General features: G+C 72.3%; 197 protein-coding genes and 1 tRNA gene (2 of these 198 cut by a window edge). 102 read left to right on the forward strand and 96 right to left on the reverse strand.

The window, feature by feature from the left end:
* The 8 genes from CFK41_RS15335 to CFK41_RS15370 all read right to left on the reverse strand — a co-directional run.
* On the reverse strand, positions 1–97 hold the 5' portion of the coding sequence (locus tag CFK41_RS15335) for an aminotransferase class IV (RefSeq protein WP_096800457.1). It extends 791 nt beyond the left edge of the window; the window shows 97 of its 888 coding nt (coding positions 1–97); it begins with the start codon at positions 95–97; the stop codon falls past the left edge of the window.
* A gap of 111 nt (positions 98–208) precedes the next feature.
* Positions 209–1369 (reverse strand): hypothetical protein, encoded by a 1161-nt coding sequence (locus tag CFK41_RS15340; protein WP_096800458.1) that lies wholly within the window; start codon positions 1367–1369, stop codon positions 209–211.
* Positions 1370–1532: 163 nt separating this feature from the next.
* Entirely contained in the window at positions 1533–2327 is a 795-nt protein-coding gene (locus CFK41_RS15345) for a hypothetical protein (RefSeq protein WP_227873112.1), read from the reverse strand.
* A 4-nt stretch (positions 2328–2331) separates the two neighbouring features.
* Positions 2332–3477 carry a cysteine desulfurase family protein gene (locus tag CFK41_RS15350; protein ID WP_096801125.1) on the reverse strand — a complete coding sequence of 382 codons (1146 nt, stop codon included), beginning with the start codon at positions 3475–3477 and terminating at the stop codon, positions 2332–2334.
* Positions 3478–3488: 11 nt separating this feature from the next.
* Positions 3489–4349, reverse strand: coding sequence for a carboxylating nicotinate-nucleotide diphosphorylase (nadC, locus tag CFK41_RS15355; protein ID WP_096800460.1), 861 nt, complete (start codon positions 4347–4349; stop codon positions 3489–3491).
* On the reverse strand, positions 4343–5977 hold the full coding sequence (gene nadB / locus CFK41_RS15360) for an L-aspartate oxidase (RefSeq protein WP_096800461.1): 1635 nt from the start codon (positions 5975–5977) through the stop codon (positions 4343–4345). Before nadB ends, nadC begins: the two co-directional genes overlap by 7 nt.
* Positions 5978–5979: 2 nt before the next feature.
* The gene (gene nadA, locus CFK41_RS15365) at positions 5980–7323 is read right to left on the reverse strand and encodes a quinolinate synthase NadA (RefSeq protein WP_096800462.1); all 1344 of its coding nucleotides are present in this window, start codon (positions 7321–7323) and stop codon (positions 5980–5982) included.
* Between the two features lie 29 nt (positions 7324–7352).
* Positions 7353–8039, reverse strand: a complete 687-nt coding sequence (locus CFK41_RS15370; RefSeq protein WP_096800463.1) for an NUDIX hydrolase — start codon at positions 8037–8039, stop codon at positions 7353–7355.
* A 260-nt stretch (positions 8040–8299) separates the two neighbouring features.
* Between CFK41_RS15370 and CFK41_RS15375 the strand changes: the two genes are divergently transcribed.
* On the forward strand, positions 8300–9607 hold the full coding sequence (locus tag CFK41_RS15375; protein ID WP_096801126.1) for an MFS transporter: 1308 nt from the start codon (positions 8300–8302) through the stop codon (positions 9605–9607).
* Here CFK41_RS15375 and CFK41_RS15380 read toward each other — a convergent pair whose 3' ends face one another.
* From CFK41_RS15380 to CFK41_RS15390, 3 genes are all read right to left on the reverse strand, one after another.
* Positions 9608–10816 carry an NAD(P)/FAD-dependent oxidoreductase gene (locus tag CFK41_RS15380; RefSeq protein ID WP_096800464.1) on the reverse strand — a complete coding sequence of 403 codons (1209 nt, stop codon included), beginning with the start codon at positions 10814–10816 and terminating at the stop codon, positions 9608–9610. It lies immediately after the preceding gene.
* Positions 10817–10880: 64 nt separating this feature from the next.
* Positions 10881–11798 (reverse strand): DUF817 domain-containing protein, encoded by a 918-nt coding sequence (locus tag CFK41_RS15385; RefSeq protein WP_096800465.1) that lies wholly within the window; start codon positions 11796–11798, stop codon positions 10881–10883.
* Between the two features lie 142 nt (positions 11799–11940).
* A complete protein-coding gene (locus CFK41_RS15390) occupies positions 11941–13110 on the reverse strand; it encodes a low temperature requirement protein A (RefSeq protein WP_096801127.1) in 1170 nt (389 codons plus the stop codon).
* A 138-nt stretch (positions 13111–13248) separates the two neighbouring features.
* On the opposite strand from CFK41_RS15390, the gene CFK41_RS15395 reads away from it, so the two are divergent.
* The 4 genes from CFK41_RS15395 to CFK41_RS17995 all read left to right on the forward strand — a co-directional run bounded on the left by CFK41_RS15395 (position 13249) and on the right by CFK41_RS17995 (position 18262).
* Positions 13249–14772, forward strand: a complete 1524-nt coding sequence (locus CFK41_RS15395) for an L-lactate MFS transporter (RefSeq protein ID WP_096800466.1) — start codon at positions 13249–13251, stop codon at positions 14770–14772.
* 85 nt (positions 14773–14857) lie between these two features.
* Positions 14858–16360 carry a glutamate--cysteine ligase gene (locus tag CFK41_RS15400; protein ID WP_096800467.1) on the forward strand — a complete coding sequence of 501 codons (1503 nt, stop codon included), beginning with the start codon at positions 14858–14860 and terminating at the stop codon, positions 16358–16360.
* A gap of 85 nt (positions 16361–16445) precedes the next feature.
* Positions 16446–17435, forward strand: coding sequence for a bile acid:sodium symporter family protein (locus CFK41_RS15405; protein ID WP_096800468.1), 990 nt, complete (start codon positions 16446–16448; stop codon positions 17433–17435).
* A 167-nt stretch (positions 17436–17602) separates the two neighbouring features.
* Positions 17603–18262 (forward strand): DUF4352 domain-containing protein, encoded by a 660-nt coding sequence (locus CFK41_RS17995; RefSeq protein ID WP_169928841.1) that lies wholly within the window; start codon positions 17603–17605, stop codon positions 18260–18262.
* 305 nt (positions 18263–18567) lie between these two features.
* Here CFK41_RS17995 and CFK41_RS15415 read toward each other — a convergent pair whose 3' ends face one another.
* On the reverse strand, positions 18568–19056 hold the full coding sequence (locus CFK41_RS15415; protein ID WP_096800469.1) for a DUF2306 domain-containing protein: 489 nt from the start codon (positions 19054–19056) through the stop codon (positions 18568–18570).
* A 100-nt stretch (positions 19057–19156) separates the two neighbouring features.
* On the opposite strand from CFK41_RS15415, the gene CFK41_RS15420 reads away from it, so the two are divergent.
* Positions 19157–19825 carry a MerR family transcriptional regulator gene (locus CFK41_RS15420; protein WP_096800470.1) on the forward strand — a complete coding sequence of 223 codons (669 nt, stop codon included), beginning with the start codon at positions 19157–19159 and terminating at the stop codon, positions 19823–19825.
* A gap of 56 nt (positions 19826–19881) precedes the next feature.
* On the opposite strand, the gene CFK41_RS15425 is transcribed toward CFK41_RS15420, so the two are convergent.
* Complete coding sequence (locus CFK41_RS15425; protein ID WP_096800471.1) at positions 19882–20691, reverse strand: hypothetical protein; 810 nt, start codon at positions 20689–20691, stop codon at positions 19882–19884.
* A 103-nt stretch (positions 20692–20794) separates the two neighbouring features.
* Here CFK41_RS15425 and CFK41_RS15430 point away from each other — a divergent pair, with 103 nt between their 5' ends.
* Positions 20795–21358 carry a hypothetical protein gene (locus CFK41_RS15430; protein ID WP_096801128.1) on the forward strand — a complete coding sequence of 188 codons (564 nt, stop codon included), beginning with the start codon at positions 20795–20797 and terminating at the stop codon, positions 21356–21358.
* On the opposite strand, the gene CFK41_RS15435 is transcribed toward CFK41_RS15430, so the two are convergent.
* The gene (locus CFK41_RS15435; RefSeq protein ID WP_096800472.1) at positions 21348–21845 is read right to left on the reverse strand and encodes a hypothetical protein; all 498 of its coding nucleotides are present in this window, start codon (positions 21843–21845) and stop codon (positions 21348–21350) included. The two genes, CFK41_RS15430 and CFK41_RS15435, sit on opposite strands and share 11 nt — an antisense overlap.
* A gap of 212 nt (positions 21846–22057) precedes the next feature.
* Here CFK41_RS15435 and hrpB point away from each other — a divergent pair, with 212 nt between their 5' ends.
* A complete protein-coding gene (hrpB, locus tag CFK41_RS15440) occupies positions 22058–24718 on the forward strand; it encodes an ATP-dependent helicase HrpB (protein WP_096800473.1) in 2661 nt (886 codons plus the stop codon).
* Between the two features lie 74 nt (positions 24719–24792).
* The gene (locus tag CFK41_RS15445) at positions 24793–25260 is read left to right on the forward strand and encodes a DUF3817 domain-containing protein (protein WP_096800474.1); all 468 of its coding nucleotides are present in this window, start codon (positions 24793–24795) and stop codon (positions 25258–25260) included.
* Positions 25261–25282: 22 nt separating this feature from the next.
* On the opposite strand, the gene CFK41_RS18245 is transcribed toward CFK41_RS15445, so the two are convergent.
* Positions 25283–26392, reverse strand: a complete 1110-nt coding sequence (locus CFK41_RS18245) for a hypothetical protein (RefSeq protein WP_096800475.1) — start codon at positions 26390–26392, stop codon at positions 25283–25285.
* 199 nt (positions 26393–26591) lie between these two features.
* Between CFK41_RS18245 and rlmC the strand changes: the two genes are divergently transcribed.
* From rlmC to CFK41_RS15470, 4 genes are all read left to right on the forward strand, one after another.
* Positions 26592–27767, forward strand: a complete 1176-nt coding sequence (gene rlmC, locus CFK41_RS15455; RefSeq protein ID WP_096800476.1) for a 23S rRNA (uracil(747)-C(5))-methyltransferase RlmC — start codon at positions 26592–26594, stop codon at positions 27765–27767.
* A gap of 61 nt (positions 27768–27828) precedes the next feature.
* Positions 27829–28530, forward strand: a complete 702-nt coding sequence (locus CFK41_RS15460) for an SRPBCC domain-containing protein (RefSeq protein ID WP_096800477.1) — start codon at positions 27829–27831, stop codon at positions 28528–28530.
* Positions 28527–29516, forward strand: coding sequence for an asparaginase (locus CFK41_RS15465; RefSeq protein ID WP_096800478.1), 990 nt, complete (start codon positions 28527–28529; stop codon positions 29514–29516). The genes CFK41_RS15460 and CFK41_RS15465 overlap by 4 nt, the downstream gene beginning before the upstream one ends.
* A 69-nt stretch (positions 29517–29585) precedes the next feature.
* Entirely contained in the window at positions 29586–30407 is an 822-nt protein-coding gene (locus CFK41_RS15470; RefSeq protein ID WP_096800479.1) for an inositol monophosphatase family protein, read from the forward strand.
* Here CFK41_RS15470 and CFK41_RS15475 read toward each other — a convergent pair.
* Both CFK41_RS15475 and CFK41_RS15480 read right to left on the reverse strand, forming a co-directional pair.
* On the reverse strand, positions 30364–31722 hold the full coding sequence (locus CFK41_RS15475) for an alkaline phosphatase family protein (protein ID WP_096800480.1): 1359 nt from the start codon (positions 31720–31722) through the stop codon (positions 30364–30366). The two genes, CFK41_RS15470 and CFK41_RS15475, sit on opposite strands and share 44 nt — an antisense overlap.
* 130 nt (positions 31723–31852) lie before the next feature.
* Entirely contained in the window at positions 31853–32275 is a 423-nt protein-coding gene (locus tag CFK41_RS15480; protein ID WP_096800481.1) for a VOC family protein, read from the reverse strand.
* A gap of 180 nt (positions 32276–32455) precedes the next feature.
* Between CFK41_RS15480 and CFK41_RS15485 the strand changes: the two genes are divergently transcribed.
* Both CFK41_RS15485 and CFK41_RS15490 read left to right on the forward strand, forming a co-directional pair.
* Positions 32456–33370: a sulfurtransferase gene (locus tag CFK41_RS15485; protein WP_096800482.1), complete on the forward strand. Its 915-nt coding sequence runs from the start codon at positions 32456–32458 to the stop codon at positions 33368–33370.
* Positions 33367–33837 carry a SufE family protein gene (locus CFK41_RS15490; protein WP_096800483.1) on the forward strand — a complete coding sequence of 157 codons (471 nt, stop codon included), beginning with the start codon at positions 33367–33369 and terminating at the stop codon, positions 33835–33837. Before CFK41_RS15485 ends, CFK41_RS15490 begins: the two co-directional genes overlap by 4 nt.
* Before the next feature lie 2 nt (positions 33838–33839).
* On the opposite strand, the gene CFK41_RS15495 is transcribed toward CFK41_RS15490, so the two are convergent.
* Complete coding sequence (locus CFK41_RS15495) at positions 33840–34685, reverse strand: hypothetical protein (protein ID WP_096800484.1); 846 nt, start codon at positions 34683–34685, stop codon at positions 33840–33842.
* Positions 34686–34811: 126 nt separating this feature from the next.
* Here CFK41_RS15495 and CFK41_RS15500 point away from each other — a divergent pair, with 126 nt between their 5' ends.
* On the forward strand, positions 34812–36170 hold the full coding sequence (locus tag CFK41_RS15500) for a M20/M25/M40 family metallo-hydrolase (protein ID WP_096800485.1): 1359 nt from the start codon (positions 34812–34814) through the stop codon (positions 36168–36170).
* A 12-nt stretch (positions 36171–36182) separates the two neighbouring features.
* Here the strand turns inward: CFK41_RS15500 and CFK41_RS15505 are convergent, their stop codons facing one another.
* Positions 36183–36863, reverse strand: coding sequence for a TetR/AcrR family transcriptional regulator (locus CFK41_RS15505; protein ID WP_227873113.1), 681 nt, complete (start codon positions 36861–36863; stop codon positions 36183–36185).
* A gap of 70 nt (positions 36864–36933) precedes the next feature.
* Between CFK41_RS15505 and CFK41_RS15510 the strand changes: the two genes are divergently transcribed.
* Both CFK41_RS15510 and CFK41_RS15515 read left to right on the forward strand, forming a co-directional pair.
* On the forward strand, positions 36934–37785 hold the full coding sequence (locus tag CFK41_RS15510; protein ID WP_096800487.1) for a hypothetical protein: 852 nt from the start codon (positions 36934–36936) through the stop codon (positions 37783–37785).
* Positions 37786–37872: 87 nt separating this feature from the next.
* Positions 37873–38154, forward strand: a complete 282-nt coding sequence (locus CFK41_RS15515; RefSeq protein ID WP_096800488.1) for an HPr family phosphocarrier protein — start codon at positions 37873–37875, stop codon at positions 38152–38154.
* Between the two features lie 106 nt (positions 38155–38260).
* On the opposite strand, the gene CFK41_RS15520 is transcribed toward CFK41_RS15515, so the two are convergent.
* From CFK41_RS15520 to CFK41_RS15530, 3 genes are all read right to left on the reverse strand, one after another.
* A tRNA-Ser gene (locus tag CFK41_RS15520) sits at positions 38261–38346 on the reverse strand.
* 64 nt (positions 38347–38410) lie between these two features.
* Complete coding sequence (locus CFK41_RS15525) at positions 38411–39271, reverse strand: universal stress protein (protein WP_096800489.1); 861 nt, start codon at positions 39269–39271, stop codon at positions 38411–38413.
* 95 nt (positions 39272–39366) lie between these two features.
* Entirely contained in the window at positions 39367–40332 is a 966-nt protein-coding gene (locus CFK41_RS15530) for a helix-turn-helix domain-containing protein (RefSeq protein WP_096800490.1), read from the reverse strand.
* Positions 40333–40723: 391 nt separating this feature from the next.
* Between CFK41_RS15530 and CFK41_RS15535 the strand changes: the two genes are divergently transcribed.
* Both CFK41_RS15535 and CFK41_RS15540 read left to right on the forward strand, forming a co-directional pair.
* On the forward strand, positions 40724–42862 hold the full coding sequence (locus CFK41_RS15535; RefSeq protein WP_096800491.1) for a prolyl oligopeptidase family serine peptidase: 2139 nt from the start codon (positions 40724–40726) through the stop codon (positions 42860–42862).
* Positions 42859–44970 (forward strand): S9 family peptidase, encoded by a 2112-nt coding sequence (locus CFK41_RS15540; RefSeq protein ID WP_096800492.1) that lies wholly within the window; start codon positions 42859–42861, stop codon positions 44968–44970. The genes CFK41_RS15535 and CFK41_RS15540 overlap by 4 nt, the downstream gene beginning before the upstream one ends.
* Before the next feature lie 293 nt (positions 44971–45263).
* Here CFK41_RS15540 and CFK41_RS15545 read toward each other — a convergent pair whose 3' ends face one another.
* The 5 genes from CFK41_RS15545 to CFK41_RS15565 all read right to left on the reverse strand — a co-directional run bounded on the left by CFK41_RS15545 (position 45264) and on the right by CFK41_RS15565 (position 50874).
* Positions 45264–47315 carry a hypothetical protein gene (locus CFK41_RS15545; protein WP_151904779.1) on the reverse strand — a complete coding sequence of 684 codons (2052 nt, stop codon included), beginning with the start codon at positions 47313–47315 and terminating at the stop codon, positions 45264–45266.
* An 81-nt stretch (positions 47316–47396) separates the two neighbouring features.
* Positions 47397–48200, reverse strand: a complete 804-nt coding sequence (locus CFK41_RS15550; RefSeq protein WP_096800494.1) for an SDR family NAD(P)-dependent oxidoreductase — start codon at positions 48198–48200, stop codon at positions 47397–47399.
* Between the two features lie 94 nt (positions 48201–48294).
* The gene (locus CFK41_RS15555; RefSeq protein ID WP_096800495.1) at positions 48295–49140 is read right to left on the reverse strand and encodes a MetQ/NlpA family ABC transporter substrate-binding protein; all 846 of its coding nucleotides are present in this window, start codon (positions 49138–49140) and stop codon (positions 48295–48297) included.
* 31 nt (positions 49141–49171) lie between these two features.
* Positions 49172–49858 (reverse strand): methionine ABC transporter permease, encoded by a 687-nt coding sequence (locus tag CFK41_RS15560; RefSeq protein WP_096800496.1) that lies wholly within the window; start codon positions 49856–49858, stop codon positions 49172–49174.
* Complete coding sequence (locus CFK41_RS15565; protein ID WP_151904780.1) at positions 49858–50874, reverse strand: methionine ABC transporter ATP-binding protein; 1017 nt, start codon at positions 50872–50874, stop codon at positions 49858–49860. The genes CFK41_RS15560 and CFK41_RS15565 overlap by 1 nt, the downstream gene beginning before the upstream one ends.
* A gap of 255 nt (positions 50875–51129) precedes the next feature.
* Here CFK41_RS15565 and CFK41_RS15570 point away from each other — a divergent pair, with 255 nt between their 5' ends.
* From CFK41_RS15570 to CFK41_RS15580, 3 genes are all read left to right on the forward strand, one after another.
* Positions 51130–51630 carry a hypothetical protein gene (locus tag CFK41_RS15570; protein ID WP_096800498.1) on the forward strand — a complete coding sequence of 167 codons (501 nt, stop codon included), beginning with the start codon at positions 51130–51132 and terminating at the stop codon, positions 51628–51630.
* A gap of 107 nt (positions 51631–51737) precedes the next feature.
* Entirely contained in the window at positions 51738–52907 is a 1170-nt protein-coding gene (locus CFK41_RS15575) for a sensor histidine kinase (RefSeq protein WP_096800499.1), read from the forward strand.
* The gene (locus tag CFK41_RS15580) at positions 52904–53527 is read left to right on the forward strand and encodes a response regulator transcription factor (RefSeq protein WP_096800500.1); all 624 of its coding nucleotides are present in this window, start codon (positions 52904–52906) and stop codon (positions 53525–53527) included. The genes CFK41_RS15575 and CFK41_RS15580 overlap by 4 nt, the downstream gene beginning before the upstream one ends.
* Before the next feature lie 3 nt (positions 53528–53530).
* Here the strand turns inward: CFK41_RS15580 and CFK41_RS15585 are convergent, their stop codons facing one another.
* The 3 genes from CFK41_RS15585 to CFK41_RS15595 are packed head-to-tail and all read right to left on the reverse strand — an operon-like array spanning position 53531 to position 56221.
* Positions 53531–54556 carry an ABC transporter substrate-binding protein gene (locus tag CFK41_RS15585; RefSeq protein WP_096800501.1) on the reverse strand — a complete coding sequence of 342 codons (1026 nt, stop codon included), beginning with the start codon at positions 54554–54556 and terminating at the stop codon, positions 53531–53533.
* A 37-nt stretch (positions 54557–54593) separates the two neighbouring features.
* Positions 54594–55436 (reverse strand): ABC transporter permease, encoded by an 843-nt coding sequence (locus tag CFK41_RS15590; protein WP_096800502.1) that lies wholly within the window; start codon positions 55434–55436, stop codon positions 54594–54596.
* Complete coding sequence (locus tag CFK41_RS15595; RefSeq protein ID WP_096800503.1) at positions 55433–56221, reverse strand: ABC transporter ATP-binding protein; 789 nt, start codon at positions 56219–56221, stop codon at positions 55433–55435. The genes CFK41_RS15590 and CFK41_RS15595 overlap by 4 nt, the downstream gene beginning before the upstream one ends.
* Positions 56222–56342: 121 nt before the next feature.
* Between CFK41_RS15595 and CFK41_RS15600 the strand changes: the two genes are divergently transcribed.
* Positions 56343–57452 (forward strand): cystathionine gamma-lyase, encoded by a 1110-nt coding sequence (locus tag CFK41_RS15600; protein WP_096800504.1) that lies wholly within the window; start codon positions 56343–56345, stop codon positions 57450–57452.
* A 29-nt stretch (positions 57453–57481) separates the two neighbouring features.
* Here the strand turns inward: CFK41_RS15600 and tadA are convergent, their stop codons facing one another.
* A complete protein-coding gene (tadA, locus tag CFK41_RS15605; RefSeq protein ID WP_096800505.1) occupies positions 57482–57943 on the reverse strand; it encodes a tRNA adenosine(34) deaminase TadA in 462 nt (153 codons plus the stop codon).
* Positions 57944–57980: 37 nt separating this feature from the next.
* Positions 57981–58523: a dihydrofolate reductase family protein gene (locus CFK41_RS15610; protein ID WP_096800506.1), complete on the reverse strand. Its 543-nt coding sequence runs from the start codon at positions 58521–58523 to the stop codon at positions 57981–57983.
* A 105-nt stretch (positions 58524–58628) separates the two neighbouring features.
* Here CFK41_RS15610 and upp point away from each other — a divergent pair, with 105 nt between their 5' ends.
* Complete coding sequence (gene upp, locus CFK41_RS15615; RefSeq protein WP_096800507.1) at positions 58629–59267, forward strand: uracil phosphoribosyltransferase; 639 nt, start codon at positions 58629–58631, stop codon at positions 59265–59267.
* A gap of 482 nt (positions 59268–59749) precedes the next feature.
* Positions 59750–60508 (forward strand): winged helix-turn-helix domain-containing protein, encoded by a 759-nt coding sequence (locus tag CFK41_RS15620; RefSeq protein WP_096800508.1) that lies wholly within the window; start codon positions 59750–59752, stop codon positions 60506–60508.
* A 559-nt stretch (positions 60509–61067) separates the two neighbouring features.
* Here the strand turns inward: CFK41_RS15620 and CFK41_RS15625 are convergent.
* On the reverse strand, positions 61068–61826 hold the full coding sequence (locus CFK41_RS15625; RefSeq protein ID WP_096800509.1) for a protein phosphatase 2C domain-containing protein: 759 nt from the start codon (positions 61824–61826) through the stop codon (positions 61068–61070).
* A gap of 120 nt (positions 61827–61946) precedes the next feature.
* On the opposite strand from CFK41_RS15625, the gene CFK41_RS15630 reads away from it, so the two are divergent.
* The 4 genes from CFK41_RS15630 to CFK41_RS15645 all read left to right on the forward strand — a co-directional run bounded on the left by CFK41_RS15630 (position 61947) and on the right by CFK41_RS15645 (position 69405).
* The gene (locus CFK41_RS15630; protein WP_096800510.1) at positions 61947–63785 is read left to right on the forward strand and encodes a MinD/ParA family ATP-binding protein; all 1839 of its coding nucleotides are present in this window, start codon (positions 61947–61949) and stop codon (positions 63783–63785) included.
* A 94-nt stretch (positions 63786–63879) separates the two neighbouring features.
* A complete protein-coding gene (locus CFK41_RS15635) occupies positions 63880–67026 on the forward strand; it encodes a DEAD/DEAH box helicase (RefSeq protein ID WP_096800511.1) in 3147 nt (1048 codons plus the stop codon).
* Positions 67023–67760 (forward strand): SWIM zinc finger family protein, encoded by a 738-nt coding sequence (locus CFK41_RS15640; RefSeq protein WP_096800512.1) that lies wholly within the window; start codon positions 67023–67025, stop codon positions 67758–67760. Before CFK41_RS15635 ends, CFK41_RS15640 begins: the two co-directional genes overlap by 4 nt.
* Before the next feature lie 28 nt (positions 67761–67788).
* Positions 67789–69405 (forward strand): serine hydrolase domain-containing protein, encoded by a 1617-nt coding sequence (locus CFK41_RS15645; RefSeq protein WP_096800513.1) that lies wholly within the window; start codon positions 67789–67791, stop codon positions 69403–69405.
* Positions 69406–69436: 31 nt separating this feature from the next.
* Here CFK41_RS15645 and CFK41_RS15650 read toward each other — a convergent pair whose 3' ends face one another.
* Entirely contained in the window at positions 69437–70783 is a 1347-nt protein-coding gene (locus tag CFK41_RS15650; protein ID WP_096800514.1) for a serine/threonine protein kinase, read from the reverse strand.
* 121 nt (positions 70784–70904) lie between these two features.
* Here CFK41_RS15650 and CFK41_RS15655 point away from each other — a divergent pair, with 121 nt between their 5' ends.
* Positions 70905–71183 (forward strand): hypothetical protein, encoded by a 279-nt coding sequence (locus CFK41_RS15655; protein ID WP_096800515.1) that lies wholly within the window; start codon positions 70905–70907, stop codon positions 71181–71183.
* Positions 71184–71222: 39 nt separating this feature from the next.
* Here the strand turns inward: CFK41_RS15655 and CFK41_RS15660 are convergent, their stop codons facing one another.
* Both CFK41_RS15660 and CFK41_RS15665 read right to left on the reverse strand, forming a co-directional pair.
* Positions 71223–72047, reverse strand: coding sequence for an alpha/beta hydrolase (locus CFK41_RS15660; RefSeq protein WP_096800516.1), 825 nt, complete (start codon positions 72045–72047; stop codon positions 71223–71225).
* Between the two features lie 61 nt (positions 72048–72108).
* Positions 72109–73326, reverse strand: coding sequence for an MFS transporter (locus CFK41_RS15665; protein ID WP_096800517.1), 1218 nt, complete (start codon positions 73324–73326; stop codon positions 72109–72111).
* 202 nt (positions 73327–73528) lie between these two features.
* Between CFK41_RS15665 and CFK41_RS15670 the strand changes: the two genes are divergently transcribed.
* Positions 73529–75475, forward strand: a complete 1947-nt coding sequence (locus CFK41_RS15670) for a solute carrier family 23 protein (RefSeq protein ID WP_096800518.1) — start codon at positions 73529–73531, stop codon at positions 75473–75475.
* 107 nt (positions 75476–75582) lie between these two features.
* Here CFK41_RS15670 and CFK41_RS15675 read toward each other — a convergent pair whose 3' ends face one another.
* Both CFK41_RS15675 and CFK41_RS15680 read right to left on the reverse strand, forming a co-directional pair.
* On the reverse strand, positions 75583–77169 hold the full coding sequence (locus tag CFK41_RS15675; protein WP_096800519.1) for a solute symporter family protein: 1587 nt from the start codon (positions 77167–77169) through the stop codon (positions 75583–75585).
* Positions 77169–77552, reverse strand: a complete 384-nt coding sequence (locus CFK41_RS15680) for a DUF485 domain-containing protein (RefSeq protein WP_227873114.1) — start codon at positions 77550–77552, stop codon at positions 77169–77171. Before CFK41_RS15680 ends, CFK41_RS15675 begins: the two co-directional genes overlap by 1 nt.
* A 438-nt stretch (positions 77553–77990) precedes the next feature.
* Between CFK41_RS15680 and CFK41_RS15685 the strand changes: the two genes are divergently transcribed.
* Positions 77991–79544 carry an HNH endonuclease signature motif containing protein gene (locus CFK41_RS15685; RefSeq protein ID WP_096800520.1) on the forward strand — a complete coding sequence of 518 codons (1554 nt, stop codon included), beginning with the start codon at positions 77991–77993 and terminating at the stop codon, positions 79542–79544.
* 45 nt (positions 79545–79589) lie between these two features.
* On the opposite strand, the gene CFK41_RS15690 is transcribed toward CFK41_RS15685, so the two are convergent.
* Positions 79590–80507, reverse strand: coding sequence for a hypothetical protein (locus CFK41_RS15690; RefSeq protein ID WP_096800521.1), 918 nt, complete (start codon positions 80505–80507; stop codon positions 79590–79592).
* Between the two features lie 42 nt (positions 80508–80549).
* The gene (gene dnaB, locus CFK41_RS15695) at positions 80550–81926 is read right to left on the reverse strand and encodes a replicative DNA helicase (protein WP_151904782.1); all 1377 of its coding nucleotides are present in this window, start codon (positions 81924–81926) and stop codon (positions 80550–80552) included.
* A gap of 225 nt (positions 81927–82151) precedes the next feature.
* Here dnaB and CFK41_RS15700 point away from each other — a divergent pair, with 225 nt between their 5' ends.
* Positions 82152–82625 (forward strand): DoxX family protein, encoded by a 474-nt coding sequence (locus tag CFK41_RS15700; protein ID WP_096800523.1) that lies wholly within the window; start codon positions 82152–82154, stop codon positions 82623–82625.
* Positions 82626–82660: 35 nt separating this feature from the next.
* Here the strand turns inward: CFK41_RS15700 and CFK41_RS15705 are convergent, their stop codons facing one another.
* The 4 genes from CFK41_RS15705 to CFK41_RS17805 are packed head-to-tail and all read right to left on the reverse strand — an operon-like array spanning position 82661 to position 85092.
* Positions 82661–83170, reverse strand: coding sequence for a mycothiol transferase (locus tag CFK41_RS15705; protein WP_096800524.1), 510 nt, complete (start codon positions 83168–83170; stop codon positions 82661–82663).
* A gap of 47 nt (positions 83171–83217) precedes the next feature.
* Complete coding sequence (locus tag CFK41_RS15710) at positions 83218–83544, reverse strand: GNAT family N-acetyltransferase (protein WP_096800525.1); 327 nt, start codon at positions 83542–83544, stop codon at positions 83218–83220.
* Between the two features lie 55 nt (positions 83545–83599).
* Positions 83600–84565, reverse strand: a complete 966-nt coding sequence (locus tag CFK41_RS17800; protein ID WP_151904783.1) for a DUF4097 family beta strand repeat-containing protein — start codon at positions 84563–84565, stop codon at positions 83600–83602.
* A 17-nt stretch (positions 84566–84582) separates the two neighbouring features.
* Positions 84583–85092, reverse strand: coding sequence for a hypothetical protein (locus CFK41_RS17805; protein ID WP_151904784.1), 510 nt, complete (start codon positions 85090–85092; stop codon positions 84583–84585).
* Between the two features lie 121 nt (positions 85093–85213).
* Here CFK41_RS17805 and CFK41_RS15720 point away from each other — a divergent pair, with 121 nt between their 5' ends.
* A complete protein-coding gene (locus CFK41_RS15720; protein WP_151904865.1) occupies positions 85214–86698 on the forward strand; it encodes a pyridoxal phosphate-dependent decarboxylase family protein in 1485 nt (494 codons plus the stop codon).
* Between the two features lie 12 nt (positions 86699–86710).
* On the opposite strand, the gene CFK41_RS15725 is transcribed toward CFK41_RS15720, so the two are convergent.
* Positions 86711–88471, reverse strand: a complete 1761-nt coding sequence (locus CFK41_RS15725; protein ID WP_096800527.1) for a hypothetical protein — start codon at positions 88469–88471, stop codon at positions 86711–86713.
* 115 nt (positions 88472–88586) lie between these two features.
* Between CFK41_RS15725 and CFK41_RS15730 the strand changes: the two genes are divergently transcribed.
* The 5 genes from CFK41_RS15730 to CFK41_RS15750 all read left to right on the forward strand — a co-directional run bounded on the left by CFK41_RS15730 (position 88587) and on the right by CFK41_RS15750 (position 93713).
* Entirely contained in the window at positions 88587–89522 is a 936-nt protein-coding gene (locus CFK41_RS15730) for a hypothetical protein (protein WP_227873115.1), read from the forward strand.
* Position 89523: 1 nt separating this feature from the next.
* Positions 89524–90312 carry a ferritin-like domain-containing protein gene (locus CFK41_RS15735; RefSeq protein WP_096800528.1) on the forward strand — a complete coding sequence of 263 codons (789 nt, stop codon included), beginning with the start codon at positions 89524–89526 and terminating at the stop codon, positions 90310–90312.
* A 112-nt stretch (positions 90313–90424) separates the two neighbouring features.
* Positions 90425–91603: a DUF1611 domain-containing protein gene (locus tag CFK41_RS17810; protein ID WP_151904785.1), complete on the forward strand. Its 1179-nt coding sequence runs from the start codon at positions 90425–90427 to the stop codon at positions 91601–91603.
* Positions 91593–93347: an ABC transporter transmembrane domain-containing protein gene (locus CFK41_RS15745; RefSeq protein ID WP_096800529.1), complete on the forward strand. Its 1755-nt coding sequence runs from the start codon at positions 91593–91595 to the stop codon at positions 93345–93347. The genes CFK41_RS17810 and CFK41_RS15745 overlap by 11 nt, the downstream gene beginning before the upstream one ends.
* Before the next feature lie 57 nt (positions 93348–93404).
* On the forward strand, positions 93405–93713 hold the full coding sequence (locus CFK41_RS15750; RefSeq protein ID WP_096800530.1) for a hypothetical protein: 309 nt from the start codon (positions 93405–93407) through the stop codon (positions 93711–93713).
* A 10-nt stretch (positions 93714–93723) separates the two neighbouring features.
* Here the strand turns inward: CFK41_RS15750 and CFK41_RS15755 are convergent, their stop codons facing one another.
* From CFK41_RS15755 to CFK41_RS15770, 4 genes are all read right to left on the reverse strand, one after another.
* Complete coding sequence (locus CFK41_RS15755; protein ID WP_096800531.1) at positions 93724–94305, reverse strand: hypothetical protein; 582 nt, start codon at positions 94303–94305, stop codon at positions 93724–93726.
* A gap of 105 nt (positions 94306–94410) precedes the next feature.
* Positions 94411–95097 (reverse strand): response regulator transcription factor, encoded by a 687-nt coding sequence (locus CFK41_RS15760; RefSeq protein WP_096800532.1) that lies wholly within the window; start codon positions 95095–95097, stop codon positions 94411–94413.
* Positions 95094–96692, reverse strand: a complete 1599-nt coding sequence (locus tag CFK41_RS15765; protein WP_096801132.1) for a sensor histidine kinase — start codon at positions 96690–96692, stop codon at positions 95094–95096. The genes CFK41_RS15760 and CFK41_RS15765 overlap by 4 nt, the downstream gene beginning before the upstream one ends.
* 46 nt (positions 96693–96738) lie before the next feature.
* On the reverse strand, positions 96739–100116 hold the full coding sequence (locus CFK41_RS15770; RefSeq protein WP_096800533.1) for an efflux RND transporter permease subunit: 3378 nt from the start codon (positions 100114–100116) through the stop codon (positions 96739–96741).
* Between the two features lie 277 nt (positions 100117–100393).
* Between CFK41_RS15770 and CFK41_RS15775 the strand changes: the two genes are divergently transcribed.
* Complete coding sequence (locus CFK41_RS15775) at positions 100394–101752, forward strand: MATE family efflux transporter (RefSeq protein ID WP_096800534.1); 1359 nt, start codon at positions 100394–100396, stop codon at positions 101750–101752.
* Between the two features lie 47 nt (positions 101753–101799).
* On the opposite strand, the gene CFK41_RS15780 is transcribed toward CFK41_RS15775, so the two are convergent.
* The 5 genes from CFK41_RS15780 to CFK41_RS15800 form a co-directional block, all read right to left on the reverse strand.
* A complete protein-coding gene (locus CFK41_RS15780) occupies positions 101800–103017 on the reverse strand; it encodes a glycine C-acetyltransferase (RefSeq protein WP_096800535.1) in 1218 nt (405 codons plus the stop codon).
* 85 nt (positions 103018–103102) lie between these two features.
* Positions 103103–104170 carry an L-threonine 3-dehydrogenase gene (gene tdh, locus CFK41_RS15785; protein WP_096800536.1) on the reverse strand — a complete coding sequence of 356 codons (1068 nt, stop codon included), beginning with the start codon at positions 104168–104170 and terminating at the stop codon, positions 103103–103105.
* 178 nt (positions 104171–104348) lie between these two features.
* Positions 104349–105203 carry a PHP domain-containing protein gene (locus CFK41_RS15790; protein ID WP_096800537.1) on the reverse strand — a complete coding sequence of 285 codons (855 nt, stop codon included), beginning with the start codon at positions 105201–105203 and terminating at the stop codon, positions 104349–104351.
* A 203-nt stretch (positions 105204–105406) separates the two neighbouring features.
* On the reverse strand, positions 105407–107821 hold the full coding sequence (gene metE / locus CFK41_RS15795) for a 5-methyltetrahydropteroyltriglutamate--homocysteine S-methyltransferase (RefSeq protein ID WP_096800538.1): 2415 nt from the start codon (positions 107819–107821) through the stop codon (positions 105407–105409).
* Positions 107818–108759: a methylenetetrahydrofolate reductase gene (locus tag CFK41_RS15800; protein ID WP_096800539.1), complete on the reverse strand. Its 942-nt coding sequence runs from the start codon at positions 108757–108759 to the stop codon at positions 107818–107820. Before CFK41_RS15800 ends, metE begins: the two co-directional genes overlap by 4 nt.
* 236 nt (positions 108760–108995) lie before the next feature.
* Between CFK41_RS15800 and CFK41_RS15805 the strand changes: the two genes are divergently transcribed.
* The 11 genes from CFK41_RS15805 to CFK41_RS15855 all read left to right on the forward strand — a co-directional run bounded on the left by CFK41_RS15805 (position 108996) and on the right by CFK41_RS15855 (position 122078).
* Positions 108996–109451: an adenylyltransferase/cytidyltransferase family protein gene (locus tag CFK41_RS15805; RefSeq protein ID WP_096800540.1), complete on the forward strand. Its 456-nt coding sequence runs from the start codon at positions 108996–108998 to the stop codon at positions 109449–109451.
* Between the two features lie 40 nt (positions 109452–109491).
* Positions 109492–110004: a glycosyltransferase family protein gene (locus CFK41_RS15810; RefSeq protein WP_227873116.1), complete on the forward strand. Its 513-nt coding sequence runs from the start codon at positions 109492–109494 to the stop codon at positions 110002–110004.
* On the forward strand, positions 110001–110573 hold the full coding sequence (locus CFK41_RS15815) for a glycosyltransferase (protein WP_169928843.1): 573 nt from the start codon (positions 110001–110003) through the stop codon (positions 110571–110573). The genes CFK41_RS15810 and CFK41_RS15815 overlap by 4 nt, the downstream gene beginning before the upstream one ends.
* A gap of 105 nt (positions 110574–110678) precedes the next feature.
* Positions 110679–111419, forward strand: a complete 741-nt coding sequence (locus CFK41_RS15820; protein WP_169928844.1) for a CDP-alcohol phosphatidyltransferase family protein — start codon at positions 110679–110681, stop codon at positions 111417–111419.
* Positions 111416–112348: a glycosyltransferase family 2 protein gene (locus CFK41_RS15825; protein ID WP_169928845.1), complete on the forward strand. Its 933-nt coding sequence runs from the start codon at positions 111416–111418 to the stop codon at positions 112346–112348. The genes CFK41_RS15820 and CFK41_RS15825 overlap by 4 nt, the downstream gene beginning before the upstream one ends.
* Complete coding sequence (locus CFK41_RS15830; RefSeq protein ID WP_096800544.1) at positions 112345–113061, forward strand: hypothetical protein; 717 nt, start codon at positions 112345–112347, stop codon at positions 113059–113061. The genes CFK41_RS15825 and CFK41_RS15830 overlap by 4 nt, the downstream gene beginning before the upstream one ends.
* A 20-nt stretch (positions 113062–113081) precedes the next feature.
* A complete protein-coding gene (locus CFK41_RS15835) occupies positions 113082–116975 on the forward strand; it encodes a fibrinogen-like YCDxxxxGGGW domain-containing protein (RefSeq protein WP_096800545.1) in 3894 nt (1297 codons plus the stop codon).
* Positions 116972–118288 carry a ligase gene (locus tag CFK41_RS15840; RefSeq protein WP_096800546.1) on the forward strand — a complete coding sequence of 439 codons (1317 nt, stop codon included), beginning with the start codon at positions 116972–116974 and terminating at the stop codon, positions 118286–118288. Before CFK41_RS15835 ends, CFK41_RS15840 begins: the two co-directional genes overlap by 4 nt.
* Positions 118281–119792: a lipopolysaccharide biosynthesis protein gene (locus tag CFK41_RS15845; RefSeq protein ID WP_096800547.1), complete on the forward strand. Its 1512-nt coding sequence runs from the start codon at positions 118281–118283 to the stop codon at positions 119790–119792. The genes CFK41_RS15840 and CFK41_RS15845 overlap by 8 nt, the downstream gene beginning before the upstream one ends.
* The gene (locus CFK41_RS15850; protein ID WP_096800548.1) at positions 119773–120735 is read left to right on the forward strand and encodes a beta-1,6-N-acetylglucosaminyltransferase; all 963 of its coding nucleotides are present in this window, start codon (positions 119773–119775) and stop codon (positions 120733–120735) included. The genes CFK41_RS15845 and CFK41_RS15850 overlap by 20 nt, the downstream gene beginning before the upstream one ends.
* Positions 120736–120794: 59 nt before the next feature.
* On the forward strand, positions 120795–122078 hold the full coding sequence (locus tag CFK41_RS15855; protein WP_169928846.1) for a Wzz/FepE/Etk N-terminal domain-containing protein: 1284 nt from the start codon (positions 120795–120797) through the stop codon (positions 122076–122078).
* A gap of 178 nt (positions 122079–122256) precedes the next feature.
* Here the strand turns inward: CFK41_RS15855 and CFK41_RS15860 are convergent, their stop codons facing one another.
* Both CFK41_RS15860 and CFK41_RS15865 read right to left on the reverse strand, forming a co-directional pair.
* Positions 122257–123654, reverse strand: a complete 1398-nt coding sequence (locus CFK41_RS15860) for a sugar transferase (protein ID WP_227873117.1) — start codon at positions 123652–123654, stop codon at positions 122257–122259.
* Between the two features lie 413 nt (positions 123655–124067).
* The gene (locus tag CFK41_RS15865) at positions 124068–125585 is read right to left on the reverse strand and encodes an MFS transporter (RefSeq protein WP_227873118.1); all 1518 of its coding nucleotides are present in this window, start codon (positions 125583–125585) and stop codon (positions 124068–124070) included.
* 117 nt (positions 125586–125702) lie between these two features.
* On the opposite strand from CFK41_RS15865, the gene CFK41_RS15870 reads away from it, so the two are divergent.
* Entirely contained in the window at positions 125703–126281 is a 579-nt protein-coding gene (locus CFK41_RS15870) for a TetR/AcrR family transcriptional regulator (protein ID WP_096800550.1), read from the forward strand.
* 6 nt (positions 126282–126287) lie between these two features.
* Here the strand turns inward: CFK41_RS15870 and CFK41_RS15875 are convergent, their stop codons facing one another.
* Positions 126288–127355, reverse strand: coding sequence for a transglycosylase family protein (locus tag CFK41_RS15875; RefSeq protein WP_096800551.1), 1068 nt, complete (start codon positions 127353–127355; stop codon positions 126288–126290).
* Positions 127356–127654: 299 nt separating this feature from the next.
* Between CFK41_RS15875 and CFK41_RS15880 the strand changes: the two genes are divergently transcribed.
* Genes CFK41_RS15880 through CFK41_RS15890 form a run of 3 tightly spaced genes read left to right on the forward strand, consistent with a single transcriptional unit; the run spans position 127655 to position 130543 of the window.
* Entirely contained in the window at positions 127655–128107 is a 453-nt protein-coding gene (locus CFK41_RS15880; protein ID WP_096800552.1) for a hypothetical protein, read from the forward strand.
* A complete protein-coding gene (locus tag CFK41_RS15885) occupies positions 128104–128979 on the forward strand; it encodes an HTTM domain-containing protein (protein WP_227873119.1) in 876 nt (291 codons plus the stop codon). Before CFK41_RS15880 ends, CFK41_RS15885 begins: the two co-directional genes overlap by 4 nt.
* A 43-nt stretch (positions 128980–129022) precedes the next feature.
* The gene (locus CFK41_RS15890; RefSeq protein WP_151904787.1) at positions 129023–130543 is read left to right on the forward strand and encodes an MDR family MFS transporter; all 1521 of its coding nucleotides are present in this window, start codon (positions 129023–129025) and stop codon (positions 130541–130543) included.
* Between the two features lie 10 nt (positions 130544–130553).
* Here CFK41_RS15890 and CFK41_RS17815 read toward each other — a convergent pair whose 3' ends face one another.
* From CFK41_RS17815 to CFK41_RS15905, 4 genes are all read right to left on the reverse strand, one after another.
* Positions 130554–131792, reverse strand: a complete 1239-nt coding sequence (locus CFK41_RS17815) for a hypothetical protein (protein WP_151904788.1) — start codon at positions 131790–131792, stop codon at positions 130554–130556.
* A 41-nt stretch (positions 131793–131833) separates the two neighbouring features.
* Entirely contained in the window at positions 131834–133264 is a 1431-nt protein-coding gene (locus tag CFK41_RS15895; RefSeq protein ID WP_096800554.1) for an MFS transporter, read from the reverse strand.
* A 79-nt stretch (positions 133265–133343) separates the two neighbouring features.
* The gene (locus CFK41_RS15900) at positions 133344–134663 is read right to left on the reverse strand and encodes a M48 family metallopeptidase (RefSeq protein WP_096800555.1); all 1320 of its coding nucleotides are present in this window, start codon (positions 134661–134663) and stop codon (positions 133344–133346) included.
* A gap of 100 nt (positions 134664–134763) precedes the next feature.
* The gene (locus CFK41_RS15905) at positions 134764–136206 is read right to left on the reverse strand and encodes an aldehyde dehydrogenase family protein (protein WP_096800556.1); all 1443 of its coding nucleotides are present in this window, start codon (positions 136204–136206) and stop codon (positions 134764–134766) included.
* 97 nt (positions 136207–136303) lie between these two features.
* Here CFK41_RS15905 and CFK41_RS15910 point away from each other — a divergent pair, with 97 nt between their 5' ends.
* The gene (locus tag CFK41_RS15910) at positions 136304–137353 is read left to right on the forward strand and encodes a MauE/DoxX family redox-associated membrane protein (RefSeq protein WP_096800557.1); all 1050 of its coding nucleotides are present in this window, start codon (positions 136304–136306) and stop codon (positions 137351–137353) included.
* A 20-nt stretch (positions 137354–137373) separates the two neighbouring features.
* Here CFK41_RS15910 and manA read toward each other — a convergent pair whose 3' ends face one another.
* From manA to CFK41_RS15935, 5 genes are all read right to left on the reverse strand, one after another.
* A complete protein-coding gene (gene manA / locus CFK41_RS15915) occupies positions 137374–138564 on the reverse strand; it encodes a mannose-6-phosphate isomerase, class I (RefSeq protein WP_096801136.1) in 1191 nt (396 codons plus the stop codon).
* A 2-nt stretch (positions 138565–138566) separates the two neighbouring features.
* Positions 138567–139604, reverse strand: coding sequence for a hypothetical protein (locus tag CFK41_RS15920; RefSeq protein WP_096800558.1), 1038 nt, complete (start codon positions 139602–139604; stop codon positions 138567–138569).
* A 94-nt stretch (positions 139605–139698) separates the two neighbouring features.
* Positions 139699–141450: a pyruvate dehydrogenase gene (locus tag CFK41_RS15925; protein ID WP_096800559.1), complete on the reverse strand. Its 1752-nt coding sequence runs from the start codon at positions 141448–141450 to the stop codon at positions 139699–139701.
* Between the two features lie 125 nt (positions 141451–141575).
* Entirely contained in the window at positions 141576–142904 is a 1329-nt protein-coding gene (locus CFK41_RS15930) for a hemolysin family protein (protein WP_096800560.1), read from the reverse strand.
* Positions 142905–142950: 46 nt separating this feature from the next.
* On the reverse strand, positions 142951–143886 hold the full coding sequence (locus CFK41_RS15935; protein ID WP_096800561.1) for a serine hydrolase domain-containing protein: 936 nt from the start codon (positions 143884–143886) through the stop codon (positions 142951–142953).
* Between the two features lie 191 nt (positions 143887–144077).
* Here CFK41_RS15935 and CFK41_RS15940 point away from each other — a divergent pair, with 191 nt between their 5' ends.
* Genes CFK41_RS15940 through CFK41_RS15950 form a run of 3 tightly spaced genes read left to right on the forward strand, consistent with a single transcriptional unit; the run spans position 144078 to position 147150 of the window.
* Positions 144078–145196 (forward strand): efflux RND transporter periplasmic adaptor subunit, encoded by a 1119-nt coding sequence (locus tag CFK41_RS15940; protein ID WP_096800562.1) that lies wholly within the window; start codon positions 144078–144080, stop codon positions 145194–145196.
* Complete coding sequence (locus CFK41_RS15945) at positions 145193–145948, forward strand: ABC transporter ATP-binding protein (protein ID WP_321169375.1); 756 nt, start codon at positions 145193–145195, stop codon at positions 145946–145948. Before CFK41_RS15940 ends, CFK41_RS15945 begins: the two co-directional genes overlap by 4 nt.
* A complete protein-coding gene (locus CFK41_RS15950; RefSeq protein ID WP_096800564.1) occupies positions 145945–147150 on the forward strand; it encodes an ABC transporter permease in 1206 nt (401 codons plus the stop codon). Before CFK41_RS15945 ends, CFK41_RS15950 begins: the two co-directional genes overlap by 4 nt.
* Positions 147151–147162: 12 nt before the next feature.
* On the opposite strand, the gene CFK41_RS15955 is transcribed toward CFK41_RS15950, so the two are convergent.
* From CFK41_RS15955 to CFK41_RS15970, 4 genes are read right to left on the reverse strand one after another with little or no spacing between them, the layout of a single operon-like run.
* Positions 147163–149094, reverse strand: coding sequence for a heparinase II/III family protein (locus tag CFK41_RS15955; RefSeq protein ID WP_096800565.1), 1932 nt, complete (start codon positions 149092–149094; stop codon positions 147163–147165).
* A 15-nt stretch (positions 149095–149109) separates the two neighbouring features.
* Positions 149110–150771, reverse strand: a complete 1662-nt coding sequence (locus CFK41_RS15960) for a type 2 periplasmic-binding domain-containing protein (protein WP_096800566.1) — start codon at positions 150769–150771, stop codon at positions 149110–149112.
* Positions 150772–150816: 45 nt separating this feature from the next.
* Entirely contained in the window at positions 150817–151731 is a 915-nt protein-coding gene (locus CFK41_RS15965; RefSeq protein ID WP_096800567.1) for a carbohydrate ABC transporter permease, read from the reverse strand.
* Entirely contained in the window at positions 151728–152729 is a 1002-nt protein-coding gene (locus tag CFK41_RS15970; protein WP_227873120.1) for an ABC transporter permease, read from the reverse strand. The genes CFK41_RS15965 and CFK41_RS15970 overlap by 4 nt, the downstream gene beginning before the upstream one ends.
* Before the next feature lie 283 nt (positions 152730–153012).
* Between CFK41_RS15970 and CFK41_RS15975 the strand changes: the two genes are divergently transcribed.
* Complete coding sequence (locus tag CFK41_RS15975; protein ID WP_096800569.1) at positions 153013–154032, forward strand: LacI family DNA-binding transcriptional regulator; 1020 nt, start codon at positions 153013–153015, stop codon at positions 154030–154032.
* Between the two features lie 27 nt (positions 154033–154059).
* On the opposite strand, the gene CFK41_RS15980 is transcribed toward CFK41_RS15975, so the two are convergent.
* Together CFK41_RS15980 and CFK41_RS15985 are read right to left on the reverse strand one after the other, a co-directional pair.
* A complete protein-coding gene (locus CFK41_RS15980) occupies positions 154060–155070 on the reverse strand; it encodes a glycoside hydrolase family 43 protein (protein ID WP_169928847.1) in 1011 nt (336 codons plus the stop codon).
* A 120-nt stretch (positions 155071–155190) separates the two neighbouring features.
* On the reverse strand, positions 155191–156213 hold the full coding sequence (locus CFK41_RS15985) for a CAAX protease (protein ID WP_096801137.1): 1023 nt from the start codon (positions 156211–156213) through the stop codon (positions 155191–155193).
* A 117-nt stretch (positions 156214–156330) separates the two neighbouring features.
* Here CFK41_RS15985 and CFK41_RS15990 point away from each other — a divergent pair, with 117 nt between their 5' ends.
* The 4 genes from CFK41_RS15990 (at position 156331) to CFK41_RS16005 (ending at position 159615) form a co-directional block, all read left to right on the forward strand.
* Positions 156331–156741, forward strand: a complete 411-nt coding sequence (locus CFK41_RS15990; RefSeq protein ID WP_096800571.1) for a VOC family protein — start codon at positions 156331–156333, stop codon at positions 156739–156741.
* 73 nt (positions 156742–156814) lie between these two features.
* On the forward strand, positions 156815–157513 hold the full coding sequence (locus CFK41_RS15995; protein ID WP_096800572.1) for an NADPH-dependent F420 reductase: 699 nt from the start codon (positions 156815–156817) through the stop codon (positions 157511–157513).
* A gap of 147 nt (positions 157514–157660) precedes the next feature.
* On the forward strand, positions 157661–158899 hold the full coding sequence (locus CFK41_RS16000) for a sensor histidine kinase (protein WP_096800573.1): 1239 nt from the start codon (positions 157661–157663) through the stop codon (positions 158897–158899).
* A complete protein-coding gene (locus CFK41_RS16005; protein WP_321169376.1) occupies positions 158893–159615 on the forward strand; it encodes a response regulator transcription factor in 723 nt (240 codons plus the stop codon). The genes CFK41_RS16000 and CFK41_RS16005 overlap by 7 nt, the downstream gene beginning before the upstream one ends.
* 7 nt (positions 159616–159622) lie before the next feature.
* On the opposite strand, the gene CFK41_RS16010 is transcribed toward CFK41_RS16005, so the two are convergent.
* From CFK41_RS16010 to CFK41_RS18000, 3 genes are all read right to left on the reverse strand, one after another.
* A complete protein-coding gene (locus CFK41_RS16010; protein ID WP_096800575.1) occupies positions 159623–159859 on the reverse strand; it encodes a hypothetical protein in 237 nt (78 codons plus the stop codon).
* A 93-nt stretch (positions 159860–159952) separates the two neighbouring features.
* A complete protein-coding gene (locus CFK41_RS16015; RefSeq protein ID WP_096800576.1) occupies positions 159953–160804 on the reverse strand; it encodes a sigma-70 family RNA polymerase sigma factor in 852 nt (283 codons plus the stop codon).
* Positions 160805–160896: 92 nt separating this feature from the next.
* A complete protein-coding gene (locus tag CFK41_RS18000) occupies positions 160897–161073 on the reverse strand; it encodes a hypothetical protein (protein ID WP_169928848.1) in 177 nt (58 codons plus the stop codon).
* Positions 161074–161665: 592 nt separating this feature from the next.
* On the opposite strand from CFK41_RS18000, the gene CFK41_RS17820 reads away from it, so the two are divergent.
* A complete protein-coding gene (locus CFK41_RS17820) occupies positions 161666–163267 on the forward strand; it encodes an HNH endonuclease signature motif containing protein (RefSeq protein ID WP_169928849.1) in 1602 nt (533 codons plus the stop codon).
* Between the two features lie 55 nt (positions 163268–163322).
* Positions 163323–164753, forward strand: a complete 1431-nt coding sequence (locus CFK41_RS18275) for a class I SAM-dependent methyltransferase (RefSeq protein WP_096800577.1) — start codon at positions 163323–163325, stop codon at positions 164751–164753.
* A 12-nt stretch (positions 164754–164765) separates the two neighbouring features.
* Here CFK41_RS18275 and CFK41_RS16030 read toward each other — a convergent pair whose 3' ends face one another.
* The gene (locus CFK41_RS16030; protein WP_096800578.1) at positions 164766–165755 is read right to left on the reverse strand and encodes an aldo/keto reductase; all 990 of its coding nucleotides are present in this window, start codon (positions 165753–165755) and stop codon (positions 164766–164768) included.
* 115 nt (positions 165756–165870) lie between these two features.
* Entirely contained in the window at positions 165871–167133 is a 1263-nt protein-coding gene (locus CFK41_RS16035; RefSeq protein WP_096801139.1) for a thermonuclease family protein, read from the reverse strand.
* Between the two features lie 127 nt (positions 167134–167260).
* Here CFK41_RS16035 and CFK41_RS16040 point away from each other — a divergent pair, with 127 nt between their 5' ends.
* A complete protein-coding gene (locus CFK41_RS16040) occupies positions 167261–167749 on the forward strand; it encodes a DUF2087 domain-containing protein (RefSeq protein ID WP_096801140.1) in 489 nt (162 codons plus the stop codon).
* A 6-nt stretch (positions 167750–167755) separates the two neighbouring features.
* On the opposite strand, the gene CFK41_RS16045 is transcribed toward CFK41_RS16040, so the two are convergent.
* Positions 167756–168223, reverse strand: a complete 468-nt coding sequence (locus CFK41_RS16045; protein ID WP_096800579.1) for a hypothetical protein — start codon at positions 168221–168223, stop codon at positions 167756–167758.
* Positions 168224–168252: 29 nt separating this feature from the next.
* On the opposite strand from CFK41_RS16045, the gene CFK41_RS16050 reads away from it, so the two are divergent.
* From CFK41_RS16050 to CFK41_RS16065, 4 genes are read left to right on the forward strand one after another with little or no spacing between them, the layout of a single operon-like run.
* Positions 168253–169149 carry an ornithine cyclodeaminase gene (locus tag CFK41_RS16050; RefSeq protein WP_096800580.1) on the forward strand — a complete coding sequence of 299 codons (897 nt, stop codon included), beginning with the start codon at positions 168253–168255 and terminating at the stop codon, positions 169147–169149.
* The gene (locus CFK41_RS16055; RefSeq protein ID WP_227873121.1) at positions 169146–169601 is read left to right on the forward strand and encodes a GNAT family N-acetyltransferase; all 456 of its coding nucleotides are present in this window, start codon (positions 169146–169148) and stop codon (positions 169599–169601) included. The genes CFK41_RS16050 and CFK41_RS16055 overlap by 4 nt, the downstream gene beginning before the upstream one ends.
* A gap of 55 nt (positions 169602–169656) precedes the next feature.
* Positions 169657–170025: an ArsR/SmtB family transcription factor gene (locus CFK41_RS16060; RefSeq protein WP_096800581.1), complete on the forward strand. Its 369-nt coding sequence runs from the start codon at positions 169657–169659 to the stop codon at positions 170023–170025.
* On the forward strand, positions 170022–171707 hold the full coding sequence (locus CFK41_RS16065; RefSeq protein ID WP_151904790.1) for a SulP family inorganic anion transporter: 1686 nt from the start codon (positions 170022–170024) through the stop codon (positions 171705–171707). The genes CFK41_RS16060 and CFK41_RS16065 overlap by 4 nt, the downstream gene beginning before the upstream one ends.
* Positions 171708–171719: 12 nt before the next feature.
* On the opposite strand, the gene CFK41_RS16070 is transcribed toward CFK41_RS16065, so the two are convergent.
* Positions 171720–174209, reverse strand: coding sequence for an FAD/NAD(P)-binding protein (locus tag CFK41_RS16070; protein WP_096800582.1), 2490 nt, complete (start codon positions 174207–174209; stop codon positions 171720–171722).
* A gap of 146 nt (positions 174210–174355) precedes the next feature.
* Here CFK41_RS16070 and CFK41_RS16075 point away from each other — a divergent pair, with 146 nt between their 5' ends.
* From CFK41_RS16075 to CFK41_RS16115, 9 genes are all read left to right on the forward strand, one after another.
* Positions 174356–175369, forward strand: a complete 1014-nt coding sequence (locus CFK41_RS16075) for an amino acid ABC transporter permease (protein WP_096800583.1) — start codon at positions 174356–174358, stop codon at positions 175367–175369.
* Positions 175366–176241 (forward strand): amino acid ABC transporter ATP-binding protein, encoded by an 876-nt coding sequence (locus tag CFK41_RS16080; protein WP_169928850.1) that lies wholly within the window; start codon positions 175366–175368, stop codon positions 176239–176241. The genes CFK41_RS16075 and CFK41_RS16080 overlap by 4 nt, the downstream gene beginning before the upstream one ends.
* 61 nt (positions 176242–176302) lie before the next feature.
* Positions 176303–177307: a transporter substrate-binding domain-containing protein gene (locus tag CFK41_RS16085; protein ID WP_096800584.1), complete on the forward strand. Its 1005-nt coding sequence runs from the start codon at positions 176303–176305 to the stop codon at positions 177305–177307.
* Positions 177304–178293, forward strand: coding sequence for a transporter substrate-binding domain-containing protein (locus CFK41_RS16090; RefSeq protein WP_096800585.1), 990 nt, complete (start codon positions 177304–177306; stop codon positions 178291–178293). Before CFK41_RS16085 ends, CFK41_RS16090 begins: the two co-directional genes overlap by 4 nt.
* The gene (locus tag CFK41_RS16095; RefSeq protein WP_096800586.1) at positions 178290–179261 is read left to right on the forward strand and encodes an LLM class flavin-dependent oxidoreductase; all 972 of its coding nucleotides are present in this window, start codon (positions 178290–178292) and stop codon (positions 179259–179261) included. The genes CFK41_RS16090 and CFK41_RS16095 overlap by 4 nt, the downstream gene beginning before the upstream one ends.
* Entirely contained in the window at positions 179258–180598 is a 1341-nt protein-coding gene (locus CFK41_RS16100) for an LLM class flavin-dependent oxidoreductase (RefSeq protein ID WP_096800587.1), read from the forward strand. The genes CFK41_RS16095 and CFK41_RS16100 overlap by 4 nt, the downstream gene beginning before the upstream one ends.
* A gap of 155 nt (positions 180599–180753) precedes the next feature.
* A complete protein-coding gene (locus tag CFK41_RS16105) occupies positions 180754–182043 on the forward strand; it encodes a Clp protease/crotonase-like domain-containing protein (protein WP_096800588.1) in 1290 nt (429 codons plus the stop codon).
* A 311-nt stretch (positions 182044–182354) separates the two neighbouring features.
* Positions 182355–183269 carry a LysR family transcriptional regulator gene (locus tag CFK41_RS16110; RefSeq protein WP_096800589.1) on the forward strand — a complete coding sequence of 305 codons (915 nt, stop codon included), beginning with the start codon at positions 182355–182357 and terminating at the stop codon, positions 183267–183269.
* A gap of 77 nt (positions 183270–183346) precedes the next feature.
* Positions 183347–183733 (forward strand): hypothetical protein, encoded by a 387-nt coding sequence (locus CFK41_RS16115; RefSeq protein ID WP_227873122.1) that lies wholly within the window; start codon positions 183347–183349, stop codon positions 183731–183733.
* A gap of 15 nt (positions 183734–183748) precedes the next feature.
* Here the strand turns inward: CFK41_RS16115 and CFK41_RS16120 are convergent, their stop codons facing one another.
* Both CFK41_RS16120 and CFK41_RS16125 read right to left on the reverse strand, forming a co-directional pair.
* Entirely contained in the window at positions 183749–184033 is a 285-nt protein-coding gene (locus CFK41_RS16120; protein WP_096800590.1) for a YciI family protein, read from the reverse strand.
* 79 nt (positions 184034–184112) lie between these two features.
* Complete coding sequence (locus CFK41_RS16125) at positions 184113–184895, reverse strand: alpha/beta hydrolase (protein ID WP_096800591.1); 783 nt, start codon at positions 184893–184895, stop codon at positions 184113–184115.
* Between the two features lie 83 nt (positions 184896–184978).
* On the opposite strand from CFK41_RS16125, the gene CFK41_RS16130 reads away from it, so the two are divergent.
* From CFK41_RS16130 to CFK41_RS16150, 5 genes are all read left to right on the forward strand, one after another.
* Positions 184979–186400 (forward strand): alpha-amylase family glycosyl hydrolase, encoded by a 1422-nt coding sequence (locus CFK41_RS16130; RefSeq protein ID WP_096800592.1) that lies wholly within the window; start codon positions 184979–184981, stop codon positions 186398–186400.
* A 53-nt stretch (positions 186401–186453) separates the two neighbouring features.
* Entirely contained in the window at positions 186454–186801 is a 348-nt protein-coding gene (locus CFK41_RS16135; RefSeq protein WP_096800593.1) for a hypothetical protein, read from the forward strand.
* 141 nt (positions 186802–186942) lie between these two features.
* Entirely contained in the window at positions 186943–188769 is a 1827-nt protein-coding gene (locus CFK41_RS16140; RefSeq protein ID WP_096800594.1) for an ABC transporter ATP-binding protein, read from the forward strand.
* Positions 188766–190583, forward strand: a complete 1818-nt coding sequence (locus CFK41_RS16145) for an ABC transporter ATP-binding protein (RefSeq protein WP_096800595.1) — start codon at positions 188766–188768, stop codon at positions 190581–190583. Before CFK41_RS16140 ends, CFK41_RS16145 begins: the two co-directional genes overlap by 4 nt.
* Before the next feature lie 204 nt (positions 190584–190787).
* The gene (locus tag CFK41_RS16150) at positions 190788–191300 is read left to right on the forward strand and encodes a lamin tail domain-containing protein (protein ID WP_096800596.1); all 513 of its coding nucleotides are present in this window, start codon (positions 190788–190790) and stop codon (positions 191298–191300) included.
* Positions 191301–191318: 18 nt separating this feature from the next.
* On the opposite strand, the gene CFK41_RS16155 is transcribed toward CFK41_RS16150, so the two are convergent.
* Complete coding sequence (locus CFK41_RS16155; RefSeq protein ID WP_096800597.1) at positions 191319–191984, reverse strand: GNAT family N-acetyltransferase; 666 nt, start codon at positions 191982–191984, stop codon at positions 191319–191321.
* Positions 191985–192044: 60 nt separating this feature from the next.
* On the opposite strand from CFK41_RS16155, the gene CFK41_RS16160 reads away from it, so the two are divergent.
* Positions 192045–192674: a pyroglutamyl-peptidase I gene (locus tag CFK41_RS16160; protein ID WP_096800598.1), complete on the forward strand. Its 630-nt coding sequence runs from the start codon at positions 192045–192047 to the stop codon at positions 192672–192674.
* A 687-nt stretch (positions 192675–193361) separates the two neighbouring features.
* Here the strand turns inward: CFK41_RS16160 and CFK41_RS16165 are convergent.
* From CFK41_RS16165 to CFK41_RS16175, 3 genes are all read right to left on the reverse strand, one after another.
* Positions 193362–194279: a rhomboid family intramembrane serine protease gene (locus tag CFK41_RS16165; RefSeq protein WP_096800599.1), complete on the reverse strand. Its 918-nt coding sequence runs from the start codon at positions 194277–194279 to the stop codon at positions 193362–193364.
* A 36-nt stretch (positions 194280–194315) separates the two neighbouring features.
* Positions 194316–195389: a DNA glycosylase AlkZ-like family protein gene (locus CFK41_RS16170; protein ID WP_227873123.1), complete on the reverse strand. Its 1074-nt coding sequence runs from the start codon at positions 195387–195389 to the stop codon at positions 194316–194318.
* Positions 195390–195849: 460 nt separating this feature from the next.
* Complete coding sequence (locus CFK41_RS16175; RefSeq protein WP_096800601.1) at positions 195850–196386, reverse strand: peptidylprolyl isomerase; 537 nt, start codon at positions 196384–196386, stop codon at positions 195850–195852.
* Positions 196387–196583: 197 nt separating this feature from the next.
* On the opposite strand from CFK41_RS16175, the gene CFK41_RS16180 reads away from it, so the two are divergent.
* The 6 genes from CFK41_RS16180 (at position 196584) to CFK41_RS18200 (ending at position 203354) form a co-directional block, all read left to right on the forward strand.
* Positions 196584–197354: a hypothetical protein gene (locus tag CFK41_RS16180; protein ID WP_096800602.1), complete on the forward strand. Its 771-nt coding sequence runs from the start codon at positions 196584–196586 to the stop codon at positions 197352–197354.
* Positions 197355–197370: 16 nt separating this feature from the next.
* Positions 197371–197985 (forward strand): GNAT family N-acetyltransferase, encoded by a 615-nt coding sequence (locus tag CFK41_RS16185; protein ID WP_151904791.1) that lies wholly within the window; start codon positions 197371–197373, stop codon positions 197983–197985.
* Positions 197986–197996: 11 nt separating this feature from the next.
* Positions 197997–198908: a tRNA glutamyl-Q(34) synthetase GluQRS gene (gene gluQRS, locus CFK41_RS16190; RefSeq protein WP_096800603.1), complete on the forward strand. Its 912-nt coding sequence runs from the start codon at positions 197997–197999 to the stop codon at positions 198906–198908.
* Between the two features lie 77 nt (positions 198909–198985).
* Complete coding sequence (locus CFK41_RS16195) at positions 198986–202081, forward strand: YhgE/Pip domain-containing protein (protein WP_096801145.1); 3096 nt, start codon at positions 198986–198988, stop codon at positions 202079–202081.
* A gap of 322 nt (positions 202082–202403) precedes the next feature.
* Positions 202404–203066 (forward strand): hypothetical protein, encoded by a 663-nt coding sequence (locus tag CFK41_RS16200; protein ID WP_227873124.1) that lies wholly within the window; start codon positions 202404–202406, stop codon positions 203064–203066.
* A gap of 15 nt (positions 203067–203081) precedes the next feature.
* On the forward strand, positions 203082–203354 hold the full coding sequence (locus CFK41_RS18200; protein ID WP_227873125.1) for an endonuclease domain-containing protein: 273 nt from the start codon (positions 203082–203084) through the stop codon (positions 203352–203354).
* 288 nt (positions 203355–203642) lie between these two features.
* Here CFK41_RS18200 and CFK41_RS16205 read toward each other — a convergent pair whose 3' ends face one another.
* Entirely contained in the window at positions 203643–205001 is a 1359-nt protein-coding gene (locus tag CFK41_RS16205) for a UDP-glucose dehydrogenase family protein (RefSeq protein WP_096800604.1), read from the reverse strand.
* Positions 205002–205235: 234 nt separating this feature from the next.
* Between CFK41_RS16205 and CFK41_RS16210 the strand changes: the two genes are divergently transcribed.
* Complete coding sequence (locus CFK41_RS16210) at positions 205236–205946, forward strand: DsbA family oxidoreductase (protein WP_096800605.1); 711 nt, start codon at positions 205236–205238, stop codon at positions 205944–205946.
* A 35-nt stretch (positions 205947–205981) separates the two neighbouring features.
* Complete coding sequence (locus CFK41_RS18005; RefSeq protein ID WP_169928851.1) at positions 205982–206119, forward strand: hypothetical protein; 138 nt, start codon at positions 205982–205984, stop codon at positions 206117–206119.
* 411 nt (positions 206120–206530) lie between these two features.
* On the opposite strand, the gene CFK41_RS16215 is transcribed toward CFK41_RS18005, so the two are convergent.
* The 5 genes from CFK41_RS16215 to CFK41_RS16235 all read right to left on the reverse strand — a co-directional run bounded on the left by CFK41_RS16215 (position 206531) and on the right by CFK41_RS16235 (position 211634).
* Positions 206531–207457 carry a VOC family protein gene (locus CFK41_RS16215; RefSeq protein WP_096800606.1) on the reverse strand — a complete coding sequence of 309 codons (927 nt, stop codon included), beginning with the start codon at positions 207455–207457 and terminating at the stop codon, positions 206531–206533.
* Between the two features lie 57 nt (positions 207458–207514).
* A complete protein-coding gene (locus CFK41_RS16220) occupies positions 207515–208768 on the reverse strand; it encodes an amidohydrolase (protein WP_096800607.1) in 1254 nt (417 codons plus the stop codon).
* A gap of 46 nt (positions 208769–208814) precedes the next feature.
* Positions 208815–209501, reverse strand: coding sequence for an NUDIX hydrolase (locus CFK41_RS16225; protein WP_096800608.1), 687 nt, complete (start codon positions 209499–209501; stop codon positions 208815–208817).
* A gap of 127 nt (positions 209502–209628) precedes the next feature.
* The gene (locus CFK41_RS16230) at positions 209629–210636 is read right to left on the reverse strand and encodes a Gfo/Idh/MocA family protein (RefSeq protein ID WP_096800609.1); all 1008 of its coding nucleotides are present in this window, start codon (positions 210634–210636) and stop codon (positions 209629–209631) included.
* Between the two features lie 44 nt (positions 210637–210680).
* Positions 210681–211634: a Gfo/Idh/MocA family protein gene (locus tag CFK41_RS16235; protein WP_096800610.1), complete on the reverse strand. Its 954-nt coding sequence runs from the start codon at positions 211632–211634 to the stop codon at positions 210681–210683.
* Positions 211635–211835: 201 nt separating this feature from the next.
* On the opposite strand from CFK41_RS16235, the gene CFK41_RS16240 reads away from it, so the two are divergent.
* Positions 211836–213047 carry an ROK family transcriptional regulator gene (locus CFK41_RS16240; protein WP_096800611.1) on the forward strand — a complete coding sequence of 404 codons (1212 nt, stop codon included), beginning with the start codon at positions 211836–211838 and terminating at the stop codon, positions 213045–213047.
* A gap of 82 nt (positions 213048–213129) precedes the next feature.
* Entirely contained in the window at positions 213130–214065 is a 936-nt protein-coding gene (locus CFK41_RS16245) for an aldo/keto reductase (RefSeq protein ID WP_096800612.1), read from the forward strand.
* A 206-nt stretch (positions 214066–214271) separates the two neighbouring features.
* Here CFK41_RS16245 and CFK41_RS18205 read toward each other — a convergent pair whose 3' ends face one another.
* Entirely contained in the window at positions 214272–214400 is a 129-nt protein-coding gene (locus CFK41_RS18205) for a putative transporter small subunit (RefSeq protein ID WP_096800613.1), read from the reverse strand.
* A gap of 30 nt (positions 214401–214430) precedes the next feature.
* Positions 214431–216059, reverse strand: coding sequence for a sodium:solute symporter family protein (locus tag CFK41_RS16255; protein WP_407641153.1), 1629 nt, complete (start codon positions 216057–216059; stop codon positions 214431–214433).
* 591 nt (positions 216060–216650) lie between these two features.
* Between CFK41_RS16255 and CFK41_RS16260 the strand changes: the two genes are divergently transcribed.
* From CFK41_RS16260 to CFK41_RS16275, 4 genes are all read left to right on the forward strand, one after another.
* The gene (locus CFK41_RS16260) at positions 216651–217676 is read left to right on the forward strand and encodes a Gfo/Idh/MocA family protein (protein ID WP_096800615.1); all 1026 of its coding nucleotides are present in this window, start codon (positions 216651–216653) and stop codon (positions 217674–217676) included.
* 59 nt (positions 217677–217735) lie between these two features.
* Entirely contained in the window at positions 217736–218653 is a 918-nt protein-coding gene (locus CFK41_RS16265; RefSeq protein WP_096800616.1) for an ATP-grasp domain-containing protein, read from the forward strand.
* A complete protein-coding gene (locus CFK41_RS16270) occupies positions 218650–218937 on the forward strand; it encodes a hypothetical protein (RefSeq protein ID WP_096800617.1) in 288 nt (95 codons plus the stop codon). The genes CFK41_RS16265 and CFK41_RS16270 overlap by 4 nt, the downstream gene beginning before the upstream one ends.
* A 174-nt stretch (positions 218938–219111) precedes the next feature.
* A complete protein-coding gene (locus CFK41_RS16275; RefSeq protein ID WP_169928852.1) occupies positions 219112–220113 on the forward strand; it encodes a LacI family DNA-binding transcriptional regulator in 1002 nt (333 codons plus the stop codon).
* A 63-nt stretch (positions 220114–220176) separates the two neighbouring features.
* Here CFK41_RS16275 and CFK41_RS16280 read toward each other — a convergent pair whose 3' ends face one another.
* The 3 genes from CFK41_RS16280 to CFK41_RS16290 are packed head-to-tail and all read right to left on the reverse strand — an operon-like array spanning position 220177 to position 223934.
* Positions 220177–221130 carry a carbohydrate ABC transporter permease gene (locus CFK41_RS16280; RefSeq protein ID WP_096800619.1) on the reverse strand — a complete coding sequence of 318 codons (954 nt, stop codon included), beginning with the start codon at positions 221128–221130 and terminating at the stop codon, positions 220177–220179.
* Entirely contained in the window at positions 221127–222170 is a 1044-nt protein-coding gene (locus CFK41_RS16285) for an ABC transporter permease (protein WP_096800620.1), read from the reverse strand. The genes CFK41_RS16280 and CFK41_RS16285 overlap by 4 nt, the downstream gene beginning before the upstream one ends.
* Positions 222171–222230: 60 nt before the next feature.
* Positions 222231–223934, reverse strand: coding sequence for a type 2 periplasmic-binding domain-containing protein (locus tag CFK41_RS16290; protein WP_169928853.1), 1704 nt, complete (start codon positions 223932–223934; stop codon positions 222231–222233).
* Positions 223935–224441: 507 nt separating this feature from the next.
* On the opposite strand from CFK41_RS16290, the gene CFK41_RS16295 reads away from it, so the two are divergent.
* A protein-coding gene (locus CFK41_RS16295) for a glycoside hydrolase family 3 protein (protein WP_169928854.1) crosses the window boundary here: on the forward strand, positions 224442–227225 show its 5' portion. The gene runs 180 nt beyond the window's last position; 2784 of the gene's 2964 nt are visible here — the first part of the coding sequence; its start codon is at positions 224442–224444; its stop codon lies off the right edge, out of view.

Below are 227225 nucleotides of genomic sequence, written 5' to 3' on the forward strand. Positions count from 1 at the left end.
TCGCGTCGGCCAGGTGGAACAGGGCCCCGCCATCGACCGGGGCGCCGGTGGCACCGGGGACGAGCACGAGGACCGGAGCGGGGCTGGTGGAGGTCATGTCTGGGCTCCTGATCGGGGGGCCTCATAGAGGAAGAGGCGGTCCGACCAGGGTAGACCCGCGACCGCGCTCACCTCCCACCGAGCGCTCAGGAGGTGCGGCGAGGGCACCTCAGCGTCGCGCGGTGCCGCCCGTTCCCGCGCCGCCGGTGCCGATGCCGATGCCGCCCGAGCCGATCTCGTCCCCGACGGAGGAGGCGTCGCCGCCGTGGCCCATGGCGTCACCGAGCATCTCCAGCAGACGCTCCAGGAGCGTCGTGGGCCCCCCGTCGCTCACCCCGAGCGGGCTGTGCGCCCCGCCGCCAGCGCTCTGCGCGGGGCCCTCGGCCGTGGCCTGCAGCCCGCTCGTCGCGCTCGACGCCTCGCCACCGCCGGTCTCTGCACTCGCTCCTCCGGCGACATCGGACGGCGCGGCATCGGCCCCTGCGGCATCGGACGCCGACGCACCACCGTCACCGCCACCGGAGCCGCCGCTGCCCGATCCACCAGTGGAACCGCCCCCGCCCTCACCGGCACCGGAGCCGCTGTCGGAACCGCTCTCACCGCCGCCGGGCGTCGAGCCCTCGCCGGCCGCCGCGGCACCGGCGTCCGCGCCGCCGCCCGCACCCGGTGCGGCGCTCTCCGCCGCCTCGCCGCCACCCGCCTCGCCGGGCCCTGCGGTCGAGGCCCCGATCAGATCGCTCAGCCCTGCCGCGGGCCCGAGGCCCGTCAGCAGGTTCTCGAGGCCCTGCCCGAGCCCGATCGCGCGCGAGACCAGGTCCGCGAGGAGGCCGCCCAGAGCGCTGCCGAGGAACGCCCCGAGGAAGGCTGCACGGCCCTCCGGAGTGCTGAGCACCTCCCGCAGCAGCGCCTCGAGCGGCCCCGCCGAGCCGCCCGGCCCACCGGGGGCGCCGAGGCCCGAGGCACCGCCGCCCAGCAGATCCCCCAGCAGATCCTCCGCGCGACGGAACACGTCCTGCAGGAACTCCCCCGGGCTCGACCAGCCGCCGCCGAATCCCCAGCCGTCGGGGGCGGAGGCCTCGTCCTGCGCGTCGGCGTGCTGGCCGAGGCGTCGTGCCTGGAGCCGGAGCTCGAACTCCTGGTCCTGCAGGCCCGCGCGCCCCACTCGGGACCAGTCGGCGCGGAAGCGCTCAGCGTCCTCGCCGTCCCACTCCAGGGAGTCGATGGTCGCGGACAGCGCGCTCTCGAGGTCGGCCAGGGCGGTGGCGCGGCGCGAGAGGACAGCGCTCATCGTGCGCAGAGCCTCGGTGTCCGCGCCCCAGAATCCGTTCATCCCCCGACGGCCCTCGCTCTCTCCTGCTCGCCGGTCGCGCCGGTCCCCCTGATGTCGGGTTCACAGTAGGCCGCGGTCCCCGGTTCGGGCGATGGGGAGGACTACCCATGCTCTGGCCTGCACCGATGGACGATGAACGCCAGGTGGATCGCGGGTGTCCGGATCAGCCGCCGAGGACGGCGATGACGCGCCCGCGCTCGCTCCAGACCACGTGGGTCTCCAGCGGGTCGCCGGGCACCTCGACCTCGATCAGGTCCACGCGGGAGCCGACGGGGGCGGTGCGCAGATCGGCGACGGCCAGCGCGTCGGCGGGCAGGCCCGAGATGCCGGAGGCGGCGGGGTCCTGCAGCGGCACGTCGGTGGCGTCGGAGTCCTCGGACATCCCGAGGATCTCGGCGAAGAGGTGCTCGTCCATGAGCTGCTCGGCGGCCTCGTCGCGCTCGGACGCGGAGTCCTCGGCGGCCGGGCCGCGGGCGGCGAGCTCGGCGAGGGTGGCCTCGAGGGCGACGGCGAAGCGCTCGAGGTAGGAGGGGAGATCCTCGGCGGCGAGCTGCAGGGCGAGGTCCTCGCCGATGCCGTAGACGGCGCCGGGGGTGCCGTCCTCGTCCAGGGCCAGCACCACGGCCGCCTCGGGGGTCTCGTACAGCGGGTAGAAGCTGGTCGCGGCGCCGAGCAGGGTGTACGGGCCCACATCGGTGCGATCCTCGATCTGGAGGGTCAGCATCGTCAGCCCGCGCACGCGGATGCCGCCCAGCTCGTCGCCGATCTGCTCGAGGGCGGGCGGCGGGTCCGCCGCCACCTCCTCCTCGGTGACGGCGAGGCCCAGGATCGTCTCGGCGTCCTCGTCGTGGGTGTTCACCAGCGAGGCGAGACGGTCCAGGACCGGGCGGACGGAGGCCAGCGGCAGCACCTCGGCCTCGGTGGGCCAGGGCAGGGAGTTGTTCATCGGCGTGCTCACCCGCTCAGTCTGTCACGGCCCCCTGCGCGATGACCTCGACGAGCGCGGCGACCGCCGCCTCCGCCTGAGCCGGGGAGAGATCGCCGGGCAGCGTGCACCGCACGGCGCTCTGGGCGAGCTCGCGCGGGATGTCGAGAGCGGTGAGCACGTGGGAGGGCTCGTCGCTGCCGGCGGCGCAGGCCGAGCCGCTCGAGGCGATCACGCCCCGCTCGGCGAGGTCCAGCAGCACCGACTCCCCGCTGCGCCCGGGCAGGCAGAAGGAGAGGTGGCCGGGCAGGCGGGCGTCGCCGCGGCGCGGATCGGCGCCGGTCAGGAGGGCGTCGGGGCGGGCGGTGAGCACGGCCTCCAGGAGGAGGTCCCGCAGCGGGGACACGCGAGCCGCACGCTCGGTCCGTTCGGCCTCGGCGAGCTCGAGGGCGACGGCGAGCGCGACCGCGAAGGCGACGTTCTCGGTGCCCGAGCGGCGCGCGTTCTCCTGCCCGCCGCCGTGGATCACCGGCTCGAGCGGGAGGCGGCCGCGCACCATCGCCAGGCCGATCCCCTTGGGGGCGCCGACCTTGTGGCCGGAGAGGGTGAGGGCGTCGACGCCGAGGTCGCGCAGGTCGATCCAGCCGGCGGCCTGGACGGCGTCGGTGTGGATCAGCGCTCCCGCCTCGTGGGCGAGATCCGCGAGGGGACGGATGTCGGTGACCGTGCCGATCTCGTTGTTCGCCAGGGCGAGGCTGACCAGGGTGGTGTCCTCGCGGAGCACGCTTCGCAGCGCCTCGACGGTGACGCTCCCGTCGGCCGCGAGCGGGACCGGCGAGACCTCGAAGCCGTGGACTCGTTCGAGGAAGCCGATGCTCTCGAGCACGGCGTCGTGCTCGGTCGCGGCGGTGACCAGGTGCTTCCCGCGCGGGGCGGCGAGGGCGAGCCCCTTGATCGCGAGGTTCGCGGCCTCGGTGCCCCCGGCGGTGAACACGATGTCGCTGCGGCGCACGCCGAGCACCGCGGCGACGCGTCGGCGGGCGTCCGCGAGACCGGCGGCGGCCGCCTCCCCCACCGCGTGGTGGCTGGAGGGGTTGCCGAAGGTGCCGGTGAGGTACGGCCAGGCCGCCTCGAGGGCCTCGCGCCGCACCGGGGTGGTCGCGGCGGTGTCGAGATACAGCATCGGCGAGGCGCTCACCGCCCGGCGCTGACCGTCATGTCCAGCCCCAGGTCGAGGTGGCGGGCGCTGTGGGTGAGCGCTCCGGAGGAGATGACGTCCACGCCGGTCAGAGCGATGTCCCGCACGGTCTCGAGGGTGACGGTGCCGCTGGCCTCGACCACGGCCCGGCCACCCACCCGGCGCACCCCCTCGACGAGATCCGCGAGGGAGAAGTTGTCGAGCATGATCACGTCGACCCCGCCGGCGAGCACGGGCTCGATCTGGTCCGGACGGTCCACCTCGACCTCGAGCACGGTGGTGTGGCCGAGGCGGTCGCGCGCACGAAGGATCGCCTCGGTGAGGTCCAGGCCCTGCTGCTGGAGGACGGCGAGGTGGTTGTCCTTGGCCATCACCGCGTCGGAGAGCGAGAAGCGGTGGTTGACCCCGCCGCCGCAGCGCACGGCGTGGCGCTCGAGGGCGCGCAGGCCCGGGGTGGTCTTGCGGGTGTCGGTGATGCGGGCACCGGTGCCGTCCACGGCGTCGACCATGCGCCGGGTGGCGGTGGCGATCCCGGACATCCGCTGGACGAGGTTCAGGGCGATCCGCTCGGCGCGGAGCACGGCCCGGGCGGGGCCGGTGACCTCGGCCAGCACGTCCCCGGCCGCGAAGCGGTCGCCGTCGGCCGCGCAGGGGGTGAGGGTCGTGGCGGGGTCCGCGAGGCGGAAGGCCGCGGCGACCACGTCGATCCCGGCGAGCACGCCGTCCTCCCGGGCGGTGAGCTGCGCGGCGGCGATCGCGTCCGCGGGCAGGAACACCTCGCCGGTGAGGTCGCCCCAGGGGGCGTCCTCGAGCAGGGCGGCGGCGACGACGGCGTCGATCTGGGCGGTGGTCAGCATGCGGGGGCCTCCGGGGTGAGCACGAGGGAGCGGTCGGGATGGTCTGCGGCGGGGCGGGCGGTGACGGGATGGTCTGCGGCGGGGTCGTCGAGCCGGTGGTGGGCGCCGACGGAGCCGGGTCGCGCCAGGGCGTGGGCGGTGAGGAGCCGGGCGAGATCCAGGAGGCTGCGGTCCTCGAGCTCCTCGGGCGTGGTGAGGCGGTCAGGGTCCGGGCTGTGCCACTCGGCCAGGCGTGCGGCGGCCTCGGCGAGCCCGTCGCCGCTGCGCAGCGGTCCGACGAGCTCCCACATCAGCTCCTGCAGCGCGGCGCGGGTCCAGTCCCGACCGGTCGCGGCCGGCGGGCCGACGGTCGAAGCGGCCGACGGGGACGCGGTCATCGGCGCGGGCGCGATCGCGACTACGGGTACCTCGGCGGCCCCGGCCGCCGCCGCAGCACCGGTGCGCTCCCCGAGCACTGCTCCTTCGAGCAGCGAGTTCGAGGCGAGGCGGTTCGCGCCGTGCACGCCGCTGCGGGCGCACTCCCCCGCCGCGAACAGGCCGGGCAGGGTGGTGCGGCCCTCGAGGTCGGTGCGGATCCCGCCCATCCAGTAGTGGGCGGCGGGGGTGACGGGGACCGGCTCGCGGCTCCAGTCGATCCCGGCCCGACGCACGGCCGCGTCGATCGTGGGGAAGCGTGTGCGCAGGCGGTCGGCCCCGATCCCGGTGGCGTCCAGCAGCACCGGTCGGCCGTGCTGGGCGGCCATGACCTGCGCGATCGCGCGGGCGACCACGTCGCGGGGAGCGAGCTCCGCGCGAGGGTCGATCGCCGGCAGGAAGCGGTGGCCGTGCTCGTCGCGCAGCAGCGCCCCCTCTCCGCGCACGGCCTCGGAGACCAGGAAGGAGGACAGCGGTCCGGGCACGGCGAGGGCGGTGGGATGGAACTGGTAGAACTCGAGGTCCTCGAGCGCCGCCCCGGCCCGCCAGGCGGCGGCGATCCCGTCCCCGGTGGAGACTTCCGGGGTGGTGGTGTGGGCGTAGAGCTGTCCAGCGCCGCCGGTGGCGAGCACCGTGGCACCGGCCCGCACCCGGCGGCGCGTCCCGTCGCCCGCCATCAGCTCGGCGCCCACCACGACCCCGCCCTCGACCAGCAGGTCCACCAGGGCGGTGCGCTCGGTCAGGGTGATCCGGCCGTCGCCGGCGGAGGCGGCGCGGCGCACGGCGGCGACCAGGGCGGCCTCGATCGCGGCGCCGGTGGCGTCCCCGCCGGCGTGCAGGATCCGGGGCCGGTCGTGGGCGCCCTCGAGGCCCAGGGCGAGTGCGCCGGAGTCCGTGCGATCGAACTCCACGCCGCGGTCCAGGAGGCTCTCGATCGCGGCGGGACCGCCCTCGCACAGCACCTGCACGGCCTCCGGATCGCCCAGCCCGGCGCCGGCGGCGAGGGTGTCCCGGGCGTGCGCGGCGGGGCTGTCGGCGGGGTCCACGGCACCTGCGATGCCGCCCTGGGCCCGCGCGGTCGCTCCCGCGGCGAGGTCGGCCTTGGTCACCACGAGCACCCGGGCCCGCTCGGAGGCGGCGAGCGCGGCGGTGAGCCCGGCGATGCCGGACCCGACCACCAGCACGTCGGTGCGCAGCTCCTCGAGGACGGCCATGCTCAGCGCTCCGCGGTGGGTCGCACGGGGGCGGGGCGCACGGCGAGCATCCGCTCGAGGGCCACCCGCGCGGGCTCGGCGACGTCGGGACCGACGGTGATGCGGTTGCGCACCTCGCCCTCCACGAGCGACTCGAGCACCCAGGCGAGATATCCGGGATGGATGCGATACATCGTCGAGCAGGGGCACACCACCGGATCCAGGCAGAAGATCGTGTGCTGGGGATGCTCGGCGGCCAGGCGCTGGACGAGGTTGATCTCGGTGCCGATCGCGAAGGTGGTGGGCTCGGTCGCCGCCTCGATTTCCTTGCGGATGTAGTCGGTGGACCCGGCCTCGTCGGCCGCATCGACCACGGGCATCGGGCATTCGGGGTGCACGATGACGCGCACGCCGGGGTGCTCGGCGCGGGCGCGGTCGATCTGGTCGGTGGTGAAGCGCTTGTGGACCGAGCAGAAGCCGTGCCACAGGATCACCTGCGCGGCCTGCAGGGTCTCCTCGTCGTTGCCGCCGAGGGGCCGGCGCGGGTTCCACATCGGCATCTGCTCGAGCGGGACGCCCATGGCCTTGGCGGTGTTGCGGCCCAGGTGCTGATCGGGGAAGAACAGCACCCGTCGGCCGCGCTCGAAGGCCCACTCGAGCACCGCGGAGGCGTTCGAGGAGGTGCACACGATCCCGCCGTGGCGGCCCACGAAACCCTTGATCGCGGCCGAGGAGTTCATGTAGGTCACGGGGATCACGGGCGCGAGCCCCTCCCCCTCGGCGCCCACCGCGCCCTGCTCCGCGGTCTCGTCGGCGTAGAGCTCCATCAGCTGCTCCCACGCCTCCTCGACCTGGTCGATGTCGGCCATGTCCGCCATCGAGCAGCCGGCGGCGAGGTTCGGGAGGATCACGGCCTGCTCGGGGGTCGAGAGCAGATCGGCGGTCTCGGCCATGAAGTGCACGCCGCAGAAGATGATCGCCTCGGCCTCGGTGCGGGCCTTCGCGGCGGTGGCGAGCTGGAAGGAGTCGCCCACGTAGTCGGCGTACTGGATCACCTCGTCGCGCTGGTAGAAGTGCCCGAGCACCACCACGCGGTCGCCGAGCTCCGCCTTCGCGGCGCGGATCCTGCGGTCCAGCTCCTCGGCGCCCGCCTCGCGGTACTCGGCCGGGATCTCTCCCTGGCGGGGTGCGGCGGCGGGGATCGCGTCGTCCATCGAGGCACCCGGGCCGTAGCCGGGGTCCCGGGCGTCCACGTCCCACGGGGCGTCCAGCAGGGTGGTCGCGCAGCCGGCGGCGGCGCCGCCCCTGTTCTGGGCGCGCAGGGTGAGGTCGACCGAGGCCGTGGGGCGGGCGGGAGTGGTGGTCATGTCGTGCTCTCCGGTGAGGGGTGAGGGGGTCACTGACCCGTGAGGGGGCCGTTGTCGGCCAGGTGGATGGAGCGGTCGTGGCGATAGAGGCGGGCGGGGCGATGGCGGCCGCCGGTGCGATAGGCGTCGGTGGCGACGAGCTGCCCGGAGCCCTCCATCTGGCGGCGGAAGTTGGCGGGGTCGAGGGTGCGCTGCAGCACCGCCTCGTGGACCCCGCGCAGCTCGGCGAGGGTGAAGGTCTCGCCGAGGAGGGCGGCGGCGATGCGCGAGTACTCGACCTTGTTGCGCAGGCGCCACAGCGCGTACTCGACGATCAGCGAGTGGTCGAAGGCCAGCTCGGGGACCTCATCGGCCACGAACCACTGCACGTTCACGCCCGCGGCGCCGGCGTCGGCCTCCTCGGGGCGCACCAGCGCCCAGTAGACGACCGAGACGGTGCGCTCGGCGGCGTCGGGGGCGCGGTCGGGGCCGCCGAAGGCGTAGAGCTGCTCGAGGTACTGCGGGGTGAGGCGCGTGGTCTCGCGCAGCGAGCGCCCGGCCGCGGCGGCGAGCCCCTCCTCCGGCGCGAGCGGTCCGCCCGGCAGCGCCCAGCGCCCGCGATGGGGGTCGCGGATGCGACGCACGAGCGGGATCCACAGGGCCAGACGACGGGTGGTCGGGTGAGGCCGCAGGGCGAAGATGACCGTCGAGACGGCGAGGGAGATCTGAGCGCTCATCAATGACACCTCCTGTTAAAGTCGCGGCGACCTTTACTGTGACGAGGAGATTAGTTTCACGGTGACCAGAAGGGCACGCCCTTCCCGCAACCCGTGACCGGCGTCACAGGGTCGGTGACTCGAACTCCCCGGGACCCCCGCGCTGTGACCCCGCTCGCTCCGGCGCCACGCGAGGGAATCCCCGGGCACGCCGCTGCGCTGGGACGATGGCCGCCCTCGCGGTGCATCCCTCCCCCGGAGACCAGCAGGAAGCGCACACCATGAGCACCACCACCGCACCTCCGCCCCGCACCGGCGCCCCTCGGCGGGTGGCCTGGGCCTCCATGGTCGGCACCTCGCTGGAGCAGTTCGACTTCTACCTCTACGCCTACTTCTCGGCGTTCTTCGTGGGCCCGCTGTTCTTCGAGCCGCTCGGCGCCGCCGGCGCGGCCCTCGCCTCCTTCTCGACCATCGCGGTCTCCTTCGTGATCCGGCCCGTCGGCGCGCTCGTGTTCGGCCACCTCGGGGACCGCCACGGCCGACGCACCACGCTGCTGTGGACCGTGGCGCTGATGGGCGTGGCCACCGGGCTGATCGGCGTGCTGCCCACCTATGCGCAGGCGGGCTGGCTGGGCGCGATCGCCCTGGTGGTCCTGCGCCTGGTGCAGGGCATCTCGCTCGGCGGCGAATGGGGCGGATCCGTGCTGCTGGCCACCGAGCACGCGCACCCCGTGAAGAGGGCGTTCTACGCCGCGATCCCGCAGCTCGGCTCGCCGATCGGCTCGATCCTGTCGGCGGCGGTGTTCCTCGTACTCACGCTGACCCTCCCCGAACAGGCGATGGCGACCTGGGGCTGGCGGGTGCCGTTCTTCCTCGCCGTGCCGCTGCTGCTGGTCTCCCTGTACCTGCGCCGCGCCGTCGAGGAGACCCCGGTGTTCGCGTCGATGGCGCGCAGCGGCGAGCGCGACCGTCGGCCGGTGCTGACCATGCTGCGCACCCGGCCGCTCGCGCTGATCATCGCGATCGGCGCCGCGCAGCTGGGCATCGGCTCCTACGCGCTGATGAACACGTACACGATGAACTACGGCGCGACGGTGCTCGGGTTCCCGTACCTGCAGCTGCTGACCGCCGCGACCATCGGCGCCCTGCTCCAGCTGGTGACGGTGCCGGCGTTCGGGGCGCTGGCCGCCCGCATCGGCTCGGCGCCCGTGGTCGCCCTCGGTGCCTTGGGCACCGCCCTCATCGCGTTCCCGATGTACCACCTGCTGCAGTCCGCCGGGTTCGCCGCGCTGGTGGCGATGATGGTGATCGGCGGGATCCTGCCCACGATGTCCTGGGCCGCGCTCGGCGGGCTGATGAGCGACCTCTTCCCGGACCGGTTCCGGCTCTCCGCGCTGTCGATGGCGTACGCGGTGGCGGCGACCGTGAGCGGCTTCGTGCCGCTGCTGACCTCAGCCTTCGGGACGTGGACCGCCCAGGCCTGGTGGCATCCGGGCGTGGTGCTCGTGATCCTCTCGGCGGTCACGCTGGTCGCCTCGCTCGCCGCGATCCGCGAGGGTCGACGGCGCGGCGAGCCGGTCCCCGCCTGATCAGCCGGGCGGGATCTGCCCGCGCAGGTCCGCGGGCGCGAGCTCGCCCTGCTGGGAGGCGGCGATGACCTCCCGGGCGCGGTCCACCGCGTCCCAGGTGTTCCACAGCAGCACGCCCTCGACCGCGCCGTCCTCGAGGTAGTGGACGACGGCGGCTGTGTGCTCCTCGTTCCACTCCTCGCGCATCTCCAGGTGCGCGTCCAGGCGGCCCACGGCCTCGTAGCCGTCGTCGAAGAGGTCGGAGAAGAACAGCGGGGTGTGCTCGTAGGCCTCCTCGGCGCCGGCCATGTTCCGGCCCGCGGTGGCCCCCGAGGCCTGGGCATGGTCGACGTGCTCGACATGGCGCAGCCCCAGCAGCGCATCGTCGAACAGGGCGATGTCGCCGGCGGCGTAGACGTCCGGCGCGCTGGTGCGCAGATACGGGTCCACGACCACGGCGCCGCGCTCGAGGTCGAGCCCGGCGGCCCCGGCGAGGGTCGTGCTCAGCTCGGCGCCGAGGCCCAGCACGGCGGCATCGGCCCGCAGCTCCTCGCCCGTCTCGGAGCGGAGCACCAGCTCGTCGCCGGTCTCGATGCCGGCCAGGCGGAAGCCGGGGACGAGGGTGATGCCGTGCCCGGTGTACACCTGCTCCAGGTGCTCGGTGATCGAGACGGGGAACATGTGGTCGAGGATCGCTCGTCCGGAATGGGCGAGCGTCACCTGGGTGTCCGTGCGGGTGAGCGCGGCGGCGACCTCGGTGCCGATGTATCCGCCGCCCACCACCGCGATCCGGGCGCCGTCGCGGGCGAGGCCGCGCAGGTGGCGGTAGTCGCCGACGGTGCGCAGGCTCAGCACCCGATCGTCGTGGACGTCCGGGAGATGGCGGGCGGTGGAGCCGGTGGCGAGGAGCGCCGTGCCGTAGTGGACGACCTGCCCGCGGGCGGTGACCACGGTGTGGGAGCCGGGGCACAGCTCGGTGACCAGCGTGGCCGTGAACAGCACGGCACCGGTCTCCTCCGCGGTGCGCAGGTCCTGGCTGTCAGGATCGTCGCTCTCCCCGTGCCAGAGATCCTTGGACAGCGCAGGGCGGTAGACGGGGCTGTGCGGATCCGCCGAGAGGATCGCGATGCTCGCCTCGGGGGCGGCCTCGTGGAGTGCGCGGGCGGCGGCGTCCGCAGCGACTCCTCCACCGATGATCACGTGGTCGTAGCGATATCCGAGATCCGTCATCACGAGCTCCTTCACCGGGTGAATGGGCTCCCACGGTATTCCTGAGCCCTCGATGCGGCAATGATCAGCCGGGCTCCGGTGCTTCGAGCTCCGGCGCCTCGGGCCGGTGCACGAAGGTCACCAGCACCACGGAGATCATCATCAGCAGCAGCCAGGCCACGAACTTCGTCAGCGGCACCAGGTGCCACTGCGCGGACTGGTGCGGATAGATCCAGGCTCCGGCCCAGGTGCCCACGTTCTCCGCGACCCAGAGGAAGAACGCGACGCCCACGAAGGAGACCAGGATCGGCATCCGCCGACGGGGTCCGGTGCGGTGGTTGCGGAAGCTCATCGCGCAGCGCGCGTAGAGCAGCACGACGGCCCCCACCAGCAGCCAGCGGATGTCCGGCAGGTAGTGGTGGGTGAAGAAGTTCGCGTAGATCGCGGCGGCGACCAGGGCCGTCGCCCAGATCGGCGGGTACCGGGTGAAGCGCAGGTCGAACAGGCGGAACACCCTCACCATGTACGAGCCGACGGCGGCGTACATGAACCCGCTGTAGAGGGGCACCCCACCGATCCGGAGCAGGCCGTCGACCTCGTAGGTCCACGAGCCCATGTGGGTCTTGAAGACCTCCATCACGGTGCCGACGACGTGGAACAGCAGGATCACCCACAGCTCCCGGCCGCCCTCGAGGCGGAGCACCAGCATCAGCACCTGCACCGCGACGGCGGCGAGCACCAGCGCGTCGCTGCGCACCAGCAGGGCGTCGTCGGGATAGATCAGGCGCGAGAGCACCAGGAGCACGAGCATCGCGGCACCGAAGATGCAGGCCCAGGCCTGCTTGGCCGTGAACACGGCGAACTCCAGGAGCCCGCGGCGCCACGGCCCGGCCTCGTCGGCGAGCGCCGCCATCCGGCGGTGCGCCCAGGCATCGAGCCGCTCCTCGAGCGGGGTGAAGGCGCGGTCCGGGAGGCTGCCGTTCTGCGCGCCGTCATCAGTCATGGCCTGGACACTATGCACGTCAGAGCGGGTTCCGGCGCAGAGATCGAGCTGGAACTGGAGAGGAGTTGTGCGCGATCTGGGAGCGTCCAGCACGGATCGCTCCGCACGGACCGCTCCGCCGGCCTCGGCGACCGCACGGAGCTCAGCCCTCGGCGAGGACCTCCTCCGCGGGGCGCGGACGGCGCAGCACGAGCAGCACCACCACCGCGATCAGGACCACAGCGGTGATCGCGAAGGGCACCGGGATCAGCGGATCGACGAGCACGAGCAGGGCACCCAGCGGCACACCCGTGTTCACCCAGCGATCGCCGTGCCGGCGCAGCGCGAGCGCCCAGATGCCCAGCACGAAGACCGCGATCGGGATCGTGTAGGCGAAGGAGACCAGCGTGGGATCCAGCTCGCTGTCGCCCAGCAGGACGTCGACCTCCGCCGAGATGCCGGCGGAGAACGCCCCGGCGGCGGCGAAGATCAGGTAGTGGCCATAGCCGTAGGTCAGGCTGCTGCGCAGGGAGCGGATCGCGGTGTGGTGCGGGGGCCAGAAGTAGATCCACCACAGGGCGGCGGTGACGATCAGGGCCAGCAGGGCCAGAGCGATCAGGGGGCGCAGGTCCTCGGCGTGACCGAACGCGGCGATGATCGCGTTCGCCGAGGCCAGCAGGCTCTCGCCGAGCACGATGAGGGTGAAGCTGCCATAGCGCTCGGTGATGTGGTGAGGATGCCACGGCGTGCGCACGTCCCGCTCGGCGATCACCGGGACCGAGAGCTCGGCGAGCACGAGGACCACCATCACCACCACCCACAGGTCCCGCGGCACCGGGAGGGCCAGCAGCCAGGCCACCTGCACCACGCCGATGCCCACGGCATAGGTCAGCGCGGTGCGCCGCATCCCCTCGGCGAAGGACGCCCGCACCCACTGCGCCACCATGGCCAGCCGCATCACCACGTACGCGATGATCACCAGGCGGAAGTCGGCGTCCTCGAAGGCCGGACCGATGCCCGCCGCGAGCACCAGCACCCCGGCCATCTGCACGAAGGTCAGCACCCGGTAGAGCCAGTCATCGGAGTCGAACGAGGTGGCGAACCAGGTGAAGTTCATCCACGCCCACCAGATCGCGAAGAAGATCATCAGGTAGCTGCCGATGCCCGCCGCGACGTGGCCCTCGCTCAGCGCATGATGCAGCTGGACGCCCGCCGTCGAGACCGCGACGACGAACACGAGGTCGAAGAAGAGCTCGAGCGTGGAGGCGGCACGGCCCGACTCCTCGGGGTCGCGAGCGCGCAGAGGCAGGAGGCGGTCAGGGGCCGTGGTCATGCGCATACGGTAGACGCCTGTCCGGATCGGCGGACGACACAGCCCTGGGGAGCTGGGGCGGGGACGCCGTCGCCCCCTATCCTCACCCGAGGGGCCTCGACGCCGACGCCCACGCGCCCTTCTCTCCCCGGAGGCTCCATGTCTGTCCTCGACCGCACCGCGATCATCGCCCCGGTGTCCTTCAACCGCTGGCTGATCCCCGCCGCGGCCCTGGCCATCCACCTGTGCATCGGCCAGGTCTATGCGTTCAGCGTCTTCAAGATCCCCTTCCAGAGCCACTTCGGCGTCGGCGAGGTCGCCGTGGGCTGGATCTTCTCCCTCGCCATCGCGATGCTCGGCATCTCCTCCGCGATCGCCGGCACCTGGGTCGAGCGGGTGGGCCCGCGGATGGCGATGGTCGCCGCCGGCGGGTTCTGGGTGCTCGGCTTCCTCATCTCCTCGATCGGCATCGCGACCGGTCAGCTGTGGCTGGTCTACCTCGGCTACGGGGTGATCGGCGGGATCGGCCTGGGCATCGGCTACATCGCCCCGGTCTCCACCCTCATGAAGTGGTTCCCGGACCGTCCCGGGCTCGCCACGGGCCTGGCCATCATGGGCTTCGGTGGCGGCGCGCTCATCGCGAGCCCCGCCTCGAACAAGCTGATGGCCCTGTTCGGCGGCGGCCCGGAGCCGGAGAACCTGGTCGCGGGCCTCACCCCCACCTTCCTCACGCTCGCCGTCTGCTACCTCCTGGCGATCGCGCTGGGCGCCTACGTGATCCGCCTGCCCCATCCCGACTGGGCGCCGAAGGGGTACGACCCCGCGGCCCAGCCTGTCAAGGCCACGCAGACCACCGGCTCCGTCTCGGCGAAGCAGGCGATCCGCACCCCGCAGTTCTGGCTGCTGTGGGTCGTGCTGTTCACGAACGTGACCGCCGGCATCGGCATCCTCGAGAACGCCGCGCCGATGGTCTCGGACGGTTTCGGCATCGCCGCCGCCGCGGCCGCGGGCTTCGTGGGGCTGCTGTCGCTGGCGAACATGGCCGGGCGCTTCGTCTGGTCCACCACCTCGGACTACCTGGGCCGCAAGGTCAACTACGCGCTGTACCTGAGCGTCGGCGCAATCCTCTACGTGGTGCTCGCGACCGTGGGCTCGGCCTCGCTCGCCCTGTTCGTGCTCTCCGCGCTCGTGATCATCTCGTTCTACGGCGGGGGCTTCGCGACGGTCCCGGCGTACCTCAAGGACCTCTTCGGCGTGTATCAGGTGGGCGCGATCCACGGCCGCCTGCTCACCGCCTGGTCGGCCGCCGGCATCGCCGGGCCGCTGCTGGTCAACAGCATCGTCGAGTCGCAGACCGCCGCCGGCCACTCCGGCATGGACCTGTACAAGCTCTCGATGTGGCTGATGGCGGGCATCCTCGTGATCGGCTTCGTCGCCAACCTGCTGATCCGCAAGGTCAGCGCCTCCCACTTCGAGGACGAGTCCGTGGTCGCGCAGAAGAAGGAGGCCGACCGCGCCGGCGCCCACGAGGCGATCGACGGCAACGGAGGCGCCGAGGCCCATGCCCAGGCCGGTGCGAGCCACCGCATCGTGGCGATCACCCTCGCCGTGATCGTCGTCGCGGCGCTCGCCTACGGCCTGATCGAGACCGCCATCCGGGCCGTGGCCCTGTTCACCGCCTGACCCGTCCGACCCTCCCTCCTGGTTCTCCACCGGCCCCGCCGCGTGCTTTGATGAGCACGCCCCACCCCACCACCCGGAGGTCACCATGGGACGCGAGATCGGCACGACCGAATACACCCGTTCCCAACGCACCCGGTACCGCCGGGAGCTGCGTCGCAACCTCGACCTGTTCGAGACGTTCCTGGACACCGCGGAGTTCGTGGACGAGGGAACGGTGGGCGTCGAGCTCGAGATGAACCTCGCCCGGACCGACACCATGGCGCCGGCGCTGATCGCCGACCTGCTGCTGGAGGATCTGGACGACGAGGACTTCGTCCACGAGATCGGCCGCTACAACCTCGAGGCGAACCTCCCGGTCACCCGCCCGCAGGGGGACGGGATCCGGGCGCTCGAGCGCGAGCTGACGGAGAAGATCGCCCGGGCCGATGACGCCGCACGAGCTCGGGACGCACGGGTGGTCCCCATCGGCCACCTGCCCACCATCACCCAGGAGCTCTTCGAGGGCGACGAGTGGCGGGCGCCCGGCGCCCGGTTCGAGGCGCTCGAGCGGACCGTCCTGGAGGCGCGGGGCGAGGAGATCTACCTGAGCATCGAGGGCGAGGGGAAGAGCAAGGGCCTCCAGGCGACCTTCGACTCGATCGCACCGGAGTCCGCGTGCACCTCGATGCAGCTGCATCTGCAGGTCCCGCCCGAGCAGTTCGCGGCCGCCTGGAACGCGGCCCAGGCGATCGCGGGACCCCAGGTCGCGCTCGCCGCGAACTCGCCCTTCCTGCTGGGCACCCGGCTCTGGCACGAGACGCGCATCCCCACCTTCGTGCAGGCCCTGGACACCCGGCCGCCCGAGTACCAGGCCCAGGGGGTGCGCCCCCGGGTGTGGTTCGGCGAACGCTGGATCACCTCGATGTTCGACCTCTTCGAGGAGAACGTGCGCCTGTTCCCGGCGCTGATCCCGGAGTCGCGGGAGATGGCCGAGGAGCCGTTGCTCACCGAGGGCTCGGCCCCGCGGCTGCACGAGCTGATGCTGCACAACGGGACCGTGTGGCGCTGGAACCGGCCGATCTACGATCCCGGCACGGACGTCCCCCACCTGCGTCTCGAGAACCGTCTGCTCCCCGCAGGGCCGACGCCCGCCGACATGGCCGCCAACGCCGCCTTCTTCTACGGGATCCTCCACTCGCTGGTGCACGAGCGGCGCCCGCTGTGGTCGCGGATGAGCTTCGAGCAGGCCGCGGAGGCGTTCCAGCAGTGCGCCCGCTGGGGGCTGGAGGCGCGCGTGCGCTGGCCCAAGGTGGGCCGCGTGCGGGTGGCGGACCTGCTGCAGGAGCAGCTGATCCCGCAGGCCATGGAGGGGTTGCGCAGCCTCGGGGCCGATCCGGACGTCGCCGAGCACTACGGCGAGATCCTCTCGGAGCGCGCCCGCACCGGCCGCAACGGCGCCCGCTGGCAGATCGACACCGTCACCTCGCTCGAGCTGCGCGGCGCGAGCCGTCCCGAGGCGCTCGCGGAGATGACCCGGCTCTATCGCGCCGCGGTGGACACCGGTGAGCCGGTCCACGCCTGGACGGTGCCGGCCCGGCAGCGGGGCTGAGCCTCGGGACCACCCGGAGCACCACCGACGCCCACAACGTGTCCACATCTCGGACCTCTGTCTCACGGAGCAGTACAGTGCTTCCATGAGCACCCCCACCCCGACCCCCTCGGCAGCGAGCTCCGCCCGCGCCTCGGAGGACCGTTCCGCGCGCATCGCGGTGACGATCTTCCCCGCCCTGATCCTCCTCGCCGCAGCTATCGGCTTCTTCCTCCCGGACGTCGGCCAGTCCCTCGCGCCCTTCACCAGCATCTATCTGGGCGTGATCATGTTCGCGATGGGTCTGACGCTCACGATCCCGGACTTCTCCCTGGTGGCGCGGCGCCCGCTGCCGGTGCTGATCGGCGTGGTGGCCCAGTACGTGATCATGCCGCTCGTGGGCCTCGGGGTGACCATCCTCCTCCAGCTCCCGCCCGAGCTCGCCGTCGGCGTGATCCTCGTCGGCTGCGCCCCCGGCGGCACCAGCTCGAACGTGATCACCTACCTGGCCAAGGCGGACACCGCCCTGTCGGTGACGATGACCTCGATCTCCACCCTGCTCGCTCCGCTGCTCACGCCGCTGCTGACCCTGTGGCTGGCCGGCTCCTACCTGCCCGTGGACGCAGGCTCCATGGCGATGTCGATCGTGCAGATGGTGCTGATCCCCGTCGTCGGCGGCCTCGTGGTGCGCCTGCTGCTGGGCGGGCTCGTGGCCCGGATCCTGCCGGCCCTGCCGTGGATCAGCGTCGCCGGCATCTCCCTCGTGGTCATCGCCGTGGTCAGCGGCTCGACCGAGGCGATCATGTCGGCCGGTGCGCTGGTGCTGGTCGCCGTGGTGCTGCACAACGGCCTCGGCTACCTGCTGGGCTACTGGGCCGCACGTCTGCTCCGCCAGGGCGAGCGCGCCGCCCGCACCACCTCCATCGAGGTGGGCATGCAGAACTCGGGCCTGGCCGCGACCCTCGCCGCGAGCGCCTTCTCCCCCGCCGCCGCCCTGCCCGCCGCGATCTTCTCGATCTGGCACAACCTCTCCGGCGCGATGCTGGCGATGTACTACCGCCGCACCGCGGACAAGCATCAGGTCGACCCCACCTGATCCCACCTCCCACCGTCTGACGGGCCGACGCACCGCACCTGCGGGCGTCGGTCCGTCGTGCGTCGGCACGTCGGGCATCCGCCGTTCGCACGGGGAGTCCTCCCCATCGCGAGGCGAACACGTGTCAGATATCCTGATCGCCACCCCTCCCCTGCTTGGAAGAGACCATGAGCAACCCCTACGGACTGCCCCCCGCCGCCCCGCGACCGCCCGAGGTCCCCGCGAAGAGCCGCACCGGGCTGTACATCGGCCTCGCCTGCGGGTGCCTCCTGCTCATCGTCGTGCTGATCGCCGTGATCGGCGGAGGCTTGTGGTTCTTCTCCACCAGCGGCGATCCGGAGAAGCCGACCGAGAGCCGGTCCGCCACCGAGGAGCCGACCGACGAGCCGACCGACGAGCCGACGGACGAGCCGACGGACGATCCCATCGAGGAGCCGACCGAGGACCCCTCGGACGATCCGACCGAAGCGGGCAGCTCCCTCACCATCTCCGCCTCCTCTCCGGAGGAGGGCACCACGCTCGACACGAAGAAGGAGACCGTCGAGACCGAGAACGGCAAGTTCGTGGGCGTGGCCGTGAACATCACGAACGACAGCGACCAGCAGATCGGCCTGAGCGGGGACAACTTCACCCTGGTCGGATCCGACGGCACCGCATACACGATCTTCTACGGCAGCTTCTCCACCGCCGGACCGCAGATCGAACCCGGCGAGGAGGCCACCGCCCTGCTGTACGTGGACGTCCCGGAGGACACGGAGATCAGCTCCGTCACCTACACCGACCCGGTGGGCACGGGCGGCGAGAAGATCACCATCCCGGCGGGTTGATCGACCACCCGATATGATTCACTGAAAGTCCTGGTCAGCACCGTTTCCCGCGCTGGTGGGGCGGGACGTCCAGGGAAAGACCAGCCTCGCCACAGCCCCCTTTCCAGGAGAGGTCGTCTACTGGTCGCAACGCGTCACCGGAGGGCCCGCCGACTGAGGAGGAAGCGGGCACCGCAGTACCGGGGACGCGGGGGAAAGGGATGGCCCCGGCCCGTGGGGACGGGCCGGGGCACTTTTCTGTCGGGGGCACTTTTCTTTCCGGGGCACTTTTGTTTCCGGGGCCATGCGGCACCGAACCACGACCCTCAGGCGGCGGCCCGGCCCGATTCCCGCCGCGTCTGCCGTGCGGCGGCGTTCACCGCGCCGAGATGCACCACCGCCACGACGGCGGCGACCGCGAGAACCGTGGTCAGCACGATGAGCGGTTCGCTGCGCAGCAGCTGAGGGATCAGACGTGCGGGCACCAGGGCGGCGAAGGCGAAGGCCGCCAGGGTGCCGAGGTAGGACCCGACCATGAAGCCTCGATGGATCGCGACGTTGCCCGCCCGGATCCCGACGATCGCGGCGACCATGCACACCAGCGTCCAGATCGACAGCCCGTGCAACCAGGAGAAGCCGTCCGGGACGATCCAGAAGCTCGAGATGCACACCGTGAGCATCGCGCCCACCCAGCTCGCCCCGAGCAGCCGGTGCGCGAGGTCTCGGCGCCGGCGCAGGATCTGCAGGGGCCCGAGCAGCAGGACGTAGATCGCCGCGAGAGCATGCAGCGTGATCACTGGCGTGAGGGCATCCATGCAGTGCACGATAGTCCTGCTATCCATGACCCGCCATCAAGATAGTCGCAGGTCGGCGCGCTATCCAAGGGCGTAATGGGACGCCAGGGAGGAGCCCCTCATGCAGCTGTCCGAACTCGCCCGTGCCAGCGGGGTCTCTCCCGCGTCGATCAAGTTCTACCGACGAGAAGGACTGCTTCCCGCCGGGGACCGTGTGACTGCCACCCGCCAGGAGTACGGAGCGGCCCATCTCGAGCGCCTCGCGCTGATCCAGGTGCTGCGGGAGGTCGCCGAGGCCCCGATCGCCCGCATCGCTCGCCTCACCGCCGTTCTCGACGACCCGGAGCGACCTCTGATCGATGCCCTCGCGGAGGCGCAGCTGATTTCGCTGGGCCTGTCCGAGCAGGGCGCGGGGGACGCCCCGGATCACGAGGAGCACCCGTCGATCCTCCCCCTGCTGGCACGGCTGGGCTGGCCCGATGCGGAGTCCGCGCCGCGGCGCGCCCTGGACGACCTCCTGCGAACGCTCGACGGCTGGGAGATCCCGACGGACATCGAGGTGCTGCACCGCTATGCCGCTCCGATGGCCGAGATCGCCCGCGCCGACGTCTCCTCGCTGCAGGGCTACGGCGGGGAGGGTGAGGAGCCCGAGGTCAGCGACGATGTGCAGGTGATGCGAGCGGTGGCTGGAGCGATGGCTTTCGACCGGTTGGTCCGGCTGCTGCGGGCGCTGGGCCACGCCTCGTTCAGCATCCTGGAGACGGAGCAGGCTCCTCCCGGACCCGACTGAGGTCCGGTCGGCGCAGGTCAGCGCCTCAGGTCAGCGCCGCAGGTCAGCACCGCAGGTCAGCGCCGCAGATCGATCCCGAACACGCGCCGGATCTGCGCCACCGCGTGACGGGTGAAGCGGCGGTCCGAGGGGGTCGAGGCGAACGGGAGCACGAGACCCGGATGGTCGGGATGGGTGACCCGTCCGTGGGTGGCGCCGGGAGTCACCACGAACCCCTCCCCCTCCATGCGGCGCAGCAGCTCCCGTCGGGATGTCGGATGCCGGGTCCCCTGACCCCCGCGAGCGCTCGGCCCGGCGGCCTCCTCGGCGATGTCCAGCGCCGGCTCGTACTCCTCCGGTCGCACCGACAGCGCGTAACGGGTGGAGAACAGGCCGATCACGGCGTTGTCCGCGCGGCGCACCTGCGCCACCAGCTCACCGCGGAGGAAGTGGTCGCTCGCGCCGGAGTCCGCGGTCCAGGCGTCCTCCGGGTCGGCGATGGTCTGCACGATCTGCTCGGCGCGCAGACCGCTCACGCCCACGGTGCGGATGTCCTCGTCCACGATCCGCAGCGGGCGCGGCAGCGGGCGCGGGTCCTCGGGCCGCAGGGAGTGCACGGCACCGGGCGGCGGCGCGGGCACGGGACGCGGCAGCTCGACGGTGCGGGCGCGCTGCCGTGCGGTCGGGGCCGACGTCGAGGCGGTCTCCAGAACAGTGCCGGAGCCCGGCGACGCCGCCTCGCCCGACGGTTCCACGGCGGGCGGGCGACCGCTCGCGCTCCAGTCCACGGGCCGCACGCGCTGGGCGGGGTCGGTGCTGCGCCGCAGCGCCCTCGGAGTGGGTCGCGGCGCGCCCGAGCCGGGTCCGTCGTCGCTGTCCTGCGTCATCTCCACGCCTCCCCGTCGGTCCGATCGCTCCCTGAGATGGTGACATGCCCCGTCGGTCCACTAGCGTGTCGCCCGTCGACGATCACTTCAGATGAGGTTCCGCGTGTCCACTCGCACCACCCCCCTCCGCCCCACCGCCGCCCGTCTCCTCGGGGCGGTGTTCGCCCTGACCCTGCTCGCCGGCTGCAGCGACGGGTCGTCGGAGCCCGAGGAGTCGGCCGCCGGGACGTCCGCCTCGGATGCCGGCGGCGAGAAGGGCGGGACCTCCGACGACGGTGGCGCGGCGGACGGCGACACGACGGCCGGCGGTGCGTCCGACGGCGGCGGCAGGACCGCCGCCGCGGTGCCGCAGGACCCCTACGCCGTCACCCCCGCACCCGACGGCTTCACCGCTCCGGACCCGTGCACCGGCGAGGGCGCCTACTACGTGAAGGTCGACGGGACGGCCACGCCCGAGCTCCCGGAGCGGGCCGGGGAGACGCTGACCATCTCGGCGGACGGGATCTCGGGCGATGACGCCCAGCTGACCGCCACCCTCGGCGACGGCTCATCCCGTCCGATCGAGGACATGACCCTCGGCGAGACCGCCTCCATCGACCTGTGGACGATCTCGGTCACGAGCGTCTGCGCGGACACGAACCTGATCGAGTTCGACCTCATCGACTGAGGTCCCCCGCGCCGTCCCGCTCGACCGGGCCTCGCTCGCGCACTCCGCGCTCGCCCGTCCCCCGAGATCCCGAGGGGTGCAGGTCCCGGTGCTCACGCCGGCGGCGCAGCACCCAGAAGCCCGAGGTCACGAGGGCGAGGGTTCCCGCGGTCAGACCCGCCACGTCGGTTCCCGCGCGGACCCGCTCCTCGACGCCGGTGCAGGGCCGCTCCCCGGTCCCCTCGATGTCGCAGGGACCCGCGCGCGCAGAGTCGTCCGGGACCGGAGAGGTCGCGTCGTCGAGCTCCCCCAGCACCGACGACCTCCCGGGGAGCGGATGCGGGTCGGCCTCTGCGGAGAGCGCCGCGGTGAGGGACACCGGGCTGATCGCCACGAGCGGCGTCATCGGCAGCGCCTGCCAGGTGATGCCCAGCGCCAGGGCCCCGGCGAGCGCGACCGGCCTCAGCAGCGCGGCGCCCCTCTGCATCACGGCACCCTTCTGCAGCACGGCACCTCCGGGCAGAGGGCGCGGCGCAGTCGGTGACTGATTGCGGCAGCGACGCACGGAACCTCCTTGATCGGTGCGGGTGTCCCGGCATCCCATCAGCGCGCGATGAACGACGACGAAGGCCCGTGTGGCCGCGAGGTGGCCCCGGAGCGTCGACCTGGCGGGGCCGGTCCAGGGCGCACAGCGGGCCGCGGGCGCGGCATGATGGAGGGATGCCCGTCCCGCCCTCCGCAGCCCCCGCCGCCTCCGAGGCCGCGCCGCATCGCTTCGACCTCGGGGTGATCGGTGCCGGGCTGCCCGTCGCCGCCGCGCAGGACGCTCTGGAGACGGCCGCGCGGAGCGGGGCGCTGGTGGTCACCGCACCGCCCGGCACCGGCAAGACCACGCTGGTGCCGCCTCTGGTGGCGAACCTCGCCGACGGCCTGACCCTCGTGACCCAGCCGCGCCGGGTGGCGGTCCGTGCGGCCGCGCGCCGCCTCGCCCACCTGGACGGCTCGTCCCTCGGCGGCCCGGTGGGCTTCACGGTGCGCGGCCAGCGCGAGGTGGGCGCCGGGACCCGGCTCGAGATGCTCACGCCGGGCGTGCTTCTGCGCCGGCTGCTCGCGGATCCGGAGCTGCCGGGCGTCGCCGCGGTGGTGCTCGATGAGGTCCACGAGCGGTCCCTGGAGACGGACCTGCTGCTGGGGATGCTCGCCGAGGCCCGGCAGCTGCGGGAGGACCTGCTGGTCGGAGCGATGTCCGCGACGCTCGACGCGGCCGCGGTGGCCACGGTGCTGGACGGCGCCGCGATCGTGGAGGTCCCCAGCGCCCTGCACCCGCTGAGCATCGACCACTCGCCCTCGCCCGTGCCGCGACTCGATGTCCGCGGCGTGACGCGCGAGTACCTCGATCACCTCGCCCGCACCGCGGCGAGGGCGCAGCGCGAGCAGGGCAGCGATGCGCTCGTCTTCGTGCCCGGTGCCCGCGAGGTCGACGAGGTGGTCGCCCGCGTGCAGGGGCTGGTCGGCGGAGACGTCGAGGTGCTGCCCCTCCACGGCCGACTGCCTGCGGTCCAGCAGGACCGTGCCACCGGCGGCCGCCGTCCCGGGGAGGTGCCGAGGATCGTGGTCTCCACCGCCCTCGCGGAGAGCTCCCTCACCGTGCCCGGCGTGCACCTGGTCGTCGATGCCGGGCTCTCCCGCGAGGTGCGCCGGGACCGGGGGCGGGACATGTCGGGCCTGGTCACGGTCAGCGCCTCGCGGGCGGCGATCGAGCAGAGGGCCGGCCGAGCGGCGCGTCAGGGCCCCGGCCGCGCGGTGCGGGTGTTCTCCGAGACGGAGCTGGCGGGGATGCCCGCGCAGTCGCCGCCCGAGATCTCCTCCGCGGACCTCACCGACGCCGCTCTGTGGCTGGCCTGTTGGGGCACGCCGCGCGGCGACGGCCTGCCGCTGCTGACCTCCCCGCCGCCTGCCGAGATCTGCGCGGCGGAGCAGACGCTGCAGGCCCTCGGCCTGGTCGACGAGGAGGGACGGCCCACCGCCTCGGGCACGCGCGTGGCCCGTCTGCCCGTCGGGGTGCGCGAGGCCCGCGCCCTGCTCGACGGCGCCCGGCAGCTGCCCGGCCGCGATGGCGCCCGGACGGCCGCCGAGGTCGTCGCCGCGGTCTCCGACGACCACCGCCCGGCGGGTGCGGATCTCCCCCGCCTGCTCGCCGATCTCCGTGCGGGCCGCGCCCCGGGCGCGGAGCGCTGGCGGCGCGAGCGGGACCGCCTGACCCGGATCGCCCGTGACGCCCCCATAGATCGATCAGGCACCCGATCCGGTGCTGCTCGATCCGCCGCCGCCCGGTCCTCCATCGACCGGTCCCCCATCGACCGGTCCCCGGAATCGTCGGATCCCGCGCACCAGGCCGGCACCGTGCTCGCCCTCGCCCGGCCCGAGCGCATCGCGCGCCGCACCGCCACAGGGTCCCGCTCGTATCTGCTCGCCTCCGGCACCCGCGCCGCCCTGCCGGAGGGCAGCGCACTCGCCACCTCGCCATGGCTGGTGGTGTGGGAGGTCCAGCGTGCCGAGGGTCGTGCGGCCGACGGCACCGGTGCGGTGATCCGCGCCGCCGCCCCGCTGACCGAGACAGACGCCCTGCACCTCGGCGCCGGGCTGCTGGTCCAGGAGCGCACCGCCGTTCTGGACGGCACCGCGGTGCGGGCGAGGGAGCGTCGGGCGCTCGGCGCGATCGAGCTGTCCTCGACCCCGGTGGCCGCAACCCCGGCGGACACCGTCCCGGCGGTCCTCTCGGCGGTGCGGACCCGCGGGCTCTCGGCGCTGCCCGCGGATCCCGCGGCCCTCGCCCTGCGCTCCCGGCTGGCCCTGATCCGTCGTGAGCTCGGCGACCCCTGGCCCGCCATGGACGAGGAGTCGCTGCTGGCGGAGCTCGAGACCTGGTTGGCTCCGCAGGTGTTGGGCCGGAGCCCTCGCCTCTCCGCGATCGACCAGGTGGGCGGGCTGCGGCATCTGCTGCCCTGGCCGGAGGCGTCGGAGCTCGCATCCCTGGCCCCGGAACGGCTCGCCGTCCCCTCGGGCGGCACCGCCCGCATCGACTACCCGGCGCCGGATGCGGAGGACGGCCGACCGGTGGTCTCGGTGAAGCTCCAGGAGGTGTTCGGCCTCGCCGAGACCCCGCGCCTGGTGCGGGACCGGGTGCCGGTGCTGTTCCATCTGCTCTCGCCGGCCCGTCGGCCGCTCGCGGTCACCGACGATCTGCGCTCCTTCTGGAACGGCCCCTACCAGGACGTGCGCAAGGAGATGCGCGGCCGCTACCCCCGCCATCCCTGGCCGGAGGATCCGTGGTCCGCCCCGGCCACCGCCCGCACGACCCGCGGCGCCCGACGGTCCTGAAGCCCCGGCGACGTCGGGCCGGCACCGGGGTCGATCTCCCGGCTTCGCCCAGGCGGCCCTGGCACGATGGGCCCATGCGTCTGCTCTCCGCCCCCTCTCGCCTGTACCGCGTGCTGGCCTTCGCCGAAGCGGTCACCTGGACCCTGCTCCTGGCGGGCATGGTGGTGAAGTACGTGCTGCACGCCGGCGAGATGCTGGTGCGGATCGGCGGCGGCCTGCACGGCTTCGTCTTCCTCTCCTACCTGGTGGTGACGGTGCTGGTCGCGGTCGATCAGCGGTGGAAGCTGACGGACCTGCTGCTGGGCATCGGCTCCGCGCTGATCCCGTACCTCACGGTGCCCTTCGAGCGCTCCGCCGAGCGGCGCGGGCTGCTCGGGGACCGCTGGCGCCTGCGCGAGGAGCCGGCCCGCACCGCTCCCGAGAAGGTGGTGGGGCTCGCGCTGCGCCGCCCGCTGCCGGCGGCGCTGATCGCGATCGTGGGCGTCGCGGTCGTGTTCTCGATCCTCCTCTCGCTGGGCCCGCCCACCGAGTGGTTCTCCTGACCCACGCCGGGCACCTGCCGGCTCACCCTCCGGCCGGGGACTCCCCGCGCGGCGGGGCGATCGGGTCGATCCGCACCACCTCGCCGTCGCGCAGGTGCAGCCGGTCGATCTCCACGACCGGCCGCCGCCGGCCCAGACGCGGCTCCGCAGGCTGATCCGTCTCCGGGGGCAGCGCCTCCCCGAAGCACACCCCGCAGTCCTGCACCGCCAGGGCCTGCGAACGCCGGGCCTCCCAGCCCACCTGCGCCGCCTGGGAGGCTCGGATCCAGGGCCCGCCCACGGGACGGCAGGGACCGCAGCCGTCCGTGCCCTGCAGCGGGCACTGCGCGGGCCGGGCCGTGACCAGCAGCGTCAGCCCTCGCATCTCCTCGATCCGCGGGTCCGCGCCCGTGGGGATCACGTCGAGCCCCTGCGGACCGAGCCTCAGCACCGCGCCCTGCCCGTGCGCGACGGCGACGGTCAGGGCGCTCTCCAGCGCCTGGTCGGGATGGGCGGCCAGCAGGTCCTCACGAACGGCGGCGGCCGGCTCGAACCAGTCGCGCCGCGGGCCGACGAGCGCCCCGAGAGCGACCGGTCCCCCACGACGGCGCAGCTCCTCGGCGATGGCCGGCCGACGGAACCAGCTGTGCTGGGGCGGCCGGATGACGCCGCGCCGCCGCACCTGCTCGCGCCCTCCCCGCACCGCGGCATCCTGCGGGTTCTCGGGCGGCGTCGCCCCCGCGAGCACTCCTTCGCGGCTGGGCCGGGCGGGGGCCTGCGGAGGGTCGGGACGCATCTCGAACGGCGCCTCCGAGCCGCTGAGGTCCGCGACCACGATCCCCTCGGGACGGAGTGTGGGCAGCACGGGGCCGAGCGCCGGCACCACCAGCCAGGTGTGCTCGAGCACGAGCGGGGCGCGGTCCCGCAGCGTCGCGCGCACCAGCGCGGAGGGCGGTGGTGACGTGGGCTCGCGCCGTCGGAAGCCCTCGCGATCGGGCCCGGCGCCCTCCGGGACGGGCTCCTGGTGCTCCACCTCGTGCAGTCGCGGGTCCGCGCTCGCGGTGATCGGCCCGACGCCGGGCAGGTCGAGCTCGATGAGCTGGTCCCGCCAGCTCGCGGTGGTCCGGTACGTGGTCTCGTCGTCCAGGGACATGGTCGTCCTTCCGATCCGGCCCGCAGGGCCGCCTGACCGGATGGGCGGTCGCCCTCCGGCCGGGTCTTCCTCGACGGGCACCGGGTCGGTTCCGGTTGCCGCGCGGCCTCTGTCGAGGAAGTCCGGCCGCGTCTCGTGACCCGTCTGCGACGGTAGCGGCGGGGTCCGACAGCCGACGGAGCGCCCGTAGACTCCTCGCGTGCGCTGCCCTCATTTCGACTCCGGCGCGTGCAGGTCCTGCACGCTGCTGGACCTCCCCCGCCCTCGGCAGCTCGCGGAGGGCCGTGGCCGCGTCGAGCAACTGCTGGCCCCGTTCCTCCTCCCCGGGGTGCAGTGGGACCTCCCGATCGTCGGCGCCGAGGAGGGGTTCCGCGCCCGCGGCAAGATGGCGGTGGGCGGCACGGCCCAGGCCCCGGTGCTCACGCTGCCCGGCCAGTCCGCCGGCACCGACCTGTGCGACTGCCCGCTGTACCCGCCGGGGGTCGAGGCGGTGCTCGACGGGGCGAAGGCGCTGATCCGACGCGCGCAGGTGCCGCCCTATGACGTGGCCCGGCGCCGCGGCGAGATCAAGAACGTGCTGGTGACCGCCTCCCCTGACGGCGAGCATCTGCTGCGCCTGGTGCTGCGCAGCGAGCGGGCGCTGGAGAGGATCCGCGAGCACCTGCCCGCACTGCTGGACGCCCACCCCTCCGTCGTCGCGGTCACGGCGAACGTCCACCCCGAGCACACCACAGCGGTCGAGGGCGAGCAGGAGATCCATCTCGCCGGAGCCGCCTCGATCGCGGTCCGCACGGGGGACGTCACCCTGTTCGCCCGCCCTCGGTCGTTCCTGCAGACCCACACAGAGGTCGCCGGGCAGCTGTACCGCCAGGGCGCCGCCTGGGTGCGCGAGATCGCCGCGGAGCACGCTCTCGACCAGGGCCCCGCGGCCCCGCGCATCTGGGACCTGTACTGCGGTCTCGGCGGCTTCGCCCTCCACATCGCGCTGGCCGTCCCCGACGCCCACCTCACCGGCGTCGAGGTCTCGCCGCAGGCGATCGACGGCGCCCGCGAGGCGGCGACGGCAGCGGGCATCAGCTCGGCGACCTTCCTCGTGGACGACGCGACCCGCTGGGCGATCACCGCGGCCGACGGCCCCGAGGGCCCGCCGGAGGTGGTCGTCGTGAACCCGCCGCGACGCGGGCTGGGCGGCGAGCTCTCCGCCTGGCTGGAGCGCTCCGGCGTGCAGGACGTCGTCTACTCCAGCTGCAACCCCGAGACCCTCGCCACGGATCTCGCGGCGATGCCCTCGCTGCGCGTCGTCGCAGGTCGCTACGTCGACATGTTCCCGCACACCGCCCACGCCGAGGTGATCGTGCGCCTGCGTCGCCGCTGACGGCCACGCACCCGCCAAGACCTGGCACAGTGGGTCCCGACCCCGCCTTCCAAGGAGATCCATGACCCCCACCCCGCAGAGCCAGCTGACCGACGTCACCCGCACCGTCACGGAGGCGGGGCGCGCGCATGTCGTCTCTCTCTCGCAGACCTTCGAGGTGCACCCCGAGGAGCTGTGGTCCGCCCTGACCATCGGCTCCCACCTGGAGGTGTGGTTCGGCCGGGCGAGCGGCGAGGCGGTCGAGGGCGGCCGCTACGAGCTGCCCGACATGGAGACCGGCGGCACCGTCCTCGCCGCCGAGGAGCCCCACCGACTGCTGCTGACCTGGGAGTTCGGCAAGAGCTCGAGCGAGATGGAGCTCCTGGTGGAGCCCGCCGAGAACGAGGAGGCCGAGCAGGAGGACTCCGCGGACCAGGCGGACGCTCCCACGGAGGCCAGCGCCGCCGCACCCGCCGCACGGTTCACCCTGCGCCACACCGTCCCGGCGGACGCCCACTGGCAGACCTTCGGCCCGGCCGCGACCGGCTGCGGCTGGGACGCGGCGCTCTACGCGCTGGCGCTGCACCTCGAGGACCCGTCTGCCGATCTGCTCCCGCGCCTGGGCGACTTCGCGGTCTCCCCCGAGGGCGCCGAGTTCACGCGCGCCACGGCGGACGCCTGGTTCGAGGCGCACGTCGCCTCCGGCGCGGACCGGAAGCCGGCCCGCAAGGCGTCGGTGCGGACCGCCGCGTTCTACCTCGGCGAGGAGCCGGAGCTGTCGTGAGCCTTCCCGTCACCCTGCTGACCCTGGGCGGCACCATCTTCATGACCCAGGGCGCCGACGGCGGCCATGCCGCCCCGGACGCCGCCGCCGGCGAGCGCCTCGCGAGCACCCTGATCGACGGGGTCGAGCTCACCGCGCACGAGATCGCGAACGTCTCCTCGTCGGACGTGCGCCCCCACCACCTGGCCGAGGTGCTCGAGCGGGCACGGCAGGCGGTCGACGCCGGCGCCCGCGGGGTGGTGCTCACCCACGGCACCGACACCCTCGAGGAGTCCGCGTTCCTCCTGAACCGGTACTGGGACCGCGAGGCCCCGCTGGTGGTCACCGGGGCGATGCGGCCGGCCAGCGCGCTGGGGGCCGACGGTCCCTCCAACCTCCACGACGCGGTGCGCACCGCGGCCTCGCCGCAGGCCCGGGGCGCCGGGGTCCTCGTCGTGTTCGACGCCCACGTGCACCTGGCCGACCAGGTCACCAAGGCGTCCTCGCGCTCGGTCTCGGCCTTCGCCTCCGCCCCGTCGGGCCCGCTCGCGATCGTCGACGGCGCCGAGCTGCGCCTCCTGCAGCTCGTGCCCGAGCGCGTCGCGCGACGGACCGGCTCGCCCACGGAGCACCTGCCGGCGGTGCCGGCCCTGATGGCCGGGCTCGACGAGGACCTCGACCTGCTCGACCACCTGCCGGAAGGGACGCTCGCAGGGCTGGTGATCGCCGGGGTGGGGATGGGGCACGTCTCCCCCGTCGCGATGCCGCGCCTGCGCCGGCTGCTGGAGGCCGGTGTGCCCGTGGTGGTCGCGACCCGCATCGCCTCGGGCGGCACCTCCACCCACCACTACGCCTACCCCGGCAGCGAGGTGGACCTGCTCGAGGCGGGCGCGATCATGGCCGGCCACCTGCCGCCCGCGAAGGCCCGCCTGCTGCTGCAGGCGCTGCTCGCCGAGGACGCGACAGCCGGGACGATCCGCGAGGAGTTCGCGGCCTACGCGTCCTGAGCGGCGGCGCCGGTCTCGTAGGTCGCAGCGAGGCGCGATGCAGCCCTCCGCGCCCAGTAAGGTCGCCGGGTGGACCTTCGCAGCGCAGCAGACCTCGCCATCACCCTCGCCCGCCAGGCCGGCGACTTCGCCGTCGCCGAGCAGGACACCGCCCGGATCGAGGCGAAGGGCGCCGGCTCGGACCTCGTCACCCATGTGGATCGCGAGGCGGAGCGGCGGATCGTGGCCGCGCTGCGCGAGCAGTATCCGGAGCACTCGATCCTCGGTGAGGAGGAGGGCGAGCAGGGTGCCGCGGCCGGGGCGCGCCACCGCTGGCTGATCGATCCGCTGGACGGCACGAACAACTACGTGCTCGGACTGGACGTGTACGGCGTGTGCATCACCCTGTGCGAGGGAGAGCAGCCGGTGATGGCCGTCGTGCACGACTCCCCGCGCCGACGCACCTGCTGGGCGATCGCCGGGCAGGGCGCGTGGCTCACCCTCGGCGAGGGGCAGGAGCCGCGGCGCCTGGACCTCGGTGCCGCCGATCCCCTGGACCGCACCACCATCGCCTTCACCCAGGGCTACGAGGTCGGGCACGACGACGAGCGGCGCAACGCCCTGTTCGCCGCCATGGAGCGGGGCACGAAGCGGGTGCTGCGCAGCTGGGCGCCCTCCTCGGACTGGGGCCTGCTGGCCGCCGGGCGTCTCGGGGCGATGGTCGCCTATCGCAACGAGATCTGGGACCGCGTGGGCGGCACCCTGATCACCCTCGAGGCCGGCGGCGAGCTGTGCACCGACCCGTCGGGCGAGCTGATCGTGGTCGGGAAGCCGCAGACGGTGCGGGAGCTGGATGCGCTCCTCGGCGTCACCGGGCCGACGACCCGGCCGGAACCCTCAGCATCTCGTTGACCACGGCGCCGTCGGCCTCGGGGAGCTGCAGGCCCAGCAGGTGGGCGAAGGTCACCGCCTCGTCGGGGACGGTGCAGCGGGCGAAGCGCCCGCCCTCGGCGATGTCGGGGCCGGCCATCGCGAAGACGGCCTGGATGTCCTGCTCGGGCAGGTGCCCGTGCTGGGAGATGAGGAACGCGTAGTCCTCGTCGAAGCGGCCGTACAGGGACCGGCCCTCCCAGAGGTTCTGGAAGTTCGTGCCGCTGGTGCCCTCGAGGATCCCCAGGAACGGGCCGGAGTAGCCGTAGTCCTCGCGCATGTCCTCCAGCGGGTGGAAGGCCTGCACCGGGATCTCGGGGTCCTCGACCCAGTCCGCGACGAGCCCGAGCACCCGCTCTCGCGCCGCCTCGCCGGCCTCGGGGTGCAGGTGGAGCTGGCCGGTGAGCCCGCAGCCGTGCACCCAGGCGTCCCAGCCCGCGACCTCCCCTGCCTCATCCAGGCGCACGAGCCCCTGCTCGGCGAGCTCGTGATTGGCGCGGAAGCACCGGCCCACCTCGACGTGCCCGTGGTCGGAGACGATCGCGACGTTGGTCTCCTCCGCGACCCCGGCCTCCTCGAGGGCGGCGAGGATCTCGCCGATCCACCCGTCGACCCGCTCGAACGCCTCCTTCACCTCGAGGGTGAAGCGCCCGGTGCCGTGGCGGGCGGAGTCGACGTCGACCAGGTGCACGAACAGCACCTCCGGGCGCTCCCGCCGGATGATGTCGGTGGCGACGGCGGTGTTGAAACGGCCGAAGCGGTGCTTGCGGTCCCAGCCGATCTCCGCCGCATGGCGGTCCACATAGGCGCGGCCCCGCTCCGAGGCGGCATCGCGCAGCACCTCGAGGGTGGGCTCGAGCCCGGCGAGGTCCCAGATCTCCGGCACGGCGATGTCGATCGACGGGGACCAGCCGGTGACCGGCCAGCCCACCGTCGCCGAGGTGAGGCCCTGCTCGGCGGCGAGGTCGAAGAGGGTGGGGCAGGCGATGTCGCGGGCGTCCCAGAACCAGTCGGGGAACCTCTCCCCGGGCGTGACCCTCTCGTTCGCATAGATGCCGTGGCCGGCGGCGGTGCGGCCGGTGGTCTGCGCGGTGTGGTTGGGGTAGGTCACCGTCGGGTAGATCGCCTCCGCGCTGCCCCAGGTCCCGCCGAGGATCCGTGCGAAGTGCGGCAGGGTGCGCGCGAAGGGCACGTCGACCACGCTCATGGCGTCCACGGAGATCACCACCAGGCGGCGGTGCTCACCCTCGGCGGAGGATGTCTCGGCGGGCGGGGCGGTCAGGACGGTGTCGCTCACGACGGGCTCCTCGGGGCAGGTGGTGGGTGCGCTCCCACGCTAGGAGCCCCCGACCACCGCCCGAGGTCGGCGTGGTGAACCCTCGGCGAACAGGCGTCACCTCGCCGTTCACCCTCGACCCGGTCGCCGCTCAGGGATTGCGGCAGAGGCAGAACGGGTGCCCGGCCGGGTCGACGTAGACCTTGAAGCTGCCCGTCCCCGAGGGCTGGGTCTCGTGCACGTCCGCCCCGAGCGCGAGGGCCCGCGGCTCCGCGGCCTCGATGTCCGAGACGGCGAAGTCGAGGTGGAACTGCTGGGGGTGGGTGCCGGCCGGCCAGGTGGGGCGGGTGTAGTCGTCGATCCGCTGGAAGGCGAGGGTCATCTGCCCGTCGGGCTCGTCGTCGGAGACCCGGCCGCGCGGGGGCGTGAGCTCGGCCCAGTCCTCGTCGCTCCCGTCCTCGACGCGCCAGCCCATCAGCTTGGCGTAGAAGGTCGCGAGCGCCAGGGCGTCGGGGCAGTCCAGGACGACGGTGTCGAGAAGGGGGATGACAGGTTCCTGATCCAGGTTCTCCATGGCCTCACCGTAGGAGACACGACCCCGCGGCGGAAGGGGTTCGGCCGACGGGCTTCCACCGGCGGGTCGCACCCAGGGTGATGTCCGCCCGTGGCGGAGCCCTGCGGATGCCATCGCGGCGCCCGCGGTGACAGACTGGAGATACACGCCGTGCGCCATCGACCGTCGAAAGGTGAACTGATGACCGTTCCTGCTGACCCCACCCCTGCCCTGCAGGACTACGCCCGCCCCGAGAAGCTCGTGACCACCCAGTGGCTCGCCGATCAGCTCGCCTCCGGACGGTCCGAGGACCTGGTCGTCGTCGAGTCCGACGAGGACGTGCTGCTGTACGAGACCGGCCACATCCCCGGCGCGGTCAAGATCGACTGGCACCTGGACCTCAACGACCCGGTCACCCGGGACTACGTCGACGGCGCCGGCTTCGCGACGCTCATGGACGCCTCCGGCATCCGCCGCGACACCACCGTGGTGATCTACGGCGACAAGTCCAACTGGTGGGCCGCCTACGCCCTGTGGGTCTTCGAGCTGTTCGGCCACGAGGACGTGCGCCTGCTCGACGGCGGCCGCGCCGCCTGGCAGGCCGAGGGCCGCGAGATGACCACCTCCGACGAGGGCATCCCGGCCGCGACGACGGGATACCCGGTCGTGGAGCGCGAGGACGCCCCGATCCGCGCCTACCGCGAGGACGTGCTGGACTTCCTGGGCGGGCCGCTGATCGACGTCCGCTCCCCGCAGGAGTACTCCGGCGAGCGCACCCACATGCCGGACTACCCGCAGGAGGGCACCGTCCGCGGCGGGCACATCCCCACCGCCCGCTCCGTGCCGTGGGCCCGCGCCGCCGCCGAGGACGGCCGCTTCCGCTCCCGCGCCGAGCTCGAGACGATCTACCAGGCGGAGCTCGGCTTCGACACCGCCTCCCCGACGGTCGTGTACTGCCGCATCGGCGAGCGCTCCTCGCACACGTGGTTCGTGCTCACCTACCTGCTCGGCTTCGAGAACGTGCGCAACTACGACGGCTCCTGGACCGAGTGGGGCAACGGCGTGCGCCTGCCGATCGCGCAGGGCACCGAGCCCGGCGAGGTCCCCGCCCGATGACCGGCCCCGCCGACCAGACCGAGGGCACCGCCCTGCCCGAGGGCTTCGCGGAGATCGCGGACGACTTCCACGCGGTCACCGGACGTGACCGTCTGCAGATGCTGCTGGAGTTCGCCGACGGCCTGCCCGCGCTGCCCGAGCGCTACGCGGACCATCCCGAGCTGCTCGAGCCCGTGCCCGAGTGCCAGTCGCCGATCTTCCTGGCCACGGAGGTGGAGGGCACCGGCCGCGAGGCCACCGCGCGCCTGTTCTTCTCCGCCCCGCCGGAGGCGCCCACGACCCGCGGCTTCGCCGCGATCCTCGCCGAGGCGCTCGACGGTCGCACCGTCGGCGAGGTGCTCGAGACCCCCGAGTCGGTCACCGGCGCGCTGGGGCTCGCGGAGGTGGTGAGCCCCCTGCGCCTGAACGGCATGGCGGGGATGCTGGCCCGGATCAAGCGTCAGCTGCGGGAGAAGTCCGGCGCCTGAGCTCAGGGCCGGGGCGGCTTCCGCGGAGGGTTCCTCGACGGGGTGCGGGTGCTCCCGTACCGCTCGTACGCCTTCTCGGCCCCGGTGCGCAGAGCGCCGAAGGCGGCCCGTCCGGCCTCGGTCTGCGCGAACTCGAAGGCCGCCCGGGCACGTCGACCGAAGTCGGCGCGCTCCTCCGCGGTGGCGTCCTCGTCACCGGGGCCACCGGTGGGCGAGGCGAACTCGTCCTCGACCTCCCCGCGCTGGACCCGGGCGTGACGGTCCCGGGCCACCTTCAGCTCGAGCGGCACCCGCACCTGGCGCACCAGCACCGCGCGGATGTCCCCGCGGATCTGCTCGGCCTGCTGGGCGAGGTGCTCCTCGAGGCTCTCGGTCCCCTCCCCCAGCACATGGGCGCGGCACAGCAGGTAGGACGCGAGATCCGAGGCGACCTCCGGGGAGAGTCCGTAGGCGTCGGAGGAGCCGCGTGCGTCCCGCAGCGCCACCGCGTCGTCGCGCTCGAGCGGGCTCGGCACGATGTCCACGGCGCTGAGGACGTCCTCGACGAAGGCGTGGAAGCGCGCATCGCCCGGGACGTCCGCCCGGCGCAGCTCGGCCCGACCGATGTCCTCCGGCGGCAGCGGCACGCGGGCCACCCCCTCCCGGGCGAACTCGTCCTGCGCCGCACGGCGCAGCAGGCGGCGCGCCGCGCGCTCCACATGACCGGCGTCCGCATCGCGGGGGATCCCCGGGTCCACGGCCCGCGCGTCGGCGACCACGGTCGCCTGCAGGGATGAGGACTCGGCGCGTCGGCGCACCGTGGCCGGGAGCGCGGCGAGCCGTTCCCGGAACGTGTAGATCTGCACCATGCGTGGACCTCCTGAGGAGCGGACTGGTGACCCCATCGTACGGAGCATCATCGATCCCGGACGGTCCGGGCGGCGGGAGCGGTCGCCGAGTACGGTCGAGGTCCCCGACCCGAGGAGGATCCCGGCATGGCGATCGCCGACCCCACCGCCGACGAGCTGGCCCTGCTGCAGGACGAGGCCGTCCGCATCACCCGCGAGCTCATCCGCATCGACACCTCCAACTTCGGCGGGAACGACCCCGCCACCTGGGGACCGGGCGAGGCCGAGGCGGCCGATCACGTGGTGGGCCTGCTCCGGGAGGTGGGGCTGGAGCCGACGGTGCTCGAGTCCGCTCCGGGACGGCCCAGCGTGCTGGTGCGGATCCCGGGCGAGGATCCCTCGCGCGGCGGGCTGGTCCTGCACGGCCATCTCGACGTGGTCCCGGCCCGGGCCGAGGACTGGACGGTGGACCCCTTCGGCGCCGAGATCATCGACGGCATGATCCACGGCCGCGGCGCGGTGGACATGAAGGACATGCTCGGGATGCTCCTGTCGGTGGCCCGTCATCTCGCGCGCTCGGGGCGACGGCCTCCCCGAGACCTGCTGTTCGCCTTCTTCGCCGACGAGGAGAACGGCAGCGTCTGGGGCGCCCAGTGGCTGGTGGACAACCACCCCGAGCTCTTCGACGGCATGACCGAGGCGATCAGCGAGGTGGGCGGCTACTCGATCACCCTGCCGAAGGAGGAGACCGGGGAGGACGTGCGCGCCTACCTGGTCCAGACCGCCGAGAAGGGGCTGGCCTGGGGACGGCTGCGGGCCCATGGCCGCGCCGGTCACGGCTCGGTCCCCAACGACGAGAACGCCATCGTGCGACTGGCCCGGGCGATCGCCGCGATCGACGAGCACCGCTTCCCGATCGAGTGCATCGCCAGCGTGCGCGCCCTGTTCGACGGGATCACCGAGATCACCGGCACCGGCTGGAGCGAGGAGGACGTCGAGGCCGTCCTGCCGCTCACGGGAGGGGCCCGCCACTTCGTCTCCGGCACGCTGCGCGACTCCGCGAACCTCACGATGCTCACCAGCGGGTACAAGGTCAACGTGATCCCGCAGACGGCGGAGGCCGGCTTCGACTGCCGCTTCCTTCCCGATCACCAGGAGCACGTGCTCGCGCTGCTGGACGAGCTCAGCGGCGAGCACGTCGAGGTGATCGTCGACCACGTGGGCGTCTCGGTGGACTCGCCGCGCAGCTCACCGCTGATCGACGCCATGGCCGCCGCCGTCGAGGCGGAGGATCCGGGGGCACGGGTGCTGCCGTACTGCCTCAGCGCCGGCACCGACAACAAGTCGCTGAGCGCGCTGGGCATCGCCGGCTATGGCTTCGCGCCGCTGCAGCTTCCGGCCGATCTCGACTTCGCCCCGCTGTTCCACGGGGTCGACGAGCGGGTTCCGGTGGACGCCGTGCGCTTCGGCGCGCGCGTGCTGCTGCGTCTGGTCGGGGGCTGCTGAGCCCCGGAGGGGTCAGTCCTCCTCTTCGTCGGCCTTGACCTGGCGGCAGATCTCGAGGAGCTCCAGCGCCCCCGTGGGCGCCCCGGGCTCGATGCCGGTGTACCAGGACGGCGCCTGGATCAGGATCGTGTCCAGCAGGCCGGAGGCGTCGAGGGCGTCCTCGACCGCGGCCTCCTCGCGGGTGTCCATCAGCCAGTGCACGCACAGCGTCAGGGTGGCGCCCACGATCGCCCGACGGGTGTCCTCGGTCCGCAGGTGCTCGGGCACCTCGTCGCCGAGGTGGTGCACGGCGATGCCGTGCAGCTCGGTCATGGCCTCGACCAGACTCATGTACGTCAGGTGGGAGAACTTCCACTCCAGCGCGCCGCGCAGGAAGTGGTGGTGGCGCTCCACGTAGGCCGTCAGCATCCCGAACCCGAAGCGGATCCCCTGGTGGAGGGAGCCGCTGTCCCGGGTGTAGGCGACTCCGCGTTCGAGGGCTCGGTCGAACATCTGCGTCAGCATCGCGCCCATGAGGGCGTCGAGGCCGGAGAAGTGGCTGTAGAAGGCGGCCCGGCTGACACCCGCTCGCTTCGCCAGGGCGTTGACCGTCACCTCGCCGTCGGCGACGGTGAGGTCACGGGCGGCGGCGAAGATCGCGGCCCGGGTCCGTGCGGGGCGGGGGTCCTGTGCTCGCTCATTCGTGCTGGGCATTGCGTCATCGTAGCCTCGTGGACTGCACGGGGAGCGCCGGTCTCGAGGTGCGGTGCGGCAGGATGGGGCCATGGCGACCTTCCTGTCCGGCCTGTCCGGCCGAGGATCACCTCTCAGCCACCCCCTGCTCGACGGTCTGCGAGGGCAGGCGATCGTGCACACCCGCGTGGCGGCGAGAGGCACCTGGACCGTCACGGCGCGGGGGTGGGTCCTCCACTCGCGCAGCCAGGAGCTCGAGGGGCCGGGGCTCTCCACCGCCTCTCCCGCAGCCGTCGGCCTGCGCGACCCGCGCGTGGTGGGCACCTCGATCCAGCACGCCGAGATGCTCGACTCCCATCTCTCCCTCACCCTGCAGACCGCCCAGGGCCCGCTCCGGCTGAGCACGCCCCCGCGCTGGCAGCTGGACGGCCCGCGCGGCGCCCACCTCGTCGTCGAGGAGGACGGATCCCTCCTCGAGCGCGCCCCCGGCGCACCGCTGCATGCCACCGAGGAGGCGCTGGCCGAGCATGCCGGCTCCGCCCGCAGCGGGATCGAGGAGCGGCTGCTGACGCTGGGACGCGAGCAGTGGCTGCACCCCGGCCACGTGGTGAGCGTGCTCGCGAATGCCGGGGCGCTGGAGGATGCGGAGTTCGAGCGGCGCGGACCGCTGCTGCTCGCACGGCTGCTGGCGCGCGGCGAGATCCGCGCCGGGTTCGTGACCGCGGGCGTGTTCTCCGCCTGGGACCTCCCTCTCGCAGAGGTCGTCGAGCACGTGGCGACCACCTGGGCGGCGATCGGCGGCCGCACCCCGGGGCCCGACATGATCGCCTGGTTCGAGCTGTCCGGGGCGGGTCGCGCCGCGGTCGGTGCCCGCGGCGCCCGGGCCACGTCCCCGGGGATGTCCGGCTACGACTCCCCCGGCGTGGTCGGCGGGTTCCGCTGATCCCTGCACGGTCCCCCTGGGCGCGGTGCTCACCACGGCGCGGGCACGGATACCCTGTGGGGGACCACGTCGAGAAAGGCGCTCGAGATGCCCGCACGAACCGTGAAGGTCGCCAGCTCCAGCGGCCTCCATGCCCGCCCTGCCGCGATCTTCTCCCAGGCGGCCAGCGAACAGTCCGTCCCGGTGACGATCGAGACGGCGAGCTCGGCCCCGGTGAAGGCCTCCAGCATCCTCATGCTGCTGACGCTGGACGTCGGCCACGGCGACGAGGTGACCCTGCGCGCCGAGGGCGAGAGCGCCGAGGAGTCCCTGGACCTGCTGGCCGCGCTGCTGGAGAAGAACCTCGACGAGGAGTTCCAGGACCACTGAGCCCTGACCTCCTGCACCAGGACCGCAGCGCAGGACGGCACAGCACGAAGGCCCCCACCGGATCCGGTGGGGGCCTTCGTCGACCTGGATCTCTCCAGGTCAGGAGCGGTAGCGGCGGGATTTGAACCCGCGGTGGCTATTAACCACACATCATTTCGAGTGATGCACCTTCGGCCGCTCGGACACGCTACCGTCGGACATCTTAACCGTCCCGACCTCGTGCGTTCAAACTCCTCGCCCGCGGACTTGAGTCACATCACTCGTGCCCGGGCCGACGGACCACCGTGACGTTCCCGGTCGCATGCAGGAGGACCGCGTGCGCCGTGGACCCGAACGCCCCTCGGCTCAGACCGCGATGACCGATCACCAGCATCCTCGCGCCGGTGGCCGCGCCCAGCAGCCCTTCCGCGACCGTGCGGTCCTCGATCATCAGGGTCTGGACCTCGAGCCCGTCGTGACGTGCCGCGGCCCGGGCCCGGCCCTGCTCGAGGATCCCCCGTGAGCGGCTCCCCGCGCCCCAGGCCTCGGCGCCGCTCCCGTAGGGCGCATGGGACCCGGCCAGCACGTGGACCACGCGCAGGGCGATGCCCCAGGCCGCCGCGAGATCGGCCGCCTCGTCGACCGCTGCCTCCGCCGCCTCGGAGCCGTCGTGGGCGACGACCACCGGCCCCGCGCGATGCTGGTCGGAACGGATCACGGCCACCGGGCAGCCGGCGTCGTGCAGGATGCCTCGGCTGACGGAGCCGAGCAGCGCCCCCATCACCGCGCCGAGCCCGCGGGTCCCCACCACCAGGAGCCCCGTGCGCTCGGAGATCGTCTCGAGCGCCTCTCGCGGCTGGCCGGGGAGGAGCTCCGCGGTGACCGCGAGGTCGGGATGCTCGGCCGCCACCCGCTCGGCGGCGTCGTCGAGCAGTCGCAGGGCCTGGTTGCGGGGGCCGGCCGGGTCGATGACGGGGATGCCCGTCATCCCCTGACCGAGCAGGGGCCAGGTCCAGGCATGGACGAGATGGAGCCCGCTGCCCGTGCTCCGGGCGAGGTCTGCGGCCCAGCGGACGGCCGCCATCGCCGCTGTGGTGTCGTCGTAGCCCACCACGATGTCCTGACCGGTGATGCCCATGGCACATACCTCCCGTGCGGCCGGGAACAGGTGATGCCAGGATACGCCCGGCCTCCCCCGGGCGGCCAGCGCCGCGGCGGACGGGACGAGCGCGCTCAACGTTCTCCGGAAGGGCTCCCGTCCGCAGCGCACCTGTCGTCGTCTCCCTCGTCTCCGTCGTCCTGCCCGTCCTCCCAGTCCCAGCGCAGCCCGAGGGTCCCCGGCCCGAAGCGCGCCTCGCTGACCTGCAGCCGGCCCCGATGATCCAGGCGGACGTCCGTGATCGACTCCCCGGACTCCGTGCGCTGGTAGCGATGGCAGTCCACCGGCCGACGGTCACCGCGGAACTCCACCTCGAGGAGCACGTCGTTGGATCGCCGCGGCAGGCTGTAGAGCACGGCGGTCACATCGGTCGCCCGGGCCCCCAGCTCGACCCGGTAGGCGAGCGAGGCGACCTGGCCGGCGTCGAGCGTCCCGTCGATCACGAACTCGACGCCGTAGACGCGGCGCTCCGGCCGATTCACCCGCCGCCCGATCGAGCACCCGTCGAGCGCCGTGAAGATCGGTGCGACGTTCGGCTCCGACTCCTCCAGGACGTACACGGCCGGCAGGCGGCACACCCCCGATTCGAGGGCCCGCACGATCAGCCGGAAGTCGAAGCTCTGGCGCTCCCGGGCCGTGTCGATGACGGCGAGCTGATGGACCACCCGCTCGTGGGCGTACTGCTGGGCCAAGAGGAACCCCAGCTCCTCGAGCGCGTCATGGAACACCTCCTTGCTGGAGAGATGGCCGAGGTGATCCGCGGTCCGCACCGCGCGGCCCCGCAGGCGGGGCCCGCCGACCAGCTCGGCGAGCGACTCGGGTGATCTCCCCAGCAGCTCCTCCAGCGCCGCGATCACCCCCAGGGACTTCTCGCCGCTGGGAAGGCTCCTGCCGGACTGCCAGTTGCTCAGCGTGGCGACGCTGACCGGACGGTGCCGGGCCCGCAGCCGCTGGGAGATCGAGGTCAGTGTCAGGCCGCTCTGCACGATCGCCGCCCGCAGCTCCGCCGCGAACGCCCCACCCTCAGCAGCAGCCGTCATGCCCCCAGCATCCCTCCACGGACTCCGAACGGCCACCCTGATCAGATCGCGGTCGCTGCCGTTCAGTATTTCTGACAAACCTCTGAAAAGGCCACAGTAGCCTCTATGACGGGCCTCACAGACGGGTCCGGGAGGAGTCTACGGAGAAGAGGGCAGATGGGGGACCTCGTGGACGATGCGGCACCGGGGAGGACCCTGCGCCGCCGCGCCCGGCCCGGCCGCACCGTCTGTCCGATCGCCACAGGATCCTTCCCGATCGGCGAAGACGCCGACAGGGCATCGCCCCGTGTCGACAGAGGTGTCAGCAGTCCGCTCCGCACCTGACGAACCGATGAGACCGCCCCTCGCCCCACTCGCGGCGGCTCGGCCTCCCGAGAGGAAAGCCGTACCCATGACTCAGCACATCACCGCCTCCCCGAGGGTGCCTTCCTCCCGGGCCGCACAGCGATCGCCGCTGCTCCCGCCCGCCCCCGTGCCCCGCCCCCTGGATCGGACGCTGTTCGGTGACACCGTCCACGTCCCCTATCGCTGGCTGCGTGACTACCGTTCCAGCGAGGTCACCGCGCACTTCGCCGCCGAGAACGCCTACACCGACGCGCGGACCGCGCATCTGGCGCCCCTGATCTCCGACCTCCAGGCGGCCGCCGACGCCCCCGTCTCCCCCGTCGGCCTGACCGCCCCTGTGCTCCTCGACGGCTGGTGGTACATCGATCGCTGCGACCCCGTCGGTGGCTCCACCCTCTCGCGCGTGCGCGACCACGAACACCTGCACGGTCCGGCCGGCGTGCCCGTGATCGAGCAGGGGCACCTCCTGGAGGGCGAGCAGATCCTGGTCGAGGACTGCCGGACGATGATCGGATTCGCCGTCTCCCCGGACAGCCGCCTGCTCGCCCGCGCCGAGGCGGCCCTCGGCGGATGCCGGCTGATCGTGACCGAGGCCGCGACCGGCGAGGTCCTCGACAGCGCCGTCGAGGGCGCCGGCCCGGATCTCGTCTTCTCCGCCGACTCCCAGCACCTGCTCCACACCCGTCTGGACGACCTGGGGCGTCGCCACGAGGTACGCAGCCACCGTCTGGGCACCACGGCCCGCGAGGACGCCCTCCTGCTCGAGGAGCCGGACCACTGGGCGCAGCTCGAGCTCACCCGTTCACGGGACGGCTCCGCGCTGCTGATCCGCTCCGACTCGCCCCGGGGCGGCGAGGTCTGGCTGACCGACCTCGCCGCGACGGCCGGCCCGCCGCGATCGCTCACCGGTCGCGTCACCGGCACCACGCCGCCGCTCCTCGAGCATGCCGGGGATCGGCTGCTGGTGATCCACGAGGACCGCGGGACCCGCCGGAGCGTGCTCAGCGAGACGAGCCTCGAGACCACCGGCGCCCTGACGGACCTGCAGACGCTGCTCACCGCCCGGGAGGGCGAGCACTTCGAGTCCGTCGAGGCGTTCGCCGGGGTCATCGCTCTCCAGCTGCGTGATCAGGGCGTCCCCGCGGTGCGCCTGATCCCCCGCCGTGAGGACGGCTCCCTCGACGCCGGTGCCGTGCAGGTCGCGGGGCCGGGCGGGGAGCTGGATGCCGTGCGCCTCGAGCCCGCACCCGCCTGGGGGAGCCGACGGATCCGCTGCCGACTGGACGGCTTCCTCACCCCGGGAACGCTGGTCGAGCACGACCTGGAGACCGGCGAGAGCATCGAGCTGCTGCGCGAGGAGCACCCCGGGTTCGATCCCGAGCGATACGTGGCGCACCGGCTCTGGGCGACCTCGCCGGACGGCACCCTCGTGCCGATCTCGCTGCTCGCTCCGAGGGACCTGCCCCGCGATGGCAGCGCTCCCGCGGTGCTCTTCGGCAACGGCGCGTTCGGCACCACCACCGATCCGCGGCTGCGCCCCGAGTTCCGGACCTTCGCCGACCGCGGCGTCGTGGTGGCCATCGCCCATGTGCGCGGCGGCGGCGAGATGGGCCCGCAGTGGCACCGACAGGGGCGCGGCGCGCACAAGCAGAACTCCTTCGCCGATCTCGTCGCCTGCGCCGACCTCCTGGTGGAGACCGGCTGGGTCTCGCCGGATCGGATCGGACTCATCGGCCACGGCGCCGGCGGCCTGCTCGCGGCGGGCGCGTCGAACCTCGCCCCGGACCGCTTCCGTGCCCTCCTGACCGTGATGCCCCTGGCGGATCCGCTCGAGGCGCTGCTCGATCCGGACGTGATGCTCACGCTCGAGGAGTGGGCCGAGTGGGGCGACCCCGCCGAGGACGAGGCGACCTACCGCGACCTGCGCGGGTACACCCCCACGGAGAACATCCGCGCGGAGCAGTACCCGGCGGTCTACGCCTGGACGGCGCACGAGGGGACCGAGGTCCCACCGGGGTGCGCCGCGACCTGGATCGCGACCCTGCGTGACACGGTCACCTCGAGCCCCGAGGAGCGACCGATCCTGCTGCGCACCATGCCCACGCCGGGCACCGGAGGCGACCCGCGGAGGGAGGGCGTGGCCTGGCTCCTGGACCAGCTGGGCGCGACTACCCTCGGAGCATGACCGCCGAGCTCCCTGCCGCCCCGACCCCCGAGCACCGTCCCACCGAGCGGATCTTCCACGGCGACACCGTGGTGGACCCCTTCGAGTGGATGCGGGACAAGACCGATCCCGAGGTGATCGCCCACCTCGAGGCGGAGAACGCCTACGCCGACGCGCGCACCGCCCACCTCGACGGGCTCCGCGCCGCGCTGGTGGAGGAGTTCGTGGGCCACACGCAGGAGACCGACCTGTCGGTGCCCGTGCGCCGCGGCGACTGGTGGTACATCACCCGCACCACCGCCGGGGACGACTACCCGAAGTTCACCCGCGTCGCCGACGCCGGCGCCCTCCCGCAGGTCGAGCCGGGCGTGATGCTCGAGGGCGAGCAGGTGCTGCTCGACGCCCAGGCCGAGGCCGCCGGCGCCGAGTTCTACTCGCTCGGCGGGCTCGCCCCCTCCCCCGACCACACCCTGTTCGCCTCCGCGGTCGACACCGCGGGCGACGAGCGCTTCACCCTCCGCGTCACCGACATCGCCTCCGGCGAGGTCATCGACGAGGCCGTGACCGGCACCGGCTACGGCCTCGCGTTCTCCGCCGACCAGGAGTGGCTGTTCTACGCCCGGGTCGACGACGCCTGGCGCCAGCACCAGATCTGGCGCCACCGCATCGGGAGCACGGCGAGCGAGGACGTGCTGGTCATCGAGGAGCCCGACGAGCGCTTCATGATCGGGTTCGACCGCTCGCGCGACGGCTCGACACTGGTGATCCAGGCCGGCTCCACCTCCACCACCGAGGCCTGGACGCTGGATCTGACGGACCCGACGTCGGCCCCCGTGCCCGCCGGCGGCCGACGCGACGGCGTGGACTACGCCCTCGAGCACGCCGGGGACCGCCTGCTGGTGGTCCACAACGACGGCCACCAGGGCTTCGCGCTCGCCCAGGCCCCGCTCGACGCCCCCCACCAGTGGGAGGAGCTGCTGGTCGCGGCCGACGGCGAGCGCCTGCTCGCGGTCGAGGCCTTCGCCGGCTTCGTCGCCCTTGAGCTGCGCAGCGGCGGACTCGCCTCGGTGCGGCTGATCCCGCGTGCGGCCGACGGGTCCCTGCTGGTCGCCGAGGCCGCCGACCTCACCCACGGCGGCGAGCTGGACACCGTCGAGCTCGACACCAACCCCAACTGGGACCAGACCACGGTGCGCTACCAGCTCACCAGCATGCTCACCCCGCCCACCGTCGCCGAGCGCGAGGTCGCCACCGGCGAGAGCAGCGTCCTGCGCGTCACGCCGGTGCCGAACTACGACCCGTCGCTGTACGTCGAGCGGCGCGAGTGGGCCACCGCGGAGGACGGCACCGCGATCCCGCTGAGCGTCGTGGCACGCCGCGACGTCGCCGCCGACGGCACCGCGCCCGGCTACCTCTACGGCTACGGCTCCTACGAGGTCTCCATCGACCCGTCGTTCGTGCCCACCCGGCTGTCCCTGCTGGATCGCGGCGTGGTCATCGCGATCGCGCACGTGCGCGGCGGCGGCGAGATGGGCCGCGACTGGTACGAGCACGGGAAGCTGCTCGAGAAGAAGAACTCCTTCAGCGACTTCGTGGCCGCGGCCGCGCACCTCACCGACTCCGGCCTGGTCGCCGCAGGCCGGCTCGGGGCGGAGGGGCGCAGCGCGGGCGGTCTGCTCATGGGCGGCATCGCGAACCTCGCCCCCGAGCGGTTCCGGGCCGTCATCGCAGGAGTGCCGTTCGTCGATGCGCTCACCACGATCCTGGACCCCAGCCTGCCGCTGACCGTGGGCGAGTGGGAGGAATGGGGCGACCCGCTGCACGATGCGGAGGTGTACGCGTACATGAAGGAGTACACGCCGTACGAGAACATCACCGCGGTCGAGTACCCGGCGATCTTCGCCTCCACCTCCCTGAACGACACCCGCGTGTTCTTCGTCGAGCCCGCCAAGTGGGTCGCGCGCCTGCGCGAGACGGTCACCTCGGACCAGGCGGAGCGGCCCATCCTGTTCCGCTGCGAGATGGTCGCCGGGCACGGCGGGCGCTCGGGCCGCTACCGCAAGTGGGAGCAGCGCGCCGACGAGCTGGCCTGGCTGCTCGACCAGCTGGGAGCCTCCGAGCGGGTCTGAACCGGGCCGGGGCCGGCTCGGCCGGGCGGGCCGCCGGGCTGGGCCGGGGTGAGCTGAGCCGCCGCACGAGGAGCGCTGGCGACGCGGAGCCGGGCCGAAGTGTCACGCGATGGCGTATGGCGACGAGAGGTGGCGATATAGCCAGCTCTCGTCGCCATACGCCATCGTGTGCACAGGATCCGGGACTCGGGGCGGGGTCGACCGCGGTGAGGCCTGGTGCGCGGGAGACGGACCGGTGAGCAGGAGGGGGACCGGTGCGCAGCGGGGAGCCCGGTGCGCAGGAGACAGAACGGTCAGGACCAGCTGACCTCGTCGCCCACGGCGTTGGTGTAGACGAGGGCCGGCTGGTCCCCCAGCTCGCCCCGATAGTGCAGCTCGAGCGACGTGCACTCCTTCGGCTCGAGGAGGACGGGCGGCTGCTCCTCGGTGATGACCGGGGTCAGCTCGGTCCCGCCCTCGCCGCGCAGCGCGTAGTCCGAGCTCTGGACGGTGTTCTGGACCTCGCGCTCCGCGGTCTCCCCGGCGGGAGTCTTCCCCAGGCTGTCGATGCCCCCGCAGACGGTCACGTCGACGATGAACTCCCCCTCCCCGCCAGCGGAGGAGGGAGAAGTGGCGGGGACGGGCTGGTGCACGGTGATGTCCGTGCCGTTGGTGAGCTCCACCGTCTCGGTCCACGACGGGGAGCGCTCGATCCAGGCGGGGCCGCTGTTCTGGTGGTGGATCATGACGCCGACGAACCCGAAGAACAGCAGACCGGGGCTGAGAACGAGCAGGCACCCGAAAAGGGCCCCGGGGAGACCGGAGAAGTCCCGACGGTGGGACCATCCCCGCTGGGTCACCCGCGGCACCCCGTGGAGCGCCGCGTCCAGATCCCGCGTGAACGCCTTCCTCCCGACGAGCGCGGACGACGACACACGGATCAGCTCTCCCGTGTGGGCGAGCAGCCACACCGCACCCGGGGGCTGGTCCCACACGGCGATCACCCGGGTGAGGTCCACGGTCGCCGTGTCCGGGAGCTCCGCGCGCGGCGAGACGTCATTGACCATCCCGGAGCCGCTGACATGGAGGGTCGTGAGGGAGAGCCGCGCCCGCGTGGAAGTGTCCCCGTTCCCCAACATCGCCGACCGCATCGAGCCACGGTAGGTCTCCGCCGGCGCCGAGGGATCCTCCTCGACGGGCCCGACCACCGGCAGTGCGGACAGTCGCGCGTGCTCGCGGAGGGAGAGCAGTGCCGGGTCCAGGCAGATGTGGAGGCTGCGCTGGGCCGCGACGAGCGCCTCGTGGACGCCCTGCGCGGTCGGCTCCATCGCGGGAGACAGGCCGTGCACGCGCTGCTCCCGCTCGCAGCGCGCCGAGGAGATGCTGTCCGCGATCGCCTCCTCCACGGCGGATCCGGGGAGGTCGTCCAGGTCCTGGAGCAGAGCGGTGAACAGGTCGGGCCGCCGCTCCGGCGCGAGGAATGTCCGGAAGCTGAGCACGACGTGCAGACCCTCCCCCATGCCCGTCATCCGGCTCGTGACGTCGACGGGCTCTGAGCGTTCCAGGGCGAGGGTGCCGTCGAGGGTGCGGTCGAGGGTGCGCACGAGGCAGCTGCGCACGAGCTCCGCGGCCACGATCCCGTCGGCGGTGCGCGGCACCATCATCGACAGCACCTCGTGACCCCGTTCCGGAATCGGCACCACCGAGGCACGGTTCCCTCCCTGCGGCCAGGCCTCGGGGTCCCGGCGCCAGCGGGGCGTGCCCTCGGCCCAGCGGCGCCCCAGCCCCGCACCGCGCAGCGGGCCGACGGCGAAGGCCGCGCCGACCAGCGACTCCTGATCCGTCCAGAACACGCAGGGCACGTCACCGCGGCGAGGGTCGAGCTCGCGCAGCAGCCGGCGCGCGGCATCCTGCGTGCCCTCGGTCTCGAACCGGAAGAGCTGCAGCGCGGCACCGCTCGGGCCGGTCCGCAGCAGCACGTCCTCGAGCCACGGCAGTTCGGAGACGTGCCCGGGGGTCAGGCCGGTGGTGTCGAGGGTGCTCGTGAACAGGTCGGGCAGGCCGGCCCAGGCGGCCCGGACCCCCTCCAGCTCACCCCGGAGGCTCAGGCCGCAGACGTCGGAGCCGATCTTGACCTCCGCCCGGACTGCGCCCGGGCGCCCCAGCTCCAGGGCCAGCGCCTCGAGCGCGAGCACCAGCGAGCCGGCGTGCTCGACGCGTTCGTCGAGTGTGCCGCGACCCCAGAGCACGCCGATCTCGACCTCTCCCGTCGCCGTGCTCTGCTCCGGCTCGACCAGCTGCCAGTTCTCGCCCTGCCAGGCCCTCGTCACCGGGTCATGGGGCCTGCGGGAGGGAGGGTGGAGCACCCGGAGATCCTATCGGACTGTCGGGCTCGGACTGTCGGGCTCGACTCTCCCGCACCGGGCCGCCGACCTGCGGCAGCGCAGTCAGCTGATCAGGTAGCCGCCGTCGACGGGGATCTCCGCGCCGTTGACCATCGAGGCGGCGTCGGAGGCGAGCCACACGGCGACGTCGGAGACCTCGCGGGGCTGGGCGAACCGGGACTGCGGGATGCGCGCGAGCATCGGGGCGGCCTTCTCGGGCTGGTCGCCCCAGACGGTCTGCCCCATGTCCGTGAGCACCACGGTCGGGCAGATCGAGTTGGCGCGCACTCCACGGGGCCCGAGCTCGAGCGCAAGGGTGCGGGTGGCCATGACCAGACCGGCCTTCGCGGTGCTGTAGGCATAGTGCTCGGCCAGAGGCCGCAGCGCCGCGGCGGAGGCGATGGTGACGATGGCCCCGCCGCCGTGCTCGGCCATGGCCGCCCCGGCCCGGGCGGCGAGCAGCGCAGGTGCGCGGAGGTTCACCCGCAGGGTCTGATCGAAGTGTGCCGTGTCCAGGCGGTCCACCGTCTCCGGATGGGAGATGCCGGCGTTGTTGACCAGCACGTCGAGCGGGCCCGGGCCCTCGAGCAGGGTGCTCGCCTCGTCCCAGAGCCGGTCGGCGACGTCGGCCTCCCCGAGGTCCGCCGCCAGCACGGCGGTGCGCACGCCGTGCTCGTCGGCGAGCCGACGGGCCGCCTGCTGGAGCGGATCGGCGTCACGGGCGGTCAGCACCAGATCGGCGCCGGCGGCGGCGTACGCCCGGGCGATGTCCGCCCCGATCCCCCGGCTCGCGCCCGTGATCAGGGCGCGCCGCCCGGCGAGGGGGCGGACGCCGGAGGGGCCGGAACCTGAATCGATCGCTGTCATCGATCCAGGTTACGGCCCCTCGGGGAGAGCGCGCGGGCGGCTCAGAGAGCCGAACTGCTCAGAACGCCGGGATGACTCAGAACGCCGGGATGACTCAGAACGCCGGGATGACCGAGCCGTCGGTGTAGGTGGTCTCGATGAACTTCTTGACCTCGGCGCTGTGCAGCAGCTCGTCGAGCTTGACGATGCCGGCGTTGTCCTTGTCCGCCGCGCGGCACACGAGCATGTTCGAGTAGGGGCTGCCCTCGCCCGCCTCCAGCACGATGGCCTCCTCGGACGGCTTCAGGCCGGCCTCGAGGGCGTAGTTTCCGTTGACCACGCCGGCGGCGAAGTCCGAGAGGGTGCGCGGGATCTGCGCGGCCTCGATCTCGGTGAACGTCAGGTTCTTGGGGTTGTCCTGGATGTCGGCGGTGGTCGCGTCGACGGACTCCACGCCCTCGGCGAGGGTGATCACGTCGTTGTCGGCCAGCAGGCTCAGGCCGCGGCCGCGGTTGGCGGGGTCGCTCGAGATCGCGATCTCGTCGCCGTCCTTCAGCTCGTCGAGGCTCTTGATGGTCTCCGAGTACAGGCCCATCGGCTCGATGTGCACACCCTCGAAGCCGTGGAACTCGTAGCCCTTCTCCTCGGTCTGGGACTCCAGGAAGTTGGGGGTCTGGTAGAAGTTCGCGTCGAGGTCGCCGTCGTTCAGCGCCTGGTTCGGGATCTGGTAGTCGGTGTAGGGCGTGATGGTCAGCGTGAGGCCGGCGTCCGCGGCGAGCTCGTCCTGGATGTACTGGAGGATCTCGGCGTGGGGCTTGGGCGAGGCGCCCACGGCGATCTCGGTGACGCCGCCCTCCTCCGTGGGGCCCTCGGGGCCGCCGGCGCCGCAGGCGGCGAGGGCGAGCGCGCCGAGGCCGGCGCCGGAGAGGGTCAGCAGGGTGCGGCGGGGGAATGTAGTCATGGGAGCTCCTGGGTGAAGGGGTGGGAGAGGATCAGCGGGCACGGTGGTCGACGACCCGGGCGAGCCAGGTGCCGAGGGCCTGGATGGCGATGACCAGGGCGACCAGCAGCAGCACGGTCGCCACCATCACCACGTTGTCGTAGCTCTGGTAGCCCATGCGGGTGGCGAGGTCGCCGAGGCCCTTGCCGCCCACCACACCGGCCATGGCGGTGTAGCCGACGACGGCGATGGTGGTGGTGGTCAGCGAGCCGATGATGCCGGGCAGCGCCTCGGGCAGGAGCACCTGGCGGATGACCTGCCAGCGGGTGGCGCCCATCATCTGGGTCGCCTCGATCTTGCCCGCGGCGATCTCGCGCAGGTTGATCTCGATCAGACGGGCGAGGAACGGGATCGCGGAGACCGTCAACGCGAACATCGCGGCGTTCGGCCCGGTCACGCGGCCCACCACGAAGCGGGTCACGGGGATCAGCGCGATGATGAGGATGATGAACGGGAAGGACCTGCCCACGTTCACCACGAAGCCCACCACGCGGTTCACCCAGCGGGCGAGCGAGCCGTGGGACTTCTCCGTCTCGAACAGCAGGATGCCCAGCGGCAGCCCGATCAGGGTCGCGAACAGCATCGTGCCGGCGGTCATGTACAGCGTGATCAGCGCGTTGGACCACAGGCTGGTGTTGGAGTCCCAGGTCGTGAAGACCGGGTTCTGGAGCCACTCCATCAGGCGGTCACCTCCTTCGCGACGACGCCCTCGGCATCGAGCTCGGTCAGGAAGGCGGCCAGGCCCTCGGGGCTGATGGGCTTGTCATCGTGGTTGCGCAGCGCGAGCTGCACGCGGCCCACCTGACGCCCGTTGATGGTCTCGATGATCCCGGCGACGATGCTGGCGTGGGCGCCGTGCGCCTCCGCCAGCCGGATCAGGTCCTCGGTGGTGCGGAAGCGACCGGTCTGGCCGTAGTCGCAGTTCACGAGCACCGCGTCGATGCCGGTCGGTGCCGGCGGCAGCGGGATCAGCTCGCCGGAGAGCGGGCCGTGGGGGTCGCCGGCCACGTCGAGCAGGTCGCCGGTCTGGGAGATCCGCCCGTCCTCCAGCAGGGTCACGGTGTCGCACACCTCGCGCACCACGCCCATCTCGTGGGTGATGATCACGATCGTGATGCCGAGCCGCTCGCGCAGGTCCTTGAGCAGGCCGAGGATCTGCCGGGTGGTGCCGCCGTCGAGCGCGCTGGTGGGCTCGTCGCACAGCAGCACCTTGGGCTCGGCGGCGAGGCCGCGGGCGATGCCGACGCGCTGGATCTGGCCGCCGGAGAGCTGCGCGGGGTGGTTGTGCTCGCGGCCGGTGAGGCCCACGAGCTCCACCAGCTCGGCGACGCGGCGCTCGCGCTCGGCACGGGGAACCCCGGCGATCTCGAGCGGATGGGCGATGTTCTGGGCGGCGGTGCGGGAGTCCAGCAGGTTCGCGTGCTGGAACACCATGCCGATGTTGCGGCGGGCGGCGCGCAGCGCGGAGCCGTCGAGGGCGGCGATGTCGGTGCCGCCCACCTCGACGCGCCCGGACGTGGGCTTCTCGAGCCCGGTCAGGCAGCGGATGAGGGTGGACTTCCCGGCGCCGGAGCGGCCGACGATCCCGTGGATGCGCCCGGCGTCGAGGTGGAGGTCGATCCCGCCGAGCGCGACGACGGGGTCTCCGCCGCCAGGTGCGGGGAAGACCTTCGTGAGGCTGTCGAGAGTGATCACCACAGGATTCAAGCATCGCGGGTCCACCCGACTGAAGCATTGGTTCATCTGCCGCAACAAACGTCACAGGCCTGCACTTCCGTCTCACGGCGCGTGTGGACGGGGTCACGCGGCCTCGTCTGACATCTGTCACGGGCAGCCCGTGAACGGTGCACCAGGGCTCGTGATGGGGCGCCCTACGGCGCGGCGCCGGGAGCGACCAGGCTGGAGCCATCACCCCGGAGACATCTCTCCACCGACCCGGAAGGACACCCCATGTTCCAGGATCTCCTCGTCCAGCTCCACCACCTCGTCTCCGACCTCGCGCCGTGGCAGCAGGTCCTCGCCCTCGTCCCGGCCGGGGCGATCCCCTTCATCGAAAGCTATCTCGGGGCCTTCCTCGGCACCAGCCTCGGCATCCACCCGGCGATCGCGGTCCCCGCGGCGGTGCTGGGAAACCTCGTGGCGACCTTCGTGATGATCGCCCTCGCCGGTCGCACCCGCGACGCCGTCACCCGCGGCCGGGGCGAGCGCCCCGCCACGGAGCGCAGGCCCTCCCGCTTCCGGGCGAAGGTCGCCGCCGCCCTGGGGAAGTACGGGGTGCCGGGCGTGGCCCTCATGGGGCCCTTCGTGGTCGCCTCCCAGATCACCGGCCCCACCCTGGTCGCGCTCGGCGCCGCCCGCAGCACGGTCTACCTGTGGACGGGCATCTCCATCGTGGCCTGGGGCATCGCGTTCGGCGTCTTCGGCAGCCTCTTCCTCGGCGTCATCTCCTGACCCGATAGCCTGCACCCCAGGCCATCACCCCAGGCCATCACCCCAGGCCGTCACCCCAGGCCGTCACCCCAGGCCGCCGGCCGATCATGCCCGAGGAGAGGACTGCTGTGGAGACCAGCCCAGGTCGTCAGTGGAGCGTGTTCTACGCCTACACGGCGTGGTCGATCGTGATCGTGCTGGCCATGTTCCCCCTGGGCGCGGCGCTGGCCCTGGGCGTCCGGGTCCCGGGGCTGGTGGATGTCGCCCCCGTGGCCTCCTCCGTTCTCCTCGCGCAGATCGTGCTCAGCGCCTGGTCCGGCCACCGCTCCCTCCGGGCCTGGTCGCGGGCTGAGCTGTCCGCCGTGCGGGACCGCTGGGGCATGCCCCAGGTGGGCCGCCTCCCCTCGGACCTGGCGCTCGTCGTGGCCGCGGCGCCCTCGCTCCTGATCGTGGTCCTGCACCTGCTGGATCTCGCCGCGGAGCCCCTGGTCATCATCTCCCTGGTCCTGCTCGCCGTGACGGTGCTGATGCGGTGGCGCTGGGAGATCGGAGCCGTCGGCACCGCGGTGTGCGTGCTCGCGCTGCTGCTGGCGGGGCGTCCCGTCCCCGAGGTGGTGGCCCTCGGCGCGCTGGTGATCGCGTTGGTGCTCACCGTGCGCCTGTCGCTGTGGCTGGCCGCGATGGTGCGCGAGCTGGACGACGCCCGGCAGGCGCAGGCCCAGCTCGCCGTCGCCGAGGAGCGCCTGCGCTTCGCCCGGGACCTGCACGACGTCACCGGGCGGGACCTCTCCGTCATCGCCGTGAAGGCGGAGCTCGTCGCGCAGCTCGCCGAGCGCGAGGACGCCCGCGCGGTCGAGCACAGCCGCGAGGTCGCCCAGATCGCCCGCGGCTCCCTCTCCGAGATCCGCGGTCTGGTGCGCGGCTATCGCGAGGCCGATCTCGCCACCGAGCTGCGCGGCACCGCCTCCCTGCTGCGCTCCGCGCAGGTCGAGGTCACGATCGACGGCGCGGCGGAGGACGTCCCGGCCCGCCACCGCGGCACCGCCGCCTGGGTGCTGCGGGAGGCCGGCACCAACATCCTGCGCCACGCCGACCCGTCGGCCGTGCGCATCACCCTCGGGGCCGACGGGATCGCCCTCGTCAACGACGGCGCCCCCGGCCCGGCCGAGGTGCCCGAGGGCAGCGGCCTGACCGGGATGCGCGAGCGCCTCGCCCGCGGCTCCTCGCTGGGCGTCCGCCGCGAGGGCGGCACCTTCACCCTCGACCTCCGCTTCGATCCCTCTGGAGAGCCCCGATGACCGACTCCCCCGCCCCGCTGCGCGTGATCCTCGTGGACGACGAGAACCTGATCCGCTCCGCGCTCGCGACCATGCTCTCCCTCGAGGAGGACCTCCAGGTGGTGGGCGAGGCCGCGTCCGTGGTCGCCGGTGCGAGCCTCGCCGCGACCGAGCGGCCGGACGTCGCGGTGCTGGACCTGCAGCTGCCCGACGGCGACGGCCTCGAGCTCGCCGACCGGATCGCGCAGGCCTCCCCCACCACGCGCTGCCTGATCCTCACCTCCCATGCGAGGCCCGGCTACCTCAAGCGCGCGCTGGCCCAGGGGGTGCTGGGCTTCCTGCCCAAGACGACCTCCGCCGATCAGCTGGCCCGCGCGGTGCGCTCGGTCCACGGCGGCAGGCGCGTCATCGACCCCGAGCTCGCCGCCGAGACGATCTCCTCCGGCGACTCCCCGCTCACCCCGCGCGAGGCGGACGTGCTGGAGTACGCGGCCGACGGCGCGACCGTGGACCGGATCGCGAGCCGCGCCCACCTCGCCGAGGGCACCGTGCGCAACTACCTCTCGAGCGCCCAGGCGAAGCTGCAGGCCGCGAACCGGCACGAGGCGGTCGCGATCGCGCGCCGCCAGGGCTGGATCTGAGGCTCAGGCCCCCGCGCCCTCGGCGAAGCTCGCGTCGACGATCGACGCCACGTCGAGCGGCTCGGTGTAGGTGATCTGCTCGGCCTCGATCCAGACCTTCTGCATGGCCTCGAGCTGGTCGGGCTGCGGGGCGAGGTCGGGGAGGTAGGTGTACATCGGCGAGGCCTTGAGCACCTCGACCTCCTGGCCGAGCGTCTCGGCGAGGATCGAGTAGACCTCCTCGGACTGCGTGCCGTCGGCGGAGAGCTCCTGGGCTCCCTTCGCCAGGGCGGTGAAGAAGGTCTGCGCGAGCTCGCCGCCCACGAAGGTCTCGGAGTACAGCACGCCGGTGCCGGTGGTGCCCTTCTTCGGGACCGCGAGCGGCGAGGCGACGCCCGCCTCCTCCATCGCGGTGGAGAAGGGCGCCGACGGCGTCCCCGCGGAGACCGAGCCGTTGACGATCGCGGGCTCCTGGTCGGGGGTGGCGAGGTTGGAGACCTCCACGTCGTTCAAGGTCAGCCCGGCCTCCTCGAGCATCGCGGCCAGCAGGTACCCGCCGGTCGCGCCCGGACCGCCGGCCACGCCGATCTTGTGGCCCTTGAGGTCGGCGACGTCGGTGATGGTGCCGTCGTCGAGGAGCTTCTGGCTGACCTCGAGCGCGGTGGGCGAGTTCTCGGGGTCGCCCGGGGAGATGCCCATGGAGCCGACGATCTTGAAGGCCAGGCCCTGGTCCAGCGCGTTGAACATGCCGGCGCTGAAGCCCGCGATCATCACGTCGAGCTGGTCGTTGGCGAGCATCGGGATGCCGTCCTGGCCGGACTTCAGCGGGGTCAGCTCGAGGGTGATGCCCGCGTCCTCGAAATGACCCATCGCGTCGGCGACGTAGAGCGGCGCGAACAGGGCGGAGGGCACGTGGCCCACCCGGACCGTGCCGGAGTCGCCGGAGCCGGAGCCCCCGGAGTCCTTGCCGGTGACGGCCGGGCCGCACGCGGCGAGGGCGCCGCCGAGGGCGGTGGCGGAGGCGAGGGAGAGGAGGGTGCGTCGTCGCATCAGGGGTCCTTGGGGTGTGTGGTGGGTACGGGGTGGGTCAGCTCGTGCGCCGCCAGGGCAGCAGCAGCTTCTCGCTGCGGCTGAGCAGCGTGGTCAGGACAGCACCGATGATGCCGATGACCAGCAAGCCCACGTAGAGCTTCTCCGGGATGAACAGCTGCCAGGAGTTCCAGATCAGATAGCCGAGGCCGGTGGTGGAGGCCCCCGTGAACTCGACGGCGGTGACCACCACGACGGCGGTGCCGGTGGCGGTCTTCAGCCCGGCGAAGACGAACGGCATCGCCCCGGGCAGGATCACGAAGCGGAAGCGGTCGAAGCCCGTCGCGCCGTAGGCGGAGCCCGCCTCGAGCAGCTTGCGGTCGATCGCCCAGACCCCGGAGACCGTCGCGATCTGCATGACGAAGAAGGTCGTGATGAACACGGCGATGATCTTCGGCAGCTCGGTGGGCCCGAAGATCATCAGCAGGATCGGGAAGATCGCGATCTTGGGCAGCGGGTACAGCGCGCTGAACAGCGGCCCGAGGGCCGCGTTCAGGGCCCGCGAGGAGCCCATCAGCAGGCCCACGCCGATGCCGACGATCGCGCCGAGGCCCCCGCCCACCAGCAGACGCATGAGGGTGGGGCCGGTGTGGTGCCACAGCTCGCCGTCCAGCGCCATCATCCACAGCGCGGCGAGGATCTTGGTGGGCGGCGGGAAGAAGCGCGGGTCGATGATCAGCAGACGCGCGCACAGCTCCCACAGCAGCACCAGCACGATCGGGGCGGCGATGGAGAGCACCAGATCACGGGTGCGCAGCCGGTTCTCCCGCGTGCGGTGGGCGCGGGCCGCGACGAGGGTGCGTTCGGCGCGCTCGTCGGCCGACGGTCCGGTGGTGCTCATGCGGTCTCCTCGGCGGTGCGCACGTCATCGCGCAGCAGGTTCCAGATGCGCGAGCGCAGCTCCCCGAACTCGGGGCTGCGCTCGATGTCGAAGGAGCGGGGGCGCTCGAAGGGGATCGTGATGTCCTCCCGCAGGGTGCCCGGGCGTCCCGACATCACGATCACGCGGTCGCTGAGGATGATCGACTCGTCGATGTCGTGCGTGACCATGAGGACCGTCTTGCGCTCCTGCTCCCACAGGGCGATGAGCTCCTCCTGCATGAGCATGCGGGTCTGGGCGTCCAGCGCCCCGAGCGGCTCGTCCATCAGCAGCACCGGGGAGCCGGTGGCGAAGGCGCGGGCGATCGCGACCCGCTGGCGCATGCCGCCGGAGAGCTGGTGGGGGTAGGAGTCCGCGAAGTCGGTGAGCCGCACGCGGGCCAGCCAGTCGCGGGCGGTGGTCAGGCGCTCGCGGGTGGGCACCCCCGCCATGCGCAGGCCGAAGGCGACGTTGTCCAGCACCGTCATCCACGGGAACACCCCGTGCTCCTGGAACACGAAGGCGGCGGGCACGGGATGCTCGGCCCCGGTGATCGTGACCTCGCCGACGGTGCGCTCCTCGAGGCCGCCGAGGATCCGCAGGAAGGTCGACTTGCCGCAGCCGGAGGGGCCGACGATGCAGGTGAACGAGCCCGGCTCGAGGGTCAGGGAGAAGTTCTCGAGGGCCCAGACCGGGTCTCCCCCGGAGAAGAAGACCTTCGAGACGTCCTCGGCGACGACCGTCGATGACGACGCACCTGTGTTCATGGCTGCTCCTCGACGTGCCGGCGACGGCGCCACTGTACTCGCGGACCGAATGGCGAGACGCGATGACCACACCCCGGACAAGTCCTGGGAGGGCCTGCCCGGCAGGGCGGACAATGGCCGCATGGACTCCGACCCCGCGCTGCTCGCCGACATGCTCCACCACCGCACGGGGTCGCTGCCCGCCGGCTCCCCGGTCGCCCTGCCGCTGACGCCCGCGAGCACCTATGCCCTGCCCGGCACCATCGACGCCCCCTTCACCTACGGCCGCGCGGGCGGTCCCACCTGGTCGGCGCTCGAGGAGGCGCTCGGCGTGCTCGAGCAGGCGGAGACGGTGGTCCTCCCCTCGGGCATGGCGGCGATCTCGGCGGTGCTGCTCACCCATCTGACCCGGGGCGACCGGGTGCTGCTGCCGTCGGACGGCTACTACGCGACCCGTCGTCTGGCCGAGCAGTTCCTGACCCCGGTCGGGGTCGAGGTGGTGCTGCGCCCCACGGCGGAGTACGCGCAGCAGGACCTGGACGGGTTCACCGTGGTGCTCGTGGAGACCCCATCGAACCCGGCCCTGGACCTCTGCGACATCGCCGAGGTCTCGGCGCGGGCCCACGCCGCCGGCGCGCTGGTGGTCGTGGACAACACGACCCTCACCCCGCTCGGTCAGCGGCCGCTGGAGCTGGGGGCCGACGTGGTCGTCGCCTCGGACACCAAGGCCCCGAACGGCCACTCCGACGCGCTGCTCGGCCATGTCGCGACCCGTCGGCCGGATGTCCTGGAGCGGGTGCGGCAATGGCGCACCCTCGCCGGCGGGATCCCGGGGCAGCTGGAGACCTGGCTGGTCCACCGCGGCCTGGAGACCCTCGAGCTGCGCTTCGACCGGATGTGCTCGAGCGCCCTGGTCCTCGCCGAGCGCCTCGAGGAGCATCCGGCCACCCGGGACGTGGTCCATCCCGGTCTCCCGAGCCATCCGCAGCACGAGCTCGCCTCTCGGCAGATGGCGCGGGCCGGCTCCCTCATCGGCTTCGCCCTGCCCGACGCGGAGACCGCCGAGCGCTTCCTCGAGCGTGCTCGCCGGGTGGTGTCGGCGACCAGCTTCGGCGGCGTGCACACCAGCGCCGAGCGGCGCGCCCGCTGGGGCGATGCGGTCCCGGAGGGGTTCGTGCGCCTCTCCGTGGGCTGCGAGCCGACCGAGGAGCTGTGGGCGGATCTCGAGCAGGCGCTGCGCGGGCTCGGCTGACCCGCAGCCTGCTCAGCGCCTGCTTGAGTTCAGCGGCGGCGCCGGGCGCGGAAGAACTCGCGCAGCAGGTCGCCGCACTCCTGCTCGCGCAGGCCGGTGACGAGCTCCACCCGATGGTTCAGCCGGGGCTCGCGCACCAGGTCGTAGAGGGATCCGGCAGCGCCCGCCTTGGGGTCGGGGGCGCCGACGACGAGGCGCCGGATGCGCGCGAGCACGATCGCCCCGGCGCACATCGTGCACGGCTCGAGGGTGACCACGAGGGTGCAGTCGGTGAGGTTCCAGCGGCCCGTGACCTGCGCCGCCCGGCGCAGCGCCAGGATCTCGGCGTGGGCGGTGGGGTCCTCGTCGGCCTCGCGCCGATTGCCGGCGGTGGCGAGCACGGTCCCGTCGGGGGCGACGACGACCGCCCCGATCGGGACGTCGGCCGGCTCACGGGCGGCGGCGGCGCGGGCCTCGTCGAGGGCCAGGCCCATCAGCTCGTCATCGGTCATGGAGACATTGTGGCCCGTCCCTCCCGCATCCCGACCCTCAGACCCGCTCCCCCACCACGCGGTACCGCGCCTCGAGGAGAGCGCCGTTGGTGCCGTGCTCGAGGAGCTCGAGGTCGAAGCTGCCGCCCAGCAGCGGCTTGCCGGCGCCGAGGGTGACCGGGGCGATCGAGACGAAGAGCTCGTCGAGCATCCCGGCACGGGCGAACTCGGCGGCGAGCCCTCCGCCGCCCACGATCCACACGTCCTTCCCGTCGGCCGCCTCCTCGAGCGCGGCGCGGTGCCCGGCGGGCGGCCCCGACACCACGGTGACGCCGTCGCGCTCGAGGTCCGGGGCGCGATGCGTGAACAGGAAGGTGGGCTGGGTGTAGATCCAGGCTCCCTCGACATCGGATTCGTGAGCGACCACCCAGTCGTAGGTGGAGCGTCCGGTGACGATCGCGCCCACCTCGGCGAGGAAGTCGTCGTACGGCAGGATGCTCTCCTCGCCGGTGGGCTGGGACAGGAGCCAGTCGAGGCTGTCGTGCTCGTCGGCGAGGAAGCCGTCCAGCGTGGTGGCGGTGAAGAAGCGGTAGCGGGTCATCCTCGAAGTATCCGCGCGACGGCTCGGCGTGAGAACCCCCTCGGCAGGGCCGCGACCGCCGCCGATGAGGGGGCGCGGCGCCCTCGGCTCCGGTAGATTCGCCCCATGCGCGTACTCGAGATCGACCATCCCCTCGTCGCCCACAAGCTGTCGGTGCTGCGCGATCGCGCCACCCACTCCTCCGTGTTCCGTCAGCTCGCCGACGAGCTGGTGACCCTCCTGGCCTACGAGGCCACCCGCAACGTCGCCGTGGCTCCGGTCCAGATCCAGACCCCGGTGACCGAGATGACCGGCACGAAGCTCGCGAGCCCCAAGCCGATGGTGGTGCCGATCCTGCGCGCCGGCCTCGGCATGCTCGACGGCCTCACCCGGCTCCTCCCCACCGCGGAGGTGGGCTTCCTGGGCATGGTCCGCAACGACGAGACGCTCGAGGTGACCACCTACGCGAACCGTCTGCCCGACGACCTCACCGGCCGGCAGTGCTTCGTGCTCGATCCGATGCTGGCCACCGGCCACACCCTCATCGCCTCGGTCGAGTACCTGCATGAGCGCGGCGCCCGCGACATCACCTGCGTGACCCTGCTGGCGGCCCCGGAGGGCCTCGCCACCATGCAGGAGCGCGTGGATCCGTCGATCAACCTCACGATCGTCACCGCCGCGATCGACGAGAAGCTCGACGAGAAGGGCTACATCGTGCCCGGCCTCGGCGACGCGGGCGACCGCCTCTTCGGCGTCGTCGACTGACACCCCGGGGCTGCCGTCCATCGGCGCCCCGCACCCTCCATCGGGGGCCGACGGACCAGGGACCCACGAGTCCCGCCCCGTCGGCCCCCGATTGCATCCAGCCCCTGACCTGCAGCGTCGCCGCGCACGTCGAGGCCCATGTTTCGGAATGTGGACGGCCTCTTGCCCCTCGGGACGGGTCCGGGGCATGATTCCAGCCATGTCCACGAACGCCGCGTTCCGCGAGACCACCCGCCGGGTGGTCAGCTCCGCGATGCGTTCGATGATGCGAATGATGATGATGCCGATGATGCATCGTCAGCCGAGCCTCTGAGCGCTCACGACTCCTCCGAGATCGGCTGACAGGAGCCGGCCGGAAGGCGCGGGCTCCAGGTGCCACCGGGAGCACACCCCCTGAACGATCCGCCTGAGGGCGTCGATCCCAGGGATCCCGGGTCCACCACCCGCCGCGCGAACGCGCCGCATCTCGGAGACATCGCATCATGACCATCACCCTGGATCGCCCCACCACTGCCACCACCGCCCGCTCCGCCTCCCGCCCGCTGTACCGGGTCGGCGGCACGGCCCCGCGACCGCGTCCCGCGACGGACGCCGTCACGATCACCCTGACCGTCACCCTCCCGGCCGGCACCGGCGACGTCGAGACCGCCGTGGTCGCCGACGAGCTCCGCACCGGCGCCCAGCGTCTGGTCGGTGCGCGCCACGGCCGCACCACCGTGGCGGTGAGCAGCCCGAACAGCTTCGCCGCCGCCGACCGCTCCGCCCGGACGACCCTGCCGCCCCGCGGCCAGGGTGCGGCACCCGTGACCCCGCTGCGCCCGCGCCGCACCGGCGTGGTCTCCCCCAACTCCCCCGCCCGCCGGGATGCGGAGGCCGCCCGCCGTCGCGCCCTGCAGGCCACTGCGGTGAGCCCCTCGAGCCCTTCTGTGGCCCCTGAAGACAGCCTGGTCATCGACCTGTTCGGCCGCCGGGTGCGGATCGACGGACAGGACGTCGACTTCACGTACAAGGAGTTCGAGCTGCTCGCCCAGCTGGCGAACAACGCGCGACGCACCATCAGCCGCACCGAGCTCATGGAGACGGTCTGGGCCGAGGCGCCCGAGGACACCGGCGAGCGCACGGTCGACGTGCACGTGCGACGGGTCCGCACCAAGCTGGGCCGCTACCGCCGCCTGATCTCGACGGTGCGCGGCGCGGGCTACCGCCTCGATCCCGGCAGCGACGTGGCGATCCTCGGCTGATCCGTTGATCCGCTGATCCGCCGCAGAATGCGACGAGCGGCCCGGAGCACTCAACCGACAGTGTCGGGGGCTCACGGACCGCTCGTCAGGCCTGTCGTCCGTCAGGGGTGGGTGCGGGCGAACAGGCTGGACGGGCTGTCATAGGTGGGGGAACCTGACATCAATGCCCGTCCGGCCGCTCCCCAGGAGGGGGGTCTTGAGGAACGGCACATCTATAAAATTTTCAACGTCTTCCGACAACGGAAGCGTATCAGCAGATTCAGGATTCAACTCCTGTCCCGCCGCCGACGTCACACCCCGAGGGGCGATGTCGTCGTGCTGTCGAGTCTAGGCCTTCGCTCCGCTGATGTAAACGCGTCAGTATTGAACGTTCTTGCAGGTGACGTCCAGATTTCAGACAGGTGACCCTTAGTCTCGGTCACGCCAATCCTTCGTCATGGGCGGACAAAACCGGGAGGCGGCACCGGAGATCGGGCGCCACCTCGTGTCCGATATGCCCGATTGTAGACCGGATGAGCCCGAAGCGCTCGCCCCGCCCTCGACGGCCGGCACGCCGCCGTCACGGGAGAATTGTGAGGACCGTCGCATCGTCGTGGACCTTGCGCGGACGCTGCCCGGGCTCCCGTCGCGCCTCCGCCTCGCGCAGCTCCCGCAGCAAGGCCCGAGGGTCCTCGCGCAGCGCTCGCGAGAGGGAGGCGACGTCATGGTCACCCAGGTCGTCGATCGTGCGGGTGATCCCGTCGGAGACCAGGTGGCCGGCGCGCAGCGAGGCCAGCGACGTCTCCCCCACCAGCGCCTGCGCAGCGGCCTCGGGCTCGTGGCGGGCCACCCAGAACCCGCCGGGGGCGTTGCGCCGGGCCTCGATCGCCTCGCCGCTCGATCCCCCTCCCGATTCCTCCGCCACCACCTGCTCGACCCGCGGATCGGTCACCCGGCGCATGCTCCCGTCCCGGAGCTCGAGCAGCAGGGAGGAGTCGCACAGCACCAGATGCTCGAGCCGTTCCTCGTCCCACCGCACCACGACCACCGTCGCCGAGGGACCACCCTGCTCCAGGTCGCACTCCCCCTCGTGGAGCCCGCGGACGTCCTCGATGGCGTCGGCCAGTGCACGGCGCAGCGGCCGGGCCGGATCCTGAGCGCGGTCCAGCAGCCGTGCGGCGAGCACGTGGGAGAACCAGGCGACGCTGTGATGGCATCCCGCCCGATATCGCGCGGGCACCCCCGCGCCGTCCAGGACCACGGCGACGCGTCCGAGCACACCGCCGGCATCCTCGTTCGGAGCGGAGGCCGCCGGATCGGTCAGCAGAGTGGTGTGCACGCCGCCACTGTAGGCACCGCCGCACGGCGGACGGGGCCCCAGCGCCCGTAGAGTGGACCCGGACCATGCCGTCTGCCCCGCCTCGGGAGCAGCGGCGCTCAGGACGCGGAAGGAACCCAGATGATCGCGCAGGCGCGGATCACCTCCGACACGACGGCCACCGTGCATCTCGCCGACGAGACCCTCGAGGTCACCGGCGACGATCTGCCGGAGATCCGGGACCGCGTGAAGCAGGCCTTCATCTCGGCGGCCAAGGCCGCCGATCAGGACCTCGACGTCGTCATCGTCGAGCCGGACGTGCGCCACCACCTACGGGTCGAGCCCTCGGGCCGGATCGCCGGCCGCGAGGCGGACGAGCGCCCCGTGCATGGTCCGGAGATCGACGACCCCCTGGTCGCCCCGCCCACCGACGACACCGCGGACCTCTCCTCCGTGTCCGCCGCGCTCACCGGCTCGGGCTCGCAGGACTCGCTGCGCCCGCGCGCCGGCGAGCATGCGGCGCTCGGCACCCATGCGAGCGAGGGCCCCGTGACCGGCGAGCACATCGCGATCGACCCCGAGATCACGGGGGAGCATGCGGCGATCGGCTCGCCCGCCACCGGCGAGCTGCCCGTCGTGCGCTCGCACGGGGGTCGACGTCGGCGCCGGGCCGCGATGCCGCCCTCGACCCCGCCCGGCACCACCGCGTCCTCCGCCGCCTCGTCGACCTCCGCATCCACGGCGACCTCGGCGGCCTCGGCGGTGACCCCGTCATCCGCGGAGTCCGCCGCGACCCCCGCATCCGCGGAATCGGCCCTTTCGCCCACGTCGGCGCCGTCCGCCTCGACCGCGCCGTCCGCCGCACCCGCTGCCTCCACTGCGTCGATACCTGCGTCGATCCCCGCGTCGATCCCCGCGTCGACCAGCGGATCCGCTCCGTCGGCCGGCGCTGACGAGCACGCAGACTTCCAGCCCGTCGAGCAGACTCCCGCTCCGCTGCAGCGGCGGCCCCTGCCCGCGCGCACCACCCCGGAGAAGGACGCCTCGCGCCCCACCCTCCAGGACCTGCAGACCTCGACCTCGAAGCCCGCCCGGGTCAAGGCCACGCTCGGGTTCCCCGGCTTCGTCACCCGGCTCACCGGGGGCAGGATCTCGCCCCAGCCCAACCGTCGGGAGCGTCGGGAGACGGAGCGCCTGGAGAGCATCCGTCGGCCGCTGGACGGTCCCCGCAACATCGCGGTGGTGAACCTCAAGGGCGGCGCCCACAAGACCACCGCGTCCCTGATGATCGCGGCGACGCTCGGCGTCTCGCGCGGTGGCAACGTCCTGGCCTGGGACAACAACGAGACCCGGGGAACGCTCGGGTGGCGCGGCATCCCCACCGACCACCACCGCACCGCGGTGGACCTGCTGCATGACATCGATCGCCTGCGCGCCCCGGGGGCGAGCAACGCGGACCTCGATCCGTACGTGCGCCAGCAGGGCGCGATGCGCTTCGACATCCTCGCCTCCGACGAGGATCCCGGCTCCGCCGCCTCGATCGATGCCGAGGCCTTCGGCGAGCTCAACGACGCCCTCTCGCGCTTCTATCGCATCAAGGTCATCGACACCGGCAACAACGTGCGCGCCTCGAACTGGCTGGCCGCCGTGAAGAGCGCGGACCAGCTGGTCATCGTCTCGACCGTCCGCGAGGACACCTTCAACGCCGCGGCCTGGATGATCGACGAGCTGCGCGCCACGGGCCTCGCCGAGCAGGTCGACCACGCGGTGACGATCCTGTCCCACTCCTCGCGGGGCAAGCTCGACGCGACGCTGCGCGACCGCCTGCGGGCCCACTTCGGCGCGCACACCCGCGCGGTCACCGAGGTGCCCTACGAGCAGCAGTTCGTGGACGGCTCGCACCTGGACTGGGAGCGGGTCTCGCCGAAGACCAAGGAAGCCTGGCTCGACGCGACCGCGCTGATCATCGACGGGCTGTGAGCACCCCGGCGCGACGGCCCCTCCCCACCGCCGCACCGTCCACACCCCGATGACCGGGTCGGCATCCGTCGGTCGCGCCGCCTAGTCTGATCCCATGCCCGACCGCCGCCTCCACCTCGTCCTCGACGAGGATCTCGGCCCTGCCCTGTGGGTGCGCGAGCAGACCGGCCCGGGGCGCTCACGCGCGCTCGAGGACCTCGCCGCCCTGCGTCGCGAGGCGCCGAGCGGGATCGCCGAGGCTCTCGCCGGGGCTCCGGACCGGCTGCGCCACCGGGTGCGCGTCCCGGGTCGTGACGGGGACCGTCGCCTCCCCGCGCTCCCGCTGGACGGCCCGGCCCTGACCGGCCTGGTGGGCGCGGCGACGGATCTGCTCGATGCGCGGTTCGGCGACGCCTTCGACGAGCACGTCTCCGCGCTCGTCAGCGACGGCGCCGCCGCCCGGCTCGACGAGCAGCTGATCGCGATGCCGGATCTGGTGGCGGCGATCGTGCTCGACCTCCGCGCGCAGGCGCTGGTCGAGGCGCGGCACGTGCGCGCCCGGGCGACGGAGCGGCACGGGCGGCCGACGATGCAGTGGCGCGCCCCCGAGAAGGACGCCCCGGCGATGCTCGACGCCCTGGTCGACGGGCATGCCCGCCGTGCCTTCGCGGAGCATCTGCGCCGCACGGCCGCCCCGTCGGCGGATCCTCACGGGGTGCTGTGGGCCCTGGCCGACGAGGGCGAGCTGCGCGCCGATCTCCCCACCCAGCGCCGCATCACCGCCGCGCTCGACGCGCTCGTGGACTCCGGCCGTCCCGGCGTGACGCTCGGCTCGCGGGACAGCGAGCTGGTGGTGCGGCTGTTCCAGCCGCCCGTGGGCACCGCCTGGCCGCTGCAGACCTGCCTGCGGGAGGCCGACGGGACGGTCCACCCGGTGGCGGACCTGCGGGCCGTCGGCGACCTCACCGCCGCCGGCGCCGCCGAGGCCTCCGCCGCGGTGATGCGCCTGGCCCCGACGGTGCGCGGCGCGGCCGTGGACGAGACCGGCGTGGACTGGCTGCTGACCACCGCCGAGGCCTCCGAGTTCCTCGCCCGCGACACCCCCTCCCTCGAGGAGGCCGGGGTGACGGTGCTGCTCCCGCGCGACTGGACCAAGCAGAAGACCTCCGTCCGGCCCCAGGAGGTCGAGGAGGAGCCCGGCGAGAGGAAGGGCTCCGGGGTGGGGCTCGGGGCGATGGCCTCCTTCCGCTGGCGGGTGGCGGTGGGCGAGACCGAGCTGACCGAGGCGGAGATGGAGGAGATCCGCGAGGCGCAGTCCGAGCTGGTGCGGCTGCGCGGTCAGTGGGTGCGCCTGGACGCGAGCACCCTGCGGGCGGCGGAGCGGTTCCTGGACGCCTTCGGCGCGCGCACGCGCTCGGAGCGGAAGGACCAGCGGCCGACGGCCGCGTCAGGACCCGACCGTCGGCCGGCGGCGACCGCCCCGACAGCACTCGTCCCGTCCGAGCCCGCCCCCGCCCCGGCTGGCCCCGCCCCGACAGACCCCTCCCCCGTCCCGGCGGAGATCGAGGGCCGCGCCCCCTGGGTCGAGATGTTCTCGCTGATCCTCTCCCCCGAGGCGGCGGACGTCGACTTCGGGGTCACCGCCCTGCTCGCGGGCGGTCATCACGGCCTGGCCCGCCTGATGCCCGGCGCCTCGGGTCCCTTCCCCCACCCGCAGCCCCGCAGCCTGCAGGCCTCCCTGCGGCCCTATCAGCTCGACGGCCTGAACTGGCTGTGGGCCCTGGACCGTCAGCACCTCGGCGGGATCCTCGCCGACGACATGGGCCTGGGCAAGACGATGCAGGTGCTGGCCCTGCTGTGCCGGGAGCGCGAGGCCGCCGCGGAGACGACGGCGGGCGGCGCCCCGGCCCTCTCCCGCCTCTTCCCCGTCGATCCGCTCCCGGAGGATCCCGCGCCCGTCGGCCCCACCCTGCTGGTGTGCCCGATGTCCGTGGTGGGCGCCTGGCAGCGCGAGGCGGCGACCTTCGCCCCGCACCTGCAGGTGCTCGTCCATCACGGCGGCGACCGACGGCGCGACGCCTCCTTCGTCGCCGCGGCCGCGGAGAAGGACCTCGTCATCACCACCTACTCCCTGCTGGCCCGCGACCAGCAGCTGCTCGCGGCGGTGCCCTGGCACCGGCTCGTGTTCGACGAGGCGCAGCACGTGAAGACCCCCGCCACCCAGGTCACCCGGGCCGCCCGATCGCTGCAGGCCCCGCATCGTCTCGCCCTGACGGGTACCCCGGTGGAGAACCGGCTCGCTGACCTCCACTCCCTCATGGAGGTGGTCAACCCCGGTCTGCTGGGCAGCGCGAAGAGCTTCCAGGAGCGCGTCGCGACCCCGATCGAGGAGGACGGCGACGGCGGCGCGATCAGCCGCCTCAAGCTCGTGACCGGCCCGTTCATCCAGCGCCGTCTGAAGACCGACCGCTCGATCATCAAGGACCTGCCCGAGAAGATCGAGCTCAGCCGCGTGGTGAACCTGACCGCCGAGCAGGCCGGCCTGTACGAGGCGATCGTGGACGAGCTGATGGTCCAGATCGACGGCGCCGACGAGAAGCAGCGCCGCACCCTGGTCGTCTCCGCCATCACCCGGCTCAAGCAGGTGTGCAACCATCCCGCCCACTACCTCGGCGACGGCTCGCCGCTGGTGCGCGACGGCGAGCACCGCTCCGGCAAGCTCGAGCTCGTCGACGACCTGCTGCAGACCGCCTTCGAGGAGGGTCAGAAGGCGCTGCTGTTCACGCAGTTCACCACCTTCGGGCATCTGCTGGTGCCGTACTGGACCGAGCGCTTCGCCGAGTTCGGGATCGACGTCCCCTTCCTCCACGGCGGGGTCTCCAAGCGCGACCGGGACCAGATGGTCGCCGAGTTCCAGGAGCATCGCGATCGGCCGGGGCTCATGCTGCTGAGCCTGCGGGCCGGCGGCACCGGGCTCACCCTCACCGCCGCGAACCACGTCGTCCATCTGGATCGCTGGTGGAACCCGGCGGTGGAGAACCAGGCCACGGACCGTGCCTACCGCATCGGCCAGCGCCGCGATGTGACCGTGAACAAGCTGGTCAGCGCCGGAACCGTGGAGGAGAAGATCGACACCGTGCTCTCGGACAAGCAGGCGCTCGCGGATCTGACCGTGAGCCCGGGCGAGGACTGGATGGCCTCCCTGGACGACGACCGGCTGTTCGACCTCCTGGCCCTCGACGCGGAGGAGGACGGGCTGTGAGCATCGAGCTGAGATCACGCCGCGGCGCGGTGGGCACGGCCTGGCACGCCGTCGCCCTCCGCGACGGTGCGGAGCGCCTGCTGGGACCGGCCCGGGTGAGCCGCGGCAAGGCCGATGCCCGCGCCGGGCGTGTGCAGTGGCTCGACGTCGACGCCGGGGCGGCGCGCGGCGACGTGCTCGACGCCGACGGCGAGCTCTACCACGCCCGCCTCGAGCTGCCCGCCTTCCTCGAGGGCGACCGCAGGGTGGTCCTGCAGGTCGCCCGTGCGCATCCGGAGCTGCCCGCGCGCCTCGCCGCCGGCGAGTACCCGCAGCAGATCGAGGCGGAGCTCGCCGCCTCGGAGATCTCCCTCCTGCCCCGTGACGCGATGGAGCTCTCCCACGACTGCTCCTGCCTGGACTGGCCGGGCCCGTGCCGGCACGTCTCGGCGCTGCTGTACGTGCTGGTGGAGGCGGTCGATGAGCAGCCCCTGCTGCTGCTGACCCTGCGCGGCCTCGCCCTCGAGGACCTCGTGGCACCCGCCCGCACCGAGCCGGACGCCGCGGCCCCGGACGACAGCGCCGCCCCGCAGCCCGCCGTGACGCCCCCCGCCGCGACCGCTGACGAGACCCCGGCGGCCCCCGCACCGCCCGCCGCCTTCGACCCGGCCCGCACCGAACCGGCACGGCTGGTCGAGGTGGTCGGCGAGGAGGTCGCGGCGGTCATCCACCGCTTCTACACCGATCCCTCCTGAGCCCGCCCCAGGCCATACAGTGGTAGGCATGCCCGAGACCAGCCTGACCTCCCCTGCCACCCGCTCTGCCACCCGCTCTGACGCCCCGGCCGCCGCCCTCGTCGACGCGCTGCCCGCCCCCGTCCTCGCGACCATCGCCGGCCTCTTCGAGACCGCGGTCGCGGAGCACCGCACCTCGGGCGTGACGTGGGCGATCATCGGCGGTCACGGCCATGACCAGGCGGTCCTGGCGCACGGTGCGGCCGGCCATCGCCAGCTCGACGGCGGGCGGCCCGCCGAGGGCACCGGCCCGATGGACCGCGCGACCGTCTCCCGCATCGCCTCGATGACGAAGTCCTTCACCGCCGCCACGATCCTGGCGCTGCGCGACGAGGGCCGGCTGTCCCTGGAGGACCCGATCTCGGCGCATGTCCCCGAGGCCGCCGGGGCCTTCGATCTCGCCCCCGACGAGCGCGAGCCCACTCTGCGCCAGCTGCTGACCATGAGCGCGGGCCTGGTCACCGACAACCCCTGGGGCGACCGCCAGGAGGCGATGACGCGCGAGGAGTTCGCCGCGACCCTGCGCGGGGGCCTCGGCCACGTGCACCAGGTGGGCAGCGGCTTCGAGTACTCCAACACCGGGTTCGCCCTCCTGGGCCGGGTGATCGACGAGGTCACCGGCTCGGACTACGCCAGCGAGATCCGCCGCCGCTTCCTCGCGCCACTCGGGCTGGACGCCACCGGATGGTCCGCCGAGGAGATCGACGAGCAGCACCTGGCCACCGGCCATCGCCTCGCCGACCGCACCGACGCCACCCGCTTCGAGCCGGTGCCGCTGGACTCCCCCGGCGTCTACGGTGCCATGGCCGGGCTGTTCTCCACCGTGGACGACGTCGCCGCCTGGGCCCGGTTCCTCGCCGCGGCCGACGCCCCCGACGCCGCGTCACGGGAGGCCGGCCCCCTGGCCACCGCCTCCCGCCGCGAGATGCAGCAGCTGCATCGCCACCATCCGCTGCCCGCCCTGCCGGCCGATTTCGAGGATCCGGCCCTCCTCTCCCCCGGTTTCGAACGGGTGCGCGGCTACGGGTTCGGCCTGGTCGTCGAGCACTTCCCCGATCTCGGGGACGTTGTCTCCCACTCCGGCGGCTACCCGGGATACGGGTCCTTCATGGTGTGGCACCGCGACTCCGGGGTGGGCGTCGTGGCGCTCGCGAACTCGAAGTACGCCCCGGCCACCTCTCTGTCGATGCAGGCGCTGCGCCTGCTGCAGCGGGAGCTGCCGGCGCTGCTGGCCCGTCGGCCCCTGGAGGCCGCCCCGCGCACCCTCGAGGCGGGCGACGCGGCGCTGACCTGGCTGCACGGTGGCGAGGAGGCGGTCGCCGACTCCTGGTTCGCGGACACCATGGACCTCGACGTCTCGCGGGCGGAGCGTCGGCGTCGTCTCGAGGCGGCTCTGGCCACGGCGGGGCTCGAGGCGAGCGCGATCGCGGCGCTGCGCGCTCAGGACGCCGAGGTGCTGAGCCGTGCCCGCCTGCGCTGGACGGTGCGGGGCAGCGGCACGACCGCGGCCGGCCATCCGCTGTCGCTGCGGATCGAGCTGCTCATGGACCCCCGCGGCTCGGCGCTGATCCAGTCCCTGGACACGATCGCGGTGGCGGTCGGCTGAGCGCCGGCCGAGCCAGCCCGCCGATCCCTCGTCAGGAGGTCGCGGGGCCCTCTCCGTCGGATGCCCCCGGCACCAGACCGGAACCGCCGTCGACCTCGCCGGAGGACGCGACGACACCGCTGACGGCACCGCCGCCCTCGTCGAGCGGCGCGGCGGCCGAGGGATTGTTGAAGACCGCCAGCAGGATGATGGCCACCAGGGCGCCCAGCACGAGCGCCGAGGCGGATCCCAGCACGATCGCGATCATCGTGCTGCGCCGGGACGACTGGTTCTGCCCGGTGCTGCCGGTCGTGGTCTGGGTGCGCGTGTACGGATGCGGGGTGAACGGGGCGCTCGGCGGCGACCCGGCGCCCTGGGGCTGCGGCGCCCCCGCGGCCTGGGGCGGTGTCTGCTGCGCCCATTGCGGGCCGGTCTGCGGCGAGGCCGAGGGGGAGCTGAAGCCCTGCTGGACCCGTCCGGACCGGATCGCCTCCATCGACGGGCCGGAGGATGTCGCCGCCGGACGCTGCGGGCGGGACGCGCCGGGGGCGTTCGCGGGCATCGGCTCGAGCGTGTCCACGAACTGCAGCGGCGTGCCGTCGGCGTGGGTGAGCGGGTAGCCCCGCGGCACGCGCGGCAGGTCCCGGCGCACCGAGTCGGCGTCCTGGTAGCGGTCCTCGGGCTGCGCCGCGACCAGGCGACGGATCACCGCGGAGAGCTTCGGGGTGACGCCCTGCAGGTGCTGGTTCAGCTCCTCGGGCCGGAACGAGCCGTCGTGCAGCTTGATCGGACCGTTCAGCGCGACCATCGCCACCACCCCGGCGGCGTACAGGTCGTGGGAGGGGGCAGGCTCGGCCATCGAGAACAGCTCGGGCGCCATGTACCCCGGGGTGCCGTTGACCATGCCGACGTGCGTGAAGCGCACATCGGTCTCGTGAACCGCGATCCCGAAGTCGGCCAGCCTCGAGGCGGGGAAGGCGTTCCCTCGCGCCTCGAACATGATGTTCGCGGGCTTCACGTCGCGGTGGATCCAGCCCTCGGCGTGGATGTGGGAGAGGCCGTCGAGCAGCTGGTCGAGGATGACCACCACGGCCGGCTCGGCGAGCCGGCCCTTCTTCTTCACCACGGATTCGAGGGTGCCGCCGGAGACCAGCGGCATCGCGATCACCACGTGCTCGTCCTCGGCTCCCCAGCCGTACGGGGTGAGCAGATGCGGATGATCGAAGCTGACGCCCTTCTCGCGCACGAAGCGCATGAGATCGGCCGAGTCCCGCTGGCGCAGCACCTTCGCCGCGCAGAGCTTCTCCGTCTTCGAGTCCCAGGCGCGCCAGACGGACCCGGAACCGCCCTTGGCGATCAGGTCGATGAGCGCGAAGCGCCCGACAATAACGTCAGCCATGATCTTTCCAGCATAACCTCAGGATGCTGGGCGGCGTTATGCTGACGATGCTCTGTGCGTCCCCGGCCACCATCGCGATCGGCCCGGGACATCCGACCGATGACTCGAGGGGGTATGCGCGATGGATGTCGTCCTCGCCTCCCCGACCGTCGCAGGAGCCACCTTCTGGGACCCGGTCCCCTTCTCCTGGCCGATCCTGCTGATCCTGGCCGCCATCTGCCTGCTGCTGACCCTGGCGTTCGTGGTGTGGACGGTGCTGCAGCCGGAGGAGCCCGCGGTGGACACCACCGCCCTGGTGGACGACGCCGTCCGGAAGGACCGCGAGCGGGCGGCGACGATCCGCCGCCGCCTCGATGCGGACACCGGTCGCGCGGACACGTCCGAGCCCGAGCTGCGGTAGCACCTGACGGCTCGGCGCACCGTTCTCAGCGAGCCGCTCTCAGTGCGCGCTGCCCACGGCGCTGCTCGTCCCCATCGCCTCGCGCGCGGCCTCGATGAGGAAGCGGCGCGCCTGCTGGGCGTCGGGCCCGGTGCCCTCGACCGCGATCTGATCGCCGGCGCCGGGGATCTCGAGCATGTGGTGCTCGGCATCGGCCGCGGCGAGGGCGGCGGCGAGCCGACGGGAGTCCTCGACCAGCTCGTCCCGCTCCCCGCTCACCAGGTGCACCGGCGGCAGAGCGGACAGGTCCCCGAGCAGGGGGCTGAGGCGCGGATCGGTGCGCGGCACCGAGCCGGAGTAGAGGCGGGCGGCGGTCCTGCGCAGCTCGCCCGGCTGCTCCTCGCGCTCGAGGTCCGCCCAGGGCGAGCTGAGCAGCACCGCGGCCGGGGAGTCCACGCCGGAGCCGGCGAGGATCTGCGCGACCGCGAGCGCGAGCCCGGCACCGGCCTCGTCCCCGGAGAGCACCCAGCGCCCCGGCCGGAGCACGGCCCCGGAGGAGAGCGCCTCGAGGGCGTGCAGCACGTCCTGGACCGCGGCCGGGAAGCCGTGGCGCGGGGCGAGGCGGTAGTGGATCATCGCGCCCGCCGCGCCGGAGCGACGTGCGGTCTCCTCCAGGAAGTCCCAGGTCCGAGCGCTCTCGCCGGCCACATAGGAGCCGCCGTGGAGATGGACGATGGTCGCGGTGCTCGCATGCTCCGGATCGATCCAGGTGACCGGCACATGCCCGTGACGGCGCCGCTGGACGCGGGCGGGATCCGCGAGGGCTCGAGAGGGCAGGGACGGCCGCTGCGAGGCCAGGATGCGCAGGGTGCGGACAAGGCTCATGGGGTCATCCTCCCATGGATCGGGCCGCTCCTCGCAGGGTTCCGGGCGCTCCCGGCGGAGGTCAGGACCCGATCTCGTGGTCGACCAGCCGCGGCAGCCCCACCCGGAACCCGGCCACGGCCAGCAGCACCCCGGTCCCGGCCAGGAACCACAGCACCCCCGCGGACGAGCCGGTGGCCCCCAGCAGCATGCCCGCGATGATCGGCCCGAGCGCGGCGAGCAGGTAGCCGATCGGCTGGACCATGCCGGAGAGCCGGGCGGTGATCAGCGGCGACCGGGTGCGGGCGGGCAGCAGGGCGATCGCGGTGGGGAAGGCGAAGCCGCCGACCCCCAGCACGCACGCCCACAGCAGCGGGCTGACGGCCGGGGCGAGCAGGAGCCCGAGGTACCCGATCGCGGTGAGCAGGCCGAAGCCGCCCACGATCCAGGGCAGGCCCGGCACCTTCGCGATCACCGTGGGCATCACCATGCCGCCCACCAGGCCCCATCCTGCGATGACCGCGACCAGCACCCCGGCGCGCGCCGGGCTGATCCCGGCCTCGGTGAGGATCTGCGGGAGCATGCCGAACTGCGTGTAGGCGTTCAGCGACTGCAGGGCGAACATGAGCGTGAGCGCGATGGCGGTGGGCGAGCGCAGCAGCGAACCGGGAACCTCGCCGCGCGGCGGGTCGGGCGGGAAATCGTGCCCCGTGCGGGTCAGCACCACGGCCCACACCACCACCGGCACCGCGACCACCATGCCCCAGACGCGCAGCGAGTCCGTCCAGCCGTCGGCCCCGGATCCTGCCATCGGCACCGCGAGCGCCGACCCGGCGGATCCGCCGAGCGCGAGCGTCACGCTGTACAGCGTCATCAGGCCGACGGTGCGGGTGCCGCCGTGCATCTTGATCCAGGCCGGAACGAGCACGTTGCCCAGCGCCGGCCCCAGCAGGCCCAGCACCGACAGCCCCACGAACAGCGCGAACACCTCGGTGGAGGGGCGCAGCAGGAGGCCGAGGGCGACGACCACGAAGGAGGCGACGACGGTGCCGGTCATCCCGAGCCGTCGCGAGACCGGGACCGCCAGCAGGCCCAGGACGCCGAAGATCAGCGGCGGCAGGGCGGTGAGCAGACCGGCGGCGAAGGGCCCCTGGCCATAGGCGTCGACCACCTCCGACATCAGCGGGCCGACGCTCGTCGCGCCCGGTCGCAGGTTCACGCCGACCACGAGGACGGCGAGCGCCGCGAGCAGCAGGCCGAGGGGGCGCCGGCTCGGACGGGACGGGATGGGGGTGCTCACCCGTCCCTTCTACTCCTCCCGCGGAGACCACGGCCACAGGACGCGGCCGCGGGATGACACGGATCTCACGTCCAGCCCCCGGCCCCGGAGGGACCGCGTCCCGCGTGGGGGCCTACGCTGGAACGCGGTTCGTTCCGCCCTCCTCCGCTCCCCGCTCCCCACGTCGACCGAGGCCCTCGCTCGACGGACCCCAAGGACTCCGATGACCTCCGCAGCAGCCCCTGCCTCCCCGTCCGGCACCGCCGCACCGACCCGCCACCCGGTCGACCAGGTGCCGCCCGTCGGCCGCCTCTCGGTGCTCTCCCTCCAGCACGTGCTGGCCTTCTACGCCGGCGCCGTGATCGTGCCGCTGCTGATCGCCTCGGGCCTGAACCTCACCCCCGAACAGACGATCCACCTCATCAACGCGGACCTGTTCACCTGCGGCATCGCGACCCTGATCCAGTCCGTCGGCTTCTGGAAGGTGGGCGTGCGCCTGCCGATCATCCAGGGCGTGACCACCACGGCCGTGAGCCCGATCATCGCGATCGGCCTCGCCGCGACCGGCGGCGAGGGCGGCGTCGAGGGCCTGCCGATGATCTACGGCTCGATCATCGTGGCGGGCCTGTTCACCTTCCTGGTCGCCCCGTACTTCGCACGGATCCTGCGGTTCTTCCCGCCGGTGGTCATCGGCACCGTGCTGACCACGATGGGCATCACGCTGCTGGGCGTCTCCGCCGGGGACATCACCAACTACGCCGAGGGCACCCCCGCCGCGCGCGACATCCTCTACGCGCTCGGCACCCTCGCGATCATCGTGCTCGTGCAGCGGTTCTTCCGCGGCTTCCTCGGCACGATCGCGGTGCTGCTGGGCCTCGTGATCGGCACCGCGGTGGCCGTGCTCCTGGGCGACACCTCCTTCAGCGGCGTCACCGAGGCCTCCGCCTTCGGGGTCACCACGCCCTTCTACTTCGGCATCCCCACCTTCTCGGCGACCGCGATCATCTCGATGATCATCGTCATGCTGATCACGATGGTGGAGACCACCGGCGACGTCTTCGCCGCGGGCGAGATCGTGGGCAAGCGGATCCGCCCGAAGAACATCTCCGAGGCGATCCGGGCCGACGGCCTCTCCACCCTGCTGGGCGGCGTGCTGAACTCCTTCCCCTACACCTGCTTCGCGCAGAACATCGGCCTGGTGCGCCTGACCCGCGTGAAGTCCCGCTGGGTGGTCGCCGGGGCGGGCGCGATCATGATCGTCCTCGGCGTGCTGCCGAAGGCCGGCGCCGTGGTCGCCGCGATCCCCTCCCCCGTGCTCGGCGGCGCCTCGCTGGCCCTGTTCGCCTCGGTGGCGCTGGTGGGCATCCAGACCCTGTCGAAGGTGGACCTCACCGACAACCGCAACTCCGTCATCGTCGGCACCTCGCTGGGCCTGGCGATGCTGGTGAGCTTCAAGCCCGACATCGCCGGGGTGTTCCCCGCGTGGGCGCAGGTGTTCGTCTCCTCCGGCGTGACCGTCGGCGCGATCACCGCGATCGTGCTCAACCTGGTGTTCTTCCACATCGGCCGCCAGCGCGGCTCCATGGTCACCACCACCGCCGCCGGCCGACGGATCGGCATCGTGGACGTGGGCGAGATGGACCGCGAGACCTTCGTGGGCACCTTCGGCTCCCTGTTCAACGGGGCGACCTGGCCGCTCGAGCGGGCCTGGGAGTCGCGGCCCTTCGAGGACGCCCCCGCCCTGCGTGCAGCGATCGAGGACGCGGTGCTCACCGCGGAGCGCGCCGAGCAGGACGACCTGGTGCGCGCCTACCCGGATATGGCCACCCTGGTCACGGCCGACGAGGAGCAGGCCGGGTCGATCAGCCAGGACGTGGGCTCCTTCGCCCTGGAGAACCTCACCGACGAGGACGTCCTCGCGGTGCGGGACCTCTCCGCCCGGTACGAGGAGAAGTTCGCGATGCCCTTCGTCGCGTTCCTGGGCCGCACCGACTCCTTCGCGAAGATCATCGAGGACGGCGTGCGCCGCCTGGACCACTCCCCCGAGCACGAGCGCCGCGTGGCGCTCACCGAGGTCGCCGAGATCGCCGGGGACCGCTTCGGGATCATGGTCGCCGACGCCAACCCCGTCGGCACCGCCTGGATCCGGAAGTTCGAGTCGCTGCAGTAGGTCCTTGACCGCACCCCCACCCGGGTCAGGGCGACCAGAGCGACGAAGCGGGGGGAATGGCTGGTCCATTCCCCCCGCTTCGTCACGCCGGCGCAGCCCAGCAGGGCTCAGTGCTCGACGGTGGCCTTCTCGGAGCCGGCACCGGTCATGGAGCGCACCTCCATCTCGGCCTGCTTGAGCTCATTGCGCTCCGGCGAGGTCACCGAGCCGAGCCAGCCGAGGAAGAAGCCCAGCGGCACCGACACGATCGCCGGGTTCGTCAGCGGGAACCAGGCGAAGTCGGCGCCGGGGATCATCGCCTTCTCCGCGCCGGAGACCACCGGCGAGAACGCGATGAGCACGATCGCGCTGATCAGGCCGCCATAGATGCTCCACAGGGAGCCGCGGGTGTTGAACCGCTTCCAGTACAGCGAGTACAGGATCGAGGGCAGGTTCGCGCTGGCCGCGATCGCGAAGGCGAGGGAGACCAGGAAGGCGACGTTCTGCTCGGCGGCGAGGATGCCGCCCACGATCGAGACCGCACCGATCACCAGGGCGGTGCGCCGCGCGACCTTGATCTCCTTCTTGGGGTCGGCCTCGCCGTTCTTCAGCACGCCGTTGTAGATGTCGTGCGCGAAGCTGGCAGAGGCGGTGATCGTCAGCCCTGCGACCACCGCGAGGATCGTCGCGAAGGCCACCGCGGAGATGATGCCCATCAGCACGGTGCCGCCGACGGCGTAGGCCAGGGCGGGGGCGGCCGAGTTCGAGCCGCCGGGCAGCTCCCCGATGGTGTCCACACCGACCATGTACGCGGCGGCGAAGCCGAGCACGAGGGTGCACAGGTAGAAGAATCCGATCAGGGCGATCGCCCAGACCACCGAGCGTCGGGCCTCCTTCGCCGTGGGCACGGTGTAGAAGCGCATGAGCACGTGCGGCAGCCCGGCCGCGCCGAACACCAGCGCGATCGCGAGGGAGACGAAGCCGAGCTTCGAGGAGCCCGAGGTGCCGTACTGCAGCATCGGCTCGAGGATCGCGGACCCGTCGGGATGGGAATCCACCGCCCGGCCGAGCACGGCCGAGAGGTTGAAGCCGTTCAGCGCCAGGATCCACACGGTCGTGACGCCGACGGCGGTGATCAGCAGGATCGCCTTGATGATCTGCACCCAGGTGGTGCCCTTCATGCCGCCGATGAGCACGTAGGCGATCATCACCACGCCCACCACGGCGATCACGAGCGACTGGCCCACGCGGCCCTCGATGCCGATGAGCAGCGAGACCAGGGCGCCGGCGCCGGCCATCTGGGCGAGCAGGTAGAAGAAGGTGACCGCGAGGGTGGAGGTCGCGGCGGCGGTGCGCACGGGACGCTGCCGCATCCGGAAGCTGAGGACGTCCGCCATCGTGTACTTGCCGGTGTTCCGCAGCGGCTCGGCGACCAGCAGCAGCGCCACCAGCCAGGCCACGAGGAAGCCGACGGAGTAGAGCAGGCCGTCGTAGCCGTACAGCGCGACCGCGCCGACGATGCCGAGGAACGAGGCGGCGGAGAGGTAGTCGCCGGCGATGGCGATGCCGTTCTGCCGCCCGGAGAAGGCGCGGCCGCCGTGGTAGAAGTCGCTGGCCGACGTGGTGGTCCGCGAGACGCGGATGACGACCACGAGGGTCACCACCACGAAGACGAGGAAGATCGAGATGTTCAGGATCGGGTTGCCGAACTCCATCAGAGATCACCCTCCAGCTCGGCGCGGATCCGGGAGGAGATCGGATCCAGCGACTTGTTCGCGTGACGGATGTACAGCCAGGTGATCAGGAAGGTCATGGCGAACTGGCTGAACCCGAGGATGATCCCGAGGTTCAGGTTGCCGATGATCTGCAGGGACATGAAGCCCTCGGCGTAGGTCGAGAGCAGCACGTACGCCAGGTACCAGACCAGGAAGGCGACGGTCATCGGGATCGCGAAGCCGCGGAAGCTGCGGCGCAGGCGGCCGAACTCCTCGGACTGCTGCACGGCGAGGAACTGCTCGGCGGTGGGTGAGGTCGGGTCGACCCCGGCCGATGTCGGCTCCGGGGACGCGTTGGGGGACGCGGGTGACGAGGTGGTCACGGGCACAACTCCTTCGTTCTGCGGGGACCTGCTGCGAGGTGCGGGCACCTCATTCGGAGAGACAGTAGCAGTCATGACGCAGGCCACACAGGGTTTCGGGCGAGACCGCGACCAGGGCCGATACGGGCAGGCGGGCGACGGCGGCCGAGTTTCGATCCGCATCCGCTGGTGACGCCGGGCGCGATGGTGGAGATTTCGAGCTGGTGGATCCGCGGTCCCTCCGGAGGGCGCGACCGACGGGCCGGGCATGTCGCTCGCGGCCCTCGACGGGCGCGGTGGAGTCCGCGGCCGACGACACCGGCAGCGCATCCTCGGGCGATGGCCCCGGCATCACGCCCGCAGCCGCGGACCGACTCCGTGGACCCGCGCCGCCGTCTGTCACACCCCCGCGTTGTACTGGACCCGACGCTCAGAGTCGACGTCCACCAGGAGACCGCGATGATCCGCCCCTCACCGACCGACGATCCTTCGACCCCGCCGGAGCCCGAGGCCCGGGCGCGGCTCACGCGCTCCGATGCCGAGGAGCTCGGCACGCGGATCCAGCAGCAGGCCGCCCTGATCGCCGAGGCCACATGCGAGCTGCTGCTGATGGTCGGCGAGTTCGAGGCCGGTGACGGCCTGAGCTGGTTCTCGGGCCTGAAGTCCACGGCGCACTGGCTCTCCTGGTCCTGCTCGATGTCTCCGGGCACCGCCCGGGAGCATGTGCGGGTGGCACGCGCCCTGTCCTCGATGCCGCTGACGGTGGCCGAGTTCCGTGCCGGCAGGCTCTCCTACTCGAAGGTCCGCGAGATCTCCCGGGTGGTCGGCCGCTGCGACGAGGAGCTCCTCGTGGATCTCGCGCGGTCCATGACCGCCGCGCAGCTGGCCCGCACCATCGCCTCCTTCCGCGCGATCGACGGCAGCCGGCTGGGCCAGGACGCCGTGCGCCAGGCCCGCTGGCAGGTGCGCGAGGACGGCATGGTCGAGGTCCGCGCGCTCCTGCCCGCGGAGATGGGCGCCGAGGTGGTCACCGCGCTCGAGCTCGCCCTCGACCGCGACGGCTCGGCCCCGCCGTCGGCTGATCCATCGGCCGGCGCGTCGGCCGGCCCGTCAGCCGGGGCCCCTGCACAGCGCTCGACGCGCCCGATCGCCCACGTGGACGAGCTCTCGGCGGAGGAGATCGCCGAGCGCTCTGCGGAGATCACCACCTCGGCGACGCTCGAGCAGCGCCGGGCCGATGCCCTGGTCAGCGTGGCCCGCACCTTCCTCGACGCTGAACCCGATGACCGCTCGGGCGAGGACCGTCACCTGGTGATCGTCCAGGTCAGCGCGGAGGCGTTGTCCCGAGACGTTCCCGCGGGAACGCCTGCCGACGAGGACGCATCGCGATCGCACCCGTCGTCGCGGGACGTTCCCGCGGGAACGCCCGAGGTCTGCGGAGTGCTCGGAGCGGGCCCGCTCGAGGTGAGCACCGCCGAGCGTCTCGCCTGCACCGGCCAGGTCGCGGTCTCGATCACCGACGCCGGGGGCGAGATCCTCCACCTGGGCAGATCCCGGCGGCTCGCCTCCCGCGCCCAGCGTCGAGCACTGCGCCTGCGGGACGGGACCTGCTGCTTCCCCGGCTGCCACCAGTCGCAGCATCTCGACGCGCATCACGTGGTCCCCTGGTCAGAGGGCGGCCCCACCGACATCGACGGCCTCGCCCTGCTGTGCCGCCGCCATCACGTGATGGTCCACGAGGGCGGTCTGCGCCTGATCCAGGAGAACCCCGACGCCCCGACCTCGACGGGCCGACGCTTCGCGGTGGTCGACTCCGCAGGACGCCCGGTGCAGGCACGATGGCCCGCGATGCTCGAGAGCCTCGCGTTCCGTCGGATCACGGACGAGCCGCTCGGCCCGTCGCAGCCGGACGCCGACCCCGAGCGCATCGCCTCGACGACGGGCGGGGAGGGCTTCCGCCTCGCGGACTGCGTGGACGCACTCTGCGGCAATGCCGTGGAGCTCGCCGCCTGACCTGAGAAGAGCAGCGGGGCGACCAAGTAAGAGCATCGGTCCTACTCAGAACCTTCCAGGCACCCACCGTTCACGGGGTGGATCAACTTGCGCCAGGGTGGCGTCGCGCGTGTAACGGTAGAAGATGACCTCGTCATCAATAGGTGCATTCACCGCCTCACGAAGACCCCAACGCCATTTCTTCTCCCCGTGCTCCCACTCTCGGCGATCGACGGGCGCTTGATGCGGAGTCACGGTCCACACAGTCGCGATGCGCTCGGCCGCCCTCCTTTCGACGACCAGACGAAACCCATTGTTCTCCCGGATCTTTGCCCGCCAGAGCGACGAGCGGTCGTACCGCGGATCACGAAGACTCTGGACCTCATCTGCCACTCGCTCCCAGAAGCTGCCTCTAGGAATCTGGAGCTCCTCATCCTTCGCACGTGGTTGCTCAGCAGCGATATAGAGCTGGCGCCACTGGTCGATCGAACGGCGGTCGACCCAGACGAAATCCAGACTTCCATTCGCCGCAACTGTCATATGCTGCTGTTCCTCACCGTCGATGAGGAACAGACTCTGGTTTTGCAGCGGGTACCTCACTTCATCCGCCCACGATCCCTTGTACGTCACCAACATCTGACTCGAGCGCTGATTGACGAGCCGCCCCCGCAGCACAATCTCCGCATGCAGTCCCATGGAGCTCGCTTCGTTCAGCGTGACCAATGCTTCTCGCGCAACACCTGCATCAGTCGCACCTCCCGGCGTCAGGACGATCCCACTTGACGACCAACGATATTCGACCTCGTCGAGCTCCAACATCGCGCTGGGCTCCGCCTCGCCCACCAAACTCTGGTAGGAGAGCTGAGCTTGGACCTCAGCGATTTTCGCTGAGCTACGAGAAGCTCGGCTGGACCTCACAGCCGCGATGGCGGCCACAACCGCGACGATCACGCTGCCGATGCTGATCATGAGTTCCGCAGTCATGCCCGTTCCCCTTCGCGTCTCTGGACGGCGCCTCGCGACGCGTCAGCCGCTGAAGCCGCCGGAGCCCGCCATGTCCTTGAACCGGGAGTAGTGGCCCTCGAAGGCGACCGGGATGGTCTTGGTGGCGCCGTTGCGGTGCTTGGCGATGATGAGGTCCGCCTCGCCGGCGCGGGCGGACTCCTTCTCGTAGTAGTCCTCGCGGTGGATCAGGAGGATGACGTCGGCGTCCTGCTCGATCGAGCCGGACTCTCGCAGGTCGCTCATCATCGGAGTCTTGTCGGTGCGCTGCTCGCTGCCTCGGTTCAGCTGCGAGATCGCGATGACCGGCACGTTGATCTCCTTGGCCAGCAGCTTCAGGGCACGGGAGAACTCCGAGACCTCCTGCTGGCGGGACTCGACCTTCTTGCCCGAGCTCATCAGCTGCAGGTAGTCGATGACCACGAGCTGGAGGTCGTGCTTCTGCTTGAGCCGGCGGCACTTCGCACGGATCTCCATCAGGGACATGTTCGCGCTGTCGTCCATGAACAGCGGTGCGTCGGCGATGCGGCTCATCGCGCGGGCCATGGCCTGCCAGTCGCGGTCGTCCATCGAGCCGTCGCGCATGCGGTTCATCGGCACCTGCGCCTCGGCCGAGAGCAGACGCATCGTGATCTCGGTCTTGTCCATCTCCAGGGAGAAGATGACGCTGGCCTTGCCGTTGTGGATCGAGGCGGAGCGCAGCACGTCCATGCCCAGGGTCGTCTTGCCCATGGCGGGACGGCCCGCGAAGATGATCATCTGGCCGCCGTGGAGGCCCTGGGTGAGCTCGTCGAACTCGGCGAACCCGGTGGGCACGCCCGTGACCTGGCCGCCACGGTTCTGGGTCGCCTCGATCGCGTTGAGGGTCTCGTCGATCACCTCGCCGAGGGCGAGGAAGTCCTCGCTCTGGCCGCGCTCGGTGACGGAGTAGATCTGGGCCTGCGCCTCGTTGATGACCTCGTCGACCTCGCCGCCGTCGGCCGCATAGCCGAGCTGCACGATGCGGGTGCCGGCCTCGACGAGGCGGCGCAGCTGGGCGCGCTCGACGACGATCTCGGCGTAGTACCCGGCGTTCGCCGCGGTGGGGACCATGTCGATGAGATCCGCGAGGTAGGCGCCGCCGCCCACGCGCTGCAGCTCGCCGCGCTTGGAGAGCTCATCGGAGACCGTGACCAGGTCCGCCGGCTCACCACGGCCGTAGAGGTCGATGATCGCCTCGTAGATCATCTCGTGGGCGGGTCGGTAGAAGTCGTTGCCCCGCACCGTCTCGACGACGTCGGCGATCGCGTCCTTGGACAGCATCATGCCGCCCAGCACGCCGCGCTCGGCGGGGAGGTCCTGCGGCGGGGTGCGCTCCAGACCGCGATCGGGTCCGGCTTCGAAGGCTTCGGTGGATGTCACCGGTCCAGTGTAGGAAGTCCGGTGCGGCGGGGACACCCGACCGCCGTCGAGGGGGACCAGGGTCATGCGATGCCGCCCGACGGCGACGTTGGGGAGGAACGGTCGAATTGTCGGAACCGCCGACGTCCCGGCGTGACCTGAGCCTCTCCGCGCTCCGCGGCCTCTCGCTTCTGATTGACGCTTCACTTACCTTGTGCGGACTGCACCCCGACGAAAGGACCTCCCATGGCCCTCCACCGCACCGCCGGACCCGTCCGCGACATCGGCCTGCTCATCGCCCGCGTCGTCCTCGGCGCGATCTTCCTCGCCCACGGCTATCAGAAGGTCGTGCAGTTCGGCCTGCCCGGCGTGACCGAGAGCTTCCGCGGAATGGGCGTGCCCGCCGCGGAGATCGCCGGACCGATCGTGGCCTACGCCGAGCTGGTCGGCGGAGCCCTGCTGGTCCTGGGCGCTCTCACCACGATCGTCGGCCTGGTCCTCGCGATCGACATGGCCGTGGCCGCAGTGCTCGTGCACCTGCCGGCCGGGATCTTCATCGACAACGGCGGCTGGGAGCTCGTCGGCGCCCTGGGGGCGGGCGCCCTCGCCCTCGCCGCCATGGGCGCCGGGCGCTACTCGGTGGACCGCCTGCTGCGCGGCGGGAAGCGCCGCGGCCGCTCAGGCTCCACCTCGACGCACGCCGCCGGCGTCACCGACTGAGGCAGGTCGGGGCCCCTCCCCCGCGCTGATCGCTGTCAGCCGCGCTCCGGCATGCCCAGCGCGTAGGCGGCCTGGGCGATGTGCTGGATGGCGTCGTCCACGATGCTCACCAGGCGGGCGCCGCGGGTGACCGGCGGATCCCATTGCTCGTCGATCACGTCCTCGAGGTCAGGGGTCGTGACCATCTCGAGGTAGCTGTCGATCGCGGCGAGCGCGGCGTCGACGTACTCGAGCAGGCCCTCGGCGTCCTCGACGAGGATCCGGCGCGCCTCGGCCGAGGAATGGCCGTAGCCCACGGAGTCCCCGATCTCGCCGAGGTCGAAGCGGTCGGCGAAGCCGCGCGTCGTCCACACCTCCTCGTCCCCGGAGAGCGCGGAGAGCTGCACGTCGATCTCGCGGCCGGTGTGCCAGAGCAGCCAGGCCACCGAGTTGTCATGACCGCCGGGGCGGGCGTTCAGCGTCACGGAGTTGAGGTCCGGGCGCAGCCGCTCGGCGGCGTCGCGGGGGCGGGAGACGAGGTCACGGAGGATGTCGAGGGCGTCCATGGGCACGACGCTACTCGGTGCGCCACGGATGCGCCGACCCCCGTGGCTCAGTCGTCGACGATCACGCCGCCCGCCTGCTCGGGATGGCGCAGCAGCCAGCTCTCCACGAACGGGCAGATGACCAGCACGGGAAGGGACGCGGCCCGCGCCTCGGCGAGCACGGTGCGGACCAGGACGGAGGCCACTCCCTCGCCGCGGTGCGCAGGATCGGTGACGGTGTGGACCAGCTCGAACCTCCGACGGGTGCGCTGGTAGATCAGGATGCCGACGACCTCGCCGCCGCGCACCGCCTCGTACCGCTCGGCGCGCGCGTTGTCGCGCACGGCGATCTCCTCGTCGGGCCCATGGGTGTGTTCGTCGACGTCGATGGACATCCTCCCGCTCCCTCCCGCTCGCTGACTCCACGGTACGGCAGGGGGAGGAGGCCTGTCAGGAGCCCTGGGGCACGGGGTCTGCGCGCATCACCCGGAGGTCGCCCTTGCCGGAGCGCGCCTCGATCTCGAGGGTGCGCTCGGCGTCGCCCGCTCCGTCGGTCGGGGTCAGCTGCACGTCCCGGTCGCCGAGCCCGGTCGCGAGATCCACCCGCGCGGCGGTGCCGGGAGCCACGCGGATCGTGACGTCACCCAGACCCGTACGGACCGCGAGGTGACCGCTGACCGCCCGGCGCACCTCGACGTCGCCGACACCGGTGGTGACCGACGTTCGGCCGGAGATCTCCTCGAGCACCACATCACCCGGCCCCGTCGTGACCGAGAGCAGTCCCGTCGTCGGACCGACGGCGATGTCGCCGGCACCGGTGGTCAGCCGGGTCTCCTGCTCAGCCCCGCGATGCAGGGTGATGTCGCCGGCTCCGGCGCGCACCTCCACCCGGTCGAGCACGCCGTGCACGCGGACGTCGCCCGCACCGCCATGGACCATCACCCCGGAGCCGTGCGGGACCAGGACCGTGATGTCCAGCGAGCCGGCGAGGCCTCGGACCCCGCGGGTCGCGGACCGCAGTCCGGTCGCCAGCCTGTCGGCCCACGAGGTGCCGTCGTCGTCGCGACCGAGACCTCGCAGCATGCTGCTGACGGAGTCGCCGATCGCGTGCGCCGCATCGGAGGCGGTGTCGATGGACAGCCGGCCGGACTCGAAGCGGACACGCATCTCCCGCACCAGCTCCCGACCGTCCTGACCATGGGGAGTCAGCTCGACCCTCACCGCGGTGCCATGCTCCGCGCGCACGACGATGTCGCCGCGCAGTCCCTGGATCGCGGCGTCGATCGGGCCGGTCGCGGAGAACTCGTGGACGACGGACCCGTCCTCGCGCTCGGAATGGGGTGACGGCTGAGGATGGAGGGAGGGCTCGGGGTGCGGCTCGGGGTGCGGCTCGGACTGCGGGGCGTGATCGGTCATGACGTTCTCCTGGTTTCTCAGAGGTACCAGCCGCTGGTGCGGCCGGCTCCATGGACGGACGCGGTGGGTGCAGGGCGATCGAGGTGGGCGGTGAGGGCGCGGACGAGGTAGGTGTTCAGGCTCAGCGCCTCGTCGGCAGCGGCACGCTCGAGGCGGGACTTGAGCTGCTGCGGGGGCCGGAAGGTGACGCGCGAGGCCGGGGAGTCCGGGTCGCCCTCCGCCGCGGGTGCGGGCGGGACCGGCGGCGCCTCGGGTGCCGGCGGCGGAACCTGGGCGGAGGCGGGGGCCGGCGGGACCACACGCACCTCGAGCTCGCCGCCGAGGAGCGCCAGATCGACCCGTCCCGGGGCGAGATCGGCGGAGACCTCGGCCGCGACCTGGGTGATCGCGTCCTGCAGGGCGAGGCGCAGGGCGGGCTCGAGCGAGATCGAGAGCAGCTGGGCGGCCCGCTGGGTGGAGTCGTCGCCGACGGCCGCGCTCGCGGCGAGCTGCTCCTGGACGGAGCGGGTGAGGGTTCTCAGATCCATGGCTCCATGGTGACGCCATAGTGACGTCACGTCAAGGCCTGGCTGGCGTCAGAGTGGTTCCGTGGCGTCGGAGGCGTTCCGCTCCCCCGCCGTCCCGGCGCGTGGCACCATGCTCTCCGTGATGCAGACGCCCGCGCCCCGTGACCCTCATTCCGTCGACCCCGCCCGAGACGCCGGGAACGCAGGAGACGCCGAGCGCACCGCCTTCTCCGAGGCGTCCGATGCGCTGCAGCGCCACCGCGACCCCTCCCCCGTGTGGGGCGACGAGCGCGAGGCGGTGAGCCTCGCCCTGGAGTGGGCGGCGGCGCATGCCACCGTCGCCACCGACCCGAAGACCACCGCCCGCAGCGCCTCCGCCCTGCACGAGGCCGTGGGCGCGACCATCACCGGCGACGGCATCGGCGCCGCCCGGGCGATGGAGCTGTTCGACGAGGTGCTGCTGCCGGCGACGCGCTCCTCCGAGGACCCGATGAACCTCGCCTACATCCCCGCCGCGCCCACCCGGGCCGCGGTCGCCTTCGACACCGTCGTCTCCGCGGCGAACGTGTTCGGCGGGATCTGGGAGAACGGCGCGGGGGCGATCTTCGCCGAGAACCAGGTGCTGCGCTGGCTGAGCGATCTGCTGGGCTGGCCCGAGGACTCCGCCGGGGTGTTCGTCTCCGGCGGCACCACCGGCAACCTCTCGGCGCTCGCCACCGCCCGCGACCACGCCCTGCGCACCCGCGGCCGACGCCCCGAGGGCGGCTGGGCCCTGGCCTGCGCGTCGACCGCGCACTCCTCGATCTCCTCGGCCGCGCGCCTGCTGGACATGGACGTCGTCACCGTCGCGGTGGACGACCGCGGCCATCTCACCGGCCCTGCCCTCGAGCAGGCCCTCGAGGCCGACCCCCGGATCTGCGCGGTCGTCGCCTCGGGAGGCACCACCAACGCCGGGATCGTCGACGACCTCGGGCCCGTCGTCGAGGCGGCGCACCGGCACGGCGCCTGGGTCCACGTCGACGGCGCCTATGGCGGTGCGGCCCTCGCCGCCCCGAGCGCCCGCGGCCGCTTCGACGGCATCGAGCAGGCGGACTCGTTCATCGTCGATCCGCACAAGTGGCTGTTCGCCCCGTACGACTGCTGCGCCCTGATCTACCGGGACGCGCGCCCGGCCGCTGCCGCGCACTCCCAGCACGCCGCCTACCTCGACTCGATCGACCGCGGGGAGTCCAACCCGGCCGACCTCGCCGCGCATCTCTCGCGCCGCACCCGGGGCCTGCCCCTGTGGTACTCGCTGGCCACCCACGGGACCGACGCCTATGCGCAGGCCGTGGAGCGCTGCCTGGACTCGGCCCGCACCGTCGCCCGCGCGATCCAGGAGTCGGAGCACCTCGAGCTGCTGCTCGAGCCCGAGCTGTCCGTGGTGGTGTTCCGCCGTCCGGGCTGGACCCCCGCCGCCTATCGCCGCTGGTCGCAGCGCCTCGCCGCGGAGGGGACGATCCTCTGCGTGCCCACGGCCTTCCAGGGCGAGGTCGCGCTGCGTCTCGCCTTCGTGAACCCCTCCACGGATCCGCAGGCCGTGATCGAGGTGCTGCGCTCCACGATGCTCGAGGCCGACGGGGCCTGAGAGCCGCGCCGGTCAGGCGCCCTGACCGAGCGCTCCCAGCAGCTCGTCCATGCGGTCCACGTCCTCCTCGCGGCCGAGGTCGACCCACCCCTCGCGCGCGGCCCGTGCCGCGGCGAGCGCAGGCTCGGTCATCCCGCGCTCGGCCAGGAGATGGGCCCGGCGATCCTCGAGGTAGACCCTCCAGTACCGGGCGCGATCCTCGTGGCCGGGTGGGTGCTCGTCGACCGCCTCCAGCGCCTCGCGGTGCCGGGGCTCGAAGACGTCCTCGGCCCCCGGCTCGCCCCGGGAGATCGCCGCGCCGACGGCGAGGAACCGGCCGACGAGGGCGTCGACCCGGTGATCCCAGAGCAGCTCCGCCGGCAGCACCGACCGCCCCCAGCCGGGCCGGGTGCGGCGCTGGATGGCCCGCACCGCGACCTCCACGGCGTCGGTCCGGCCGAGGTCCAGTGCCCGGCGCATCGCGAGCGCGTTGGCCTGCAGCTCCGTGCGGATCAGGCCGCCCTGCGCGGAGACCGGAGTCGCGAGGTCGTCGGCGAGCCAGCGGGCCTGCTCGGCCATCGCCCGCAGCTCGCGCAGGGACGCGGCGTGATCACCGGTGCGCTCGTGGAGGCTCGCGGCGAGCCGGGCGATCTCCAGCAGCGCGGGGTGATCACGGCCCTCCCGGGCGATGCGTCGGGCCTGCTCGAGCGGCACCCAGGCGGCGTCGTACCGCTCGGCCTGGACCCGCTGCGCCGCCACGGCCGTCAACGGGGCGGTGCGCAGCGCGTCCCGGCCGAGCGTGCGCTGCAGCGAGGCCAGACGGCCCGCGGTGAAGGTGGATTCAGGCACGGCCCCCACGGCCATCAGCGCCTGCAGCAGCGAGGTGATCAGCCCGATCCGCAGCGGCGGGTCCTCGACGCCGGGCATCAGCTCGAGGGCTTCGAGGGCGTGGTGCACGGCGTGGAGGGGGCGCTCCGGACCGAGCGTGCGGGCCAGCAGCGCATGCGCGGACGTGCCGAGCCGGGAGGGGTCCGACTCCGGGACGGCGGCGTCCCGCTCGGAGAGCAGATCGAGGGTGTCGAGCGCCGCCGTGGTCGCCGCGGAGAACTGTCCCGCCCCCTCGAGGGCCTGGGCGAGACGCAGTCGCAGCTCCGGCTCCGGGTCGACCAGCAGACGATCGCGGACGACCGGCAGCGCGGCGAGCGCGGCGCGCAGCCGGGCGGCGTCCCCGCGCGGATCGGGCGGGACCCCTCGCAGACCTGCGGCGGCCGATCGCTCGAGGGCGCGGACCACCAGGAGCATCTCCGTCGAGGCGGGGAGGGCCTCGCCCCGTCGGCGGCCGTGCGCGACCGGCGTCTCCTCGGCAGCGGTGCGGGCCCGAGCCGTGGCCAGGCGCTCGAAGGGCCCCTGCTCGAGCAGGACGGCGAGGACCGCCGTCGCCTGCTCCCCGGATCCGCTGCGCCGGAGCAGGGTGGTCAGGTCCACCGCGTCCCGTGCCATGTCGTCGTCGGTCCCGGCGATGGTCGCCCCGTGCAGGGCGGCGCGCAGCAGGGCGAACCGGTCCTCGGGCGGGGCGGGGCGGTCGCGGAACTCCTCGGCGAGCGCCCGTGCCTCCCGCGGGCGTTCGGCATGGAGGAGATCGTTGACCCGCCCGGCGGCCTCGCGTGTGCTCCGCGGGCTCGGCAGCGGGAGCTCCGCCGGTCGCAGCGCCGCCCGGAGTCGATCGAGGCTCGGCAGCTCGTCCCCCTCCGGCACACCGGCGGGGACCGGGAGCGAGGTGGTGCCGAAGGTCATCACGATCCGAACCTACCAAGCGGCGACTCCCGGCGAGCTGACAGCTCCGCTTCCATACAATGGCCACAGCACGCAGGAAGCACACGCGCCGGAGAATGCGCAGAAGATGAGGTGGATGGTGTCGGTCGACCTGACCGCGGACGCCGAGACGACCGGAACGGCGACGAGCACGCCTGATCCCCATGCCACGATCCCCGTCGACGGCCCCTTCGCCGGCCATCTCCACTTCGACGCGAGCGTCACCCCGACGCTCCGCACCGAGGTCGACGTCGACGCCTATGTGCGCCGTGGAACGGGCCGCCTGCCGGTCGAGCTCGCGCTGCTCGAGGCCGAGGAGCCGCTGGGGGCGGAGCTCCGCCGGGCGCTCGGCGTGCTGCAGCGGCTCGAGGCCTCCGCTCTCGCGGAGTCCCGGGCGATGCTCGCCACCGCGACCGGGAACGAAGCCCGGATCACCGCGTTCCTGGCGACCTGGATGGTGGATCGCCACTGGCAGTCCCGCGCCCTGCGCGATCTGCTCACCGGCGACCACGCCACCGACCGACCGCTCCCCCAGCGTCGCCCCGGCACCGCGCACATCCTGCGCCGCCTGCACGTCGACCGGCTCCAGCCGCTGCTCAGCCCGCTGTGGACGGGCCTGGCCGGGGAGGCGACGGCGGCCGGTCATATGGCCCGCCTCGCGATCCAGGAGACCTCGCTGCAGGCCTCCCTCCGCGCCGCCACGCGGCGGCTGGGCGGAGAGGCCCGTCGCGTCACCGAGGTGGTCGCCCACCGTCACCAGGCGGCGGTGGACTTCTTCACCGCCGAGGCGATCGCGCGCCTGACCCGCTCCCCCCGCGAAGCGGTCACGGCGCGGGTGATGCTCTCGCTGTCCTCCCCGCTCGACGGCGGCGGGGTGCCCGACCCCGACCTGCGGGAGGCGCTGGCGACACTCGGCGCCACCGCGACGGATCGCGCTGCCCTTCGTCGCGCCCGGTACGAGATCACGCGGCTGCTGCCCGGCCCTGATCTCCCGGACGCCCACCTCCTCTCGCTGCCCCGGAACGGTGTGTGACATGGCCTTCGACCTCGACCGCTTCGCGGAGAGCTCGGTCCCCGTCAAGTACGAGGACCTCGACTTCTCCGTCTTCGAGACCCAGCCGCTGGACGCCCAGACCCTGCGCTCGCTGCGCTACATGTGCGACGTCGAGTTCCACACCTCCTGCTTCCTGCGCGACCTGCTGGTCACACCCTCGCACCGGGAGGAGGAGGCGGGCGGCTTCATGACCATGTGGAACCGCGAGGAGTTCTGGCACGGCGAGGCGCTGTCGATGGTGCTCGCTCGCCACGGGATCGTCGTGGACTACGACGAGATCAAGGCCAAGCGCGTCAAGCTCGGCTGGACCGGGGCGCTCGGCCCGCTCAAGCAGTCCGTGCTCTCGAACCTCGCCGGCACCGACTTCGTCGCCGTGCACATGGTGTGGGGCGCGGCCAACGAGCTCTCAGCGGTGGCCGCGTACCGTCGGCTGTCGGCGCTGACCGACCACCCGGTCCTGTCCCCGCTGCTGCAGCGCATCGCCCAGCAGGAGACCCGTCACGTCGCCTTCTACACCACCCAGGGGCGCGAGCGGCTGGCGGCCTCCGAGGCCGCGCAGAAGGTGGTGCGCCTGGTGATGTCCCGGGTCTGGAAGCCCGTGGGCAGCGGGATGATGGACGACTCCGAGGTCGTGCACGTCATGAACCACCTCTTCGGCGGTCGGTCCGATGAGCTGGACAAGCTCGACTCGCGGATCCAGAAGCTCCCCGGGCTGGACGGCCTGACCATCTTCCGCAACGCCTTCGCCCGCCTCGGGATCCCCGCCTGAGACTCCTCTCATCATCGGCTCATGACGACTTCATGAGCCGCCGGTTCACTGCTCCTCGTACGGCACGGACACCCCGTCCTCGCCACGGAACGACGCTCACGAGGAGCCCCCGATGACGATCCTGAACCACAAGACCTCCCCCCGCACCGCTTCGGCCCCCGCTGCGCAGCCCTCGTCCGGGATCGAACCGGCTCCCGAGAGCGTGCGCAGCCGCGTCGAGCGCGCCAAGCACGCCTTCTCCACCCGGAACGTCGGAGCCTTCCTGCGCCGCGCCGGCAGCGTCGAGCTCATCACCGGCGACCACGCACCCCAGGCGGGTGAGGTGGTGCTGGCCCGGGTGACCTCGCTCGGCCACCACAGGCGGCTCGAGAGCCCCGTCTCCCGGCGCCAGGCCCTGTTCGTGGGCGACGAGATCGTGGTCGCCTACGGCAGCCGCTACGCCGCGGACCAGTTCCTGGCCACCGTCCCCGAGGATCTGGGCCCCGCGCACCTCGCGGCCGCCGGCGGCCTCGCCTCGCGGGTCCTCGAGCGTCACGACAAGGTCTCCGACGCGACGCGGATCGAGCCCGTCGGCGTGCTCCGCGATGAGCACGGGCCGATCACCCTGGCCCGGGCCGCCGCCCACCCGGTGGTCCGCGGCATCGCCCGACGCACGGAGCGACCCGCCCATCAGGTGCCGGTGATCGCGGTGCTGGGGACCTCGATGAACTCCGGCAAGTCCACCGTGCTCGCCGAGCTGGCCCACGGCCTCGCCGCCGCCGGGCTGCAGGTCGCCGCCGGCAAGGCGACCGGCACCGGCGCGGGCAACGACTACAACCTCTTCCTCGACGCGGGCGCCCACCGGGTCCTGGACTTCACCGACTTCGGCTACTCCTCCACCTTCCAGGTGGAGTTCGACGAGGTGCGCGACCTGTTCCTCTCGATGGCCGACGAGCTCGCCGGCGGCGGCGCCACCCGTCCCGACGTGGTGCTGATCGAGATCGCCGACGGCGTCTACCAGGGCGAGACCACCCGCCTGCTCGCCGATGAGGAGTTCGGCCGTGTGGTGGACCGCGTCCTCTTCGCCGCCGGCGACGCGCTCGGCGCCGTCGGAGGGGTCGGGGCCCTCGGCGACCTGGGCCGTCGCCCCTGGGCGGTCTCCGGCGTGGTCACCAGCTCGCCGCTGGCCACCGCGGAGGCCCGTCACGCCCTGGACGTGCCGGTCATCCCCACCTTCGATCTGGGGACCGCCGAGGTCGCCCGGGGCCTGGTCGCCGATCTGGTCGAGGGGACGAGCGCCGATGCGGCGTGACCGCGAACCGGTCGAGCTCGCCAACGGGCTGCTGAAGCACGCCCCGCCCCTGCCCCCGCTTCTGCGGGGCCGGCGGCGGGGCTGGCTCGTGACCCTGGTGCTGCTGGGGCTGGGGCAGGCCGCGCTCGGCGCGCTCTCGGCGTGGGCCCTGGTCAAGCTCCAGGACGCGCCGACAGGAACCTCCGAGCTGCTGCTGCGGGCGCTGGCGCTGCTGATCCTGGCGGCGCTGGCGATCGGCGCCCTCGCGGTGCACGAGCGGGTGGTGTCGGAGAAGCTCGGCCAGGACTACGTCCATCAGCTGCGACTCACCCTGCTGGGCGACGCGCTCACGCCCGGGCACACCACGTCGCTGGGTGTGACCGTCGCCCGCACCACCAACGACCTCTCCGGGGTGCGCAACTGGATCTCCCAGGGCATCGCCCCGCTCACCGTGGCGGTCCCGCTCATCGGCGGCAGCCTGATCACTCTCGCGGTGCTCCACCCCTACCTGGCCGTCGCGATGGCGACGCCGCTGGTGGTGCTGGGCGGGTGCCTGCTGGTGTGGGCGCGCACCGCGCTGATCAAGACCCGGCAGATGCGGCGCACGCGGGGCCGTCTCGCCTCCCGCATCGCCGACACCGTCACCGCCTCCGACGGCATCCTCGCCTCGGGGGGCATCAAGCGGGAGCTGCGCGGGATCCGCGACGCCTCCGGGTCGCTGGTCGAGATCGCCGTGGACCGGGCCGAGACCGTCGGCACCATCCGTGCCGGCGGCATCGTCGCCTCCACGCTGACCACCCTGATGGTCGCGGCCACCGGCACCTATCTGGGCCTGCCCTCCGGGATCACGATGGCGGCGATGGCGGTGGCGGGGATCGCATCGACCCCGGTGCTCGGGATCGGTCGGATCGTCGAGTACCGCCAGACCTACCGCTCGGCCCGCATGGTGCTGGGACCGGCGCTGGCCGGCGCCGAGCAGCGCCGCTCCCGGGCCCGGGAGCGTCGCCGGATCTCCGCCCGCGTCGACGCCCCGGAGGCCGTCGCCGCCGGGACCGTGGTCGCGCACCTGGCCCTTCCCGGCCTCACCGGGGAGGCGGCTCCGGTGCGCGGCGGCCGCCGGAGCCGGGTGCGGCTGGTCTCCGAGGATCCGCGTGCTCCGCGCGAGTTCATCCGACGGGTCTTCGAGCTCGCTCCCGGCCCGGAGGACGGGCGCCCCGACGCGCTGTGGGTCGACGGCGAGAACCTGCGCGCGGTCCCCTCGAAGCGGGCCCGCACCCTGGTGGGTCTCGCCGCGGCCGGGACCGTCTTCGAGCAGGGCACGGTCGCGCGCGCCCTGCACTACCGCCGCCCCGACCTCGACGCCGCCCATGACCAGGAGATGCTGGACCTGGTGGGACTGGACATCGCCGCCATGCCGCGCGGCGCCCGCACGAAGCTGCGCCGCGGCGGCGATCCGCTCAGCCGCTCGGACCGTGCGCGTCTGACCCTCGCCCGGGCGCTGTACGGGAACCCTCCGGTGCTGTTCGTCGACGGCCTCGAGGGCGACCTCGACGACTCCGGCAGGCGGATGCTCGAGCACGTGCTGGACACCTACGACGGGCTGGTGGTGATGGTCTGCTCGGACCAGCTCGCCGAGCGCCTCGGCGCGCAGGAGCACGTCCTGGAAGCGGCCCACGGGCATGATGCGGCCGACGGGCAGGATCCGGTGACCATCGGCGCCCATGGCCGGTCCCGGCGCGACGAGGACGCCGACGAGGACGACTGACGGGGCGGCACGGGGAACCCGCTGCGGCGCTCGTCCCCCGCTGCTACGTTCCGTTGCATGAGCGCCGGCACCTCCCCGCAGCGAGTCCTCGGGATCGACGTCCCCGACTCCCTGGTGTCTGCCTGGGAGGAATGGTTCTGCCCGTCGGTGCAGCCCTTCCCGATCGACGGGCTGGAGTTCGACGCCCCGCCGCACGGCGCCGTCGCGCATGCCGCGATCACCCTCGGGGACGGCTGGGCGCTGAGCAAGCCCTCGCAGTCCTGGTCGAGCCCGCGCCTGGTGTGGAGCGTGCGGGACACCATCCTCGGGTGGAGGCTGCCGGGCACGCGGCTCTCGCGGCACTCCGTACGAGGGTCAGGCGCCTGACCTGCCGGGGTCAGTCGTCCTCGGCCTCGTCGTCATCGTCATCATCGGCACCGTCGTCGTCATCGCCGTCGCACTCGCGTTCACCGTCGTCCCACTCGCAGACGCCGGAAGGCCGGGGAGCGGGCTTCGCGCCGCCGCCGGAGGAGGATCCGGATGACGACGAGCCGGACGAGGAAGAGCCTGACGAGCCGCTGGAGCTTCCCGAGGAGGAGCCGCTCGAACCGGAACCGCTCGAACCGGAACCGCTCGAGCCGGAACCGCTCGAGGAGCGCGGCTGCTGGGCGGGTGCGGGGGCCGGTGCGGGCTCGGGCGACGGCGAGGGCTTCGACTGCATCGAGCCGATCCCGGTGTCCGTGTGGAGGGCGCGCCCCGGCTGAGTGGTCGTGGTGGGCAGCGCGACGGGCCCCTGATCGGCCGCGCTCTCCCGCGCGGCATCCTGCCCCTCGGCCCCGGGCCCGCCGCCTGTGCCCGCCTGGCCGACGGAGATGCCGGGCCGGGCCTCGGTGGTCTCGTCCACCGAGGGCAGCACGGCGAGCCCGACGGCTGACAGGGCGACGGCCACGATGATCCCGAGGGTGCGCAGGGTCTTCATGCCCGGCATCCTCCCCGCGGCGGATGAGATCGCGGTGAAGGCGACATGAGAGGACTCTCATCAAGCCGCTGACCTGCAGAGGAACCGCTCAGGAGCGGCGACTGCTCAGGCGGCGGGGTCGACGATCTTGTAGCCCGCACCCCGCACCGTGACCAGTCGGGGCGCCCCGAGCTTGGAGCGCAGGTACCCCACGTACACGTCGACCACGTTCGAGGCGCCGTCGTAGTCGTAGCCCCACACCTTGGACAGCAGCAGGTCGCGGGTGAGCACCTGGTTCGGGTTCTCCAGGAACACGCGCGCCATCGTGAACTCGCGGGAGGACAGCTCCACGCTGCGGGGATCCTCGCCGGTGCAGGTCGCGATGCGAGTGCGCAGGTCCAGCGAGAGGTCCCCCAGGGTCAGCACGTCCGCGCTGACGCTGCCCGCCCCGGCGGTGGCCTCACGGGCCCGGAGCTTCACCCGTGCCAGCAGCTCCTCGAAGCGGAAGGGCTTGGCGATGTAGTCGTTGGCACCGCCCTCGAGGCCCTGCACGGTGTCGTCCACGCCGGTGCGCGCGGTGACCATGAGGATCGGGATCTGCACGTCCATCGCCCGCAGCGCGCCCAGCACCTGGAAGCCGTCCATGCGCGGCAGGCCCACGTCGAGGATCAGGAGATCGAAGTCGCCGCCCGAGGCGAGGTCGAGCGCGGCGATGCCGTCCTCCACCACGGTCGAGGCGAAGCCGTTGGCCTTCAGCCCCCGTTCCATGAATCTCGCGATCCGGGCTTCGTCCTCGGCGATCAGGATCCTCATCCGTCGTTCCTCCTGGTGGCGGTGGGGCGGTCCTCGGCGGGGGCGGTCCCGCGGGTGTCAGTATCGCGTGCCGGGCCGTCCGGGCGGTCGTCGGTCCGCGCGAGCACGCCGTCGGCCGGGGCGGTGGAGTTCGTGAACTGCGGGAACACGATCGTGAAGGTCGAGCCGCGGCCCGGGGAGGACAGCAGGCGCACCACGCCGCCGTGCCCCTCGGCGATGGCCAGCACGATCGGCAGCCCCAGCCCGGAGCCGCCGCCCCGGCTGCCGTCCACCCGGGTGAAGCGCTCGAAGATGCGCCGCTGGTCCTCGCGGTCGATGCCGATGCCCTCGTCCTGCACGGTCACGTGGATCTCGGGTCCCCGCTCCCCCAGCACCCGGTCCACGCCGAACCGGATCCGGCTGCCCTCGTCGCTGTAGCGCACGGCGTTCGCGGCCAGCTGCACGACGGCCTGGGCGAGCCGCTGCTCGTCCGCGTCGGCCACCACGTCGACCCTGCGCTCGAGCACCCACTCGCGCTCGGCGATGTGCTCGATCCGGGCGAAGGCGGACCGGGCGAAGGCATCCATGTCCAGCGGGCGGGGGCGCACGTAGTCGGGGCGCTTGGACGCCGCCAGCTCGGAGAGGTCGCCGACGACCCGGCCCATGCGGTCCAGCTCCTCCAGGGCGATGTCCCGGGACTCGCGGACGTCCTCGACGTCCTCGACGTCGGTCGTCTCCAGGGTGCCGCGCACGATGGTCAGCGGGGTGCGCAGCTCGTGCCCGACGTCGCTCATGAAGCGCCGCTGCTCCGCGAAGCCCGCCTGGATGCGGCCCAGCATGCGGTTGAAGTTCTGCGCGAGCGCACCGATGTCGTCCCGCTGCGCCGGCACCGGCACCCGGTACTCGAGATCGTCCACGGTGATCTGCTCGGTCGCCGCGCGGAGGTCCTCCAGCGGCCTCAGCAGCCGGCCGGTGATCGCGTAGCCCACCCCGCCGGCCAGCAGGAGCGTCATCACCGAGAGCCCCGAGAACGTCAGGACGCTCTGCCAGAGGTCGCGGCGCTGGGCGCCGATGTCGCTCGCGACCACGAAGATGCCCTCGGCGTCGTCCCCCGCCACGGTCACCGAGGCGATGAGGACCCGCAGGTCCCTCCCGTACGCATCCATCGTGATCACCACGGTGCCGCCCGGCTGATGGGACTCCCGGAGGGTGCGCAGCACCTCGTCGTGGTCCTCGGAGCCCGGCTGCAGGAGCGCGAAGTCCTGCGTGCGCGGCTCGTAGAGCGGCTCGCCGTCCAGGAGGGTGAGGACGGACTCGTGGTCCGACGGGGCCGCGGAGTCGGTGGCGGTGATCAGCACGCTGTCCACGGTGGAGTGCGACGGCTCACCGTCCTCGCCCTGGCTCGCGGCGATCAGCGCCAGCTCGTCGTACTCCTGCCACAGCTCCGCGGTGACCCGCTGGTCCAGCGCCCGGAACTGGGCGGCGTAGGTGAGCACGCCGGTGACGGCCAGCCCCGCGATCATGAAGGCCACCATCGTGGACAGCACCCGCTGGCGCACGGTCCCGCCGCGCGCCGTCGCCGCCGTGCGACGGGCGCGAGGTCTGGAGGAGGCCATGGTGGGCATGGTAGGCGACGAGGGGCGGGCGAACCTTCAGCTCACCTCAGGGGCGTCGCCTCCGGCCCCGCAGGATGCCCACCAGGCCGCCGCGCTCCTTGAGGGAGCGTCGAGGGCCGCGGGGCGACGGGGCGTCCGCCCGCGGCGCGTCGGGATCCTGCTGCTTGCGCTGCATCTCCTGCTCGCGCCGGGCCTCCCGCTCGCGTCGGGCGGTCTCCTCCCGCTCGGCCGCCACGGCCTGCTCGCGCCGACCGCGCAGCGCCGCCAGACGCTCCTCCTCGCGCACGCGCCGGCGCTCGCCCGGGCCCTCGGCGATGCGGTAGAGCACCGGCACGATGACCAGGGTCAGCAGGGTCGAGGAGACCAGGCCGCCGATCACGACGACGGCGAGGGGCTGGGCGATGAAGCCGCCGTTGCCGGTGATGCCCAGCGCCATGGGGATGAGCGCGAAGATCGTCGCCGCCGCGGTCATGAGGATCGGGCGCAGACGCTTGGCGGAGCCCTGATGGAGGGCGTCGTCCAGGGTCATCCCCGCGCGTCGGTACTGGTTGACCAGGTCGATCAGCACGATCGCGTTGGTGACCACGATGCCCACCAGCATCAGCAGGCCGATCATCGAGGGCAGACCCAGCGGCACCCCGGTGATCACCAGCAGGCCCAAGGAGCCGATCGCCGCGAAGGGGATCGACACCAGCAGGATCAGCGGCTGGATCAGGGACTTGAAGATCCACACCAGCAGCACGTACACCAGCAGGATCGCGGCGAGCATGGCGATGCCGAGCTGACCGAAGGTCTCGTCGATGTCCGCGGCGGTGCCGCCGATGGTCGCGTCCACGCCCTCGGAGAGGTTCGCCGCGTCGATCGCGTCGTTCGCCGCCTGGGTGGCGACGGAGACGTCCTCCCCCGCGGGGGTGAGGGAGACGGTGACCGTCTCGAGGCTGTCCTGCGTGGAGATCGAGGGGCGGGAGAGCTCCTCGTCGATGCTCGCCACGTCCTGCAGCGGGACGGACCCCATGAGGGTGATGTCGCGCAGCTGGTCGACGGTGTCGATGCTCTCGCCGCCGGAGACGTAGATGTCCAGCTCGTCGTCGTCCAGGGTGACCGAGCCGATCGCACCGGGGTACATCTGCTGGGCGACCATGCCGATCACGGCCTCCTCGGTGAGCCCGCGCGCGGCCGCGGCCTCGCGGTCCACGGTGACGACAGCGGTGGGCTGATCGGCCTGGAGGTCGCTGCTCACCTCGGAGACGCCCCCGGGCAGGGGGTCGAGCTCGGCGAGGATCGCGTCGTTCGCGGCCTGGCGGTCCTTCGCGGTGGGACCCGTGATCAGGATGTCCACCGAGCTGGAGCCGGTGGGCGAGGCGACGTCGGCCGCCTCGACGGTGCCGGGCTCCGGGAGGTCCTCGAGGGTGGAGACCATCGTGTCGAGCAGGGCCTCCTGGTCCGCGTCGGGATCGGTGGTGATCGAGAAGCTGACCTCGTTCTCGCTGCTGCCGCCGACCCCGAACTGGCTGCCGCCGATGGTGGTCTGCACGGTCTGGACGCCGTCGAGATCCAGCAGCGCCTTCTCGCTCTCGGAGGCCTTCCTCGAGGACTGCTCGAGGCTGGTGCCTGCCGGGAGGGTCTGGGAGAGGGAGGCGATGTTCTGCCCGGTGTCGCCCAGGAAGCTGATGTTCACCAGCGGGAACAGGAACAGGGTGCCCACCAGGATCACGACGGCGACGCCGATGGTCGCCAGGCGTCGCGGCAGGGTGTCCAGCACGAGGTGCAGCAGCGGCGCGTACATCCGGTGCAGCCAGGTGCGCTCCTCCTTGCCCTCGGACTCCTCGCGGATCGCGGCGACCTGCGCGGCGTCATCCGGGTCGACGTCCTCATGCCCCTTGGGCGGGCGCAGGAACCAGTACGCCAGCACCGGCACGATCGTCAGCGCGACCAGCAGGGAGGACAGCATCGCGATGCCGACGGTGAGCGCGAAGGGCCGGAACAGCTCCCCGGCCATGCCCGCGACGACCGCGATCGGCAGGAACACCACGACGGTGGCGAGGGTCGAGGCGGTGATCGCGCCGGCGACCTCCCCGACCGCGTCGAGGATCGCCCGGCGCTTGCTCTTGCCGTAGGCGAGGTGGCGCATGATGTTCTCGATCACCACGATCGAGTCGTCGACCACGCGGCCGATCGAGATCGTCAGCGCCGCGAGGGTGAGCATGTTCAGCGTGTAGCCGGTGACGTACATGCCGATGAACGCGATGAGCAGCGAGGTCGGGATCGAGATCGCGGTGACGATCGTGGGGCGCACGCGGCGCAGGAACAGCAGGATCACACCGACCGCGAAGAGCAGGCCCAGCAGGCCCTCCTCGGCGAGCGCCAGGATCGACTCCTGGATGAAGGGGGCCTGGTCGAAGACCACGTCGGAGGTCGCGCCGCCGCCGACGCCGGGGAGCTCGTCCGCGAGCACCGACTCGACCCCGTCGGAGATGTCCACGACGTTGCCGTCGACCGTCGCCGTCACCATGACCACGAGCGACTCGCGGCCGTTGGTGCGGGAGATGGAGGTGGCGTCCTGCGTGGTCCGCTCCACCGTCGCGACCTCGGAGAGGGTCACGGGCGCAGCGGGCTGCTGCGGCTCGGCGTCGGGCAGCGGCTGGCCGTCGGGGCCCTCCTGCTGCGCCTGGTCGCCGCCGTCGGCGGGGAGGAGCACGATCTGCTCGAGGCTCTCGAGGCTGTCGACGCTCTGCCCGAGCACCACGTCCAGGGTGCGGTCGCCGTCCACCACGGAGCCGCCCGGCAGGGAGAGCCCGCTGGCGTCGAGGGCGGTGGAGATGTCGTCCTCGGTGAGGCCGTTCTCGGCGAGCGCGTCCGCATCGGGCGTGATCCGCACGATCTCCTCGGGGGCGCCGATCACGGCGACCGACGAGACGCCGTCCACGCGCTCGAGCTCGGGGGTCACGGAGGCATCGAGCCGCGTCGCGAGCTCGGAGGGGTCGAGGTCCGAGGAGACCGACAGCACCACGGCCGGCAGATCGCTCGTGCCGCCGGAGACGACCTGCGGGTCCGCGTCCTCCGGGAGCTGGTCCTCGATGCGGGTCAGGGCCGCGTCGACCTGGTTGGAGGAGCGGGCCACGTCCGTGCCGTAGGTCAGCTCGATCGTGACCATCGACAGCCCGGCCTGCGAGCTGGAGGAGGTGCTCTCGACGTTCTCGAGGCCGCTGAGGGACTGCTCCACCGGCGAGGTGATCCGATCCCGCACCTGCTCGGAGGAGGAGCCCGGCGCGGTGGTCATCACCTGGATCTGCGGCAGCGACACCGAGGGGATGAGCTCCTGGCGCATCGTGGTCATGATGAACACGCCGATGATCGAGACGGCGATGCAGACCAGGGCGATGAATGACCTGTTGTTCAGGCTCAGCGTGGCCAGGCGGTTCATCCTGCTCCTCAGGGGTGGTGCCCGACGGGCGGCGTGCGCGTCGGGCGATGTGATGGGGTGGTGCGGTGGGGTGCTGCGGTGGGGTGCTGCGGTGGGGTGCTGCGGAGGCGTGCTGCGGGGCTGGTGCTGCCCGCCGCTGCCGACCTCTCCCAGCCGCCCGATGGCGCGGGGTGCGTGGTGATGGGTCCTGGCGTCGAGTGCTCCGCGGGAACTGTCTCACGGCTTCCTGCGAGATCGGATCCGACGAACGTCGGTCAGCAGGTCGCACAATGGAGGGGTGCCCGCCTCCCCCTCCCCTGACCCCTCCCCGCGCGAGGAGAGCGCCCGGCGGACCGTCGACCGCGACATCCTGCGCCTGGCGATCCCGAGCCTCGGCGCGCTGATCGCCGAGCCGCTGTTCCTGCTGACTGACTCGGCCTTCATCGCCCGGGTCTCGACCACCTCGCTGGCCGGGCTGGGGCTCGCCTCGACCGTGCTCACCACCGTCGTGGGCCTCGCGATCTTCCTGGCCTACTCCACCACCGCCGCGGTGGCCCGCTCCTTCGGCGCCGGCCGCACCCGCGAGGCGATCTCCCGCGGGATCGACGCCTGCTGGCTCGCGCTGGTGGTGGGCGCGGCGTCGACGGTGCTGCTGCTGGTGGCCGGGAAGCCGCTGCTGGCCGCCTTCGGCCCCTCCCCGGAGGTGCTCGACCAGGCGCTGATCTACCTGCACCTCAGCGCCTTCGGGCTGCCCGCGATGCTCGCCGTCCAGGCCGCGACCGGACTGGTGCGGGGCCTGCAGGACGCGAAGCTGCCGCTGGTGGTGGCGGTGGGCGGGGCGCTCGTGAACATCCCACTGAACGCGCTACTCATCTTCGGCCTCGACCTCGGGATCGCCGGCTCCGCGATCGGCACGGTCCTGGCCCAGTGGGGCATGGCGGCGGTGCTGCTCGGCGTGATCATCGCCCGCGCCCGACGCGAGTCGATCACGCTGCGCCCCCACCTGGGGAACCTGGTGGCGGTGGGCCGGGACGCGGTGCCCATGTTCGTGCGCACCCTCGGGCTTCGGGTGGTGGTGATCGCGGCGACGGTGGTCGCCACCCGGCTCGGGGACGTGCAGCTCGCCGCCCATCAGCTCGCCACCACCGTGTTCGTGGCGCTGTCGCTCGCGCTGGACTCCCTGGCGATCGCCGGCCAGGCCCTCACCGGTCGGTACCTGGGCGCCTCGGACCCGCGGACCGTGCGCGCCGTGACGCGGCGGCTGATGACCTGGGGCGTGGGCGGCGGCGCGGTGGTCTCGGTGGTCCTGCTCGCGGCGAGCTACGTGGTGCCCGGGCTGTTCACCCCCGACCTCGCCGTGCAGGAGAACCTGCGCGCCGCGCTGTGGATGCTGGTGCTCGCCCAGCCCGTGGCCGGGTACGTGTTCGTGCTCGACGGCGTGCTGATGGGCGCCGGGGACGCCCCCTACCTCGCGAAGGTCGGCACCCTCATCGCGATCGCGATCATGCCGGGCGCCGTGCTCGTGGCCTGGTGGGCGCCCCAGGGCCCGCTGGGCCTGGCGATGCTGTGGCTGGCCTGCAACGTCCTGTTCATGGTGCTGCGGGCGATCAGCCTCGGGCTGCGGGTGCGCACCGACGCGTGGATGCGGCTGGGCTGAGGCGGCGGCGGGGCGCCGACCGACGGTCCCGTCGGCGCCCCGCCGGATCAGCCCTGCTCGACCGCGGCGCGGGAGGCGACGAAGGCCTGGACCGCGGCCTCGACGTCCTGCTCGGTGTGGGCGGCGGAGAGCTGCACCCGGATCCGGGCCCTGCCCTGCGGGACCACCGGGTAGGAGAAGGCGGTGACGTACACGCCCTGCTCGAGCATCGCGTCGGCGACCTTCGCCGCGAGCGCCGCGTCCCCGAACATCACCGGGACGATCGCGTGCTCGCCGGGCAGCAGCTCGAAGCCCTCCTCGCTCATGCGCCGACGGAACAGCTCCGCGTTGCGCAGCAGCGTCCCGCGCAGCTCGGCGCTGCCCTCGACCAGCTCGAGCGCCGTCAGCGTCGCGGCGACGATCGAGGGGGCCAGCGAGTTGGAGAACAGGTAGGGGCGGCCCTTCTGACGGAGCATCCCCACGATCTCCCGTCGGCCGGAGACGTACCCGCCGCTCGCCCCGCCGAGCGCCTTGCCGAAGGTGCCGGTGTAGATGTCGACGCGGTCGGAGACCCCGAAGTGCTCGGGGGTTCCGGCGCCGGTGGCGCCCATGAAGCCCACCGCGTGGGAGTCGTCGACCATGACCAGGGCGCCGAACTCCTCGGCGAGGTCGCAGATCCCCTCGAGCGGGGCGAGGTAGCCGTCCATGGAGAAGACGCCGTCGGTGACGATGACGGTGCGGCGGGCGCCCTGGCCCTCGCGCAGCGCGGCGGCGGCCTCGAGCTGGGTGCGCAGGTCCGCGAGGTCGGCGTTGGCGTAGCGGAAGCGGTTCGCCTTGGACAGGCGGATGCCGTCGATGAGGGAGGCGTGGTTCAGCGCGTCGGAGATGATCGCGTCGTCCTTGCCGAACAGGGGCTCGAAGACGGCGCCGTTGGCGTCGAAGCAGGAGGAGAACAGGATCGTGTCCTCGGTGCCGAGGAAGTCCGAGACGGCGCTCTCGAGCTGGAGGTGCAGGTCCTGGGTGCCGCAGATGAAGCGCACCGAGGCCATCCCGAAGCCGCGCTCGTCCAGGGCGCGCTTCGCCGCGTCGAGCAGGCGGGGGTCGTCGGCCAGGCCCAGGTAGTTGTTGGCGCAGAAGTTCAGCACCTCGGCGCCGTCGCGGCCCACGGGACCGGCGGTGACCCGGTTGCTCTGCGGGGTCGAGATGACGCGCTCGTGCTTGAAGGTGCCGGCCTGCTCGATCTCGGCGAGCTCGGCGGTCAGCTGGTCCTTGAGGTCGGTGTACATGGGGGTCCTTCCGGGGTGGTCCGAGGGGAGGTGCCGCGGGGCGCGGCGGGTGGGGACGGGGGCCGACGGGCGGTGTCGGGCGCTGTCAGCCGCCGACGGTGCTCCAGTCCAGGACCACCTTCCCGGCGGTGCCGGCCTTCGCGATCTCGAAGCCGCGCTCCCAGTCGCTCGCGGGGAGCACGTCGGTGATGGTGCGGGTGATCGCGGCGCGGAGGGTCGCGGACGTGCTGAGCATCGCGGACATCGCGTTCCAGGTCTCGAACATCTCGCGGCCGTAGATGCCCTGCAGCGTGATCATGCGGGTCACGACCATGGTCCAGTCGATCTCGAACTGGCGGGTGGGCAGTCCCAGCATCGCGATCTTGCCGCCGTGGTTCATGTTCTCGATCATCTCCTGCAGCGCCCGCGCCTGCCCGGAGATCTCCAGGCCCACGTCGAAGCCCTCGCGCATGCCGAGCCGGCGCTGGGCATCCCGCACCCGGGAGTCGGAGACGTCCAGGACCACGTCGGCGCCGCAGCCCTCCGCCATGGCGAGACGCTGCGGGGCGATGTCGGTGATGGTGATGTAGCGGGCGCCGGCATGGCGGGCCACCGCGGCGGCCATCTGCCCGATCGGGCCGGCACCGGTGACCAGCACGTCCTCCCCCACCACCGGGAACTTCAGCGCGGTGTGGACGGCGTTGCCGAGCGGGTCGAAGACCGCGCCGAGCTCGGGGCTGATCAGCTCCTCGCCGCCGTCGTGCTCGTGCACCCACACGTTCTGGTGCGGGAGGGTCACGTACTCGGCGAAGGCGCCGTCGCGCTGCACGCCGACGGACCGGGTGCGGATGCACATCTGCCGACGCCCGGCGCGGCAGTTGCGGCAGGTCCCGCACACCACGTGGCCCTCGCCGGAGATCCGGTCGCCCGTGCGCACGTCGGTGACCTCGTCGCCCACCTCCACGACCTCGCCGTAGAACTCGTGGCCCGGGGTGAAGGGGACCGTGTCGCACATGGCCTCGGCGGAGGCGTCCCAGCCGAGGATGTGCAGATCGGTGCCGCAGATCCCTGCGCGCAGCACGCGGACCTTCACGTCCCAGGGACCGCAGCCCGGCTCCTCGACCTCGGCCCACTCCAGCCCGGCACCGGGCGCGACCTTGCGCAATGCGCGCATCAGACCTCCTCGTCCTGCTCCGCGCGGGAGCGTCGTGTGCCCGTGGCCGGGCGGGCGAGGCGGGGGTGTGCTTCGCGCGGCGGCAGGGCTGCGGTCAGGGGTGGTGACCGCCCCGTCGAGGATACGGTGCCGCGCGACGGCGGGCCATCCGGCGCGGCGCTGCTCAAGAAGGCGCGGCTCAGCGACGCCAGAGATCCCGGGGGTCCGTGCCCGGGCAGAAGCCCCATGCCTCCACCATCGCGATCGCCTCGGGGAAGTTCGCCGCGAGGGTGAGCGGGACATGGGAGTCGCTGCCGAAGCTCACGGCGCGGCCGCCCTCCTCCGCCCACCACTGCGGGATCCAGGGGCGCAGGCGGCGCGTGTTGATCTCGAGCGCCCGGCCGCTGGCCGCGATGGCGCGCATCGCCCCGCGGAACTCGTCCTCGAAGCGTCGAGGATCGAAAGGTCCCTCCGCCTCCTCGGGCCAGTACCTCGCGGCGTAGTCGAGGTGGGTGACGACCTCGAAGGGCTCGTCGCCGGCGACCAGCGCGGGCACCTCCGCGAGGTAGCGGCGCAGCACCTCGTCGGCCGGGAGCCGACGGAACAGGGTGTTCGGCTCCGCGCGTCGGCCCTCGAACTCGAGGGTGTGCAGGGAGCCGATGATGCGGTCGAACCTGGTCAGGTCCAGCTGGCGCCGGGCGGCCTCGGTGCGCAGGTGGGGCTGGCCGAACTCGAGACCGGTGCCGATGCGCAGCTGCGGGAACAGCGCCCGACAGCGGTCGATGCTCTCGAGGTAGCCGTCGACGTCGAAGCGCGGTACCGCGACCACGCCGTCCGCCCCGAGCAGGTGCGCCTCGTGGTCGTCGAAGTCCTCCGGATCGCTGAACCAGGCGTCCTCGAGGTCGAGGTGCTCGGTGAAGAACAGCCCCGGCAGGCCGAGCTGCACGGCGCGGGCGCAGGTGGCCTCCATCGTGCCGCTCGCCCTGCTGCCGGGACCGCCGGTGTCCCAGGAGAACTCGCTGTGCACGTGGCTGTCGGCCGGGAGGGAGGTCATGGGACCAGGGTGGCACAGCGGCCGATGGCCGGGGCCTGCCGCCGGGGCCCCGGCCAGCACCCGGGCCGGGGCGGCCACCGCGAAATGTCCAGTGGCGACCGATGACAGGGCGTGCATCGGTCGCCACTGGACAGAACTGCGCGAGGGGGCTGGCGGGGACGGGCGGCGCGGAGACTAGTGGACCCGCCCCGGCCAGCCCCCGGTCAGGCGCCGACGGGGGCTGCCGCCTCGGCGCGGACCTCGCGGGTGGCCTGGACCAGGTGGCGCAGGCTGGCCTCGGTCTCGGCGTAGCCGCGGGTCTTCAGGCCGCAGTCGGGGTTGACCCACAGGCGGCCTGCGTCCACCACGGCGCGGGCGCTGCGCAGCTGCTCGGCGATCTCCTCGGCCCCGGGGACGCGCGGGGAGTGGATGTCCCACACGCCCGGGCCGATGCCGCGCGGGAAGGCGCCCGGCTCGAGGGCCTCGAGGATCTCACCGCGGGAGCGGGCGGACTCGATCGAGGTGACGTCCGCGTCGAGCGCGTCGATCGCGCCGACCACCACGTTGAACTCGCTGTAGCAGAGGTGGGTGTGGATCTGCGTGGCCGCCTCCACGCCGGAGGTGGCCAGGCGGAAGGAGCGCACGGACCAGTCGAGGTAGTCCGCGTGGTCGCTCTCGCGCAGCGGCAGCAGCTCGCGCAGGGCGGGCTCGTCGACCTGGACGATGCGGATCCCGGCCGCCTCGAGGTCCGTCACCTCGTCGCGCAGGGCGAGGCCCACCTGGGCGGCGGTGTCGCCGAGCGGCTGGTCGTCGCGCACGAAGGACCAGGCCAGGATCGTCACGGGCCCGGTGAGCATGCCCTTGACGGGCCGCGGGGTGAGCGACTGCGCGTAGGTCGCCCAGTCCACGGTGATCGGCGCCGGGCGGTGCACATCGCCGAACAGGATCGAGGGGCGGGTGCAGCGTGAGCCGTAGGACTGCACCCAGCCGTGCTCGGTGGTCGCGAAGCCCTCGAGGTTCTCGGCGAAGTACTGGACCATGTCGTTGCGCTCGGGCTCGCCGTGCACCAGGACGTCCAGGCCCAGATCCTCCTGGAGGGCGATCACGCGGGCGATCTCGTCCTTCATCGCCTGGACGTAGCCGGTGTCGTCCAGGGTGCCGCGGCGGTGGGCGGCGCGGGCCGCTCGCACCTCTCCCACCTGCGGGAACGACCCGATCGTGGTGGTGGGCAGGTCCGGCAGGCCGAGGGCGCGGCGCTGGGCCTCGGCGCGCACCGCGTACTCCTCGCGCTCGGCGTCCGCAGCGGTGACGGCCGCCGCGCGCTCGCGCACCGAGTCCACGCGCACCCCCTCGAAGGTGCGGGGCACGGACCGGGGGCCGTCGGCCGCACCGGGCTCGACGGAGCCGTCGGCGAGGGTGACGATCTCGGCGATCTTCTCGTCGGCGAAGGCGAGGGTCGCGGTGAGCTCGGCGGGCAGGGAGCTCTCGCGCTCCAGGGTGTGGGGCACGTGCTGGAGGGAGACGGAGGTGGAGACGACGATCTCGCCCGCCTCACCGCCGGCCTCGGTGACGCGGCGGCGCAGCTCGGCCAGGCGCGCGGCGGCGGTGGGGAGCTCCGAGCGCCACACGGAGCGGCCCTCGACCAGCCCGGCGACCAGCTGCACGGTGTCGACCCCGGCCAGCTGCGCCGTGGTGGGCAGCTCGCCGCGGGTGAGGTCCAGGTGGACGGCCTCGGCGCCGGTGGCCAGCAGCGCCGGCAGCAGGTCGCCGATGCCGCCGTAGGGGGTGGTGACCAGCAGCCGCGGACGCTCTGCGGCCGCGGCGAGGCGACCCACGGAGCGCTGCAGGAGATCGGCCAGGGCCGACGGCGCCAGACGCTGGTCCGCCGCGAGGGCGGGCTCGTCCAGCTGCACCCAGGGGGCGCCCGCCTCGGCGAGGCGGGCGAGCAGCTCGGCATAGACGCCGACCACGTCATCCAACCGGTCCAGGGGGTCGAAGCCGGCCGGGGCGCCGTCCTGCGCCTTGGCGAGGAGCAGCAGGGTGAGGGGGCCGACGAGCACGGGGCGGGTGCCCGCGCCGTCCTCGAGGCTCTCGCGGAACAGGTCGATCGCGCGATGGGAGGCGAGGTGGAGGTCGGTGTCGGGACCGATCTCGGGGACGAGGTAGTGGTAGTTCGTGTCGAACCACTTGGTCATCTCGAGCGGGGGCTGCTCGGCGGTGCCGCGGGCCAGGGCGAACAGGCCGTCGTCGTCCACCGTGCCGTCGGCCCCCACCACGGACGCGAAGCGGTCCGGGACGATGCCGACGGCGAGCGCGGCGTCGAGCACCTGGTCGTAGAGGGAGAAGGACTCCGGGGCGGCGGCCGCCGCGTCCAGCCCCAGCGCGGCGAGCCGCTCACGGGTGGCGCGGCGCAGGTCGCGGGTGCGGGCGGCGAACTCGGCGCGGTCGATGCGGCCTGCCCAGTACGCCTCCTCGGCCTTCTTCAGCTCGCGGTCGGGGCCGATGCGGGGGTAGCCGACGGGCGTCGCGGCGGGCAGCGGCGCGACGGGGACGGACGCGGAGGTCGGAGCGGTCGCGGTGGTCGGGGTGGTCTGGGTGGTCTGGGAGGTCGGGGAGGTCTGGGCGGGCTGGGTGGTCATCGGGGCTCTCCTTGCGAGGGGGCGGACCAGCGGTCCAGGTCGAGATGGTCGAGCACGTCGAGGGCCTCGGCGTGCGAGTTGAAGGTGAACAGGTGGAGGCCGGGGGCGCCGGCGTCGAGCACGCGTCGGGCCAGGTCCACGGTGGAGCGCACCCCGATGCGTCGGCGCTCGGCGTCGTCCGCGGCGGTCTCGAGGCGGTGCAGGAGCTCGCGAGGCGGCTCCACGCCGCTCATCGCGGCCAGCCGCTCGAGGCGGCGCGGGTTCGTGGCCGGGACCAGCCCGGGCACGATCGGCATCCGGATCCCGGCCCGACGGGAGCGCTCGAGGAGACCGCAGTACACCTCGGGGTCGAAGAACACCTGGCTGATGGCGAAGTCCGCACCGGCCCGCTCCTTGGCCACCAGCACCTCGGTGTCGTGGCTGGTGGTGGGCGACTCGGGGTGCCGGTGCGGGTAGGCGGCCACGCCGATGCTCACGCGGCCGCCGGCGAGCCCGGCGGTGCGCTCGCGCTCGATCTCGCGGATCAGCTCGACCAGGGGGCGGGCGAAGGGGATCTCGTCGTCCTCGAGCCGGTGCCCCTCGGGCACGTCCCCGCGCAGGGCCAGCAGCCCGCGCACCCCGCGGTCCAGCAGCGCGTGGACGATGGTGGTGAGCTGATCGCGGGTGGAGCCGATCGAGGTCAGGTGCACCAGGGGGCGCAGGCTGGTCTCGGCGAGCACGTGCTCGGTGAGCTCGAGGACCCGGGCGAGGTTGCCGTGCCCGGCGCGGCTGGTCACCGAGACGTGGTCGGGGGCGGTGGCCTCGAGGTGGCCGATGGTCTCCCTCAGCCGTTCGAAGGAGACGTCGGAGCGCGCCGGGAACAGCTCGTAGCTGAGCGCGGGGCGGTGGCGCACCGGGGCGGAGCGCTCGAGCTCGGGCAGCGTGGTCGTGGCGGACATGGCGGGAAAGCTACGGGCGCCCGGGGACCGCGGGGAAGGAAAGTGTTCACGTGTGAACCACCGCGAACCGGCGCGTTCTCGCAGGGTCGCGCGGCGTCACAGGGGCCGTATCGCGGGTCTCGAGCGAGCTGCTCGATCCCGGATGTCCGTTTTCTACCCTTTTCCCCTTTTGTCGAGTATGCTTCCCGGATGATCGGCGCTTCAGCACCGTCGACGAGATGGACCGGGAGAACACAATGCGCATCGGGTACGCAGCAGGAGCATTCGACCTCTTCCACGTGGGCCATCTGAATCTGCTCCGCCGAGCCGCGCAGAGCTGCGATCTGCTCATCGCCGGGGTGGTGAGCGACGAGATGCTGCGGGAGGTCAAGGGGATCGAGCCCGTCATCCCCACCGTCGAGCGCGCGGAGATCGTCCGCAGCATGCGCTTCGTGGATCACGTCCACGTCGAGACCACGCCCTCGAAGATGGACGCCTGGCGCGAGGTCGGTTTCACGCACTTCTTCAAGGGCGACGACTGGCGGGGCACCCCGAAGGGCCTTCGGCTCGAGGAGCAGTTCGCCGAGGTGGGGGTCGAGGTGGAGTACCTCCCCTACACCATGCACACCTCCAGCACGGCGCTGCGTCGCGCGCTCGCCGCGCTCACCCGCGTCGAGGCACACCCTGCCGTCGACACCGCGAACGCGCTCTGATCACGTCCCCGAGATCCTGCGACGAGAGGAACGTGATCCCGTGACCGAAGTGCACACGCTCGAGACGGCCCCGGCGACGCCGCGCGGCACGAGCCGACGCCCGTCGCGGCTCCTGCTCGTCGCCTCGACCGGTGGGCATCTCTCCCAGCTGGTCGCCATGCGCCGCTGGTGGGAGACCTTCGACCGGACCTGGGTCACCTTCGACAACCAGCACTCCGCAAGTGCGCTCGTCGGCGAGGACGTGATCCACGCCCACTCCCCCACGACCCGCAACGTCCCCAACGCCGTGCGCAACACGCTGCTCGCCCGCCGGGTGCTCAGCGAGCTCAGGCCCGATCTCGTGGTCTCCACGGGAGCAGGCGTGGCAGCCCCCTTCCTCGCCGTCGCCCATCGTCGCGGGATCCGGACGATGTACATCGAGGTCATCGATCGGATCACCTCACGGACTCTGACCGGACGGATGGCGTACCCCTTCGTGGACCAGTTCGCGGTCCAATGGCCCGAGCAGAAGCACCTCTATCCCGGCGCCGCCGTGATCGGACCGACGCTATGACGACACGGATCTTCGTCAGCGTCGGCACCGACCACCACCCGTTCACACGTCTTCTCGACTGGATCGACGAGTGGATGGACGATCGGTCTCCGGCGGGCTCGGGCATCCACCTCGTGGTGCAGCACGGTGCGGCCCGCCCGTCGCGCCACGGCACCAACCACGAGCTGCTCGGCGCTGACGATCTGCATGCGCAGTACGAGGCTGCCGACCTGGTGATCTCCCAGGTCGGTCCGGGGACCATCGCCGACGCGAACCGCGCGGGGCTGCTCCCGATCGTGGTCCCGCGCGATCCGTCGCTCGGCGAGGTCGTCGACGACCACCAGGTGGCCTTCGGCGAGTTCATGGCCGACCGCGGCCGCTGCCGCTGCGTGCGCACCCGCGCGCAGTTCCGCACCGAGCTGGAGCAGCGACTGCTGACTCCGTCCCCCGTGATCGAGGCCCGCAGCACCGATGAGCTCCCCGAGCGGACGGCGGACGCGCTGTCCGAACTCGCCCGCACCGTCCTGGACTCCCCACGACGCCGAGTGACGGCACGGCGGCTGGTCACCGCGGTGCTGCGAGTCACCTGATCAGGCGGCACCCCCGACATGACCACCATCGACCCCTGGAGCCGAGCACCGTCGTCGCATCGCGGCACACGCATCGCAGCGTCCGCTCCCAGCACGGAGAGACCCATGAACCCTCAGACCCTGACCGCGCCCACGACCCGACGACTTCCCCTCGCGGAGTCGCTCCGGCTCCTCGACGCGGCGCAGAAGCCCGGGACCGGCGTCCCGGCGTACACGCGTTGGGTGAACCGACGTATCGCCCGCTACCTGTGCGCGCTCGCCGAACGCGTGGGCGCCACGCCCTCCGCGGTCTCCGTGGCGAGCATCCTGGTCACCTTCTCCGGTCTGGCGGCCTTCCTGCTGCTCCGATCGACGCCGGTGATCGCCGGGATCTCCGCCGCCATCCTGCTCGCGCTGGGATATGCGCTGGACTCCGCCGACGGACAGCTCGCCCGGCTGCAGGGGACGTCCAGCCTGCAGGGCGAGTGGCTGGACCACACGCTGGATGCCCTGCGCCTTCCGGCGGTGCATCTGACCATCGCCGCCGGCTTCCTCCTGCACGACCTCCCCGTGCTGGCCGTGGCCGCCGCGGCCTTCTCGGTGATCGCCTCGGCCGGCTTCCTCAGCCAGAACCTCGGCGGGCTGCTGCGGGACCGCTCGCGGTCCCAGCGCACGGTGACCCGCCGTCACCAGTCATGGCTCCTGCTGCCCGCCGACCCCGGGGTCCTGTGCTGGGCCTTCGCGCTCTGGCCCCTGCTCCCGCTCTTCGGCGCGGCCTACCTCGCGCTGCTCCTCACCAATCTTCTGCACATCACCCTCTCCACCCGGCGTCGCTGGGCGGAGCTCGGCGAAGGAGCACGCCCATGAGCACCGTCCCCGCCTCCCCCTCCGTGACCACGGTGATCGCGACGCATGGCCGCGGCGAGCTCCTGCGCCGAGCGATCCGCTCGATCGCCGCGCAGGAGTACGACGGACCACTGGAGATCCTCGTGGTCTTCGACCAGAGCGAGATCGATCCTCTCGAGGACCTCCGCGCCGAGCTCCCCGCAGGTCCTACCATCGCCCTGCACGAGAACACCCGCGCGGCCGGGCTCGCCGGAGCGCGGAACACCGGCATCGCCGCGGCCGAGGGTGCACTCGTCGCGTTCTGCGACGACGACGACGAGTGGGCGCCCGGGAAGCTCGCGGCGCAGGTGGCCCTCTGGGACGAGCGCCCCGAGGCCGCGGTGATCGCCGCGGGGATCACGATCGTCACCGTGGACGGATCGATCGATCGCCGCCCGCCGATGCTCACCACTCGGACCGATCTGCTGCGCTCCCGCGTGGGCGAGCTGCATCCGTCCTCATTCCTCTTCCGGCGCGCGGACCTGCTCTCGCTGCCCGGCGGGGTCGATGAGGAGATCCCCTTCGGGTACGGCGAGGACTACGACTTCCTGCTGCGCATCACCGAGCTCGGCCCGGTCGCGAGCGTCCCTGAGGAACTGGTCATCGTGCACTGGGACCGCACGTCCTACTTCGCCGGTCGGTGGGAGCGCATGGCGCAGGGGCTCAGCTACCTCGTCACCAAGCACCCCGGCCTCCTGCAGGACAGCCGCAACGCCGCCCGCATGTGCGGTCAGGTCGCGTTCGCGCTCGCCGCCGCCGGCGAGTACGCCGAGGCCCGCAGCTGGACCCGTCGGACGCTCCGGCATCGTCCGCTGGAGCCCCGTGCCTGGCTCGCGATGCTGACCATGACCCGTCTGGTCACACCTCAGCAGACCATCGCGGCGCTGAACCGTCGGGGGCGAGGGATATGACGACCCGTCGCCGCCGGCTCCTCGTCCTGCTGGCCCTGCTCACGGCCGCGGTGGTGATCGCCGGCCTCGTGCTCACCGACGGACGCCAGGAGACAGGGACCGACGCCGAGGCCGGCGACACCTCCGCCTTCGACCCCTCGGTCCCCACCAGCACGCAGACGCCTCCGCCCGCGGACTCGGCATCGCCGACCGAGGAGCCGTCGGACGCACCGAGCGATCCCGCCGACCCCACCGACGGCCCCACCACCGCGGACGGCGATCCCGGGGTCCCGGATCTCACCCCAGAGCAGGACGCGGAGATCACCGCCGGGACGTCCGACGTGCTCGACAAGGTGCTGGAGGAGACGGCGCCGATCGATCCCGCGGCCCCGGCGGATGTGGTCGGGGAGCTCTCGGGCCTCGCCGCGCAGGGATACCTCAGCGAGATCGAGGCCGAGCGCCTCGAGTTCGAGGCGGAGGGATGGACCCGCAGCGGCTCCTACTCGTACACCGATGCCGAGGTCATCGATCACTCGTCGACGGGCACCGGGGAGGTCGCCACGGTGCGCGTCTGCGTCGACTCCTCGGCGCTCGTCGTCCGCCGAGCCGACGGCGGTGAGATCGAGGCGCCCGCGGCGAGCACGCGCTCCTGGAACCTCTTCGTCTTCGAGCGATCCGACTCCGCCGGCTGGCGGCTCGTCGGCCGCTCGTTCCCCGACAACCCCGCTTGCTGACCAGCAGAGGAATCACGCCGATGTCCGCTCTCACCGCCCTTCTGGAAGCAGTCCCCGTCCGCCGAGCCCTGCGGGCGCTGTTCGGACTCCTGGCCTCCGGCGTCGTGCTCGTCCCCCTGGGGGCCCTGGCCGACCCGAGCATCGAGGCACCGCGAGATCGTGACCCTCGCGTCATGCAGACGGTCTCCGCTCCCGACGCTGTCGCGGCGACGTCCGTCGCCCCCGAACCCGACGGCCTCGGCGAGGGCACAGCGGCGGCCTCGTGCTGGGAGATCAAGCAGCGGAACCCCGCCTCCGCGGACGGCGTCTACTGGCTCGTCACCCCCACGCTCGGCACCCCGCAGCAGTTCTACTGCGACCAGACCACTGCAGGAGGCGGCTGGGTGCTCGTCGGCCGCGGCCGCGAGAACTGGACCCAGAGCAACGAAGGACGCCTGACCTCCGTGGACGTCGCACAGACGCCGTCCGGACCCTCCGCCTTCTCGCCCGCGCAGCTGCCCTCCGACACCATCGACGGCCTGCTGGACGACGAGCGGGTCGACGCGCTGGCCGACGGCGTGCGGCTGCGCCGCGCCCGCAGCATCGACGGCGGTACGTGGCAGGAGGTGCGGTTCACATACGGCACTCCGCGCGATGACTGGTCATGGCAGTTCGCAGGGTCCCAGTCGGTCCGCACGTGGTCGATGGACTCGAGCTCGGGCAGCGGCGGCACCACCGGGAGCTTCGGCGCCGACAGCTCGTACCGGCGCCTGGACACGAACGTCGACGGGACTCGCGGGTGGGCACGAGGCTTCTCCTACGGCTCGTCCGCGCGGGGCAGCTCGAGCTCGAGCTCCTACCTCTGGGCAGCCTCCTCCACCGCCGGCTACCCACGGCCGTTCACCCAGGTCTTCCTCCGCCCTCGACTGATGAGCCAGAACATCTTCTCGCCCATCCCGGACACCGGTCTTCCCGCGAGCACCGGGGTCGCCACCGCCCAGAGCTACCCCGTGGCGTCGCCCTGGGGGGTCAGCGGCCTCGGCGCCGCCGGCAGCGGCGAGCTGAACACGGAGGTGGCGGACTTCGCAGAGTCCGACGGGGTGATGTACGTGGGCGGGAACTTCCGCTACGTCCAGCGCGACGCCGCCGGCTCCGGCCGCGTGGAGCAGAGCTACCTCGCGGCGTTCGACGTCACCACCGGCGAGTGGTTATCGAGCTTCCGCCCCACCTTCGACAACCAGGTCAAGGCACTCGCCGTGCTCCCCGACGGTCGGATCGCCGTGGGCGGAGCCTTCAGCACCGCCAACGGACAGTCGTCGCCGTCGTTCGCCGTGATCGACCCGACCACCGGGGCCTCCGACCCGGCCGTGACGACCCGGGTCATCAACTACACCGGCGGCACGCCTCCGGCCATCCGTTCGATGGATGTGCAGGACGGTTACCTGTACCTCGGTGGTCGCTTCACGCACCTGACCGGCAGCGGTGTCACCTCCGAGGTCTATCAGCGCAACATCGGACGGCTGAGCGCCACGACCCTCGCCCCGGTCCCCGGCTGGAATCCGATGCTCGACGGCACGGTCGTGTCCGTGGATGCCTCCGCGCACGGCGACCGGGTGTACGCCGCCGGATACTTCGGGCTGAGCAGGTGGACCGAGGCGACCGAGCGAGCAGGAGCGTTCACCGCCGACGACGCGACGGTCATCCCCTGGCATGTCGACTTCTCGAATCGCGACAACGGCCGCACCGGCTACCAGCAGGCCGTCCGGGAGGTCGGCGACAGGGTGTGGCTGGGCGGCTCAGAGCACATGCTGTTCAGCTACAACCGCAGCACCATGCAGGAGATGAGCACGAACATCGCGCAGAACGGCGGCGACTTCCAGGCCATCAGCCCCTACGGGGACGACGGCCTCGCCGCCGGGTGCCACTGCTCGGAGAACATCTATCAGGGAGCCCGCCGCTGGCCGGACGTCGGCACCTTCTCCCGGGTCGAGCACATCGAGCAGACGGGGATCTGGCGAGCCTCCGACGGCGCGTTCGTCCCCGAGTTCAGTCCACAGGTGAGCCTGCGCAGCGGGTACGGCACCTGGGCGATCGAAGAGGCCTCGGACGGCTCCCTGTGGGTGGGAGGTGACTACACCTACGCCCGCCTGCCCAACACTCAGAACCGATGGACCGGGGCGTTCGTCCGGTTCGCCCCGACGGACACCACCGCCCCGAGCACTCCTCGAGGCCTGACCGCCTCGAGCACCTCGGGCGTTGACCAGTTGAGCTGGGAAGAGGTCACCGGCAGCACCTACGAGGTCCTCCGCAACGACCGCGTCGTGGCCACCACGACAGCCGCCTCGACGCAGCTGCCCGCCACCAGCGGAGCACAGTACTTCGTGCGTTCCGTGGACCGGGCCGGAAACCGCTCGGCCACGAGCCATGCCGTCGTCCCGGAAGAGGTGGACCCGGGCACCCTTCCGACAGTGGTCATCCCCGAGGGGTCGGACTGGGCTCATTACTACGAGACCGGCGCCCCGGCACCGACGTGGAAGGACACCACCTTCGACGACACCGCCTGGACCACGAGCCCCGCCCCGCTGGGCTGGGGCAGCTCCTCCATCGCCACCACGCTCACCGCTCCCGGCACCAAGCCGCTGACCGCTTATTTCCGCCGCGCCTTCACCCTCGACGACGCCACCCGGATCGCCGCCCTGACCCTCACCACCCGAGCCGACGACGGCATCGTGCTCTACGTCAACGGCACCGAGATCGGCCGATCCAACATGCCCACCGGCGCCATCCACCACGGCACCTACGCCACCGCAGCACCCCGCACCTCCGACGCCATCGCCACCCCCCTCACCCTCACCGCTCCCGGAAGCCTCCTTCTCACCGGCGAGAACGTCATCACCGCCGAGGTCCACCTGAACTACCGCAGCACCCCGACCCTCAGCTACGACCTCCAGGCCGAACTCGTCCCCGGCGTGCAGACGGGCGCTCGGACGCAGGCGCTCGCTCCTGTCGACGCTGCGGCCGAAGGAGCCGATCCGGCGGAGGAGCCTGCCGGCCAGGAGGCTCCGGACGAGCCGCCCGCCGCCGACCCGGGCGACGACGTCGAGCCGACGTCCGACCCCCAGCCGGCCGGTGCGGCCGCCGAGGAGCCCGGTGTCTCCGGGCCCGAAGTTCCCGGGCCCGAAGTTCCCGGGCCCGAAGTTTCCGAGCCCGAAGTTTCCGCGCCCGGTGTCTCCGGACCCGTCGCGGATGCTCCTGAAGCCGAGGACGCGACGCCGGAACCGCCGCCGTCCGCCGGCGTGAGCGATCAGGAGTCGGATTCCGTCTGCGCCTCGACGGCACCGGAGCCTGTCGATGGCAAGAGGGCAGACCCTGGCGCCGTTCCGGAGGACCCGGACGAGGTGATCACTCCAGGGAGCGACTGGGCCCTCGACTGCAGTCCCTCGGCGACCGAGGTCTCCGGGGCGGACTGGACGTCACCGGGCTTCGACGACTCCACCTGGCCCCACGGCACGGCCCCGCTCGGAGCGGGAGACCCCGAGAACGAGCTGGGCACCGGCCCCGTCCACGGGGACCCAGCGCCTCGAGCCGCCCGATACCGGCACACGTTCACGATCACCAGCCTCAGCGGTGTCGACTCCCTCGAGCTGACGGTCCCGGCGAACGCGACGTACATGCTCCGCATCAACGGCGTCGATGCCGGGCGGGTGGATCCGCAGGACGAGCAGGCCGAGGGCGTGCAGGTCGAGGACGCGCCGTCGACGGACCCGGGCGCCGACTCCTCGGGAGTCGCCGGTCCTCAGGAGACCGTCCTGATCCCGGTGTCCCTCCTGGTCGAAGGCGAGAACACGCTCTCCGTGGAGATCCTCCCCGGGGCGACGCACGCCCCAGATGCCACCTTCGACGCTCGTGGCACCCTGGCGAAGGACCCACAATGACCACGACCAGGATCGCGCTCGGTCGTGTGCCGATCACACGGAGCACCGCGAGGACAGGACGGACCACCGGCGGACCCGGCGTGCCGTCCCCCCTGCCCGCCTGGCCGCTGCTCGCCCTGATGTACGGCTTCCCGATCTTCTGGGCGACCGGCACATCGCTCTTCGCCCCGGTCGCCCTGGGCGCGGTCATGGGGACCTTTCTCCTGCTGCGGGGCCGAGTGCGCACCTCTCCGGGCGTGCTGTGCTGGTTCGCCTTCCTGGCATGGGTCGCCGTCTGCGCCGCCTCGGTCACCGGGGTCATGCAGCTGATCGGATTCGGTCAGCGCGCCGCAGACCTGCTCGCCGTCGGAATCGCCTTCGTCTACTTCGTCAACGCGCGCGCATCGATCTCGCTCACGCAGGTGCTCCGCGGCTTCACCGTCATCTGGGCGACGGTCGTGGTGCTCGGGATCCTGGCCACCCAGTTCCCTGACTTCAGACTCACCACGCCCCTCTCACGAATCATTCCGGGATCGCTCCTCGGGAACGAGCTCGTCCGCGAGCTGGTCCTTCCGCGCCTCGCCGAGGTGCAGGAGCCCTGGGGAGCCGAGGAGCCGTTCGTGCGACCCGCCGCACCGTTCCCCTATACGAACTCCTGGGGGATGGCGTACGCGCTCCTCACCCCTGTGATGGTCTTCGTCTGGACCCGGCTGAGCAGTTGGGCGGGCCGCATCCTGCTCGCCATCGCGCTGGTGGCCTCGTTGTACCCGGCGGCCCAGACCAGCAACCGCGGGATGCTCCTCGCGCTGGCGATGTTCGCCCTCCTCATCGCCGGACGGTTCGTGCTCGCAGGGAGCCTCCGGACCGGGATCACGGTGATCGGTCTGCTGGGGCTCGCCACGCTCGGCGCAGCAGCTGGCGGAGTGTTCTCCGCCATCGCAGAGCGGCAGGAGGTCTCCCACACGACCTCGGGACGCGGCGCCATCTACGAGGCGACGTTCGAGAAGGTCCTGCAGTCACCGATCGTCGGATGGGCGACGCCCGGGATGGACCCGACCATCGGCATCGCCCTCGGTACGCAGGGGTATGCGTGGACCCTCCTGTACTCGTACGGATTCATCGGCATCCTCCTCTTCTACGTCTTCCTGGCACGGGTGATCACCGCGTCATGGCACCTCCGGGATCCGGCCTCCCATGTCTTCCTGAGCCTCGTCATCACCGTGGCGCTGACCATCTGGTTCTACGGCCTGGGGGTCACCCAGTGCCTGATCCTGCTCATGGCCGCAGCAGTGCTCAGCCGCAGCGTCATGGACGAGGAGGCCGCCGATGGTTGAGGTGACCGCCAGGCGTCGAGCGCCCGAGATGCGTCTGGGACGCGAATCCGCTCTGACCTTCAGCGGCATCGTGGTCAATGCCGGGATCGCGTTCGTGGTGACGTGGCTGATCGCCCGCGGGCTGGGAGCCGGCGCCACGGGGGCCTTCTTCCTGCTGACCTCGCTGTTCATGATCTCGACCAGCGTCATCGGACTCGGTTCGGACACCGGACTGGTCCGATCGCTCTCCCGGTCGAGGGCGACGGACAGGATGGGTGAGCTGGGGCCGACGGTCGCCATCGCGATGCGACCCGTGATCCTCCTGGGGCTGATCCTCACGGCGATGCTGGTCGTAGCGGCGGATCCGATCGCCGATCGGCTGGTCCCGGGAACAGACGGGGCGTCCACCCTCCGCCTGCTGGCCCTCGCCCTGGTGCCTGCGACATCGACGGGGATCCTGCTTGCCGGCTCTCGCGGCCTCGACCACATCCGCACCTACACGGTGGTGCAGAACCTGGTCGTGCCGATCAGCCGCCTCGCACTGGTCGCCGCAGCGATCGCGGTGCTGGGAACCACCTGGTCCGTGGTCTGGGCCTGGGCGATCCCGCTGTTCCTCGCCTCGGCGATCGCAGCCCTCGCTCTCCGGCGGCAGCTGCGCGCCGCAGCAGGTGCGGGGGCGGCGCTCCCGACGGCCGAGCGCGACGAGCTCGCCCGGGGGTTCTGGAGCTTCTCGTTGCCGCGCGGTGGCGCCGTGATCCTCGAGCGCGGGCTCGACTGGGCCGACGTCCTCCTCGTCATCGCGCTGATGGGACCGAGCGCCGGTGGTGTCTACGGCGTGGTCACCCGGATCGTCCAGGCGGGCAACATGCTCGAGGCCGCTCTGAGGATCGTGCTGGGGCCCCGGCTCAGCAGCGCGATCGCCAAGGAGGATCTCGCCGGCGCCGACGCCCTCTACCGGAAGGTGACCCAGCTGCTGATCCTCGGCTCCTGGCCCTTCTATCTGTCGGTCGCGGTCTTCGCGGACGTCCTGCTCGGCCTGTTCGGCTCCGAGTTCGTCCCCGGCGCACCGGCTCTCGTCGTGCTGGCCACGGCCATGGCGCTCAAGAACACCGCTGGGGCGCTGCAGACGGTCCTGCTGATGGCGGGTCGCAGCACCTGGCAGCTGCGGAACAAGGCCATCCAGCTCGCCGTGCTGCTGTCGCTCGCGGGAGTGCTCGTACCGGTCTGGGGACTGAACGGCGCCGCGATCGCCTTCGCTGTCGGCGTCGCCGTCGACACCCTTCTGGCCGCACGGCAGGTCCACCGCCTGCTCGGCTTCTCCGCCCCGCTGCGCAGCATCGCCCGGGCGGCGGTGCTCCCCGTCCTGGTGGTGGTCGGCGGCTCGATCGCCATCCGGCTCCTGCTCCCTGGTGCCGGTGCGCTGGTCCAGCTGACCGGGTTGGCCCTGGCCCTCCTCGTGTACGGGATCGCCGTGCGCATCTCCTTCTCGAAAGGTCTGCTCTCCCATGACCGACACGATGCATGACCGCACGGCTCGGCCGGCGATGCGCTCTGCGTTCGCGATCACCAGTCATGCCGACCTGCCGCAGCTGGCGCGACTTGTCCGCGCCCTCACCGAGGGCGTCGACGATGTCCGCGTCTACATCAGCCACGATGCCGCCGGGGTGCCCGGCGTCGAGAGCCTCGCCTCGGACACCTGCCGCGTCTTCCGTGATCCAGGCGGCCGCGGAGACTTCAGCGCCGTCGAACGCTTCCTGGCGCTGTTCTCCAGGATCGAGGCGGATGGAGGAGCCGAGTTCACCACCGTGCTCTCCGGCGCCGACTACCCCTCCCGACCCGTCCCGGAGTTCCTCGAAGCCCTGGACCGGTCGGGGGACGGCCTGCTGCACAACCATCGTGCGCTCGATCCCGCTGACAGCGACTGGGCCCAGCATGAGGCACGGCAGAGGTATCTCTATCGCTGGCGACCGGTCCGGCTGCTGGGTGCTTCCGCCTCCCCTCGGTGGCACTGGATCCATGCACTGAACTACGTCCAGCCCTACCTGCGGTTCAACGTCTCCTACGGCCCGCTGCGCGTGGGCACCTGGCGCGGCCGGCTGCCCGACGGGCTGCGCTGCCATGGAGGCTCGTCGTGGTTCAGCCTCTCGCGCCGGGCCGTCCAGCACCTGCTGACGGTGCGGAGCACTCGGGAGGATGTCGTCGAATGGGGCCGGACCAGCCTCGCCATCGACGAGAGCTTCATCCAGACAGTCCTGCTCAGCGCGGGAACCTTCCGCTTCGTCAACCACAACGGACGGTTCATCGAGTTCCCCGACGAGGGGTTCGGCCATCCCCGAGTCCTCACCGCGGACGACTTCTCACGCATCGAGGAGTCCGGTGCGTTCTTCGTCCGCAAGGTCGACTCGGACGACTCTGCGGAGCTTCTGGACATGCTCGACGTCCGACGCCTCAGGACATCACCGGCTTGATGAGCGCTCCATCGCACACCCGCTCTCCCTCAGCACGGGACCTACCCCAGGAGAACCTCATGACCATCACCTATGTACTCAACGCCCTCGCGCGACGCTGGCTCATCCTGGCGCTCGCGGTGGTCCTCGGAGCGCTGGCCGGCGGCGCATTCGCCGCAGCGGCCCCGAACCGCTATGCGGCCACCGCGTCCCTCGTCGTCCTCCCCGTGGTCTCCAATCCCCTGACCGGCGTCCGCGAGGAGGTCAACATCCGCACCGAGCAGGAGATCCTCGGTTCCCCCGAGGTGGCGCGCCGCGCCGCCGAATCGCTGGGCAGAGCGGGGACCGACGCGACGCCATGGGCCGATGTCGAGATCGCTGCACCATCCGGGTCGCAGATTCTGCAGGTGCAGGTGAGAGCCGATACCCCTCAGAAGGCCGCTGACAGCGCGAACGCCATCGCCACCTCCTACCTCGAGCTCCGCCAGGAGGACGCCGCGAGGGCCACGGACCAGTATCTCGAGGAGGTCGACCAGCAGATCGAGGACCTGAGCTCGGAGACCTCCACTCCCGCGAACGCCGGCCTGATCGAACGCCTCCAGCAGCAGCGTTCGAGCGTGGCGCTCTCAGAGCCCTCCCCGGGACGGATCATCGGGGAGGCGGCGCCTCCGACGGGTCCCTCCGGGCCCGGACTGACGGTGACCCTCGCCGGAGGGACCATGGCGGGACTTCTCCTCGGCATCGCCGTCGCCCTGCTGCGGGAGCGTCTGGACCCGAAGATCCGCAGCGCGGACCGGCTCGCGCTCGCGATCGGGCCGGTCCCCGTGATCTCGAGCAGGAGCGGCGATCACGCGCAGTGGGTGCGCCTGGCGGACGAGGTGCTCCGGCGTTCCGGGGTCGACACCTCGACCGGGCCGATCCGGGTGCTGCTGCACTCCTCTGCCCCGATCGTGGCCGAGGCGGCCGAGCGTGAGTTCCTCTCGGCCGCGCGCCGGGTCCTCGAGGATCGCAGTGCCGACCCGATCTGGGAACAGGGCGGGTCCTCGGTGGAGACGGCCATCCGACCTGACAGCAGGTGCGTGGCGATCGTCCGGTCGGGCAGCTACAGGACGTCCCTCGTCCAAGCCGCCAGGTCGTCGGACATCGCCGTCATCATCGCGACACCGGGAACCGTGCTGGACGAGGTGACCGATCTGATCGTCACCCTGCAGGAGTGCCAGCTGGATGCCGTGGTGGGGCTCGCCCCCGAACCGCGAGCCCGCCAGGGAGCATCGGAGCGTGCGCGGGACGACGCACCGATGCCTCGCCACCGGTCGGGGTCGACCGATGCACCCGAGGCGGGCACCGTCGCCGTGGAGGCCTGAGCGGCGCTGGGCTCCGGCGGCGGAAGCGGTCCGCGGTGCACGCCCGTCCCGGGGCGTGAACGCCTCACTGCGGATCGGCGGCGCAGCCGGTCATCTCCGACCATGTGGAACACCCCCGCACGAGGGCTCAGCACTTCCCTCGAGCGGGGGCATCACCCCTCCCCAGGGGACGCGTCTGTCAGTACGCCCCTCGGGAAGCCAGCACGGCACGCACAGTGCGCACCAGGATCAGCAGGTCCTGGGAGAAGGACCAGTTGTCGACGTAGAAGACGTCCAGACGGACGGTGTCGTCCCAGGAGAGATCGCTGCGACCGGAGACCTGCCACAGCCCCGTGATGCCGGGCCGCACCGCCAGGCGACGGCTCGCGTCCAGGTCGTAGCCGGAGACCTCCTCCGGCAGCGCCGGGCGCGGGCCGACCAGGCTCATGTCGCCTCGCAGCACGTTCCACAGCTGCGGCAGCTCGTCGAGGGAGTAGCGGCGCAGGAACTTCCCCACCCTGGTCACCCGAGGATCGTCGGCCATCTTGAACATGACCACGTTGCCACGATCTCGGGCGCGCTGCGTGAGCTCAGCGCGCCGGGCCTCGGCGTCCATGCCCATGGAGCGGAACTTGAGGAACTCGAAGACCTCGCCCGTGCGGCCGACGCGCTGCTGTCGGAAGATCACCGTCCCGCCGTCCCCGAGACGCACTGCGAGGGCGACGGCGGCGAGGAGCGGCGAGAGGATCAGCAGCAGCAGGGCGCTGGCGGCCATGTCGAAGACGCGCTTCCCCTGCCGCACCGCCTTCCGGGCGCGCGGAAGATCCATGTGCACCAGCGGCAGTCCCGCCACAGGGCGCATGCGGATCCTGTCACCGGAGATCTCGCTGACGGCCGGCACCACGATCACGTCGACCTCGAGGTCCTCGAGCTCCCAGGCCATGCGTCGGAACTCGTCGGCGCTGGCGGAGGATCCCGCGGTGAACAGCACGATGTCCGGCTGCTGGGCCCGGACCAGCTCCAGCAGCTGCGACTCGTCACCGAGGATCGGCACCCCGGCATCCTCGTTCCGCCCCAGCTCGCCGATCGAGGCGATCGCCCCGACGACGTCGTAGCCGAGCCAGACCTCTCGGGCCAGCGTGCGCACGATCCCTCGGACGTGGCCGGCGGAGCCGACCACGAGCACCTGCGACCGCAGATGGCCTCGGGTCCGCGCGAGGTTCAGGCAACGGCGGGCCACGAAGCGCACCAGCAGCAGGAGCAGGACGCTCGCCAGGATCAGCGCGACGAAGAAGGGCCGGGAGAGCGTGAATCCCGTGAGGAAGAGCGCCGCGCCGACCAGGCCGACCACCCCGATGCTCGCGACCAGGACGCTGCGGTAGATCTCGGGCCCGGACGGGAGGAAGCGCGGGTTGGTGGCACCGGTGAGCCGCAGCGCGATCATCCAGACCACCGCGATGGTCACGCCGCTGCGCACCGCTTCCTCGCTGAGATGAGGTGCCGGGTCGAGGAAGGCGAGGTTCTGCCGGAACACGAGGGCCACCAGGCAGGAGATGGACAGCCCCACCAGATCTCCGGCCATCAGCGACGCCACCACCAGGCGGTCCCTCGAGCGGTCCGACCGCCCGATGCGCGGGCGCCCGGCCACGGCGGGACGTCGCAGCGGATGGGGCGGATCAGGGCGCAGCGGAACCGGGGTCGTCACTGCTTGCGGTAGCGCCACGTGCACCTCTCGAGATCAGAGCGGGGGTCGGAGCCGATCGGCACCGATCACCGGTCTGGGGCCTGTCGGCCGCCGACCTGCACGATGTCCATTTTGCCCGGCTTATCCGTATTGCCTGAGTTGGGACTATACCCCGTCCTCGCGACAAAGGGGACCCCCTCGACGGCCGCCGACGTTCCACGCCGTCGCCGCTCGAGCGCGACGATGAACGGCGCGACGACCCGGACGGGTCGTCGCGCCGTGATCGGGCAGCGTCTGGGCGGGCGCGGTGGCCGCACCCGCCCGCCTCAGCCGGTCACCCGCAGCGTGCGATGCGCGATCACCGCCGCGACCACCATGAGCACCGCACCGATGCCGCTGGTGAGCAGCACGCCCGAGTCGAAGGCCTCCCGGGCCGAGTCCAGCAGTCGCTCGGCGACGGCGGCGGGCAGCTCCCTGGCCACGGCGGTCGCGCCGCCGAGGGTCTCGGAGGCCGCGGCGGCCTGCGAGGCGTCTAGATCGGCCGGCACCTCCACGTGACGGCGGTAGGCGAGGTTCAGCAGGCTGCCCAGCACCGCGGTGCCGAGCACCGCGCCGGTCTCGTAGGCGGTCTCGGAGATCGCCGAGGCGGCACCCGCCTTCGGTGCCGGCACGTTGGAGAGGATGAGGTCGTTGCTGAGCGTCTCGGCCGCACCCACGCCGGCGCCGAGCAGCACGAAGGCGAGCAGGAGCAGGAGGTCCGAGCCCCAGGTGCCGGTGAGCGCGACGAGCACGAAGGCCGCCGCGTTCAGCAGCAGGCCCGCGGTGATCACGGCGGCCGGGGAGAATCGGCGCACCAGGCGCACGGCGAGCAGGCCGGCGAGGATCGTCACCACCAGGCCCGGCACGAGCACGAGCGCCGCACCCATCGGAGAGCGGCCGCTGACCAGCTGGAGATGCTGGGAGACGAAGTACAGGAACCCCACGAGCGAGAACACGCTGAGGAGGTTCGCGAGCACGGCCCCGGTGAACACGGGGCGGGCGAACAGGGTGACGTCGAGCATCGGCTCCGGTCGCGCGAGCTGGCGGCGCACGAAGGTGATGCCGGCGGCCACGGAGGCCAGCAGGCACAGCGCGGCGAGCAGGTCCAGGCCGCTGGCGGTGAGCGACTTGATCGCGAACACGAGCGGGGTCATGGTCGCGAGCGCCAGCACCACGCTGATCGGGTCCACCGGCCCGGGCGAGGGGTCCTTCGACTCGGGGATCAGCACGGGGCCGAGCACCAGCAACGGCAGCATGACCGGCACGGCCAGCAGGAACACCGACCCCCAGGCGAAGTGCTCGAGCAGCAGGCCGCCGACGACGGGACCCAGCGCCGCACCGGCGGAGAATCCGGCCGCCCAGATCGCGATCGCGGTGCGCCGCTGGACCGGGTCGGCGAAGAGGTTCCGGATCAGCGAGAGCGTGGAGGGCATGAGCATCGCCCCGAACACGGCCATCAGGGCGCGAGCGGCGATCAGCGTGCCGGCATCCGGCGCGAGGGCAGCCAGGGCGGAGACCACGGTGAAGCCGGTGCCGCCGACCAGCAGCAGGCGGCGCCGCCCCAGCCTGTCGCTCAGGGACCCCATCGGGACCAGCAGCCCGGCGAGCACCAGCGGGTAGACGTCCACGATCCACAGCAGCTGCTGCCCCGAGGGGGCGAGCGCCTCGGAGATCGCGGGCAGCGCGAAGGAGAGCACCGTGTTGTCCACCGCGACCAGCAGCACGGGCAGCATCAGGACGGCGAGCGCGGTCCAGGGGCTGCGTTCGCGGCGCGGGGCGATCGGGGTCTGGGGTGCGCTGTGCACGGTCGTCTCCGGGAGTCGTCGGGATCCCGCAGGGATGTGCGGGACTCCGTCAAACTAAACCGTCCGGACGGTACAGTTCAAGGGGTGGCGATCCGCGCCACCAGTAAGGTCTGTCTCATGTCAGCTCGCGATGCACTGCTCGACGCCTACCAGTCGATCCTCCAGGAGACCGGGGAGCGCTCGACGACCCTCACCGCCGTGGCGGCGCGCGCCGGCGTCTCCAAGGGAGGGCTGCTGTACCACTTCGGGTCGAAGGAGGCCCTGGCCGACGGGCTGATCGCGCGGCTGGACGCACTTCTCGAGGAGGATGTGGCGCAGATGGGCGCCGCAGCCGACGGCCCCTCGCGGTACTACGTGCGCAGCTCGGCGTGGACCGGTGGGCCCCTCGACACCGCCTTCGTCGCCGTCGCCCAGCTCGCCCAGGAGTCCCATGCCGGAGCCCAGGAGGCGATGCGGCGCGCACGCCGGGCCTGGCTCGAGCTGATCCTCGCCGAAGTGGGCGAGGAGGCGACCGCGAACGCGATCCTGCTGCTCGGGGACGGGCTCTACTTCGACGCCGCCCTGAACGGCGGCGGAGGCCCGGCGACCCCGGGCGGCACCCCGAGCCCCGGGCAGTTCACCCCTGAGCAGCTGCTGCCGATCGTGGACCGGCTGCTCGACGCCGCCCGGGAGTCCCGCGGCGACGCCGAGTCCTGAGCCGGCTCAGCGGGCGTTGAGGTGCTGCTGCAGCGCCTTGACGGTCGAGTAGTTGGTGCGGAAGTCCCACACGCCGTTGCTCGACAGGCCCATGGCCGCGCGCAGCTTGCGGGTGGTCTCCGCGCCGATCTTGCCGTCGGCCGTCGCGCCGACCTTGGTCTGCAGCGCCTTGATGTCGCTCGTGGACAGCGAGCCATCCTGGCTCACGCCGACCCAGCCCTGCAGGGCGCGGGTGGTGGCAGGGCCGAACTTGCCGTCGACCGTGAGGGCGCCGGTGCTCGGAGCCGAGGGCTTCGACGGCGCGGCCGGCGCGCTGGAGGCGGGAGCGCCGGAGTTGAGGAAGTTCTGGAGCGCCTTGACGGTGGAGTAGTTCGTGCGGAAGTCCCACACACCGTTGCTCGACAGGCCCATGGCCGCGCGCAGCTTGCGGGTGGTGTCGGCACCGATCTTCCCATCGGCCGTCGCCCCGACCTTCGACTGCAGCGCCTTGATGTCGCTGGTGGACAGCGAGCCGTCCTGGGAGACGCCGACCCAGCCCTGCAGCGCACGGGTCGTGGCCGGGCCGAACTTGCCGTCGACCGTAAGGGCGCCGGAGCTCGGAGCCGACGGCGCCGTGGTGCTGCCGCCACCGCCGGTCGACGGCTGGGCGTTCGCGTCGGCGCCGCCGTTCGTGCGGGTCAGTCCGGCCTTCTTGCCGCAGGTGGGCCACGCGCCGGGGCCCTGGGCCTGCAGCACCCGCTGGGCGATCGCGATCTGCTCGGCCTTGGTGGCCTGGTGGGCGTAGGGAGCGAACGCCTGACCGCCGTAGGCCTTCCAGGTGGGCTGGTAGAACTGCACGCCGCCGTAGTAGCCGTTGCCGGTGTTGATCGCCCAGTTGCCGCCGGACTCGCACTGGGCGACCTTGTCCCAGACGGCGGTGTCCGCGGAGGCGACGTCCGCGCCGGTGGCGCCGAGGCCCGCGGCGAGGACGGCGCCGGTGGTGGCGGCGGCCATCTTCGGGGCGATGCGAGCTCCGCGGAAGTAGACCGCCGAGCCGTCGGCGCGGTGGGTGGGGGCGTTCGTGGGTGCAGACATCGGGAGCTCCTGGGGAAGGGCGCGGGGGAACGTGCGGGGAAGCGCGGGGAAGAACGCGAGGGACGGCGGATGACACCGAGCGCCCGACGTCGAGACGTCGGACCACTCCCCACGGTGCCCCGCCCACCTGCGCGTTCCGTACATCGCATGCCAAGTCCGCGCCGAAACTTGAACAAGTTTTTACCTGAATCGCCGAGATCAGAAATGACACCCGGGGAATTACTGAGTACAAATCCCCTCGCTCCTCGACCTCTCGGCGATGACGCGCCGGCCCCAGGAGATCCCGATACCCTCCTCCCGTGCCCTCCTCTGCCGCCCTCTCCCCGGTCTCGATGACCTGGCGCATGCTGGCGACACTGCTGTGCCTGGGGGTGCTGGTCGTCGGCGGGCTGACCCGCTCCAACGACCTCTTCCCCTTCGGGGTGCTGGACCAGTTCTCCCGCGGAGTCGATCCCGACGGCGAGGTGGTCAACACCTGCCTGCAGGGGATCCGTGCCCAGGGCGAGCCCTTCGACATCCGCTTCGGGCAGCGCAGCGTGGGCGCCGAGCGGGCCGACGTCGAGAACCAGCTCGAGGCGATCCGGGCCGACCCGGAGCTGCTCGCGCCGCTGGCCGCGGCGTACGACCGCAGCCATCCCGATCAGGACCCGCTGACCGAGCTGGTGCTGTGCCAGCGGATCACGCAGCTGCGGAACGGCTCCGCGCACGGCGAGGACGAGCTGGTCGAGGTGACCCGGTGGGTGGCGCGGTGAGCGCGGCATCCCGGCTGCGCCCCGCCCTGTTCCCGGCGCTGCCGCTCGAGCGCATCCGGGTGCTGCGGGTGCTGGTCAGCGCCTTCGTGGTGGTCGACGTGCTGACCCTGTCCAAGGACGTGCTCTCCCTGATCGGGACGCCGGGCTTCTTCGCCCCGGTCGCCCTGGCCCGCCTCCTGCACCTGCCGGCGGTCACCGCGCCGGTCGCATATGCCCTGCTGACCGTGATCCTCGCCTGCTGCGCGGCGGGCATCGTGGGCTGGAGGCCCCGGCTGACCGGGGCGATCCTCGCGATCTCGTTCTGGCTGTGGATGCTCTACAGCAACTCCTACGGCTACGTCGCCCACGACCACATGGCCCTGCTGGTGGCCGTCGCGGTCCTGCCCACCGTCGGCGGCGCGGCGGGGGGCGAGGAGCGCAGCGAGGCCGCGGGCTGGGCGCTGCGCGCGATCCAGATCGCGGTGGTCGCCACCTACTTCTTCTCCGTCCTCCCGAAGATCATGTACTCGGGCTCGCTCGCGACCTGGGGCAACAGCGCGATCCTCACCTGGGCGTCGCTGCGGCGCGGCTCCGGCCTCGCGCACTGGATGGTGGAGAACACTCCGTGGGTGTTCGTCCCCGCGCAGTGGGCCGGCCTCGCACTGGAGACCCTCTCCCCCGTGGTGCTCTTCCTGCGCGGGCGGGCCCTCCACCTCGCGGTCGCGCTGTATCTGGGCTTCCACCTGGCCACCCTGCTGCTGCTGGGCATCCACTTCCTGCCCACGGTGCTGTGCTGGGCGGCCTTCCTGCCCCTGGAGCGGCTGCGCCTGCCCGCGCCGGAGCGGTTCCGGGCACTCATCCGGCGTCGACGCCAGGTGACGCAGGGCTCTTGAAAACATCTGGTGCGGTGTCCGGGCCGGTACCTACACTTCGTCGGTGCCCCACTCCCCAGCCACCGCTCCGGCCCCTCGCGCCGATGCTCTCGCGCCGCGCGACCGCAGCGTCATCATCCTGCTGCTGATCAGCGCGTTCGTCGTCATCCTCAACGAGACGATCCTGTCGGTCGCCCTGCCGCCGATCATGGACGACCTCGGCCTGGCCGAGACCACCGCGCAGTGGCTCACCACCGGCTTCATGCTCACCATGGCCGTGGTCATCCCGACCACCGGCTACCTGATGGGGCGCTTCTCCACCCGCCAGGTGTTCGCGATCGCGATGACCACCTTCACCCTCGGCACGCTGATCTGCGCCCTCTCCCCCTCGTTCCTGCCGCTGCTGATCGGCCGGATCGTGCAGGCCTCGGGCACCGCGGTGATGATGCCCCTGCTGATGACGACGGTGATGAACCTGGTCCCGCCCAGCCGGCGCGGTCAGGTGATGGGCAACATCTCGATCGTCATCTCGGTCGCCCCGGCGCTGGGACCCACGATCTCCGGGCTGATCCTCTCGGTCGCGCCGTGGCGCGCCCTGTTCGTGCTGGTGCTGCCGATCGCGATCGCGGCCCTGCTGTTCGGCCTGCGCCGGATCGAGAACGTCAACGAGGCCTCGGACCAGCCGGCGGATCCGCTGTCTGTGGTCCTCGCAGGCCTCGGCTTCGGCCCCCTGGTCTACGGCCTCACCGGTATCTCCGGCGGCGGCGGGCACGGCGGCGATGCGGCCGACGCCGCCTCCGGCGGAGCCCCGACGGCGGCCGTGATCTGCCTCGTGGTGGGCGTGCTCTCCCTGGGCCTGTTCGTGGGCCGGCAGCTCTCCCTGCAGAGGCAGGAGCGGCCTCTGCTGGACCTGCGCACCTTCTCCTCCCGCAGCTTCACCATCGCGGTGGTGCTGATGGTGGTCATGATGGGCGCGATGTTCGGAGTGGTGGTGCTGCTGCCGATCTTCCTGCAGAAGGTGCTCGAGCTGTCCACGCTGTCGGTGGGGCTGATGATGCTGCCCGGCGGCCTGGCGATGGGGCTGCTCGCCCCGCTCGTCGGCCGTCTGTTCGACCGGGTGGGCCCGCGCCCGCTGCTCGTACCCGGCCTCGCCGCCGTGGTGGTCGGCATCGGGATCATGTCCCGCGTGCCCGACCAGCCGTGGCTGATCGTGGTGGGCCACGTGATCATGTCGCTGGGCCTGGCCTTCGTGTTCACCCCGTTGATGACCACCGCCATGGGCTCACTGCCCCGCGCACGGTACGGGCACGGCTCGGCGATCGTCGGCACCGTGCAGCAGGTCGCCGGGGCCGCCGGGGCCGCGCTGCTGGTCTCGATCATGTCGCGCATCGCGGCGGGCACCGTCGAGTCCGGGGGCAGCACCCTCGAGGGCATCTCCGCCGGCACCTCGGTGGCGTTCACGCTCTCGGCCGCGCTGGGCCTGGTCACCGTGGTGATCGCGCTGTTCGTGCGTCGCAACCCCGAGGAGGCCGGGCACGAGCCCGCGCCGGGGCCGGAGGTCCAGGGAGCCGACGCCGCGGAGTGAGCGGGCTGCCTCAGCCGCACACGTCCCAGTCCGCCGGATCGTTCGGATCCGCGACGACACCTATGCCCGTGACCTCCCCGGTCTCCGCATCCACGCAGTAGCCCATGGCGAATCCTCGATCCAGCCCGAGCTCGACCCGGAGGTCGCCCGAGCCGAGGAGGTAGGCGAAGCCTTCCACCGCGAACGGGATCCCGCCCTCGGAGGCTCCGCCGGGCGCATCGGCCAGAGTGCCGCTGAATATCCACAGGAAGTCACCGACCGGCTCCAGCCTCAGCTCGAGCGGGCTGCCCGGCGTCCACCCGCCGACCCCGTCGCCCAGGCCCCGGGGGCACTGCCCGGGCACCTCGGCGGTGGACTCCAGGCACACCTGGAGGGCGGCGTCGACGAGGCTCTCCACCTCCTGCGTCCCGGCGTCGTTCATCTCATGGCCCATGAGGTCGAACGGCTTGCGCCAGGTGCCGAGCAGGGGCGGAACGGTGATGGTGCCCGTGGAGCTCTGCAGCCACGTCGACTCCACGGGCACGGAGAATTCGTAGGTGCCCGGCAGCAGCTGCAGCGTGGCACGCGGCGCGTCGGGGTTCCCGGTCACGGCGAGATCGTCGACGTCGAGCGGGATCCCGTTGACCTCGATCCGCTCGGTGCCCATCGGCAGCGAGAGCTGCACCTCCGGCAGCTCGACGGGCACGATCTCCCAGCGCACCGGGGAGAAGGCCCCGGCCGAGGTCGCCGTCAGCGACATCGTCACCTCCCGCTGGGCGGTGCCGCTGTCCAGGGAGGCGGTGACGGTCGCGGTGCCAGCATCCCGTACGACGTCCAGGATCTCGAAGCCCCGCACGCGGTCCGTCGCGGCGCCCAGCACCTCCGCGGTGAGAGCGGCGGAGCTCGAGTCCTCCGCTGTGCTGGCATGGGAGCGCACGGCGTCCAGATCGCCGTCGACCAGCGACTGCAGGAACCGCTGGGCGACCTCCTCCGGGCCGTCCGCCTCCTCACCCAGCCGCGGCAGTCCCACGAGCAGGGCGAGGACGAGCGCGGCGGCGGCGCCGAGCGCGATCAGAAGACGCCGACGGCGGACGGACGGGGACGAGGTGGCGGCGCCCCGCTGGCCAGGGCCGCTCGGAGCAGGGCCGCTCGGAGCAGGAGCGCTCGGGGCAGGCACCTGCGTCACCGGGCTCCCCGGCGAGGAGTCCTCGGGCTGGTCCCAGCCCATCGACAGCCCCCGACCCTCCGTGCGGTCACGTCCTCGTGCCATCTGGTCGCCCTCCCCTCGAGCAGGCCGAGCCTACCGCGACGTCACAGCGCGCCCTTGCCCGCCTTCTCCCGCGCGCGGTCGGCGAAGCTCACGCCCATCGCCACCAGGGTGAGCGCCATGATGATGGTCAGCGCGATGATGAACGCCTCGAGCCAGGCGGTCCCGCCCTCGGTGAGGGAGAAGATGATGCCGGGGATCATGGCGGTGCCGATCGCGGCGCCGGTGCGCTGGCCGAGCTGCAGGATGCCGCCGGCCACGCCGCCGAAGCGGGGGTCGACGGAGTTCAGGGTGAGGGTCTGGTTCGGGGAGATCGTCATGCCCTGGCTGAGCCCCATCAGGGTCAGCGGCAGGGCGAGCCACCAGAAGGGGATCATCCCGTTCTCCACGAAGCCGGTCATCAGCGCGGTGCCGAAGAGGCCCACGAAGGCGACGCCGAAGCCCACGATCACCATGCGGCGGCCGAAGGTGAGCACGTAGCGGCCGGAGATCTGCGAGCTCACCGCGGCGGCGATCGAGGAGGGCACGCCCATGAGGGAGGCCTGGAACGGGGTGTGCCCGAGGTGCATCTGCAGGTAGAGCGGGACGATGATCCACACGCTGGTCGCGCCGAGGAAGTACACCGAGACGATGAGGATGCCGTTGCGGAAGGCGCGGTTGACGAAGATGGCGGTGTCCACCATCGGGGTGCGGCCGCGGCCCTTGTAGCGCCGCTCCCAGGCCCACCACAGGCCCAGCACCAGCAGCCCGGCGGGGAAGGACAGCCACACCAGCACGCTCACGCCGCGCTCGAGGAAGGGCAGCATGATCCCGAGGATCGCCAGGCACAGCAGCAACGCGCCGACGGGGTCGAGGTCCGGTCGCCCCTTCCCGCGCACCTTGTCGTCGGGGATGTACTTCAGGGCGCCGAGGATCGCGCTCACGCCGATCGGGACGTTCATCAGGAACATCCATCGCCAGCCCCAGTCGGGGCCGAGGATCTGGATCAGCGCGCCGCCCACGACGGGGCCGATCGCGGTGGCGACCGCGACGGTGGTGGCCAGCAGCGCGAAGGCGCGGGCCCGGTCCTGGCCGCGGAAGTGCTGCTGGATCAGGGCGACGGTCTGCGGGTTCAGCAGGCCCGAGCCGAGGCCCTGGAGGATGCGTGCGAGGTTGAGCATCTCCGCGCTCGGGGCGAGTCCGGACAGCAGCGAGCCGAGGGTGAACACCCCCACGCCGATGATGAACATGCGCCGCCGACCGGTGGCGTCCCCGGCGCGTCCGGCGGGCACCAGCAGCATGCCGAAGGCCAGGGCGTATCCGGAGATCACCCACTGCAGGTCACCGGTGTCCGCCTCGAGGCCCTCGCCGATCGCGGTGAGGGCGACGTTGATGACGCTCACGGCGATCAGTGCCATGAACAGCGGGGCGAGGAGGACGGCGAGCAGGGGCTTGCGACGCACCGGGGGATTCAGCGCGCTGGGGTCGGGGATCACCCTGCCACTGTATGCACTCAGTGCAGATTTCTGGAGGTCGGGGTGACCCGTGGGACACCACCCTGGGCCAGGGGTGCGATCAGGAGGGCATCTGGGGGCCCTGACCGCCGGGCGGGGGCCCGAAGGGGTTCTGGGCGGCGGGGACCAGGGGGCCGCGGGCGTCGTCGCGATAGGGGCCGGGCGCGATGGTGTAGCCCGTGCGGCCCGAGAGCAGCGGAGCCGCGGTCTGCACGGCACGCGCCGACGGACGGCTGGAGTAGTCGATCCCCGAGAAGCGCCCGAACTGACCGCCGTACCCGGCGGGACGGTGGGCATCCGCCGCGGCGAGCATCGCAAGGGCGGCGCTCGGCGTGGGGTACCGCGAGGACCATACGTGCCCCGGCGGCAGGGGCGAGGTGTACAGCGCTCCGGAGGGGCGGATCCACAGGGACCCGGGCGTGGAGCGGTCGCGCAGGGCATGGGCGCGCCAGGTGGTCACCGGGTGGGAGGAGGTGGCGTTGGCCCAGTGCACGAAGAGGCTGGGATCGGTCGCAGCACGATCGGCGAGCTCGTTGACGTTGACATCGGCCCCGAGATACTTTCCGCCGGAGAGCAGGCCCATCACCCCGGGCGCGCCGGTGGGGGTGAAGGAGTAGCCGTAGTTGTCCGCGCTGTACTCCTGCGCGCGCGAGAAGCCCGGGCCGAGGATCGGGATCATCCTGATCACGGTGGTGAAGACCATGCGGAAGTAGGAGACGTGACCGGCCGCGAGATGGCCCACCTCGTGCCCGATCACGAAGCGCAGCGCCTCGGGGTCGCGGGTGGCGCCGCCCACCTCGAACAGATCCGAGTGGACGGTCACGAAGCGGCGGAACCCGTGACCGGCGGCGAACGCGTTGATCACGCCGTTGCCCATCACGACGTAGGCGTCCGGGACCTTCCGCAGGCCGAACTGCTGGGCGGCCTCGACGACCATCCGGTAGCCCTCGGGGAACTGGGTGGGGCTCATGCGCACGGCCGAGGTGCGCAGCCGGGCGTACATCATCGCGCGGCCCCACCAGATGAGGATCGGGGCCAGCGGCAGGATGACGGCGAGCTGGATGAAGAACGGCAGGATGCCCACGTACTGCCAGAGGCTCGCAACCGTCGCCTCGCCCTCGGTGAAGCGCAGCACGACGGTGCTGATGATGAGGATCCACCAGGCGGTGTACGCCAGGATGGTCAGCCCGACGCCGACCCACAGCAGCGGCATCTCCCACGGATGCCGGATCCCCTTGCGCCCCATGACGCCGTGCCCGGTGGCGCCGTTGAACAGGGTCGGACCACCGGGGCCGCCGTCATCGCCTGCCGGCGGGAAGGGCGGCACGCCCGGGGACTGGGCGTACGGGGAAAGGGGTGGGCCGGGAGGCGGCTGAGTCATGGCGGGGGCTCCTTCGGTCCGTCGGCCTGCTCGGGATCTCCCCGACGATATCCCCGATGCCCTGCTCCCGGAGCAGGACGCGGCGACATGTGGACAGAGGTCAGCGCATCAGGCGGCGCAGCACGCGGCGCCTGATGCCGGTGTACGGCGGGAGCACGAGCTTGAGGGTGTCGGGCCGCAGCGGCTTCCGCACCACCGGCTTGGCGTGGGTGAACGCCTCGATGCCCGCCTGACCGTGATACGCGCCCGTGCCGGACTCCCCCACCCCGCCGAAGGGCATGCCGGGCGCGCCCACGTGGGCGAGGGTGAACCCCAGGGCGAGCGATCCCGAGGAGGTCTCCGTCGCGAAGCGCTCCTCGACCTCGCGCCGGGGCGAGAACACGTAGGCGGTCAGCGGCTTCTCCCCCGCGCGGATCCGCGCGATCGCCTCGTCCGGACCGTCGACGGCCAGCAGCGGCAGCACGGGGCCGAAGATCTCCTCGCCCATCACCGGGTCGCCCCAGTCCACGCCGGTCATGATCGTGGGCGGCAGGTAGCGGCGGGCACGATCCGCCCCGACCGTCCCGCCGATGACCACCTTCTCGTCGTCGACGAGGCCCAGCACGCGGTCGAAGTGGCGCGTGCCGACCATGCGTCCGTAGTCGAGGCTCCGCTCGGGCCGCGCCCCGTACAGCGCCCGCACCGCCCGCGTCAGATGCGGGGTGAGCTGCTCGAGGGTGCGCGGCGTGGCCATCAGATGGTCCGGGGCGATGCAGGTCTGCCCGGCGTTGGTGAACTTGCCCCACACGATCCGCCTCGCGACGGCGGCGAGATCGGTGCCCTCGTCGACGAACACCGGGGACTTCCCGCCCAGCTCGAGCACGGTGGGCGTGAGGTGGTCGGCGGCGGCGCGCGCGACGATCCGGCCCACAGCGCCGTTGCCGGTGTAGAAGATCAGGTCGAAGCGCTGCTCGAGCAGGAGCGTCGTCTCCGGGACCGCGCCCTCGACCACCCGCACCCAGTCGGGGTCGAGGTGGGTGCGCAGCAGGTGGGCGAGCGCGGCGGAGGTCGCCGGCGCCACCTCGCTGGGCTTCACGATCGCGGTGTTGCCGCCCGCGATCGCGGCGACCAGCGGGGCCAGGGTGAGGTTCACGGGGTAGTTCCACGGCGAGATGATCAGCGTGGTGCCCAGCGGCTCGCGGCGCAGCTCCCCGGAGGCCGGGGCGAGCAGCGGCCCCAGGCTCAGCCGCTCGGGCCGCAGCCAGGAGCGCAGGTGCTTCCGGGTGTGCGCGATCTCCTGTGAGACCACGCCGATCTCGGTCAGCGCGCTCTCCGTGCGGGACTTCCCGAGGTCCTCGGCGAGGGCGCGGGCCAGGCGCGGCTCCTCCGCGCGCAGGCCCCGGCCGAGGGCCTCGAGCTGGGCGAGCCGGGCCTCGAGGGGCCGGGTGGTGCCGGCGTCGAAGGAGGCGCGCAGGGCGGAGACGTCGGCGAGGATGCGGTCGCGCGGATCGGGATCCGGGGTCGGGAGTCCGTGCGCTGTGAGCGGAGAGGTGCCGGGAGCCATGCAGACAGGGTAGGTCGCGACCGCAGGAGCCACCTGATTCCGCGACAATGGAAGGAAGCGGCCCGATGCGCGGGCCGACGGGAAGGGTTCGCCGCAGATGACCAGCCTGCTGATCGCCGCTCCGATACTGCTGTCGCTCACGCTTCTGACCTCGGGGCTCGCGAAGCTCGGGGACCGACGTGGCGTCGAGGACGCGATGACCTCGCTGCGTCTGCCGCTGCGCCCCTTCCACCGGTCGATCGCGACCGTGCTGCCCATCGCGGAGTTCGCGCTCGCGATGATCCTGTGGGTGCCCTCCGCACCGCTGCAGACGATGGTCGCGATCCTGATCGCGCTGCTCATGGTCACCTACCTGGGGATCATCGCGCGGGCCCTGACCTGGGACGAGGTCGTGGAGTGCTCCTGCTTCGGGACCCTCGCCTCCCCCTCGGTCACCCGGACCACGCTGGCGCGGAACATCCTGCTCTCGTTCCTCGCGGTGCTCGGCGTGACGGCCGCCGCCTCAGGGCTGATGGAGCGCACGCTCGTCCAGGAGCCCCTGTCCCTCCTGGGCTTCGGAGCCGCGCTGCTGGTCACGGCGGTGCTCGTGCTGCTGGTGCGGGGCGGGACCAGTCCGCAGGAGCAGGACTCCGAGGAGCTGCCGGCGGGAAGCGCGCCGACCGACGAGACCGAGGACGAGGAGGAGCTGCTGGACTACGAGCGCACGGCGATCCCTGCCGCGGTCCTCCAGCAGCCGGACACCCGACTGATCACCCTCCGGCAGCTCGCGAGCCATCGCGCCGCACTGCTGATCTTCGTCTCCGAGGGCTGCGGGCCCTGCGAGCGCGTGCTCGACAACGCCGGGGACTGGACCGCCGCGCTCTCGGACCATCTGCAGGTGCTGTTCGTGTTCTCCCGCCCGGTGGATCAGCTGCGGGAGCGGACGATGCAGCGGGTCGGCGACCACGTGCTGCATGATCTGCAGTTCTCCGCACGCTCCGCGCTCGGCGGCAGCACCGCCCCGTCGGCGGTGCTGCTGGGAGCCGACGGCCTGCTGGCCGGCGGTCCGGTCGACGGCGCCAGCGCGGTGATCGACTTCGTGCAGGAGCTGCGGGAGCAGCTGGAGCTCGCGCTCGAGGAGAACGCCGCCGGCTCCCCCGCGGAGTGACCGCGGGCGCCCGCCTCGGCTCAGGGCACGCTCGCCTGGGCGAACCGCCCGGCCCCGTGCGCGCGCAGCGGGCCGTCCGAGGCCGGGACGAAGGCCGCCTGGCCCGCGCGGAGCATGCGGTCCCCCGCAAGGGTGCGCAGCGTGACCTCGCCGTCCAGTCCGAGCAGGATCCTGGGTCCCGACCCGGGGACGAGGTTCGGAGCGCCGCCCGCCTCGACCTCCGTCACCGCGAGCTCGAAGTCGTCCACGGGGGCGTAGTAGGCGATCGAGGTCTGGTTCTGTCGTTCCGGGGCGACGCGCATCGGCGGCGCCGCGGTGACGCTGACGCACTGGATGACCTCGTCGGCGTCGACCTGCTTCGGCGTCAGGCCCGCCCGCAGCACGTTGTCGCTCGCCGCCATGATCTCGATCCCGACCCCGTGGAGGTAGGCGTGGAGCGCCCCCGCCGGGACGTACATCGCCTCGCCCGGCTGCAGCGTCACCGGGTTCAGCAGGAGGGCCGCCACGACCCCCGGGTCGCCCCGGTGGTGCTCGGCCAGCAGGGAGATGAACCGGTCGATGCGCGGTGACGGCGAGGCGCCCGCCTCCGACCGGGCCCGACAGGCGGCGACGACCTCGTCCACGGCCTCCGGTGACGGTCGCAGCGAGGCGGACACCAGGGTGCGGAAGGCCGCGCGCATCCCGTGGGCGGTGGGGTTCTCCACCAGCAGGCGGTGCAGGCGATCGGTGAGGTCGGTCCCCAGCCCGTCGAGGATCGCCGCGGCGCGGCGCGGGGTGCGGAAGCCGCACAGCGCGGTGAAGCGCGTCAGCGCGATGAGCATCTCCGGCTTGTGGTTGGCGTCGCGGTAGGTGCGCTGCGCCGACTCCAGGGGGATGCCGGCGGCCTGCTCGGCGGCGAAGGACTCGGCGGCGTGCTCCCGCGTGGGATGGACCTGGAGGGAGAGCGGCCGTTCGGCGGCGATCAGCTTCAGGAGATAGGGCAGCCGCCCCCCGAAGGCGCGCGCGACGTCCTCGCCGAGCATCGGGAGGGGGTCCGCCGCGATCAGCTCCTCGAGCGTCGGCCCGGCCGAGGTCGGCACCGGTGCCAGCGGATGCGCGCCGAACCAGATCTCGGCCCACGGGTCGCCGTCGGCCTCGCGCCCCAGGAACTCGGGGATCGCGGTCGCGGACCCCCAGGCATAGCGCTGACGACGACCGTGGAGGTCGAGGATGCTCACGCGCCTCCCTCGAGGATCTGGGCGATCAGCCGTGCGGGCTCATCCGCGGAGACCTTCGGTGCGGGCGTCGGCTCGCTCCCGACGCGGCGCATGCCGTACCGCGCCCACTGCTCGTCCAGCCACGACGGCGCGCGCGGGGCGTGGACCCAGGCCGGCAGCCCGCGCACCGCGGCCTCGAGGATGTCCGCGGAGAGCACGGAGACGACCGGACGGTTCTGCGCGGCGAGCGGGATCGTCGTGTCCTGGAACTCGATGCCCCTCGCGCGCAGCGCCCGGTGGGCGATCCGCGAGGACCGATCGGTCTCCTCGGCGCCCGGTCGGTACAGGGCACCTGCGGAGCGGCAGTAGGACAGCGCGGCCGAGAGCGTGGTCCGACGCGGGAGGTCGATCCGGTCCAGCTGGCCGAGGAACACCGGCCTGTCCTCGAGGTCGGCCTCCGCCCCGGCCGCGTCATGGCGGGCCTCCCACATCCGCTGGGAGCCGACCACGCGCACCTCGACGTCGTCGCGCCCCGCACGGTGGAAGGCGCCGTCCTCCTCGGTCCAGGCCAGCAGCGTGACCTCCGGGGGCAGCGGCGGGGCGAAGGGGGTGAGGACGTCGTGCTGGATGACCACGCCCGGGATCTCCGCGTCATGGGCCCAGTCGTGCAGCTCGCGCCCCACCTCGAGATGCCATCCGAGGGTCAGCACGGCGGTGATGCCCAGCCGGTCCAGCCCGGCCGACGGGGAGGAGAGGCGCTCATGCCGCCATCCGGGGCCCTTCAGCTCCTCGGGGACCACCCCGGCGGGGGTGACCACGTGGACGGTGCCGTGCACATAGGGGAGCACCGCCGGGAGCCCGCCGTGGGCGGCGCCGTCGGCCGTGTCGATGCCGAGCAGGGTGCGGGCCGACCCGTCGCCGTCACGGCTGTGGAGCACATAGCCGGGAGCGGGCTGCGGCGCACCGATCTGCACCCGGTGGATGCCGGGGATGCGGCGGCGACTGCCGCGCCACTCCTGCCAGCGCTCGAGGCTGCGCGGATGGATCAGAGCCATGGACGGCACCCTCCTTCGACGGCGGTCGGGTCACCCGACCAGCATTCCACACGGCATGCTCGGGACGAGGCCGCGACGTGACGTCCACTCCATGTCATCGCGGCATGTTCCGCAGGTTCGCGGCGGCCATGTCGACCATCCTGCCCACGCCGCCGCCGAGCACGATCTTCGTCGACGCCGTCGCGAAGCCGCGGATCTGCTGGGCGGAGATCTTCGGCGGCATCGACAGCGCATCCGGATCGGTGACCACGTCGATCAGCACCGGGCCCGGGGTCGCGAGCGCCTCGGCCAGCTGCTGCGGGAGGGTCTTCGGGTCCGTGATGCGCACGCCGCCGATCCCGACGGCCCGGGCGATCGCCGCGTAGTCGACGTCCTCGTGGTCGGTGCCGTGGTCGGGCAGGCCCTCGACGAGCATCTCGAGCTTGACCATGCCGAGGCTGGAGTTGTTGAAGACCACGATCTTGGTGGCGAGGTCGTGGAGCTTCACGGTGAGCAGCTCCCCCATCAGCATGCCCAGGCCGCCGTCGCCGCTCATCGAGATGACCTGCCGCTCGGGGAAGGTCTTCGAGGCGCCGATCGCCTGCGGGAGGGCGTTGGCCATGCTGCCGTGGTGCCACGAGCCGAACAGGCGGCGCTTCCCGTTCGGGGTGATGTAGCGGGCTCCCCAGACGTTGCACATGCCGGTGTCCACGGTGAACACGGCGTCCTCGTCGGCGAGGTCGTCCAGCGTCGCGGCGACGAACTCGGGGTGGATCGGCGTCATCCGCTCCACCTTCTTCGTGTATGCGGCGACCACTCCGGTCAGCGCCTTGTGGTGGGCCTTCAGCTGGCGGTGCAGGAAGCGGGGGCTCTTGGCGGCGCCGAGAAGCGGCAGCACCGCCTGGAGGGTGAGGGCCACGTCCCCGTGGACGGCGAGGTCCAGCGGCACGCGCCGACCCAGGCGCGAGGCGTCGGCGTCGATCTGCACCACGTGCGGCCTCTTCCCGCCGTCGGCGCCGGGCAGGAACTCGCTGTAAGGGAAGTCGGTGCCCAGGAGGATCACCAGATCCGCCTCGTGCATCGCGTCGTAGCAGGCGCCGTAGCCGAGCAGCCCGCTCATCCCCACGTCGAAGGGGTTGTCGTACTGCATGAACTCCTTGCCGCCGAAGGCGTGGCCGATCGGGGCCTTGATCCGCTCGGCGAGGGCGAGCACCTCCTCGCGGGCGTCCCGCACCCCGGCCCCGGCGAAGAGGGTGACGGCGCCCGCCTCGTCGATCAGCTCGGCGAGGCGGCCGACGGGCCCGGGCGCGGGCTGGACACGGCCGAGGTCCGTGGCGAGGTCGCGGGTCAGGGGCCCGTCGACCTCCTCGTCGGCCACATCGCCCGGCAGCACCAGCACGGAGACCCCGCGCTCCGCGATCGCGGTCTGGACGGCGATATGGAGCATCCTCGCCCCGTGGGAGCCGGAGTTGACCATCTCGCAGAAGTGGCTGCACTCGCGGAACAGGATCTCGGGATGGGTCTCCTGGAAGAAGCCCGTGCCGATCGTCGAGGAGGGGATGTGCGAGGCGATCGCGAGCACGGGAGCGCCGTCCCGGTGGGCGTCGTAGAGTCCCTGGATCAGGTGGGTGTTCCCCGGCCCGCAGGATCCGGCGCACACCGCGAGCTTCCCGGTCAGGCGCGCCTCGGCGCCGGCGGCGAAGGCGCCGGCCTCCTCGTTGCGCACGTGCACCCACTCGATGCCCTCGGTGGTGCGCACCGCGTCCACGACCGGGTTCAGGGAGTCCCCGACCACTCCGTAGATGCGCTCGACGCCGAGGTCACGGAGCTGGGTGACGAGGAGCTGGGCGAAGCTGGTGCGGGCCATGGGGTGCCTCCAGAGATGGTGGTCCGGGTGGGCACCTGCCCCAGGCACGGCGCCCGTTCCGTTCACCCTAGCCCCGGCACCTCACGGCCGGGTGCCCCACGCCGGGGAGCGACCGAGCCGATCGGTCAGCTCGCAGGGTCCGCGCCGGGCTCCTCGGTCTCGCCGAGCACGGCGGTGAAGCGCACCGTCTTCACCCGGCGCTCGTCGACCTCGACCACCTCGAGCCGCCCACCCTCGACCTCGAGCACGTCCCCGACCTCGGGGATGCGGCCCAGCTGCGCCATGAGGAACCCGCCCACGGTCTCGTACCCGCCGGTGTCCGGCAGGGCGATGTCGGTGGCGGCCTCGAACTCCTGGAGGATCAGCCCGCCCTCGAAGGTGCCGTCGGCCGCGAGGATGCTGTCGAGGCCGCCGGGCGAGGGCCAGGACTCGCGGTCGAACTCGTCGTAGATCTCGCCCACCAGCTCCTCGAGCAGGTCCTCGAGGGTCACGATCCCGTCGGTGCCACCGTACTCGTCGACCACCACCGCGATCTGGTCGGCGTGGGCGCGCATCCGGTTCAGCGCCGAGAGCACCCGCACGGTGCCGGGGATGTGCTCGATGGGGCGCACCAGCTCGGCCATGGTGGAGGCGGCGGGGTCCTCGACCAGCAGCATGTCGCGCACGTGCACGAACCCGAGCACATCGTCGACGTCCTCGCCGGTGACGGGATAGCGCGAGAAGCCGGTGTCCCGGATCTCCTCGCGGCTCTCGGCCACGCTCTGGCTCCCGTGGACGAAGTGCACCTGGTGACGGGGCTGCATGACCTCCACGACGGTGCGCTCGGAGGCGTCGAACACGTCCGCGAGAACCCGCGACTCCGCCTGGTCCAGGGCGTCGGAGTCCCGGACCATCGCCTTGATCTCCTCGGCGGAGACCGCCTCACGGTTCGCGTCCGGGTCCCCTCCCAGCAGCCGCACGACGAGGTTGGTCGACGCGGACAGCAGCCAGATCACCGGACGCATGAGCTGGCCGAACAGATGCAGCGGCGGACCCACGATCTTCGTCATCCCCAGCGCGTTCTGCATCGCGAGCCGCTTGGGCGCGAGCTCGCCCAGCACGAGCGAGAGGTAGGCGATGACCAGGGTCATCCCGATCAGCGCGACCGTTCCCGCAGTCCGCTCGGGCACTCCCAGGTCGGTCAGCACCGGCACGAAGGCCGGCGCGATCGTCGAGGCGCCGTAGGCCGAGGAGAAGAACCCCGCGACGGTCACGCCGATCTGCACGGCGGAGAGGAACTGATTGGGGTCGCGGACCATCCGGGCGGTCCGCTGCCCCCGTTCTCCGCTCTCCTCGAGCTGGTCGACCTGCGACTCGCGGAGGTTCACGATCGCCATCTCGGTGCCGGCGAACACGCCGCCGATCAGCACGAAGAGCAGCACGAGGGCGATGTTCACGAGCACGGAGGGATCCATGGCCCCAACCTACCGGTGCCGCCGCCGGGTCCCGGGCCCGCCCGGCTCACAGCAGGGGCAGCAGCTCCTGCCACACCGCGCGCAGGATCTCGGCGCCGCCGCGGCCCTCGAGATGCGAGGTGATCGTGAGGACGGCCTGCTGCTCGGGCAGCACCAGCAGGAACTGGCCGTAGGCGCCGTCGGCCCGCCAGGCGCCGTCGGGCGTGCAGTCCCAGACGGCGTACCCGTAGCGGACGCTCTCGGGCTCCGCATCCCCGGTGGCGACCCAGCTGCCGTCGGCGTGCAGGGCGTCGACCCAGGCGGCGGGCACCAGCTGCGTCCCCTCGTGCTCCCCGCGCTGCAGGAGCAGCCGGCCGATGCGGGCGAGCTGGCCGCTCTTGAGGTGCAGCCCGCTCGCGCCCCAGCTGTGCCCGTCGCGGGTGGTGTGCCACTGGGGGTTCACGATGCCCAGCGGCTCGAACAGCCGCGGCATCAGCCAGTCCCGCATCGTCATCCCGGTGCGCTCTCCGATCACCCGCGAGAGCAGGAGGATCGAGCCGTTGGAGTACTCCCAGCGCTCGCCCGGGGCGGCGAGGAGATCCGTGCCGAGGAACAGCCCGGTGAGGTCGGGATGGTCGCGGTGCTCGTCGACGAAGCCGAGCACCGGGGAGCCGGAGGACATCGTCAGCAGGTGGCGGATCCGCACCTGGTCGATCCCCTCGCCGTACCCGCCTTCCGGGGCCGGGAGATGGTCGACCACGAGGTCCTCGACGTCCAGCAGGCCCTCCGCGGCGGCGATGCCCACGGCGAGCGCGGTCACCGCCTTGGAGACCGAGTAGATGTTCTCCACCGTGTCATCGGCGAAGCGGTGGGTGATGTCCTCGTGCCCGGCCCGGTGCAGGTGCAGGGCGCGCACCCCGAGGTCCTTCTCGAGGATGCGCTGCCGCAGCGGCAGCAGCAGGAGGTGGTCGGGGACGGACGGGGCGGCGGTGGCGCGGGTCATGACGGGACCGTACCGCGCCCGGGCCCGGAGCGCACCGGGGAGGATTCCGGACGATCCACCAAAGTCGGAGGTCATGACGCACCGTCCTACGCATAATGGTCCAGTTGCGTTTGCCGCGTGCCCCCGGGTCGTGCCGGGCGGAGCACCCCCTTCCCCGTCGGCGTCGTCGCCGACCCGATCGAGAGGCGCCCGTGGACATCCTGCGACGCTACGTCTTCCCCGTGATCTGGATGCTGATCCTCGGCGTGATCGCCCTGGCCCTGGCGAAGATGGCCTTCTTCCCCTCCGGCGGCGACGAGCAGTCCCAGGAGACCGTCACCCCCGGCGCGAGCTTCGACGACTACGCCCTGACCGCCGTGGACACGACGGATCTCTCCTCGTCCCTCGTGCTCCCGGCCATGGTCACGCCCGATCCCGGCACGGAGCTCAAGGCCTCCAGCACCGGCGAGATCACCAAGATCTGGCGGACGGACGGCGACCACGTCGAGCAGGGGGAACGGATCCTGCAGGTGCGGTACCCCGTCGAGCCCGAGCCGGTCGAGGTGCCCGCGGCCCCGGCCGACGGCGAGGCCGGCCTCGAGCAGGGCGGCGAGGGCGCGGCGCCCGAGCCCGCACCGCAGCCGGCCGCGCCGGTGGACGAGTACCGCTACGTCAACCTCATCGCGACCGGGAGCGGCACGATCAGCGGCATGGAGGTCGAGGAGTGGGACGGCCTGACCGAGGGCGACGCCGTCGCGACCATCTCCCCGGGGACCTACTCGATCGTCGCGGACCTCACCCCGGAGCAGCAGCTCTCGCTGCTGGACGTGGAGCTGGCCGCGACGGCCCTGCTGCCCACCAGCCCCGATCCCGCGACCTGCTCCGCCCCCGCCATCACGGAGGATGCCGAGATCGAGGAGCCCGCCGCCCCGGCGGGCCCGGAGATCGACCCCTTCACCGGCGAGGAGATCTCCTCCGGAGGCGGCGGCGTCTCCGCGGCCCAGCTGGTGTGCCCGGTCCCCGAGGACGTCCGTGTGGTCCCGGGCCTCTCGGTCGACGTGACCGTGGACCTCGGCTCCCGGACCGGTGTGCTCGCCGTGCCCACCACCGCCGTGGAGGGCGAGGGCCCGAACGGCGTGGTCTATGTGCTCGACGAGGCGACCGGTGAGCCGACCCCCGTCGAGGTGGTGCTCGGACTGCGTGGTGACGGATCGGTCGAGGTGACCGAGGGGCTCGAGAAGGGCCAGGAGATTCTGGAGTTCGCCCCCGGGGTCGACTCCGGGGACGGCTCCGGGGGGATGTCGGGTCCGACCGAGGTCGTGGTGTGGTGACCGCTCCCCTGCTCGAGCTGCGTGCTCTGCGACGCAGCGTGCGTCTGCCCAGCCGGGAGGAGCTGCACATCCTGCGCGGCATCGACCTCTCGGTGCACAGCGGCGACCACGTCGCCGTCGTCGGCCGCTCCGGGTCCGGCAAGACCACGCTGCTGAACCTGCTGGGGCTGATCGACCGTCAGAGCAGCGGCGAGCTGCTGTTCGACGGGGTGGACGTCTCCCGGCTCGGCGAGCGCCGCCGTGCCCGGCTGCGCGGCGCCTCCATCGGCTTCGTCTTCCAGCAGTTCAACCTGCTCGACGGCCGCACCGCTCTCGAGAACGTCATGATGCCGCTGATGTACGGCAGCGCCGGCCAGTTCTGGCGGCGCGAGCGCCTGGCCCTCGAGATGCTCGACCGGGTGGGCCTGGCCGATCGCGCCCAGCAGCTGCCCTCCCGCCTCTCCGGCGGCGAGCAGCAGCGGGTCGCGGTGGCCCGCGCCCTGGTGCGCCGGCCGCGGCTGATCCTCGCCGACGAGCCCACCGGCGCCCTCGACGTCACCACCGGCGAGGCGGTCATGGCGCTGCTGGACGAGATCGCCCGCGACTCCGACGCCGCCCTGGTCACCATCACCCATGACCTGCAGGTCGCGGCGCTGTCGCGGCGCTCTTTCCTGCTGGACGAGGGCACGCTGCACGACGTCGCCACCGACGGCGCCCGTCACGCGCTGACCTCCACCGCCGGGCTCCGCGCCGGACGGGAGGCGGTCGCATGACCGGCCTGCTCGCCTCGATCGTCGAGGCCTGCGGAGAGCTGCGGGTGAACAAGGGCCGGATCCTGCTGTCCCTCATCGGGGTCGCGTTCTCGGTGTTCGCCCTCACCGCCGTGATGGGCGGCGGCGGCATGCTCACCAGCGCCCTCACCCAGTCCTCGGAGACCTGGGCGGGACGCGACGCCACCCTGACCATCTACCCCATCGACGCCCCCGCCGAGATCACCGCCGAGGAGCAGGACGTCGCGGTCCTGGACCAGGTGGAGCGCCTCGGCATCGAGCACCGCACCCGTCGGGTCTACGACTCGCTGCGGATGCAGACCCCGCAGGGCGTGCAGTCGGTGCAGCTGACCGGGGTCGATCCCGCCTACGCCGACATCTTCCGCATCACCGTCGCCGAGGGTCGCTGGCTCGCGGACTCCGATGCCCGCCGGCTCGCCCCGGCGCTGGTGGTCAACGCCTCCCTGTACGAGCAGCTGGGACGGCCCGAGCTGGGCACCGAGCCGGTGACCGTGTACGGCGCCTCCGGCGCGAGCGAGTCCGAGCAGGCGATCGTGGTCGGGGTGCTGCCCGCAGCCCCGGAGGACGACTTCATGATGCAGGCCTACATCTCCACGGACGGGATCGCGTCGCTGCCCGGCCGCACCGGGGCGGCCACCGCCTCGGAGTACATGGTGTGGGTCCCGCCGGACCGGGCCGACGAGATCCGCGAGCGGCTCGGGGCGGCGCTGAGGAACACCCCGGCGGGCTCCTTCGACGTGAACCAGAGCTCGATGTCCGCCGAGGACCTCGGCTTCGAGATGATCGCCTACGCCGTGATGGGGGTGGCCGGGGTGATCCTGGTGCTGGGCGCGCTGGGCCTGGTGAACATCTCCCTGGTCACCGTGCGGTACCGGGTGCGGGAGATCGGGATCCGCCGCTCCTACGGCGCGACCGGCGGGCGGATCTTCGTGGGCGTGCTCATGGAGTCCGTGGTCGCCACGGTGCTCGCCGGTGTGGTCGGCGTGACGGCGGCGGTGGCACTGGTCAAGGCGCCGTTCGTCAGCTCCTTCTTCCGCGACCAGGGCCTCGTGGAGCTGCCGCCCTTCCCCGTGGAGGCGGTGCTGGTGGGACTCGGCGCCGCGACCCTCGTGGGCGTCCTGGCCGGGGCCCTGCCCGCCCTGATCGCCACCCGGATCCGGGTGATCGACGCGATCCGCAGCTGAGGGGCCGGGCGGTCAGGTCGCCCGCCCCGCGGAGGGCACGGTGAAGCGCGCCTCGAACCGTGCGCTCTCCGCGTGGACGCGGACGAGGAGGACGCCGAGCGCCCGGCCCGACGGGTTCGCCTCGCCCGAGGCCGCGTAGGCCGTCCCGCCCGGGGGCAGCACGAGGGTCACCTGCGGGGCGCCGGGCACGTCCCAGGTCGCCGACACCGTGCCGTCGGCCGACGCCGCGAGCCGCCGGACGTCGCGGAGCCGGTCCTGGCCGGGCAGGTCGCCGTCGAGCTCCGCAGGCTCGGCGCCCTCCCCGGGGAGCACCTCCCCGTCTCCGTGGAAGATCCACAGGAGGGGGACCTCCCGCTCGGCCCGCGCCTCCGTGACGTCGCTCCAGCCGTCGGCGCTGAGCTGGAGGGTGCGCTCGAGGCGTCGGCCGTCCCAGGCCACCTCGGCGCTCACCCGCTCCTCGCTCCCGTGGAGCAGGCGGGCGTCGACGGGCGGCTGCCGCTCATCGTCCAGGGTCGTGATGCTGTGCGCCGCCGGCGAGCGCATCCACTGCGTGAGCCCGGCCGTGTAGCCCCCGGAGCCGAGGTCGAGGCTCCGCCAGGCGCCGGGGATCTCGACGTCCACGGCGAGCTTGTCCCGGTGGTCGTGCATCCCGACGTCGCGACCGAAGCGCATCGTGACGCGGGCACGATCGGAGACCAGGGCGGCGATCCCCGAGTCGGGCCAGAGGAAGGACTCCTCCGCGGGGACGTCGGCGGCGTGCTCGAGGGCCCCGGGGCCGAAGACCAGAGCGGCGACGCTGTTCAGCCCCGCCATGGGCCGCGAGGCGCCGTGCTCCCAGCGCGAGCCGATCCAGAGGTCGACCGGATGCTCGCCGACGGGATCCGGCGCATAGCCGCGCCCCGAGACCTCGCCGTCGGGGAGCACGGCGGAGGCGACCGCGACGTGGGTGATGAAGTCGCCGAGGTGTCCGTGCGGCCAGCAGTCGCCGTATGCGGGCAGCAGCCCGTCGGAGTAGGCGAGGGTCACCGGGGCCTCGATCGCCCGGGCCAGGACACGGGCATCCTCCGTGCCGAGCCCCGCGAGGCCCACCGCCTCCCGATACGAGAGCAGGGCCGCGAGGGCGTAGTAGTGATAGAAGGCGCTGGTCTCGTACCACAGGCCCTCCTCCCGGAACCCCTCTCGGATCTGCGTCTCGATGCCGAAGGCGCCGCGGCGCACGCGCTCCAGGAGCGCGTCGTCCCGGGTGCTGATCCCGCACTCGGCGAGCGCGGCGAGCACCCAGCACTGGATGTTGTGCACCTCGCCGATCTGCGGCTCGAGCAGCGCGGCGACCTGTTCGGCGAGGTGCCGGGCGAGCTCCCTGACCCGGTCCGGGAGGGCGTCCCCGCTCCAGCGCACGGCGCGGAGCAGCGCGATCACCCAGATCGACTCGTCGAGGTTCTGGGGCATCACCCTGCCCGTGCCGACCTTGTCCCCGTGGGGCGGATAGCGGTGATAGTCCGCCGCGTACTGCTCGAGGATCCCGGTGAGCACCTCCCGGGCGGCGCCGGCCTCCTCCGCATCGCCGAGGCGGAGGAGGAGGGCCGCCCGCTGCGCCTGGGAGGCCGCCGCGTTGTGCATCTGGGTGCGCCACGCGCCGTCCCAGGGCTCGCCCTCGAGGACCGTCCCGCAGGACGGGCACTCGTGGTGGTGCGGACGCTCCGGATCGAAGCGCAGCCGGGTGCCGTCGGCGCAGAAGGCATGGTGGGTCCACTCGCTGTCCCTCCCGGGCGGCGGGATGCGGAGCCGGGTCCGCCACCGGGAGAAGTCCTCCCGCACCCGCTCGAGGATCGCGCCGGCCCAGGACTCCTCGGCGGCCCGACGGCGAGCCGCGTCCCAGTCGGGCTCGATCGGGGCCGGGCCGTCGGCCTCCGGGAGGGCGCGGCGTCGCTGCGAGGTGGTCACGTCCTTCCGGTCCCCTCAGACGTCGGCGCGCTCGGCGAGCGCCTTCTGGTACTCGTCGCGGATGGCGTCGCCGCCGCCCTTCTTCCAGGTCTCCACGCCGTTCGTCCAGGCGCTCACGGGCTTGCGGCCCTGCAGGATGTCCGTCTCGAGATCGCCGAGGGTGGTGCCGATCTGCCGGCCCTTGCGGCTCTGGGTCTCGCTGAACAGGCCCTCGACCGGGTTGAGCGTGGCGGTGGGTCCGAGCTCCTTCGAGGCGTCGTACTGCGCCTGGGAGACGGCGGAGTCCTTCGCGTTGAAGTGCACCCACGGCCCCTGGGCCATGTACTTCGTGCTGAGCTGGAGCTCGGCGCGCCCCTTCTCGGTGACCACCGGGTTGGTCCCGTCGAGCTCGTGGTGGACGCCCTCCTCGCCGTATGCGAGGAAGAGCTGCTCAGCCGTGCCGAAGGGGGCGGCGAGGTGGTTCAGGACCTTCAGCAGCGTCTCGGCACGGGCCTCGGACTTCTTGGAGATCGCGGTGATGTTGTGGGTCGAGGGGCCCATGTGGATCGGTGCCACGCCGCCGCCCTCCGCCGTCGGGGGCTGACGGACCTCGAGGCGGAACCCCTCGGGCAGGGCGAAGTTCCCGAAGTCCGGCCAGGCGGACATCGTGTCGTAGATCAGCGGCGTCGTGCCGTTCGCGACCCAGGTCTTCCGCTTCGGCTGGTCCACGGAGAAGGCGTCGGGATGCACGAGCCCCTCCTCGATGATCCGACGGACGGCCTCCAGCGCCTCCTCCTGGCTCTCGTGCTCGTTCGCGCTCGTGAGTCCGTCCGCATCGCCGGCCCAGCCGTTGGGGATCTCGAACATCTGGCGGATGAACCCGGTGGGCGCCTGCGGGAGGGCCCAGCGGTTCCCTCCGGTCAGCTCCTTGCAGGAGTCGATGAAGCTCTCGAGGGAGCTGACGTCGAGCTCGAGCCCCTCGTCCTCCATGAGGTCCTGCCGGACGTACAGCACCGACGACTGCACGACGCCGCGCGGCACCGGGACGCTGTAGATGCGCCCGCCGTAGATGCAGGCGTCCCAGGCCTTGGGCGGGACGTTCGCCAGGAAGGGATAGTCGGCGACGGCGTCACCGGAGAGCAGGTCGGTGAGGTCCGTGGCCCTCTCGGCGAGCATCGACGGCAGGCTCGGCACGTCCCCCGGGAAGAAGGAGAAGATGTCCGGCAGCCGGTCCCCGGCGATGGTGGTGTTGAAGCGGTCGGCGAAGTCCCCCGTCGGCACCACCGAGATGCTCGTGGGCGAGCCGAGCCGCTCGTCGAGCCCCTGCCAGAAGGAGTTCGACGACTTTCCCGGGGCGGCCGGCGTGTTGGTGGGGACGAAGAAGCCGATCTCCTTGCCGTCCCCCGGCGCACCGTCGGTCACCGCCTTGGGGCTCTCGGGGTAGTTCAGCATCGCGCCGCTGATCCCGGCCTCGTCATCCGCGGGGAGGTCGAGGGTGACGCCCTCGAAGGGGATGTAGCCGGGCCGCGTGACGTCCGCGTTGTCGCCGAGCTCGGCGCCGCCGCGGCCCTCGTTGCTGCAGGCCGCGAGGGCGGCCGGGCCGAGCGCTGCGACCGCGCCGAGGCCGAGGCCCCCGCGGACGACTCCGCGTCGCGTGATGCTGGTGGTGTGGGTGGTGGTGGTGTGGGTGGTGGTCATGGTGACTGCTCCTTCTCTCGTCATCGAGCGGGTGGTGCGGCGACGTCAGCCCTTGACGGCGCCGGTGAGCATTCCCTTGGCGAAGTGCCGCTGCAGGAACGGGTAGACGATCAGCACCGGCACGATGGAGACCACGAGGATCGCCATCTGCAGGGAGGTCTGCGGGGGCAGGGACGCCGTGTCGATGCCGAGGTCCTGGCCGCCGAGCTGGGTGTCCTGGACGACGTAGGTGCGCAGGACCATCTGGAGCGGCCACTTGCTGGCGTCGCTCAGGTACAGGAGGGCGTTGAAGAACGCGTTCCAGTAGCCGACTCCGTAGAACAGCCCGATGACCGCGAAGACCGGCTTCGACAGCGGGAGCGCGATGCGCAGGAACAGCTGGAGCTCACCGGCGCCGTCGACCGTGGCGGAGTCGAGGATCTCCTGCGGGAGCTGGACGAAGAACGCCCGGACCACCACCACGTTGAAGGCGGAGACGCTGGTCGGGATGATCAGCGCCCACAGCGTGTCGAGCAGGCCGAGCCTCTCGACCACGAGATAGCTGGGGATGATCCCGGGGCCGAACAGCAGGCTGATCAGCACGAGCAGCAGGAGCGGCCGGTTGGCGAAGCTGCCGCGCCGGCTGAGCGCCCATCCCAGCGTCGCCGTCAGCACGAGGCTGATCGTGGTCCCGATGATCGTGATGAAGGCGGTCACGCCGAGCGCCCGGGTCACCACTCCCCCGGAGAAGATCATCCTGTACGCCGTGAAGTCGATGCCCGTGGGGAACAGGACGAAGCCGCCGGCCTTGATCACCTGCTCGGGAGAGGCGACGCTCGTGGAGAAGACGCCGACGAACGGCAGGACCACCACGGCGCAGGCGAGGGTCAGGATGATCCCCTTGATCACCGATTCGGCGGGGCCGGGGGTCGCGACCCCGTCGATGACGCGGGGACGCCTCGAGCTCTTCGTCGCGGTCATGCCTTGTACACCCCTTCTTCTCCGAACATGTGCGCGACCTTGTTGGCCATCAGCACGAGGACCAGCCCGACCAGCCCCTTCACCAGGCCGACCGCGGCCGAGACGCCCCAGTACCCGCCGACGACGCCGTTGTTGTAGACGTAGGTGTCCAGCACCTGCGCCACGCCGACGCCCACGGCGTCCTGCTGGAGGACCAGCTGCTCGAACCCGACGGAGAGCGAGTCCCCGAGCTTGAGGATGAAGAGCATGATGATGATCGGGCGCATGCCCGGCAGCGTGACGTGCCAGGTCTGGCGCCACCTGCTGGCGCCGTCCACGGCAGCGGCTTCATAGAGCGACTTGTCGATCCCGGCGAGGACGGCGAGGAAGAGGATCGTCGCCCAGCCCGTGTCCTTCCAGATCACCTGGGAGGTGATCAGCGCGTAGAAGACGTCGGCGTTGCCGATGATGTCGATCGGCTCCCAGCCATTGGCGCGCAGGAAGTTGTTCAGCAGCCCCGCTCCTCCGAGCACCTGCTGGAAGAGCGCCACGACGATCACCCACGACAGGAAGTGCGGCAGGTACAGCACCGACTGGACGAGCTGCCGCACCCGGTTGGACACCAGGCTGTGCAGGATCAGCGCGAGGATGATCGGCGCCGGGAAGACGAAGACCGTCTGCAGCGCGGTGATGATCAGGGTGTTCCGCAGCGCGCCGAGGAACTCGGGATCGCCGTTGACGAGGATCTGGAAGTTCTCGAACCCGACCCACAGGCTCTTGGAGATCCCCAGGTACGGCTGGAAGTCCTGGAAGGCGATCACGTTCCCGCCGAGCGCCAGGTACTGGAAGACGATGATCACGGCGAGGCCCGGTGCTGCGAACAGCAGCACGGTGCGGTCGCGCCACAGTCGTCTCCACCACGGTGCGCGGGCGCGCGGCTTCCGGGGAGCGCCCGGCTCGGGGGCGCGTCCTTCCTGCTCCCCGCCGCGGTCGGTCCTGTTCTCGACGGCCGTCGTCATCATGCCGCCTCTGCGGGTCGGGGGTGGGGGTGCCGACGGGGAGCGCTGTCCCCTGGTCGGCGGTGCTGCTCGGTGAGCTGTCTCGCCACGATCTGCTCCATCGCATAGTGATCGATCACTTCGAATTCTCACGTTAGATGGTGATCGATCACTATGCAAGAGGTCACCCTCTGTCGCGTCCGACCGCGCCCGCTCTCGTGTGCCAGGATCGCGAGTGACCCGGCCGTCGGCAGGGGGATCGGACGGCAGCGGTCCGAGGGGACCAGCGCACAGGAGCGAGCAGATGGCAGGAACGGGTGCGGGCTCGGGCCGTCGGGCGACGATCTGGCAGGTCGCCGAGGCCGCCGGGGTCTCCCATCAGACCGTCTCGCGGTACCTCCGCGCCGACTCGGGCATGAAGCCGCAGACGAGGGAGAAGGTCCGCGCGGCGATCGAGGAGCTCGGGTACCGGCCCAATCTCTCGGCGAGGTCGATGCGCACGCGCCGGAGCAATCGGATCGGGGTGCTGCTGCCCTCCGACAGCGCCTTCCAGGCCTCGACGCTGAGCGGCGCGCTCGACATCGCGACCACCGAGGGGTACGCCATCGAGGTGTTCGCGGTCGACGGCGATGCGCGCGCCGCCTTCGAGCGCGTCCTGCAGATCGCGGACTCCGGGCAGGTCGACGGGATCCTCGCGCTCGCCCCGCTGCCGCCGGACACCGAGCACAGCTATCCGGGGCGCGCCGCGATCGTCGCCTCCGCCGACTACGACGAGCGCACGCGGAGCATGGGGGCGATGGCCGACGGCTCCCCGATCGGCGAGATCGTCGAGGGCCTGCACGGCCTGGGTCATCGACGGCTGATGCACGTCACCGGGGACATGGAGTTCGCCTCGGCCCGCAACCGCCGCGCCGCCTTCGTCGAGGCGACCCGGAGGCTGGGGATCGACCCGGCGCTCGTGCACACCGGGACCTGGTCCGAGGAGGCCGGCCACGAGGCGGTGCGCACGATCGCCGCGATGCCCCGCGAGGAGCGGCCCACCGCGATCGTGGCCGCCAGCGACCTCGTGGCCGTCGGCGTCATCAACGGCGCGCGGGAGCAGGGATGGCGGATCCCCGAGGACCTCAGCGTGAGCGGCTGGGACGCCCACTACCTGGGCGGGGTCCTGCAGCCCGCTCTCACGACGGTCAAGGACGACCGCCGTCAGCTCGGGCGGAACGCGATGAGCCGGCTGCTCGCCGCGCTCCGCGACGAGCCGCTGCCCGCCGAGGAGGTGCTGTCCACCGTCATCTGGCGGGACTCCACCGGGAAGGCCCCCGCATGAGAGCAGGCACCGGCCCGGGGGCCGAGGTCACGGCCGCTGGATCTCCGGCCGCCGCGGGTTGTCGACCGCAGGCCCGGCGATGCTCACGGCGCCGTCCTCGACGGTGACCGGGCTGAGCCAGATCTGACGCCCCGGGTCCTGGCCGATGTGGTCCGGCTCCCAGGCGTGGTAGACGTACCAGATCCCGTCGGCCGCACGCACCGGCATGCCGTGCCCGGGGCCCGCTGCGACCTCGTTCGCGGCGAGGACGGGCTGGTCGGAGAGCTTCACCCAGGGCCCCTCCACGGAGTCCGCGACGGCGACGCCCACGCCGTAGCTCTCGTTCCAGTACTCCCCGGCGGAGTAGAAGAGGTAGTAACGGCCCTCGTGCGTGATGATCGCCGGGCCCTCGATCGTGTAGATCTCCCACTCCTGGTCGCGCTCGAGGACCCGGGTGCGCTCGCCCTCGAGGGAGAGGCCGTCGGCCGCGAGCCGCTGGGCGAACAGGAAGGAGTCCTGGTCGGCGGCGTTGCCGTCGTTCTTCCACAGCAGCCAGAGCGTGCCGTCCTCGTCCCGGAAGGGCGAGGCGTCGATGCAGCCGCCCTCCTCCGGGGTGGAGAGCAGCGGGGCGCTCGCGGCATCCACGAACGGTCCCTCCGGGACGTCGGCGACGGCCACGCCGATCGACTGCCGGTCGGTGGCGCGCTCGCGGGCCGTGTAGTACGCGTGGTACCGGCCGTCGACCTCGATGACCTCGGGGGCCCAGTGCCGCCCGCTCATCGACCACGGCGCGATGACCGGCTGGCCGTCGCCCACCAGGCGCCAGTGCACGAGGTCCGGCGAGACCTGCACGGGCATGTTCCCGGCGGATCCGGCGGTGGAGTACAGGTAGTAGCGCTGGCCCACGCGGAGGATCCCCGGGTCGGGGTGGTTCGCGGCGATCACGGGGTTCTGATACCCGGCCTGCGCGTGGGCCGGGGCGATCCCGGCGCCTCCGGCGAGGGCGAGGGCACCACCGGCGAGGGCGGCACGGCGGGAGGGACGGAACGGCGGAGTCATCATCGGCATCCTTGGTCGTCGGAGTCGGGCTGCTCTGCCCGACCCGCCATATTCCACGTGAGAATCCGTGTTTTGTCCATGCCAGGGACGAAAGTCGTCGACGGCTCGCGGCCGCGGCGGTCAGTGCGGGATGGCGGCGGGTGCCGGCTCCTCGGCGGGGCGGCCGACGGGTTCGAGCAGGCGCACCCCGTCCCGGGCGCCGAGCCGCACCACGGCGGCCGCGGTGACCACCAGCATCACCGCCGCGGCGGTGATGCCGCCGGCCAGCGCCCCGCCGGCGGCGTGGTCGGCGAGCGCGGCGGAGGAGGTGCCGGGCGCGGCGACGGCGGCGTTCAGCGCGGCGGCGCCGGCCGCGGCGCCGCCGCCCGCCCCGATCGCGGAGACCAGGTGGGAGGCGATGGTGAGGGTCGTGGTGAGCACGATCGGCAGCTCGAGGCCGCCGCTCTTCCAGGCGAGCACCGCGGCGCAGAGGCCCAGCGCGAGGGAGGGCACCACCACGGCGGCGGTGAGCTCGCGGCCGATGAGCATCACGGCGGTCGCCGCGAGGAAGGGCACCACGGGGCTGCGCAGCCAGGTGCCGAGCGCCTGCATCACCACTCCGCGCAGCGCGAGCTCCAGCCCGGCCGCCTGCACGGGAGCGAGCAGCAGCACCACCAGCGCGACCAGCAGCAGCTGGGGCACCGAGGCCCCGGCTCCGACTCCCCCGCCGGGCCCGGCGACGCCGCCGGCCACCGCGGCGGCGAGGACCACGAGCAGCCCCATCACCGCTCCCCCGATGGTGTGGGTCCGCCAGCGCTCGCGGCGCAGCCGCGCGGCGACGGACCACGCCGTGCCGAGCGGCCGCCAGCCGCCCACGCGCACGCCGACGATCCCGGCCGGCAGCCACATCGACCCCATCGCGAGCGCCAGGGTCACGTCGAGCGGGCTGGTGGGGTCGCCGCTGGTCACGCCGATCGCGACGTTCACGCCCGGCGCCACGGCGAGCACCAGGATGGTCAGCACCAGCACCACCGAGATGAGCACGATGTAGGCGATGAACGCCGCCGCCACGGTGAGCACCGGCTTGGCGGGCGCTCCCCAGGCCGGGCGCAGCGTCGCCAGGCGGTGATACGGGACGGGGCACGGGGCGGGGAGTCGGCTCATGGCACCGACCACTGTAGAACTCCCCGGCTGTGACCGCGGTGAGGGGTGTCGCCCGTCGGCCGCCGGTGCCAGGATGTGTCCCATCGGGCCCGACGGGCCCCGACCACAGGAGGCACCATGTTCAGCTCCACGCCCTACATCTCCTTCCCCGGCAACGCCCGCGAGGCCTTCGAGTACTACCAGGAGGTCTTCGGCGGCAGCCTGGACGTCATGACCTACGAGGGCATGGAGGGCCTGCCCTTCGACCCGCCTCCGGGCGTGGTCGCCCACGCCCAGCTGCACGGCGGTCTGGTGGTCCTCGCCGGCGCCGACGATCTCGGCGAGCACCCGCAGCCGCTCGAGGGCTCCGCGTACTCCCTCATGGTCATGCCCGACACCGCCGAGCAGGGCAAGGCCCTCAGCGAGCGCCTCGCAGCCGACGGCGGGAGCATCGAGATGCCCTTCGAGCTGGCGCCCTGGGGTGATCACTACGGCCAGTCCAAGGACCGCTTCGGCGTGCTCTGGCACGTGAACACCTCGGCGCCCTGATCCTCGGCCCGGCACGGGCGCGGGACCGGTCACGTCCGGGAATCCCGCGCCCACGGCCCGCGTTCCCCGGGACGTGAGCACACGAACCCACCGCACCCTCGGGATCCTCGGCGCCGGCAAGGTCGGCACGGTCCTGGCCCGCCTCGCGATCGCCGCCGGTCACGAGGTGCTGATCGCCGGCTCCGGCGCGCCCGAGAAGATCGAGCTGATCACGCAGGTCCTCGCCCCCGGGGCACGGGCGGTGACCAGCCGCGAGGCCGCCGTGCGCGCCGACCTGGTGATCCTCGCGCTGCCGCTGGGCAAGCACGCCTCCCTCCCCGCAGACGCCCTGCAGGGGAAGCTCGTGATCGATGCGATGAACTACTGGTGGGAGACCGACGGGGTGCTCGAGCAGTTCTCGCACCCCGGCGCCTCGACCAGCGAGTTCCTGCAGGAGCAGCTGTCCGGCTCGACCGTGGTCAAGGCCTTCAACCACATGGGCTATCACGACCTCGAGGACCTCTCCCATCGGCCCGCACCCCGCGCCGCGATCGCGATCGCCGGGCCGTCCCCGCAGGTAGGGATCGTGGTCGAGCTGGTGGACGAGCTGGGCTTCGACCCGCTGCACATCGGCGAGCTCGCCGAGGGCGTGCGCCTGCAGCCCTTCGCCGAGGCCTTCGGCGCGAACGGCGACGCCGAGTCGCTGCGGGCGATCGTGGAGCGGTTCCCTCAGACGGCCAGGGGCCGCGAGGTGCTGGCCGCCCTCGGCGAACCCGTCGACGAGAGGGTCTGAGCCGGACCGCGCTCGGGCGCCCCCCGGCGCGAGGCCGGCCCGGCGCGAGTACCCCCACCAGATCCCGGCCGATCAGCCGACCCCGCCCGTCCGCGCATCGGCCGCACGGCCGATCCGTCGGCCGCTCCCGCTCTCTAGGCTGGTTCCATGCCTGATCCCGTTCCCTTCTCCGCAGCCGCGCCCTCCGTGCGCAGTCTGCGCCACTGGGGCATCGCCGCGGCGCAGAGCCTCCTCGCCGCCGGCACGGGACTGCTGATGTTCCTCGTCGCCTTCGGCATGCTGCTCGAGGAGTTCGCCGATCATCCGCCCCAGGGGCTGATGGCGCTGGCCGCCGTCGACGCCCTGCTCGGGGCGACCGCCTCCCTGGCCGTCGGGCCCCTGCGGTTCCTGCCGCCCGGGCGGCTGCACAGCGCGGCGCATCTGCTCCTGGCCGCGATGGCGGGGTTCAGCGTGTGGGCGGCGCCGGCCGCGGGCATCGCCCTGTACCGGATCGGGCTGCGGCGACGCGCGGTGCTGGGCCTCGGGGCGGTCCTCCTGGTCACCGGCTCGTCTCTGGCCCAGCTGAGCGCGGACACGCGGTTCCGGGGCGAGGAGCCGGACTGGGCCGTGCTCGCCGCGGTGGGCGTGATGATGGTGCTCGCGCTGCTCCCGCTGCTGTTCGGGCACGTGGTCGCCACCCGTCGCGAGCTGCTGTCCTCCCTGCGGGAGCGGGCGGCGTCGGCGGAGCGTGAGCGGGAGACCGCTCAGCGGGAGCGCGCGGCCGACGAGGCACGGGTGCGCGCCGAGGAGCGGACCGCCCTGGCCCGCGACATGCACGACAGCATCTCCCACCATCTGGCCGCGATCTCCCTGTATGCCGGGGCGATGGCCTACCGGGAGGACCTCCCGCCGGAGGCGCTGCGGCGCACCGCGGGGACCGTGCGGGATGCCGCTCAGCAGGCGAACCGCGAGCTCCGCATGGTCCTGACCACCCTGCGCACCACCGAGGGCGACCAGCCGCTGGCCACCGCCCCCACCCTGGTGGGCATCGTGGAGCGCGGCCGGGAGGAGGGTCGGGACATCGAGCTCGAGTGGGTCGGCGTGAGCGAGGAGGACCTCACCTCCCACGACCGCAGCGCCGTGGTGGCCCTGGCGCGGATCCTCTCCGAGCTGACGCTGAACGCCGCCAAGCATGCGCCGGGCGCCCCGCTGCGGGTCTCGCTCCGTGCGCAGGGCGGCCAGGTGCTCCTGCGGGCCCGGAATCCGCTGCCCGCGGCGCCTGCCTCTCCCCCGTCGACGGGTCACGGACTGCTCGGGGTGCAGGAGCGCGCGCGGCTGCTGGGCGGGGACGCCCGCTGGCGTGCAGCCGACGGGACCTTCGAGGTGGAAGCATGGATGCCATGGTGAGCAGCAGGGACGGCGCGGAGCACGGCGGAGATCCGACGGTGCGGGTGCTCCTGGTGGACGACGAGGCGCTCATGCGCGCGGGCCTGCGCCTGATGATCGACGGGGCGCACGGCATCGAGGTGACCGGCGAGGCGGCCGACGGCGCCGCCGCGCTCGAGCAGATCCGCACGTCGGACCCCGATGTGGTGCTGATGGACATCCGCATGCCCCGCCTGACCGGTCTGGAGGCCCTGCAGGAGCTGCAGCGGTCGGCGTCCACGGCGCGCGTGGTGATGCTGACCGCGTTCGACACCGACGAGTTCCTGCTCCGGGCGCTGCGCGCCGGCGCGGTGTCGTTCCTGCTCAAGGACTCCCCTCCCGAGGAGGTCGTGCAGGCGGTGCTCGATGCCGCCGCCGATCGTCCGCGCTTCTCCCCCGAGGTGCTCGCACGCCTGGTGCGCCTCGCCGGCGGCGCCGCCCCGCAGGGCGAGGAGGCGGCCGACGGGGCGGCTCCCGCAGCACGGACCGAGGAGGAGGTTCCGGCGCCGGAGGGCATCACCGGCCGCGAGTGGGAGGTGGCCCGCCTGGTCGCCCGCGGACTCGCGAACCAGGAGGTGGGCGAGACCCTGTTCATGTCGGTCGCCACGGTCAAGACCCATCTGGGCAGGCTCTACCACAAGCTGCAGGTCACCAACCGGGTGCAGCTCGCGATCCGTGTGCTCGAGCTGGGCGGCTGAGGCGAGCTCAGTCCTCCGGCAGCGCTGCGAAGGCGGCCTTGGAGTCGTTGTACCAGCCGAGGGACTGCTTGGGGTGCAGCCAGCGGAACTTCATCTCCTGGCGGGCCTGGCGATGGGTCTCGTCGCCAGCCTTGACGGCGTCCTTGAGGTGCTTGTCCTGGGCCTGGATGACCTCGTCGGCGGTCTCGCCGCGGTGGCCGAGGTCGCAGGGTCCGCCCAGCTGCTGGCAGGTCATGGTCTTCATCGGGATTCCTCCTGGGGTGGTGGGGATGATGCTGTCACTCTGTCGACGCGCGCGGCACCGGAAGTGTGACAGCGCGGCGCGATCTCGTCCTGCTCATCGCAGCCGGGCGCCGTCGCGGCGTGCCATCCGGGCGAGCACCTCGGGGTCGGCGCGGAAGTCGATCCGCGCGACGCGGCCGTCCACGACGGTGAGGTCGAACAGGACCCGCGCGATGCCGCGGTCGTACCAGGCGGAAGCGGCGCGGCCGTCGAGGCCGACGGGCAGGGCCGCATGCGCCGCCCCGTTGAAGAAGCTCGCCACGTCCTCGCGCCCGTCGATCGCGGCGGGGGTGCCGGTGGCGATGGCCTGGGCGTCCGCGCGCACCACGACGTCGGGCGCGAGCAGCTCGATCAGCCGCGTGAAGTCCCCTCCGCGGGCGGCGGCCATGAAGGCGTCGACCACCTCCCAGTCGGCGAGGGCATCCTCCGGCCGGGGCTGGGTGACCTTCGCCCGGGCGCGGGAGGCGAGCTTGCGGGCGGACTGCGGGGTCGTGTCCAGGGCGGCGGCGATCGTCGAGAACTCGACGCCGAAGCTGTCATGCATGACGAAGGCGACGCGCTCGCTGGGGCTGAGCCGGTTCAGCACCAGCTGCAGGGCGATGCCGACGGCGTCGGCGAGCTCCATGTCCTGGGAGGGGTCGGGGGCGACCTCGGCCACCTCGAGCTCCTCCTCCGGCACGGGGATGCGTCGACGCAGCCGGTCCAGGCACAGCCGGGTGGTGACGGTGGTCAGCCAGGCGGCGAGGTTGTCGATCTCCTGATCGGTGGCGGCCAGGCGCAGCCAGGCCTGCTGCACGATGTCCTGCGCCTCGGCGGGATCGCCGAGCACCCGCGCGGCGAGCGCGGTCAGCCGGGGCCGCTCCTGTTCGAAGCGCTCGGCGAGCTGATCCTGCTGCGTGCGATCCATGGACGGTCCTCCCCTGTGCGCCGTCGGCCGTGCTGCCGTGGGCTCCTGTGCCCTCGACGCGCCGCGGGCCGCGGATGTGACCGCGCGGCGTCTCAGATCAGGGAGAGGACGGCGAGCATCCCGACCACCAGTGTGGCGGCCCACGTCACCATCACCCACCGGGGGATCCCGCCCGGCTTCACTGTCACGTTGGTGATGTAGACGCCGGCGATCGACAGGAAGAGCAGCGCCCCGGCGATGATCACCAGCACGGTGGTCAGCACGCTCATGCCCTGCCCTCACTCCTCGGTGCGTTGATGACGGCCCCGCCGAGTGGCGTGCCGATCCGACGGGACAGATCGTATCCGAGGGGCCCGGATCCCGCGCCGCGGTGCCGGGCGGATGCCGGGGTCTCTCCGCGGGTGCCGATCCGGCGCACCGTTCCCCCCAAGAACTCTTGTGCAAACTTCCGGAAAGCTTCCTCAACATTCTCCGGATGCGCCGCTCCATGCATTTTTCGAATATCCGCCACCACACTCGCCGCGCCTCGCCGACGATGCGAACCCCGCATCGGACCAGCCTCGTCGTCGCCTCGCTCGGGCCGTCTCAGCGCCCTGCCATCGCGCACCACCCTGCAGGCAGGGCTTACTATCCCCTAATCTTCACCATCCACCGAGGTGCTCCGCTGTGGAGGAAAGGTGGCGCCATGCACCCCGACCACCCCGCCCGCCATCCACATTCTGTGGACAACTCAGAGTTCATCCACAGAATTGCCAGAGCACTTCCGGGGGCGCATTTCTGACGATAGAATGCTGGTATTCGCGATGGTGCGGGATCAGCCGATCTCGGGGCGCGTCAGGGGACCGACGAGGGGGTGAGGGCATGAGCGCTGTGACGTGCACACCAGAACGTGACGACGAGGGCGAGCACCACCTCGACGCCGCGGAACAGGCCTTCCTCGCCTCGCTCCCCCGTCGTCTGCGGATCGTCTCCGCTCGCAGTCCGCTGACCCGGGACGCCCTGCCCGCGCGCGCCGACTGCGGGAAGGACGCCGCCCTCGGCGAGACCGCCCAGGCGGTCTGGGATGCCGAGAAGGACAGCGCCCGCGCCCTGGCCGCACGGTATCGGGCGCTTTCGGTGCTGTTCGTCGAGGAGGCGTCCGTCGATCTGGGCGACGGCCACGTGGCGGATGACATCTCCACGGCACGCGCCGCGATCGCGCTGCGCGTCACCCAGGGGGCGGCACGATGGGAGCTGCGCGCCGCCCATCGCGCGGTGGACCAGCTCCCGCGCACCCTGGCCCTGCTGGAGTCGGGCAGCTTCCCCTCCTGGTGGTTCCAGCGGATGCTGCGCACCGCCGAGGATCTCAGCGACGAGTCGCGGATCCAGCTGGACGTCGCAGTGTCGACCTGGTCCACCGACATCGCCGTGGAGCGCTTCATCACCCTGCTCAACGCCCTGGTGGGGCTGCTCGCGCGCCGTGAGGAGGAGCCGGAGACCCCTCCTCCCCCGCGCCGCGAGGTCACGGTCGTCCCGAGTCCCGGCAACGGCAGCGGGTCGCTGGTCGCCAGCGGTCCGATCCCGGAGATCCTCGCCTACTGGAAGCGGCTCGACGAGACCGCACGTGCGATCCAGGCCGCCCAGCGCAGGGCGCTGCGGGAGGGCACCGAGATCCCGTACGACGTCGACGAGATCGTCACGACCACGGGTCGGCCCCTCCCCCTGGACCGTCTGCGCTACGAGCTGCAGCTCGGCGCCACCTTCGACACCGACGGCGTGCACGTCCCGCAGGAGCGCTTCCGCCTGAACGTCACCGTCCCGGTGCTCACCCTGCTCGGCGCCTCCGATGCTCCCGGCATGCTGGAGGGCACCACCCCGATCCCTCCGCTCATGGCGCGTGAGCTCGCCGGCCGCCAGACCACCTGGTATCGGGTGCTCACCGATGGGTGCCCCGCCACCTTCCTGCCGCTGCCCGCCGAGCGCTACACCCCGAGCCCGGCGATGCTCGAGCATCTGCGTCTGCGGAACTCCACCTGCGCCGTCCCCGGCTGCACCCGGCCCACCTCCTGGGCCTCCGAGTGCGACCACATCGAGGAGTTCGACCACGACGCCCCGGAGCAGGGCGGCCGCACCGCGATCGAGAACCTCCACCTGCTGTGCTGGAGCCACCACCAGGACAAGACCGCCGGGCTTCTGGACCCGACGCGTCTCCCCACCGGCGAGCGTGAGCCCGGCCGCACCCGCTGGCGGATCGGCTCCCGCGGCGACCACGTCGACGTCACGGACGACACCGACTCTGCGACCCTGGTCGCCGTCGCCCAGCTCGAGAAGGACTGGGAGCGCCATCTCGCGCATAAGAATCGACCCCGTCCGAGCTCCGCCCACCGGGACGAAGCCGATTCCCCGCCACTGGCTTCCCCGCCGCCACCCCGTCCGGAGATCCCGCCCGGGCCGTGGGACCCGGATGATCCACCGCCGTTCTGACGCTGCGGCGCGCCCCCATACTGGAGGCGACGATCCACAGGACGGGAGGCCGCGCATGCCCGCATCGGCGAAGCATGACCTCGCGCAGGAGCTGGCCCCACTCGAAGGCGTCGGCAGCTCCATCACGTACCGAGAGGTCGAAGCGCTGCTGCGCGCGGCGGGGTGGACGGACTGCGGGGCGGGCGACTGGGCCTCCGCCCTCGTCTCCCCGAGCGGCGACCTCGTGGCACGCATCAGCCCCTTCGACCCCGTCGGACCGTTCACCGCGCGGCTGTACGAGCAGGCCGCAGGGACCGGCAGGACGCCGCGCCTGCACCTGCACCGCCTGCTGTCCGGGGGCGCCGACCTGCAGGTCATGGAGCGGCTGCTGCCTGTCCCCTCCGAGGAGGCGGCGACGTTCCTGGAGCAGGTCGCGCGCCAGGAGCCCGAGCTCGCCGCGGTGGTGCGGCGCGTGCACGAGGAGGCTCAGCAGGCTCTGGCCTGGTGCGGCCCGCTGGACACGAACCCCTCGAACGTCATGCGCTCGACCGACGGACAGCTGGTGATGATCGACCCCTATTACGCCGACGGCCCGAACCTCTACGCGCAGGCCGGCGAGGACCCCGACCGGTTCGTCACCACGATCCCCGCCTCCCGGCGCCACCACCTCACGGAGATCCCGCTGACGGAGTCCGGGCCGTGGCCGGCCGCGGAGCGGGAGGCGCTCGCACAGTCGCTGCTCGAGGCCGACCGCCGCCGGGCGGAGCAGCTGATCACCGAGGCCGCAGCGGCCGACGTGGACGGCTGGGGCTTCGGCCACCTGGACGGCCGCGCCGCCGAGGAGCGGCCGGAGTGGGGCTACGTCGGGCTGCTCGCCGAAGCGGTCGCGCAGGCCGGCGTCGCGATCGACCTCGACACCGGCGGCGGCGAGGTGCTGGGCGAGTGCCCGCAGCTCGCCGCCGAGCAGCACGTGACCGAGTCCTGGGCGCCGAACGCGGAGCGGGCCCGCCGGCTGCTGGGACCGCGAGGCGTCCAGGTGCACGAGACCGCGCCGGGCGGCCCGATCCCGCTCGCCGACGGCGCCGCGGACCTCGTCACCTCACGCCACCCGGTCGCCCCGGACTGGCCGGAGATCGCCCGCGTGCTCGCACCGGGCGGCGAGTACCTCGGCCAGCACGTCGGCCCCACCTCGGCGTTCGCGCTGATCGAGCACTTCATCGGCCCCACCACCGAGGCGCAGCGCCGCGGCCGCCACCCCGAGGACGAGACGGCCGCGGCGGAGGCGGCCGGGCTCGAGATCACCGAGCTGCGCACCGCGCGGCTGCGGATGGAGTTCCTCGACGTGGGCGCCGTGGTGTGGATCCTGCGCAAGTGCGTGTGGTGGGTGCCGGACTTCGACGTGGACCGGTACCGCGAGCAGCTGCGCACGATGGACGCGATCATCCGGCACGAGGGCCGCTTCGTCGCGCACTCCACCCGGCACCTGATCCGGGCCCGCCGACGCTGACCTCGGCGCGGATCAGCGGCTGGTCAACGCACCGACCACCTCATGCGGCACGTACGGGGCCTCGAGCGCGGCGATCTCCTCGGCGGTGAGCTCGAGGTCGAGCGCACCGAGGGCCGAGTCGATGTGCCCCGTCTTCGTGGCGCCGATGATGGGAGCGGTCACGGGCTGCTGGGCGAGCAGCCAGGCGAGGGCCACGTGCACGCGCTCCACGCCGCGGCTCTCCGCGATCCGGGCCACCTCCTGGACGATCTGCCGATCGGTGTCCTCCGTCGAGTCGTACTTCGACTTCGCGGTCTGATCCGTGCGGGCGCGCTCGGTGTCCGCCGTCCAGTCGCGGGTGAGGCGACCGGCGGCGAGCGGGCTGTACGGCGTGGAGCCGACGCCGAGCTCGCGCAGCAGCGGCATCATCTCCCGCTCCTCCTCGCGGTAGAGGAGGTTGAGGTGGTTCTGCATGGAGATGAACGTGGTCCATCCGTTCACCTCGGCGACGTGCTGGGCCTGCAGGAACTGCCAGGCGAACATCGCCGAGGCGCCGATGTAGCGGACCTTGCCGGAGCGCACCACGTCATCCAACGCCCGCATCGTCTCCTCGATCGGGACGGTGGGGTCCCAGCGGTGGATGATGTAGAGGTCGATGTAGTCGGTGCCGAGGCGGCGCAGGCTGTTCTCGACCTCGGAGAGGATCGCCTTGCGGGAGAGGCCGCCGCCGTTGGGGCCCTCGTGCATCTGTCCGTGCACCTTGGTGGCCAGCACGATCTCGTCCCGCTTCGCGTAGTCGACCAGCGCCTTGCCGAGGATCTCCTCGCTGCGGCCCAGCGAGTAGACGTTCGCGGTGTCGAAGAAGGTGATGCCAGCATCCAGCGCGTGCTTGATGACAGGCCGCGAGGCCTCCTCGTCCAGCACCCACTGGTGGATCCACCGCTCGCGATCGCCGAAGCCCATCGCGCCGAGGCACAGTCGCGAGACCTCCAGTCCGCTCTGTCCGAGCTTCACGTACTCCATGTCGTGCTCCTTGTGCGAAGTGATGATCCTGGGCGGCTTCCGCCCGACGCCTACCATGTTCGCACCGCAGGTCGCGAGCAGGGAGGCCCTGTCAGTACATGGTTCGATCAGACCGTCAGCTGCACTTGCGGAAGGTCTTGCCTCCGGGCATGCCATGCCGTTTGCCCGTGTAGCCGCCGTCATCCGAGTAGGGGATCTCAGGGCCGTACGGAACACAGCCGGACCCGGAGGAACCTCCAGACTCTGAGGAGTCCCCGGATCCTGAGTTACTCGATGAGCCGCCACTGGATGAGGAGCCGCTCGACGACGAGCCGGACGACTTCTTCATCGAGGACGAGCTCCCCGAGGGCTCCTTCTCCGGCGCCTTGGGCGGGTTGCTCCGCTCCTCCTCTTCCTGCTCCCGCACTTCCTGTTCCCGCTGCCTCTCCTGGCGCTCTTCCTCCTCCTGCTGCCTGCGCTCCTCCTCCTGCTGCCTGCGCTCCTCCTCTTCGCGCTGCTTGCGCTCCTCTTCCTCGCGCTCCAGGCGCTCCTGCTCAAGGCGTTCCTGCTCCTCGTCGTACTCGCGATTGAGCTCTGCGAGCGTGTCCTCTGCGGACACCGCCCGACGACGGACATCCGAGGCCTCCTCGCGAACGCCCTTCACGAAGCTCTCGACACGAGGGCTCGCGAGCACGGCGTTCGACGAGGTGGGCAGCGCGTCGACGGAGATCGCCGCGATGAACACATCCACCTCACCGAGGACTGAGGTGGCGCCGGCGAGCGCATCGGCCGGATCGCCGGTGACGGTGGCGGGAATCACCTCTACCGCGGCGCTCTGCGCCTGGAGAAGGGAGGGAATGGTGCACTCGATCTCTTCCGAGAAGAGGCCCCTTTCCTCTTCCTGTGCGGTACGAGACGCTTCTTCGACCTCGGGAAGGAAGCGGTCGTTGGGGGCGAAGTACACGGGGACGCCGAGACCCGCGGCCGCGATCTCCACGTTGATCAGGGAGTCGGATTCATAGACCGCTGCAAGGGTGCGGTCGTAGGGGTCCAGTCGTTCCTCGTCGTAGTCGAGCTCGATCTCGGTGCCCGCCGGCAGACGCTCCTCGAGGAAGGCGGTCGCCTCCGGACCGAGGCACTGGACCGGCATATCGGGATCCTTCGTCTCCGGAGTGTCGATGTTGAGCAGGCGGATTGTAGTCTCCTCACCGTCCACCAGCGCGATCAGCGTGTCACCGTCCACTATGCGCACCACCTGACCCGTGCGGTCGTCGGCTCCTCCGATGACCTCGCATGCGGCTGCACCCACCGCGAGGACTCCGATGACGACTGCCGCGCGGAGCGCGCGCCAGCGCGACGCCCTGATCGCCGTCCTCGACGACTCGCTGCATGTACCCATGACCACCCGTGACGCTCCTTGGAGAGACCGAACAAGCTAGTCATCGAAGTATCACTCACCTGTCCGACATCTGTGCCGACCAGGGCCTGCAGCACCCGACCCCACATCGCATGCCATGCTGATCGCCATGTCCTCCCCCCGCGATCTCTCGACCCCGCTGGGCCGTGCCCGGATGCTCCTGGCGATGCTGGCCGTGCCGAAGCTGCGCGCCGGGATCGGGCGGATGCTCGCCGGCGACGGCGCCCCCGAGGCTCCGGACGTGCACGGCCCGCTGTCCCAGCTGGACTGGCTCGGGGCGGACGGCCAGGTCGACGACGCCGCGCTGCGCGAGAGCGCGGAGGCGATCGCTCTGATGCGCTCGTCGGAGGCGATCCTCGAGGTGAGCCGGCTCGACGGGATCCCTGTGAAGACCGAGGAGTCCCGGCAGGTCAGCGGACGCATCGCCCGGATCGTCTTCGAGCGGGTCGGAGCGGAGCGGACTCTCACCGAGGGCGAGCTGAACGCCGCGATCGCGATGTTCGCCGCGGACGTCGCGCTGGTGCGGCGGGACGCCGTGGACTCCGGAGTGCTCGAGCGGTCCACGGACGGCGCGGCGTACCGCCTGGCGGCGGACTGAGCGAGGTCAGTCCTTGAAGAGGTTGCGGATGATCGAGACGGCGTTCCTGACGAACGGGATCAGGAACAGGACGAGGAACCACAGCGAGAAGTTCCCGGAGAGCATCCGGAAGCCGAAGACCGCAACGATCACCAGCACGAGGATCGGGAAGCACTTCCTGAACGCCCTGCCGGCGTTGAAGCCCCCGTCGTCCGCCCGGCCCGAGTCGTTGCTGGTGAAGCCCGCGCTCCACGGCGAACCCTCGTCGTGCTCGCTCGGGAGCGTCCCGCGCTCACCGAACTGCGGCGCCATCTCCTCGGCGGCCTGCTGATCGTGCCGCGGGCCGAAGTCCGCACTCGGTGCCTGTGCGTCGGGCGCGAAATCGGAGGAGAAGCCTCCGCCGCCCTGCGATCCTGACCTGGCGCGGTCCGTGCCGCCCAGCCAGGACGGGTCCCCACCCGGACCGTGATCGCCGTTCCCCCGGTTCGTCGTCATGCGCACATCGTAGGCGCTACGGTCGAGCGATGATCTCCCTCAGCGACGACCAGGTGCGCGACCTCCTTCCCTCCCCGGAGCGGGCGGTGGAACTGATGCACGAGACCCTGCTCGCCCTCGCCGGCGGCAGCGCCTCCGTGACGCCGAAGTCCCAGGTGGTCCACGAGCCGGGTGGTTTCGCGAACGCCATGCCGGCGGCGTGGCCCGAGCGGGGCCTGCTCGGCGTGAAGTGGGTGGTGGTCACCCCGTCGAACCGGGAGCACGGGCGCGAGATGATCGGCGGGCTGATGGTGCTCTCCGGCGCCGACGGCTCCACGCGCGCCACCATGGACGCGGCGGAGCTGACGGCCCTGCGCACCGCCGCGGTCACCGGTGCCTCCCTCGCGCTCGACGACCGGCCGATCGCCTTCCTCGGCACCGGGGTGCAGGCCCGGTCGCACGCCCGCGTGATCGAGGCGCTCGGCCGCGGGCCGCTGACCGTCTGGGGTCGGCGGGCCGACGCGCTCGAGGCGCTGCGGGCCTGGTGCGCGGAGCACACCCCCGACCTCGAGCTGCGTACCACCACCGGTCGAGCGGCCGCCCTCGCCGGTGCCGGCGTCGTGATCAGCGGGCTGCCGATCGGGCTGCAGGACTCGGCCCTCTCCCCCGGGGATGTCGCCCCGGACGCGACCCTGCTGCCGATCGACTACGCCTCCGTCGCCGGTGCGGAGATCTCCCGCACCGGGACCGTGGTGGCCGACGATCCCGAGCAGTTCGAGTCCCTGCGCCCGCTCAAGCACGGCGAGGACTACCCGCGGGCGACGGGCGCGACCGGGGACCTGCTGCGGGACGGCCGACCGGACGGACTGGTCGTCGCCCAGAACCTCGGCTCGGGCCTCGGCGACGTGGTGCTCGCCGACGTCGTCGCGCGCGGGGCGGGGGCGTGACCCTCCGCGAGCTCGACGAGGAGACGGCCTCGCTGCTCTCGGCGACGAGCCCGACCTGGGCCGCCGCGGTCCCCTCCTGGCAGGAGAGCATGCGCGCCGGCAGGAGCACGGTGCTGGTCACCCTCCTCGATGGAGCACCCGTCGGGGTCGCCCAGCTGCTCCACGCCGACATCCCCGAGGTCCGCAACGTGGGCGTCCTGGAGGAGCATCGGGGTCGCGGGATCGGCACGGCCCTGGTGCGCGAGGCAGAACATCGTGCGCTCCCCGCAGGACGGCTCCGGCTGGGCGTCGGGCTGGACAATCCGCAGGCCCGGCGGCTGTACGAGCGCCTCGGCTACCGGGCCGTCGGTGATCCGGTCACCACGACCTACGAGTACGTCGACGCCGACGGCGTGCGCCGCACGGCGACCGAGACGGACCAGATGATGGAGAAGGCGCTCACGTCGCCGTGACGTCGGCCGTGCTGCGTGGCCAGCCAGCACTGCCGAGCGATATGATGTTTCCATCATGCCGCTATCCCAGAGCCAGCGCCCCCTCTACGAGGTCAAGGCCAATCTCTTCAAGGGCCTCGCCCACCCGTACCGGATCCGGATCCTCGAGCTGCTCGCCGACGCCGACGAGGTCAGCGTCGCCGCCCTCCAGTCGGACACCGAGCTCGAGGCCTCCCACCTCTCCCAGCACCTGTCGGTGCTGCGCCGTCACCACCTGGTGGTCTCCGAGCGCCGCGCGAGCCACGTCTACTACCGCCTCGCCGATCCGCGGATCCGCGAGCTGCTCGCGGTGGCCCGCGCCCTCCTGCTGACGATGCTCAGCAGCGACAGCGACCGGCTGGACGCCGCACAGAGCCTGCCCGCGATCGGAGCGTCGCAGCGATGACCGCCCCCACCGTGACCCAGCGCCTGCGCACCGCGGCCGTGCGCTCGCGCGACCTCTGGCCCGCCCGGGAGGACTACCGCCTCCTGCGCCGCACCTGGCGCAAGGACGTCCTGGCCGGCATCACCGTGGGCATCGTCGCGCTGCCGCTCGCGCTCGGCTTCGGGGTCAGCTCCGGCCTCACCGCCGAGCAGGGGCTGGTCACCGCGATCGTCGCCGGCCTGCTCGCCGCCGTGTTCGGCGGATCGAACGTGCAGGTCTCGGGGCCGACGGGCGCCATGGTGGTGGTGCTGGTGCCGATCGTGGCGACCTACGGAGCCGCCGCCATCGCCGCCGTGACCCTCATCGCGGGGGTGCTGGTCATGGCGACCGGCCTGCTGCGGCTGGGCCGCATCGTCTCGATCATCCCGTGGCCGGTGATCGAGGGGTTCACCCTCGGCATCGCCTGCATCATCTTCCTGCAGCAGGTCCCGCTGATCACCTCGCCGCATCAGGCGGCGCCGGGCGAGCACAGCTCCAACGCCGTGGTCGCCGCGGGGCAGTCCCTGGCCGCCGCGGACCCGGTGTACCTCGCCTGGGCCGCCGGCGCGGTCGTGATCGTCGCGGCCTGCATGCTGATCGCGCCCCGGATCCACCCCTCGGTGCCCGGCTCGCTCATCGGCATCGCCGTGGTCGCCGTGCTCGCCGCCCTGGCCTCCTCCCCGCTGGCCACGATCGGGACCATCCCCGCCTCCCTGCCCGCGCCGTCCCTGCCGAGCATCGACCCGGAGCTGCTGGGCGTGCTCCTGCCCGCCGCGGCCACCGTCGCGGCGCTGGCCGCGATCGAGTCGCTGCTCTCGGCCCGCGTGGCCGGCTCGATGGCGGACACCGGCGCCTTCGACCCCGACCGGGAGCTGGTGGGCCAGGGCGTCGCCTCGATCGGCGCCTCCCTCTTCGGCGGCATGCCCGCGACCGGGGCGATCGCCCGCACCTCGGTGTCGATCAGGGCCGGGGCACGCACCCGCGCCGCCTCGATCGTGCACGCGCTCGTGCTGCTCGCGGTGGTCTACGTCGCCTCCGGCCCGGTGGGGATGATCCCGCTGGCGGCCCTCGCCGGGGTGCTGTTCATGACCGCGATCCGCATGGTGCACACCGCGACGGTCCGCTCGATCATGACCTCCACCCGCTCGGACGCCTGGATCTTCACCATCACCGCAATCGTCACGGTCTCCTTCGACCTCATCTGGGCGGTGCTCATCGGCGTCGCGCTCGCGGCCGTGGTGGCGCTGCGCGGTGCGGCGCGCACCACCGGCGTGGCGCTCGAGCCGATCCAGGCCGATCCGCCCAGCGACCTGGACAGCTCGATCGTGGCGGTCCGCTTCCAGGGCCCGCTGTTCTTCGTCTCGGCCGAACGGGTTCAGGAGACGGTGATGGGCGTGGGCACGCCGAGCGTGGTGATCCTGCGCCTGGCCCGGCTGGAGCGCGTGGATGCCACCGGGGCGCAGGTGCTCGCGCAGATCGTGCGCAGCCTCGAGCGGCGCGGCATCACGGTGCTCATCAAGGGGGTGCGGGACAGCCACAGCGCCCTGTTCCGACGCGTCGGGGTGCTCGCGGCGCTGCGCCATCACAAGCATCTCTTCGTCGACTTCGACGGTGCGCTGGAGCACGCCCGCTCGCACGTCGCGCGCGAGCGGGAGCAGGTCTGAGGGCAGGCTCTCTCAGGCCACCCGCACCAGCTGCTCCCTGCGGGCCCGGAGCTCGTCGCGCGTGCTCCATCCGCTGAACAGCCCGGCGCCGGGCTCGAGCTCGCGGCCCTCGGCGAGGGTGCCCACCGCGACGGGCTCGTAGCCGATCCGGTGCAGCAGGCGGCCGACGGACTCGGCGGCGCGGGGGTCGTCGGCCGCGACCGCGATCGCTCGGCGGCGCGGGTCGCCGTCCTCCCGGCCGTGGTCCTCGACGTCGTGATAGCCGATGTGGTTCAGGGTCTTGACCACCTGTGCACCGGGCAGACGGGCGGCCAGCAGCTCGCTCGTGGAGAGCAGGTCGCCGCCCTCCCCGATCGCGGCGCGCGCGGCGGCCACGGCGGCGGCATCGGCCTCGCCCCAGGGGTTGGTCGCATCGATCACGACCACGTCCTGGAACGCGGCGGGGTCCAGGGCGAGCGCGACATGCAGGGGAACGGTGATGGCGACGACGTCCGAGGACGCGGCCAGGGCCTCGAGACCCACGGGATGCGCTCCGGGCAGCCGGACGGCGAGGGCGGCGGCGGGGGCGCGACCGGTCACGGAGACCTCGACGCCGCGGCGCAGCGCCGTGCGGGTCAGAGCGCTGCCGATCTTCCCGGGACCGAGCACGCCGAGCCGCGGGAGTCGGGCGGCGCGGACGCCCGAGGTGACGGGCTGCGCGTGGACCGACCCGTCGGCGCCGGGGGTCAGCGAGGCCGCGAGGAGGTCGCGGGCCAGGGCGTCGTTGCGGCGGTGGCAGGGGGCGTTGGTGCGGGGGCGGGCGAAGGCGCCGATGGGCAGCTCGGAGGTCCAGGGGCCGACGGCCCACAGGCGCTCCTGCGCCGTGCCGTCGGGCGCGATCACACGGTGGCGGTCGTCGACCTCGAGGGTTCCGGGTGAGGCGATCGACTCCCGCCCGACTGCCGCATCCCCGCCGGTCACGAGCTCCCGCAGCAGCGGGTTCGTGGACTCGACGAGAGAGGGCTCGGGCAGGAAGGCATCCACGAGCGCCCCGGCGCTCACGCTGACGCCTGCGGCACCGCGGGCGGTGAAGAGCCCGGTGGACTCGTCGGCCCGGACCCGCACGCGCGGGCCCAGCAGGTGGACCACGCCGGCGCGCTCGAGGGCGAGCAGCTGGTGCAGGCGGTGCGGCGGCGGGCCGGAGTCGACGAAGCTGAACAGCGAGTGCCACCAGCGCGGGTAGCCGCCGGCGGCGCCGCCGCGCAGCCGTGCCGCGGGCAGCTGGTCCACGAGCGCGCCGTGCAGGCGCAGCAACAGCTGGAACAGGGTGCGGGCGGAGGTGACCTCGCCCCGGGTGCGCGAGAGCAGGTCCTGCTCGATGTGGCGCACCACCGCGTCGCGGGTGACGCGCGGATGGGCATCCCCGTGGAGCCAGCCCAGAGGATCGTCGAGCCAGGCCAGCGGCTCCTCCCCCGGCTCCGGCGCCGGGGCATCGGGCACCCAGCGGTGGATCTCGGCGGCGATCAGCGGCACCACGTCGGCGCGGAAGTCGAGCAGTCCGTCGGCGTCCTCGCGAGCGCGGAGGTTCTCGGGCGTGACGTGCTCGAGAGCGCCGATCCCGGTGGGCTCGCCCTCGTCGCGCACCTTCGAGTGGTAGGGCACGCCGCGACGCGACCCCACCCAGAGCCGAGGCTCGCGGCCCGAGGGCCGGTAGGCGAGGCGGCCGGGCTCCCCCGGCAGCGGCTCCGGGACGAACTCGCCGCCGCGCCCCTCGGTGAGCAGCGCCATGAGATCGATGAAGGCCAGCCCCATGCCGCGCACCACGACGTCCTGGCCGGGGGCCACCAGCTCGAGCTGCGCATCGGAGGCCTGGGAGGGCGCGAGGTAGGTGCCGCCGTGGCGGCGGGCGAAGGCGGCGAGCTGGTGCCGGGTGGCGTCGGGGCGGGAGTCGGTGTGCCCGGCGGCCAGGAGCAGGAGGTCGGCGCGCAGGGGCTCGCGGTCCTCGAGCTCGACGCCCCAGGTGCCGTCCGGTGCGCGATGGACGGCGGTGGCGGTGGTGCGGTGCACGGTGACGGTGAGGGCGCGCGGCAGGCGCGAGAGGACCTGGCCGAAGAACCACTCGAGGTAGAGGGCCTGCACGCGGCGGCTCGGGAAGTCGGTGGCCTGCAGCGCCTCGATCTCGGCGAGGCGCTCGGTGCCCGCGGTGGGCGCCTCGATGGTGCCCAGGCGGATCCCCTCGGCCCACTCGGCGAGCGAGGGACCGGCATGGATCGGACCCTCGCAGTCGACGGTGTCGTCGGGATAGATGGAGACGTCGGCCGCGCGCGAGTTCATCAGCAGCAGCGGGCTCTCGTCCGCGCGCCAGATGCGCCCGGCGCCAGGCATGTGCGGATCCACGATGTCCACGTGCAGAGGTCCCTGCGCGGGATGGGCGGCGTTGGCGACGAGCCGCTCGAGCACGCCGATCGCCCGAGGCCCGCCGCCGACGATCGTCAGGCGCGTGCTCACCATCGGGATGTTCATCCGTGGGGTCCCTTCCGAGGCGTCTCTGTGTCGCTGGATGACGAGTCATAGCCGTCACCTTGCATGTCCATTAGATTCGCTTATATCGTCGGCTCTCGCAAGCCTCGTCCATCCCCTGGTTCACGTCCCGTCACGGAAGGCACCCCATGACCTCCTCCGTCGTCTCCCCCGAGACCGCACAGCACGCGTCCGCGGCCGGCTCGGCCGCTCCGGCCGCGTCGTGCCCGGAGCAGGTGGCGCCCTCCGAGGACCTCTCCGCGCTGCGTGTGGTCCCGGCCCGGCACCCGGGCCGGGTGGTGCTCGCCGTCGTCGTCGGCCTGGTGGTCGCCGCCGTGCTCTACTCCTTCGTCACCAACCCGCGCTGGGAATGGGGCGTGGTGGCCCAGTGGTTCTTCGCCGAGTCGATCCTCCGCGGGCTCCTGGAGACCCTGAAGCTGACCGTGCTGGCCGGGGCCGTGGGCTTCGGCCTGGGCCTCGTGCTCGCCCTGATGCGACTGTCCCCCTCCGCCCTGATCTCCGGGGTGAGCTGGACGTTCTCCTGGATCTTCCGCTCCACGCCGCTGCTGGTGCAGCTGCTGCTCTGGTACAACCTCGGCTATCTCTACGAGCGGGTGCGCCTCGGGATCCCCTTCACCGACGCGACCTTCTTCGACGCCCGCACCAGCGACCTCATGACCCCGATGCTCGCGGCGGTGCTGGGCCTGGGCCTGCACCAGGCCGCCTACGCGGCGGAGATGATCCGCGGCGGCATCCTCTCGGTGGACCAGGGCCAGCTCGAGGCGGCGAGCGCGCTGGGCATCCCGGCGCGGGACCGCTCGCTGCGGATCGTGCTGCCCCAGGCCATGCGGGCGATCCTGCCTCCGGCCTTCAACGAGATCATCGGACTGGTCAAGGGCACCTCGATCGTCTACGTCCTCGCCCATGCGGAGCTGTTCTTCACCGTCCAGCTGATCTACGGCCGCACCCAGCAGGTGCTGCCGATGCTGCTGGTCGCGACGGTCTGGTACGTGGTGATCACCTCGGCGCTGTCCGTCGGCCAGTACTACATCGAGCGCCACTACTCCAAGGGCGCCGTGCGCACCCTGCCGCCCACCCCGCTGCAGTCGCTGCGCGCCCGCCTCGCCCGACTCCGCCCCTCCTCGACCGGAGCGACCTCATGAGCGTCCAGACCCCCACCCGCAGCGGCGGGCTCGTCGAGATCCGCGGCGTGCACAAGTCCTTCGGCGACCTCGAGGTGCTGCGTGGCATCGACCTGCGGGTCGAGCCCGGCTCGGTGACCGTGATCCTGGGCCCCTCGGGCTCGGGGAAGTCCACCCTGCTGCGCACCATCAACCACCTCGAGCCCGTCACCCAGGGACTGGTGAGCGTGGACGGCGAGACGATCGGGTACCGCCGCGAGGGGAACCTGCTGCACGAGCTGCACGAGCGCGAGATCCTGCGCCAGCGCACCGCGATCGGCATGGTGTTCCAGAGCTTCAACCTCTTCGCGCACATGACGGCGCTCGCGAACGTCGCCGAGGCGCCGCGGCGGGCGCTCGGGGTGCCGCGCCGTCAGGCCGAGGAGCGCGCCCGCGAGCTGCTGGCGCTGGTGGGGCTCTCCGACAAGGAGGCCGTGTACCCGCGGCAGCTCTCCGGCGGCCAGCAGCAGCGGGTCGCGATCGCCCGCGCCCTCGCGCTCGAGCCCAAGGTGCTCCTGTTCGACGAGCCCACCAGTGCGCTCGATCCCGAGCTGGTCGAGGAGGTGCTGGCCGTGATCCGCTCCCTCGCCCGCGCCGGCACCACCCTCGTGGTCGTCACCCACGAGATCTCCTTCGCCCGGGACGTCGCCGACGAGGTGGTCTTCATGGACCAGGGCCTGATCGTGGAGCAGGGTCCGCCCTCCGAGGTGCTCGACAGCCCGCGCCATGAGCGCACCCGCTCGTTCCTGCAGCGGGTCCGCACCGGCGAGGCGGCGCCTGTCGAGTCCGCCGACGCAGCCAGCCCTGCTTCCGCAGCCACCGCCGCCGCCCGAGAACTGGCGCGTGAGCGATGAGTACGGCGATATCTCCGTACATCTCTCCCCAGCGCCAGTACCCGACCATCGAGGACCTCTCATGACCCCGACCCGCCAGCCCCTCCTGTCCCGCCGCGCCCTGGCCGCGTCCGGTCTGCTGCTCCCCGCCGCGCTGCTCGCGGCCTGCTCCGATCCTGTCCCGGCGGCCCCCGCGGGCGCCGGCTCCTCCGACTCCGAAGGGTCCGACGGCGGCGGGGAGGGCACCGGCGGCATCGACACCTCCGGCACCCAGGAGCTCATCCGCTCCACCGCCGATGCCGAGATCGCCGCCCAGCTGCCGGCCGAGATCGCCGAGTCCGGCACGCTGCGGGTGGGCATCAACGGCACCAGCGCGGCGCCGCTGTCGTTCCTGGCCGACGACAACCAGACCTACATCGGCTCCGAGATCGACATCGCCCGGATCGTCGCCGACAAGCTCGGCCTCGAGTTCGAGCTGAAGCTGACCACCTGGGAGAACTGGCCGCTGAAGCTCGAGGCCGGCGAGTTCGACGTGGTCCACGCGAACATCGGCGTCAACGCGGAGCGACTGGAGAAGTTCGACTTCGCCTCGTACCGCGCGGCGTACATGTCCTTCCTGGTGAAGAAGGGCGCGGACTTCTGGCTGGAGGACGCCGACTCGATCAGCGGGAGGATCATCGCCGTCGGCAACGCCACCAACCAGGAGCGGATCCTCACCGACTGGAACGCCGAGCTCGAGGCCGCCGGCAAGGAGCCCGCGGAGCTGAAGAACTACTCGACCGACGCCGACACCCTGCTCGCGCTCGGCTCCGGCCGGGTCGACGGCTACCTCTCCCCCTACGCCGCGCTGAGCTTCATCACCGCGCGCCGGGACGACTTCGAGCTGCAGGGCCGCATCAACGCCGGCTGGCCCGACGAGACCCTGGTCGCCGGCACCTTCGACCGCGGCAGCGGGCTTGCCGAGCCCTACGCCGCGGCGCTGAACGCCGTGATCGCCGACGGCACCTACGCCCAGGTCCTCGAGCGCTGGCAGATCACCGACGAAGCACTCACCGAGTCGCGCGTCCACACGAAGGAGAAGCCATGAGCGCCCGCCTCCTCTCCCGGCGCGCCCTGGCCGGAGCCGGTCTGCTGCTGCCCGTGGGGCTGCTCGCGGCCTGCTCCGACCCGACCCCCGCGGCGGACGCCGCGGGAGCGGGATCCGAAGCGTCCGACGGCGGCGGCGCGACAGCCGGAGGGATCGACACCTCCGGCACCCAGGAGCTCATCCGCTCCACCGTCGATGAGTCGGTCGCCGCGCTCCTGCCGCCCGAGATCGCCGAGTCCGGCGTGCTCCGGGTGGGCATCGGGAGCGAGAGCTTCGCCCCGCTGTCCTTCCTCGCGGACGACAACACGACCTACATCGGCTCCGAGGTGGACACCGCCCGCCTGGTCGCGGACACGCTCGGGCTCGACCTCGAGCTCGTGCTGACCAGCTGGGACAACTGGCCGCTCAAGCTCGAGGCGGGTGACTTCGACGTGGTCCACTTCAACGTGGGCGTGACGGCGGAGCGCCTGGAGAAGTTCGACTTCGCCTCCTACCGCGCGGCCTACGTCGCCTTCCTCGTGACGAAGGGGTCGGAGCTGCGCCTCAGCGATGCGGACTCCATCAGCGGGCGGATCATCGCCGTCAGCGCCGCGACCACCCAGGAGCGGATCCTCATCGACTGGAACGCCGAGCTCGAGGCCGCCGGCAAGGAGCCCGCGGAGCTGAAGAACTACTCCACCAGCGCCGACACCCTTCTCGCCCTCGGCTCCGGCCGGGTGGACGCCTCGTTCGGGCCGTACCCGACGCAGACCTTCATCGCCGCTCGCCGCGACGACGTCGAGCTGCAGGGCCGGGTCGAGGAGGGCTGGCCGGACACGACCCTCATCGCGGCGACCTTCGACCGCGGCAGCGGGCTCGCCGAGCCCTACGCCGCCGCCCTCAACGCCCTCATCGCCGACGGCACCTACGCCCAGGTGCTCGAGCGCTGGCAGATCACCGACGAAGCGCTCACCGAGTCGCACGTCCACACCAAGGAGAAGCCATGACCGACACCGCCCTCCACCCCGGCGCGGAGACCGCCGCCGCCCGCGAGGCCGGCTCGAACCTGCCCGTCCTCGCGGTGGACCTCGTCGCCGATCCGAGCCTGCTGAGCCGGCTCGCCGAGCTGGGCCGCGGCCTCGAGGAGGCGGGTGTCGGCGCCGTGACGATCAGCGACGGCGGCCTGCACCCGATCCACGTCGCCTCGTTCCTCGCGCCGCTCACGCGCACGCTCGGCCTGCTGCCGCGCACCGACGCGATCTACGTCGAGCCGTTCCACCTGGCCACGCAGCTGATGAGCCTCGACCATCTCAGCCACGGCCGGGCCGGATGGCTGCTCACCGCGGAGACCGACCCCGCGGCGCCAGCCGCCGTCGGCCGCGAGGTGCTGGGGCTCGAGGCGACCGCCCGCGAGGCGGCCGACGTGCTCGAGGCCGCGCGGCTCGTGTGGGACTCCTGGGCGCCCGACGCCGTCGTGAAGGACACCTCGCGCGGCGTCTACGTGGACGCCGCCCGCCTGCAGTACACCGACGTCGAGGCCTCGACGTTCTCGCTGCGCGGCCCCTCGATCACCCCTCGCTCCCCGCAGGGCCTGCTGCCGGTGCTGGTCGCGGACACCGACCGTCCCGCCGTCGGCGAGCGCGTCGCGACCGAGCTGGCCGACGGGCGGGTCCTGGACGTCGACGTCTCCGCCGGAGCCCACCCCGATCAGATCGCCGAGACCCTCGAGGGGGCCGACGCGCGCCTCGTGCGGCTCGTGGGCCTGGACCTCGAGGCCGACCCGCTGGGCACCGTCACCGCCCTCGTGGCCGCGCTGCGGGAGCGGGAGCTCATCGCCTCCGCGGCCGACGAGGGGCAGAGCCTGCGCGAGCAGCTGGGCCTCGCCATCGCCGAGCACGCCCCCGATCCCGAGCGCCGCACCGACCGTGCGCGCCGCACCGACCTCACCGACCAGACCCGCGAGGAGTCCGCATGACCACCACGCAGTCCCCCTCCCTCGCCACCGGCCCCGCCGAGCACCCGATCCACCCGGAGCACACCCCCACCGGGCAGCTCGCCTTCGGGGCGTTCTTCCAGGGCGTGAACTCCTCGACGATCTGGCGCCTGCCCGAGAGCGGCGACCAGGTGGCCTGGGAGTCCTTCGAGGCGCTGGTGCGCACCGCCGAGCGCGGGCGGTTCGCGGCCTTCTTCCTCGGGGAGGGCCTGCGCCTGCGGGAGCACCGCGAGGTGCCCTTCGAGCTCGACGTGGCCGGCCGCCCCGACGCGCAGACGCTGCTCGCGGCGCTGGCCGGGGTCACCGAGAGGATCGGCCTGGTCGCCACGCAGAACACCACCTACAACGACCCCGTGGATCTCGCCCGCCGTCTGCAGACCCTCGACCTGCTCTCCGGCGGACGGGCCGGCTGGAACATCGTCACCACCGACAACGCCTGGACCGGGGAGAACTTCCGCCGCGGCGGCTACCTCGACCATGAGGACCGGTACGTCCACGCCGAGGCGTTCGTGGAGGTCGCCGAGCAGTACTGGCGCGGCGAGCAGATCACCCACGACGGCGCCCACTACTCCGTGCGCGCCCAGGGCGACCTGCCCCGCTCCGCCCAGGGCCGACCGGTGCTGTTCCAGGCCGGCGCCTCCCCCGCCGGACAGGACTTCGCCGCCCGCACCTCGGACGTCATCTTCTCCCCGCACGGGACCCTCGAGGCGGCGGTCGAGTTCCGCCGCTCGATCGTGGAGCGCACCGTCGCCGCGGGCCGCGACGCCGGCAGCGTGAAGATCCTGCCCGGGGCCGAGATCATCCTCGCCCCCACCGAGGCGGAGGCCGAGGAGAAGGTGCGCTGGGTGCGCGACCTCCAGATCGGCCCCGAGCAGGCCATCGCCCTGCTCGAGCAGTACTGGGGTCGTGACCTCTCCGCCTTCGACCCCGACGGCCCGCTGCCCGACGTGGCACCCGAGGTGGTCGAGTCCGGCGTGACCCGCGGCGCCGGCTTCCAGTTCGCCAAGGCCGAGGAGCTCACCCGCGCCTGGCGCGAGGAGGCCGCCGAGAAGGGCCAGTCGATCCTCGAGTTCGCCCGGGCACGCTCCGGGGCCCGGCGCGGCACCTTCACCGGCAGCTACGACCAGGTCGCCGAGCGCCTGGTGGAGTTCGCGCGGCTGGGGGCGATCGACGGCCTGAACATCACGCCGTGGCTGATCCCCTCGGGCCTCGACGACATCGTGGACGAGCTGATCCCCCGCCTGCAGGAGCGCGGGGTCTACCCCACCGAGTACGCGGGCGCGACGCTGCGGGAGAACCTGGGGCTGCCGCCGGGGTGAGCGGTGCGCCCGCTCAGCGTGCCGGGCAACGAACCGATCACGATTCCTCTCCGGCACCCACTATTTCCCCGGTCGTGGATCAACTGTCGGTTCTACGAGAGACACTCGTGAGGATGTGGCAGCACGAAGCCGCCCCCGAGCTCCCGGAGCACTGAATGACGCATGAGATCGAAGTGATCAGCGACGGCGATGGACTCGCCGTGCTCGGTACTCCCGGGGACGTCGACGCCTTCCTGACGTCGTTCGGCTTCGAATCCCGCGAGCTCGAGCTCCACCGGCTCGGCCCGTCGTACAAAACCACTGCAGGCATCTTGAACGCCGGCGCTGGGGCCGCGGCGAACTCGGGCCGCTGGATGAAGCTCACGTCGGAATCCTTCGCCGCGTCAAAGAAACTTGCGCTCGTCAAGAATGCCGCCACCGGGAACTTCCACGCCACCCTCCGCGCGTCGAGCGGCCAGTTCTCCAAGAACCTGCAGTTCGTCGCGGCGCCGGGAACTCTGCTCAACCCCGCTGCCCTCGCCGCCGCCGGAGCGGTCATGTCGCAGATGGCGATGCAGGAGGCGATCGAGGAGATCGGCGAGTACCTCGCAGTCATCGACGAGAAGATCGACGACATTCTGCGCGCGCAGAAGGATTCGGTGTTCTCCGACATGATCGGCGTGGACCTCATGATCGAGGAGGCCATGACCGTCCGTGACGAGGTCGGCCGCGTCTCGGAAGTGACCTGGTCCAAGATCCAGAACTCCGCGCAGACCCTTGCCACCACCGAGGCGTACGCGCTGCGGCAGATCGATGCGCAGGCGGAGAAGGTCGAGCAGGCGAGCGTGCCGGATCTCGCCACCAAGGCGAAGGCCGCCGAGTCCACGGTGCGGGAATGGCTCGCCGTGCTCGCACGCTGTGTCCAGCTGCAGGATGCCCTCGCAGTTCTCGAGCTCGATCGTGTGCTCGACAGCGCCCCGGAGGAGCTCGACCGCCATCGCCTCGGGCTCCGCGCGGCACGGGAGAAGCGCCTGGCGCTGATCCACCGCACGACGGAGGAACTGCTCGAGCGCATGAACACCACCATCCGTCGGGCCAATGCCAAGGTCCTCCTGTCCCCTCGACCGGCTCGCGCAGCGGTCAACTCCAGCAATCTCGTGGTGGGCCGGGTGATCGACTTCCAGACGGCTCTGAAGATCGAGGACGGTCACGACTCCGCGGAGGCGAAGCGCTGGCGAACGGCGGCTGGCGAGGTGCGCGACAAGGTGGTCAAGACGGGCGTTGATGGAGCTGGTGCAGCCATCCAGTTCGGCGGCGACACCGCTGGCCGCGTCCGCTCCGGTGCCGGCCGCTTCTCGGAAGGTGCCCGCGCGTTCCGCGAGGCCGTCCGTCGCGATGATCCCGAGGCCGTTGACGAGTCAGCGACCGCTCAGCCTACGGACTCGCAGGCGACGCAGCTCGACTGAGCGGATACGCCTGCTAGTCCCCGTGAGGATCTGGGGTGCCACCTCAGCGAGCTGCGGGGTTGAGCCGCGCACCTGTCCCCCTGATGTCGCCGGGTACGCCGGCGCGACGCTGCGGGAGAACCTGGGGCTGCCGCCGGTGTGAGCCCGCGCCCCGCCGTCCCCCGCGCGTGCCCGCGCCCGCCGGAGTCACAGACCGGGGGATACGGGCACTCATTCCCCCTTGTTCGTGACTCCCGTGCCATGACGCTGTCCGCCTGGCACCGTGGTCAAACCCATAAGCCAGGCTTGTCACCGAGGCCTACCATGGAGGTATGGATCCTCGTCGTCTGCTCATCTTCCGCACCGTCGTGCGCAACGGCTCGATCGGTGCCGGCGCCCGCGAGCTGGGCTGGACCCAGCCCGCGGTCTCCCAGCACCTCGCCGCGCTCGAGAAGGAGGTGGGCACGCAGCTGCTGCTGCGCTCCTCCGCGGGGATCACGCCCACGGAGGCCGGCGGCCGGCTCGCCGCCCATGCCGAGGCGATCGCCGCCCAGCTCCACGCCGCCGAGGAGGAGCTCGCGGACATCACCGCGCTGCGCCGCGGCACGGTGAAGTTCGGGACCTTCCCGTCGGCCGCCGCGATGCTGCTGCCGCCGGTGCTGAACCGTCTCGCCGAGACCGCACCGGATCTGGACGTCACCTTCTCCGAGCTCGAGCCGCCGGACGCCGTGGTCGCGCTGCGCGAGGGCGATCTCGACCTGGCGCTGGTGTTCCGCTACCCCTGCAGCGACATCGGCGACGAGGGCACCCTGGAGTGGACGCCGCTGATGGAGGACCGCGTGATGCTGGTGATGCCGCGCGACCATCCCCGCGCCGAGGACCCGGACCTCACCCTGGGCGATCTCGCGCAGGACCCGTGGATCGCGGGCTGCGAGCGGTGTCGGGCGAACCTCATCTCGAGCGCCCGTCGGGCGGGCTTCTCGCCGACGGTGCGCCACTCGACCGACGACACGATCGTGGTCCAGCAGCTGATCATGCACGGCGGCGGTGTGGCGCTCATGCCGGAGACCGCCCTCGAGGCCGCACCGACCGCGGACCTCGTGGTACGCGCGATCCCGGACCTCGACAACCGCATGATCGGCCTGCTCAACCGTCGCGGCGCCCTGGCGATCCCGGCCGTGGGGGCGCTGCGGGACGCGCTGGTGGCAGAGACCACCGAGCGCCTGGCCACGGCGGTGATGATCTGAACGCCGACGCCCCTCGCGTCCCCGCCCGCGCCTGGCTGCGCCCGGCCCTGCTGCTGATCGGCGGGCTGCTGCTCGCCGTGGTGCTGGTGCTCGCGGAGCAGTGGATCGCCGCGGTCGCCATCGCGCTCTTCTCGGTGTTCATGGCGTACTGGACGAGCCCGCTGCGCGCCGGCGAGCACACCCCGCTGGCGACCGCCCTCGAGCGCCGAGGCCCGGGCACCGCGATCGTGCTGTGGGCCCCGGGGAACCCGCTCTCGAGCCGGCTGCAGGTCGCCTTCCGCAGCCCGCGCGAGGACCTGGTGTGGGTGAACGTGCACCGCGACGCCGCGGCCCAGGAGCTGCTGACCGAGCACGGCGGGGCCGACTCGCTGCCGCTGGTGCTGGTGGGCGGGTCGGTGCAGCGACGCGCCACCGCGGGCGAGCTGCTGGACCTGCAGGACGCCGAGCTGCGCCGCGGGGAGTGACCCCGCGGGGCGGGGTCAGGCTCCGGGGACCTCGCCGATGACGACGGTCCACTCGCGGGCCACGCGGTCCACGATCACGCTCTCACGCAGGAACGGGTCGGCGTCGAGCGCCGCGAGGGCGGCGGCGTCGGACTCCGCCGTGAGCACGAGCAGGCCGCCCGGCGTGCCGCCCAGCGGACCGGAGAGCAGCAGCGTGCCCTCGGCGTGCAGCGCGGAGAGGAACTCGCGGTGCTCGGGGCGGAAGGTCGCGACGAGGTCGGCGTCGTCGGTGTAGGTGTACTGGACGGCGAAGAGGGCCATGCTCGCTCCTGACGAAGATCGATGATGCTGACCGGCCCATCCTTCCGCATCCGGGCCGCGGCTCGAGGACCCGTCCGGCTCAGCCCTCCCGGATCGGCAGCCACTCCAGGACGTCCTGGATGCTCTGGTCCCAGAAGTCCCAGGTGTGGGCTCCCGGGCGCAGACGGGCCTGCACCTCGACCCCGCGGTCCTCGGCGGCGGCGAGGAAGGTGCGGTTGTGCTCGAGCAGCTGGTCCTCGGTGCCGCAGTCGACGAACAGGGCGGGCAGCGCGGCGGGGTCGGCCGCGCTCACCAGGCCCACCAGGTCGTCGGCGGTGCCGGCGATGTCCTGGCCCGCCCACACCCGCTCGCCGAGGGTGCCGGTCCAGGAGAGGTCCAGCGTGCGCGCGTCGAGCACGCCGGAGAGGCTCGCGGCGGCGGCGAAGCGGTCGGGATGGTTCAGCGCCAGCTTGAACGCGCCGAAGCCGCCCATCGACAGGCCCGCCACGAAGGTGTCCTCGCGGGCGGTGGAGACGCGGAAGGTGCGGGAGACCAGCTCGGGCAGCTCCTCGGCGACGAAGGTCCAGTACTTCTCCCCCGCCGCCTCGTCGGCGTAGAAGGAGCGGCGCACCTCGGGCATCACCACGGCGATCCCCTTCTCGCTCGCGTAGCGCTCGATCGAGGTGCGGCGCTCCCAGACGGTGCAGTCGTCGCTCAGCCCGTGCAGGAGGTAGAGCACGGGCACGCCGCGGTCGTCGCCGTCGGCCGCGGCATCCGCCGCCCCCTCCATGCCGATGCCGGAGGCGGCCTGCGGCATCAGCACCACCATCGAGGTGCCCATGCCGAGGGTCTCGGCGAAGAAGTCGGTGCGCAGGCGGATCATCGTCGGGAGCTCCTGGGGTCGGCATCGGTGCACGGTCTCCCCCATTGAACACTCCCCCGGGCCTCCCCGCCTACGATGGCGCCATGACGACCGAGAGCGCTCCGTCCTGGATCCGCGATGCGATCTGCTGGCAGGTGTACCCGCTGGGGTTCTGCGGCGCGCCGCGCCGACGGGACGATCTCGGGGGCGAGGGCTACGGCGGGGCCGACGGGGAGAACGTGGTCCATCGCCTGCCGCGCCTGCACGGCTGGCTCGACCACCTGGTGGGCCTCGGCGCGAACGTGCTGCTGCTGAACCCGGTCTTCGACTCCGTCTCCCACGGCTACGACACCCTCGAGCACCGCCGCCTGGATCCGCGCCTCGGCGACGAGCGCGACATGGACGCCCTGATCGCCGCCTGCCACGAGCGCGGGATCCGCGTTGTGCTCGACGGGGTGTTCAACCACATCTCGGACCGCCATCCGGTGGCGCGGCGCGCGATCGCCGCCGGCCCCGGCACGGAGGAGGGCGACCGGATCCGCTGGTCCGGCACCAGTCCCTACGGCTTCGAGGGCAACGCCGACCTCCTCGAGATCGACCTGGGCGACGCCGTCATCCAGGACCGGGTCGTGGAGATCATGGGGCGCTGGCTGGACCGCGGCGTGGACGGCTGGCGGCTGGACGCGATGTACGCGGCGGGCCCGGAGGCCTGGGCGCCGATCCTCGAGCGGGTGCGGGCGGCACATCCCGGGGCGTGGGTCCTCGGCGAGGTCATCCATGGCGACTACCCGCAGTTCGCGGCGGCCTCCGGCGCGGACTCGATCACCCAGTACGAGCTGTGGAAAGCGATCTGGTCCTCCCTGGCCGACGGGAACCTCTTCGAGCTCGCCCACGCGCTGGGCCGCCACCAGGAGTTCCTCGGGGCCGACGGCGGCGCCCACCCCCTCACCTTCGTGGGCAACCACGACACCACCCGCATCGCCTCCCAGCTGCCGGACGGGCGGGACCTGGCCGCCGCCTTCTCGCTGCTCGCCCTCCTGCCCGGCATCCCGACGGTCTACGCCGGGGACGAGTTCGGGGCGACCGGCACGAAGGAGGAGCGCGCCGGGGGCGACGACGCGATCCGCCCCTGGTTCCCCGGCGAGCCCGACGGCGTGGTCGCCGCGGCCGCCTCCGCGGACAGCGCACCGGGCGGCCCCGACCACCTCACCCTGCTGAAGCCCGAGGCGGCCGGCCGGATCCTCGAGGTGCACCGGCGGCTGCTGTCCCTGCGCCGCCGGGAGTCCTGGCTCTCGACCGCGTCGGTGCAGGTGGACGAGGACTCGCTCGAGAACACCTGGGCGCAGATCGCGCTCACCCCCGCCGAGGGCGGAGCCGGGCTCACCCTGGTGCTGAACCTCGGCGACGAGGCGCGGCCCGCCCCGGGCGAGGTGCTCGAGGCGGTCAGCGGGGCGGACATGATCGACGGCGTCGGCGCCGCGGAGCCGGGCACCGTGCCCGCGCACGGCGCCGCCGTGGTGCGGTGAGCCGCCGTGGTGCGGTGAGCCGCACTCCCAGCACCGAGTCGTAGGCTCGGACCATGAGCATGTCGATCAAGCCCGCGCAGTCCGTGAACACCGCCCCCGTCGTCGCCCTGGGCCTCGTCGGCGGCTGGCTGACCGCCCGCGAGACGGGCATCCGCCCCCTCGGCGGCGTGGTCCTCGCAGCGGCCGGGATCTACGCCGGTCGCACCTGGCTGGCGCGTCGCGGACCCGCCACCACCGCGGCGCTCGGCGCCACCTACGTGCTCGGCTTCGGCCTCTCGCACCCGCTGGCGAAGAAGATCGGCCCGTGGCCCGCGGTGCTGACGGTGACCGCCGCCGCGGCCGGGGCCGCCGCCCTGCTCTCCGACGCCGCCTACGGGGAGTGGCTCCCGGCCGACGACTGAGCCGGTCCGCGGCGCCCCGCCGCACCGAGATGACCTCGATGGAAGACGGAGAACACCTTCCGATCGCGGAGATAGTTGACTAGGCTAAGCCTTCGGCCCCGACCGTCGGGGCCTCCCGCACCCTCGAGGTTCCCTCTCCCCATGCTCGGCACCATGCGCCGCCTCTGGACCACCGTTCGCCCCATTCGATTCCGCCTCTACCTGGGTCTGCTCAGCGCCATGACGGCGTCGCTCGTGGCCCTGATGATCCCGCAGGTCCTCGAGTTCATCGTCAACCGCCTCGGCGCCGATGCCACCGCAGCCACCATCTGGACCGGTGGCGCGATCGTGCTCGCGCTCGGCATCGTCGAGGCCTCCCTGATCTGGTTGCGCCGCACCTTCGCGGTCGCCCCCTCCACCATGGTCGAGAAGCAGATCAGGGTGGGCTTCTACGCCAAGGTCCAGAACATGCCGGTGACCTTCCACGACGGCTGGGGGTCCGGTCAGCTGCTGTCGCGCATGATGAGCGACATCAACCAGATCCGCCGCTGGATCGCCTTCGGCATGATCATGGCCGTCACCAACGTGGTCACGGTCGTGGTGGGCATGAGCCTGCTGGTCCGCTCCTCCGCGATCCTGGCGCTGATCTTCTTCATCGCCGCCGTGCCGGTCTCGATCATCGCCTACCGCTTCAACCGCAGCTTCTCCGTGCTCTCGCGCCGCTCGCAGGACCAGAACGGCGACCTCGCCACCACCATCGAGCAGTCGGTGCAGGGCATCCGCGTGCTGAAGGCCTTCGGCCGCGGCCCGTCGGCCCTCGAGGGATTCACCGAGCAGGCCGAGGAGCTGCGCCGGACCGAGGTCCGCAAGGCGACCGAGATCGCCCGCTTCGACATGTTCATGTTCATGCTGCCCGAGCTCGCACTGGGCATCGCCCTGCTGGTGGGGCTGCACCTGACAGCCGGCGGATCGATCTCCACCGGCCAGCTCGCGTCCTACTTCGCCACCGCCACCCTGGTGGTGGGGCCGGTGCGGATGCTCGGCATGCTGCTGGGGCAGGCGGTCAACGCGACCACCGCCCTGGACCGCCACTACGAGGTGATGGACTCCGAGAACACGATCACCTCCGACGAGACCGCCACCCGCGTCGACCCGTCGACCGCGACCGGGGCGGTGTCCCTGCGCGGCGTGCACTTCCGCTACGAGGACGCCCCGGACCACGTGCTCGACGTCATCGACGGCGCGGATCTCGACATCCGCCCCGGCGAGACGATGGCGCTGGTGGGCGTGACCGGCAGCGGCAAGTCGACCCTGCTGCAGCTGGTGCCGCGCCTGTACGACGTCACCTCCGGCTCGATCACGATCGACGGGGTCGACGTGCGCGAGATGGACCTGTCGGACCTGCGCACCCTCACCGCCGTCGCCTTCGAGGACGCGACCCTGTTCTCCGACTCCGTGCGGGAGAACGTGCTGCTGGGCGCGGATCCCTCGCTGAGCGCCGAGGAGTCCGAGGAGCTGCTGCATCTCGCGCTGCGCACGGCCGACGCCACCTACGCGTACGACCTGCCGGAGGGCGTGGACACCCGCATCGGCGAGGAGGGCATGAGCCTCTCCGGCGGGCAGCGTCAGCGCCTGGCGCTGGCCCGGGCGATCGCCGCGAAACCGGCGGTGCTGCTGCTGGACGATCCGCTCTCCGCCCTGGACACCCGGACGGAGGAGGTCGTCACCGAACGGCTGCGGGAGGTGCTGCACGGCACCACCACGCTGATCGTCGCGCACCGCACCTCGACCGTCGCGCTCGCCGACCGGGTCGCCCTGCTGGACAACGGCCGCGTGGTCGACGTCGGCACCCATGCGGAGCTGATGGCGAGCTCCGCCCGATACCGGTGGGTGATCGCCAACCAGGAGGAGGAGCGGCGCCGCGACCAGGACATCGAGACGCTCACCGGAGAGCTCGATCTCCGCGCGATCCAGGAGGAGGGCCGATGAGCGCCACGACCGCACAGCCGGACCAGAGCGATCCGGAGCAGCAGGACTACACCGCCGCCGAGAACAAGGCCTCGCGCGAGCGATCCTTCGCGCTGTTGCGCGAACTGATCTCGCCGGTCAAGGGCCAGTTCGTGGTCATGGCGATCATGGTCGTGTTCGCGCAGCTGGCCGTCGTGGCCGGGCCCGCGATCATCGCCTGGGGCATCGACCACGGCCTGCCCGAGCTGATGGAGGGCAACTCCGTCCCCGCGTTCGAGGCGGCGGCCCTCGCCGTCGGCGCCGCGATCGTCGGCGGCGTGCTGACCTACGGGTACGTGCGCCAGTCGGTGGTGGTCGGGCAGCGCATGCTGCTGGCCCTGCGCCGGAAGGTCTTCCGCTTCACCCAGAAGCAGGACCTCGAGTTCCATGAGTCCTACACCTCGGGGCGGATCGTCTCCCGCCAGACCTCCGACATGGAGGCGCTGCGCGAGCTGCTGGACTCGGGCGTGAACGTCATGGTCGGCGCCTCGCTGTCGATGGTGTTCACGATCGTCCTGATCGTGTGGATGGACCCGGTGACCGGCCTGGTGATGCTGCTGATGCTCATCCCGTGCGTGGTGCTGACGGTGTGGTTCCAGAAGCGCTCGCGCATCGAGTACCGCGCGATCCGCACCCATTCCGCGCGCCTGATCGTCCACTTCGTCGAGGCGCTCGCCGGCATCCGCGCGGTCAAGGCCTTCCGCAAGGAGGGCCGCAACCAGGCCGAGTTCGACACCCTCGCCCAGGACTACCGCGACGCGTCGCTGCGCTCGATCAACGTGTTCGGCATCTACCAGCCGGCGCTGCGCGTGCTCGCCAACATCACCATCGCGGCCGTGCTGGTGGTGGGCGGATTCCGCGTTCTGCACGGTGATCTCCAGGTGGGCGTGCTGGTGGCGCTCGTGCTCTACTCGCGGCGGTTCTTCCAGCCGGTGGACGAGATCGCGAACTTCTACAACGCCTTCCAGTCCGCCGTGGCGGCGCTCGAGAAGATCGCGAACCTGCTCGCCGTGCAGCCCAGCGTCAAGGAGTCCCCGACTCCCACCGCGCTGCCCACCTCGAGCGGGAAGATCGACTTCGAGCACGTCTCCTTCCGCTACACCGCGGAGGGCCCCCTGGTGCTCAAGCCCATGGACCTGCACATCCCCGCGGGGCAGACCGTCGCCCTCGTGGGCCAGACCGGCGCCGGCAAGTCCACCGTCGCCAAGCTCATCGCCCGCTTCTACGACACCACCGAGGGTCGGGTGACGCTCGACGGCGTGGACCTGCGGGACATCACCATGGAGGACCTGACGCGCAACATCGTCATGGTCACCCAGGAGGCGTACCTGTTCTCCGGCACCGTCGCGGACAACATCGCGCTCGGCAAGCCGGGGGCGAGCCGGGAGGAGATCGAGGCCGCGGCCCACGCGATCGGTGCCGACGAGTTCATCGAGAAGCTCCCCTACGGCTACGACACCGACGTGAACAAGCGCGGCGGCCGGGTCAGCGCCGGGCAGCGGCAGCTGATCTCCTTCGCGCGCGCCTTCCTGGCCGATCCGCGGGTGCTGATCCTCGACGAGGCCACCAGCTCGCTGGACATCCCCAGCGAGCGGATGGTGCAGGAGGGGCTCACCAAGCTCCTCGGGCAGCGCACCTCGTTGATCATCGCCCACCGCCTGACCACCGTGATGATCGCGGACCGGGTGCTGGTGGTGCACGGCGGCGAGGTCGAGGAGGACGGCTCCCCCACGGAGCTCGTCTCCCAGGGCGGCCGCTTCGCGGCGCTCTACCAGGCCTGGCAGGACTCGATGTGATCCGAGGGCGGTGCACCACGGTTCATCCCGGTGCACCGCCCTCTCACCAGGCGTGACGCGAGTCTCTGAACAGTTGTCAGAACTATCTGGCGCGGCGTGGTGGGGCGGGCTATATTCCCCTCATCATCATCGGTTCCGATCCTGAGGAGCACTGCCGACATCGTCGGCCGCCACCCGCGGATCCCGGACTCCTCAGAGGTTCCCATGGTCAGTTCCGCACTGCTCCGCGCCCGATTCCTGGCCGTCCTGCTCGCCGCCCTCGTGGTCGCGACCCCGCTCGCCATCGCTCCTCCCGCCGCCGAGGCAGCGGTCAAGAAGCCGCTGGACATCGTGACGATCCACTACGACCCCGCCGGCAAGGACTACTCCAAGAACTCCCTCTACGTGAAGGAGTACATCCAGGTGAAGAACACCGGCACGAAGACCCTCACGCTCACCGGCTACGTGCTCCGCGACAACGGTCCCCAGAAGTTCGCCTTCCCCAAGGGCACGAAGATCGCCCCCGGCAAGACCCTCACGATCCGCTCCGGCAAGGGCACGAACACCTCGAGCACCCTGTACTGGAACAAGTCCAGCTACATCTGGAACAACACCGGCGACACCGCGCGGCTGTACAACGCCAAGAGCACGCTCCTGGAGTCCTGCAAGTACAAGGGTGGCGTCCACAAGGCGACGAAGACGACGGTGCGCACCACCGCGACCACGGCCTACTGCTGAGGGCTGCGGCACCGAGGCTCAGCCCACGGCGCCGAGCATCTCCCGCAGGGCAGGGGTGAGGCCGTCGACCTCGACCGGCACGGACGGCCGACGGAAGGTCTCCGGCGTGACGAGGAAGCGCTGCTCCACGTGGGGCGGGCCGGGCAGGGTCGAGATCTGTGTGCCGTTGTCGACGTAGCCGCAGCCGCGGGACACCGCGAACGAGGGATCGTTCCCGATCACCGCGGAGGATTCGGCCCGCAGCGCCCCGAGGTGGTCGAAGGCGACGGCCAGCACCGCCTGTCGCATGAGCTTGCCGTAGCCCTTCCCGTGGGCGTCCAGGGTGAGCCACGAGCCGGTGCCGACCGTGCGCCGCTCCGCGAAGCGCCGGGCGGAGACGTCCTGGCAGCCGATCAGCCGACCCTGCGCCCAGATGCCCAGCGGCAGGGTCCAGTCCGTCGGCGAGATGCCGCTGCGCTGCTGCCACTGGAAGGCGAGCGCATTGCGGATCCGCTGCTCGGGCTCCGCCCGGTACCACCAGAACATCGCGGGAGAGTCCGCATCCTCGAAGATCGGCCGACGGAGCAGCTCGGCGTACTCGCCGAAGTCTGCATCGGCGAGCGGCCGCAGGGTGAGGTCGCCGGCGCGCAGGACCAGCCCGAAGAGCGGGTGGAGGGTCGCGAGATCAGGGAACGTGCTGTCCATCGACCCAGGGTAGAGGGGCTGTGCGACCCTCGCCTCCGGTTTTCTCCCTAGGCTGTCCCCATGACCACCGATGTGCTGCTGACCGGCTTCGCCCCCTTCGACGGCGCGGCGGTGAACGAGTCCTGGGAGGCCGTGCGCCGCGCGGCGCCGTTGCTGCAGGACGAACAGCTCGTGGTGGAGATCCGTGAGCTGCCGGTGGAGTTCGACCGCGCCGGGTCGCTGCTCGCGGTCGCGGTGCGCGATCTGCGCCCGCGCCTGGTGATCGCCGTCGGCCTCGCGGCGGGACGCACCGCGATCACGCCGGAGCGGGTCGCGGTCAACGTGCGCGACGCCCGGATCCCGGACAACGCCGGGGCGAGCCCGGTGGACCAGCCGGTGGTGCCCGACGGGCCCGTCGGCTACTTCAGCACCCTTCCCGTCAAGGCGATGACCGCGCAGCTCGCGGCCGACGGGGTGCCCGGGTCCGTCTCGCGGACCGCCGGCACCTACGTGTGCAACGACGTCTTCTACGCCCTGCAGCATCTGCTCGCGACCGACGCCGACCTCGCCGGGATCCGCGGCGGCTTCGTCCACGTCCCGTCGGCCGACGTCGTGGACTCGCCCACCGCCGCCCGCGCGCTGGCCGGTATGGCTCGCACGGCGCTCGACACCCCGGTGGATCTGCACCGCGCGGGCGGCGCCGAGCACTGAGAGCGCTCGCGGATCCCGGACGGAGGCGACCTCCGGGCCGGTTGTCGACAGCGCCGGGACACTCGGGAGGACCGGACGGCTTCGATGTGCACATCGTGGGCTCGACGCCGTGGATACCGCCCGGTATCACCCGCGGAAGCCGGCCGCGACGGAGTTATCCACAGGGTTCTCCACAGCCGTGGATGAATGACAGAGTTGTAGTTCCGCAGGTACAGCGCACTCCCCGGGCGTGTCGCTGTGGACGACGGCCACTCCGCCCGAGCCGGCGGACCTCTCCGCCCGGCCTGCTGCGCTCCGCGGACAACTCGGACATGTGCGCAGGTCACACCCTTGGGTGTCCGACACCTGCGCAGGCGCAGCGCGCGCGTCGATGCACAGAGGTGCACGTGGGATCGGCCGCACTCTCGGTGGGGGCGCTCACCGTCGGCAGGGGACGGCCAGGTTCGTCCCCACCGTCCGTCCACACTCGATCCACGGTTTTCCACAACAGGACGCCGTCATCCCCACTCGTCCGCAGAGTTATCCCCAATTGTGTCCACATCTGGGGAAAACCACATGCGTGTAGTTCCCCGGGACCGTCGGCGGGGGCGAGATCGTCGTGATAGAGCGGGGCGGGCCGGGGCGGCTGCTGCGCCGCCCCGGCCCGCCCCGGTGCCCTGATCCGCGCCCGTCCTCGGGCGCCTCCGCTCACATCGTCAGTGCCGTGGCCGCCTTGACGAGGACCAGCACCACGCACAGCACGACCGCCGCGACGATCACGCCGGAGTGCAGCAGGGCGGAGCGCCGGGCGAGGGCCTGGCGGTCGGCGCCCGGGGTCGCCTTCGACCGCAGCGCGAACATCCCGGCGGTCACCGCGCCGCCGAGCACCAGACCGCCCAGGTGCCCCTGCCAGGAGATGTTGGGGATCGTGAAGGTGATGACGAGGTTCAGCGCGATCAGCACCAGGATCTGCGCGGTCTGCCCGCCCAGCTTGCGGTTCACCACGAACATCGCCGCGAACAGGCCGAACACGCCGCCGCTGGCCCCGAGGGTGCCCGTGAACCAGTCCTGGCCCTGCGGATCCGCGAGCAGGTACACGGCGGTGCTGCCGCCGAGCACCGAGACCAGGAACAGCGCGGCGAAGCGCACGTGGCCGAGGGTCTGCTCGAGGTACTGGCCCACCATCCACAGCGCGTACATGTTCAGCGCGAGGTGCATGATGCCGCCGTGCAGGAAGCCGGCGGTGAGGAAGGTCCATGGCATGGCCAGCGCGCGGAACGGGGCGAAGATCCCCAGCTGCTCGACGACCTGCGGCATCGCCATCTGCCCGAGGTACGCCACCACGCACAGGCCGATCAGCGTGTAGGTGACCACCGGGGTGCGTCGGCCCACGCTCGCCCCCATCGCGTTCCGCGGCCGGGTCGAGGCCTGCTGCCGGGCGAGCTCGCGCTCGCAGTCCACGCACAGCACGCCGACGGCGGTGGGCCGCTGGCAGTCCGGGCAGGCCGGACGCTCGCAGCGCTTGCAGCGCACGTAGCTCACCCGATCGGGGTGCCGGGGGCAGACCGGCGGCGCCTGTGGGTCCGGGGTGTCCTCGGCGCTGTAGCCGTAGCTGGGTCTCTCCATGCCCTCATTCCATCACGTGGGCCTGGCAGGACCCCGTCAGTCGGAGGTGTACGGGAACGCCGCGAACAGCCTGGCGAAGCGCCTGCGCTGGGTCTCGCTCACCGGCCGCAGCTCCTCGAGGGCGAGCCGGCGCTTCGCGGCGGGACCGGTGCGCGTCCAGACGCCCACCACCTCCCCGCGCCGCAGCGCGGTGCGCTTGAACACCCCGTTCCGGCCCGGGACCAGCACCTCGTGGCGCGCCTCGTCCATCAGGTAGAGCCGGTCGCGATACCCCAGCACGATCTCGTCGAACCCGGGCAGCAGCAGCTCGCGCTGGGTCTCCTTCTCCCATGCGGCGTACTCCTCGGCGAGGCCGGGCCGCCACCACAGCCGCTCGCCGTCGCCTCCGCGGGCCGAATCGGCGGTGGTGTGGAGGCGTCCGTCGCGGTCCGCGAACCCGCTCTCGAGCTGCTCCTGGATCAGCGGCAGCGCCGCACGGATCGTGCCGAGCGGCAGCTTCGACCACCAGGCGAGGTCCCGCTCCCCCGCGGGTCCGTGGCTGAGGAAGTAGCGCCGGGCGAGCTCGGCGGCCGCCGCGGTCCCGTCCCCGTTGAAGGCGCCCTCGAGGTCGGTGCCGGCGGGCAGCCAGGTGCGCGCGAGCACCACGGCCGTCTCGCCCTCGCGCCACGGGCCGTAGGCGGCGACCCCGGTGGAGATCATCTCGACGAGGTGGTGGTAGCCGCGGCCCTGGTCGGTGCTGAGCCCGGCCGCCTCCCACGCGGCCATCAGATCCTTCCGCAGCACGCCGCGGCCGATCCCCGGGCGGGAGTGCTCCGCGGCGATCTCCTCGAGCACCTCCCGGGCCCGGTCCACATGATGCTCCTCGATCCCCAGCTGACCGCGCCGAGCGACCGCCGCGCGTTGCGGCCCGCTCGCGCAGAGCTCGGTGATCCAGGCCAGGGAGTCGGCGGCGACCGCGAAGACGGTGCCCCGCATCGGGTACCCGCGCACGATCTCCCCGCGGTCCAAGGCGGCGATCACCGGTTCCAGGTCGCCGCCGGTGCGCAGGGCCAGGGAGGCCATCACCCCGGGGAGGTCCTGACCCTGGAGCGCCCCGAATACTCGCGCCACCTCGGCGGGGTCCGCCGTGCTCGGAGGGCCGGCCAGGCCCTGGGCCAGGATCCGTGCCCCCGCGAGGTGTCGCTGCGTCATGGGCAGAGGGTACTGGGGCGGGGGCGGGTCCGGCGGGGCGGTCGAGCCGGTGAGGCGGTCGAGCAGCGCGGGCCATCAGGGGCGGGCACGGGCCGGGCCTGTCGGCGCGGGCCGACGGCGCGGGCCGACGGCGCGGGCCGACGGCGCGGGCCGGCGACGGGCTGGTGCGGGCGGGCGGGCGATGGCGTATGGCGACGCGAGGTGGCTATATAGCCAGCTCTCGTTGCTATAGACCGTTCCGCGACACCGTCGCCGCGGTCGCGTCCGGCACCGCGACCGCCACCGCCCCCGCACACCGCAGCGGCCCGCCCCCGGGTTCGGGGGCGGGCCGCTGCGGGCGTCGGGTCGTCGGCTCAGTGCCGGACGGACCCGGGCGAGGTCACTTCTCGACGGTCACCGAGGTGATGACGACGTCCTCGAGGGGACGGTCGCGCATGTCGGTCTTGACGCCCTCGATCGCGTCGACGACCTTCTTGGACTCCTCGTCGGCGACCTGGCCGAAGACGGTGTGCTTGCCCTGCAGGTGCGGGGTGGGGCCGACGGTGATGAAGAACTGCGAGCCGTTGGTGCCCGAGGGACGACCGGTCAGCGCGTTGCGGCGCAGGCCCGCGTTGGCCATGGCGAGGACGTAGGGCTCGGTGAAGTTCTTCTCGGAGATCTCGTCGTCGAAGGTGTAGCCGGGGCCGCCGGTGCCGGTGCCCAGCGGGTCGCCGCCCTGGAGCATGAAGCCCGCGATGATGCGGTGGAAGATGACGCCGTCGTAGAACGGGCGGGTGACCTTCTCGCCGGTCTCGGGGTCGGAGAACTCCTGGGAGCCCTCGGCGAGGCCCACGAAGTTCTCGACGGTCTTGGGAGCGTGGTTCGGGAACAGCTCCAGGCGGATGTCCCCGTGGTTGGTGTGCAGAGTTGCGAACATGCGGTCATCCTCCCATACGGCGCCCCCACGGCGGACTGACCGATCGGACGGCTCCGGGCTCCTCCTCTCCGCCTGGGAGCACCCATGCTCGCTCGCGTTAGAGTTGTGCCACACGGGTCCGTGGCGGCGTTCGGTCGCCGGGGGCCCAGGGACCACCGTCGGCCCGACCCGACGGACTCGATCGAAAGGGGATTCCCATGGCGTTGACCACCAAGCGGGAGGCCAAGAAGGCTTCGAAGCAGGCGGAGCGCACGGCCGACGCGGCCGGCGCGACCGCGCTGAAGGCCGAGAAGGCGGTCGAGGAGCTGCAGAAGCTCGCCGCGACCGTCGGCCCCGTGGTGTCCGAGGGCGCGCGCGAGGCACGCACCCGGGCCACCGAGCTGTACGACCAGTACGCCCCCGAGGCCCAGCAGCGTCTGCGCGAGCAGTCCGACAAGATCTCGGCGAACCTCGGCCCGCGCGCCGACAAGCTCCGCCAGGACGTGCAGGACGACTACCTCCCGCGCGCTCGCAAGACCGTGGAGACCTCCGGCACCGTCCTGAAGGCCGCCGTCGACGCGGCCCGCAAGGAGCTCGAGAAGGGCCAGGGCGAGATCCGCACCGCGGCCCTCGTGCCCGAGCAGCCCAAGAAGAAGGGTCGCGCCGGTCGCGTCCTGCTGATCCTGGGCCTGGCCGCCGCCGGTGCCGCCGCGGGCTACGTCGCGTGGCAGAAGACCCGCCCGGTCGAGGATCCGTGGGCCCCGCCCGCCGACTTCGCCCGTGCGCACTACCCGGCCTCCGCCGGGGACGACTCCGATTCCTCCACCGTCTCGGACACCGTCGGCTCCGCCGATGCCGGTGACGTGGCCTCCGCGCTCAAGGGCGAGGATCGCTCGTCCGACGTGGAGCCCAAGGAGGTCAAGGTCGACTCCGATCCCGAGGCCTCCGGCGACGACGAGAAGCGCGGCAGCCACCGCGGCGACGCCTGAGTCCTCGCCCCGGCGCATGTGCCCCGTGCACGACGGCGCGGCGGTCCCGTCCTCGGACGGTGATCGTCGCGCCGTCGGCATGTCCGGGGCCGTTCCGCTCGAGCTGGTCACCGCGCGCCTGCGCCTCGCAGCGGTCGGGGAGACGGACCTCGAGGAGCTGTTCGCCCTGCATTCCGATCCGCGAGCCTTCGTCGAGGACCTCACCGACCCGCTGACGGACCGGGAGCAGATGCGCTGGGTGCTCGGGCGGTGGCGTGCGAGCTGGGCCGAGCACGGGGTCGGCTACCTGACGGTGCGCGCGGCCGACGGGCGGGTCCGCGACGGCGCGCTCCCGGACGGGCTGCTGGGGGTCGTCGGCCTCACCCCGCTGGCATCCGCCGGCCCCGGCGTGCTCAGCGCCTACTGGCGGCTCGCCCCCGCCGTCACCGGCCGCGGCGTGGCGAGCGAGGCGATGGGCGCGATGCTCTCCCGCCCCGAGCTCGGCGGCCGCGCCGCCGAGGTCGTCGCCGTGACCGCCTCCGGCAACTCCCCCTCCCGCGCCCTCGCCGCCCGGCTCGGCTTCCGACCTGCCGCTCCGGACCGTCCCGTGCCCGGCGGCCGCGAGGGCGACGTGCTGCTGGTGCGCCCCTAGACTGCGGAGCCATGACCTCCCCGACCGGTGCCGGCCGCTACGCACCCTCCCCCAGCGGCGACCTCCACCTCGGGAACCTGCGCACCGCCGTGCTCGCCTGGGTGCTCGCCCGGCGCAGCGATCGCGCCTTCCACCTGCGGGTCGAGGACCTGGACCGGGTGCGCGAAGGCGCCGAGCAGCGCCAGCTCGAGGATCTCGCGGCTATCGGGATCGACTGGGACGGCGCCGTGGTGCGCCAGTCCGAACGGGGCGCGGCCCACGACGCGGCCCTCGCGACCCTGACCGACCGGGGCGCCGCCTTCGAGTGCTACTGCACGCGGCGGGAGATCCTCGAGGCGCCGAGCGCCCCGCATGCCCCGCCCGGCGCCTACCCCGGCACCTGCCGCGACCTCATCGAGGAGCAGCGCGAGGCAGGCCGCGCGCGGATGCGGGAGCTGCGCCGAGAGCCCGCGCTGCGCCTGCGCGCCGAGACCCGCACCTGGCAGGTGCACGACCTGTGGGCCGGGCAGGTGACCGGCGAGGTGGATGACCTCGTGCTGCGTCGGGGCGACGGCGTGGTGGCCTACAACCTTGCCGTGGTGGTCGATGACGCGGCGGCGGGCGTGGATCAGGTGGTGCGGGCCGACGACCTGCTCAGCTCCGCTCCCCGGCAGGCGCACCTGGCCCATCTGCTGGGGCTGCCCGAGCCCTCCTACGCGCACGTGCCGCTCGCGGTGAACGGGCGCGGGGACCGCCTGGCCAAGCGCGACGGCGCGGTGACGCTGCGGGACCGGCTCGCTCGGGGCGAGAGCGCGGCGGAGGTGACGGGCCGGATCGGCGACTCGCTGGGGCTGCCGGGCTGCCGTCGCGCAGCAGACGTGCTCGCGCGCTGGGACCCGGCCTCGCTCCCGTCGGAGCCGTGGGTGGTCGAGCTGCCGGCGTGAGGCGGCGCAGTCTCTCGCGCCACATTTGTTACTGAACAGTAACCCAACTCGATACACCGATGTATCGTAGCGACGTGATGCGAATCCTCCGTGCACTCCTCACCCTGCTGTCCACCGCCCTGAGCGCCGCCCTCGGCGGCGTGCAGCGCGCCCTGGGCGCGACCGGCCGCGCAGCGGCCGCCGTCGGCCGAGGCTCCCTCGCCCTGCTCCCCGGGGAGTGGAAGAAGCCGATCGCCGCGCTCTTCGTCACCGGCCTCGCCCTGGTCCCGCTGATCTACTCCGGGAACATGACCTGGTCGTTCCTCGACCCCAGCAACAACCTCGACCAGATCACCGCCGCCGTGGTGAACGAGGACGAGGGCGCCGTGGCCACCTCGCCGAACGGGGACCGGACCGATCTGGACGTCGGCGCGGACTTCACCGACACCCTGCTCGACATGGACAAGCAGAACGTCTACCGCTTCGTCGAGGTCTCCCCCGCCGAGGCGGAGCGCGGCCTGGCCGACGGCACCTACGGCGCGAGCATCGAGATCCCCTCGAACTTCTCCGCCGACATCGCCTCCCTCGGCGGGGACGCCGAGCAGGCCGCCCCCGCCCTGCTGACCGTCACCACCGACGACACCGTGAACTACGTGGGCGGCAACTTCACCAAGTCCGTCGGCACGGCGCTGACCGACGCGCTGCGCGGCAACGTGCTCGAGGAGTACCTCGGGAAGGTCTACGTGGGCTTCACGACCATCCACGACGGCCTCGTCGACGCCTCCGACGGCTCCGGCCAGCTCGCCGACGGCTCCGCAACCCTGCACGACGGCACCGGCGACCTGGTCGACGGCACCACGCGCCTCGAGGACGGCACCGGACAGCTCGCCGACGGCAGCGCCCAGCTCGCGAGCGGCGCGGACACCCTCCACCAGGGCTCGCTCGACCTGGTGGTGGGCCTCGATCAGCTCACCGCCGGCGCCGTCACCCTGCACGACGGCGCCGCGACGCTCGACACCGGCGCCCAGGAGCTCAGCGGGGGCCTGGTGACCCTCGACGAGAACGGGAAGCCGCTGGTGGTCGGCGCCGAGGATCTCGCCACCGGCACCGGGCAGCTCGCCACGGGCGCCGGGGATCTCGCCACCGGCGCCGGACAGGTCGCCGAGGGCACCCAGCAGCTCGACGAGACCATCACCACCGCCCAGCAGCGGGCGGAGGAGCTCGGGGTGACCGAGGAGGGCGTGCAGCGCACCAGCGAGGACCTGGTCACCGCGATCGACGCCCTCGAGAAGGGCGCCTCCGACCTGCCCGACCAGCTCGCAGGTCCGACCACCTCCGCCGGCACCCTCGCCGAGACCGCCGGCGGCCTCGACGACACCACGACCACCCTGGAGCAGACCGCCCAGGACCTCGACACGGCCACCGCGGACCGCGGCGAGGACGCCCGCACCCTGCGCGACGGCGCGAGCACGATCTCCGAGGACGTCACCGCGCTGGACCAGGACGTGCAGGGCGCCGCGGAGACCACCGGCACCGCCGCCGAGAGCGCGGCGACCGCCGAGGAGAGCACCCGCACCTACACCGAGCAGGTCGACGACCTCGCGGCGCGCTGCGCGGACTCCGGCGCGGACCCCTCCTTCTGCGAGGAGCTCACGGCCGCCTCCGACACCTCCGAGCAGGTGCGCGGGGACACCGCCCAGGCCTCGACCGACGCCGGCACGGCCGACGAGACCACCGGCGCGGCCGCCGAGACCTCCACCGGCATCGCCGACACCGCCACGGGCATGAGCGACTCCGCCGACTCGCTGGTCACCTACTTCGACGACCTCTCCGGCACCACCTCGACCCTCGCCGAGGACTCCGCCACCGTCGCGGACGCCGTCGGCCCGCTCGCCGAGAACGCCACCACCCTGGACCAGGACCTCACCACCCTGCACGAGGACGCGGTCGCCGCGGTCCCCTCCGCCGAGTCGGGGCAGAGCGCCTCCGACCTGGCCGGGGAGCTCTCGGAGCAGGCCCGCACCGCGGCCGAGGCCCTGCCCGAGGCGTACTCCACCCTCCAGCAGGGCGCCGAGGACGTGCACCGCCTCAACACCGGCGCGCAGCAGGTCTCCACCGGGGCCGACCAGCTCGCCACCGCCACCGGCACCGCGAACACCGGCGCCGAGCAGCTCGCCGGCGGCGTCACCCGATACACCGACGGCGTGGGCCAGGCCCGCTCCGGCGCCGAGAAGCTCGCCGACGGCACCGGACAGGTCTCCGACGGCTCCGCCCAGCTGGCCGACGGCGCGGGCCGGGCCGACGCCGGCGCGCAGCAGCTCGCCGACGGCTCCGGCGACCTCGCCTCCGGCGCGGACGATCTCGCAGGCGGCGCGGCCGAGGTCGACGAGGGCGCGGGCGAGCTCGCCGACGGCGCCACCCAGCTCGACGACGGTGCCGGCGATCTCGCCGACGGCGCCACCGAGCTGCACGACGGCCTGGTCGACGCCGAGGGTCAGGTCCCCTCCTACACCGACGCCGAGTCCGACACGCTCTCCGAGGTGGCCTCCGACCCGGTGCAGATGAGCTTCGAGCGCGCGCACGGGCTGGGCCGCTTCGGCGAGGGCCTCGCCCCGCTGTTCCTCGCGATCAGCCTCTGGGTGGGCGGCATGGCGATCTTCCTGATGATGCCGCCGTTCTCCGCGCAGGCCGCCCGGCGAGGCGTCGGAGCCGTCCGGCTGCTCGCCGGCGGACTCGTCCCGGCGCTCCTGCTGGGCCTGGTCCAGACCGCCATCGCCGTGACCGCCCTGCACTACCTGGTGGGCGTGAGCATGGACGACCTGCCCCTGATGCTCGGCCTCGCGGGCCTGACCTCCGCCGTGTTCGTGGCGCTGAACCACGGCTTCGGCGCCCTGTTCGGGCCTGTCGGGAAGTTCGTGGCGCTGGTGCTGATCGCCCTGCAGATCTCCGGTGCCGGCGGCACCTATCCCACGAAGACGCTGCCGGAGTTCTTCCAGGTCATCCACCCCTACCTGCCGATGACCCATGCCGTGGACGCCTTCCGCGGCGCGATCGGCGGCGGCTGGATCGACCCGGCCGGGGATCTGCGCTGGCTGGTGGGCTGGCTCGTGCTCGGCCTCGCCCTGGGCCTCGCCGGGGCGATCGCCCAGCTGCGGCGGGCCTCCGCCGCGGAGCTGGGAGACGTGCCGGCCTGAGCCCGCGGGGCGCTGGCCCAGCACCCGGAACCCAGCACCCAGCACCAGGCACCCAGCACCCAGCACCCAGCACCCAGCACCCAGCACCCAGCACCCAGCACCCAGCACCGTTCCACAGCCTCGCCTCCGGCCGCGTTCCTCCGCCCGGGCGTGGTCGGGTACTGGCGTCAGGGCGATGTGTATGCCCATGACGCCGTACTCATCGCTCCTGGTCCCGTAGCCGACCACAAGCGGGTGGGGACGGGTCCTCCTCTGGACCGGTTCGTCCACAGCGCGGACCTGACTGCGACACGGTCGGCGCCTACTGCCCTGTACTGCCGGGATGAAGATCCCTCGCATCGTCCACAGGGCCGATCTCCCTGCGCTCGGCATCGACGACGCCGAGCGTCGGCGCCTCCTCCGCGCGGGACGGATGACGCGAGCGGGCGTCTGGTACGTCACCGTCGATGTGCCGGCGGACCTCGTATCCCTGTTGACCGAGGGAGTTCGACCCAGCTGCGTCACCGCCGCCGAGCATCACGGGCTCTGGGTGCCCCTGCACGAGGGCGTCCACGTGTATCGCCCGCGCGGGCTCGGCACCGCCGGTACCGCGTCGGGCCGTGCGGATCCGAGCGCCCGGCGCTCGACATCCGCCTCCGGCATCCCGATCCTCGATCCGGGCCTCGTCCCGCCCGCCCCGGTCCTCGGCGCCCACGTCCCCGGCCCCACTGGCACTGGGTCGGGCCTGGTGGAGCATGGGTCGGAGATGCGCTCATGGCCCGACCGGGACCCGATCGCCGATCTGCCCCTGGCGCTCGCCCAAGCGGCGCGGTGCCTGCCGGTGCGGGACACCGCGATCCTGCTCGAATCGGCGCTGAACCTGCGGAAGATGACCATGGCCGCGGTGCGCCGGCTGCTCGCCTCGCTGCCCTGCGCCCTCCGCGCCCAGTTCGCACGAGTCAGCCCGATGGCCGAATCGGGGACGGAGACGGCGGTGAGGTGGTGACTGGAATCGCTGCACGTGCCGGTCAGCCCGCAGGTGAGCATCCCGGGCGTGGGCCGCGTGGACCTCAAGCTCGGCACGAGCTGGATCATCGAATGCGACAGCGCGAGCTTCCACGACGACCCCGCCCAGTACCACCGGGATCGCGCTCGTGACCTGCGGCTGCAAGCTCGGCGCTACATGGTCACGCGGCTCACCTGGGAACAGGTCTTCCTCGACTGGGAGGCGACCTCGACGCAGCTGCTCACCATCCTCCGCCGCCGCGATCACCGCCGCCCGCTGGCGGGATGATGGTCGACAAGTGGCGCGTGCGCGACATGTACGGCGATATCGGCATAGCCATCGCCCTGGCGCCAGTACTCGACCATGTCGGGCTGAGGCCAGGCAGGTCAGCAGGTCAGCAGGTCAGCAGGTCAGCAGGTCAGCAGGTCAGCACGTCAGCAGGTCAGCACGTCAGCACGCCGGGCAGGTCAGCAGGCCGGGCAGGCCGGGCAGGCCGGGCAGGTCAGCAGGCCGGGCAGGCCGGGCAGGCCGGGCAGGCCGGGCACGTCAGCACGGTCCGGACTGCCGCGCCCTCGCTCAGGCGGGCAGGAGGTGCTCCGCCCCGGCGGTGGCGGCGCGGCCGAGGGAGCGGATCTCCCAGCCGGCCCGCCGCCACTGCTGGGGGTCCAGCACGTTGCGGCCGTCGAGGAGGCGCGGCACGGCGACCAGCTCGGCGGCGCGGCGGGGGTCGAGGTCCCGGTACTCGCGCCACTCGGTGAGCAGCACGGTCAGCTCCGCCCCGGCCAGCGCGGTCTCGAGGTCCGGCTCGACGGCCAGCCCCGGCACCCGCATCGCGGCGTTCGCGAGGGCCTGCGGGTCCGTGACCCGCACGTCGGCCCCGGCCTGCAGGAGCCGGTCGGCCACGTCGAGAGCCGGGGAGTCGCGCACGTCGTCGCTGTCGGGCTTGAAGGCGGCGCCGAGCACGGTGATCCGTCGGCCTCGGAGGTCGCCGAGCATCTCGCGGGCGAGCTCGACGGCGCGCACCCGTCGGCGCTCGTTGACCGCGTCGACCTCGCGCAGGAAGCCGAGCGCCTCCCCCACCCCGTGCTCCTCGGCGCTCGCGACGAAGGCGCGGATGTCCTTGGGCAGGCAGCCGCCGCCGAAGCCGACCCCGGCGCGCAGGAACTTCGCGCCGATGCGGTCGTCCATGCCGATCGCGCGGGCCACGTCGGTGACGTCCCCGCCGACGGTCTCGCAGATCTCGGCGATGGCGTTGATGAACGAGATCTTGGTGGCGAGGAAGGCGTTGGCGGAGACCTTGACCAGCTCGGCCGTCTCGTACCCCATGACCAGGCGCGGGATCTCGGCATCCAGTAGCGGGGCGTAGACGGCGTCGAGCCGACGCACCGCCTCGTCGGCCGTGGGGGTGCCGGGCTCGCTGACCCCGTAGACCAGGCGGTCCGGAGCGAGGGTGTCCTGGACGGCGAAGCCCTCGCGCAGGAACTCGGGGTTCCACATCAGGTGCACGCCGGGGAGCCGCTCGACGCGGTCCGCGAGCAGTCGGGCGGTGCCGGCGGGGACGGTGGACTTGCCGACGACGAGGGTCGGCGCACCGGCGCGGGCGGGCAGCACCTCGCCGAGCGAAGCCATCGCGGCGTGGAGGTGGCTGAGGTCCGCGCCGAAGCCGTCCTTGCGCTGCGGGGTGCCGAGCCCCAGGAAGTGCACCTCGGCGGCGGCGAGGTCGGCGTAGTCGGTGGTGAAGCGGAGACGCCCGGAGGCCAGACCCCGTCGGAGGATCTCCTCGAAGCCGGGTTCGTGGAAGGGGGCGTGGCCGGCCTGCAGGGCGGTGACCCGCTGCTCGTCGACGTCGAGACCGATGACGTCGTGGCCGATCTCGGCCATCGCCGCCGCGTGCACGGCCCCGAGGTACCCCACTCCGATGACGGAGATGATCATATGGACGCTCCCTCCCGCATCGGGCCCGGTGCCGGGCCTCTCCTGCACCGTGACAGGCGCAGGTGACGATGAGGTGTCGCCGCGATGTAAGTCAGGAGAGGAGTGGGCGACCTCGGGGCACTGCGCCGCGAGCGAACGGCACCGACCTGCCCTGTCCGCCGGACGCAGCGCGCAGTACAGTTTTCAAGCATGCCGACGGGGTTCGTCGGCCCCGCACCCCGTACGGAGGATCCGATGACCGACGCCCCGCAGATCGAGACGACCAGCTCCACCGAGCCGCTGATCACCGTGGACGTCTGGACGGACGTGGTGTGCCCGTGGTGCTACATCGGCGAGTCCCGCCTGCACGACGCGATCGAGGCGGAGGGCCTCACCGGGCAGGTGCATCTGCGCGCGCACTCCTTCGAGCTGGACCCCACCTCCCCCGTCGAGACGACGAAGGACAACGTCGAGCACCTGGTCAGCGCCAAGGGCCTGCCGCGCGAACAGGTCGAGCAGATGGAGTCGCAGATCCAGGAGATGGCGCGCGAGCTGGGCCGCGAGTACGTCACCGGGCGGCCGATGGCGAACACCCGCGGCGTGCACCGGGTGATGCAGGCGATCGGCGAGGCGCACGGTGTCGACGCGGCGACCGCCTTCTTCATGGAGCTCCAGCGCGGCTACTTCACCGGCACCGCGAACCCCTTCGAGACCGAGGCCGTGATCGCCCGCGCCGTCGAGGCGGGCCTGGACGAGGAGGTCGCCCGGGCCGCCCATCGCGGGGACAGCCACGACGACCTGGTCGAGTCGGAGGTGCGCGAGGCGGCCTCGATGGGTGCCCGCGGCGTGCCGTTCTTCCTGTTCAACGACAAGTACACGGCCCCCGGCGCACTGCCGCTGGAGGCCTTCCAGCAGGCCCTGCGGCAGATCGCCGACGAGGCACGCGCCGAGCGGGCCGAGGCATGAGCGCGGCCGAGCCGGCGCGAGGCGGGGACGATGCGGTGAGCGTCGACTCGGTCGCGGCCGACGGGGCTGCGGCAGCGGTGCCCGGTCCGGCGCCGCTGACCTCGCTCAGCACACTGCTGGGCGGGAGCTTCGAGGGCGGCGCGGCCTGCGCGGCCGACGGCACCTGCGGCTGAGCTGACCGCGGCGCGGATCGGGCCCTTGCGGCCGCAGACCCTGCTCGCGCCTGCCCGACTTCTTTGCGCCGGCCAGCCCCTCATCGCTCTCGCCACAGTCGGGTACTGGCGCAGGGGCGAGCACTACGGAGTTATTGGCATACGTATCGCCCAGGCGCCAGTAGTCGACCGCCCCGGATGCTGAGCCGGGGCAGGTCGGGCCGGTCAGGGCCGAGCAGACAGGCGCCGGCCCGCCCATGCGCGATCCTGCCCCGCCAGACCTCGTCGAGCACTGGCGCAGGGGCGAGGACTACGGCGCTATCGGCATACGCGTCGCCCAGGCGCCAGCAGCCGACGAATGGCGAGGCCAAGCCGAGCAGGGCCTCGCAGGGCAGCGCCGGATCGCGGCCCTGCCGTGCCGCTCCCGGCCGCTCAGCGGGCGAGGAGCTCGTCGGTGGTGGTGCCCGGCAGGCTCAGGGTGACCGGGGTGCCCCACGGGTCCTTCACGGAGACGGAGCGGCCCTCGTCGGCGAAGGCGATGCCGGCGCGGGTGAGGCGGCCGGTCAGCGCGTCGAGGTCCTCCCGGGCGGGGAGGGTGATGGCGACGTCAGCCAGACCGAGGCCCGCCGCGCGGGGTCCGGCGCCGCGGCTGTTCCAGGTGTTCATCGCGACGTGGTGGTGGTAGCCGCCGGCGGAGGCGAAGAGGGCGCCGGGGTGGGTGCCCACGGTGGTCTCGAAGCCGAGGGTGTCGATGTAGAACGCGCGCGCCGCGTCGACGTCGCCCACCTGGAGGTGCACGTGTCCCACGATGCCCGGGCGGATGCCGGGATCCGAGGAGACGTCATCGGTGAGGTGCTCGGTCAGGTAGGCGTTGGGGTCGATGTACAGGGTGTCCATGGCGACCTGGCCGTTGCTCCACTGCCAGGTGTCGCGCGGGCGGTCCCAGTACAGCTCGATGCCGTTGCCCTCGGGGTCCGCGAAGTAGAAGGCCTCGGAGACGAGGTGATCGCCGGTGCCGGCGAAGCGCGAGCGAGGGTCCTGGGCGGCACGGAGCACGGTGCCGGCGAGCGCGGCCTGGTCCTCGAAGAGGAAGGCGGTGTGGAAGAGGCCCGCCTGGGAGGGATCCACCGCGGGCAGCCCCGGGGTGGCCACGAGGCGCACGAAGGGGACGCCGCCACGGCCCAGCACACGATGGACCTCGCCGCCCCCGCGCGACTTCTCCTCGATGGGCGCGAGCGCCAGGGCGTGCTCGTAGTAGGAGCTCATGAGCTCGAGGTCGCCGACGCGGAGGGTCACCGCATCCATGGCGAGATCGGCGGAGAGGTGCTGTTCGTCGGTGGAGGCGGGCGAGGCGGTCATGGCGTGCCTTTCGAGGGGAGGACGATGACCCCATCGTGCCCTAGTTTCGTTGAGCTTTCAACTAGTTACGCTGTGTGCTCGATCATCCCGATGCGCCCGCTCGAGCACGGCCGCCTGCTCGAGCACCCGGCCGCGCAGCGCGGGGTCGACGGCGACCTCGTGGATCACCGCGGCCATCGCCACCGCGGCGTCATCCAGCAGGTGGAAGCCCTCCGCGGAGGCGGCGTGCTCGGCGAACTCGGCGGTGTGCAGGGCGCCCCCGGCCCCGGTGATGCCCACGAAGGGGTGCAGCGAGGGCACTCGCTGGGACACGTTGCCCATGTCGGTCGAGGCGGCCATGACGCCGAGCGAGCCGTCGAGGGGCCGACCGAGCCGCTGGATCGCGGAGTTCCAGGCGGCGCCGAGCAGCTCATCCTGGAGCAGCGGTTCGTAGGTGGGCTCGGAGCTGGCGATCTCGAGCCCGGTGCCGCTCGCGAGGGCCGCGCCCTCGAGGCAGGCGAACAGCCGGTCGCGCAGCTCCTCGAAGGCGGGCAGCGTCAGGGCTCGGCACTCGAGGTCCACCACGGCCGTGTCCGGGATGATGTTGGTGACCCCGGACTGCTGGGGCACGAGCGCGAGCCGCTGGCCGTCCTTCATCCGCTGGCGGAGCAGGCCGGCGGCGACCTGGGCGATCACCGCGGCGTCGTTGGCGTTGATCCCGTCGGAGGGGTTGGCGGCGGCATGGGCGCCGCGGCCGGTGAAGGTCGCCCGCCAGCGGCCGACGGCCTGGCTGGTCGAGCCGAGCACGTCATAGGTCTCGGTGTGCGGGGTGGGGTGGACCATGAGCGAGAGGTGCACGCCGTCGAAGACGCCCCGGTCCAGCAGCAGCTGCTTGCCGCCGCCGTGCTCCTCGGCCGGGGTGCCGATCACCTGGAGGGTCAGGTCGAGCTCGTCGAGGCTCTCGCGCAGGGCCAGGGCCGCGCCGAGGGAGGCCCCGGCGATGAGGCTGTGGCCGCAGCCGTGCCCGATGCCGGGCAGGGCGTCGTACTCCACGCACAGCGAGGCGACCAGCGATCCCTCGCCGGCGCTCGCCCGGAAGGCGGTGGGCAGATCGTCGAGGCCCCGCTCGACGGAGAAGCCGCCGCTCTCGAGCAGATCCGCGCAGCGATCGCGCGCACGATGCTCCTCGAAGGCGGTCTCAGGATCGGCGTGGATCGCCCGGGCCACGGCGTGCACGCTCTCGCGATGCCGCCCGTGGGCGGCGCCCAGGGCGTCCAGCACGTCGGAGGCGGCCGCGTCGGCCGGAGGGACGAGGGAAGCGGCGTCGGTCATGGACCGATCCTGCCACGTCGCAGCAGGTGACGGACCATCGGCAGAGTCAGTCCCCCGAGCGCAGCAGCGGGGGCAGCAGCGAGGCGCCGCCGCCGGCGCGGTACAGGCGCGCGGGCCGGCCGCCGGTGGGGGCGGCATGGCGATCCAGCTCCTCGAGGAAGCCCTCGGTGCGGGTCGCCTTGCGGTGGAAGTTGCCGGCGTCCAGGGTGGTGCCCCAGACGCTCTCGTAGACCCCGCGCAGCTGGGAGACGGTGAACTCCTCGGGCAGGAAGGTCACGGCGAGGGTGGTGTACTCCAGCTTGCTGCGGGCGCGCTCGATGGCGCTCTCCAGCACGGTGGCGTGGTCGAAGGCGAGCGTGACATCGGCGAGCTCCTCGACCGCCCACCAGCGCGCATCGGCCACGTCCTCGCCGCGGCGGGGGTCGGGAAGGTTCGCACCGAGGGCCATGAAGGCCACCGAGACCACGTGACCGCGCGGGTCACGGCCCGGTGCGCCGAAGGTCCGCACCTGCTCCAGGTGGACGGCGCCGCTGCCCAGCGAGGCCTCGTCGGCCAGCACCCGGTAGGCGGCGCCGTCGAGATCCTCTCCGAGCTGCACGAAGCCGCCGGGAAGCGCCCAGGCGCCGCGATGGGGCTCGTCCTCACGCTGGATCAGCAGCACGTTCAGCGCGCCGTCGCGGAGGGTCAGGACGATGAGGTCGACGGCGACGTGGATCTCTGCAGAGGTGGCCATGTGCCCAGAGTATGCATGGTTCTCGTCAGCGTGACTCCAACCGCGAGACGACTCACAGGGAACAGGACGGCCGCCCCACCCGGGTCGAACCCGGGCGGAGCGGCCGCTGCAGAGCCGTGGAGCGTGCTCAGACGGACAGGACGTCCTCCGCCTTGCCGCTGCGTGCGCTCTCGTACGCGGCGAGGATGATGCCGAGCACGGCGATGCCCTCGACCTCGGTGTTCAGCGGGCGACGATCGGTCTCCAGGCACTCGACGAAGTCCGCGATCTCCGCGGCGAAGGTGTCGATCTGCTCGTGCTCGACGACCTGCTCCTCCTGGCCGCGCAGCTTGACGCGCAGGGTGGTGCCGTCGGAGCTGAGCGAGCCCTTCTCGCCGACCACCGAGAAGCGGTCGGTGCCGGGAGCGGCGTCGTAGGCCCAGGAGGTGACCAGCTGGCCCACGCTGCCGTTGTCGAAGCGCACCAGCACCTGGGCCGAGTCCTCGCCCTCCATGAACGTCAGGCGGTGGGAGGACATCATCGCGAAGGCGGAGACCGGCTTGCCGCCCGAGAGGTGCATGAGCAGGTAGGTGGGGTGGTAGCCGGTGTCGATGTACTCGCCGCCGCCGGAGGTGGCGGCCTTGCCGCGCCAGCCCATCGACTCCGGGCTGAAGTCGTTGTAGAACGAGTCGGTGGTGCGCACCTCGTACACGTCGCCCAGGGCGCCGGAGTCGAGGACCTTCTTGGCCTCGGCGACCGCGGGCATGAACAGCTGGTTGTGCGCGCACATCAGGGTGACGCCGGCCTTCTGGACGGCGTCGCGGACGTCCGCGGCCTCCTCAGGGGTCAGGCACAGCGGCTTCTCGCACAGGATGTGCTTGCCGGCCTCGGCCGCGGCGACGATCGCGTCGCGGTGCAGGTGGTGCGGGAGGCAGATGTCGACGGCGTCGACGTTCGGGTCCTTCACCAGCTCGAGGAAGTCGCTGTAGCCGGTGGCGCCGGTCTCGGTGACGCGGGCCGCGACGGCGTCGGGGTTCGCGTCGGCGACGGCGACGACCTGCACGCGGTCGGGGAGGGTGGCGTAGCCCTTGAGGTGGGCGTTGGCGATGCCGCCGGCGCCGATGAGGCCGATGCGGACGGGAAGCTTGACGGTCATGGGGGTGCTCCTTGGGAGGACGGTGGTGTGCTGGATGTCGGGGGTCAGACGGCGGCCGCGTTGGCGGCGACGACCAGCTCGGTGAGCGAGCGGGCACGGTCGAGGTTCTCGGTGGTCCGCGACCCGGAGCCGATGGCCTGGACCCACTGCGCGAACGGCGGGTCGATGTCGGCCGGGACGGGGATCTCCTCCCAGCCGTCGGCGGTGCCCAGACGCATCGCGGAGCCCTCGCTGAACAGGAGGGACCCCTCGGTGCCGTGCACCTCGATGCTGAAGGGGCTCGAGGGCGTCACGAAGCCGGTCTCGATGACGCCGATGGCGCCGTCGGGCGTGGTGATCGTGACCGCGGCGTTGTCCTCGACGCCGCGACCGGTCATGTCGGTGTACGCGGCGCGGACGGACGTCGTCTCCGATCCCAGGATCAGCTGGGTGAGGTAGACGGGGTGGGCGGCGAGGTCGGCGAAGGCTCCGCCGATCGCCTCGGCCGGGTCGTAGAAGCGGGCCGGCAGCCAGTCGGCGGTCGAGCCGTTGTGGGCCAGGCGCACGCGGGAGTAGGTCAGGCGGCCCAGCCGCCCGGCGTCGAGGATCTCCCGCAGGGCGACGGTGTAGCCGTGGGACAGACGGGGCAGCGAGACGGTGAGGACCACGCCGGCGTCGTCCGCCGCGGCGATCAGCTCATCGCACTCGGCGACGGTCGGGGCCAGCAGCTTCTCGGTGAAGATGTGCTTGCCGGCGGCGATCACCCGGCCCAGCAGCTCGCGGTGCACCGTGGTCGCCGCGGTGACGGTGACGCCGTCGAGGTCCTCGCGGGCCAGCAGGCCCTCGAGGTCGGCGGTGAACTCGACGCCGAGGGTCTCGGCGAGCGCCGCGCCGCGCTCGGCGTCGTCGTCCCAGACGGCGACGAGCTCGGTGCCCGGGTGGTCGATCGCGGCGCGACCGTACTCCTCGGCGTGGACGTGCCAGGCACTCAGCACGGCGATGCGCAGGGGTGAGGTCATGGGGTGTGCTCTCCTCGGAGGATGCGGTGAGGTGTCGTCGATCGATCGGGGCGCGGTGGGTCGCCTCTGACCGTCGGCCCGACCGAGATGTCGGACAATGGTCCCCGCGGGGACCGTACGGTGACGTACATTACTCACACTGATGGACAAATCGCAACGGCACGCGGGACGCGATGTGCGAGCGATATGCGAGGAGTGGTGATGCAGGGGAAGACGATGCTCGACCTGGGGCTGCGCAACGAGCTCATCGTGCTGGACACGATCCGCCACGCCCCGGAGGGGACCTCGCAGTCCGAGGTGGTGCATCGCAGCGGCCTGTCGCGCCAGGCGGTCTCGCTCATCACCCGGCGGCTGCGGGAGCGGGGCCTGATCGAGACCGACGGGACCCTCTCCGGCAGCCGCGGCAAGCCCCGCACGATCCTGCGCCTGGTGCCCACGGCGCTGCTCGCCACGGGCGTCCACCTCGACCCGGCGGGGATCTCCGTGGTCGTCGTGGACCTGCTGGCCACGACCATCACCCAGCGCACCCTGGACCCGCCGAGCGACGACCCCGCGGCGGATATCGACCGGATCGCCGAGGCCCTCGTGGCCGTCCAGGCGGATCTGCGGGCGCAGGGCTGGAGCACCCCGGACGGCCGCGACGTCGCCGAGGCGATGCTCGGCATCGGGGTTGCGAGCCCGGGCGGGATCGACGTCGCCCAGGGCTTCGTGGTCAACCCGCCCTGGCTCCCGGGCTGGCGCGACGTCCCCCTCGTCCAGCGGCTCGCGGCCGCCACCGGCCTCCCGGTGGTGCTGGACAAGGACACCAACGCCGCGCTCACCGCGGAGACCTGGTCCGTCGCGCAGCCGCCCGGCGAGACCGTCCTGTACCTCTACGTGGGCGCCGGAGTGGGCTCCGCCGTGAGCACCGGGGGGCGCGTGCACCACGGCTCCGCGGCGCTGGCCGGCGAGATCGGGCATCTGCCCACGGGCCTGGAGGGTCCGGTCTGCGCCTGCGGGCGCCGCGCCTGCCTCAGCCAGTTCACCGATGCCGCGACGATGCTGCAAGCCGCCGAGGAGCAGGGGATCCTGCCCGCGGCCGACGGGCGCCGCACCACGGCGCGCCTCGGCGACCTCGCGGACGCGGCCGCCGGCGGTGATGAGCTGGCCGTCGCCCTGCTGGATCGGTTCGGCACCGCCCTCGGCGAGGCCCTGCGGACGCTGATCAGCGTGCACGATCCGCACCGCGTGGTGATCGGCGGGCCGTCCTGGCCGACGCTCGCCCCGCTCGCTCTGCCGGTGCTCGAGGAGCGGGCGCTCGCGGGGGTCACGCACCCGATCACGATCGAGTCCTCGCTCATCGGCGACGGCGTCGGGGCGCTCGGCGCGGCCGCCCTCTTCCTGCAGAACGAGCTCTCCCCCGCGAGTCGCTGAGCCGCAGGCATAGGCTCTCCCGAGGGCGCCGCCGCCCGCGCGGCACCCTGCCCCTCCCCCGAAGCGACCACGAGGCCACGCCATGAAGCAGTTCACCATGCCGCACACCGACATCAGCGCGCCGAACGTGGTGCTCGGGCTGATGCGCATCGCGGAGAAGTCCGACGAGGAGATCCGCACCCTGGTCGGCGCCGCGCGCGATGCCGGCATCGACTTCTTCGACCACGCCGACATCTACGGCGGCAGCACCCACCGCTGCGAGGAGCGCTTCGCCGCGGCGATGCAGCTCAGCGCCTCCGAACGCGAGCAGATCACGATCCAGTCCAAGGCGGGCATCGTCACCGACGGCCCGTACTTCGACTACTCCTACGAGCACCTGGTCGAGTCCGTCGAGGGCTCGCTGCGCGCTCTGGGCACCGACCACCTCGACATCCTGCTGCTGCACCGCCCCGACGCCCTGGTGGAGCCCGAGGAGGTGGCCCGCGCCTTCGACGAGCTGCACGCGGCCGGCAAGGTCAAGCACTTCGGCGTCTCCAACCACACGCCGCGCCAGATCGAGCTGCTGCAGAAGCACCTGGACCAGCCGATCGTGGCCAACCAGCTCCAGCTGTCGATCACGCACTCGACCTTCATCGCCCAGGGCGTCGCCGCGAACATGCAGGGCACCGATCAGGCGATCGTGCGCGACGGCGGCGGCATCCTGGACTTCTGCCGGCTGCACGGCATCACCGTCCAGGCCTGGTCCCCGTTCCAGGCGAAGTTCTTCGACGGGGTGTTCCTCGGCCACCCGGAGTACGCCGAGCTCAACACCGTGATCGACCGCCTCGCGGCGAAGTACGACGTGACCCCCGAGGGCATCGCGACCGCCTGGATCACGCGTCACCCCGCGCAGATGCAGGTGGTGCTCGGCACCACCACCCCGCAGCGGGTCGTGGACTCCGCGGCGGGCTCCGAGGTGCCGCTCACGCGGCCCGAGTGGTACGAGCTGTTCCGCGCCGCGGGGTGGATCGTCCCCTGAGGAGCGGCGTCGGCCCGAGCGACAGGGCCGGCCTCAGCAGGGGCCGCCGATGATCCCCAGCCCGCGCAGCACGTGCACGACGGCGAGGAACGCGCCGCTCCCCCGGGGTTGCCCTCCGAGCTTCTCCTGCGGTGACGTGGACGTCGATGGGGAGGACTCCCCACGGAGTCCTCCCCATCGATCGTGCATCGCCTGGTCGGCGCAGGTCAGATGACCATGCGGCCTTCCTTGTGGGCTTCCTTGACGTCCTTGATGAAGCCGCGGGCGATCGCGACCAGGACGCCGGCGACGATCACCGGCCACATCAGCACGTAGGCGGTCAGCAGTGCGGTCATGGGTGCTCTCCTCTCAGGAGATCGGATGGATCAGCGGTCGGATGCGGGGGCGACGACGCGGCCCTGCTCGTCGTCGGGGGCATCCGAGGGGGTGGTCTGCTCGTCGAAGTCGCCGGTGATCCGCTTGATCACCGAGAAGTCGAAGTCCTGATGCGAGCGGACGCTCATCAGGTAGCAGACCAGGAACGAGACCGAGTAGGCGACCAGCGAGCCCGAGAGGGTCTCGTAGTCGCGCAGGAACCCGAACCCGAACGGCAGCAGCGCGAGCGAGGTGACCGCGCCGACGGCGATCGCGGGCCGCAGCCCGAAGAAGCCGAACGCCATGATGGCGAGCACCACGCCCGCACCGATGATGGCGAGCAGCTCGACGACCAGCGCCCAGGCGCCGGTGAGCGGGATCAGCTGGAAGCGCACCGGCAGGAAGACCACCAGCGCCGCGACGACGGACACCGAGAACGCGAGGTTCGTGACCTTCTTCCAGTAGAAGGAGGCGATGACCGGGAACACCAGGCAGCCCCAGAGCGCGCCGACGAAGACCAGCAGGTCCAGGATGTTGAACTTCGCGGTCGCGAAGTAGAGCGCGAGACCGGTGGCCACGATCATGGTGATCCGGCCGATCAGCAGCATGAGCTTGGGGTTCACGTTCTTGCGCCCCACGGACTGGCCGTACATGTCGGTCATCACGATCGAGCTCAGCGCCGCCAGGTCGGAGTCCGCGGTGGAGGACAGCGAGCCGATGATCATGATGAACGCGAGCGCCACCAGGGCGACGGGCAGGTACGTGCCGACCATCTGCGGCATGAGGTTGTTGATGTCCCCGCCGACGGGCTGGATGCCGAGGTAGAGAGCCATCACGCCGAGCATGCCCACGCCGATCACGGTCGCGCCGTAGCCGATTGTCGCGGTGATGAAGGTGGGCTTGATGAGGTCCTCGCGCACCGCGAAGAGGCGCTGGGCGATGGTCTGGTTGCCGATCGCGTAGGCGAGCACCGCGGCGATGTAGGGCGCGCCCTGGTTCATGAAGGCGTCGGAGGAGAAGAAGCTCTCCTGCTGCGGGGTGACGTGCCCGGCCGCGACCCCCTCGGCGAACATCGAGGGACCGCCGGCGAGGAGGAACACCGCCGGGATGATGATGACGGCCGCACCGAGCATCGCCATGACCTGGGCGAAGTCGGTCAGCACCGAAGCACGGAAGCCGGACCACAGGGTGTACAGCAGCACGCCCGCGGCGATGATGAGGATGCCGGCGCCGAAGCTCAGCGGGGAGAGCATCGCGACGATCGCGCCGCCCGCGATGAAGTTCGAGGTCAGCGAGATGACCGAGCCGAGCACGTTGGAGCCGGCGAGCATCAGCTGCGAGGAGCGGCCGTGGCGGGCGTACATGACCTCGGCGAGGGTGTGGGCGCGGGGTGCGACGGCGCGGATCCGCTTGCCGAAGGGGTAGATGAACAGGATCATCAGCGCGCCCCAGAGCCCGTAGTGGATGGGGCCGGAGACACCGTAGGTGTAGCCCGCGGTCACCGAGGCGTACATCGAGGACGCCCAGATCCAGGTGGCGGTCATCGAGGCGGCGGAGACGCCGAACCCGATGTTGTTGCCCGCGGTCATGTAGTCGTCGGCGTTCTCCTTCTTGCGGGAGATCGCGACCGACATCCACATCGTGCCCCCGTAGAACAGGAGCAGGAGCGCAAGCACCCCGATGATTCCGAGCTGGGCGATCTCGCCCGATGGCGCTGGTGGCACAGGTCTTCCTTCCGTCGTGATCCGTCGGATCTCGTGCGTGCGGTCCGTCTCGGGCCGCGCAGGGCGCGCTGAGCCAGGGCCCGTGAGGGCCGACCGTCGATCGGCTCCTGGGTCGCAGACCCGTCCCCTCCTCCCCGGCGGTGCCGAGCACCTGCTCTCGGGGCGGGACGGTGGCCGCGGAGCTCCGCCCGTCCGGGGGCGGTCCGCCGGCCTGTCGCGCAGGGAGCCGTATAGATACTCGCATGTCGATCACGCCCGAACCACCTGAGACATAACGTCCGAGTAACTTCTGCAGGTCACGCCGGTGAAAGTTTTTGTCGGACAAACGGAATCCGAGTGCGTCCGCCACGGCGATGCATGCCGATGCACTCTCTCGGGAGGCGTGGTGGGGGCGCCCCGAACTCGTCCATGCATCCGACGGCATCCGCTCGTGATCGCTCCCGCTCCCCCGTACAGTGACGGCCACCCGGACAGGTCGCACGGCGGCGACCAGGAAGCAGGAGCAGGATGACAACCAGGCGCATCGGTCTGATCGGCTGCGGGGACGTGTCCGTGGTCCACCTCGAGGCCATCCGCGACATCGAGGGCCTCGAGCTCGTGGGCGTCGCCGACACGGATCCGCAGGCCCTGACCCGCGCCACCGAGGCGACCGGGGTCCCCGGCTTCGCGAGCACCCAGGAGCTGATCGACGCCCTCCACCCGGACGCCGTGCACGTCACCACTCCCCACGACCAGCACGTCGGCCCCGCGCTCACGGCCCTCGCCGCCGGGGTGCACGTGCTGCAGGAGAAGCCCCTCGCCCACACCCTCGAGGAGGGCCGGCGCCTGGTCGAGGCCCTCGCCGCCGCTCCCGCGGGCGGTCCGAAGGTGGGGATCTGCTTCCAGAACCGCTACAACCTCGCCAGCCGGCACCTGCACGAGATGCTGGCCTCGGGCGAGCTGGGTGCGGTGCGCGGCGCCTGGGCCTCGGTGGTCTGGACCCGCAGCGCCGACTACTACCGCGCGAAGCCCTGGCGCGGCACCTGGGAGAACTCGGGCGGCGGCTTGCTGATCAACCAGGCGATCCACACCCTCGACCTCGTGCAGTGGCTGCTGGGCGGGGTGGAGCGCACGGACGGCCACGTCGCCACCCGCAAGTACGCCGATCTCATCGAGGTCGAGGACACCGCCGAGCTGCTCCTGCACCACCCCGGGGGTGTCACCACCTCCTTCTACGCCACCCTCACCGCCCCGCAGCATCGGCCCGTGGAGCTCGAGATCGACTGCGAGAACGCCTACGTCACCGTGGGCGGCGGCACCTCCGGCGGGCTCACGATCGCCTGGAAGGACGGCCGGGTGGACCACGTGGACGAGCGCGCGGTGACCTCCGGCGGCCGCTCCTACTGGGGCGTCTCCCACGAGCTGCTGATCCGCGACTTCTACGAGCACCTCGAGGACCCCGAGCCGTTCTGGATCGGCCCCGGCGAGGCGATCAAGTCGCTGGAGATCCTCAAGGAGGCCTACCGGCTCAGCGGGGTCGGGCCTCAGGGCTGACGCACGACGGGACCCGGACGGCTCAGGCGGCGCCCCGACGCCCTCGCTACGCTCAGCGCATGACCCGGATCGGCATCCTCACCACGCGCCCCGACTTCTTCACCGCGGCGGATCCGGAGCGGGACTGCATCCCTCTCGTGGCCGCGCTGCGTGAGCGCGGCGTCGAGGCGGAGTCGCTGCCCTGGCGGGATGCGACGACGGACTGGGGAGCCTTCGACCTGATCGTGATCCGCAGTCCGTGGGACTACGTGCTGCACCCGACGGAGTTCGACGCCTGGCTCGAGCGGGCCGGGTCCGTCACCAGGGTGCTCAACGAGCCCGAGCTGGTGCGCTGGAACATGGACAAGCGCTACCTCGTCGCGCTCGAGGCGGCCGGGATCGGAGTGGTCCCCACCACCTTCCACGACGAGGAGGGCACGCTCCTGGCCGCGCTCGACGCCTTCCCGGAGGGGGCGCACGTGGTCCTGAAGCCGGTGGTCGGCGCCGGCTCCCAGCAGACCGGCCTGTTCCTGCGGGAGGACCCCGCAGCCCTCGCGCTGGGCCGGGAGATCCTCGCCGGCGGAGGGGTCGTGATGCTGCAGCCCGAGGTGCCCGAGCTCTCCGAGGGTCGGGAGAAGGCGCTGTACACGATCGACGGCGCCTTCACCCATGCCATCGCGAAGGGGGCGCTGCTCGCCCGCGGCGGCGGCCTGCGCGGCGGGGTCTACCAGGAGGACCCGCAGCCGGTCGCGGCCGATGAGCGCGAGCAGGACTTCGCCGAGCAGGTGCTGCGGGCCGTCGGCGAGGTCACGGGCCTGGCCACCCCGCTGTACGGGCGGATCGACATGATCGACTCCGCGGAGCACGGCCTGGTGCTCCTGGAGGCGGAGCTGTTCGAGCCCACCTACAACCTGCACCTGGTGCCCGAGGTGGTCGAGACCTTCGCCGACGCGATCCTCGCGCGGGCGCTGGCGGCACCGGGCGGGGATGCCGGGTGAGCCACGGCCCGTCACCGGCTCCGCGCGAGCACCCGCCCCGCGCCGGCGGGCACGCGCTCGCGCTCGGCCTGCTCGCGCTGCTGCTGGTGCTGATCCCCGTGGTCGGGGACCTGATCTCGGTGCCCGTCGCGGTGCTCGCCGTCGGCCTCGGGATCGTGGGCGTCGGCCACTACGACGCGGGCCGGGCCCCGCGGATGCTCCCCTCGGTGCTCGGGGCCGTGCTGGGGGCCGTCTCGCTGCTGATCACCGTCGTGTCCCTGCTCGCCACCTCCGCTCCCGGGTGATCTCCGTCGGGTGAGCGGAGCTCATCGAAGCGTTTCAGCGAAACACCGTCGAAACTTCGTCGGCCCCCGCCCTGACGTGGGATGATGATGCGACGGTGGAGCGTCTCCGCCCGAGTCGGGCCGACAGCCTCCGCGAGATCCGGGAGGGGACGGGGCGGCGGACAGGAACCCAGCATGGCCACGATGACCGACATCGCCCGGGAGGCCGGCGTCTCGCTGAGCACGGTGAGCTACGCCCTCAGCGGGAAGCGACCGATCTCGGCCTCCACGCGCACGCGCATCGACCAGGCGATCGCGAAGCTGCGGTACCACCCGACGGCCAGCGCCCGCGCCCTCGCCCTGAAGCGCACCTCCCTGCTGGGCCTCGCCGTCCCGCAGCGGCCCGACGTCGACGACCACGTGATCATGGAGTTCGTCGGCTCGATCCTCAGCGCCGCCCACGAGGCGGACTACGACGTGGTGCTGGTGACCGCGGAGGATCGCGAGCGCGCGCTGCGCATCGTCGAGGAGGGCAAGGTCGACGCGCTGATCGTCATGGACATCGTCGAGGACGACGAGCGGCTGCCCGACCTCGCCCGGCTCCACAGCCCCGTGGTGCTGATCGGCAACCCCCAGGACACCAACGGCCTGGCCTGCGTGGACTTCGACTTCCTGGCCGGGGCGATGCTCGCGGTGCGGGAGCTGCACGGCCGGGGAGCGTCGCGGATCGCGATGCTCAAGCCGCCATCGGCCGCGGCGGGCGGGCCGGTGCCCACCTACGCCCGTCGTGCCCGGCTGGGCTACACGATGGCCTGCGCCGAGCTCGGGCTGGACAGCGAAGTCGTCGAGCTGCCGCCGGATTCCGCGGCCGTCGCCGACTTCGTGCGCGACCAGATCCTCTCCGGCGCCCGCTTCGACGGCCTCTTCGTACACCACGAGCCGGCCCTGGCCATGCTGGGCCGCGCGATGTCCCAGCTCGGCGTCGCCTGCCCGGAGGAGGTGCAGGTCGCCGCGATCGCGCCCGCCGATGTCGCGAGGAACGGCCCGTGGGAGGTCTCCTCGGTGGATCTGCCGATCCCGTCGATCGGGCGCTCCACCGTGGCGATGGCGCTCGAGCGGCTGCGGGACCGGGAGGTGCCCGCGCACACGCGGCTGCTCAGCCCCACCTTCGTCCCCCGCGCGACCACGCTCCCCTGAGACGCGGGGACCCGGGCCCGCCTCGAGCGGTCGAGGTGGGCCCGGGTCCGGGTCGACGTCCCGTCAGCCCTTCACGGCACCGGTGATCACGGCCTTGGTGAAGTGCTTCTGGATGAACGGGTACATGATGACGATCGGGATGATCGTGCACACCACGGCCGCCATCTTCAACGAGGCCGCCGGGGCGTTCTTCATGCCGGAGGAGATGGCCGCCGCCGCGGCGGCGTCCTGACCCGTCGGCCCGGAGGACGCGAGCAGCCACTGCTGGATCAGCACCTGGATCGGCTTCACGTCCATCCCGGGGGTGTAGAGGACCCCGAGGAAGTACGTGTTCCAGTAGCCCACCGCGTAGAACAGTCCGATGACCGCGAGGATCGCCTTCGACATCGGCAGCACGATCTGGAAGAGGATCTTGAACTCCCCGGCGCCGTCGATCTTCGCGGCGTCGATGAGCTCCGGCGGGACGCTGGTCATGAAGAACGTCCGCAGCACGATGAGGTTCCAGGCGCTGAAGCACACGGGCAGGATGAGCGCCCACATGTTGTTCAGGAGACCCAGGTTCTGCACCACCAGGTAGGACGGATACATGCCGGGGGCGAAGAGCAGCGTGACGAGGATGGCCATGAGGAGCTTCGAGTGCCACAGCGTCCCCGGGCGGGACAGGCCGTAGGCCGCACCCACGGTGAGGACGAGGCTCACCGCGGTGCCGATCGCGGTCAGCACGATCGTGAACAGCAGCGATTGCGTGACGGCCCCACCCGAGAGGATCTCCCGGTAGGCCTGCAGCGACAGGTCCGTGGGGAAGAGGACGAGGTCGCCGCCCGCCTGCGTGAGCGCCTCCTCGCTGGCGAGGCTCGTGGCGACCACCGCCCAGATCGGCACCAGGACGGCCCCGGCGTAGAGGGCCAGGAACAGGCCCCGGAGGAGCTTGGCCGGGATCGACGGCTCCTCGTCCCAGATCGGGCGGGCCCGCTCGGGCGCTCGGGGCACGGACAGCTTGCGGATCGGGATGCTCATGCCTTCTGGAACACCCCCTGCTCGCCGAGCCGGTGCGCGACATGGTTGGCCGAGAGGATCAGCAGCAGCCCGATCACGCCCTTGAAGAGCCCCGCGGCGGTGCCGAGCGATTCCCCGTCGGAGGCGAGGATCGTGCGGTAGTAGACGTAGGTGTCCAGCACCTCGGCCGTGTTCCAGCCGACGGCCTCCCGCTGCAGCTGGTACTGCTCGAAGCCGACGGAGAGGATGCCTCCGAGCTGGAGGATCAGCAGCAGGACGATCACCGGTCGGATCCCCGGCAGCGTGATGTGCCACAGACGCTGCCAACGATTCGCGCCGTCGGCCGCGGCCGCCTCGTAGAGGCTCGGGCTGATCGCCCCGAGCGCGGCGAGGAAGATGATCATCCCCCAGCCCGCGTCCTTCCAGGTCCACTGCATCCAGGCGAGGAACGTGAAGGTGCTCGGATCATTCATGATCTGGAGACGTTCGGCGCCCATGCCCACCAGCCACCGGCTGAGCAGGCCGTCCTGTCCGAGCACCTGCAGGAAGATCGTCACGACGAGCACCCAGGAGAAGAAGTACGGCAGGTAGACGATCGACTGGAACGAGTTGCGCAGCACCTTGGAGATGAGCCCGTGGACGACCAGCGCGAGGATGATCGAGAACGGGAAGACGAACAGCAGCTGTGCGAGGGCGAACCGCAGAGTGTTCAGCAGCGCCTGGACGAAGTACGGATCCTGGAACAGGAGCTGGAAGTAGCTGAACCCGACGATCGGGTTCTCCCATATCGGCCGGTACGGGCTGTAGTCCATGAAGGCGATGACGCTGAACAGCGAGGGCAGGTAGAAGAAGAACGCCAGCTGGAGCAGCGCCGGGAGGACGAGCAGCAGCAGGGGCCAGTCCCGCCTCAGCCGTGCCCGCAGCGGGATGCGTCGGCGCGCTCCGGCCCGCGGTTCGTCGCTGCCGACGGTCCCGGCCGTGAGCGGCTCGGGAGCGGAGCGCTCCTGCCCGGTGGCGTCGAGCGCCGAGGAGGGAGCCTCTCGGGTGGAACGGAGGGTCATGGTGTCCTGCTCCCGCCGCTCGTCCGTCCGACGCCGGTGATGATCTCGGGACGGGTCATCTCACTCGCCCTTCAGCGTCGAATGGACCTTCTCGTACACCGCACGCGTCGCGTCGCCGCCGTCGGTCTTCCAGGTGGCGACCGCGTCGTCGAGGGTGGAGAGGTCGGCCCGGCCGTTGATGATGTCGTTGACCTTCTCGTCGAAGATCGTGCCGGCCTGGGCGGCGCCGCCCGGAGGCGTGATCCGCGCGGTCTCGAACTCATCCTTGACCAGCACGGGGAGCACGGAGGCGTTGAAGTCGAAGCGGCGCTGAACCGATTCGGCAGGGCCCTCGAGGAGATTCTGGACCACGCCGCTCATCGCGGTGAAGGCGAAGGAGTCCTGCTTCGAGGCGATACCGGCCTCCGTGAACGCCGGGCGGCCGTCGTCGCCCCGCTCGAAGTGCTCGCCCTCGATGCCATAGACGATCATCTCCTGCTCGACGGTGCCGGCCGGTGAGGCGCACCAGTTCGCGACGTCGAGCAGCTCCTCGATCTGCTCCTTCTCGAGCTGGTTGCTCAGGAACAGCCACCCGCTGACTCCGCCGGCACCGTGGTACATCGGCTCCCCGCCCTTGTAGGTGATCGGCCCCAGGACGTCGAGCGCGAAGTCGGGGTTCTCGCCGCTGGCTGCGACCTGGGCCGGCACGTCCGTCCACCGCGACCAGCCGTCCTGATCGAAGAGGACCTCGCCCGCCCGCTGCGCGGCCTTGCCGTCGAAGTTGGGGGTGCCGACGTCGGGGTGGACCAACCCCTCCTCGCGGATCTGACGCTGGAACGCGACCCACTCCTTGAACTCCGGACGCTCGTTGTTGTGCACGATCTTGCCGTCCTGCTCGCTCCAGCCCGAGCCCGGGGTGAGGCGGAACCACGCCGTGGTCATGTAGTCCGTCCCGCCGATGGCCCACTTCCCTGCCGGATCGTCGGTCCACGCACGCGCCACCTCGAGGAACTCCTCGACCGTGGCGGGCACCTCGAGTCCTGCCTCCTCGAGCAGGTCGGCGCGGTAGAAGAAGCCGTTGCCGGGCCCGCCGTTGGACGTCCACGGGATGCCGTAGATGCCCGAGGTCTCCTCGGGATTCTCCGGGTCCTCGGCCCACACCGAGGCGCTCCAGGCGGCCTCGCCCCGACCCGCCAGGAGGGGCCAGCGCTCGGAGACGTCCCCGGTCAGAACCTCCGAGAGATTGGCGAAGCGATTGATGACGGTCTGGTCGAAGTTCGCATCCGCCGAGGTCATCCAGGAGAACAGGAGGATGCCGTCGCCGAACTCCTGGGCCTTGATCCACTGCACCGAGGCCTCGGTGTAGGCATTCGGATCGTTCTGGACGAACTCGATCCGGGTCCCTCCCATGGCCTCGGCCATGGCGGTGTAGTACGGATCGCCCTTCGCCATCGACGGCCCCCAGTTGGGGACGTAGATCGAATAGGTCCCCTCGCCGCCGTGCGGCTCGGGGACCGCCTTCTCCACGGGATCCGGGTAGGTGAGGTAGCCGCTGGGATGATCCGGGGGCTCACCCACCAGATCGGGCTCCGTGGGGAGCGTCCATTCCGTGAACTCGGGGAGGATCTCCAGCTCCGAGTTCCGCATCTGGACGCTGCCCTCCCCTCCGCCGATCTCGCCGCAGCCCGAGAGCAGCGGAAGACCCGCCGCGCACACGGACCCGAGCAGTCCGGTCCTGAACAGCGTGCGGCGACGAACCATCGGGGCCGTCAGATTCTTCTCCATGTTCCTGGCCTCATCGTTGAGTGGGAGCACTACGCGGGTAAGGGCCGAGGTCCGGCCCCCGCGGCGCCAACGGTAGTCGAAGCGCTTCGACCGCACAAGAGTGCAGATCGACTCGAGTGCAGCGGCAGCGGTGCGACTCCTGCCTCCTCGGGAATCGCGATGCGGTGAGGCCGACGCTGCGCCGCCTCGCCGACGGTGGGCGTGCCGACGGCGCGGCATGGGCGCTGGTGGTGGCCGATTCGGCCCCGCACCCTGGCTCGGGAGCGCGCCCTGACGCCTCCCGCCGCCGTCGAGAAAGGGGCGAGCGGCGTGCCGGTCCGGACTGCATCAGCCCGTGCGGTGGCTCCCGGCGTCGGCCGTTGTTGCCCTAGCAATCGTCGAACCGATTCGATACGCTTCCGCAGACGTTCTGCGGTCGCATGCCGCCGCCGCCTCCGTCGCCGAGCGGCGCCACCCGTCGTCGCCGCCGGACCTTCCCGCCCTCAGCCGATGCCTGCCGAAGGACTCATGAGCTCCTCTGACCTCGCACCCCGCGCCAGGCTCTCCGCCGCCGACCACCGTCGACTCGACCAGGCCCGCGCACTGGTCGCGCAGATGGAGGTGCCCGAGCGGATCGCGATGCTTCACCAGTACTCGCCGGGCGTGGAGCGCCTGGGCATCGCGCCCTTCGTCACCGGGACCGAGGGCCTGCACGGTGTGGCGTGGAAGGGTCTGGCCACCCAGTTCCCGCAGGCGGTCGGGATGAGTGCGAGCTGGGATCCGGAGCTGCTCGCGGTCGCCGCGGGCGTCACGGCGCAGGAGGTGCGCGAGCTGCATGCGGCGGACCCGTCGGTGAGCCTCAGCGTCTGGGCGCCGGTGGTGAACACCCTGCGCCATCCGCTGTGGGGCCGCACCGAGGAGGGCCTGACGGAGGACCCGCTGCTGAACGCGGTCCTGGGCAGCGGCATCTCCCGCGGGCTGCGCGGGGACGGGGACACCTGGACGGTGCTGCCCACCCTGAAGCACTTCCTCGCGTACTCCAACGAGTCCGATCGCTGCGTGACCGACTCCCAGCTCCCCCCGCGCGTGCTGCACGAGTACGAGCTGCCCGGCTTCACCGCACCGATCGCGGGCGGCCTCGCGGCCTCGGTGATGCTCTCGTACAACCTGGTCAACGGCCGGCCGGCCCATCTCACGGACCTGCTCGCCTCCCAGCTGCGCTCGCTCCTGCCCGACCCGGACCTGCTGTTCGTGGTGACCGATGCCGGCGCCCCCTCGAACCTGTTCCGCGCCGAGAAGGTGGTGCCCGATGCGGCGAGCGCCTATGCCGCGATGCTCCGCGCCGGCGCCGACTCCTTCACCGATCACGACCGGGACCCCCGCGAGAGCATCGAGGCGATCACGCAGGCGCTCGAGCAGGGCCTGATCGAGATGTCGCACGTGGACCGCGCCGTCGTGCGGCAGCTGGTGGCCCGGGCTCGCACCGGCGAGCTCGACGCCCTGCCCGGAGGCCCGGCGGCCCCTGCGCACGGGTCCGACGGAGCCGCCGTCGGCCCCGTGCCCTCCGACCCCGCCCACCCCCGGCGCTCCGAGCGGCGCGCTCTCGCCCGGGAGGTCGCCGTGCGTTCCGCGGTGCTGCTGGCGCGCACGGATCCCACGGCGCTGCCGCTGCGCCCGGGTCCGCTCGCGGTGCTCGGGGAGCAGGCGCACACGGTGCTCGGCGACTGGTACAGCGGCGACCTCCACTCCCCCACGAGCCTCGCCGAGGCGCTGACCGGCCCGGACGGCCATCAGGCGCCGGTGCGCACCGATCGACTGCTGGACCGCATCAGCCTGGACCTGGTCTCCGGCGGCTCGCTGCCCGGGCTCCCCGCCGCGTCCCGCTCCCCCGAGCCGGTGCTGCTGGCGGCGGACGGCTCGCTGCGCCTGCACCGCCCTGCCGCGGACGTGCCCCGCTCGGTCCTGCCGGGCGCGGCGGAGTTCGAGATGCTCGACCTCGGGGAGGACGCCGTCGCGCTGCGGGAGACCTCCACCGAACTGCTGGTGACCGCCGACGACAGGGGCCAGCTCGTCGCCTCTGGTGCCCGGATCGGCGGGTGGGTGGTCCAGGAGACGTTCCGCCGGGCCGTCGCGGTCGACGGCACCTGGCAGCTGCAGCACCTCGGCAGCGGCCGCTTCGTGGGCCTCGAGCACCACACCGGCGCCCTCGTGCTGCGCAGCGCGCTGCCGGAGAGCGGAGCGCGCTTCGCCCCGCGCCGGCTCGCGTGCGCGGCCGACGGCTTCGCCCGCGCGGTCGAGGGGGCGGACACCGTGGTGCTGGTGGTCGGCAACGATCCCCACGTCCACGGGCGCGAGACCGAGGACCGCCCCCATGTGCACTTGGCCGCCCCGGACCGGGCCGCTGCCCAGCTCCTCGCCGACCTGCCCGACGAGGTCGCGACCGTGCTCGTGATCCTGTCCTCCTACCCCTACGACCTCGACGGGCTCGAGGAGCGGATCGGGGCGGTGGTGTGGTCCTCCCATGCCGGGGAGGCCGAGGGCGAGGCCCTCGCCGTACTGCTCACGGGGCGACGCGACTTCTCGGGCCGCCTGGCCCAGACCTGGCCGGACGCCAGCCCGCTGCCCTCGGTGCTGGACTACGACGTGCTCACCGCCGGCTCGACCTACCTCCACGGACAGGGCGCCTCCTTCCCCTTCGGCCACGGCCTGGCGGTGGATCAGGCGCAGTGGGACGACATCCAGGTCACCGCGGGGCCCGATGCGCTGCAGGTCGAGCTGACCCTCGCCGCCCCGGCCGAGCGCCGCACCGCCGGCCCCCTGCACGACGTGGTGCAGGTGTACGCGCAGGTGCCGGAGTCCTCGTACTCCCGTCGGCCCTACGCGGTGCCTCGCACGCGGCTGATCGGCTTCGACGCAGTGGAGCTCGGTGCCGAATCCGGCGCCGCCGGCACCTCCCGGATCGAGATCCCGTACCGGCGCCTCGCCCTGTTCGCCCCGGACCGTGAGGGCTGGGAGCTGCCGGACGGGCCCGTGAGCGTGCAGGTGGCGCGCTCGAGCGACGAGGTCGTCTCGGCGCTGGAGATCACGATCCCCCGGGCCCATCTCGCGGCGCACCCGGTGCCTCCGGCGAGCGGGGACCGCATCCCCGCCGCGCGCGCCGAGGAGACCGACGGCCTCGCCCGCTGCGCCGCGACGCTGCTGGAGGGCACCGAGCTGCGTCCCGTCACCGACGACCCCGGCACCGCGGACTTCGTGCTCGACGAGGGCGTGGTGATCACCGCCCTCGAGTCCCGCCCGCTCGAGCTCGGCGAG

Origin of the sequence: Brachybacterium ginsengisoli, from assembly GCF_002407065.1 — a bacterium.
Taxonomy (GTDB): domain Bacteria; phylum Actinomycetota; class Actinomycetes; order Actinomycetales; family Dermabacteraceae; genus Brachybacterium; species Brachybacterium ginsengisoli.

Bases quoted from the DNA above. Each gene is read 5' to 3' on its own strand.
- CFK41_RS15515 (WP_096800488.1), top strand. From the start codon at position 37,873: ATGCCCGCACGAACCGTGAAGGTCGCCAGCTCCAGCGGCCTCCATGCC.
- CFK41_RS15870 (WP_096800550.1), top strand. From the start codon at position 125,703: ATGTCAGCTCGCGATGCACTGCTCGACGCCTACCAGTCGATCCTCCAG.
- CFK41_RS16210 (WP_096800605.1), top strand. From the start codon at position 205,236: ATGACCGACGCCCCGCAGATCGAGACGACCAGCTCCACCGAGCCGCTG.
- nadC (WP_096800460.1), bottom strand. From the start codon at position 4,349: ATGCTGACCACCGCCCAGATCGACGCCGTCGTCGCCGCCGCCCTGCTC.
- CFK41_RS16275 (WP_169928852.1), top strand. From the start codon at position 219,112: ATGGCCACGATGACCGACATCGCCCGGGAGGCCGGCGTCTCGCTGAGC.
- CFK41_RS16125 (WP_096800591.1), bottom strand. From the start codon at position 184,895: ATGATCCGCCTGCGCACCGACTTCTTCGCCGAGACCCTCGGCATGGGC.
- CFK41_RS16235 (WP_096800610.1), bottom strand. From the start codon at position 211,634: ATGACCTCACCCCTGCGCATCGCCGTGCTGAGTGCCTGGCACGTCCAC.
- CFK41_RS16140 (WP_096800594.1), top strand. From the start codon at position 186,943: ATGCTCGGCACCATGCGCCGCCTCTGGACCACCGTTCGCCCCATTCGA.
- CFK41_RS15805 (WP_096800540.1), top strand. From the start codon at position 108,996: ATGCGCATCGGGTACGCAGCAGGAGCATTCGACCTCTTCCACGTGGGC.
- CFK41_RS16095 (WP_096800586.1), top strand. From the start codon at position 178,290: ATGACCGACACCGCCCTCCACCCCGGCGCGGAGACCGCCGCCGCCCGC.
- CFK41_RS15760 (WP_096800532.1), bottom strand. From the start codon at position 95,097: ATGAGGATCCTGATCGCCGAGGACGAAGCCCGGATCGCGAGATTCATG.
- CFK41_RS16135 (WP_096800593.1), top strand. From the start codon at position 186,454: ATGAGCATGTCGATCAAGCCCGCGCAGTCCGTGAACACCGCCCCCGTC.
- CFK41_RS15655 (WP_096800515.1), top strand. From the start codon at position 70,905: ATGGATGTCGTCCTCGCCTCCCCGACCGTCGCAGGAGCCACCTTCTGG.
- CFK41_RS16100 (WP_096800587.1), top strand. From the start codon at position 179,258: ATGACCACCACGCAGTCCCCCTCCCTCGCCACCGGCCCCGCCGAGCAC.
- CFK41_RS15535 (WP_096800491.1), top strand. From the start codon at position 40,724: ATGACTCAGCACATCACCGCCTCCCCGAGGGTGCCTTCCTCCCGGGCC.
- CFK41_RS15965 (WP_096800567.1), bottom strand. From the start codon at position 151,731: ATGACCGCGACGAAGAGCTCGAGGCGTCCCCGCGTCATCGACGGGGTC.
- CFK41_RS15675 (WP_096800519.1), bottom strand. From the start codon at position 77,169: ATGGAGTTCGGCAACCCGATCCTGAACATCTCGATCTTCCTCGTCTTC.
- CFK41_RS15800 (WP_096800539.1), bottom strand. From the start codon at position 108,759: ATGTCCGCCACGACCACGCTGCCCGAGCTCGAGCGCTCCGCCCCGGTG.
- CFK41_RS15770 (WP_096800533.1), bottom strand. From the start codon at position 100,116: ATGAACCGCCTGGCCACGCTGAGCCTGAACAACAGGTCATTCATCGCC.
- CFK41_RS16245 (WP_096800612.1), top strand. From the start codon at position 213,130: ATGAAGCAGTTCACCATGCCGCACACCGACATCAGCGCGCCGAACGTG.
- CFK41_RS16090 (WP_096800585.1), top strand. From the start codon at position 177,304: ATGAGCGCCCGCCTCCTCTCCCGGCGCGCCCTGGCCGGAGCCGGTCTG.
- CFK41_RS15910 (WP_096800557.1), top strand. From the start codon at position 136,304: ATGACCAGCCTGCTGATCGCCGCTCCGATACTGCTGTCGCTCACGCTT.
- CFK41_RS15820 (WP_169928844.1), top strand. From the start codon at position 110,679: ATGAACCCTCAGACCCTGACCGCGCCCACGACCCGACGACTTCCCCTC.
- hrpB (WP_096800473.1), top strand. From the start codon at position 22,058: ATGCCCGTCCCGCCCTCCGCAGCCCCCGCCGCCTCCGAGGCCGCGCCG.
- CFK41_RS16195 (WP_096801145.1), top strand. From the start codon at position 198,986: ATGCGAATCCTCCGTGCACTCCTCACCCTGCTGTCCACCGCCCTGAGC.
- CFK41_RS15480 (WP_096800481.1), bottom strand. From the start codon at position 32,275: ATGGAGAACCTGGATCAGGAACCTGTCATCCCCCTTCTCGACACCGTC.
- CFK41_RS15590 (WP_096800502.1), bottom strand. From the start codon at position 55,436: ATGAGCACCACCGGACCGTCGGCCGACGAGCGCGCCGAACGCACCCTC.
- CFK41_RS15815 (WP_169928843.1), top strand. From the start codon at position 110,001: ATGACGACACGGATCTTCGTCAGCGTCGGCACCGACCACCACCCGTTC.
- CFK41_RS18245 (WP_096800475.1), bottom strand. From the start codon at position 26,392: ATGTCCCTGGACGACGAGACCACGTACCGGACCACCGCGAGCTGGCGG.
- CFK41_RS16085 (WP_096800584.1), top strand. From the start codon at position 176,303: ATGACCCCGACCCGCCAGCCCCTCCTGTCCCGCCGCGCCCTGGCCGCG.
- CFK41_RS15415 (WP_096800469.1), bottom strand. From the start codon at position 19,056: ATGGATGCCCTCACGCCAGTGATCACGCTGCATGCTCTCGCGGCGATC.
- CFK41_RS15425 (WP_096800471.1), bottom strand. From the start codon at position 20,691: ATGACGCAGGACAGCGACGACGGACCCGGCTCGGGCGCGCCGCGACCC.
- CFK41_RS15970 (WP_227873120.1), bottom strand. From the start codon at position 152,729: ATGACGACGGCCGTCGAGAACAGGACCGACCGCGGCGGGGAGCAGGAA.
- CFK41_RS16030 (WP_096800578.1), bottom strand. From the start codon at position 165,755: ATGGAGTACGTGAAGCTCGGACAGAGCGGACTGGAGGTCTCGCGACTG.
- CFK41_RS15380 (WP_096800464.1), bottom strand. From the start codon at position 10,816: ATGACGGATCTCGGATATCGCTACGACCACGTGATCATCGGTGGAGGA.
- CFK41_RS15765 (WP_096801132.1), bottom strand. From the start codon at position 96,692: ATGGCCTCCTCCAGACCTCGCGCCCGTCGCACGGCGGCGACGGCGCGC.
- CFK41_RS16075 (WP_096800583.1), top strand. From the start codon at position 174,356: ATGACCTCCTCCGTCGTCTCCCCCGAGACCGCACAGCACGCGTCCGCG.
- CFK41_RS16155 (WP_096800597.1), bottom strand. From the start codon at position 191,984: ATGGACAGCACGTTCCCTGATCTCGCGACCCTCCACCCGCTCTTCGGG.
- CFK41_RS16080 (WP_169928850.1), top strand. From the start codon at position 175,366: ATGAGCGTCCAGACCCCCACCCGCAGCGGCGGGCTCGTCGAGATCCGC.
- CFK41_RS15405 (WP_096800468.1), top strand. From the start codon at position 16,446: ATGAGCACCCCCACCCCGACCCCCTCGGCAGCGAGCTCCGCCCGCGCC.
- CFK41_RS15350 (WP_096801125.1), bottom strand. From the start codon at position 3,477: ATGCTGTATCTCGACACCGCCGCGACCACCCCGGTGCGGCGCGAGGCC.
- CFK41_RS15935 (WP_096800561.1), bottom strand. From the start codon at position 143,886: ATGACCCGCGCCACCGCCGCCCCGTCCGTCCCCGACCACCTCCTGCTG.
- CFK41_RS15550 (WP_096800494.1), bottom strand. From the start codon at position 48,200: ATGACAGCGATCGATTCAGGTTCCGGCCCCTCCGGCGTCCGCCCCCTC.
- CFK41_RS15975 (WP_096800569.1), top strand. From the start codon at position 153,013: ATGGCAGGAACGGGTGCGGGCTCGGGCCGTCGGGCGACGATCTGGCAG.
- CFK41_RS16150 (WP_096800596.1), top strand. From the start codon at position 190,788: ATGGTCAGTTCCGCACTGCTCCGCGCCCGATTCCTGGCCGTCCTGCTC.
- CFK41_RS15710 (WP_096800525.1), bottom strand. From the start codon at position 83,544: ATGTCCATCGACGTCGACGAACACACCCATGGGCCCGACGAGGAGATC.
- CFK41_RS15750 (WP_096800530.1), top strand. From the start codon at position 93,405: ATGAGCGCCGGCACCTCCCCGCAGCGAGTCCTCGGGATCGACGTCCCC.
- CFK41_RS15490 (WP_096800483.1), top strand. From the start codon at position 33,367: ATGACCGGCCCCGCCGACCAGACCGAGGGCACCGCCCTGCCCGAGGGC.
- CFK41_RS16255 (WP_407641153.1), bottom strand. From the start codon at position 216,059: ATGTGGATGTCGGTCGCGATCTCCCGCAAGAAGGAGAACGCCGACGAC.
- CFK41_RS15560 (WP_096800496.1), bottom strand. From the start codon at position 49,858: ATGGAGTGGCTCCAGAACCCGGTCTTCACGACCTGGGACTCCAACACC.
- CFK41_RS15620 (WP_096800508.1), top strand. From the start codon at position 59,750: ATGACCATCACCCTGGATCGCCCCACCACTGCCACCACCGCCCGCTCC.
- CFK41_RS16105 (WP_096800588.1), top strand. From the start codon at position 180,754: ATGACGCATGAGATCGAAGTGATCAGCGACGGCGATGGACTCGCCGTG.
- CFK41_RS16060 (WP_096800581.1), top strand. From the start codon at position 169,657: ATGCCGCTATCCCAGAGCCAGCGCCCCCTCTACGAGGTCAAGGCCAAT.
- CFK41_RS15925 (WP_096800559.1), bottom strand. From the start codon at position 141,450: ATGGCCCGCACCAGCTTCGCCCAGCTCCTCGTCACCCAGCTCCGTGAC.
- CFK41_RS16005 (WP_321169376.1), top strand. From the start codon at position 158,893: ATGGTGAGCAGCAGGGACGGCGCGGAGCACGGCGGAGATCCGACGGTG.
- gluQRS (WP_096800603.1), top strand. From the start codon at position 197,997: ATGACCTCCCCGACCGGTGCCGGCCGCTACGCACCCTCCCCCAGCGGC.
- CFK41_RS16260 (WP_096800615.1), top strand. From the start codon at position 216,651: ATGACAACCAGGCGCATCGGTCTGATCGGCTGCGGGGACGTGTCCGTG.
- CFK41_RS15850 (WP_096800548.1), top strand. From the start codon at position 119,773: ATGACCGACACGATGCATGACCGCACGGCTCGGCCGGCGATGCGCTCT.
- CFK41_RS15650 (WP_096800514.1), bottom strand. From the start codon at position 70,783: ATGGCTGACGTTATTGTCGGGCGCTTCGCGCTCATCGACCTGATCGCC.
- CFK41_RS18000 (WP_169928848.1), bottom strand. From the start codon at position 161,073: ATGAGCGTGCTGACCACCGTGCTGGTGATCATCGCCGGGGCGCTGCTC.
- CFK41_RS15780 (WP_096800535.1), bottom strand. From the start codon at position 103,017: ATGTACACCGACCTCAAGGACCAGCTGACCGCCGAGCTCGCCGAGATC.
- CFK41_RS15875 (WP_096800551.1), bottom strand. From the start codon at position 127,355: ATGTCTGCACCCACGAACGCCCCCACCCACCGCGCCGACGGCTCGGCG.
- CFK41_RS16050 (WP_096800580.1), top strand. From the start codon at position 168,253: ATGATCTCCCTCAGCGACGACCAGGTGCGCGACCTCCTTCCCTCCCCG.
- CFK41_RS15830 (WP_096800544.1), top strand. From the start codon at position 112,345: ATGACGACCCGTCGCCGCCGGCTCCTCGTCCTGCTGGCCCTGCTCACG.
- CFK41_RS15595 (WP_096800503.1), bottom strand. From the start codon at position 56,221: ATGAACACAGGTGCGTCGTCATCGACGGTCGTCGCCGAGGACGTCTCG.
- CFK41_RS15385 (WP_096800465.1), bottom strand. From the start codon at position 11,798: ATGACTGATGACGGCGCGCAGAACGGCAGCCTCCCGGACCGCGCCTTC.
- CFK41_RS15735 (WP_096800528.1), top strand. From the start codon at position 89,524: ATGGCCTTCGACCTCGACCGCTTCGCGGAGAGCTCGGTCCCCGTCAAG.
- CFK41_RS15845 (WP_096800547.1), top strand. From the start codon at position 118,281: ATGGTTGAGGTGACCGCCAGGCGTCGAGCGCCCGAGATGCGTCTGGGA.
- CFK41_RS15630 (WP_096800510.1), top strand. From the start codon at position 61,947: ATGATCGCGCAGGCGCGGATCACCTCCGACACGACGGCCACCGTGCAT.
- CFK41_RS15420 (WP_096800470.1), top strand. From the start codon at position 19,157: ATGCAGCTGTCCGAACTCGCCCGTGCCAGCGGGGTCTCTCCCGCGTCG.
- CFK41_RS16220 (WP_096800607.1), bottom strand. From the start codon at position 208,768: ATGACCGACGCCGCTTCCCTCGTCCCTCCGGCCGACGCGGCCGCCTCC.
- CFK41_RS17815 (WP_151904788.1), bottom strand. From the start codon at position 131,792: ATGGCACGAGGACGTGACCGCACGGAGGGTCGGGGGCTGTCGATGGGC.
- CFK41_RS15500 (WP_096800485.1), top strand. From the start codon at position 34,812: ATGGCGATCGCCGACCCCACCGCCGACGAGCTGGCCCTGCTGCAGGAC.
- CFK41_RS16160 (WP_096800598.1), top strand. From the start codon at position 192,045: ATGACCACCGATGTGCTGCTGACCGGCTTCGCCCCCTTCGACGGCGCG.
- CFK41_RS15525 (WP_096800489.1), bottom strand. From the start codon at position 39,271: ATGGGCATCACCGGTCAGGACATCGTGGTGGGCTACGACGACACCACA.
- CFK41_RS15790 (WP_096800537.1), bottom strand. From the start codon at position 105,203: ATGACCTCCCTCCCGGCCGACAGCCACGTGCACAGCGAGTTCTCCTGG.
- CFK41_RS16110 (WP_096800589.1), top strand. From the start codon at position 182,355: ATGGATCCTCGTCGTCTGCTCATCTTCCGCACCGTCGTGCGCAACGGC.
- CFK41_RS15985 (WP_096801137.1), bottom strand. From the start codon at position 156,213: ATGAGCCGACTCCCCGCCCCGTGCCCCGTCCCGTATCACCGCCTGGCG.
- CFK41_RS17800 (WP_151904783.1), bottom strand. From the start codon at position 84,565: ATGACCGATCACGCCCCGCAGTCCGAGCCGCACCCCGAGCCGCACCCC.
- CFK41_RS17810 (WP_151904785.1), top strand. From the start codon at position 90,425: ATGACGATCCTGAACCACAAGACCTCCCCCCGCACCGCTTCGGCCCCC.
- CFK41_RS16180 (WP_096800602.1), top strand. From the start codon at position 196,584: ATGGCGTTGACCACCAAGCGGGAGGCCAAGAAGGCTTCGAAGCAGGCG.
- CFK41_RS15485 (WP_096800482.1), top strand. From the start codon at position 32,456: ATGACCGTTCCTGCTGACCCCACCCCTGCCCTGCAGGACTACGCCCGC.
- CFK41_RS15340 (WP_096800458.1), bottom strand. From the start codon at position 1,369: ATGAACGGATTCTGGGGCGCGGACACCGAGGCTCTGCGCACGATGAGC.
- CFK41_RS17820 (WP_169928849.1), top strand. From the start codon at position 161,666: ATGAGCGCTGTGACGTGCACACCAGAACGTGACGACGAGGGCGAGCAC.
- CFK41_RS16225 (WP_096800608.1), bottom strand. From the start codon at position 209,501: ATGGCCACCTCTGCAGAGATCCACGTCGCCGTCGACCTCATCGTCCTG.
- CFK41_RS15495 (WP_096800484.1), bottom strand. From the start codon at position 34,685: ATGGTGCAGATCTACACGTTCCGGGAACGGCTCGCCGCGCTCCCGGCC.
- CFK41_RS16205 (WP_096800604.1), bottom strand. From the start codon at position 205,001: ATGATCATCTCCGTCATCGGAGTGGGGTACCTCGGGGCCGTGCACGCG.
- CFK41_RS15530 (WP_096800490.1), bottom strand. From the start codon at position 40,332: ATGACGGCTGCTGCTGAGGGTGGGGCGTTCGCGGCGGAGCTGCGGGCG.
- CFK41_RS16045 (WP_096800579.1), bottom strand. From the start codon at position 168,223: ATGACGACGAACCGGGGGAACGGCGATCACGGTCCGGGTGGGGACCCG.
- CFK41_RS15705 (WP_096800524.1), bottom strand. From the start codon at position 83,170: ATGGACGCCCTCGACATCCTCCGTGACCTCGTCTCCCGCCCCCGCGAC.
- CFK41_RS16070 (WP_096800582.1), bottom strand. From the start codon at position 174,209: ATGAACATCCCGATGGTGAGCACGCGCCTGACGATCGTCGGCGGCGGG.
- CFK41_RS15990 (WP_096800571.1), top strand. From the start codon at position 156,331: ATGTTCAGCTCCACGCCCTACATCTCCTTCCCCGGCAACGCCCGCGAG.
- CFK41_RS15685 (WP_096800520.1), top strand. From the start codon at position 77,991: ATGATCCGCCCCTCACCGACCGACGATCCTTCGACCCCGCCGGAGCCC.
- CFK41_RS15610 (WP_096800506.1), bottom strand. From the start codon at position 58,523: ATGACCCGCTACCGCTTCTTCACCGCCACCACGCTGGACGGCTTCCTC.
- CFK41_RS15670 (WP_096800518.1), top strand. From the start codon at position 73,529: ATGACCTCCGCAGCAGCCCCTGCCTCCCCGTCCGGCACCGCCGCACCG.
- CFK41_RS15600 (WP_096800504.1), top strand. From the start codon at position 56,343: ATGGACTCCGACCCCGCGCTGCTCGCCGACATGCTCCACCACCGCACG.
- CFK41_RS16015 (WP_096800576.1), bottom strand. From the start codon at position 160,804: ATGGATCGCACGCAGCAGGATCAGCTCGCCGAGCGCTTCGAACAGGAG.
- CFK41_RS15725 (WP_096800527.1), bottom strand. From the start codon at position 88,471: ATGACCTTCGGCACCACCTCGCTCCCGGTCCCCGCCGGTGTGCCGGAG.
- tadA (WP_096800505.1), bottom strand. From the start codon at position 57,943: ATGACCGATGACGAGCTGATGGGCCTGGCCCTCGACGAGGCCCGCGCC.
- CFK41_RS15720 (WP_151904865.1), top strand. From the start codon at position 85,214: ATGCAGACGCCCGCGCCCCGTGACCCTCATTCCGTCGACCCCGCCCGA.
- CFK41_RS16230 (WP_096800609.1), bottom strand. From the start codon at position 210,636: ATGACCGTCAAGCTTCCCGTCCGCATCGGCCTCATCGGCGCCGGCGGC.
- CFK41_RS15700 (WP_096800523.1), top strand. From the start codon at position 82,152: ATGGCCCTCCACCGCACCGCCGGACCCGTCCGCGACATCGGCCTGCTC.
- CFK41_RS15840 (WP_096800546.1), top strand. From the start codon at position 116,972: ATGACCACGACCAGGATCGCGCTCGGTCGTGTGCCGATCACACGGAGC.
- CFK41_RS15690 (WP_096800521.1), bottom strand. From the start codon at position 80,507: ATGACTGCGGAACTCATGATCAGCATCGGCAGCGTGATCGTCGCGGTT.
- CFK41_RS16035 (WP_096801139.1), bottom strand. From the start codon at position 167,133: ATGGGTACATGCAGCGAGTCGTCGAGGACGGCGATCAGGGCGTCGCGC.
- CFK41_RS15555 (WP_096800495.1), bottom strand. From the start codon at position 49,140: ATGACTACATTCCCCCGCCGCACCCTGCTGACCCTCTCCGGCGCCGGC.
- CFK41_RS15980 (WP_169928847.1), bottom strand. From the start codon at position 155,070: ATGACTCCGCCGTTCCGTCCCTCCCGCCGTGCCGCCCTCGCCGGTGGT.
- CFK41_RS17995 (WP_169928841.1), top strand. From the start codon at position 17,603: ATGAGCAACCCCTACGGACTGCCCCCCGCCGCCCCGCGACCGCCCGAG.
- CFK41_RS15660 (WP_096800516.1), bottom strand. From the start codon at position 72,047: ATGAGCCTTGTCCGCACCCTGCGCATCCTGGCCTCGCAGCGGCCGTCC.
- CFK41_RS16185 (WP_151904791.1), top strand. From the start codon at position 197,371: ATGTGCCCCGTGCACGACGGCGCGGCGGTCCCGTCCTCGGACGGTGAT.
- CFK41_RS15755 (WP_096800531.1), bottom strand. From the start codon at position 94,305: ATGAAGACCCTGCGCACCCTCGGGATCATCGTGGCCGTCGCCCTGTCA.
- CFK41_RS18205 (WP_096800613.1), bottom strand. From the start codon at position 214,400: ATGACCGCACTGCTGACCGCCTACGTGCTGATGTGGCCGGTGATCGTC.
- CFK41_RS16285 (WP_096800620.1), bottom strand. From the start codon at position 222,170: ATGACCCTCCGTTCCACCCGAGAGGCTCCCTCCTCGGCGCTCGACGCC.
- CFK41_RS16200 (WP_227873124.1), top strand. From the start codon at position 202,404: ATGAAGATCCCTCGCATCGTCCACAGGGCCGATCTCCCTGCGCTCGGC.
- CFK41_RS15375 (WP_096801126.1), top strand. From the start codon at position 8,300: ATGAGCACCACCACCGCACCTCCGCCCCGCACCGGCGCCCCTCGGCGG.
- CFK41_RS15900 (WP_096800555.1), bottom strand. From the start codon at position 134,663: ATGACTCAGCCGCCTCCCGGCCCACCCCTTTCCCCGTACGCCCAGTCC.
- CFK41_RS15370 (WP_096800463.1), bottom strand. From the start codon at position 8,039: ATGAGCGCTCAGATCTCCCTCGCCGTCTCGACGGTCATCTTCGCCCTG.
- CFK41_RS16065 (WP_151904790.1), top strand. From the start codon at position 170,022: ATGACCGCCCCCACCGTGACCCAGCGCCTGCGCACCGCGGCCGTGCGC.
- CFK41_RS15645 (WP_096800513.1), top strand. From the start codon at position 67,789: ATGCCCGAGACCAGCCTGACCTCCCCTGCCACCCGCTCTGCCACCCGC.
- nadA (WP_096800462.1), bottom strand. From the start codon at position 7,323: ATGACCACCACTCCCGCCCGCCCCACGGCCTCGGTCGACCTCACCCTG.
- CFK41_RS15400 (WP_096800467.1), top strand. From the start codon at position 14,858: ATGGGACGCGAGATCGGCACGACCGAATACACCCGTTCCCAACGCACC.
- CFK41_RS15460 (WP_096800477.1), top strand. From the start codon at position 27,829: ATGACCCCCACCCCGCAGAGCCAGCTGACCGACGTCACCCGCACCGTC.
- CFK41_RS15930 (WP_096800560.1), bottom strand. From the start codon at position 142,904: ATGGATCCCTCCGTGCTCGTGAACATCGCCCTCGTGCTGCTCTTCGTG.
- CFK41_RS15835 (WP_096800545.1), top strand. From the start codon at position 113,082: ATGTCCGCTCTCACCGCCCTTCTGGAAGCAGTCCCCGTCCGCCGAGCC.
- CFK41_RS15390 (WP_096801127.1), bottom strand. From the start codon at position 13,110: ATGACCACGGCCCCTGACCGCCTCCTGCCTCTGCGCGCTCGCGACCCC.
- CFK41_RS15395 (WP_096800466.1), top strand. From the start codon at position 13,249: ATGTCTGTCCTCGACCGCACCGCGATCATCGCCCCGGTGTCCTTCAAC.
- CFK41_RS16010 (WP_096800575.1), bottom strand. From the start codon at position 159,859: ATGAAGACCATGACCTGCCAGCAGCTGGGCGGACCCTGCGACCTCGGC.
- CFK41_RS15635 (WP_096800511.1), top strand. From the start codon at position 63,880: ATGCCCGACCGCCGCCTCCACCTCGTCCTCGACGAGGATCTCGGCCCT.
- CFK41_RS16000 (WP_096800573.1), top strand. From the start codon at position 157,661: ATGCCTGATCCCGTTCCCTTCTCCGCAGCCGCGCCCTCCGTGCGCAGT.
- CFK41_RS15920 (WP_096800558.1), bottom strand. From the start codon at position 139,604: ATGGCTCTGATCCATCCGCGCAGCCTCGAGCGCTGGCAGGAGTGGCGC.
- CFK41_RS15825 (WP_169928845.1), top strand. From the start codon at position 111,416: ATGAGCACCGTCCCCGCCTCCCCCTCCGTGACCACGGTGATCGCGACG.
- CFK41_RS15445 (WP_096800474.1), top strand. From the start codon at position 24,793: ATGCGTCTGCTCTCCGCCCCCTCTCGCCTGTACCGCGTGCTGGCCTTC.
- nadB (WP_096800461.1), bottom strand. From the start codon at position 5,977: ATGGCCGTCCTCGAGGAGCTGCGCACCGACGTGCTGGTGGTCGGGTCC.
- CFK41_RS16120 (WP_096800590.1), bottom strand. From the start codon at position 184,033: ATGGCCCTCTTCGCCGTCCAGTACACCTACACCGACGACGCCGACCTC.
- CFK41_RS15505 (WP_227873113.1), bottom strand. From the start codon at position 36,863: ATGCCCAGCACGAATGAGCGAGCACAGGACCCCCGCCCCGCACGGACC.
- CFK41_RS16175 (WP_096800601.1), bottom strand. From the start codon at position 196,386: ATGTTCGCAACTCTGCACACCAACCACGGGGACATCCGCCTGGAGCTG.
- CFK41_RS15960 (WP_096800566.1), bottom strand. From the start codon at position 150,771: ATGACCACCACCCACACCACCACCACCCACACCACCAGCATCACGCGA.
- CFK41_RS15510 (WP_096800487.1), top strand. From the start codon at position 36,934: ATGGCGACCTTCCTGTCCGGCCTGTCCGGCCGAGGATCACCTCTCAGC.
- CFK41_RS15730 (WP_227873115.1), top strand. From the start codon at position 88,587: ATGGTGTCGGTCGACCTGACCGCGGACGCCGAGACGACCGGAACGGCG.
- CFK41_RS16280 (WP_096800619.1), bottom strand. From the start codon at position 221,130: ATGAGCATCCCGATCCGCAAGCTGTCCGTGCCCCGAGCGCCCGAGCGG.
- CFK41_RS16040 (WP_096801140.1), top strand. From the start codon at position 167,261: ATGTCCTCCCCCCGCGATCTCTCGACCCCGCTGGGCCGTGCCCGGATG.
- CFK41_RS16215 (WP_096800606.1), bottom strand. From the start codon at position 207,457: ATGACCGCCTCGCCCGCCTCCACCGACGAACAGCACCTCTCCGCCGAT.
- CFK41_RS18275 (WP_096800577.1), top strand. From the start codon at position 163,323: ATGCCCGCATCGGCGAAGCATGACCTCGCGCAGGAGCTGGCCCCACTC.
- CFK41_RS16290 (WP_169928853.1), bottom strand. From the start codon at position 223,934: ATGGAGAAGAATCTGACGGCCCCGATGGTTCGTCGCCGCACGCTGTTC.
- metE (WP_096800538.1), bottom strand. From the start codon at position 107,821: ATGACCACCCAGCCCGCCCAGACCTCCCCGACCTCCCAGACCACCCAG.
- CFK41_RS16165 (WP_096800599.1), bottom strand. From the start codon at position 194,279: ATGGAGAGACCCAGCTACGGCTACAGCGCCGAGGACACCCCGGACCCA.
- CFK41_RS16265 (WP_096800616.1), top strand. From the start codon at position 217,736: ATGACCCGGATCGGCATCCTCACCACGCGCCCCGACTTCTTCACCGCG.
- tdh (WP_096800536.1), bottom strand. From the start codon at position 104,170: ATGCGCGCATTGCGCAAGGTCGCGCCCGGTGCCGGGCTGGAGTGGGCC.
- CFK41_RS15580 (WP_096800500.1), top strand. From the start codon at position 52,904: ATGACCGACTCCCCCGCCCCGCTGCGCGTGATCCTCGTGGACGACGAG.
- CFK41_RS16145 (WP_096800595.1), top strand. From the start codon at position 188,766: ATGAGCGCCACGACCGCACAGCCGGACCAGAGCGATCCGGAGCAGCAG.
- CFK41_RS15745 (WP_096800529.1), top strand. From the start codon at position 91,593: ATGCGGCGTGACCGCGAACCGGTCGAGCTCGCCAACGGGCTGCTGAAG.
- CFK41_RS17805 (WP_151904784.1), bottom strand. From the start codon at position 85,092: ATGGATCTGAGAACCCTCACCCGCTCCGTCCAGGAGCAGCTCGCCGCG.
- CFK41_RS15950 (WP_096800564.1), top strand. From the start codon at position 145,945: ATGACCGGCCTGCTCGCCTCGATCGTCGAGGCCTGCGGAGAGCTGCGG.
- CFK41_RS15905 (WP_096800556.1), bottom strand. From the start codon at position 136,206: ATGGCTCCCGGCACCTCTCCGCTCACAGCGCACGGACTCCCGACCCCG.
- CFK41_RS15570 (WP_096800498.1), top strand. From the start codon at position 51,130: ATGTTCCAGGATCTCCTCGTCCAGCTCCACCACCTCGTCTCCGACCTC.
- CFK41_RS15540 (WP_096800492.1), top strand. From the start codon at position 42,859: ATGACCGCCGAGCTCCCTGCCGCCCCGACCCCCGAGCACCGTCCCACC.
- upp (WP_096800507.1), top strand. From the start codon at position 58,629: ATGCGCGTACTCGAGATCGACCATCCCCTCGTCGCCCACAAGCTGTCG.
- CFK41_RS16240 (WP_096800611.1), top strand. From the start codon at position 211,836: ATGCAGGGGAAGACGATGCTCGACCTGGGGCTGCGCAACGAGCTCATC.
- CFK41_RS15855 (WP_169928846.1), top strand. From the start codon at position 120,795: ATGACCATCACCTATGTACTCAACGCCCTCGCGCGACGCTGGCTCATC.
- CFK41_RS16130 (WP_096800592.1), top strand. From the start codon at position 184,979: ATGACGACCGAGAGCGCTCCGTCCTGGATCCGCGATGCGATCTGCTGG.
- CFK41_RS15585 (WP_096800501.1), bottom strand. From the start codon at position 54,556: ATGCGACGACGCACCCTCCTCTCCCTCGCCTCCGCCACCGCCCTCGGC.